Annotated in this window: 207 protein-coding genes and 4 pseudogenes (2 of these 211 only partly in view); 116 read left to right on the forward strand and 95 right to left on the reverse strand. The window is 71.8% G+C overall.

Annotated features, from left to right (window positions below; all coding sequences use genetic code 11):
• The 3 genes in view from IE207_RS09830 to IE207_RS09840 are tightly spaced (each overlapping or abutting the next) and all read right to left on the reverse strand, a layout consistent with a single transcriptional unit that may run on beyond the window.
• On the reverse strand, positions 1–472 hold the 5' portion of the coding sequence (locus IE207_RS09830) for an ABC transporter ATP-binding protein (protein ID WP_190183695.1). Its footprint begins 236 nt before the window's first position; the window shows 472 of its 708 coding nt (coding positions 1–472); its start codon is at positions 470–472; its stop codon lies beyond the left edge, outside the window.
• Positions 469–1,155 carry an ABC transporter ATP-binding protein gene (locus IE207_RS09835; protein ID WP_190183696.1) on the reverse strand — a complete coding sequence of 229 codons (687 nt, stop codon included), beginning with the start codon at positions 1,153–1,155 and terminating at the stop codon, positions 469–471. Before IE207_RS09835 ends, IE207_RS09830 begins: the two co-directional genes overlap by 4 nt.
• Positions 1,155–1,751 carry a hypothetical protein gene (locus IE207_RS09840; RefSeq protein WP_190183697.1) on the reverse strand — a complete coding sequence of 199 codons (597 nt, stop codon included), beginning with the start codon at positions 1,749–1,751 and terminating at the stop codon, positions 1,155–1,157. Before IE207_RS09840 ends, IE207_RS09835 begins: the two co-directional genes overlap by 1 nt.
• 114 nt (positions 1,752–1,865) lie before the next feature.
• Here IE207_RS09840 and IE207_RS09845 point away from each other — a divergent pair, with 114 nt between their 5' ends.
• The gene (locus IE207_RS09845; protein ID WP_229873578.1) at positions 1,866–3,158 is read left to right on the forward strand and encodes a HAMP domain-containing sensor histidine kinase; all 1,293 of its coding nucleotides are present in this window, start codon (positions 1,866–1,868) and stop codon (positions 3,156–3,158) included.
• Positions 3,159–3,210: 52 nt separating this feature from the next.
• Here IE207_RS09845 and IE207_RS09850 read toward each other — a convergent pair whose 3' ends face one another.
• Both IE207_RS09850 and IE207_RS09855 read right to left on the reverse strand, forming a co-directional pair.
• Positions 3,211–4,056 carry a COG4705 family protein gene (locus IE207_RS09850; RefSeq protein ID WP_190183698.1) on the reverse strand — a complete coding sequence of 282 codons (846 nt, stop codon included), beginning with the start codon at positions 4,054–4,056 and terminating at the stop codon, positions 3,211–3,213.
• A 106-nt stretch (positions 4,057–4,162) separates the two neighbouring features.
• On the reverse strand, positions 4,163–5,326 hold the full coding sequence (locus IE207_RS09855) for a bile acid:sodium symporter family protein (RefSeq protein ID WP_308433575.1): 1,164 nt from the start codon (positions 5,324–5,326) through the stop codon (positions 4,163–4,165).
• Positions 5,327–5,520: 194 nt separating this feature from the next.
• On the opposite strand from IE207_RS09855, the gene IE207_RS09860 reads away from it, so the two are divergent.
• A complete protein-coding gene (locus tag IE207_RS09860; RefSeq protein ID WP_190184251.1) occupies positions 5,521–5,775 on the forward strand; it encodes a hypothetical protein in 255 nt (84 codons plus the stop codon).
• On the opposite strand, the gene IE207_RS09865 is transcribed toward IE207_RS09860, so the two are convergent.
• The 4 genes from IE207_RS09865 to IE207_RS09880 all read right to left on the reverse strand — a co-directional run bounded on the left by IE207_RS09865 (position 5,756) and on the right by IE207_RS09880 (position 9,946).
• Positions 5,756–7,132: a sensor histidine kinase gene (locus IE207_RS09865; protein WP_190183699.1), complete on the reverse strand. Its 1,377-nt coding sequence runs from the start codon at positions 7,130–7,132 to the stop codon at positions 5,756–5,758. The genes IE207_RS09860 and IE207_RS09865 overlap by 20 nt on opposite strands.
• Positions 7,129–7,791: a response regulator transcription factor gene (locus IE207_RS09870; protein ID WP_190183700.1), complete on the reverse strand. Its 663-nt coding sequence runs from the start codon at positions 7,789–7,791 to the stop codon at positions 7,129–7,131. Before IE207_RS09870 ends, IE207_RS09865 begins: the two co-directional genes overlap by 4 nt.
• A gap of 32 nt (positions 7,792–7,823) precedes the next feature.
• Positions 7,824–8,675 (reverse strand): iron uptake transporter permease EfeU, encoded by an 852-nt coding sequence (gene efeU, locus IE207_RS09875; RefSeq protein ID WP_190183701.1) that lies wholly within the window; start codon positions 8,673–8,675, stop codon positions 7,824–7,826.
• A 281-nt stretch (positions 8,676–8,956) separates the two neighbouring features.
• Complete coding sequence (locus IE207_RS09880) at positions 8,957–9,946, reverse strand: alpha/beta hydrolase family protein (RefSeq protein ID WP_190183702.1); 990 nt, start codon at positions 9,944–9,946, stop codon at positions 8,957–8,959.
• 183 nt (positions 9,947–10,129) lie between these two features.
• Here IE207_RS09880 and IE207_RS09885 point away from each other — a divergent pair, with 183 nt between their 5' ends.
• The gene (locus tag IE207_RS09885; RefSeq protein ID WP_190183703.1) at positions 10,130–10,726 is read left to right on the forward strand and encodes a TetR/AcrR family transcriptional regulator; all 597 of its coding nucleotides are present in this window, start codon (positions 10,130–10,132) and stop codon (positions 10,724–10,726) included.
• A gap of 245 nt (positions 10,727–10,971) precedes the next feature.
• Here IE207_RS09885 and IE207_RS09890 read toward each other — a convergent pair.
• From IE207_RS09890 to IE207_RS09910, 5 genes and pseudogenes are all read right to left on the reverse strand, one after another.
• A pseudogene (locus tag IE207_RS09890) lies at positions 10,972–11,380 on the reverse strand (transposase); the annotation flags it as partial.
• A gap of 63 nt (positions 11,381–11,443) precedes the next feature.
• The gene (locus tag IE207_RS09895) at positions 11,444–11,944 is read right to left on the reverse strand and encodes a hypothetical protein (protein ID WP_190183704.1); all 501 of its coding nucleotides are present in this window, start codon (positions 11,942–11,944) and stop codon (positions 11,444–11,446) included.
• Complete coding sequence (locus IE207_RS09900; protein WP_190183705.1) at positions 11,931–13,175, reverse strand: cupin domain-containing protein; 1,245 nt, start codon at positions 13,173–13,175, stop codon at positions 11,931–11,933. Before IE207_RS09900 ends, IE207_RS09895 begins: the two co-directional genes overlap by 14 nt.
• 557 nt (positions 13,176–13,732) lie before the next feature.
• Positions 13,733–14,146, reverse strand: a complete 414-nt coding sequence (locus tag IE207_RS09905; protein ID WP_190183706.1) for a VOC family protein — start codon at positions 14,144–14,146, stop codon at positions 13,733–13,735.
• Positions 14,147–14,488: 342 nt separating this feature from the next.
• Positions 14,489–14,866: a hypothetical protein gene (locus IE207_RS09910; protein WP_190183707.1), complete on the reverse strand. Its 378-nt coding sequence runs from the start codon at positions 14,864–14,866 to the stop codon at positions 14,489–14,491.
• A gap of 498 nt (positions 14,867–15,364) precedes the next feature.
• Between IE207_RS09910 and IE207_RS09915 the strand changes: the two genes are divergently transcribed.
• Genes IE207_RS09915 through IE207_RS09935 form a run of 5 tightly spaced genes read left to right on the forward strand, consistent with a single transcriptional unit; the run spans position 15,365 to position 22,641 of the window.
• Positions 15,365–16,849, forward strand: coding sequence for an aldehyde dehydrogenase family protein (locus tag IE207_RS09915; protein ID WP_190183708.1), 1,485 nt, complete (start codon positions 15,365–15,367; stop codon positions 16,847–16,849).
• 16 nt (positions 16,850–16,865) lie between these two features.
• Complete coding sequence (locus IE207_RS09920) at positions 16,866–18,434, forward strand: GMC family oxidoreductase (RefSeq protein ID WP_190183709.1); 1,569 nt, start codon at positions 16,866–16,868, stop codon at positions 18,432–18,434.
• Positions 18,431–19,525 carry a quaternary amine ABC transporter ATP-binding protein gene (locus tag IE207_RS09925; RefSeq protein WP_190183710.1) on the forward strand — a complete coding sequence of 365 codons (1,095 nt, stop codon included), beginning with the start codon at positions 18,431–18,433 and terminating at the stop codon, positions 19,523–19,525. The genes IE207_RS09920 and IE207_RS09925 overlap by 4 nt, the downstream gene beginning before the upstream one ends.
• Positions 19,526–19,577: 52 nt before the next feature.
• On the forward strand, positions 19,578–21,647 hold the full coding sequence (locus IE207_RS09930) for an ABC transporter permease subunit (protein ID WP_190183711.1): 2,070 nt from the start codon (positions 19,578–19,580) through the stop codon (positions 21,645–21,647).
• Position 21,648: 1 nt separating this feature from the next.
• Positions 21,649–22,641, forward strand: coding sequence for an ABC transporter substrate-binding protein (locus tag IE207_RS09935; protein WP_190183712.1), 993 nt, complete (start codon positions 21,649–21,651; stop codon positions 22,639–22,641).
• A gap of 177 nt (positions 22,642–22,818) precedes the next feature.
• Here the strand turns inward: IE207_RS09935 and IE207_RS09940 are convergent, their stop codons facing one another.
• Entirely contained in the window at positions 22,819–24,444 is a 1,626-nt protein-coding gene (locus IE207_RS09940; RefSeq protein ID WP_229873580.1) for a carboxylesterase/lipase family protein, read from the reverse strand.
• Between the two features lie 534 nt (positions 24,445–24,978).
• Between IE207_RS09940 and IE207_RS09945 the strand changes: the two genes are divergently transcribed.
• Together IE207_RS09945 and IE207_RS09950 are read left to right on the forward strand one after the other, a co-directional pair.
• A complete protein-coding gene (locus IE207_RS09945; RefSeq protein WP_190183713.1) occupies positions 24,979–25,812 on the forward strand; it encodes an immunity 49 family protein in 834 nt (277 codons plus the stop codon).
• A gap of 85 nt (positions 25,813–25,897) precedes the next feature.
• Positions 25,898–27,244, forward strand: a complete 1,347-nt coding sequence (locus tag IE207_RS09950) for a YihY/virulence factor BrkB family protein (RefSeq protein WP_190183714.1) — start codon at positions 25,898–25,900, stop codon at positions 27,242–27,244.
• 140 nt (positions 27,245–27,384) lie between these two features.
• On the opposite strand, the gene IE207_RS09955 is transcribed toward IE207_RS09950, so the two are convergent.
• A complete protein-coding gene (locus tag IE207_RS09955) occupies positions 27,385–28,893 on the reverse strand; it encodes a DUF4246 domain-containing protein (RefSeq protein WP_190183715.1) in 1,509 nt (502 codons plus the stop codon).
• Positions 28,894–29,080: 187 nt separating this feature from the next.
• Positions 29,081–29,536, reverse strand: a complete 456-nt coding sequence (locus IE207_RS09960) for a MarR family winged helix-turn-helix transcriptional regulator (RefSeq protein WP_190184194.1) — start codon at positions 29,534–29,536, stop codon at positions 29,081–29,083.
• A 165-nt stretch (positions 29,537–29,701) separates the two neighbouring features.
• Here IE207_RS09960 and IE207_RS09965 point away from each other — a divergent pair, with 165 nt between their 5' ends.
• Positions 29,702–30,832 carry an NADH:flavin oxidoreductase gene (locus IE207_RS09965; protein ID WP_190183716.1) on the forward strand — a complete coding sequence of 377 codons (1,131 nt, stop codon included), beginning with the start codon at positions 29,702–29,704 and terminating at the stop codon, positions 30,830–30,832.
• A 107-nt stretch (positions 30,833–30,939) separates the two neighbouring features.
• On the opposite strand, the gene IE207_RS09970 is transcribed toward IE207_RS09965, so the two are convergent.
• From IE207_RS09970 to IE207_RS10015, 10 genes are all read right to left on the reverse strand, one after another.
• The gene (locus IE207_RS09970; protein ID WP_190183717.1) at positions 30,940–32,940 is read right to left on the reverse strand and encodes a class I tRNA ligase family protein; all 2,001 of its coding nucleotides are present in this window, start codon (positions 32,938–32,940) and stop codon (positions 30,940–30,942) included.
• On the reverse strand, positions 32,937–34,091 hold the full coding sequence (locus tag IE207_RS09975) for an NAD(P)/FAD-dependent oxidoreductase (RefSeq protein WP_229873581.1): 1,155 nt from the start codon (positions 34,089–34,091) through the stop codon (positions 32,937–32,939). Before IE207_RS09975 ends, IE207_RS09970 begins: the two co-directional genes overlap by 4 nt.
• Positions 34,088–35,410: a lysine N(6)-hydroxylase/L-ornithine N(5)-oxygenase family protein gene (locus tag IE207_RS09980; RefSeq protein ID WP_190183718.1), complete on the reverse strand. Its 1,323-nt coding sequence runs from the start codon at positions 35,408–35,410 to the stop codon at positions 34,088–34,090. Before IE207_RS09980 ends, IE207_RS09975 begins: the two co-directional genes overlap by 4 nt.
• A 103-nt stretch (positions 35,411–35,513) precedes the next feature.
• Positions 35,514–36,698: a saccharopine dehydrogenase family protein gene (locus tag IE207_RS09985; RefSeq protein ID WP_190183719.1), complete on the reverse strand. Its 1,185-nt coding sequence runs from the start codon at positions 36,696–36,698 to the stop codon at positions 35,514–35,516.
• Between the two features lie 118 nt (positions 36,699–36,816).
• Positions 36,817–38,220 carry a KamA family radical SAM protein gene (locus IE207_RS09990; protein WP_190183720.1) on the reverse strand — a complete coding sequence of 468 codons (1,404 nt, stop codon included), beginning with the start codon at positions 38,218–38,220 and terminating at the stop codon, positions 36,817–36,819.
• Between the two features lie 117 nt (positions 38,221–38,337).
• A complete protein-coding gene (locus IE207_RS09995) occupies positions 38,338–38,973 on the reverse strand; it encodes an SET domain-containing protein (RefSeq protein ID WP_190183721.1) in 636 nt (211 codons plus the stop codon).
• 4 nt (positions 38,974–38,977) lie between these two features.
• Positions 38,978–40,318 carry a preATP grasp domain-containing protein gene (locus IE207_RS10000; protein ID WP_190183722.1) on the reverse strand — a complete coding sequence of 447 codons (1,341 nt, stop codon included), beginning with the start codon at positions 40,316–40,318 and terminating at the stop codon, positions 38,978–38,980.
• Between the two features lie 5 nt (positions 40,319–40,323).
• Entirely contained in the window at positions 40,324–41,052 is a 729-nt protein-coding gene (locus IE207_RS10005) for a class I SAM-dependent methyltransferase (protein WP_190183723.1), read from the reverse strand.
• Between the two features lie 178 nt (positions 41,053–41,230).
• The gene (locus IE207_RS10010) at positions 41,231–42,079 is read right to left on the reverse strand and encodes an alpha/beta fold hydrolase (protein ID WP_190183724.1); all 849 of its coding nucleotides are present in this window, start codon (positions 42,077–42,079) and stop codon (positions 41,231–41,233) included.
• Positions 42,079–43,305 carry an MFS transporter gene (locus tag IE207_RS10015; protein ID WP_190183725.1) on the reverse strand — a complete coding sequence of 409 codons (1,227 nt, stop codon included), beginning with the start codon at positions 43,303–43,305 and terminating at the stop codon, positions 42,079–42,081. Before IE207_RS10015 ends, IE207_RS10010 begins: the two co-directional genes overlap by 1 nt.
• Positions 43,306–43,743: 438 nt before the next feature.
• Between IE207_RS10015 and IE207_RS10020 the strand changes: the two genes are divergently transcribed.
• The 3 genes from IE207_RS10020 to IE207_RS10030 all read left to right on the forward strand — a co-directional run bounded on the left by IE207_RS10020 (position 43,744) and on the right by IE207_RS10030 (position 47,343).
• Positions 43,744–44,946: an ATP-grasp domain-containing protein gene (locus tag IE207_RS10020; protein WP_190183726.1), complete on the forward strand. Its 1,203-nt coding sequence runs from the start codon at positions 43,744–43,746 to the stop codon at positions 44,944–44,946.
• A complete protein-coding gene (locus IE207_RS10025) occupies positions 44,939–46,099 on the forward strand; it encodes a GNAT family N-acetyltransferase (RefSeq protein WP_190183727.1) in 1,161 nt (386 codons plus the stop codon). The genes IE207_RS10020 and IE207_RS10025 overlap by 8 nt, the downstream gene beginning before the upstream one ends.
• A 227-nt stretch (positions 46,100–46,326) precedes the next feature.
• Positions 46,327–47,343, forward strand: a complete 1,017-nt coding sequence (locus IE207_RS10030) for a hypothetical protein (protein WP_190183728.1) — start codon at positions 46,327–46,329, stop codon at positions 47,341–47,343.
• A gap of 278 nt (positions 47,344–47,621) precedes the next feature.
• Here IE207_RS10030 and IE207_RS10035 read toward each other — a convergent pair whose 3' ends face one another.
• Together IE207_RS10035 and IE207_RS10040 are read right to left on the reverse strand one after the other, a co-directional pair.
• On the reverse strand, positions 47,622–48,437 hold the full coding sequence (locus tag IE207_RS10035; protein WP_190183729.1) for a TIGR03943 family putative permease subunit: 816 nt from the start codon (positions 48,435–48,437) through the stop codon (positions 47,622–47,624).
• Positions 48,434–49,357 carry a permease gene (locus IE207_RS10040; RefSeq protein ID WP_373304700.1) on the reverse strand — a complete coding sequence of 308 codons (924 nt, stop codon included), beginning with the start codon at positions 49,355–49,357 and terminating at the stop codon, positions 48,434–48,436. Before IE207_RS10040 ends, IE207_RS10035 begins: the two co-directional genes overlap by 4 nt.
• A gap of 225 nt (positions 49,358–49,582) precedes the next feature.
• On the opposite strand from IE207_RS10040, the gene IE207_RS33040 reads away from it, so the two are divergent.
• The 3 genes and pseudogenes from IE207_RS33040 (at position 49,583) to IE207_RS10055 (ending at position 51,422) form a co-directional block, all read left to right on the forward strand.
• Positions 49,583–50,029, forward strand: coding sequence for an alkaline phosphatase family protein (locus IE207_RS33040; protein WP_229873585.1), 447 nt, complete (start codon positions 49,583–49,585; stop codon positions 50,027–50,029).
• 248 nt (positions 50,030–50,277) lie between these two features.
• Positions 50,278–50,664 (forward strand): annotated as a pseudogene (locus IE207_RS10050) (discoidin domain-containing protein); the annotation flags it as partial.
• Complete coding sequence (locus IE207_RS10055; protein ID WP_190183732.1) at positions 50,661–51,422, forward strand: maleylpyruvate isomerase family mycothiol-dependent enzyme; 762 nt, start codon at positions 50,661–50,663, stop codon at positions 51,420–51,422. The pseudogene IE207_RS10050 and the gene IE207_RS10055, both read left to right, overlap by 4 nt.
• Positions 51,423–51,504: 82 nt before the next feature.
• Here IE207_RS10055 and IE207_RS10060 read toward each other — a convergent pair whose 3' ends face one another.
• Together IE207_RS10060 and IE207_RS10065 are read right to left on the reverse strand one after the other, a co-directional pair.
• A complete protein-coding gene (locus IE207_RS10060; RefSeq protein ID WP_190183733.1) occupies positions 51,505–52,326 on the reverse strand; it encodes a 2OG-Fe dioxygenase family protein in 822 nt (273 codons plus the stop codon).
• A gap of 124 nt (positions 52,327–52,450) precedes the next feature.
• Positions 52,451–53,641, reverse strand: a complete 1,191-nt coding sequence (locus IE207_RS10065; RefSeq protein ID WP_190183734.1) for a carboxylate-amine ligase — start codon at positions 53,639–53,641, stop codon at positions 52,451–52,453.
• A 142-nt stretch (positions 53,642–53,783) separates the two neighbouring features.
• Here IE207_RS10065 and IE207_RS10070 point away from each other — a divergent pair, with 142 nt between their 5' ends.
• Complete coding sequence (locus IE207_RS10070; RefSeq protein WP_190183735.1) at positions 53,784–54,269, forward strand: DUF2975 domain-containing protein; 486 nt, start codon at positions 53,784–53,786, stop codon at positions 54,267–54,269.
• The gene (locus IE207_RS10075) at positions 54,269–54,490 is read left to right on the forward strand and encodes a helix-turn-helix domain-containing protein (RefSeq protein ID WP_190183736.1); all 222 of its coding nucleotides are present in this window, start codon (positions 54,269–54,271) and stop codon (positions 54,488–54,490) included. Before IE207_RS10070 ends, IE207_RS10075 begins: the two co-directional genes overlap by 1 nt.
• A 151-nt stretch (positions 54,491–54,641) precedes the next feature.
• Here the strand turns inward: IE207_RS10075 and IE207_RS10080 are convergent, their stop codons facing one another.
• Positions 54,642–54,986 carry an FAD-dependent oxidoreductase gene (locus IE207_RS10080; RefSeq protein ID WP_229873587.1) on the reverse strand — a complete coding sequence of 115 codons (345 nt, stop codon included), beginning with the start codon at positions 54,984–54,986 and terminating at the stop codon, positions 54,642–54,644.
• 294 nt (positions 54,987–55,280) lie between these two features.
• Here IE207_RS10080 and IE207_RS10085 point away from each other — a divergent pair, with 294 nt between their 5' ends.
• A complete protein-coding gene (locus tag IE207_RS10085) occupies positions 55,281–56,066 on the forward strand; it encodes a polysaccharide deacetylase family protein (RefSeq protein ID WP_190183737.1) in 786 nt (261 codons plus the stop codon).
• 33 nt (positions 56,067–56,099) lie between these two features.
• On the opposite strand, the gene IE207_RS10090 is transcribed toward IE207_RS10085, so the two are convergent.
• Together IE207_RS10090 and IE207_RS10095 are read right to left on the reverse strand one after the other, a co-directional pair.
• Positions 56,100–56,402: a protealysin inhibitor emfourin gene (locus IE207_RS10090; RefSeq protein ID WP_190183738.1), complete on the reverse strand. Its 303-nt coding sequence runs from the start codon at positions 56,400–56,402 to the stop codon at positions 56,100–56,102.
• Complete coding sequence (locus IE207_RS10095; RefSeq protein WP_190183739.1) at positions 56,403–57,617, reverse strand: M4 family metallopeptidase; 1,215 nt, start codon at positions 57,615–57,617, stop codon at positions 56,403–56,405. It abuts the gene before it with no gap.
• Between the two features lie 289 nt (positions 57,618–57,906).
• On the opposite strand from IE207_RS10095, the gene IE207_RS10100 reads away from it, so the two are divergent.
• Positions 57,907–58,965, forward strand: coding sequence for a right-handed parallel beta-helix repeat-containing protein (locus tag IE207_RS10100; protein ID WP_190183740.1), 1,059 nt, complete (start codon positions 57,907–57,909; stop codon positions 58,963–58,965).
• 40 nt (positions 58,966–59,005) lie between these two features.
• Entirely contained in the window at positions 59,006–60,055 is a 1,050-nt protein-coding gene (locus tag IE207_RS10105; protein WP_190183741.1) for a methyltransferase, read from the forward strand.
• An 81-nt stretch (positions 60,056–60,136) separates the two neighbouring features.
• Here the strand turns inward: IE207_RS10105 and IE207_RS10110 are convergent, their stop codons facing one another.
• The 7 genes from IE207_RS10110 to IE207_RS10140 are packed head-to-tail and all read right to left on the reverse strand — an operon-like array spanning position 60,137 to position 65,420.
• Positions 60,137–60,469, reverse strand: coding sequence for a TcmI family type II polyketide cyclase (locus IE207_RS10110; RefSeq protein WP_190183742.1), 333 nt, complete (start codon positions 60,467–60,469; stop codon positions 60,137–60,139).
• A gap of 17 nt (positions 60,470–60,486) precedes the next feature.
• Positions 60,487–60,966: an SRPBCC family protein gene (locus IE207_RS10115; protein WP_190183743.1), complete on the reverse strand. Its 480-nt coding sequence runs from the start codon at positions 60,964–60,966 to the stop codon at positions 60,487–60,489.
• A 1-nt stretch (position 60,967) separates the two neighbouring features.
• Positions 60,968–61,225: an acyl carrier protein gene (locus IE207_RS10120; RefSeq protein WP_190183744.1), complete on the reverse strand. Its 258-nt coding sequence runs from the start codon at positions 61,223–61,225 to the stop codon at positions 60,968–60,970.
• A 33-nt stretch (positions 61,226–61,258) separates the two neighbouring features.
• Positions 61,259–62,509 (reverse strand): ketosynthase chain-length factor, encoded by a 1,251-nt coding sequence (locus tag IE207_RS10125; protein WP_190183745.1) that lies wholly within the window; start codon positions 62,507–62,509, stop codon positions 61,259–61,261.
• An 8-nt stretch (positions 62,510–62,517) separates the two neighbouring features.
• Positions 62,518–63,774 (reverse strand): beta-ketoacyl-[acyl-carrier-protein] synthase family protein, encoded by a 1,257-nt coding sequence (locus IE207_RS10130; protein ID WP_190183746.1) that lies wholly within the window; start codon positions 63,772–63,774, stop codon positions 62,518–62,520.
• A complete protein-coding gene (locus IE207_RS10135; RefSeq protein ID WP_190183747.1) occupies positions 63,771–64,208 on the reverse strand; it encodes a cupin domain-containing protein in 438 nt (145 codons plus the stop codon). The genes IE207_RS10130 and IE207_RS10135 overlap by 4 nt, the downstream gene beginning before the upstream one ends.
• Before the next feature lie 54 nt (positions 64,209–64,262).
• Positions 64,263–65,420 (reverse strand): SchA/CurD-like domain-containing protein, encoded by a 1,158-nt coding sequence (locus IE207_RS10140; RefSeq protein WP_190183748.1) that lies wholly within the window; start codon positions 65,418–65,420, stop codon positions 64,263–64,265.
• Positions 65,421–65,613: 193 nt separating this feature from the next.
• Here IE207_RS10140 and IE207_RS10145 point away from each other — a divergent pair, with 193 nt between their 5' ends.
• Positions 65,614–67,284, forward strand: coding sequence for an FAD-dependent oxidoreductase (locus tag IE207_RS10145; protein WP_190183749.1), 1,671 nt, complete (start codon positions 65,614–65,616; stop codon positions 67,282–67,284).
• Positions 67,285–67,368: 84 nt separating this feature from the next.
• Here the strand turns inward: IE207_RS10145 and IE207_RS10150 are convergent, their stop codons facing one another.
• Positions 67,369–67,752 (reverse strand): YciI family protein, encoded by a 384-nt coding sequence (locus IE207_RS10150; protein WP_229873591.1) that lies wholly within the window; start codon positions 67,750–67,752, stop codon positions 67,369–67,371.
• 270 nt (positions 67,753–68,022) lie between these two features.
• Here IE207_RS10150 and IE207_RS10155 point away from each other — a divergent pair, with 270 nt between their 5' ends.
• From IE207_RS10155 to IE207_RS10165, 3 genes are read left to right on the forward strand one after another with little or no spacing between them, the layout of a single operon-like run.
• Positions 68,023–68,907, forward strand: coding sequence for a hypothetical protein (locus IE207_RS10155; RefSeq protein WP_190183750.1), 885 nt, complete (start codon positions 68,023–68,025; stop codon positions 68,905–68,907).
• A 22-nt stretch (positions 68,908–68,929) separates the two neighbouring features.
• The gene (locus IE207_RS10160) at positions 68,930–69,799 is read left to right on the forward strand and encodes a hypothetical protein (protein WP_190183751.1); all 870 of its coding nucleotides are present in this window, start codon (positions 68,930–68,932) and stop codon (positions 69,797–69,799) included.
• A gap of 29 nt (positions 69,800–69,828) precedes the next feature.
• Positions 69,829–70,734, forward strand: coding sequence for a hypothetical protein (locus IE207_RS10165; RefSeq protein WP_190183752.1), 906 nt, complete (start codon positions 69,829–69,831; stop codon positions 70,732–70,734).
• A gap of 62 nt (positions 70,735–70,796) precedes the next feature.
• Here IE207_RS10165 and IE207_RS10170 read toward each other — a convergent pair whose 3' ends face one another.
• Positions 70,797–71,828 (reverse strand): medium chain dehydrogenase/reductase family protein, encoded by a 1,032-nt coding sequence (locus IE207_RS10170; RefSeq protein ID WP_190184197.1) that lies wholly within the window; start codon positions 71,826–71,828, stop codon positions 70,797–70,799.
• A gap of 165 nt (positions 71,829–71,993) precedes the next feature.
• On the opposite strand from IE207_RS10170, the gene IE207_RS10175 reads away from it, so the two are divergent.
• From IE207_RS10175 to IE207_RS10185, 3 genes are all read left to right on the forward strand, one after another.
• The gene (locus tag IE207_RS10175) at positions 71,994–72,665 is read left to right on the forward strand and encodes a TetR/AcrR family transcriptional regulator (protein ID WP_190183753.1); all 672 of its coding nucleotides are present in this window, start codon (positions 71,994–71,996) and stop codon (positions 72,663–72,665) included.
• Between the two features lie 48 nt (positions 72,666–72,713).
• Positions 72,714–73,097: a thiol-disulfide oxidoreductase DCC family protein gene (locus IE207_RS10180; protein WP_190183754.1), complete on the forward strand. Its 384-nt coding sequence runs from the start codon at positions 72,714–72,716 to the stop codon at positions 73,095–73,097.
• Positions 73,098–73,259: 162 nt separating this feature from the next.
• Positions 73,260–73,853, forward strand: a complete 594-nt coding sequence (locus IE207_RS10185) for a DUF3159 domain-containing protein (protein WP_190183755.1) — start codon at positions 73,260–73,262, stop codon at positions 73,851–73,853.
• Positions 73,854–73,861: 8 nt separating this feature from the next.
• Here the strand turns inward: IE207_RS10185 and IE207_RS10190 are convergent, their stop codons facing one another.
• A complete protein-coding gene (locus IE207_RS10190; protein ID WP_190183756.1) occupies positions 73,862–74,350 on the reverse strand; it encodes a carboxymuconolactone decarboxylase family protein in 489 nt (162 codons plus the stop codon).
• A gap of 224 nt (positions 74,351–74,574) precedes the next feature.
• Between IE207_RS10190 and IE207_RS10195 the strand changes: the two are divergent.
• The 4 genes and pseudogenes from IE207_RS10195 to IE207_RS10210 form a co-directional block, all read left to right on the forward strand.
• Positions 74,575–75,080: pseudogene (locus tag IE207_RS10195) on the forward strand (IS110 family transposase); the annotation flags it as partial.
• Between the two features lie 739 nt (positions 75,081–75,819).
• Complete coding sequence (locus IE207_RS10200) at positions 75,820–76,698, forward strand: isocitrate lyase/PEP mutase family protein (RefSeq protein WP_190183758.1); 879 nt, start codon at positions 75,820–75,822, stop codon at positions 76,696–76,698.
• Positions 76,699–76,908: 210 nt separating this feature from the next.
• Positions 76,909–77,328, forward strand: coding sequence for an STAS domain-containing protein (locus tag IE207_RS10205; RefSeq protein ID WP_190183759.1), 420 nt, complete (start codon positions 76,909–76,911; stop codon positions 77,326–77,328).
• A complete protein-coding gene (locus IE207_RS10210; RefSeq protein WP_190183760.1) occupies positions 77,325–79,538 on the forward strand; it encodes a GAF domain-containing SpoIIE family protein phosphatase in 2,214 nt (737 codons plus the stop codon). The genes IE207_RS10205 and IE207_RS10210 overlap by 4 nt, the downstream gene beginning before the upstream one ends.
• A gap of 127 nt (positions 79,539–79,665) precedes the next feature.
• Here IE207_RS10210 and IE207_RS10215 read toward each other — a convergent pair whose 3' ends face one another.
• From IE207_RS10215 to IE207_RS10225, 3 genes are read right to left on the reverse strand one after another with little or no spacing between them, the layout of a single operon-like run.
• Positions 79,666–80,454 (reverse strand): ABC transporter permease, encoded by a 789-nt coding sequence (locus IE207_RS10215; protein ID WP_190183761.1) that lies wholly within the window; start codon positions 80,452–80,454, stop codon positions 79,666–79,668.
• Positions 80,451–81,419 (reverse strand): ATP-binding cassette domain-containing protein, encoded by a 969-nt coding sequence (locus tag IE207_RS10220; protein ID WP_190183762.1) that lies wholly within the window; start codon positions 81,417–81,419, stop codon positions 80,451–80,453. Before IE207_RS10220 ends, IE207_RS10215 begins: the two co-directional genes overlap by 4 nt.
• Before the next feature lie 30 nt (positions 81,420–81,449).
• A complete protein-coding gene (locus IE207_RS10225; RefSeq protein WP_190184198.1) occupies positions 81,450–82,112 on the reverse strand; it encodes a DUF4097 family beta strand repeat-containing protein in 663 nt (220 codons plus the stop codon).
• Positions 82,113–82,335: 223 nt separating this feature from the next.
• On the opposite strand from IE207_RS10225, the gene IE207_RS33750 reads away from it, so the two are divergent.
• The 11 genes from IE207_RS33750 (at position 82,336) to IE207_RS10280 (ending at position 94,685) form a co-directional block, all read left to right on the forward strand.
• Positions 82,336–83,070 (forward strand): helix-turn-helix domain-containing protein, encoded by a 735-nt coding sequence (locus tag IE207_RS33750; RefSeq protein WP_190183763.1) that lies wholly within the window; start codon positions 82,336–82,338, stop codon positions 83,068–83,070.
• A 62-nt stretch (positions 83,071–83,132) separates the two neighbouring features.
• Positions 83,133–83,816 carry a maleylpyruvate isomerase N-terminal domain-containing protein gene (locus tag IE207_RS10235; protein ID WP_190183764.1) on the forward strand — a complete coding sequence of 228 codons (684 nt, stop codon included), beginning with the start codon at positions 83,133–83,135 and terminating at the stop codon, positions 83,814–83,816.
• A gap of 157 nt (positions 83,817–83,973) precedes the next feature.
• A complete protein-coding gene (locus IE207_RS10240) occupies positions 83,974–85,455 on the forward strand; it encodes an MFS transporter (protein ID WP_190183765.1) in 1,482 nt (493 codons plus the stop codon).
• Positions 85,452–86,042, forward strand: a complete 591-nt coding sequence (locus IE207_RS10245) for a TetR/AcrR family transcriptional regulator (protein WP_190183766.1) — start codon at positions 85,452–85,454, stop codon at positions 86,040–86,042. Before IE207_RS10240 ends, IE207_RS10245 begins: the two co-directional genes overlap by 4 nt.
• 80 nt (positions 86,043–86,122) lie before the next feature.
• The gene (locus IE207_RS10250) at positions 86,123–87,112 is read left to right on the forward strand and encodes a magnesium and cobalt transport protein CorA (RefSeq protein ID WP_229873593.1); all 990 of its coding nucleotides are present in this window, start codon (positions 86,123–86,125) and stop codon (positions 87,110–87,112) included.
• Between the two features lie 249 nt (positions 87,113–87,361).
• Positions 87,362–87,796, forward strand: coding sequence for a molybdopterin-dependent oxidoreductase (locus IE207_RS33060; protein ID WP_229873597.1), 435 nt, complete (start codon positions 87,362–87,364; stop codon positions 87,794–87,796).
• Positions 87,797–87,871: 75 nt separating this feature from the next.
• On the forward strand, positions 87,872–90,577 hold the full coding sequence (locus IE207_RS10260) for a glycoside hydrolase family 2 protein (RefSeq protein WP_190183768.1): 2,706 nt from the start codon (positions 87,872–87,874) through the stop codon (positions 90,575–90,577).
• 562 nt (positions 90,578–91,139) lie between these two features.
• Entirely contained in the window at positions 91,140–91,559 is a 420-nt protein-coding gene (locus tag IE207_RS10265; RefSeq protein WP_190183769.1) for an SSI family serine proteinase inhibitor, read from the forward strand.
• A gap of 72 nt (positions 91,560–91,631) precedes the next feature.
• Positions 91,632–92,588, forward strand: a complete 957-nt coding sequence (locus IE207_RS10270) for a GlxA family transcriptional regulator (protein WP_190183770.1) — start codon at positions 91,632–91,634, stop codon at positions 92,586–92,588.
• A gap of 183 nt (positions 92,589–92,771) precedes the next feature.
• Positions 92,772–93,770: a type I glyceraldehyde-3-phosphate dehydrogenase gene (gene gap, locus IE207_RS10275; RefSeq protein ID WP_190183771.1), complete on the forward strand. Its 999-nt coding sequence runs from the start codon at positions 92,772–92,774 to the stop codon at positions 93,768–93,770.
• Positions 93,771–93,842: 72 nt separating this feature from the next.
• Positions 93,843–94,685, forward strand: a complete 843-nt coding sequence (locus tag IE207_RS10280) for a YhjD/YihY/BrkB family envelope integrity protein (RefSeq protein WP_229873609.1) — start codon at positions 93,843–93,845, stop codon at positions 94,683–94,685.
• 66 nt (positions 94,686–94,751) lie between these two features.
• Here IE207_RS10280 and IE207_RS10285 read toward each other — a convergent pair whose 3' ends face one another.
• A complete protein-coding gene (locus IE207_RS10285) occupies positions 94,752–95,207 on the reverse strand; it encodes a DUF7144 family membrane protein (RefSeq protein ID WP_190183772.1) in 456 nt (151 codons plus the stop codon).
• Positions 95,208–95,325: 118 nt separating this feature from the next.
• Positions 95,326–95,733 carry a hypothetical protein gene (locus IE207_RS10290; RefSeq protein ID WP_190183773.1) on the reverse strand — a complete coding sequence of 136 codons (408 nt, stop codon included), beginning with the start codon at positions 95,731–95,733 and terminating at the stop codon, positions 95,326–95,328.
• Between the two features lie 383 nt (positions 95,734–96,116).
• Here IE207_RS10290 and katG (IE207_RS10295) point away from each other — a divergent pair, with 383 nt between their 5' ends.
• Positions 96,117–98,306 carry a catalase/peroxidase HPI gene (gene katG, locus IE207_RS10295; RefSeq protein WP_190183774.1) on the forward strand — a complete coding sequence of 730 codons (2,190 nt, stop codon included), beginning with the start codon at positions 96,117–96,119 and terminating at the stop codon, positions 98,304–98,306.
• 172 nt (positions 98,307–98,478) lie between these two features.
• Entirely contained in the window at positions 98,479–99,882 is a 1,404-nt protein-coding gene (locus IE207_RS10300) for an amidohydrolase family protein (RefSeq protein ID WP_190183775.1), read from the forward strand.
• Here the strand turns inward: IE207_RS10300 and IE207_RS10305 are convergent.
• On the reverse strand, positions 99,854–100,687 hold the full coding sequence (locus IE207_RS10305; protein WP_190183776.1) for a helix-turn-helix transcriptional regulator: 834 nt from the start codon (positions 100,685–100,687) through the stop codon (positions 99,854–99,856). The two genes, IE207_RS10300 and IE207_RS10305, sit on opposite strands and share 29 nt — an antisense overlap.
• Before the next feature lie 113 nt (positions 100,688–100,800).
• Positions 100,801–102,978 carry an RNA polymerase recycling motor ATPase HelR gene (gene helR / locus IE207_RS10310; RefSeq protein WP_190183777.1) on the reverse strand — a complete coding sequence of 726 codons (2,178 nt, stop codon included), beginning with the start codon at positions 102,976–102,978 and terminating at the stop codon, positions 100,801–100,803.
• A 226-nt stretch (positions 102,979–103,204) separates the two neighbouring features.
• On the opposite strand from helR, the gene thpR reads away from it, so the two are divergent.
• Positions 103,205–103,789: an RNA 2',3'-cyclic phosphodiesterase gene (gene thpR / locus IE207_RS10315; protein ID WP_190183778.1), complete on the forward strand. Its 585-nt coding sequence runs from the start codon at positions 103,205–103,207 to the stop codon at positions 103,787–103,789.
• An 87-nt stretch (positions 103,790–103,876) separates the two neighbouring features.
• Here thpR and IE207_RS10320 read toward each other — a convergent pair whose 3' ends face one another.
• The 3 genes from IE207_RS10320 to IE207_RS10330 all read right to left on the reverse strand — a co-directional run bounded on the left by IE207_RS10320 (position 103,877) and on the right by IE207_RS10330 (position 106,977).
• The gene (locus tag IE207_RS10320; RefSeq protein ID WP_190183779.1) at positions 103,877–104,398 is read right to left on the reverse strand and encodes a hypothetical protein; all 522 of its coding nucleotides are present in this window, start codon (positions 104,396–104,398) and stop codon (positions 103,877–103,879) included.
• A gap of 251 nt (positions 104,399–104,649) precedes the next feature.
• Positions 104,650–105,462 carry an RNA ligase family protein gene (locus IE207_RS10325; RefSeq protein WP_229873610.1) on the reverse strand — a complete coding sequence of 271 codons (813 nt, stop codon included), beginning with the start codon at positions 105,460–105,462 and terminating at the stop codon, positions 104,650–104,652.
• 312 nt (positions 105,463–105,774) lie between these two features.
• A complete protein-coding gene (locus IE207_RS10330) occupies positions 105,775–106,977 on the reverse strand; it encodes an erythromycin esterase family protein (RefSeq protein WP_190183780.1) in 1,203 nt (400 codons plus the stop codon).
• Between the two features lie 58 nt (positions 106,978–107,035).
• On the opposite strand from IE207_RS10330, the gene IE207_RS10335 reads away from it, so the two are divergent.
• Together IE207_RS10335 and IE207_RS10340 are read left to right on the forward strand one after the other, a co-directional pair.
• On the forward strand, positions 107,036–107,782 hold the full coding sequence (locus tag IE207_RS10335; protein WP_190183781.1) for a TioE family transcriptional regulator: 747 nt from the start codon (positions 107,036–107,038) through the stop codon (positions 107,780–107,782).
• A gap of 272 nt (positions 107,783–108,054) precedes the next feature.
• A protein-coding gene (locus IE207_RS10340; RefSeq protein WP_373304695.1) for an IS5 family transposase occupies positions 108,055–108,929 on the forward strand; the annotation gives its coding sequence in 2 pieces (ribosomal slippage) (positions 108,055–108,129 and positions 108,132–108,929; 873 coding nt in all).
• Positions 108,930–108,979: 50 nt separating this feature from the next.
• Here IE207_RS10340 and IE207_RS10345 read toward each other — a convergent pair.
• Entirely contained in the window at positions 108,980–109,693 is a 714-nt protein-coding gene (locus tag IE207_RS10345; protein WP_190183782.1) for an alpha/beta fold hydrolase, read from the reverse strand.
• Positions 109,694–109,751: 58 nt separating this feature from the next.
• Positions 109,752–110,966, reverse strand: coding sequence for a PP2C family protein-serine/threonine phosphatase (locus tag IE207_RS10350; RefSeq protein WP_229873615.1), 1,215 nt, complete (start codon positions 110,964–110,966; stop codon positions 109,752–109,754).
• Positions 110,967–111,184: 218 nt separating this feature from the next.
• Between IE207_RS10350 and gnd the strand changes: the two genes are divergently transcribed.
• The 4 genes from gnd (at position 111,185) to IE207_RS10370 (ending at position 116,969) form a co-directional block, all read left to right on the forward strand.
• Positions 111,185–112,228, forward strand: coding sequence for a phosphogluconate dehydrogenase (NAD(+)-dependent, decarboxylating) (gnd, locus tag IE207_RS10355; RefSeq protein WP_373304696.1), 1,044 nt, complete (start codon positions 111,185–111,187; stop codon positions 112,226–112,228).
• Between the two features lie 11 nt (positions 112,229–112,239).
• Positions 112,240–113,712 (forward strand): glucose-6-phosphate dehydrogenase, encoded by a 1,473-nt coding sequence (gene zwf / locus IE207_RS10360; RefSeq protein WP_190183784.1) that lies wholly within the window; start codon positions 112,240–112,242, stop codon positions 113,710–113,712.
• Between the two features lie 114 nt (positions 113,713–113,826).
• Positions 113,827–114,570: a beta-phosphoglucomutase family hydrolase gene (locus IE207_RS10365; protein ID WP_190183785.1), complete on the forward strand. Its 744-nt coding sequence runs from the start codon at positions 113,827–113,829 to the stop codon at positions 114,568–114,570.
• Positions 114,567–116,969: a glycoside hydrolase family 65 protein gene (locus IE207_RS10370; RefSeq protein ID WP_190183786.1), complete on the forward strand. Its 2,403-nt coding sequence runs from the start codon at positions 114,567–114,569 to the stop codon at positions 116,967–116,969. The genes IE207_RS10365 and IE207_RS10370 overlap by 4 nt, the downstream gene beginning before the upstream one ends.
• Before the next feature lie 40 nt (positions 116,970–117,009).
• Here the strand turns inward: IE207_RS10370 and IE207_RS10375 are convergent, their stop codons facing one another.
• Entirely contained in the window at positions 117,010–117,957 is a 948-nt protein-coding gene (locus IE207_RS10375) for an SDR family NAD(P)-dependent oxidoreductase (protein ID WP_190183787.1), read from the reverse strand.
• An 89-nt stretch (positions 117,958–118,046) separates the two neighbouring features.
• Positions 118,047–118,736, reverse strand: coding sequence for a helix-turn-helix transcriptional regulator (locus IE207_RS10380; protein ID WP_229873617.1), 690 nt, complete (start codon positions 118,734–118,736; stop codon positions 118,047–118,049).
• A gap of 187 nt (positions 118,737–118,923) precedes the next feature.
• Here IE207_RS10380 and IE207_RS10385 point away from each other — a divergent pair, with 187 nt between their 5' ends.
• Positions 118,924–122,205 carry a bifunctional cytochrome P450/NADPH--P450 reductase gene (locus IE207_RS10385; protein WP_190183788.1) on the forward strand — a complete coding sequence of 1,094 codons (3,282 nt, stop codon included), beginning with the start codon at positions 118,924–118,926 and terminating at the stop codon, positions 122,203–122,205.
• 4 nt (positions 122,206–122,209) lie between these two features.
• On the opposite strand, the gene IE207_RS10390 is transcribed toward IE207_RS10385, so the two are convergent.
• Positions 122,210–122,647, reverse strand: a complete 438-nt coding sequence (locus IE207_RS10390) for a MarR family winged helix-turn-helix transcriptional regulator (protein WP_190183789.1) — start codon at positions 122,645–122,647, stop codon at positions 122,210–122,212.
• Positions 122,648–122,777: 130 nt separating this feature from the next.
• Here IE207_RS10390 and IE207_RS10395 point away from each other — a divergent pair, with 130 nt between their 5' ends.
• The 3 genes from IE207_RS10395 (at position 122,778) to IE207_RS10405 (ending at position 124,691) form a co-directional block, all read left to right on the forward strand.
• A complete protein-coding gene (locus tag IE207_RS10395; protein ID WP_190183790.1) occupies positions 122,778–123,662 on the forward strand; it encodes an MBL fold metallo-hydrolase in 885 nt (294 codons plus the stop codon).
• Positions 123,663–123,668: 6 nt separating this feature from the next.
• Positions 123,669–124,076, forward strand: a complete 408-nt coding sequence (locus IE207_RS10400; RefSeq protein ID WP_229873621.1) for an NADPH-dependent FMN reductase family protein — start codon at positions 123,669–123,671, stop codon at positions 124,074–124,076.
• A 303-nt stretch (positions 124,077–124,379) separates the two neighbouring features.
• Positions 124,380–124,691, forward strand: a complete 312-nt coding sequence (locus IE207_RS10405) for a hypothetical protein (protein WP_190183791.1) — start codon at positions 124,380–124,382, stop codon at positions 124,689–124,691.
• Between the two features lie 10 nt (positions 124,692–124,701).
• On the opposite strand, the gene IE207_RS10410 is transcribed toward IE207_RS10405, so the two are convergent.
• Positions 124,702–125,172: an STAS domain-containing protein gene (locus IE207_RS10410; RefSeq protein WP_190183792.1), complete on the reverse strand. Its 471-nt coding sequence runs from the start codon at positions 125,170–125,172 to the stop codon at positions 124,702–124,704.
• Positions 125,173–125,402: 230 nt separating this feature from the next.
• Here IE207_RS10410 and IE207_RS10415 point away from each other — a divergent pair, with 230 nt between their 5' ends.
• A complete protein-coding gene (locus IE207_RS10415) occupies positions 125,403–126,386 on the forward strand; it encodes a hypothetical protein (RefSeq protein WP_190183793.1) in 984 nt (327 codons plus the stop codon).
• Positions 126,387–126,461: 75 nt separating this feature from the next.
• Here IE207_RS10415 and IE207_RS10420 read toward each other — a convergent pair whose 3' ends face one another.
• Positions 126,462–126,740 carry a GlsB/YeaQ/YmgE family stress response membrane protein gene (locus IE207_RS10420; protein ID WP_190183794.1) on the reverse strand — a complete coding sequence of 93 codons (279 nt, stop codon included), beginning with the start codon at positions 126,738–126,740 and terminating at the stop codon, positions 126,462–126,464.
• A 187-nt stretch (positions 126,741–126,927) separates the two neighbouring features.
• On the opposite strand from IE207_RS10420, the gene IE207_RS10425 reads away from it, so the two are divergent.
• Entirely contained in the window at positions 126,928–127,191 is a 264-nt protein-coding gene (locus IE207_RS10425; protein WP_190183795.1) for a DUF4404 family protein, read from the forward strand.
• A 23-nt stretch (positions 127,192–127,214) separates the two neighbouring features.
• Here IE207_RS10425 and IE207_RS10430 read toward each other — a convergent pair whose 3' ends face one another.
• Positions 127,215–127,778, reverse strand: coding sequence for a nitroreductase family protein (locus IE207_RS10430; RefSeq protein WP_190183796.1), 564 nt, complete (start codon positions 127,776–127,778; stop codon positions 127,215–127,217).
• A 348-nt stretch (positions 127,779–128,126) separates the two neighbouring features.
• A complete protein-coding gene (locus IE207_RS10435; protein ID WP_190183797.1) occupies positions 128,127–128,798 on the reverse strand; it encodes a MerR family transcriptional regulator in 672 nt (223 codons plus the stop codon).
• A 138-nt stretch (positions 128,799–128,936) separates the two neighbouring features.
• On the opposite strand from IE207_RS10435, the gene IE207_RS10440 reads away from it, so the two are divergent.
• The 3 genes and pseudogenes from IE207_RS10440 to IE207_RS10450 form a co-directional block, all read left to right on the forward strand.
• Positions 128,937–130,244: a YhgE/Pip family protein gene (locus tag IE207_RS10440; protein ID WP_190183798.1), complete on the forward strand. Its 1,308-nt coding sequence runs from the start codon at positions 128,937–128,939 to the stop codon at positions 130,242–130,244.
• A 218-nt stretch (positions 130,245–130,462) separates the two neighbouring features.
• Positions 130,463–130,810 (forward strand): hypothetical protein, encoded by a 348-nt coding sequence (locus tag IE207_RS10445; RefSeq protein ID WP_190183799.1) that lies wholly within the window; start codon positions 130,463–130,465, stop codon positions 130,808–130,810.
• Between the two features lie 288 nt (positions 130,811–131,098).
• Positions 131,099–131,287 (forward strand): annotated as a pseudogene (locus IE207_RS10450) (alpha/beta hydrolase); the annotation flags it as partial.
• A gap of 76 nt (positions 131,288–131,363) precedes the next feature.
• Here IE207_RS10450 and IE207_RS10455 read toward each other — a convergent pair.
• Complete coding sequence (locus IE207_RS10455) at positions 131,364–131,978, reverse strand: TetR/AcrR family transcriptional regulator (RefSeq protein ID WP_190183800.1); 615 nt, start codon at positions 131,976–131,978, stop codon at positions 131,364–131,366.
• Positions 131,979–132,146: 168 nt separating this feature from the next.
• On the opposite strand from IE207_RS10455, the gene IE207_RS10460 reads away from it, so the two are divergent.
• Positions 132,147–133,301 carry an FAD-dependent oxidoreductase gene (locus IE207_RS10460; protein WP_190183801.1) on the forward strand — a complete coding sequence of 385 codons (1,155 nt, stop codon included), beginning with the start codon at positions 132,147–132,149 and terminating at the stop codon, positions 133,299–133,301.
• Between the two features lie 99 nt (positions 133,302–133,400).
• Complete coding sequence (locus IE207_RS10465; RefSeq protein ID WP_190183802.1) at positions 133,401–134,000, forward strand: hypothetical protein; 600 nt, start codon at positions 133,401–133,403, stop codon at positions 133,998–134,000.
• Here the strand turns inward: IE207_RS10465 and IE207_RS10470 are convergent.
• The 4 genes from IE207_RS10470 to IE207_RS10485 form a co-directional block, all read right to left on the reverse strand.
• On the reverse strand, positions 133,949–134,293 hold the full coding sequence (locus IE207_RS10470; RefSeq protein ID WP_190183803.1) for a peptidase inhibitor family I36 protein: 345 nt from the start codon (positions 134,291–134,293) through the stop codon (positions 133,949–133,951). The two genes, IE207_RS10465 and IE207_RS10470, sit on opposite strands and share 52 nt — an antisense overlap.
• 127 nt (positions 134,294–134,420) lie before the next feature.
• Positions 134,421–134,807, reverse strand: a complete 387-nt coding sequence (locus tag IE207_RS10475) for a hypothetical protein (protein WP_190183804.1) — start codon at positions 134,805–134,807, stop codon at positions 134,421–134,423.
• 179 nt (positions 134,808–134,986) lie between these two features.
• Positions 134,987–135,631 carry a class I SAM-dependent methyltransferase gene (locus IE207_RS10480; RefSeq protein WP_229873624.1) on the reverse strand — a complete coding sequence of 215 codons (645 nt, stop codon included), beginning with the start codon at positions 135,629–135,631 and terminating at the stop codon, positions 134,987–134,989.
• A 186-nt stretch (positions 135,632–135,817) separates the two neighbouring features.
• Positions 135,818–137,011: a cytochrome P450 gene (locus tag IE207_RS10485; RefSeq protein ID WP_190183805.1), complete on the reverse strand. Its 1,194-nt coding sequence runs from the start codon at positions 137,009–137,011 to the stop codon at positions 135,818–135,820.
• A 136-nt stretch (positions 137,012–137,147) separates the two neighbouring features.
• Between IE207_RS10485 and IE207_RS10490 the strand changes: the two genes are divergently transcribed.
• The gene (locus IE207_RS10490; protein WP_229873625.1) at positions 137,148–137,756 is read left to right on the forward strand and encodes a TetR/AcrR family transcriptional regulator; all 609 of its coding nucleotides are present in this window, start codon (positions 137,148–137,150) and stop codon (positions 137,754–137,756) included.
• A gap of 63 nt (positions 137,757–137,819) precedes the next feature.
• Here the strand turns inward: IE207_RS10490 and IE207_RS10495 are convergent, their stop codons facing one another.
• Positions 137,820–138,878 carry a hypothetical protein gene (locus IE207_RS10495; protein WP_190183806.1) on the reverse strand — a complete coding sequence of 353 codons (1,059 nt, stop codon included), beginning with the start codon at positions 138,876–138,878 and terminating at the stop codon, positions 137,820–137,822.
• A 197-nt stretch (positions 138,879–139,075) separates the two neighbouring features.
• Here IE207_RS10495 and IE207_RS10500 point away from each other — a divergent pair, with 197 nt between their 5' ends.
• The 4 genes from IE207_RS10500 (at position 139,076) to IE207_RS10515 (ending at position 141,802) form a co-directional block, all read left to right on the forward strand.
• Positions 139,076–139,486: a MarR family winged helix-turn-helix transcriptional regulator gene (locus IE207_RS10500; RefSeq protein ID WP_190184205.1), complete on the forward strand. Its 411-nt coding sequence runs from the start codon at positions 139,076–139,078 to the stop codon at positions 139,484–139,486.
• Between the two features lie 42 nt (positions 139,487–139,528).
• The gene (locus IE207_RS10505; RefSeq protein WP_190183807.1) at positions 139,529–140,848 is read left to right on the forward strand and encodes an aldehyde dehydrogenase family protein; all 1,320 of its coding nucleotides are present in this window, start codon (positions 139,529–139,531) and stop codon (positions 140,846–140,848) included.
• A 73-nt stretch (positions 140,849–140,921) separates the two neighbouring features.
• The gene (locus tag IE207_RS10510; protein WP_190183808.1) at positions 140,922–141,452 is read left to right on the forward strand and encodes a DoxX family protein; all 531 of its coding nucleotides are present in this window, start codon (positions 140,922–140,924) and stop codon (positions 141,450–141,452) included.
• 5 nt (positions 141,453–141,457) lie between these two features.
• A complete protein-coding gene (locus tag IE207_RS10515) occupies positions 141,458–141,802 on the forward strand; it encodes a hypothetical protein (protein WP_190183809.1) in 345 nt (114 codons plus the stop codon).
• Positions 141,803–142,059: 257 nt separating this feature from the next.
• Here IE207_RS10515 and IE207_RS10520 read toward each other — a convergent pair whose 3' ends face one another.
• The 4 genes from IE207_RS10520 to IE207_RS10535 all read right to left on the reverse strand — a co-directional run bounded on the left by IE207_RS10520 (position 142,060) and on the right by IE207_RS10535 (position 148,309).
• Positions 142,060–144,933: an NHLP bacteriocin export ABC transporter permease/ATPase subunit gene (locus IE207_RS10520; protein ID WP_190183810.1), complete on the reverse strand. Its 2,874-nt coding sequence runs from the start codon at positions 144,931–144,933 to the stop codon at positions 142,060–142,062.
• Positions 144,934–147,075, reverse strand: coding sequence for an NHLP family bacteriocin export ABC transporter peptidase/permease/ATPase subunit (locus IE207_RS10525; RefSeq protein ID WP_190184206.1), 2,142 nt, complete (start codon positions 147,073–147,075; stop codon positions 144,934–144,936). It lies immediately after the preceding gene.
• Between the two features lie 83 nt (positions 147,076–147,158).
• A complete protein-coding gene (locus IE207_RS10530; protein ID WP_190183811.1) occupies positions 147,159–147,965 on the reverse strand; it encodes an HlyD family efflux transporter periplasmic adaptor subunit in 807 nt (268 codons plus the stop codon).
• A 125-nt stretch (positions 147,966–148,090) separates the two neighbouring features.
• Complete coding sequence (locus IE207_RS10535; RefSeq protein WP_190183812.1) at positions 148,091–148,309, reverse strand: hypothetical protein; 219 nt, start codon at positions 148,307–148,309, stop codon at positions 148,091–148,093.
• Between the two features lie 571 nt (positions 148,310–148,880).
• Between IE207_RS10535 and IE207_RS10540 the strand changes: the two genes are divergently transcribed.
• The 6 genes from IE207_RS10540 to IE207_RS10565 all read left to right on the forward strand — a co-directional run bounded on the left by IE207_RS10540 (position 148,881) and on the right by IE207_RS10565 (position 155,575).
• Positions 148,881–149,294 carry a phage holin family protein gene (locus IE207_RS10540; protein ID WP_190183813.1) on the forward strand — a complete coding sequence of 138 codons (414 nt, stop codon included), beginning with the start codon at positions 148,881–148,883 and terminating at the stop codon, positions 149,292–149,294.
• Positions 149,291–149,749, forward strand: a complete 459-nt coding sequence (locus tag IE207_RS10545; RefSeq protein WP_190183814.1) for a DUF3618 domain-containing protein — start codon at positions 149,291–149,293, stop codon at positions 149,747–149,749. Before IE207_RS10540 ends, IE207_RS10545 begins: the two co-directional genes overlap by 4 nt.
• 396 nt (positions 149,750–150,145) lie before the next feature.
• Positions 150,146–152,926, forward strand: a complete 2,781-nt coding sequence (locus IE207_RS10550) for a hypothetical protein (RefSeq protein ID WP_229873626.1) — start codon at positions 150,146–150,148, stop codon at positions 152,924–152,926.
• An 8-nt stretch (positions 152,927–152,934) separates the two neighbouring features.
• Positions 152,935–154,155, forward strand: coding sequence for a hypothetical protein (locus IE207_RS10555; RefSeq protein WP_190183815.1), 1,221 nt, complete (start codon positions 152,935–152,937; stop codon positions 154,153–154,155).
• A 158-nt stretch (positions 154,156–154,313) separates the two neighbouring features.
• Positions 154,314–155,057 carry a carbonic anhydrase gene (locus IE207_RS10560; protein ID WP_190183816.1) on the forward strand — a complete coding sequence of 248 codons (744 nt, stop codon included), beginning with the start codon at positions 154,314–154,316 and terminating at the stop codon, positions 155,055–155,057.
• Positions 155,058–155,083: 26 nt separating this feature from the next.
• Positions 155,084–155,575, forward strand: coding sequence for a pyridoxamine 5'-phosphate oxidase family protein (locus IE207_RS10565; protein ID WP_190183817.1), 492 nt, complete (start codon positions 155,084–155,086; stop codon positions 155,573–155,575).
• A gap of 14 nt (positions 155,576–155,589) precedes the next feature.
• Here the strand turns inward: IE207_RS10565 and IE207_RS10570 are convergent, their stop codons facing one another.
• Positions 155,590–156,255 (reverse strand): hypothetical protein, encoded by a 666-nt coding sequence (locus IE207_RS10570; RefSeq protein ID WP_190183818.1) that lies wholly within the window; start codon positions 156,253–156,255, stop codon positions 155,590–155,592.
• Entirely contained in the window at positions 156,252–157,673 is a 1,422-nt protein-coding gene (locus IE207_RS10575; RefSeq protein ID WP_190183819.1) for a hypothetical protein, read from the reverse strand. The genes IE207_RS10570 and IE207_RS10575 overlap by 4 nt, the downstream gene beginning before the upstream one ends.
• 265 nt (positions 157,674–157,938) lie before the next feature.
• On the opposite strand from IE207_RS10575, the gene IE207_RS10580 reads away from it, so the two are divergent.
• Together IE207_RS10580 and IE207_RS10585 are read left to right on the forward strand one after the other, a co-directional pair.
• Entirely contained in the window at positions 157,939–158,142 is a 204-nt protein-coding gene (locus IE207_RS10580) for a hypothetical protein (protein WP_190183820.1), read from the forward strand.
• 193 nt (positions 158,143–158,335) lie between these two features.
• Positions 158,336–159,658 (forward strand): polysaccharide deacetylase family protein, encoded by a 1,323-nt coding sequence (locus IE207_RS10585; protein WP_229873627.1) that lies wholly within the window; start codon positions 158,336–158,338, stop codon positions 159,656–159,658.
• 33 nt (positions 159,659–159,691) lie between these two features.
• On the opposite strand, the gene IE207_RS10590 is transcribed toward IE207_RS10585, so the two are convergent.
• Positions 159,692–161,659, reverse strand: coding sequence for a transglycosylase domain-containing protein (locus tag IE207_RS10590; protein WP_308433577.1), 1,968 nt, complete (start codon positions 161,657–161,659; stop codon positions 159,692–159,694).
• Positions 161,660–162,056: 397 nt separating this feature from the next.
• Here IE207_RS10590 and IE207_RS10595 point away from each other — a divergent pair, with 397 nt between their 5' ends.
• Both IE207_RS10595 and IE207_RS10600 read left to right on the forward strand, forming a co-directional pair.
• Positions 162,057–163,196 carry an amidase domain-containing protein gene (locus IE207_RS10595; RefSeq protein ID WP_190183822.1) on the forward strand — a complete coding sequence of 380 codons (1,140 nt, stop codon included), beginning with the start codon at positions 162,057–162,059 and terminating at the stop codon, positions 163,194–163,196.
• Between the two features lie 134 nt (positions 163,197–163,330).
• A complete protein-coding gene (locus IE207_RS10600) occupies positions 163,331–164,341 on the forward strand; it encodes a glutathione S-transferase family protein (protein ID WP_190183823.1) in 1,011 nt (336 codons plus the stop codon).
• Here IE207_RS10600 and IE207_RS10605 read toward each other — a convergent pair.
• Positions 164,292–165,035, reverse strand: coding sequence for a hypothetical protein (locus tag IE207_RS10605; protein WP_229873670.1), 744 nt, complete (start codon positions 165,033–165,035; stop codon positions 164,292–164,294). The two genes, IE207_RS10600 and IE207_RS10605, sit on opposite strands and share 50 nt — an antisense overlap.
• Positions 165,036–165,140: 105 nt before the next feature.
• On the opposite strand from IE207_RS10605, the gene IE207_RS10610 reads away from it, so the two are divergent.
• Entirely contained in the window at positions 165,141–165,767 is a 627-nt protein-coding gene (locus IE207_RS10610; protein ID WP_190183825.1) for a TetR/AcrR family transcriptional regulator, read from the forward strand.
• Between the two features lie 191 nt (positions 165,768–165,958).
• Here IE207_RS10610 and IE207_RS10615 read toward each other — a convergent pair whose 3' ends face one another.
• Entirely contained in the window at positions 165,959–167,134 is a 1,176-nt protein-coding gene (locus IE207_RS10615; RefSeq protein ID WP_190183826.1) for an epoxide hydrolase family protein, read from the reverse strand.
• 129 nt (positions 167,135–167,263) lie between these two features.
• On the opposite strand from IE207_RS10615, the gene IE207_RS10620 reads away from it, so the two are divergent.
• Complete coding sequence (locus IE207_RS10620) at positions 167,264–168,382, forward strand: alpha/beta hydrolase (RefSeq protein ID WP_190183827.1); 1,119 nt, start codon at positions 167,264–167,266, stop codon at positions 168,380–168,382.
• A gap of 39 nt (positions 168,383–168,421) precedes the next feature.
• Here IE207_RS10620 and IE207_RS10625 read toward each other — a convergent pair whose 3' ends face one another.
• From IE207_RS10625 to IE207_RS10640, 4 genes are all read right to left on the reverse strand, one after another.
• Positions 168,422–170,008 (reverse strand): serine/threonine-protein kinase, encoded by a 1,587-nt coding sequence (locus tag IE207_RS10625; RefSeq protein ID WP_190184209.1) that lies wholly within the window; start codon positions 170,006–170,008, stop codon positions 168,422–168,424.
• A gap of 126 nt (positions 170,009–170,134) precedes the next feature.
• Entirely contained in the window at positions 170,135–171,676 is a 1,542-nt protein-coding gene (locus tag IE207_RS10630) for a hypothetical protein (RefSeq protein ID WP_229873628.1), read from the reverse strand.
• Between the two features lie 104 nt (positions 171,677–171,780).
• Positions 171,781–173,313 carry an amino acid permease gene (locus tag IE207_RS10635; protein ID WP_190183828.1) on the reverse strand — a complete coding sequence of 511 codons (1,533 nt, stop codon included), beginning with the start codon at positions 173,311–173,313 and terminating at the stop codon, positions 171,781–171,783.
• A gap of 84 nt (positions 173,314–173,397) precedes the next feature.
• On the reverse strand, positions 173,398–174,378 hold the full coding sequence (locus IE207_RS10640; protein ID WP_190183829.1) for a hypothetical protein: 981 nt from the start codon (positions 174,376–174,378) through the stop codon (positions 173,398–173,400).
• 268 nt (positions 174,379–174,646) lie between these two features.
• Here IE207_RS10640 and IE207_RS10645 point away from each other — a divergent pair, with 268 nt between their 5' ends.
• The 5 genes from IE207_RS10645 (at position 174,647) to IE207_RS10665 (ending at position 181,318) form a co-directional block, all read left to right on the forward strand.
• The gene (locus IE207_RS10645) at positions 174,647–176,083 is read left to right on the forward strand and encodes an FGGY family carbohydrate kinase (RefSeq protein ID WP_190184211.1); all 1,437 of its coding nucleotides are present in this window, start codon (positions 174,647–174,649) and stop codon (positions 176,081–176,083) included.
• Positions 176,080–177,477: an FAD-dependent oxidoreductase gene (locus tag IE207_RS10650; protein WP_190183830.1), complete on the forward strand. Its 1,398-nt coding sequence runs from the start codon at positions 176,080–176,082 to the stop codon at positions 177,475–177,477. The genes IE207_RS10645 and IE207_RS10650 overlap by 4 nt, the downstream gene beginning before the upstream one ends.
• On the forward strand, positions 177,474–178,664 hold the full coding sequence (locus IE207_RS10655; RefSeq protein ID WP_190183831.1) for an NAD(P)/FAD-dependent oxidoreductase: 1,191 nt from the start codon (positions 177,474–177,476) through the stop codon (positions 178,662–178,664). Before IE207_RS10650 ends, IE207_RS10655 begins: the two co-directional genes overlap by 4 nt.
• A gap of 195 nt (positions 178,665–178,859) precedes the next feature.
• Positions 178,860–180,188, forward strand: a complete 1,329-nt coding sequence (locus IE207_RS10660; RefSeq protein WP_229873629.1) for a ricin-type beta-trefoil lectin domain protein — start codon at positions 178,860–178,862, stop codon at positions 180,186–180,188.
• 206 nt (positions 180,189–180,394) lie between these two features.
• Complete coding sequence (locus tag IE207_RS10665; RefSeq protein ID WP_190183832.1) at positions 180,395–181,318, forward strand: helix-turn-helix domain-containing protein; 924 nt, start codon at positions 180,395–180,397, stop codon at positions 181,316–181,318.
• A gap of 15 nt (positions 181,319–181,333) precedes the next feature.
• Here IE207_RS10665 and IE207_RS10670 read toward each other — a convergent pair whose 3' ends face one another.
• The 3 genes from IE207_RS10670 to IE207_RS10680 all read right to left on the reverse strand — a co-directional run bounded on the left by IE207_RS10670 (position 181,334) and on the right by IE207_RS10680 (position 183,043).
• On the reverse strand, positions 181,334–181,921 hold the full coding sequence (locus IE207_RS10670) for a hypothetical protein (RefSeq protein ID WP_190183833.1): 588 nt from the start codon (positions 181,919–181,921) through the stop codon (positions 181,334–181,336).
• 42 nt (positions 181,922–181,963) lie between these two features.
• Positions 181,964–182,308 carry a VOC family protein gene (locus IE207_RS10675; protein ID WP_190183834.1) on the reverse strand — a complete coding sequence of 115 codons (345 nt, stop codon included), beginning with the start codon at positions 182,306–182,308 and terminating at the stop codon, positions 181,964–181,966.
• 87 nt (positions 182,309–182,395) lie between these two features.
• Entirely contained in the window at positions 182,396–183,043 is a 648-nt protein-coding gene (locus IE207_RS10680) for a sortase domain-containing protein (protein WP_190183835.1), read from the reverse strand.
• Positions 183,044–183,371: 328 nt separating this feature from the next.
• Between IE207_RS10680 and IE207_RS10685 the strand changes: the two genes are divergently transcribed.
• The 5 genes from IE207_RS10685 to IE207_RS10705 all read left to right on the forward strand — a co-directional run bounded on the left by IE207_RS10685 (position 183,372) and on the right by IE207_RS10705 (position 192,846).
• Positions 183,372–187,313, forward strand: a complete 3,942-nt coding sequence (locus IE207_RS10685) for an nSTAND1 domain-containing NTPase (protein ID WP_190183836.1) — start codon at positions 183,372–183,374, stop codon at positions 187,311–187,313.
• A gap of 201 nt (positions 187,314–187,514) precedes the next feature.
• Positions 187,515–187,865 (forward strand): hypothetical protein, encoded by a 351-nt coding sequence (locus tag IE207_RS10690; protein ID WP_190183837.1) that lies wholly within the window; start codon positions 187,515–187,517, stop codon positions 187,863–187,865.
• A 399-nt stretch (positions 187,866–188,264) separates the two neighbouring features.
• Positions 188,265–190,703 (forward strand): MFS transporter, encoded by a 2,439-nt coding sequence (locus IE207_RS10695; protein WP_506004947.1) that lies wholly within the window; start codon positions 188,265–188,267, stop codon positions 190,701–190,703.
• 97 nt (positions 190,704–190,800) lie between these two features.
• Positions 190,801–191,622, forward strand: a complete 822-nt coding sequence (locus IE207_RS10700; protein ID WP_190183839.1) for a YceI family protein — start codon at positions 190,801–190,803, stop codon at positions 191,620–191,622.
• 138 nt (positions 191,623–191,760) lie between these two features.
• Positions 191,761–192,846 carry a DUF5954 family protein gene (locus IE207_RS10705; protein WP_190183840.1) on the forward strand — a complete coding sequence of 362 codons (1,086 nt, stop codon included), beginning with the start codon at positions 191,761–191,763 and terminating at the stop codon, positions 192,844–192,846.
• Positions 192,847–192,870: 24 nt separating this feature from the next.
• On the opposite strand, the gene IE207_RS10710 is transcribed toward IE207_RS10705, so the two are convergent.
• The gene (locus IE207_RS10710) at positions 192,871–193,170 is read right to left on the reverse strand and encodes a putative quinol monooxygenase (RefSeq protein ID WP_190183841.1); all 300 of its coding nucleotides are present in this window, start codon (positions 193,168–193,170) and stop codon (positions 192,871–192,873) included.
• A 148-nt stretch (positions 193,171–193,318) separates the two neighbouring features.
• Here IE207_RS10710 and IE207_RS10715 point away from each other — a divergent pair, with 148 nt between their 5' ends.
• Positions 193,319–194,179 carry a helix-turn-helix domain-containing protein gene (locus IE207_RS10715; RefSeq protein ID WP_190183842.1) on the forward strand — a complete coding sequence of 287 codons (861 nt, stop codon included), beginning with the start codon at positions 193,319–193,321 and terminating at the stop codon, positions 194,177–194,179.
• Here the strand turns inward: IE207_RS10715 and IE207_RS10720 are convergent.
• A complete protein-coding gene (locus IE207_RS10720) occupies positions 194,139–194,963 on the reverse strand; it encodes a helix-turn-helix transcriptional regulator (protein WP_190183843.1) in 825 nt (274 codons plus the stop codon). The genes IE207_RS10715 and IE207_RS10720 overlap by 41 nt on opposite strands.
• 49 nt (positions 194,964–195,012) lie before the next feature.
• Here IE207_RS10720 and IE207_RS10725 point away from each other — a divergent pair, with 49 nt between their 5' ends.
• The 5 genes from IE207_RS10725 to IE207_RS10745 all read left to right on the forward strand — a co-directional run bounded on the left by IE207_RS10725 (position 195,013) and on the right by IE207_RS10745 (position 197,191).
• Positions 195,013–195,471, forward strand: coding sequence for a DUF2000 domain-containing protein (locus IE207_RS10725; RefSeq protein ID WP_229873630.1), 459 nt, complete (start codon positions 195,013–195,015; stop codon positions 195,469–195,471).
• Positions 195,472–195,523: 52 nt separating this feature from the next.
• Positions 195,524–195,727, forward strand: a complete 204-nt coding sequence (locus tag IE207_RS10730; protein ID WP_190183845.1) for a helix-turn-helix domain-containing protein — start codon at positions 195,524–195,526, stop codon at positions 195,725–195,727.
• A gap of 7 nt (positions 195,728–195,734) precedes the next feature.
• Positions 195,735–196,205: a Clp protease N-terminal domain-containing protein gene (locus tag IE207_RS10735; protein WP_190183846.1), complete on the forward strand. Its 471-nt coding sequence runs from the start codon at positions 195,735–195,737 to the stop codon at positions 196,203–196,205.
• Positions 196,202–196,633 (forward strand): hypothetical protein, encoded by a 432-nt coding sequence (locus IE207_RS10740; protein ID WP_190183847.1) that lies wholly within the window; start codon positions 196,202–196,204, stop codon positions 196,631–196,633. The genes IE207_RS10735 and IE207_RS10740 overlap by 4 nt, the downstream gene beginning before the upstream one ends.
• A gap of 183 nt (positions 196,634–196,816) precedes the next feature.
• The gene (locus IE207_RS10745; protein ID WP_190183848.1) at positions 196,817–197,191 is read left to right on the forward strand and encodes a VOC family protein; all 375 of its coding nucleotides are present in this window, start codon (positions 196,817–196,819) and stop codon (positions 197,189–197,191) included.
• 82 nt (positions 197,192–197,273) lie between these two features.
• On the opposite strand, the gene IE207_RS10750 is transcribed toward IE207_RS10745, so the two are convergent.
• Genes IE207_RS10750 through IE207_RS10760 form a run of 3 tightly spaced genes read right to left on the reverse strand, consistent with a single transcriptional unit; the run spans position 197,274 to position 200,094 of the window.
• On the reverse strand, positions 197,274–198,281 hold the full coding sequence (locus tag IE207_RS10750; protein WP_190183849.1) for a DMT family transporter: 1,008 nt from the start codon (positions 198,279–198,281) through the stop codon (positions 197,274–197,276).
• Entirely contained in the window at positions 198,278–199,267 is a 990-nt protein-coding gene (locus IE207_RS10755; protein WP_190183850.1) for a transketolase family protein, read from the reverse strand. The genes IE207_RS10750 and IE207_RS10755 overlap by 4 nt, the downstream gene beginning before the upstream one ends.
• A complete protein-coding gene (locus IE207_RS10760) occupies positions 199,264–200,094 on the reverse strand; it encodes a transketolase (protein WP_190183851.1) in 831 nt (276 codons plus the stop codon). The genes IE207_RS10755 and IE207_RS10760 overlap by 4 nt, the downstream gene beginning before the upstream one ends.
• Positions 200,095–200,358: 264 nt before the next feature.
• Between IE207_RS10760 and IE207_RS10765 the strand changes: the two genes are divergently transcribed.
• From IE207_RS10765 to IE207_RS10840, 16 genes are all read left to right on the forward strand, one after another.
• Positions 200,359–201,705 carry an ATP-grasp domain-containing protein gene (locus tag IE207_RS10765; protein WP_190183852.1) on the forward strand — a complete coding sequence of 449 codons (1,347 nt, stop codon included), beginning with the start codon at positions 200,359–200,361 and terminating at the stop codon, positions 201,703–201,705.
• On the forward strand, positions 201,705–202,991 hold the full coding sequence (locus IE207_RS10770; protein ID WP_190183853.1) for an MFS transporter: 1,287 nt from the start codon (positions 201,705–201,707) through the stop codon (positions 202,989–202,991). Before IE207_RS10765 ends, IE207_RS10770 begins: the two co-directional genes overlap by 1 nt.
• Positions 202,992–203,081: 90 nt before the next feature.
• Positions 203,082–204,602, forward strand: coding sequence for an argininosuccinate lyase (locus IE207_RS10775; RefSeq protein ID WP_229873631.1), 1,521 nt, complete (start codon positions 203,082–203,084; stop codon positions 204,600–204,602).
• The gene (locus tag IE207_RS10780; protein WP_190183854.1) at positions 204,577–205,578 is read left to right on the forward strand and encodes a GHMP family kinase ATP-binding protein; all 1,002 of its coding nucleotides are present in this window, start codon (positions 204,577–204,579) and stop codon (positions 205,576–205,578) included. The genes IE207_RS10775 and IE207_RS10780 overlap by 26 nt, the downstream gene beginning before the upstream one ends.
• Positions 205,579–205,587: 9 nt before the next feature.
• Positions 205,588–207,870, forward strand: coding sequence for a pyridoxal-phosphate dependent enzyme (locus IE207_RS10785; RefSeq protein ID WP_190183855.1), 2,283 nt, complete (start codon positions 205,588–205,590; stop codon positions 207,868–207,870).
• Between the two features lie 159 nt (positions 207,871–208,029).
• A complete protein-coding gene (locus tag IE207_RS10790) occupies positions 208,030–208,755 on the forward strand; it encodes a hypothetical protein (RefSeq protein ID WP_190183856.1) in 726 nt (241 codons plus the stop codon).
• A gap of 246 nt (positions 208,756–209,001) precedes the next feature.
• Positions 209,002–209,478 carry a lamin tail domain-containing protein gene (locus IE207_RS10795; protein ID WP_308433579.1) on the forward strand — a complete coding sequence of 159 codons (477 nt, stop codon included), beginning with the start codon at positions 209,002–209,004 and terminating at the stop codon, positions 209,476–209,478.
• A 235-nt stretch (positions 209,479–209,713) separates the two neighbouring features.
• Positions 209,714–210,637 (forward strand): D-alanyl-D-alanine carboxypeptidase family protein, encoded by a 924-nt coding sequence (locus tag IE207_RS10800; RefSeq protein WP_190184214.1) that lies wholly within the window; start codon positions 209,714–209,716, stop codon positions 210,635–210,637.
• 276 nt (positions 210,638–210,913) lie between these two features.
• Positions 210,914–211,492 (forward strand): NADPH-dependent FMN reductase, encoded by a 579-nt coding sequence (locus tag IE207_RS10805; RefSeq protein ID WP_190183858.1) that lies wholly within the window; start codon positions 210,914–210,916, stop codon positions 211,490–211,492.
• Positions 211,492–212,103 carry a serine O-acetyltransferase EpsC gene (gene epsC, locus IE207_RS10810; protein ID WP_190183859.1) on the forward strand — a complete coding sequence of 204 codons (612 nt, stop codon included), beginning with the start codon at positions 211,492–211,494 and terminating at the stop codon, positions 212,101–212,103. Before IE207_RS10805 ends, epsC begins: the two co-directional genes overlap by 1 nt.
• A gap of 129 nt (positions 212,104–212,232) precedes the next feature.
• Positions 212,233–213,252 carry a PLP-dependent cysteine synthase family protein gene (locus IE207_RS10815; RefSeq protein ID WP_190183860.1) on the forward strand — a complete coding sequence of 340 codons (1,020 nt, stop codon included), beginning with the start codon at positions 212,233–212,235 and terminating at the stop codon, positions 213,250–213,252.
• 52 nt (positions 213,253–213,304) lie between these two features.
• A complete protein-coding gene (locus IE207_RS10820; RefSeq protein WP_190183861.1) occupies positions 213,305–214,615 on the forward strand; it encodes an MFS transporter in 1,311 nt (436 codons plus the stop codon).
• On the forward strand, positions 214,612–215,886 hold the full coding sequence (locus tag IE207_RS10825) for an ATP-grasp domain-containing protein (RefSeq protein ID WP_190183862.1): 1,275 nt from the start codon (positions 214,612–214,614) through the stop codon (positions 215,884–215,886). The genes IE207_RS10820 and IE207_RS10825 overlap by 4 nt, the downstream gene beginning before the upstream one ends.
• Complete coding sequence (locus tag IE207_RS10830) at positions 215,883–217,196, forward strand: ATP-grasp domain-containing protein (protein ID WP_190183863.1); 1,314 nt, start codon at positions 215,883–215,885, stop codon at positions 217,194–217,196. Before IE207_RS10825 ends, IE207_RS10830 begins: the two co-directional genes overlap by 4 nt.
• A complete protein-coding gene (locus IE207_RS10835) occupies positions 217,193–218,446 on the forward strand; it encodes an ATP-binding protein (protein ID WP_190183864.1) in 1,254 nt (417 codons plus the stop codon). The genes IE207_RS10830 and IE207_RS10835 overlap by 4 nt, the downstream gene beginning before the upstream one ends.
• Positions 218,447–218,525: 79 nt before the next feature.
• The gene (locus IE207_RS10840; protein WP_190183865.1) at positions 218,526–219,743 is read left to right on the forward strand and encodes a phospholipase D-like domain-containing protein; all 1,218 of its coding nucleotides are present in this window, start codon (positions 218,526–218,528) and stop codon (positions 219,741–219,743) included.
• A gap of 65 nt (positions 219,744–219,808) precedes the next feature.
• Here IE207_RS10840 and IE207_RS10845 read toward each other — a convergent pair whose 3' ends face one another.
• Both IE207_RS10845 and IE207_RS10850 read right to left on the reverse strand, forming a co-directional pair.
• Positions 219,809–220,036: a hypothetical protein gene (locus IE207_RS10845; protein WP_190183866.1), complete on the reverse strand. Its 228-nt coding sequence runs from the start codon at positions 220,034–220,036 to the stop codon at positions 219,809–219,811.
• 109 nt (positions 220,037–220,145) lie between these two features.
• Positions 220,146–221,639, reverse strand: a complete 1,494-nt coding sequence (locus IE207_RS10850) for a cellulose binding domain-containing protein (protein WP_190183867.1) — start codon at positions 221,637–221,639, stop codon at positions 220,146–220,148.
• A gap of 206 nt (positions 221,640–221,845) precedes the next feature.
• Between IE207_RS10850 and IE207_RS10855 the strand changes: the two genes are divergently transcribed.
• Complete coding sequence (locus IE207_RS10855) at positions 221,846–222,271, forward strand: VOC family protein (RefSeq protein WP_190183868.1); 426 nt, start codon at positions 221,846–221,848, stop codon at positions 222,269–222,271.
• Between the two features lie 98 nt (positions 222,272–222,369).
• Positions 222,370–222,864 (forward strand): hypothetical protein, encoded by a 495-nt coding sequence (locus IE207_RS10860; RefSeq protein ID WP_190183869.1) that lies wholly within the window; start codon positions 222,370–222,372, stop codon positions 222,862–222,864.
• Here IE207_RS10860 and IE207_RS10865 read toward each other — a convergent pair.
• The 3 genes from IE207_RS10865 to IE207_RS10875 all read right to left on the reverse strand — a co-directional run bounded on the left by IE207_RS10865 (position 222,858) and on the right by IE207_RS10875 (position 224,879).
• Complete coding sequence (locus tag IE207_RS10865; RefSeq protein ID WP_190183870.1) at positions 222,858–223,874, reverse strand: cation diffusion facilitator family transporter; 1,017 nt, start codon at positions 223,872–223,874, stop codon at positions 222,858–222,860. The two genes, IE207_RS10860 and IE207_RS10865, sit on opposite strands and share 7 nt — an antisense overlap.
• Positions 223,871–224,362, reverse strand: a complete 492-nt coding sequence (locus IE207_RS10870; RefSeq protein WP_190183871.1) for a hemerythrin domain-containing protein — start codon at positions 224,360–224,362, stop codon at positions 223,871–223,873. The genes IE207_RS10865 and IE207_RS10870 overlap by 4 nt, the downstream gene beginning before the upstream one ends.
• Before the next feature lie 106 nt (positions 224,363–224,468).
• Entirely contained in the window at positions 224,469–224,879 is a 411-nt protein-coding gene (locus IE207_RS10875; RefSeq protein WP_190183872.1) for a Fur family transcriptional regulator, read from the reverse strand.
• A gap of 404 nt (positions 224,880–225,283) precedes the next feature.
• On the opposite strand from IE207_RS10875, the gene katG (IE207_RS10880) reads away from it, so the two are divergent.
• Positions 225,284–226,690, forward strand: the 5' portion of a protein-coding gene (katG, locus tag IE207_RS10880) for a catalase/peroxidase HPI (RefSeq protein WP_190183873.1). It continues 825 nt past the right edge of the window; 1,407 of the gene's 2,232 nt are visible here — the first part of the coding sequence; the start codon lies at positions 225,284–225,286; the stop codon falls past the right edge of the window.

The raw sequence follows: 226,690 nt of genomic DNA on the forward strand, positions 1-226,690 counted from the left end.
CGACGCGCTGTGCCTGTCCGCCCGATATGTCGTCGGGTAGTTTGGCCGCGAGATCGGCGACGCCCACACGTTCCAGCGCGGCCAGCGCGCGGGCGTGGGCACGCCCGGCGTTCTCGCCGGCCAGCACCAGCGGCAGGCCGGTGTTCTCGGCGATGTCGAGGGTGGGGATGAGGCTGGGGCTCTGGAATATGACCCCGATGCCCTTGGCCCTGGCCCGCGCGCCGGGCCCTGGACCCGCCGCGTCGGTGGTGTCGGCACACCAGGGCCACACCACCTCGCCGCTGGTCGGCCGTTCCAGTCCGGCCATCAGGTGGAGCAGTGTGGACTTGCCCGATCCCGAGGACCCCATGACGGCGATCCGGTCGTGGGCGTGCACGTGGCAGTTCGTGTCGTGTACGGCGACCACGGCGGCGGGGCCGCTCCCGTAGGTCCGTCCGGCGTCCCGGCAGCTGACGAGCACAGAGCCGGTCATGGTCCGATCCTGCCGTCGCGCAGGGTCAGGACCCGGTCGGCGCCGCGTACGACGGCGGTGCTGTGGGTGACGAGCAGCACGCCTCGGCGGCCGTCGCGTCCGCGGGCGCGCAGCAGGTCCAGGACGCGCTGTTCGGTGCTCCCGTCGAGTTCTCCGGTCGGTTCGTCGGCGAGGAGGACGTCGGGGTCGTTGGCCAGGGCGACGGCCAGGCCCGCTCTGGCCAGTTCTCCGCCGGCCAGTTCGCGGGGCAGGGAGCGGGCCCGGTCGAGCAGGCCCACTTGGTCCAGGAGGGCTCGGACGGACGGGCCGCCGACGGTGCGGCGGCCTGCGGCGGTGCGGGCGAGGCGGATGTTCTGGGCCACGTCGAGGTGGGCGATCAGGTTCTGCGTCTGGAGCAGGATGCCGATCCTGCGGGCCCGGACGCGGGCGCGCTCCGCCTCCGGCCGGTGGCTGATCCGCTCCCCGGCGACCCGGACGACTCCGCCCTCGGGCTCGTCCAGGCCCGCGAGGCAGGCCAGCAGCGTGGACTTCCCCGACCCGGAGGGGCCCACGACGGCCACGAGTTCTCCCGGGGCGACGGTGACGGACACCCCGCGCAGGGCAAGGGTTTCCTCCTCCCCCGCGCGGTAGAACCGGTAGAGCTCGCGTGCGTCGAGGGCAGGCGGCGCGCCGGGGTCGGCCATCACTGCCACCGCAGCGAGTCCGTTACGGTCCGCCAGGGGTCCACGTTGTCGGCCTTGACCGGGCCCGACAAGGTGAGCACGACGTCCCGGCCGTTGTGGTGGAACACGTACCGCTCGTACGCGTCGCGCAGGGCCTTGCCCGTCACCGGGTCCGGAGCCGTGGTGCCCTCGTACGTGTAGAGGACGGCTTTGCCGGCCTTGCGCGATACCTCGGAGGCCTTCCCGGGCGAGAACCCGGGGACTGCCTTGGCCAGCGCCGGTACGTCCCGTGCGGTCACCGAGGCGGTGGTGGGGGCGGTCGCGGCCGCGTGCTCGGACACCTCGATCCGGTTCAGTTTGTCGGTGAACGCCGTGTCCGGGCCGGTGGAGGTGCGGGCCCAGCCTTCGGGCACGCTGACCGTGAAGCCGCCCGTGGACGGCTTGAACACCACGTACGCCTGGTTGTCGGGGATGTCGCCGGGCGGGTTGGACTCGGTGGGGGCCGGAGGCGGCTTCGGGTCGGCGGCCGCCGCGGAACCGGAGACGCCGCATCCGGCGAGGGCGGCGACGAGGAGCACGACAGGGGCGGAAGCAGCGCATGTACGACGCACGTTCATGGCACCCTCCGAACGGTGGATGGACCTCCCACGCTAGGCGGGGCCGCGTAAAGGGTCGGGGCGGCGAAGGTGAGACGGCGGCAAAACCGCTGTCGCGGAGGCCATGATGGGCGCATGAGGCAGCGTGTGGTGCGGGTCGCGGTGGCCGCTGTCCTGGTTGCGCTCGTCCTGCTGGCCGGGCCGCTCGCCGCAGTCGTCCAACGGTCCTACTTCGAGGACGAGCGCGGCGCCCTGGAACGCACGGCGTTGGCGGCGACGGTAGCGGTCGGGCCGGAGTTCACCGCGGGTGACGCCGTCGAGCTGCCGGCCCCCCGACCGGGGGGCCGGCTGGGGGTGTACGACCTTTCGATGCGCCTGCGCGCGGGTACGGGAGGAAAGACGGGTGACGCGGTGGCACGCCGGGCGGCGGGCGGGAAGGTCGTGCGCGGGAGCAGCGGCCCGGATCTCGTCGTCGCGGTCCCGGTGGTCTCCACCGAACGGGTCATCGGGGTGGTCCGGGCCTCTGTCCCCGCGCGTTCGGTCTGGTTCCGCGTGCTTTGGGCATGGGGGCTCCTGCTGGGGGTCACCCTGTTCGCGCTGGCCACGGCGGTCCTGGTGGCACGCCGCCAGGCACGCGCCCTCAGTACTCCGGTGGAGGCGCTCTCCCGTGCGGCCACGCAGATCGCCGCCGGTGACCTCGGTGCCCGGGCCGGGCCGTGCGGGATCGCGGAGCTGGACCAACTGGCCTACAGCCAGAACGCCATGGTCGAGCAGCTCACCCGACTCCTGCAACGGGAGCGCGATTTCAGCGCCAACGCCTCCCACCAGCTGCGCACCGCGCTGACCGGGCTCCAACTGGGCCTCGAGGCAGGCCAGGGACTCCCGGCGGGCGCGGATCTGCGTCCCGTTGTCCGGGAGGCCCTGGAGGGGACACGTCATCTGGAAGAGACCGTCGAGGAGGTCCTGCGGCTGGCGCGAGCGGACACCGCCGGACAGCATCCGGTCCCGCGCGAACGACTGGTCCGCGTTCTGGACCGTGCGGAGTCGCGCTGGCACGGTGTACTGGCCGCCACCGGACGGCGGCTGGAGTTCCGCTCGCCGCCCGGAACCGAGTCCTTCCACGTCCCCGGCCGCACCACCGGGCAGATCCTCGACGTCCTCCTCGACAACGCGCTGCGCCACGGACGCGGTACGACCGTCGTGACGGTGCGGGAGGCCGCGGGGGCGGTCGCGATCGACGTGGCCGACGAAGGGAGACTCGCGCTCGACCCGGGGGCGGTCTTCGCGCGCGGCAGCACCACGGGCTCCGGTACCGGCATCGGCTTGGCGGTGGCGAGGGAACTCGCGGAGGCCGCCGGCGGAAGGCTGGGCGTCCGCGCGGCGGCGCCGACCACCTTCACCCTGCTCCTTCCCGGCCCGGAGGGTTGACCCCTTCCCGCGGCTGCCGGGGGAAGGGGCCGACCCTCGGGGCCGGGGTGGCTCAGCCGGCCTGTCCGGTAGGGCGGGGCTGTGGTGGCGTGTCGGCGCCACTCACCTGCAGGTAGCCGATGAGCGCGGCGATGGGCACCAACAGCGCGAGGGTGACGAGGCCGGTTCCCCATCCCAGGCCGTCGCGCGCCGCGGGGACTCCCATCCAGTCCGCGAAGGAGGCGCCGAGCGGGCGGGTGAGGATGTACGCGGCCCAGAACGCGGCCACCGCGTTCAGCCCGAGGAAGCGGCGGCACAGCACCGGCAGGGCGATCAGGGCGGCGAAGAGGAATCCCGAGGGCAGGTAACCCAGGTGGAGGGTGCCGGCCGTGAGGTCGCCCACCGCGGTACCGAGGGCGAAGGTGGTGAGCACCGTCGCCCAGTAGAAGAACTCCCGGCGGGTGGTGCGGATGCTGTGGATGGACAGGGTCCGCTCGGACACGTACCAGACGGTCAGGACGGCGGCGAGGGCCAGGGTGAACCCTACGGCCGACACCGTGTAGGGAATGCCGACGACGACGTGCACGACGTCCGCGGCCATCGTGCCGAAGACGCTGACCATGACGATCGCCGACCAGTACGTCCAGGCCTCGTAGCGCGTCGACCGGAACTGCAGGAACAGCAGCAGCGTCAGGCCCGCGAGCCCCAGACAGCCCGCCGGAACCGGTCCCAGCGTCCGCGCCAGGAAGTCGGACGCGGTCTCCCCCATGCCGGTGGTGAGGATCTTCACGATCCAGAACCAGGCCGTGACCTCGGGGACTTTGGAGAGGGCCGCCTCGGCCCCACCCCTGCGGAAGGTTGCCCGGCCCGGTGCCGACGGGGTCCGCCGGTGCGTCGTCGTGTTGTCGGTTGCCGACATCGTCGGTGCCACCCTCCCGGCGCCGCTCGCGCCGCATAGCCGATGCTGGCCAGGGCAGCCGTCGGCACCCGGAATCCCCGGGAAGTGACGGCTCCTCAACCAATGTCTACAGGACTGCAGACGATCGTGGCGCGATGGCAGAACCGGGGCCCGGATCACGCACGGACAGAGGCCGTCGGGGCCGCCGCCGGGGTGCCCGCACGGCATGACCGGCGGCCAGCTTCTGCAGCAGGCTGTACGCGAGGACCGGTAGCAGTACATGGGGGCGGTCGGGCATGGCCGTGCCGATCAGCACGGCGCCCGCGCTGCTGTTGTTCATTCCGCAGGCCAGCGTCACGCAGGTACGGGCCGGCGCTCGCAGGCCCAGCAGGCGGCCGCCCGCGCGGCCCAGGAGGAACGACAGTGCGCACAGCGCGGCGGCGACGGCCACGGATGCGGCGGGCAGCACCATGTCCGGATGGGCCAGGAACGGCCCCAGGGCTCCACTGGCATTGAGGTACGTCAGCAGTAGCGAACCGGCGAACGCGGTGGACGGAGCGGTCCGGGCGACGGCGGCCAGCGCCCGCCGCGGCATGACGATGTGGCACACCAGCCCGGCCGCACACGGCAGTACGACGCCGGTGAGGGCGAAGCCATGCCCTGCGATGCGGGCCGCAGCTGCCAGGGTCGCGGCGTAGTCCCGGCTCAGCAGAGGGGACAGGGCTGCGAGCGTGAAGGGCAGGGTGAGCGGGCTGAGCAGGGTGGAGAGGAACACGAGGCCGACCATGGCCGGCTGGTCGCCCCCACCACGTGCGGTCCACACCGTGGCTCCCGCCGCCACCGGCATCGCGGCGATGAGGATCATCGCGGTGATCATTCCGGAGCCTCCGTCGGTGTCGGGGGTCCGGTGCAGCGCCAGCGCGAGGGCGGGGATGATCACCAGGGGAGCGCCGAGGTGCAGGGCCAGGCCGACCAGCAGCGTCACCGGCTGCCGAACCACCCGCAGCAAGGTCTTCGGTGGCACCTGCAGTCCGGCGGCGAAGAGCACGAGGGCGAGCAGGAGCGGCGCGGCCTCCAGCCTGAACCCGACCCCCATGCCGGGCACTTCCCGGGGGTGACGCAGCCACATTCCCGGGGAGGGGAAGGCCGCGGCCGCGAGGTAGGCGCCCGCGACGGCCCATCCCATGTGATTCCCCAGCTGTTCTCCGATCCGGGCGCACAGCCGGGCACTGGTGGGGGTGACGCGGCGGGGACGGGCACGGCCGGGAAGCGGGGCGGGCGGGCGGATCATGGCCGGGACTGTACGAGCCCGCGCGGCCGCCGGGCGCGTCCGTCAGGGGTGTCCCGCCACCGTGCTCAGGATGCGTTCAGGTTGGCGGTGGCACGGTCTGGTGCCATGGGATCCGGGACACACAGCCGGCCCGGTGCCGCCCGTGGCTGGAGGGCTGCGCCGGAACGAGGTGTCGGAGGTCTGTACCGGCCGGTGTGGCGGGCACGCCGAACAGCGACAACCTGACGGACCGCCTGGGCGTGCCCCTGGAAGTCACCACCGCGGTGTTCGCCGTGGCGCCGACCCTCGTCTTCGTCAGCCGGTTCCGCAGCGACGACGGGGGTCCGGGCCTCGGTACCGCCGTCACCAGCGAACTGTTCCTGCCGGTCATCGCCGCGCGGGTGCTGTACCTGACGGCAACCCGCATGGACGTGACCCCGCCGGCGGGGTTCAGCCGGCCGGCAGTCTGACCACGAACACCGCTCCCCCGCCGCCCGGTTCGCCGAGTTCCGCCTCCCCGCCCGCGGAGCGGGCCAGCCGCCGGGAGAGCGGCAGTCCCAGGCCCGCCCCGTCGTGGCCGTCGCCCGGATCGGCCCGGCGGCCGGGCTGGAACAGGTGGGAGCGGAAGCCCTCGGGAACGCCGGGGCCGTCGTCGCCCACCTCGATGCGGACGTGGCCCGGTTCCCCGGACGCACGGATGTGGACCGCTGTCGCCGCGTAGCGCAGGGCGTTGTCCAACAAGGGGCTCACGATCCGCTCCAGGACGGCGGCGGGCACCCCGGCGACCAGGTCCCCCTCCTCGCCGACGGCCAGGACGCGGACCGGGACGAGGGCCGGGTCGGTGCGGGCGGCGAGGGTCCTCAGCACGGGGAACACGGCGGCGGTGCCGGGCGCCCGCCGGGCATCCTCGCGGGCTTCGGCGAGGAGCGTGTCGCAGATGGTCTGCATGGTCCGGGCCGCGTCACCGATCGCCCGCTGCGCGGTGAGCGTCTCGTCCTCGCTGCGGGGGCGCCCCTGCCACCAGTCGAGTTCGGCGACGATGGTGGCCAGCGGGTTGCGCAGTTCGTGGGACAGCTCGCTGGTCAGCTGCTGTTCGTGGCGCAGGACTGCCCGGATCCGGTCGAGGAAGGCGTCGAGCGAGGCGCCCAGCCGGGCGAGTTCGGCGGGCCGGGGCGCGCCGCTGAAGCGTTCGTCGGAGGCGCTGGCACTCCATCGGGCGGCTTGCTCGGTCATCGTGCGGACGGGGCGCAGAGCCCGGCCGACGGCGAGTCGGGTCACCGCGTACGTGCAGGCGAGCATGACGGCGTCCAGCGCCAGGGAGGCCAGCAGCAGGGTGTCGGCCGACGCACGGTACGGGGTGAGGTCGAGCGCGGTGACCACGGTCGCGGTCCTGGTACCGCCGGCCGGTGGCGGCACCGGCCGGGCGCAGAGCCGGACGCCCACCGCGCCGTTCGACGTGGTGGCGCACCGGGCGCCGCCCTGCGCTGCGAGACGGGCGGCCGTCCGGGTGGCTGGGCCGTCCGCCGCGGTGGAGGGGGGCTGCTCGACCAGGGTTGTCCCTTGGTAGATCCAGGCGTTGGCGTCGAGGAGGCCCTCTTGCGGGGTCTCCAGTACGCGCAGTACGGGGCCGCTGGTGTCGACGGTGGCGGCGATGGCGGAGGCGCGGGCCCGCAACTGGTCGTCCGCCTGGCGGGCCAGGTGCTGGTGCACGAACGCGTTGAAGGCGATCGTGAACACCGCCATCACGAAGGCGGCGGTCGCGACCGCGAGCAGGGAGAGCCGTCCGCGCAGGGTGGCCGGCCGCGCTGCGGGCTGGAGCAGCTTCATGACAGGCGGTGCCCGACGCCGCGGGAGGTGGCGAGGGTGAGGGTGCTGCCGGCCGCCCGCAGTTTGCGGCGCAGCCGGGTCAGGTACTGATCGAGGGTGTTGTCGCTGACCTGGGCACCTTCGGGCCAGCCGGCCCGTACCAGCTCCCGTCGGGGGACCAGGTCGCCCGCTGCGGCCAGCAGGGCGGCCATGATCCGGAATTCGGTCGGGCTCAGGGTCACGGGCCGGTCGCGTACGGTGCAAGTGTGGCGGACGGCGTCCAGTACCACCTCTCCCCCGCCGACGGGGGAGACCGGAGGGCTGCGTTTGACGGCGGCCCGGAGCCGGGCGGCCAGTTCGGCGAGGTGGAAGGGTTTGGCGAGATAGTCGTCGCCTCCGGCGGAGAACCCGCTGAGCCGGTCCGTGAGGTGGTGACGGGCAGTCAGGAAGATCACCGGGCGGTCGAATCCGTTGGCACGCAGAGCCTGGCACACGTCGCGGCCGTCCGCGTCGGGGAGGCCGATGTCGAGGACGACGGCGTCGATGCCGTCCACGGCCAGCCGCAGTGCCGCCGCGCCGTCCTGCGCGGGAGTCGTCTCGAAGCCCTCCTCGCGCAGGCCGCGCAGCAGGACGTCGCGCAGCCGGTGGTCGTCCTCGACGACCAGGACGTGTCGGGTCATGCGGGCCTCTGTTCTGTCGGGGACGGCCGGGCTCAGGCGACCTTCGTCGTCTTCGGGGCCGCGCCGGTGGCCGGCGTGGTCCTGTTGCCACGCGGGGGCGCGAGGAAGAGGGCCATCACGGGAACGAGGTAGAGGGCCCAAACGGTGCCCTGGAGAACAGTCGGGTTGGGCTGGAAGTTGAAGACGCCCTTCAGGAGGGTCCCGTACCAGCTGTCGGAGGGGACGGTCGTACTGACGTCGAAGGCGAGGGCATGCAGACCGGGCAGGAAGCCGCCCTCCTGGAGGTCGTGGAAGCCGTACGCGAGGACACCCGCCGCGACGACTACCAGCATGGCGCCGGTCCAGGTGAAGAACTTGGCCAGGTTGATCCTCAGGGCGCCGCGGTAGAACAGCCAGCCCAGCACCACGGAGGACAGGAGCCCCAGCAAGGCGCCGACCAGCGGGCGGATTCCGTCACCAGTGGCCTGCACGGCCGTCCAGATGAACAGCGAGGTCTCCAGGCCCTCACGGCCCACCGCCATGAACGCGGTGAACACCAGCGCGCCGGTGCCCACGGCGAGCGCGGCGTCGAGCCGGCCTTGGAGCTCGGCCTTCAGGTGCCGGGCGGTGCGCTTCATCCAGAAGACCATCCAGGTCACCAGCCCCACCGAGATGATCGACAGGGTGCCGCCGAGCCCTTCCTGGGCCTCGAAGGTCAAGGTGGAGGAGCCGAACTGGAGGGCGGCGCCGAACCCCAGCGATAGGGCAACGGCCAGGCCCACGCCCACCCAGAGCGGCCCGAGCTTGTCCTTGTGGCCGGTCTTCACGAGGTAGGCGATGAGGATGCAGACGACGAGGCTGGCCTCCAGCCCTTCGCGCAGACCGATCAGATAGTTGCCGAACACGGTGGTGGGGTCCTTCCGTCGGTCACGTGAACGGCGTCCGGCCCCACCAGTCGTCCTTGTCGCGGACGGCCGCCGGGACGGCGAAGACGGCCGAACGCGAACTCGTACTCGCCGGCCTCGATCTCGGTGGCGGCGAAGCTGCGGCAGTCTCGGTTAGGCAAGGCTGCCCTTCCGACTACGGAACTGTAGACGATAGGGGCGGACCACACCACCGGCGGGCGCGGCGCGCGATCTTCCGCCCTGCGCCCGGTCCGGCCGTCAGCGACGCGGCGCCGGCGGTTCTACTTGGCGTCGACGCGTCCGAGCGGGTCGGGATCGGCCGCGAGCGCATCACGGGCCGCCTGCCAGGCGGAGTCCCCGGGGTAGAGCTCGGTGCGGAGGTAGGCCCAGGTGAGGCGCTGGAGGGCGGCAACCCGGCCGGGGTCTTCGTCCGTGGTTTCGGCGGCGTCATATCCGGACACCCCGCCGAGCCCGTGCTCCGCCCCGAACAGGGTGAGCAGCGTCTTGGGGGCAAGGGCGAGGCTGTAGGGGTCGGCGTGCCAGGCCGGGCCCACGTCGGTGAAGTGCCGGGGGTCGTCCTTGTCGCCGACGACAACGAGGGCGGGCGTGGTCATGGTGGAGAAGTCCGTGGTGAGTAAGAACGGCATGCTCGCGGCCGACGACTCGTTCAGGACATCGCCTCGTCCGGGTGCGGCCAGCAGCACACCGGCCTTGATCCGCGGCTCGATGAGGTTCACTTCCTTTCCGTCGTCCGGGTCTACGAGGCGGGCGCCGAGCAGGAGGCCGGCGGTGTGGCCGCCGAAGGAGTGTCCGGCGACGGCGACCTTGTCGTGGTCGATGCGGCCGGCGAGCTGCGGCACGGCGCGCTCCACGATGCCGAGTTGATCGAGGATGTGCTTCATGTCCTCGGCGCGTGAGCGCCACGACAGGGCTGAGCCGGGGCTGGCGGTGTGCAGGTGGCGCAGCGTCCGGGAGCTGAGGTGCGTGGGCTGGATGACGACGAACCCGTGTGCGGCCCAGAAGTTCGCGAGCGGTGCGTAGCCGTTGAGTGAGGAGAGGTTGTTCGAGGGGCCGTGCCCGTGGGAGAGGAGGATGACGGGGAGGTCGGTCCCGCTCGCGGGGGCGGAGACGCGCAGCTGAAGGTCCACGGGGCGTCCGGGGACGGTCAGCACCACTGGGCTGAACGACAGGACGGGAGCGGGCGGGCCGAAGGTGTCGGCTGCGGAGGCCCTGGAGCCTGCGGAGGTGGTTGCGGAGATTGATGCACTCATGAACGCGTGTGTCCCCTCGAAGGGCCTCGGCTGCCGGCATGACGCAGCCGGGGGAGGCGTACGGAAAGCGTCCGGCTTCCGCTAAGCTCGGAAGCGGATCGCTGTTCCATTTAATATACGGAACGCTGTTCCGTTTGGTCAATGGCGGCCGCCGGGTCGTCGGGTCGTCGGAAGGAGAACGTGGTGACCTCTGCAGGCCAGTCCGGAAGGGCGCCGGCCCGAGGCAAGAGGGCCGACGCGGTGCGCAACCAGCAGACGCTCCTCGCGGCGGCCGCCGAGGTGTTCGTCACCTCGGGCGTCGACGCGCCGATCCGTCAGATCGCAGCCCGGGCGGGCGTCGGGGTGGCGACGATCTACCGCCACTTCCCCACGAGGGCGGATCTCGTCGTCGCCGTCTACCGCCACCAGGTCGAGGCGTGCGCGGAAGCCGGCCCCCACCTGCTGGCCGACGCGGACTCGCCGTTCGCAGCGCTGCGCCAGTGGATCGACCTCTTCGTCGACTTCCTGGTCACCAAGCACGGACTCGCCAACGCCCTCCAGTCGGACAACAGCGGCTTCGAGGCGCTGCACACCTACTTCGTCGACCGTTTGATGCCCGTCTGCGAGCAGCTCCTCGACGCCGCGGCCGACGCCGGCGAGATCAGAGCCGATGTGCAGCCCTACGAACTGCTGCGCGGCATCGGCAACCTCTGCGTCGGACGCGACGGCGACCCCCGCTACGACCCGCGCCGACTGATCGACCTGCTCCTCCAGGGACTACGTCGACCGCAGCCGGCCTGACCGGCGCCGGTTCGCCCGCCTGGGGAAGGAGTGAGGTCTGGACATGCATCCTGGCCCCGTTGCGGGCCAGGGCCGATGCGGCGCGAGCACACCGGAGCCGGGCGCTCACGGAGGCGCCGGACGGGGACGGTTCGGTGAGCATCACCTTCGACCTCCCCTGAGTTCAGCCCCCAAGGGCGGAAATCGACAAGATCCGCGCGTCGTTCCTAGCGGATGCGGAGCCGCTTGAACTGGTGCAAGTTCCACAGCAGACGGCGGTACTTGTCGAAGTCGTAGCCCCGATCGGCATACAGACGCCGGGGCTTGCGGTGTGGGAGTCCTCCCAGGCCCCGAATCGCTGGGACAGCTCCCAGCAGCGGCAGCAACCGGGTGACCTCATGCCGGTTTCCGCTGGTGAGCGTGACAGCGAGCGGTGCGCCCTGGCGGTCGACGGTCAGATGGTGCCTGGAGCCGGGACGGACACGGTCAACGGGCGAGGGACCGGCATACTCCCCCTTTCAGGGCCCGGACATGCCCCCCGCCCACGGCGCAGTCGTCCAGGCCCAGGAGGTCAGCGCGGCGCAGTCCAGACGCGGGCCAGACGCCGGCCTTGGTCCAGTCCCGCGGCCGGCGCCAAGCCGTCACCCCGGAGCAGCCCACGGCCTCGGCCGGAACACCCCCGCCGACCAAGATCACCGAGCGCAAGACCCGCTGCTCAACTCATTCTGAAACGATCCGTCAAGCATCGGGAGGACTATCCTCACCATGATTCCCCCTGTCGGTAGAGTCATAAAAATTGCCAAAATCCCAGGCAGAATCGTCTCGAACATGCACCCCGTCTTTAGGAAGTGAGGTGCGTGAGCGCAGTGCTTCTTTCAGGGATTTGGGGATTTCACTCGCCGCCCCGGCCCTTGGAGGCAAGATGATGTGCAGGGTATCTGGGGTATTCTCCCAGAACCTCAAATGTACGCCCTCGAGGGGGTCGAAACCGGCACCTGACTGGACTTCTCGGACCAGGACGTCCGCGTCGCTGAGGAGGCGCTGTCGTTTCTCGTCGCTACCCATCGCCAAGGCGGCCAACTTGAGCAGCAATTTGTTACCGTACCGAGGGTCCTGCCACGACAGGCTATCGAACCAGTTTCGTAGTACCAACGCATCATCTTCGTCCACTGCGTTACTACCAGGGGTCGAATCCGACTTCGACCCCGACAATCCCTTTTCCTCATTACCGACGCCCATCAGCTACTTCCTCCGTTTCAGGGGTGATCTGCAGCAGGCCCTCACCGACGAGCCTAATCACAAGGTCGAGCTTCTCCTGAGCGCTGAGCATCCCAGGAATTTCATGCACTGCAAATTTGTGATGTTCTGCGATGAAGTTGAACGTCGGATCCAAGTACTCCGGCCCGGCAACAAAATTGGTCGCGAACTCGATCCTGCTCTCGCCGGAAGTGGACCGCACCTTGCAGAAGAGGCTTGGAGTGCGAAATACCAATGATTCTGAATTCAGGCTTTGAATTGAATCCAGTGACCGAAAATGCCCCGATCCGGCCGCTTTTCCTTCCTTGAACAGCTTGTCGCCGATGCGCGCCTTCACCTGTTCGGCGAGCGCTCCGTCCTGAACAGCACTCGTGAAGCTCTCGAGAATATCCGAGATGCGCTGCGTTTCAAACGGACCGTCGAGGAAGCCGGGTGGGAGCGCCCCTCTAAGCCTCACATCGTTGCCAGCCATCACACCGAAGGCTTCGATCATGAAGTCGACCCAACGGTAGGCATGGATACCGACCGTCAGGTGAAGAGACGAAGAATCAGATGTGATTGCTTCGTGGGGAAATCCGCGCGGCAAATAAAGGACGTCGCCCGGATTCAATGTGAAGTCCGAGCAGTCGACGAGTTCGACAGGCCGTCGTTCCGCACCGGGGAGAGGAAGATCCTTCGACGGCGTTCCTACACGCCAGTGCTTGACACCATGCAGTTGCAGAATGAAGACGTCATGAGTGTCGACATGCGGGGCGAATCCCTGACCGCGGCGTGGCGTGAGATACAGGTTTACGCCAACTCGATGATGCAGCACACCTTCAAGGTTACGACTGAGGTCGGCGATCGCCGCAGACGTGCGATGAAGTCCGTTGATGACGACAGAGTATCCGTTTTGATACGCACGATAAATCGCCTGAATATCCGGAGTGCCATTGCCGTGTAGCTGGGCATCCAGCTCGGATGGCCTTTCCCCTCGGTCGCTGCGAATGATGCGCATATCTGCACGGGTTGGAGAATTACCACCGCATGTTGCGGCAATCAGTTCCTCGACTTCATTCAATCCCGGCAAACTTGCGAAGTAGTCAATGTCATCTCTGGCTACCAGGAGGGGGCGGGTTTCCCAATCGGATCCGAGAAAGTCTGACGTAATGACCGGATGCAAAATCCAATCGAGGTTCAATTGTCGCGATACAGGCAAGTTGCGGACGGCCATGCGAGACTTCTACTGGCTGGCTCTACTGATTTCAAGGACCAGCAGTCCAATCTGCGACGAGAGTCCCCCTGATGGGTGCGCATCCACCGCTCTATGCAAGCTGGCACTCCTCCAGCTCGCAAAGGATCACCGCGAGGGCGACCACTCCGCCAACTGCAACACTCGGTGGCAAGCGGAACGCTCAGTCACAGCAGGCCGTGCCGCGACCGGTCGGGGGTGTGCATGGGGACGTCGATTCAGTAGAGCTCCGTTCGCTGCACTGCTGCTGCTTCCTTGCGCTGGTCGTGGCGGAGCACCGCGACCGCCCCGGCCTTCCCGGCCGGGGCGGCACTGAGGAACGCCGCGTTCCTGCGGGGAGGTCAGGCGTCAGCCGGAGTGGCGGCGGCGCGCTCGCAGAACTCCGGGGCGCCGGCGGCGCGGGCCCACTCGCCTCCGGTGATGGGCCTGGTGTCGTCGGCGGGCGTCTTGTTCTCGCCCCAGAACGGGTGGAGGACCGGGACGCCTCCGCTCCGCCAGTCGAAGTGCCGCCAGGTGGAATACGGGTGCGCCGGGTCGACCTACTGGTCGCGCTCGGGCCAACTGGGACCCTGATCGGTCCAGATGACACCCTTGTTGCGGCAGAGGCAGAAGGGGTGGCCGACGGGGTCGGTGTACACGCGGAAACCGTAGCCCTCGGGGCCGACGCAGTCCCGCTGCAGGGTCGCGCCGATGGCCAGGACGCGGCGCTGTTCGGCTTCGATGTCGTCGACTTCGAAGTCGAGGTGGTACTGCTTGGGGTGCTCGCTGTCGGGCCACTGCGGGGCGCGGTAGTCCTCCACCTGGATGAAGGCCAGTTCGATCTCGCCGAACCGGATACCGGCCCAGTGCTCGTTGCTGTCCTCCTTGACCGGGAGCCCCGTCACCTCGGAGTAGAAGGCCGCCAGCTTCATCGTGTCCGGGCAGTCGATAATGAAGTCAGTCAGTCGCAGCATCCCGCGATCTTGCCACAAGATCGAATCAGCCGGACTTCGAGACAGGCCGTACAGCGGGCCTGGTGGGTCATGTCCTCGATCCGGCTTCCGGCTTCGGCGGCTGCGCAGCCGGGGGCGATGGGCGATGGCGCTCGCTCCCGAGGGAGGCGGGGGCTGATCCCCGGCACTGCGGGGAGCGGCTCCAGGCGACCTGGGCATGACCCGGGACCGCCCGGACCAGGGGCCGCAGGCCATCCGGCCCGACCGGCAGCCCGGCGATCACCCCTGGACGCGGCGGACGGGCCGGGGCGCGGCTCGTCGAAAGCGGGAGACCGCGCCCCGGCCCCGGAACGGCCGCGCCGGTCAGATGCGGCCGCCGGTGAGCCGTGTGAGCGGGCCCCGGCCGCGCAGGCCCGACCGGCGGCCCAGGGTGTAGGCGGTGGTCACGGCGGCCGCTCCGGCGGTGGCGGCCGCGGCCACGGTGGCCTTGCGGGCCCGGACCTCGGTCCAGATCCAGCCGGCCCGGCCGACGGTGCCGCGCAGCGCCCGGGCCGCGGCTGCGGTCTTCTCCGCCAGCGGGGCGGGGAGGGCGGTGAAGGCTCCCGTGGTGCCGCCCGCCGCGTCGGAGGCCGCCTTCGCGCCCTCGCTCGTCGCGCCGGTGGCCTGCGAGCGGGCCTTGGTCCCGTTGGGGGAACTACTCGACGGAGAAAGGTTGTTGGTGGTCTTTTCCGATTCGGTCATGTTCAGCGTGTGACCGGAAGTCCGTACGGCAAACCCTCCGTACGGAGTGGATCACGGGCGTCGTCCACAGGAGCTTCCCCAAGGGCCCGAACGAGGACCACGCCGCTCGCCGACAGGCGGTCGAGGAGGTCGACGAGGGCGCCGAGGGCGACGTCCTGGTTCCCGATCACGCGGGGTCGGCCGAAGGGGCGGGCGCGTCGGTGCGGGTGAACGGGATGACCGACCGGGACGGACGCAACCACGGGCGGTGCGCGGCGAGTTGACACGTGATCTGCGAGCGTTGTGGAGCAACGCCCCCCCGAGAGGGCGAAGAAGCCGTCGACGGGTGCGATCCGACGCCGGCCGTCCGCCCGGCGCACACGGCCCGTCGCCGTGCCCGGCGTGACTCCGGTCACTTGAGTGACGGATGGGACATGCCATCCGGGGCACCGGGCAGGCGCGCCTATTCCAGGTCACCGCGGGCCCGCCGTGGTGCCGGAACCGGAGGTACAGCGCGCAGTGTCGGAGCAACAGACCATTCACACGGCCGGAACGTGGCGGTCAGCGGCATCAGGAGCCACCAGGGAGGTCCTGGACCCGGCGGACGCCACCGTCCTCGCCGTGGTCGCCGAGGGTGACGCCGCCGACACGGACGCGGCCGTCGGCGCCGCCCGGGCCGCCTTCGACAGCGGACAGTGGCCCGGCACCCCGGTCGCCGAGCGCGCGGCGCTGCTGCGCCGTACCGCCGACCTGCTCCAGCGCGACCGTGAGCGGATCGGCCTCCTGGAGAGCCGGGACGCGGGCAAGACGCTCGAAGAGGGCCGCGTGGACGTGGACTGCGTCACCGACGCGTTCCGCTACTTCGCGGACCTCGTGATCGGCGAGGGCGCCGGCCGGGTCGTCGACGCCGGATCGCCCGACATCCACAGCGTGGTCGTCCACGAGCCGGTCGGGGTGTGCGCCCTGATCACGCCGTGGAACTATCCGCTGCTCCAGGCGAGCTGGAAGATCGCTCCGGCCCTGGCGGCGGGCAACACCTTCGTCGTCAAGCCGAGCGAGCTGACCCCGCTGACCACGGTGGCCCTGATCGAGCTGCTGGTGGAGGCGGGCCTGCCCGCCGGGGTCGCCAATCTGGTCACCGGCCCCGGCGACCCGGTGGGCGCCCGCCTCGCGGCCCACCCCGACGTCGACCTGATCTCCTTCACCGGTGGCCTCACCAGCGGTACGAAGGTCATGCGGGCGGCCGCCGACACCGTCAAGAAGGTCGCGCTCGAACTGGGCGGCAAGAACCCCAATGTGGTGTTCGCCGATGCCTGCGCCACGGAGGAAGGTTTCGACACCGCCGTCGACCAGGCGCTCAACGCCGCTTTCACGCACAGCGGCCAGGTGTGCTCGGCCGGCTCCCGGCTGATCGTCGAGGAGTCGCTGCGCGAGCGGTTCGTCGCGGAACTCGCGCGCCGGGCAGAGAAGATCCGCATCGGCCGGGGCGCGGACCCGGGGGTCGAGTGCGGCCCGCTGGTCTCGGCGGCGCAGCTCGAGCGGACCCGGTCGTACGTCGCCTCCGCGCTCGCCGAGGGGGCGGTGCTGCGCGCCGGGGGCGAGCAGCCCGAGGGGCCGGGGTACTTCTACCGCCCGACCGTCCTCGACCGTTGCAACCGGCGCATGCGCGTCGTGCGCGAGGAGGTCTTCGGGCCGGTGCTGACCGTCGAGACGTTCCGTACCGAGGACGAGGCCGTCACGCTCGCCAACGACACCGAGTACGGCCTCGCCGGCGGCGTCTGGACGTCGGACCAGGGCCGGGCCCGCCGGGTGGCCGGGCGGCTGCGCCACGGCACCGTGTGGATCAACGACTTCCACCCCTACCTTCCGCAGGCGGAGTGGGGCGGATTCGGGAAGTCCGGGATCGGGCGCGAGCTCGGCCCGTCGGGACTGGCCGAGTACCGCGAGACCAAGCACGTGTACCAGAACCTCGCGCCGCGCCCCGTGCGCTGGTTCGCGGGCTGACGGGGGCAGGAGAGACATGAGCGGCACCACGCACCACCATGACCACCACGATCACGAAGACGAACACCAGTACGACTACGTCGTGGTCGGCGGCGGCACCGCCGGTTCGGTGATCGCCTCCCGGCTGACCGAGGACCCGAGCGTCACCGTCGCCGTCATCGAGGGCGGTCCGAGCGATGTCGACCGCCCCGACGTCCTCACCCTGCGCCGTTGGATGGGTCTGCTCGGAGGCGAACTCGACTACGACTACCCGACCACCGAGCAGCCGCGCGGCAACTCGCACATCAGGCACAGCCGGGCGCGGGTCCTGGGCGGCTGCTCCTCGCACAACACCCTCATCGCCTTCAAGCCGCTGCCGTCCGACTGGGACGAGTGGGACGAAGCCGGCGCCGAGGGGTGGCACGCGGACGCCATGGACCCGTACTTCGACCGGCTCCTGAACAACATCGTGCCGGTCGGCGAGGCGGACCGTAACGCCATCGCCCGCGACTTCGTGGACGCCGCGCAGGACGCGCTGGCAGTGCCGCGGGTCGAGGGCTTCAACCGCAAGCCGTTCCACGAGGGGGTGGGCTTCTTCGACCTCGCCTACCACCCGGAGGACAACAAGCGCTCGTCGGCGTCGGTGGCCTACCTGCACCCCGTCATGGACGACCGGCCGAACCTGCGGCTGCTGCTGGAGACCTGGGCGTACCGTCTGGAGCTGGACGGCACCCGGGCGCGCGGCGTCCACGTCCGCGCCAAGGACGGCCGCAGGTCGTTGATCACGGCCCGCAGGGAGGTGCTGGTGTGCGCGGGGGCTATCGACACCCCCCGGCTGCTGCTGCACTCCGGCATCGGTCCGCGCCGTGACCTGGAGGCGCTCGGCATTCCCGTCGTCCACGACCTGCCGGGCGTCGGCGAGAACCTCCTCGACCATCCCGAATCGGTGATCGTCTGGGAGACCGAAGGCCCCATTCCCGAGAACTCGGCGATGGACAGCGACGCGGGTCTGTTCGTACGGCGCGACCCCGACTCCCCCGGTCCCGACCTGATGTTCCACTTCTACCAGATCCCCTTCACCGACAACCCGGAGCGGATCGGCTACGAACGCCCGGCGCACGGCGTGTCGTTGACCCCGAACATCCCCAAGCCGCGCAGCCGTGGCCGTCTTTACCTCACGAGTGCGGACCCCGAGGTCAAACCGGCCCTGGACTTCCGTTACTTCACGGACGAGGAGGACTACGACGCCCGCACCCTGGTCGACGGGATCAAGCTCGCCCGCGAGATAGCCGCGACCGAGCCGCTGGCGGGCTGGCTGCGGCGCGAAGTCTGCCCGGGCCCCGAGATCACCGACGACGAGGCCCTCAGCGCCTACGCCCGCTCCGTGGCCCACACCGTCTACCACCCGGCCGGCACCTGCAAGATGGGCGCCGCCGACGACGAACAGGCCGTTGTGGAACCTGACTTGAAGGTACGCGGTCTCGACGGCCTGCGCATCGCGGACGCCTCGGTCTTCCCGACGATGCCCGCCGTCAACCCGATGATCGGAGTACTCATGGTGGGCGAGAAAGCCGCTGATCTGCTGCGGGGCGGTGAGACCCGGTGAACGCACCCTCGACCGGCACCGCCGCCGTGCCCGGCACCGACTCCCCCGTCTTCGCGGTCGACGGACTGTGGAAGGTCTTCGGACCCCGGCGCAAGGCCGTCCGGATCCCGGAATCCGAGTACGCCTCGCTGCCCGCGGCCGAACTCCGCGAGCAGACGGGCTGTACCGCCGCCGTCCGTGACGTCACCTTCGACGTCCGCAAGGGCGAGGTGTTCGTCGTCATGGGCCTGTCCGGCTCCGGCAAGTCCACCCTCGTGCGCTGCATGACCCGGCTGATCGAGCCCACCGCCGGATCGCTGTCCATCGACGGCGAGGACGTCCTCGCCATGGACGCCGCCCGCCTGCGCGAACTGCGCCGGCACCGCGCCGCCATGGTCTTCCAGCACTTCGGCCTGCTGCCGCACCGCACCGTGCTCGACAACGTCGCCTACGGCCTGGAGATCCAGGGCGTGAGCCGCATCGACCGGCGGGCCAAAGCAGCGGAGATGGTGGCCAAGGTGGGCCTCGAAGGCCTCGAGGAACGCCGGCCCGGTCAGCTGTCCGGCGGCCAGCAGCAGCGCGTCGGCCTGGCCCGCGCCCTGGCCGCAGACCCGGAGGTCCTGCTCTTCGACGAGCCGTTCAGCGCACTCGACCCGCTGATCCGCCGGGAGATGCAGGACGAGGTGGCGAGGCTCCACCACGAGGAGGGCCGCACGATGGTCTTCATCACCCACGACCTGACGGAGGCGCTGCGCCTCGGCGACCGGATCGCGCTGATGCGCGACGGCAAGATCGTGCAACTGGGCACGCCGGAGGAGATCGTGGGCTCTCCCGCCGACGACTACGTACGGGACTTCGTCCGCGACGTACCGCGCGAGCAGGTGATCACCGTACGCAGCGCGATGCGCCCCGCGGTGGCCGGCGAGGCCGAGCACGGGCCCGCGCTCGCCCCGGCCGCCACCGTGGTGGAGGCCATCGAGGCCGTCGCGCGCTGCGGCGGCCCGGCACGGGTCGTCGACCGCGGCCGCTGTCTCGGCGTCGTCGACGACGCCGGGCTGCTCGCCGTGGTGGCGGGTCTCCCGACGCCCGACGGCCGGGGGGTGGCGGCATGACACCCCGTGCCCGTTGCGCTGCCCCCGCCCCCGACGACGGGCGGTGGTGCGGATGAGCCCGACCACCACGCCCGTGCGCGATCAGGGTCCGCCCGGCCCGGCCCTCACGCCCGACGGGTCCACGGGGTCCGGCGTGAACGGACGGCCGGACCGCAGGCCCCCCGCCGCCGCGCCGCCCCGCGCCCGGCTGCGGGCCCTGCTGGTCCGCCACCGCGCCGGCCGCAGGGTCCTGCCCCTGGCCGTCGTCGCCGTGGTCCTCGTGCCCGTCGCGGTCCTCCTCCCCGGAGCCGCCGCTTGGCCCGCCTCCCTGGCCGTCGACCTGTCCGGGCCGCTCGGCCGGGCCGGTGACTGGATCATCGACAACCGCGACCACCATCCGCTCTTCCTCTACTTCTTCGGGCACGTCAGCAACGCCGTGGTGGTCTCGGTCCGCGCGGTGTACGTCGTACTGCTCGCCGCCGGCTGGGCGGGCGTCACGGCCCTGGCCGGACTGGTGGCCCTGCGCCTCGCGGGCGTCCGCCTGGCCCTGACCTGCGTCGCGGCGTTCGCCGCGTGCGGGCTGCTCGGCATGTGGGTGCCCACGATGCAGACGCTGGCCCTGATGGTCGTGGCGGTCGCCGCCTCGGTCGTCCTCGGCGCCCTGCTCGGCCTCGCCGCCGGGATGTCGGACCGGGCCGACCGCGCACTGCGCCCCGTACTCGACACCATGCAGGTGCTCCCCGCCTTCGCGTACCTGCTGCCCATGGTGCTGGTCTTCGGCATCGGTGTGCCGGCCGCCGTCCTGGCGACCGTGGTGTACGCGGCCCCGCCGATGGCGCGGCTGACCGCGCTCGGCCTGCGCGAGGCCGACGCCGGGGTGCTGGAGGCCGCGGCCTCGCTCGGCGCGACGGGGCGGCAACGCCTCCTCACGGCGCGCATCCCACTGGCCCGCCGACAGCTCATGCTGGGCGTCAACCAGGCCGTCATGATGGCGCTGTCGATGGCCGTCATCGCCTCCGTGATCGGCGCCGGCGGCCTCGGCGACCGCGTCTACCAGGCACTCGCCTCGGTCGATGTCGGCGCGGCGCTCGCCGCCGGCATCCCCATCGTCCTGCTCGCGGTGGTCCTCGACCGGACCGCCGACGCGGCGGGCGACCGGCTCGGCGCGGCCCCCCTCCCGCCGTCGCAGCGGCGTCTCCTGGGACGCGTGTTCGCGGGCGGGTACGGGTGGCTGCTCACCGTCCTCGCGGCGGTCGCCGTGGCCGCCGGGGGCCGTATGGCGGACTCCTCCCTGTGGCCCGGATCCTGGACGCTGCCGATCGCGGAGCCCGTGAACCGCGCGGTCGCCTGGATGACCGACCACCTCTACACCGGAGTGCCCGTGGTCGGTGGCACCGCCGACTGGGCGGCCCGCTTCACCGGCTGGGTACTCGACCCCCTGCGCTCCGGGCTGCAAGCCACTCCCTGGTGGCTGCTCCTGGCCCTGGTCGGCGCCCTCGGGCTCCTGGCCGGAACCTGGCGCACGGCGCTGACCGCCGTCCTCGCGCTGGCCGCCATCGGCGTCCTCGGCGTGTGGGTGCCGTCCCTCGACACCCTCTCCCAGGTGCTGGCCGCGGTCGCCGTGACCCTCGTACTCGGTTTCGCCGTCGCCGTCGGCGCGGCCCGCAGTGCCCGGGCACAGCGCCTGCTGCGCCCGGTGCTCGACGTGTGCCAGACCATGCCCCAGTTCGTCTACCTCATCCCGGTGGTCGCGCTGTTCGGCGTCGGACGCGCGCCTGCCGCTGCCGCCGCCGTCGTGTACGCGCTGCCCGTCGTGGTACGCATCACCACCGAGGGCCTGCGCGCAGTGGACCCGGCGGCTCTCGAATCGACCCGCTCGCTCGGCGCGACGGGTACCCAGCAGCTACGTCACGTGCAACTCCCTTTGGCGCGGCCGGCGTTGCTGCTCGCCGTGAACCAGGCGGTGGTACTGGTCCTCGCCGTCGTCATCATCGGCGGCCTGGTCGGCGGTGGCGCGCTGGGTTACGACGTCGTCCTCGGCCTGGCCCAGGGCGACCTCGCCACCGGCCTGGTGGCCGGCGCCGCGATCGTCTGCCTCGGCCTGGTGCTCGACCGCGTCACCCAGCCGGCGAAGGAGGCCTGACATGCGGATCTTCCCTCACCGAAGCCGGGGACCGGTCCGCGGCCGGCGCGCGGTCGCAGCGCTCGCCGCCGCGTCGTCCCTCGTCGCGCTCACCGCCTGCGGGGCGGCCGACATGACCCGACAGTCCTCCCCCTACGCCGCCGCGCGGGGCGCGAAGACCGTGACCCTCTCCGTCCAGTCGTGGGTCGGCGCGCAGGCGAACACCGCGGTCGCCGCCTATCTCCTCGAACACGAGCTGGGCTACCGCGTCGACACCGTCCAGGTGGACGAAGTGCCCGCGTGGGACGCGCTCAGCCAGGGCAGGGTCGACGCGATCCTGGAGGACTGGGGGCACCCGGAGCAGGAGAAACGGTACGTCGAGGGCAAGAAGACCATCACGCGGGGAGGCGACTTGGGCGTGACCGGCCACATCGGCTGGTTCGTCCCGACGTACTTCGCCCAGGAGCATCCGGACGTCACCGACTGGAAGAACCTCGGCAAGTACGCCGACCGGCTGCGGACCGCCGAGAGCCGCGGCAAGGGCCAGCTGATGGACGGCTCGCCCTCGTACGTCACGAACGACAAGGCGCTGGTGAAGAACCTCGGCCTCGACTTCGAGGTCGTCTTCGCCGGGTCGGAGGCCGCGCAGATCACCCAGATCAGGCAGTTCGCCAAGGAACACAAGCCGTTCTTGACCTACTGGTACGAGCCGCAGTGGCTGTTCGAGCGGGTTCCCATGACGGAGGTGAAACTGCCCGAGCACCGGGAGGGCTGCGACGCCGATCCCGAGAAGGTGAACTGCGCCTACCCGCGGACTCCGCTGCAGAAGTACCTGAACACGCGCTTCGCGGAGAACGGCGGGAAGGCGGCCTCGTTCCTGAAGAAGTTCCACTGGACCGTCGAGGACCAGAACGAGGTGGCGTTGATGATCGCCGAGGACAAGCTGCCGCCGGAACAGGCCGCCCGCAAGTGGGTGGAGCGCCACGAGCCGGTGTGGAAGCAGTGGACGCGCTGACGCGCCGGCCGCCGGACTGACGCGTGCCCCCGTCTTCGAGCCGGGGCCGTCGCGACCCCTCGCGGGTGCGACGGCCCCGGCGTCGGTCCGTGACCTCGGACGGCGGCGCCCGGACGGCGGCGGCTCCCGGGCACGACGTCCGTCCCTACCCCTGGCGGGCGAGTGGCCGCCTCCCGGTCAGGGTGAGGCGTTCCAGTACGCGCAGTGGTGTTCCGCGGACGCGTTCACCGGGTGGGTTCCGTCCGGGGCCGGTGCCAGGGACAGCGCCGATCCGGTCGGGCCGAGCCTCGGCCACGCCCGGAGCGAGCCGGTGCGGGCGAAGGCGGTCCAGTCGGCCGTCATCCGGTCCGAGAGGGCTTGCTGCGGCGCCGTCAGGGTGACACCCATCGTGAACAGGTACGGGAGTTCGAAGCCGTGCGATGCGCCGTACGGGAATCCCGGCACCTCCGGAAGGCCGGTGAAGTTCGGTGCGTCCCGGTCGCTGAACCGGTACGCGTACACCGGCGCGTACCGTGCCATCGCCTGGCCGTCCCTGAGCGCCGGGCAGACGAACGAGGTGTCGGACAGGACGGTCGCGAAGGCCAGCGCCGGGGTCGGGTACGCGGCCACCGGGTAGCGCGCCTCGATGGCCGGGACGGCCGCCGAACCGAACGACTGCTCCAACCGTGCCCGATAGGCGCCCGCGTCGGGGATGGGGAACGCCGCCAAGCCCTGCGCCAGGAAGATCCGCATCTCGTCCCGGTTCGCTCCTTCGATCACCGGCACCCGGTGGAAGCGGCCGCCCTCCAGTGCTCGCCGGGGCTCCTCGGGCAGCAGAGGGACGCGGTTGCCGTTGCCGTCGCGGTTGCCGTCGCCGTACGACACGAACGAGAAGCGCTGCATCAGCTCAGGCGTCGCGAGTGCCGTCACGTCCTTCCCGCGCAGGCAGTCCAGTACGGCACCGGGTTCCGGCCGGTCGCAGCCCAGGGCCGCCGCCGTCGTGACCCCGTCGGCGACGGTGCGCTGCTCGGGCACGAACGGCTCGTACCGGCCTAGCGTGGGCGCCAGCGAGCGCGGCGGCATGGTGGTCGAGCACGAGCCGCTCTGCAGGATCGCCCGCTGGAACAGGCCGCCCGAGGCCGGTGAGGTCAGGTGCGCGCAGATGCTGAGGCCGCCCGCGGACTCGCCGAACAGGGTCACGTTGGACGGGTCCCCGCCGAAGCGAGCCGCGTTGGACCGCACCCAGCGCAGCGCCGCCTGCTGGTCGGCGATGGCGAAGTCGGGCGCGCCGCCGAGCGCCGGATGCCCGAAGAGGCCGAAGATGCCGAGCCGGTAGTTGACGGTGACGACCACGGCACCGCCCTGCACCGCCAGCCCGTCCGGCCGGTAGAAGTCGGCGGCTCCGTTGACGAAGGCGCCGCCGTGGAACCAGACCATGACGGGCCGCCCCCGGCCGTCCGACGCGGGCGTGGTGACGTTCAGGTACAGGCAGTCCTCGGATCCTGTCGGCCCGCCCGGCCCCACACCTGGCAGTTGCACGCAACGCGCCCCCGGAGCACCGGCGTCGCGTACGCCTGTCCAGCGCGACGCGGGCTTCGGAAGCCGCCACCGCAGCGGGCCGGTCGGCGGCGCCGCGTACGGGATTCCCTCGAAGGTGCGGTACGTGCCGTGCGCCGTGCCGCGTACCGGCCCCCGGTCGGTGGCCACCACGGGCCGGTCCTCGTGGGGCGCGCCCGCCGCGGACGCCGGTCCGGCCCCGGCGGCGAGCAACAGGAGGGCGCACCATACGGCGCTCCAGCGTCTTGCGAAACGTCCAGGGGACACCGGCGACCGCCTTTCGTCGTCTTTTCCCTCTCCCTCCCCATCCCTTCCGCTCCGTATCCCGGCTTACGCTCTCGGCGTTGACAGCGCGCCGCTGTGTTCCTGGCACCGGCCGCCCCTCGGGCTCCTGCGGCCACTTCGTCGGCCTGCCAGACCCCCTGCCATGCGGTCGGGGAGATTCGGTCAAGGAGTGCGTGCCGTGCGAACAGAGCGTCACCAGGTGGGCGAAGCCGTCGTGTCAGCGGCGCGTCAGGACTTCGCCCACCGCATCGGCGCGGAGTTCCTCGACTACCCGGGGGCGCTCTCCGTCGAGACGCCCGACCTCGATACGGCGGAGGCCCGGGCCGCGCTGAAAGACGCCTCGGAGGCCGCTGCCGGCGTCGTCTCCTACGCGGCGTACCACCCGCACTGTCGCTTCCAGGTAGCGGCGAGCCCCTCCTTGACCGGCCGGACGGCGCCGCGCACGGTCCGGCGACCTCTCCGAGGTCCCTCCTGCCGCTCGCGCCCTTGCCGCGTTCGCTTACAGGACTGGGCTGGGTGCCCGCTGCCCACGCCGAGGACCTGCCGCACGCGCTGGTCACCGGCTTCGGGACGCGGGGCCCCCGGGTCACGGGGTTCGATTTCCTCCGGAAGGCGCTCGCCCCTGCCGACGGAGAACCTCTTGCCGTCTGGCAGCTCGCCGGCGTCAGGACCCTCCCAGATGGGGCGGACCTGTTCCGCATCGGCCTCGCGGAGCCGGACGCCCACGCCGAGGTGAGCGTCGAGGGGCGCACGCTCTGCTACCCGGCCCGCCCGGGCGAGGAGGTCGGCGCCGGGAACTGGCAGCGGGCCGTCGCCCTCGCCCTGATCACCGGCGTACGCGAGGACCTCGCCCCGCTCGTCCTCACCGGCCCCGCCTTCGCCCGTCCGGACGGTTCCGCGTTCCGGGCCTACCGCGAAGCCCTGCACACCCACTTGACGTGCAACGATGCCGAAGCGGCAGCGCAGCGGACGCTGGAGCAGGACGAGAAGGCTGCGGGCCGCCGAACCCTTCCAAGGAGCACGGCGTCGCAGAATGCCTGTGCGGAAACAGCGAGCGGTTCGGCGGCCTGCCGGGGGAACTGCTCGAAGAGGCCGCCGGCGGGCCACGGCCCGCCGTGTGGAACGCCATCCCGATGCCGGGCCTGGTGCATGCGCTCGTTCTGGGGCCGACGGCGGGAGCGGCCCGGACGGCAGTCATGCGGTGGCCTCAGCACTCGGCGAGGGATCACGGCTACGGGCAGGACGCGGCACGGGGTGAAGGACCAGTGCGGGGCGAAGGCGCAGCATCTTTGCGAAAGCATCGAACCCCTGCATGGTGCCTGCGGCCCGCATGCGTCCCGTGCCGGGTGATCGACTTCTGCCTGGATGCGCGAGGTCGATCAGGCGCACGATGGTGGAGAGGCCCTCGTCTGCAGTTTTGCCCGGAGGTGGCGCCATGAACCGCGCGGAGGTTGTCGTACGGCGCGTCGACCAGTTCCAACAGCGCCACGCCGTCGTGGGGCTGCCGTTCGCGGTCATGCAGAAGTTCGGCAATGACCAGGCCGGAGGCAAGGCCACGCTCATCGCGTGGTACGGGATGTTCGCGCTCTTCCCTCTGCTGCTGCTGTTCTCGACGATCCTCGGCTTCGTGATCGGTGGGCACCCCGCCCTGGAGCACCGACTGGTGACCTCGGCGCTGGCCAACTTTCCGGTTCTCGGAAGCCAGTTGCGCAGTTCCGCACACCCATTGCGGGGAAGCGGACTGGCGCTCCTACTGGGCGTGCTCGGCGCGGTCTACGGTACCCAGGGGCTCGGCCAGGCGTCCCTGAACGCGATGAACACCATATGGAACGTCCCCTTCAAGCTTTGGCCGGGGTATGCCGGCCGACAGCTGCGGGGCTTCACGGTCCTGGTGCTGCTGGGGCTGGCGATCTTGATGTCCACCACGTTGGCCGGCCTCGGTTCCGGGCTCGGGGCGCTGGCCGGCCCGTGGACGTGGGCGGTGGCCACCCTGGTCAACTTCGGGGTCTTCCTCGCCGCCTTCACCCTGCTGACCGCGGCCACGGTGCGCGTACGTGACGTCCTGGTGGGCGCGGCGCTCGCCACCGTCTTCTGGCAGGCGCTCCAGGCCGCGGGCACCTTCTACGTCCGCCATGTCATAGCCCATGCCAGTGACGTCTACGGCTTCTTCGCGATCGTGATCGGGCTGCTGTCCTGGCTGTACATCGGGGCCCGGCTGACGCTGCTCGCGGCGGAGATCAACGTGGTCCTGCGCTACCGGTTGTGGCCGCGCTCGATGACCCAGCCCCCGTTCACCGCGCAGGACAAGGCCGCGTTCGTCCTGTTGGCGAAGATGGAGGAACGTCGGCCGGAGGAGACGGTGGGGGTGTGGTTCAGCGCCGAGGCGGACCGACAGCCGCTGACCGATCCGCCGCCGGACCGCACGTCTGACGCGGGCCCGGCACCCGGCGCTTCGGACTCCGACGGGCCGCAGGAAGACCAGCCCACCGCCGACCCTACGCTGGCCCGCGAACGGCTGCGGCACACGATGCGACGCCTGGCCGCCGAGGCCTGCATGCTGGCCACGGCTCCCGACGCGGTGCGTGAGCACGGGCTGGCGAGCCGGATCGCCGACCTACAGCGGGCCGCGCGAGCAGCCGAGCGCGCCGGTGTCCCCGCCGCGCTGATCGCCGCGGACACCGGCTTGGACGCCGCAACCGTTCGGCAGTGGACCACCGTCGCCTCCGGCGACGCCCGCGCCCACACGGCGCCGGAGAGCCGCGGGCCACGGCCCCCGTCATAGGAGGCGGCCTCGCGGTCACGCCCCGGGACGCGTCGGCGCCGGGCGCCCGGACGGCTTTCGGCTGCGCGGCGCACGAAGGACAGGAGCTGAGCCGGCCGTCCGCACCCTGCTGACCCGGTTGTAGTCAGCGGAGAAGAGGTTCAGTGCTCGCAGAGGGAGAATTCTCGTTCGTAGAGCTGCTCGTTGTGTTCGTCCACGAAGAACTTGCGTTCCTGCATGAGTTGTTCACGGAAGGCCTTGGCCTGTTCAAGCGTCATGGTCGACGTCTCGGACCATGGTTGTTGCGGAGGCACATCGGACGTGGAGACGATCCTTTCCGACGGGTCGACGAGGAAGAACGCAAGGATCTTCCGATGTCCCGGGCGGGTGGGGTCAGCGAGGCGGAATGAGCCGACGCGGTGTTGCAGGATGTTCGGGAACGCCAGGCAGCGGCCGGCCGGCGTCGATGCCGTTCCCAACGTCTGGTTCAGTGCGTCTTCGTCCTCCAGGCCGTAGACCTCACGCAGACCCTCGTCGTCGTTCTGTTCATAGTTCGGGTCGTCGAGTACCGCCCGGAAACTCAGCCGGCTTTCGGTGATGTTCTCGCTGTCCCAGTAGTAGATTCCGGTGGAGACGATCCGCTCGTTCAACATCCCCTCGACGTGCCAGGAACCGCCCGGGTACTCGGGCTTGTCCGGGGTGAGGTGAAGGGTGGCGAGCTTGACGATGACTTGCAGGCGCCGACCGCGCAGGTCGACTCGGGCGGTTTCATCGGGCAACGCGGGCGGGGTGAAGACGGGGGCGTCCGGGATCACGGGGCGGCGGTTCTCCCACCATTCGTCCTGGGCCTCGTGCCATGCATGGCGGGCTTCCGCGTAGGCCGCATCGTCACTGTAGGAGGCTCTGTTCGGATACTCCGGCTGCGAGTCGTACCACCCGAAAGGATCGGCTTCGATCCGCAGGGGCCTCGGGTGGCGCAGATCCGTGAGCACGTTCTCCAGCAGCGGACGCATGCGCGCGAACAAGTCGGGCAGGACGGCGGCCAGTTCGCGATGGGTCTCGGGGTGGACGTTGTTGACGTAGGAGCGGAAGGTGACACCGCCGTCGTCGCTGACGTCGACGTCCGTGGGCAGCCACTGGAACTTCTCCGAGAACTCGTACCTCGAGTAGCGGTCCGTCGGGTTCTCCCAAGCCCGTTCCGGCGCGCCGCTCACCTCTCTCACCAGGCAGAAAAGTGAGGGATGAACCAGATCCAGTACCTGGCCGTCGGATCCGGGATGCCAGTCCTGTTCTGCTTCGGGGACCTGCTCCAGAACCCGAACCGCCTCGCGCAGCCGGGATCGGAGTTCGTCGTCGACCAGTGTGTCCGACTGCCACACCCCGTCGACGGCGGACACCTCGATGCCGGTTCGTGCGTCCCGCACGGCCGCGTAGTGCCGCAGTTCGGAAAGCACGTAACGGACCTGCGCCTCAGTGAGACCCTCAGCGACCGCTTCTTGCGTCCACTTGGCGACGATGGCGGCATCGTTCATCTTGTCGAACCATCCCGGCTTCGCGCGAATGAGTGCGCTGCACTGCATCATCTGAAGTTCTCGCAGCGTTCGGGGTGTCGCGAACGGTATGGAACGGGAAGCGTGAAAAGGCAGCGGGAAAGCAGACAGGTCAGTCAACTGTCTCGGTCCTTCGAGTCGGTGTGCGATGACGGGAAGGATACGTCAGCAGACTGACACAGAATCAGTCACGGTGACCGAGCGCGATACCGGGCCCGGAGGGGCAACACCGGTGCTCAGAAGCGGCCGGCAGTCGATCGCGGCCGGCCGCTCGCCGGGGACGGGGGCCGCCCGAGAGCGGTCCGTCCTACCGGGTGGGCGGGGGGCAGGTGGCGCGGGTGTCGGCTTCCTCCGCGCGCGGCCAGTGCCGTCCCTCGAGGGCCTCGGCGCTGCGGTTGAGGCGGACCAGGACGTCCTCCAGCTCCCGCACCTCCTCGGGGGACCAGTCGGCGACCACCCGGGCCAGGCAGGACCGGTTGACCTCACGGTCCGCGGCGAGCCGGCGCGCGCCTTCGGCGGTGATGCGCAGCTTGCGGGCCATGCCGCCGTCGGGGTCCGCAACGCGCTCGGCCAGGCCGCAGCGCAGCAGTGCGGCCGTCTGGCGGTTCACGGTCGAGGTGTCGAGCCCGAAGGCCTCCGCCAGCTGGCCGATGGACATGGGGCCCTGGGTGTCGATCCGGCTGAGCAGCAGGTACGCCGACCGCTCCAGGCGGTCGGGGTCGCGCTCGCGCAGGGCGAGCACCTGATGCCGCGAGAGCAGCATCAGCTCCCGCTCCAGTTTCTCCAGCACTGCGCCTCCCGCTCCTTCCGGCGCTCCATTATCGCGGACCGGCCAACCGAAAGCCGCGATATGCATGATACATGCTATGTGTATTATGCACTTCCCGTTGCCCCCTGACGAGCCACAGCCTCAAACCGGAGGACCCGCATGACCATCTCCACGTCCGCCGCCTCCCGCGCGGCCGAGATCCTGTCCCGGCCCGTCGCGCTGAACGGCCTGACCGTCCCCAACCGCATCGCGATGGCTCCGATGACGCGGATGTTCTCCCCGGGCGGCGTGCCCGGCGAGGACGTGCAGGCGTACTACGCCAGCCGGGCCGCGGCGGGTGTGGGCTTGATCGTCACCGAGGGCACCTATGTCGGTCACGAGTCCGCGGGGCAGAGTGACCGCGTGCCGCGGTTCCACGGCGAGGACCAGCTCGCGGGATGGGCGAAGGTCGCCGCGGCCGTGCACGAGGCGGGCGGCACGATCGTGCCTCAGCTGTGGCACATAGGCATGGTGCGCAAGCAGGGCGAGGCACCGTACGCCGACGCGCCCGCCGTCGGCCCCTCCGGCATCCGCGTGGACGGCACCGAGGGGACCGGCAAGGCGATGACCCGCGCCGACCTCGACGACGTCGTCGGCGCATTCGCGGACGCGGCCGCGGAGGCCGAGCGGATCGGCTTCGACGGCGTCGAACTGCACGGCGCCCACGGCTACTTGCTCGACCAGTTCCTGTGGGAGCGGACCAACCGCCGCACGGACGAGTACGGCGGCGACGCGGTGTCCCGTACGAAGTTCGCCGCGGAGATCGTGGCGGCGGTCCGCGAACGCGTCCAGGCCGACTTCCCGGTGATCTTCCGCTACTCGCAGTGGAAGCAGGAGGCCTACGACGCCCGGCTCGCGCAGACCCCGCAGGAGCTGGAGGCGATCCTGGCCCCGCTGACGGAGGCGGGCGTCGACGCGTTCCACGCCTCCACCCGGCGTTACTGGCTCCCTGAGTTCGAGGGCTCGGACCTGAACCTGGCGGGCTGGACCAAGAAGCTCACCGGCCGGCCGACCATCACCGTCGGCTCGGTCGGCCTCGACGGCGACTTCATCCGTGCCTTCGCCGGCGAGGGTGCGGCGCTCGGCGACATCGACAACCTCCTGGACCGCATGGAACGCGACGAGTTCGACATGGTCGCCGTCGGCCGAGCGCTGCTCCAGGACCCTCAGTGGGCGGCGAAGGTCCTCGGCAACCGCTTCGACGAGCTGCAGCCGTACGACCCGGCGGCGCTCAAGTCGCTCAGCCGGTAGCCGGTAGCCGGTAGCCGGTAGCCGGTAGCCGCAGCTGGTGGCCGCCCGGCCGGTCCGAGGAGGCCCCGCGGCACCGGTCCGCCGGCGTCACCACGCTCTCGGCCCGGTCAGGCCGGGTCCGCGGCCGGCGGGGCCGGTTGGCGGAAGAACACTGCCGACGCCAGGGTGATCCGGCAGCCGGGGCGCACCAGTTCGACGGTGTCGGGCCAGACCGAAGGATCCGGGAGGTCCAGGCACCGGGCAAGGCGCGCAGCGAAGCGGGGCATGACGGGAGCGGCGCCGTGCGCGAGGAGGCGGGCGGCGGCCAGCTCCAGTGCGACGGCCGTGCGGGTCTCGTCCGCCCAGGCCGGGTCGTCGGCGTGCAGCCGCTGCGCGGCGGAGAAGCGAACGGTGTCCTCGACCAGCCCGGTGAGGGCGGCCGCGGCGTCCCGCAGGGAGAAGCCCCCGGGGCCGAGCGCTCCGGTGACGGCGGCGAGGCGGGTGCCGAGCCGGGCGAGGAAGGCGGAGTGTTCGGGGGTCCAGTTCCCGGCGTCGGGGGCGTGGCCGCCGTGGTGCTTGGCGACCCGGGCGCCGAGGTCGTTCAGCCACTGCTGCCAGGTCCCGATGAGGGTGTCGTCGAGGGTGGCCTCGTAGGCGGCGCGCCGGAAGTCGGTGCGCCGGCCTTCGGGGCGGGTGGCGGCGAGGAAGTAGCGGACGGAGTCGACGGTGTCGGGGCTCAGGACCTCCTTGCCCCAGACGGCGTGCCGGCGGCTGGTGGAGAACTTGCTGCCCTCCAGCAGGTAGAACTCGTTGACGTGGTAGTCGATGTCGGGTTCCCAGCCGGGGAAGGCCAGCTTGTACAGGATCGGGTACAGCAGCGAGTGGTAGAAGCTGTTGTCGTAGCCGAAGAAGTGGACGATCTTCCAGTCCTGGGCGGGGTCGGCGGCCCGCCAGTCGCGGCCCAGGCGCGAGCCCAGTGACTGGATGCCGTGCAGGAAGCCGTAACTCATCTCCGGCCACACCCAGATGACCTGGCCCGGCACCTCTCCGTCGGCCGGGGCGACGCCCCAGGTGGAGGGGTGGGTGACGGGCAGGTCGAACCGTGGGCGGTCGAAGACGCGCCGGGCGAGATCGGCGAGACGGGCCGGAACCCGGCCGAGCCGGTGGTGTTCGCGGACGGTGTCGCGGAACGCGTGCACGGGCAGGGAGTAGCGGCTGATCCGCTCCCGGCGGGGCGCGGCGGAGGACCGCGCCGAGACGGGGGCGGTGAGGTCGTGCACCAGGTTCGGCTCGCCGCACTCCTCGCAGATGTTGCCGCCGGTGACCGCCGGGCAGTGCGGGCAGCCGCCGCTCACCTCGGCCTCGTACAGGTAACGGCCGCTCTCCGCGTCGACGAGGGCGTCGGCTTCGCGCACGCCGACGGCACCGGAGGCGGTGACGCGGGCGAAGAACTCCCGCAGGCCGTCCGCGTACTGGGGATCGGTGCTGGTGACCGTGTACTGGTCGACGGTGATGTCCATCAGCCGCAGGGTCTCGGCGATCTCCGCGCTGTAGTGCGCGGCGGTCTCGGCGGGGGTGCGGCCGTCGTGGAGGCCGGCGGCGGGCACGTAGCTCTGGTAGTCGTCGCTGCCGGTGAGGTGGTAGGCCTCGCCGCCGGTCATCCGCTGGAAGCGGACGTACGCGTCGGCGCCCAGATAGGGGCCGCAGAGGTGGCCCAGGTGCAGGTCCCCGTTGGGGGTGGGCGGGGTGGAGAAGACGAAGACCGGGCGGTCGCCGAAGGAGGCCCGCCGGATGTCGGCCGCCGATGCGAGGGCGCGGCCGGGGTCGCGCCAGTACTGGGTGACGAAGACCAGGTCGCAGTCGCCGGTGTTCTCCAGGACGTGCGACTCGAAGGGTTCGAAGAGGATGACGGTGCCGGGTTCCGCGGGGTGGCGGGCTCCGTCGACGTCGAACTCGCCCCGGCCCGCGACGATCACGAAGCACTCGGTCTCGTCGTGGTGGTGGCCGGTGGAGCGGACGCCGGGAGCCACCCGGCCCCAGCCCGCACCGACTCCGAGGCCGTCTATGGCGCTCATGTCGATGCCGAACGCCTCGCCGAGCACCTGCGGGTCATACCTGCTGATGATCATTTGATGTCCTTCGTCTCGTCCGCTGCGGAGGCCCGCAGGTGCAGGAGGCCGGCGGCATCCGCCGCGAGTGCGGGGGCGAGCCGGTAGCCGGAGCCACCGGCCGCGCCGGCGAAGACCAGGCGCCCCGCGGCATCGAGTGCCGTGACGACGGGGCCGGAGCCGCCGGGTTCGTAGGCGTCGCAGAAGACCCGTCCCGAGGCGCAGTGTGCGGCGAACTCGGGTGCGTACCCCGCGAGGAGCTCCCTCGCCTCGTGCAGGTTCTGCGGCGACACCCCGCCGCTCAGTCCGTCCGGAGTGACGTCCCATTCCGGGCAGGTGTAGCTGAACAGCCAGTGCCCGCGGTCGTGCAGGGGCAGGAGGAAGGCGTCCTCTTCGTGGAACACCACCGCGCCGTCCCCGGCGGACGTCGGCACGTCCACGTGCAGGGCCACGATCTTCTTCACGCGCAACCCGAGCGGTGCGAGGGCCTCGGCCCACGCCGGGTCGTCGAGCCAGGGCCCGGGGGCGAGCACCACCCGGCCGGCGGTGACCTCGTCGCCCGTGCCGAGGCGGAGCGTGACGCCGTCCGGGCCGGGTCGGACCGCGGTCACCCGTACGCCCTCCCGGAAGGCGGCGTACGGGCGCATGGCGCGGGCCAACTGGGCGGTGAACGCGCTCACGTCGGCGTACTGACAGCCGTCGGCCGTCCAGGCCGCCTTGCCGTCGGGCACCGTGACCCGGCGTGCGGCGACCGGGCCCGGGGCGGGGCGCAGCCGGGCGGCGGGCAGGTAGGCGGTGTGCAGCGCGGCCTGGGCGTCCGCGTCGGCAATCACCGTCATTCCGAGTGGGTGAACGGGTACGTCGGGCCGGGCCGCGCGCAGTTCCTGGTACCAGTCCTGGCTGTACGCGGTCATCCGCCGGACCCGCTCGGTGGCGCCGCGGGGGAAGTGCAGCCCGGCCGAGCGGCGGGTCGCGCCGGAGCCGACGGTGTCGCGGTCGAGGACCATGACGCCGGTGCCGGGGCTTTGGTGCAGGACCTCCCGGGCGGTCATGCAGCCGACGACCCCGGCGCCGACGACCGCCACGTCGACGTACGTGCTCCTCTCGTGGGCGGACCCGGCGGCCCGGGGCACGGCGAGGGCGGTGGGCGGGGAGTCCGCGCGGGCGCTCACCGGCCGTTCCACGTCTGCTTGGAGTCGGGTTTCGAGGACCACTCGACGAAGGAGGCCAGCGGATCGTCGCTGCGCACCCCGCGCAGCCGGTCCGCGATCCGGCGGCTGCGCCAGGCGTTGAGGCTTAGGTTCACGTCGGCGAGCCCGCGCTGGGCACGGACCGCGTTCTGCAAGAAGACGGCGTGCTGGGGCGGACCGTCCCAGCGGACGGCGAAGTCCTCGTCCACGCGGAATTCGTCGCCCTCGCGCTCCAGGCGCCCCGCGATGGGGGCGAGGAACGTGGCGGGCGCCGGCCGGAAGCCGGTGGCCCAGACGATGAGGTCGGCTTCGTGCTGTTCGGCGGCGTGCGGCTCGTCGTTGTGCCGGGCGGTGATCTCCCAATTGCCGCGGACGCCCCGGGTGACGGTGGTGACCTCGCGGTTCGGGTAGAGCCCGACCAGGTCGGGCAGCCCCTCGACGAACCGGTGGACGTACAGCTGCTGGTAGATGGCGCGGAGCGTGTCCTCCGAGATCCCGTCGCTGCTGAGCAGGGTGTCCCGGTTGACCGCGCGCCGGGCGTCGGCGGGCAGACGGTAGAAATGGTCCGAGAAGGACGGCGTGTAGAAGTCGTTGGTGAACGGCGAATCGTCGATCGGGAGGTAGGTGCGGCGCCGGGAGAGCCATGAGATCCGCCGCGGCCGGTCCGCCGCGGGGCGGGTGATGAGGTCGAGGAACGCCTCTGCGCCCGACTGTCCGCCACCGACGACCGTGACCCGTTTGCCGGCCAGATCCACGGCCTTCATGATGAACTCGCTGACGTGGAACTGCGTGGGACCGAGCAGTTCGCGGGCCTGCGGTGGGACGTACGGGCTGCTGCCGACACCGACCACGATGTTGTCGGCGGTGATCGTGCGCCGGCTCGTGCGGACCCGGAAGACCCGGTCGAAAGCGACCTCGTGGACCTCCTCGCCGAAGACGACGTGCGGGTTGCGTTCGGCGGCCCAGGCCAGGTAGTTGCGGAACTCCTGGCGCGGGACGGCGGAGAACTGGGCGTTCAGGAAGTGGTGGACGCGGCCTTGCTCATGAAGGTACGAGAGGAAGGAGAAGCGATTCGTCGGATCGGCGAGGCTCACGAGGTCCTTGAACAGGGAGACCTGGAGGGTGCTCCCGGGCATCTGCTGGCCGTCGTGCCAGGCGAACGCCTCCTTCCGGTCGAGGAAGAGGTTGGGCACGTCGGCGTGATCGTGGAGCAGTGACGCAAGGCTGAGGTTCGCGGGTCCCACGCCGACACCGACGCACCGGTAGTGCACGGGCGGGTGGCCGCGGCTCTCGTTCCCCATATCAGGCCCCTTCCTTCGCATGTGAGTGGGTATCAGGAGGTCGTTCGGTCGATCACGGGCATGGATCGCTCAGCGTCCGCACCACCGCGGCATTCGGCGCGCATCACACGGCCTGCTCCCGCAAGAAGGTCGCGATGCCGTGCTCCCGCAGGAAGTCCAGCCAGCGGGCTGCTTGCGGGCCTTCCGCCGCGCACTGCAAGCCGGCCGCCAGCTCGCCGTCCAGCACCCGGGTCACGCCGTGGGCGAGCGGCAGCGAGACGCAGAGCGCCATCGCGCTCTCGCGGGCGGTGCCCGTGATGTCGAGCAGGCCCTCGCCCCGCCAGCCGGGCCCGCCGTGCTCGGTGCCGAGGGTCAGGGAGACGGCGAGGACGACCCGGTCGCGGTCCTCCCCCGTGGCCGGGTAGCGCTCGGCGAGGTCCTGGGCGAGGGCGCGGACCTGGTCGGGGTCCCCCGTCTCCACGGTGCGGAAGACCGGCTGCCAGGCCGCCCGCCAGCCGCTGCTGCGCAGCGTGCCGCGGATGAAGGTGCGCAGCCGCCAGCCGTCCGGAATCGCGTACTGGGCGGTGAAGGGCACGCTGTCGCGGTTCGGGTACGCCTCGAAGTCCTCGCCGTCGAGCCGCAGCGCGCGCGTGGCCTCCCAGGGGCGGTCGCTGGTGCGTACCGCGCCCTCCTCGATGTAGCGGGCGGGCTGGGCGAGGGCCGACAGGACACCGTACGGGGCCCAGCTGAAGCGGTAGCGGAACGCGTTGGGCACGGCCGGGAGCCCACCGCAGTACGAGGTCAGGTCGACGGGTCCGGCGCTGTCTCCGACGGCCTTTCGGGCAGCGGACACCAGTTCGTGTGCGAGGAGGTGGTCGATGCCGGGGTCGAGTCCCGCTTCGGTCAGGACGACGAGCCCGGCACGGCCCGCTTCTGCCGCCAGGCTGCGCAGTTCGCCGGTGGCGTAGCTGGTGCAGGCGAAGTGCGCACCGCGCGAGATCGCCAGCCGCAGCAGTGCCGCGTGCTCGGTGGCCGGCAGCATCGACACCAGGGTGTGGCCCGGCCCCAGCAGGTCCGGCAGGTCCCCGGCGTCCAGGCCGTGCGGTTCGGCGCGGCCGGTCAGCCCGAGCCGGTCGAGCAGTGCCGTGGCCTTGGCCCGCGTACGGCCCCATACGAGGACCCGGCCGGCCTGCTCGCACAGCAGGCCGAGCCCGCTGCGGCCGACGGACAGGCCGGTACCGGTCCAGTGCACGGTGCGCTCGGGGTCGGCCGGGAGGGGGCGGGCGGCATCCGGCAGGGCATCGGACATCGGGGGGTCCTCCTTGACGTGCTCGGCGGGACGGATCCGGCTTGCTGCGGCCCGGTGCCGCCGCGTCCAGGGCGGGGAACCGGGGCCGGGGTGAGGGGGGCTCGGGGTACGGGGCCGGTCAGCGTCCGGCCGGGAAGGGGGTCGGGGTGTCCGGCGTGCCGGTACCCTGCGCACGCCACCAGGCCCGGCCCTCTTCGGGGAGGGTGTAGAGCGGGTCGTAGTACTCGTGGAGCCGGTCGAGGTCGTCCTCGTTCCCGCTGTCCGCGGTGGTGCGGTAGTTCTTCGCCCAGTACGAGATCCCGCGTACCCGGTCGTAGTCCGACAGCTGGTGCACCCATCGTTTGCCGACGAACGGTACGTCGCACACGATCCGCGGGGTGGCGAAGCCGGGCAGGTAGCCCATGATCGCGTGCTGGAGGTCCTGGGCCTCGGCGACCGACGTCCGCCAGTGTTCACTGAACGGGATCATGTCGCACATGTAGAAGTAGTAGGGCATGATGCCGGCCCGGTCGAGCAGCGCGAAGCACAGGTCCAGCAGGGCCGGCGGAGTGTCGTTGACGGTGCGCAGGAGCACGGCCTGGTTGCGGATGTCCCGCAGTCCGGCGTCGAGCAGCAGCCGGGCGGCTTCCGAGACGCCTGTGGTGATCTGCTGGGCGGCGTTGGCGTGGGTGTGCAGCGCGATCTGCACTCCGCGGGCGCGCGCGGTGGCGGTCAGCCGCGCGATGCCGTCGAGCACGGGTGCGGCCGTCCAGTGCTGGGGCAGTCCGACGAGGGCCTTGCTGGCGAGCCGGACGTCCCGGACCGACTCGATGTCGAGCAGGGACTCGACGAAGGATTCGACGCGGGGCCAGGGGACGTTCGCGACGTCGCCGCCGGAGACGACCACGTCACGGACGGCCGGTGTCTTGCGCAGGTAGTCGATCATGGCCTGGAGCCGGGCGCCGGGTTTGAGGGCGAAGCTCGCCTTGGTGATCTGGGTGGTGGAGTTGCCGACGAGGTCCATACGGGTGCAGTGCCCGCAGTACTGCGGGCAGGTGGCGACCAGTTCGGCGAGGACCTTGGTGGGGTAGCGGTGCGTCAGGCCCTCCGTGGCCCACATGTCGCGCTCGTGCAGGGAGTCCCGCTCGGCCTTGGGGTGGGAGGGGTGGTCGGTCCGGCGGTCGGAGAACACCGGGAGCATGTAGCGGCGTACCGGGTCGGCGTAGTAGGCGTCGGTGAGGCTGTCGGCGCCGGTGGCCGCGACGCCCGGGGCAATGGTGTTGATCATGTACGGAGTGACCAGAATGGACATCGTGGCCCGCTCGCGCTGGTCGCGCTCGAGGTCGGCCAGGAAGCGGTCGCCGAGCGCGGGTCCCGTCACCTCGCGGAGCTGGCGGAGGTTCTTGACGCAGTGGGCCCGTTGCCACTGCGCCGAGCCCCACTCCTCCTCCGTGACGTCCCGCCAGCCGGGTAATCGGCGGTGGTCGGGCTCCAGGGCCGGGCTGTGGGCATAGGCGTAGGGCTGCGGCAGGCCGTCGAGCATGGCGGGGTCCTCTCCATCGGTCCCGCGCGGTGCGGGAGGCAGGACGCGCTGTGCTGTTGGGGCGCGGTGGCGGCGAGCAGCCGCCACCGCCGTGGGGGTGGGGGGCGTGCGGCGCGGTCAGGCCTTGCCGCCGCCGGGTCCGACGAGGGCGAAGTCGGGAGCGCAGACGGTGGATCCGGTCGAAGCCTCCTCCAGGGTGTGCGCGCCGCCCAGGGTCCGCCGGTAGGGCTCGCTGAGCTCCGTCAGCACGTCGTCCAGCGGCTGGTGCACGCGCGGTAGCCGGGCGAGCGCCGCCTCCACCCGGGTGCGCCAGCGCTCGCGGATCCGGGGGTCGGCGCCCTGTGCGGTGGTGACGGTCCCCCGGCAGCCCGGGGACGCGCAACGGCACTCCATGCTCCAGTCGCCGTCCTCCGTGAAGGTGGCGTAGTCGCAGGTCACTTCCTCGCCCGGCGCTATGTCCCGTACGGCCACGCCGAAGTCCAGTCCGAGATCGAGGACGTTGGCCTCGCAGGAGTGGTTCATCAGGTACGCGCCGAGGCAGGGCAGCAGCAGACTGCCGTCGGCGAGCAGGTGGCCGTAGGTGTCGAGCCGTTCGAAACGGTCCGGGGGCAGGTCCGCGACCTGTTCCTTGGTCCAGCGGGAGCACGTGGTGCAGGGGCACCACACCGCCGTTCCGGCCGGGATCGGCCGGGTGGCGAACAGCCCCACGTTGTGGGTGCGGCTGGCGCGGACGTCGATCCCACTCGTCAGCACGGGATCACGCCAGTTTCAGGGTGTCGGCGAGCAGGGCCTCCAGGTCCTCGGTCCGCTCCCGCGTTGGGCCGAGGACGAGGTAGCGCCACTTTCCGTCGAAGGCCAGGGTGTCGGCGGTGAGGACGACGCCCTCGTCGGCTCCGGGGGTGAAGTCCAGTCCGGCGGCCCGCACCCGGGCCAGCCCGGCTGCGAAGTCGGCTTCGACGCCGCCGGGCCGCGAGTCGGCGATCCACACCGAGGCGGCTGCCCGCTCCTCGCCGAGCAGCCGGCGCACGAGCAGGTCCAGGTAGGTGCATCCGGTCTTGCGGACGTTGCTCTCAGTGGCGTAGAGGGTGTCGTCGGCGGTGATGCCGCCGTCGATGTCGAACGGGCCGCGGTAGCCCGCCGCGTGGAGACGACGGCCGAGGGCGAGGCCGCCCCTCACCAGCTCGTCGGTCGCGCCGGAGCTCGCCACGAGCGGCGTGACCTGGCCGCTGAAGCTGCCGTTGGGTGTGCGCATCTCGCCGACGTGCAGGACTTGCGGACCGGCGGCGTACACCTCCATCTCGACGGTGACCACTCGGGCGAAGTCGAGGCGTTCCTCGACGACCCAGCCGGGCGGCTGCTCGGCGACCGAGTCGAGGTAGACGGCGAGGTCGGCGTCGAGACGGGGGAGGTCGGCGGCTTCCCAGAAGCGGACCCCGTAGCCGTTGGAGCCGCGGACCGGCTTGACGACGGCGGCGCCCTTGGTGTCGAGCACCTTGCGCAGGGCGGCCGCGAGGTCCTGGGGCCCGGCACAGGTGTGGCCCTCGGCGACGCGGATCCCGAGCTCGGTGGCGATCCGCCGGAACCCGCTCTTGGTGTTGACGGCGTACACGGCCCCGACAGCGTCGTCCGGGACGCCGGACTCCTCGTAGCCCTCGACAGGGACGCCCAGTTCGGCTGCGAGGTCGAGGGCCGGGCGGTCCTGGGCGAATGCCTGGAAGCGGATGCCGGGCCGGCTCCGCGCCTCCTCGCGCAACCGGTCGACGAGTCCGTTGGCGCGGACGGCGGAGGTGAGGGTGGCGAGGCCCTCGCTGGGCGCGTCGAGCAGGGTCACGTCCGAGGGGGCGAAACCGAGCAGTTCGCAGGCGTAGTCGCACAAGGGCCCGGACATCGCGCGCGGGGTGACGAGCACGTCGCCGGGGCGGGTGAGCCAGATCTTGCGCGGGGACACGGCGACGAGGGCGTCGGCGTGCCGGTGTACGGGGACGGTGACCATGAGCTCGTTGACGAAGTTGCCGAAGACGAGCAGGGGGTAATCGCGCCGCGAGGCGGTGCTCGGCACGGCGGTACCCGTGTTGCCGGTGGTCCCTGTGGTGTCCATGCCCTTCACTCCCCCGCCTTGACGCCGCCGTAGATGGCGTGACCGGCCTTCATCCAGTACACGTCGACTTCCTGGAAGCCCGCCGCGCTCAGCCACTGGAGCTGCTCGGAGAGCGGGGACGGCTTGTCGAGTTCGTCCGGGTACTCGAAGCAGCTCCATTCGAGGGCGTGGAACTTTTCGTAGGGGCCGGTGCCGCCCGTCCCGGCGAGGGCCTGGTCGCGTACGGACTCGTTCCACATGCGGCGGGCCAGTGCGAGGCCCCGGTCGCCGGTGGGCCGGACGAGGTCGGCGATGACCAGGGCCCCGCCGGGCCGCAGCAGGGCGTGCACGTCGCGGAAGAGTTCCCTCTTCCCGCCACCGTCGAGGTGGTGGACGGCCAGCGAGGAGACGACGGCGGCCGGCGCCACGGCGCGTCGGCGCCACGACCGGTCCGGGAGATCGAACTGTTCGGTGCGGAAGCGGGCTCCGTGCCCGGCGAGTTCCTTCGCGGCTACGCCCAGCATCGTGGAGCTGAGGTCCATACCGACGACGGTGGCCAGCGGGAAGGCCCGCAACAGCGTGTCGCTCAGCCGCCCTTGGCCGCAGCACAGGTCGAGGATCTCGGCCGGCTCTTCGATCGGGGGGATCAGCGAGGCGACGACGTCCATCTGGACGCCGCGCTCGGGAACGAAGTAGTCACCGAGCTCGATGAACTCACTCGAATCGGTCTCTTCCCAGTCCTCTTGCACGCTCATGCGGTTCCTTCCCCGTTCATCTCGTGACAGCGAAGTCAGCAGAATGGCGCGCGAAAGCGCACGCACCGTGAATGGAAAATGAAAGATCGTCACATCGTCGGCGTCCGACGACTGTGCACGTACCGGCGTGGCGGAAGAAATCCCAACGCACCGGTATGACTATATCCGACTCTTCGGCTCAGTAGAGGAATTGACGTACGGACTTCAAAACGTGTTCCGTTGCGTCCGCATGGCACATGTGACCGGCTCCCGCGATGACTTCGCCGGTGCCGAGCACGACCGATTCGGTCAGCAGGGCGACGTGCTCCGGACCTGCCCATCCGTCCAGGTCCCCGGCAAGTGCCAGGGTCGGGCATCTGACGGCCGAGAGGTGCTCCATCTCCCGGTCAAGGACCGGAAAGACGATGTCGTTGAAGTAACGCAGGGCGTCCACATTCGCGGACCACCCGGCCAGTCTCGCCTGCCAGGCGGCGACGCGCTCCGTCATCGGCCCCACCCACAGCGGGATCACCTCGGCGATGAGCCGGCCGAGGGCCGCGTCGTCCGCCGGATAGGCATCGCCCTGGGCCTCCAGCGCGGCGAGAGCCGGCGCGACGGCGGTCTCCGCTTGCCGGGCCCGGCCGAACTCCTCCGCTTGCGCCTCCGCCCGGTCGCCCCCGTACGCCGGAGTGGCCAGCAGCACGAGTCTGCGTACGAGGTCCGGGTACCGGGCGGCCGTCAGCGAGGCCACCGCGCCGCCATGGGAGTGCCCGAGCAGGTCCACCGGCCCGCCGCCCGCCTCGCGGCGAATCCAGGCCGCGAGGTCGGCGGCGTACGACTCCAGCGCGTAGTCCCCGTCCGCGGGGCGCGGGCTGGCCCCGGCTCCCCTGGGGTGGACGATCGCCACCGTGCGGCTGTCCGCGAGGCCGTCCAGCGGTTCGAGGTAGCGGGGATCCATGCCCGGCCCTCCCGGGTGGCACACGACCAGCGGGCCGCTGCCGCGCCAGGTCGTGGCGAGCGGTACCACGGCGGGCGGTGCGGGAGCCATCAGCCCTCCTTGGGGACGAGAAGCCGGGCGCAGACCGCGGCTGCCAGCGCCAGCGCCGCGGCAACGGCCAGGGCCCGGGCCGGGGAGCCGTTGTCGACGACGACACCGCCAAGGGAGGTGCCCACGGGGAAGCCGATCAGGTTCACGCTGATCGACACCGTCATCACCCGGCCCAGCCGCTCCGGTTCGGTGCGCCGCAGCCGCAGCGACATCAGACTGACGTTGACCGTGCCCTCCATCACCCCGAACAGGGCGAGGCCCGTGCCCAGCGCCACGAGCGAGCCGAGGGCGCTGACGGGGTAGACGGCGACGGCCGACAGGACGAGGGCGCCGACCATGAAGCGGCGCTCCAGCCCGGCGCGCACGTACTTGCCCGCGAGCAGCGCGCCCGTACCGCCCGCCAGACCCAGTACGGCCCAGATCAGACCGACGTAGCGGCTGGAGGACGTCTCGTCGGCCACGTGGCCGGCCACCGCGACCGGGACGATGATCACGAGCATCCCGTACGCCACTTGGAAGACGGCGTACGAAGCCGCGAGGCCGCGCAGCGTCGCATTGCGCAGCAGGTACGTGATCCCCTCCCAGGCGGATCGCAGCAGGTGCTGCACGGGCTCCTGCGGAGCCGCATCCTGTGCCACGCCCCGGTCGGCGTCCGCCTTGGCCGTACCGCCGCGCAGCAGCGAGAGGCTCAGCGCGGCGAGACCGTACATGGCGGCGACCGTGAGCAGCGCCGGGTTGGCCCCGGACAGCGCGAAGAGGCCACCCGCCACGAGCGGCCCGCCGACTTCGATCACCGAATACGTGCTCAGATCCAGTGCGTTGGCGCGGTCGTAGGCCGCGTCGGGGACGAACTGCGGGAACAGGGTGCGGATGCCGCCGTCGGTGAGCGGGCTGGTGATCGAGAACAGAGCCAGCATGAGGTAGAGGACGGCCGGGGTGAGCTGGCCGAAGACGGAGAGGACGGCTATCGCGCCGACGAGTACGGCGCTGACCGTGGTGTCCATGGCCACGGCCCGCAAGGCCCCGAAGCGGTCGAGCACGGCGCCGGCGAGCGGGCTCACGAGGAAGCCGGGAAGCGTCAGGAACGCGCCGCTGAGACCGGCGACCTCGGCCGAGTCGAACTCGGCGATCGCGTACAGCACGACGACGAAGAGCAGCATGCCGTGCGCGAGCCGGGACAGGCAGGCGGCCAACAGCAATTGGGGAACGTTGCGGCTCGTCAGCACCTTGCGGTACGTGACTGATGGAATGTCTGCTTCCTGTAAGTCGCTTGGTCGTGGGGTCATGGTGTCGCGATCACCTGCTGCTCATCTCCTGAGGGCGAAGGTGAAATGAAGAGGTCCCGGACAGCCTGACATGTTGCCATGCGCGGACGCCCTGTGGAAGTCTCCCGGAGATCACCGATAATCGTGAACAAGTCGGAAGTGGCCGGAAATCGCGCATGGATGGAATGAGAATCCGACCCGGTGACGATCTCTTTATCGTCGACTTGTGGCCGACCTGGCGCCGGCCGTCTTCACACCCCCGGAGCGGACGAGGAGAAGACCACTGTGACCGCACCCGAACCAGTACCGCCGGACCGCCCCGATCTCGACGTTCTCTATATCGGATGGCAGCGCGAGGCTGTCGAAGCGCTTCGTGATCTCGGGGCGGGTGTGACATGCGTGGTCTCTTTCGCTGACCGCTTCAAGCCATCCGAGGAGGGGTTCACGGGCACGGTCGCGGTCGCCCGCGACCACACCTCGGTGGAGGAGGTGCTCGGCGCCCTGGCCGATCTGCGTCTTGCGCCGTCCGCCTTCCTGACCGTGTGCACCGAGGACGAGTTCGCGATCGTGACAGCCGCCGTTCTCGCGGAGCTCGGCTGTGCGCAAGGCTTCCTCACGCCCGCCGTCGCGCTCGCCCTGCGCGACAAGGGCCTGCAGAAGCAGCGGGTACGGGACGCCGGGCTGCCGGTGGCGGACAGCGCGCGCTTCTGCGGCCTGGACGCACTGGCCGGGGCTGTGGAGACCGGTTCGGTCGCACTCCCGGTCGTGGTGAAGCCGCCGGCCGGAGCGGGCTCGGTCCATACCCGCGTCGTCCGCGACGCGGCGGAACTGGACGCCTTCGCCCGGGACGTGGGGAACGCCCCCGGGCCCTGGCTGATCGAATCGTTCGTCCCCGGCGAGGAGTTGCACGTCGACGGAGCCGTCCGGGACGGTCGGATCGTCGTCGTGTCGGTGAGCCGGTACCTGCACAACGTGGTCGAGGTGCACCGGGGCCGGCTCGTCGCCTCCGCCACCCTGGACGCCGGCTCCGGCAAGGCCCTGCCGGATGCGCTGGCCGCCCTGACCGAGCGTGCGCTGTGCGCGATCGGACACACCGACGGGGTGTTCCACCTGGAGGCGTTCCACCACGAAGGCGCCCTGGTCTTCGGCGAGTGCGCCGGGCGCATCGGCGGCGGCATGATCCTGGAGGCGGTGCGGGGGAAGTACGGAGTGGACCTCTACCGGGAATGGGCCGCTGCGGCCCTCGGGCTGCCCTCACCGGCGGCGGACGGGGGCGGCACGCCGGGTGCCGGTCCGCAGAAGGACTCCTTCGGCTGGGTCAATCTGGCCGCGCCACCGGGCCGGATCCGGGTCCTGCCTTCGCAGACCTCCATCGAGAACCGACCGGGGGTGGTCCAGGCGCAGCTCTGGGCCAAGGAGGGCGACCGGATCGGGGACATGCGCGAGGGCTCCCACCTGCTGGTGGCGAAGGCACTGGTACGGGCGCCCGCCGAGGCGGAGGTACGGGAGCGGCTGGCCGAGGTCGGGCAGTGGTTCTCGGCGGCCCTGGACATGGAGCCCGCCCCCGTCGCCGACGCGGAAGGCGGCGGTTCGGATGTCTGACGCCCGCGAGCCCGAGGTCCGCGCGCTCTCGCTCGCCGAGGCCGGCAAACTCACCCCCTGGGCCGCCCTGTGCGGCTCCGCGGACCTGTTCTGCTCCCCGCGGTGGCTGGCCGTGGAGCAGGCGGCCGCCGGTCCCTGGGTGCCGACGGCCGCCCAATGCCTGGCCGTTGCTGCGCCTGCGTCCGAGTCCGCCTCACCGTCTGCCGCGGACGACGAGCGGCTGCTGGCGGGGATCACCCTGCAGCGCTTCGACCGGTCCGTGGACGACGACACGGTCCGGCTCGACAAGATGCTGGTCCCTGGGGCGGCAACGAGCGCGCGGGAACTGGCCGCAGTACTGCTGCCGTCCCTGATGTGCGGCGGATGGTTCAACTCCAGGGTGCTGATCGCCCCCGGCCTGCCGGAGCCCGAGCGCCCGTCGGCACGCCGGTCCCTGATCAGCGCCGCGATCAGCACCGCGCGGTCCTGGGACTGCCCGGCCGTCTTCCTCCCGTACGTGGACGCGGCCGACCGGGGGCTGCGCTCCGATCTGCGTGCGGCCGGATTCACGGAGTTCCCGGCTCCGGCGCGGCACGTCTTCGACTGCGACCATCCCGGACACGCCGCCTACGTGGAGACCCTGCCCTCGCGGCGCAAGGTCCGGCTGCGCAAGGAGCTGCGGCAGTTCGCGCAGGCCGGGGTGGTCACGGCGCACTCCCCGCTCGACGGGTCCAACGTGGAGCGGATCGCGGCCCTGGCGCACAGCCTGGAGCAGAAGTACGGACAAGTCTCCTCCCAGGAGCAGTTGACCGAGTGGTTCACGGCGATCGCGGTGAACACGGACGCATCCGTGTTCACCGCGGCGTTGGACGGCCGGTTGTTCGCCATGTCGATGTGGCTGCGCCACGAGGAGCGGCTGTACGGCTTCCACGCGGGCTTCGACTACGAGGTGGGCGCGGGCCTGCCCATGTACGCGGTGGTCGGCTACCACCTTCCCATCGCGTACGCCTGCGCCGAGCCGGGGCTGCGGACAATGGAGTACGGGATCAGCGCGGACGAGGCGAAGCTGCTGCGCGGCACCGAGGCGATGCCGCAGGTACTGGCCGTCAAAGCGCTGACCGGGCCGGCCGAGCGGGCGCTCGCCGCGTGCGCGCCCGCGGATCCCGACCGGTAACGGCTCCCGTAGCCCGGCACCCGACCTGCCCCGCCACGGCACGGCACGGCACGGCACGGCACGGCACGGCACGGCACGGCACGGAACCCCACCATCGATGTGTGTCGATTCGTAATGTCGGCGAGCCGCTTCCGGCTTTACCGGCGCATTACTCTGAGCGCGTTCGACTTGACGCAGGGGGTGGACCGGGCCGTGGGCCCGGTGCGCACGGAGGGGAAAGCAGCAAAGTGAAGCTCAAGCACATGGCCGTCGTCGCGGCTGCCGCGGTGGTGGGCCCGACGGCCCTCATGGCCACGCCCGCGATGGCGGACGAGGGCCAGAACACTGCCGTCACGGTTGCGGACTCGGCGCCGAAGGACGACGCCGCCAAGGAGGCCCCGGCGGTGCAGACGCCGGCTTCCCGCGCACCGGCGGCCGACGGGTCGGCCGTCGAGAAGCCCGCCGGCAAGCCTGTCGCCGGGACCCCCGTGGTCCCGCCGCTCCCGGACGTCCCGGTGCCGACGCCGCCGCTCGGGGAAGATCCCGCCGGAAACGGGGAAGGGGGTTTCGACGAGGGCGACTTCCACGCCACCGGCCCGAAGCTCGGCCTGACCGGGGTCCCGAGCTCTTTCAAGGCCGGCGGCGCCTGGACGGACTTCACGGTTACGGTCGACAACTCCGACGGCAAGGCCCAGGAGAGCTACGCCCTCGTCCTGGCCGTCGGCGACGAGCACACGAAGCTCAGGTCCGGCGACGTGACGCTCCAGGTCCGCCTCGCGGGCAGCTGGCACGATGTCGAGATCATCGCCGACGAGGGTGCGGTGGTCGGCCTGCTGACCGACGACCTCAACATCCCCCAGGGCAAGCTCGACCTCCAGGTCCGCATCAGGTTCCACGCAGGTGCCCCCGCCGGCGAGATCTTCATCGCGGCCGTCGGCGGCAGCAACGTGGACGAGGACGTCTGGTCGGACACCGTCTGGGCCGAGTCGAAGATCACCAAGGGCTCCGGCAGCGGCGGCAACCAGCCCAAGCCCGACGGGGGCACCACTCCGATCGTCGACCACGGCAACCCCGGCACCGGCACAGGCACCGGCACCGGCACCGGCGGGAACACCGGCACAGGCACCACCAACACCGCCGGCCAGCTCGCCGAGACCGGCACGGACGCCGCCACCAGCTGGGCCCTCGGCGCCGGCGGCGTGGCACTCGCCATGGGCGCGGCCCTCGTCGCCGGCACCGGCCGTCGCCGCCGCACCACCGCGTAACCGACAAGACCCGCTGACGGGGGTGGCGCGCACGCATTGCGCACCGCCCCCGTTCCTCTGCGGTCAAACCGAACCCTCAAGTCACCCAGCTGGACTCGTTGCTGCTCGGCCACAGTCTCCACGTCGAGTCCCCCGCCCCGGCTGTTCGAACCCCTCTTCATCGGCTACTGCCTCACCGCGGGGCTCCTCGACGCCCACCTACCACGAGGCACCGAGGCGGCAGCGGCATCACCCGTTGCGCGGCGGACAGACCTGCCCGAGCCCCGGCCGGGAAGCTGTCAACGCGAGGGAACGAGCGGCAGGCTGTCGCTGTAGCCGTTCACCGGCCGGTCGATCTCCTCGACCGTGCCGGCGTCCAGCTCGGCCGGGGCGGACTGGGTGCCGAGCGTTCCGCCGGGGTGCCAGGTGCCGGTGACCGAGACCCAGGTGTCGGCGGGCAGGGCGGGCGCGCCGTGGATGCGGACCTTCACGGACTGCGCGTCCGCGGCGCAGCACGAGATGACGATCCGGGTGAGGTACCAACTGTCACGCCCCTCGTCGAGGGTGACCAGGCCGCTCATCTGGACCGTCCGCCCCTTGATGGCCTGCGTCCGGTCCTGCTGCACCCGCCGCGTGAACTGGGTGAGGGTCATCGGCAGCGGTGAGGTGGCCGGCAGTGCCTCGAAGCGCCGCTGCTCGGTGACGACCTTCACGGTGTCGCGGGAGGCGGTGTAGGAGCCGAGGGCGGGCGGGGCGTAGACGAGCAGGCTCAGGGCGGGCACGAACAGCAGCCACGCCACCCGGGGCACGCTGGAGTGGTCGTGGCCGTGGCCGTGGCCGTGGTCGTGGCCGTGCGCGTGCGCGTGCGGGAGGCCGTCCGGCGTGTCCGTCTCGCCGTCGTCGGCGCGGCGGTCCGCACGATCGTGCCGGGCGTTCGCTCTGAGGCAGGACCACGCTTCCGCCGCCCCCAGCACCAGCAGCAGGACACCGGTGACGATCAGTACGGGCTGCATGCCCGGCTTGACGTACCTCAGGCACACGTCGGTGAACAGCGAGACGTGCAGCAGGCCGGAGCCGCTGAGGAGGAGGAGGAACGCCTGTACCGGCCGGTTCACAGCAGCACTCCTCCGATCAGCACGCTGCACAGCACCGCCACGACCGTCGTGGCGGTGGAGAAGCGGACCGCGAACGACCGCCCGAACGTGCCCGCCTGCAGGGCGATGAGTTTCAGGTCGACCATCGGACCGACCACCATGAACGCCAGCCGCGCCAGGGGCGAGAAGCCGGTGAGGGAGGCCGCCACGAAGGCGTCGGCCTCGGAACACACCGCGAGGACGACGGCGAGTCCCGCCAGGAAGAGCACGGACAGCCAGGGCGAGCCGGAGAAGACGTCCAGGACCGAGCGCGGGACGGCCACGTTGAAGGTGGCCGCCGCCATGGCTCCGAGGACCAGGAAGCCCCCGGCGTGCAGGAAGTCGTGCTGGAACCCGAGCCGGAATTCGCTCCAGCGGCTGCGCCCCGTCTGATGCCCCGTGTACCGCGCCGCAGGACGCAGCCACTCCTCGCGGCCCAGCCATAGCCAGAGCCAGCCCATCACCGCCGCGGTGGCGAGCGAGGCGATCAGCCGGGCCAGGACCATGGCGGGGCTGCCGGGGAAGGCGATGGCCGTGGCGGTCAGTACGACGGGGTTGATGGCGGGCGCGGAGAGCAGGAAGGCGAAGGCCGCGGCCGGGGTGACCCCGCGGCCGATCAGGCTGTTGGCGACGGGGACCGACGCGCACTCGCAGCCGGGCAGGACCATTCCGGCGAGGCCCGCGACGGGGACGGCGAGCACGGGCCGCTTCGGCAGTGCCCGACTGAACATCCGTTCGGGCACGAACGCGTTGATGGCACCGGACAGCGCCGTGCCGAGCAGCAGGAACGGCAGTGCCTGCACCGTGACTGCAAGGCAGACGGTCCGCCAGGCCTGCACCGCCGCCGCGTTCAACCACCCGACGCCGACCAGGATCACGACACCGAACCCGGCCATCGCCATGCACCACAGGTACAGCCAACCGGGGATCGGCCCCCGAGCGGAGGCGCCATCGGATGGCGCAGCGACCGCGGTGGTCACCCCCGCTTCCCCGGCGAGTTCAGCCATCTTGCCCATGCCATCTCCGCATGTCGGAAGTTCGGATCGAAATATAGCTGCCGTCCGGCCGAAAAGACTCGCTTCCCCCGCCGGGCCGGCGTGCGGCGTTACGCCATGTGCGCTGCAGCGATGCGGCAGCCTGCGCGGGCCGTCAGCGGACCCGGCGGTCTTCCGGCGAGGCCGGCCGCAGGGTGTCGCCGCCGACGCGCCGGGCGAGGTCACGGGAGACGGTTGCGGCGACACTCCGTCACCTACGACGAGGCCGGCGGCTTCTACGACCACGTGACGCCCCCGGTCCCCCCGTCACCCGCCGGCGGAAGCGGCAGCATGAGCACCGTCGACGTGGACGCGGGCGGCGTGGTGACCGGTGAGATCCACCAGAACGCGCCGACCTACCCCGGCCGGCGCGTGCCGATGATCGCCGTCTCGCCCTGGAGCACCGGCGCTTCGTCTGCTCCCAGACCTTCGACCACACCTCCCTCCTGCGCTTCCTCGAAACCTGGTCGACGGCGATCGGCAAGCCGTTCACGGAGACGAACATCAGCACCTGGCGCCGCGCCGTCTGCGGCGACCTGACCTCGGTGTTCAACTTCTCGACCCCCGGCGCCTGGCCCACGGTGATGCCTGACGCCGGCCCCCTGGGCGGAGCGGTCGATGCCTCTCGCTGTACGGACCGAACGGATTCCACCGCCGATTCGCGGACAAGATCTCCGCACCGTCCGTCGAACCTGCGCACCTCCGGGGTCAACGTGACCGTCACCGACGGGGCCTACGGCACCGGCGGCGTACGAGGACAGCCATAGACCTCCGTCGAGAACGGCGCCGCCAACGTCCTCGACGGCGTGATCGGCACGATCTGGCCCACCCAGTGGACCGGCGCCGACCCCGCGCCCCCGCACGAGATCCAGCTGGACATGAAGCAGACGTTCTCCTGCGCCGGCCTCGAATACCTCCCCCGCCAGGACGGCAGCAAGAACGGCACCACCAAGGCCTACGAGAACTGCCTCAGCGCTGATGGCGCCACCTGGGGCACCGCGGTCGCCACGGGCACCTGGGCCGCCGACACCACCATCAAGCGAGTCGCCTTCGCCACCCCGGTCACCGCCCGGTACGTACGCCCGAGGGCCCTGTTGCTTAATGACCTAAACTATCCATACCATCAAGCATCGACGCCCACCGGGGCAGCAGCACCAGAGGAACAGCACCTATGAACCCCACGCAGCACACAGCGGCCGTCGCAGCCGAGACCGCCGAGTTCGTCGCCACGGTCACGGCGGCCGACCTCTCCACCCCGGTGCCGACCTGCCCCGGCTGGACGCTCGGTGACCTCACGCAGCACGTCGGCAGCGTCCACCGCTGGTTCACCGAGCTGCTTCGCCGCCGCATCCAGCAGCCGCCGACCAGCCGCGAGGTGGACCTCCGCCTGCCGGAGCAGCCGCACGACCTCCCTGCGTGGCTGGCCGCGAGTGCGAGCGAGGCCGCCGAGGTGTTCGCCGCCACCGACCTGGACGCACCGATGTGGGCCTGGGGAGTCGACCAGCACGCCCGGTTCTGGGTCCGGCGCATGCTCTTCGAGACCCTGGTCCACCGCGCCGACGCCCAGCTCGCACTCGGGATCACGCCGCACATCGACCGTGCGTCGGCGGTCGACGGCATCGACGAGTTCCTCACCAACCTGCCGTTCGCTTCTTCCTTCGCGCCGCTGACCGCCCAACTCCGCGCCGCGGACCGGGCGGTCCGCTTCACCTGCGCGGACGGCGACGGCGACTGGCTGGTCGGCTTGCGCCCCGACGGCTTCGCCCTGGTGGCCGAACACGACGGCCCCGGCACGGCGGACGCCGCGGTCCGGGGAACGGCCGCCGACCTGCTGCTGCTCCTCTACGGCCGCCTGAACCACCGGGACGACGCCTTCCACCTGCTCGGCGACCCGGACCTGCTCGACCACTGGTTCACCCACTCCGCCTTCTAGAGGCGTTCCCTCCGCACCCACCGGGCGCGACGCGGGGCCCTCCTGGTGTCGCTACCAGGGCCCGGGTGGCCGGGGCGGTGGTCTAGAGGCGGGGGCCGTACGGGGCGAGGCCGATGATGAGGATGCGGCGCTCGCCCGGGCCGGTGCCGTCGCCCAGGCTTACGGGGCCGACGTAGTGGCTGACCCTGTGGTCGTGGACGACGTACCCGTCGAGGGGGTCGTCGAGGGTGAAGCGTGCGTGCACCGCGGAGTCGGGGACGTCGTCGGGCCGGCGGCCGGCCGACTCGGGTGTGGCGATGGCGTTTTCGCCGCCGTGGATGTTGGTGGAGCCGATGAAGTGGGCGAAGGTGAAAGTGGCCGGTGAGCCTCCGTCCTGGTGGAGGCAGTCGGGTGAGGAGACCGCCGTTTCGGCGCTGGCGTGGACGGCCAGCTTGAGCAGGTGGACGCCGACGTAGACGGGGGTGCGCTGGAGGTCTTCCAGCCACATGGCGTGGGTGAGGTCGGTGTGGATCAGACGCTGCAGGAGTGCGTTGCCGTGCAGCGTGGTGGGGAGGTCGGGCAGACGGCGCCGCACGTCCGGGAATTCCGGGTTGTGCTCGTCCTGCCAGTACTCGGTCACCGTGCCGTAGGTGGGGTCGGGGGCGCCGGGCGTGAAGGACAGCTGCCCGGTCCACGGCAGGTACACGGCGTGGGAGTAGCGGCGGAACCGGTTGGAGTGCGGGGCGTAGGGGTCGAGCGGGAGGGCGGCGTAGACGTCCTCGATCTCGGCCAGGTCCGTGCGGTGCGCGGCCGCCTCCAGGCCCAGGTCCGCGGCGCTGTAGCGGGCGTAGCCCTGCCGGCGCAGGGCGTCGGTGACAGCGTCGTCGGTGTGCGGGCGGTCGTGCAGGGTCGGGGCTCGCTTCACGGGGTCCTCCTCGGCCACGGGGCACAGCTCGGCCTCGGCCGGTTGTGCGGACACCAGTGGTGGCATGTCGCGGGGATCCCAGGCTGACACGGACGGGGACCTCGCGCCGTCGCACACGCGCCGGTCACATGAAATCCGGTTTCGCCACCCGGTCGGCCTCCCCTCCTTGCCCGGGCTCCGGGTGCGGCACGGTCAGGTCGTCCACGACCGCGGCCAGGCCGCCCGGCGAGCGGGAGGCGGCGCGCTGGCGGTGCGCCCCCGACCCGCGGTCCGCGAGCCGCCGCAGAAACGCCGCGACCGTCCCGGTGTCGCCGTGTTCCTCCAGCGCGGGGCGGATGTGTTCCAGCAGCCGGGCGCCGCGCGCCGGGGCGGGCAGGATCTGCCCGGTCAGGGCGTCGGGGCCGTGGCCGCTCCAGCCGTCACGCGTGGCATGCCAGTAGGCGCAGCGCAGCAGCTCGGCCGACGGGTGCGGGGCCGCCTCACCGCGACTCACCGTGTGGGCGGAGGTGACCACCAGCGCCCTTGTGATCGCGGCCAGAGCCGCGGAGTCCGCGGGGTCCGCGGGGACGTCCATGCAGCGCACTTCCAGGGTGGGCAAGTGCGGGTGGGGGCGGATGTCCCAGAACGGCAGATCCGCGAACGACATTCCGCCGGCCTCCGCCATGGCGGCGGCGTGTCGGCTGTAGTCCTCGAACGACTTCGCGTAAGGCGGGGGTCCGAGGGCGGGAAAGCGAAGCCGGATGACCGAGCGCCAACTCGCGTAGCCGGTGTCGCGGCCGTCGCAGAAGGGCGAGTTCGCGCTCATCTCCACCAGCAGCGGCAGCCAGGGCCGCAGGTGGTTGGAGACCTGCACGGCCAGGTCCCGGTCGGGCAGGTGGGCGTGGATGTGGAGGGCGTTGATGACGTAGTCGTCCATCATCGACCTGAACAAGTCGACGCCGGCTTGGTAGCGGGGATGGGTGCCGATGTGCGGCGTCGACCCGGGCGGGCGCAGCACCGGTGTGCCCGAAGGGCACACCTCGAGGCCTTCTGCCGCGGCCGCCCGAGCGATGCCGGAGCGCAGGCGCAGCAGCTCCTGGTGCAGCCGCGGTACCGACGTGCAGGGTGGCGTCCTGGTCTCGATCTGAAAATCGGTGAACTCACCGGAGACGTCGTCGCCCATCGTTGTGGCGGCGCGTGCCACGACCCGTCCCGCGGCCGGCTCCACGGTCCGCGAGCCGGCCCCGACGACGAAGAACTCCTCTTCCACCCCCACCGTCGGCACCGACGGATCGGCCTGCTCGTCAGGCAGGGCCTCGGCATCGCTGGCGTTCATGCGTCCAGCATCACCCGCTCTGCCCACCGTGTCGCCTTCGGCACGGGTCTCGCGCCGGCCCGGCTTGATCCGGCAGACGAGCCCTTGCTTCACCTATCGATATTCGATAGATTTCCATCGCAAGTCGATGGAAGGATGGATCATGGGAAATGCGGCAGTGGGTGCGCTTCGCGCCGTACTCGCGGTGGTGATCACGGGAACCGTGTTCGTACAGGCGTCGATGGTGTGGGCGTTGGCCGGCGACCCTGAGGACGGGACGCTCCCGCTGACCCCGCTGCGCTTGATCGTGATCCTGGGCATGGCGTCGGCCCAGGTCGCCCTGGTGTGCGTATGGCGGCTGGTGACGATGGTGCGACGCGGAACCGTCTTCTCGCACGCCGCCTTCCGGTACGTGGACGGCGTGATCGGTGCGATCGTCGCGGTTGCCCTCCTGTGGTTCACGGTCACGGCCCTCAACGCTCCGGGTCAGCGGGAGGACCCGGGCGTCACCCTCATCATGGGCGGGATCGGCCTGGCCATCCTGGGGGTCGCGCTCATCGTGCTCGTGCTGCGCATGCTGCTCGCCCAGGCCGTCGCCCGCGACGTCGAAGCGGCCCGGATGCAGGCCGAGTTGGACGAGGTGATCTGATGCCGATCGTCGTCGACATCGACGTGATGCTGGCCCGGCGGAAGATGTCCGTGGGCGACCTCGCGGACCGCGTGGGGATCACGCCCGCCAACCTGGCGGTACTCAAGAACGGCCGCGCCAAGGCGGTGCGCTTCGCGACGCTCGCCGCGCTCTGCGAGGTACTCGAATGCCAGCCGGGCGACTTGCTGCGCTGGGAGACCGAGGACACCGCAGGCGGGTGACGTTCACACGGGTGGGCCGGTTGGTCGGCCCGCTCCGGAGCACAGACGGACGGCGCGGCCGACGACACCCGTGACGGCGTCGTCCACGATGTCGGCCCCAGCCGCTCCGGTCCCCGGCGAACGCGCTCGAACGCGCGGTGGGAGAAGCCGTCTACCACCGCCGGCCCGACGATCCACACCCGGAGGTCCGCGGGCGCGCCCGCGCCACCTCGGCGGCCGTCTCGATGCCCGTCGCACCACCGCCGATCACCGTGACGGTACGGTCCGGATCGAGCGCGGCCAGTGCCACCCGGGCCTGCTCAGCGCCCTCCCAGGTGCCCACGGCGACCGCGCCCGGGATCGGCTCGACCGTGCTGCCCACGGCGAGGAACGCGTAGCCGAAGCCGAGGTCGCTGCCGTCGCCGATCCTGTCGACGGTGCCGACCCCTGCGGTGATCCCGTCCCGCAGCATCGACGCGAGGGGCGTCGCGGCGACGGCGGCATCACCGGCATCCACTCCGTGCGCGACCCCGAGAAGCCGACGCGCATGAGCGGGAGACCGCGGTGAGCCGCTGAGGAGTCGGCCGCCGCAAGAGGGCCGGGCGGGGGCTCACCGCCGGTCGTGACGCATCTCACCTTCGGTCGCGCGCCGTGGCCGTCCGCCCGTACCCGGGCCGTGCCCGAGGCCCGGGCGGGCGGCTCCGGAGGCCGGGCGGAGGAGGAAGGGGCGGGAAAGGGCGGGAAGGGATGACCTAGCCTGGATCGGAAGCGTTGTCAGGGCGGGGGCCGAGCGCAAAGGAAGGGCGCGTCCATGGGCACCACCAGCAGTTCCGTACGTCGTCGTCGGCGGGCGGGTTCGGCGGTGGCCGCGGCCGTCCTCGGTCTCCTGGCGACGGCGGTCCCACCGGCCGTGGCCGTCTCGGACGGTTCCGCCGGCCGGCACCACGGCGCGCACCCCGAGGAGCCGGCCCGGGGCGCCTCACGGATCCCGCTGGAGATCTCCCGGCTGGCCCAGGGCCCGGGCCATGACATCGCCATCACCATCGATGACGGCCCGGACCCCCGCTGGACCCCGAAGGTGCTCCAGGTGCTGCGCGAGAACCACGTCAAGGCCACCTTCTGCATGATCGGGACCCAGGCGCAGAAGTACCCGGCACTGGTGCGCACGGTCGCCGCGGACGGGCACCAGCTGTGCGACCACTCCGTCGACCACGACGTGACGATGGACCACAAGCCCGTGGACTACCAGCGCCGCCAGATACTTGACGGCAAGGCCATGATCGAGAGGGCCGTACCGGGCGTCGCCGTCAACTACTACCGGGCGCCGGGCGGTGCCTTCACCCCCGACAGCCGGGCGATCGCCGCCGCGAGCGGGATGCGTCCGCTGGGCTGGAGCGTGGACCCCAAGGATTGGAGCCGTCCGGGCCTGCCGGCCATCGTCGCCGCCGTCGAGGGCAAGCTGCCGCAGCAGCCGACCGTCCTCTTCCACGACGGGGGAGGCGACCGCAGCGAGACCGTCGCGGCGCTGGAGGAGTACCTGCCGTGGCTGGCCGCGCGGGGCTACACCTTCACCTTCCCGGCCCGCACCACCCCGTAGCGGCCTCCCCGCACCGGGCCCACCCGCCCCACGTCACTGCTGTTCGAAGTGTTCGCGAAGGCGAGTGAGCAAGGCCGCGAAGGCGGGGGTCATGGCGGCGTCCGACTGCCTCAGGACCGTCGTACGGCCCCCGTCCTCCACCGTGATCGTGTAGCTCATCGCATCCCTGGCGCGGCCGGACCGCTCCACCTCGGGCGTCGCGACGGCCGCCGCCACCAGCCGGGCCAGCTCCGCGGCGTCGTCTTCGGGCAGGGTGTCCGTGTCCAGCACCTCGGGCGGACGGCGGAGGTTGCTCGCCGCCGCCAGCCCGCCGTGCGTCGCCAGACTCACCCTCATTTACCTGCTTCTCTTCATGGCGGCCACTTCCCTGGCCAGCGCCGTCATCTGGGCGCCCAGTTCCGCGACCTGCGTGGTCAGGGCTGCCAGGCCGTCCTGGCGGCCCGCGCCGGCGCTGCCGTTGGCTGCCGCGAGGCTCCGCGCCCGGGCGATCCCGGCCGGGACGCCGGTGATCTGGATCTCCACTTCCTGCCACGCCGCCAGCACGGTCGACTGCTCGGCGCTGCCGGCGCCGAACAGTTCTCCGGCCTTCTGGAAGGTGGTGTCCGCGAAGTCCTGGAACGTGGCCTCCTTGCCGGACACTTTGAGCGATTCGTACCAGATGCGTCCGGCGACCTCCCAGGCGAATCCGCCGATGCCCACGGCCGTCAGGTAGAACGCCTTGTTCGGAATGCCGGAGTTGAGGTGCACCCCGCCGGAATCGCCTTCCTCGGTGTCGGGGAGGTGGATGAATTTGCTCATGCGGTCGGGCTGGGGGTCCTTCCCGAACAGGTCGTTGTCGTAAGCGTGCCCGGGAGCCCGCATCGAGCGCAGGGCGTCGGCGTCTATTCCCGGGGTCCACACGTCGGCCCCGATCAGCCAGTCCGCCTCGTCGGCCTTCTGCTTGAGCGACCACTGCTTGACCAGCGACCCGAACACGTCCGACATCGACTCGTTCAGGGCCCCTGACTGGTTGTGGTACTCGAGTGCCGCGGTGTGCTCGGTGACTCCGTGCGTCAATTCGTGGGCGATCACGTCGCGGGAGCCGGTGAGGTCGCCGAACATCTTCCCGTCCCCGTCGCCGAAGACCATCTGCTGACCGTCCCAGAACGCGTTGTTGAACTTCATACCGAAGTGGACGTATCCGTCCAGGCGCATCCCCCGGTCGTCGATCGAATTGCGCTGGAACACCTCCTGGTAGAAGTCACGCGTCAGGCCGAATCCCTCGAACGCCCGGTTGACGGACTCGTCGACGGACGCGGGTCCGTCCTCCGTCCTGACCAGGGCAGCGGACGGGAGGAAGCTTCCCTGCTGGCAGTCGAAGACGGTGCGCCGGCCGTTACCGGGGGCGGCCATGCCGGCGAAGGACGCCCGGACCGCTCGTTCACCCCGCAGGCGAGCCGTGGTCAGCATGGTGTCCAAGGCGGCCTGGCGCACCTCGCTGTCGTCGCTCTTGAGGAGCTTCTTGAGGAGGTACGGGGGGATGATGCAGTTGAGTCGGGAGGTCCTGCTCATAGGACACCTCCTGGAGAGAGGACCGATGGTCGAGCATGCGCGGCCGTGCGGCGGATGCGGCAGCAGTGGGAGAAGCGTTGGCGAAGACGAGCCGCGTTCCGGAGGCGGTGCCACGCTGATACCACCAGTTTCCGGCCGCCCGTAGTGCCTGGCAAACGCACGGCAGGGCGCCCGCGGGGCCCGGCGGTGGTCGTCCTGCGCCGCGACGGCGGCGCACCGGCAGCGGATGACACGCCACCGGATGGCCCATCCCGGCCCTGGCCGGTACGTCAGGTCATAACGTACGAATATGAAAAAGCGTCATATTCTATACTGCGCGGGCGCCGCGGTGCTCTGCGCTACGGGGCTCGGCGCCACGCCGGCCGCCGCGGGACCGATGGTCCACGTCGTACGGCCCGGGGAATCGGTCCAGCGGGCGGTGGACGCGGCGCGACCGGGCGACATCGTCCTGCTGGCCGCGGGCACGTACCACGAGAGCGTACGGGTGACCACCTCCGGGCTCACCTTGCGCGGCGCGGGCCCCCGTACCGTCCTCACTCCGGCCGCCGGGAAAGCCGCCGACGCCTGTGCCCAGGCCGGCAACGGCATCTGCGTCGAGGGCGCGGACGGCCGGCCCGTCGAGCACACCACCATCGCCTCGCTCACCCTGTCCGGCTTCGCCAAGAACGGGCTCTGGGCCTCCCGGACCGACCGCCTGACCGTACGGAACGTCACCGCCGAGAAGAACGGGCAGTGGGGCATCGGCCAGGAGCGGTCCACGCGCGGAGTGTTCAAGGGCAACACCGCACGCGGCAACGGCGACGCGGGCCTGTTCCTCGCCAACACCGTCGCCACCGAGGCAGGGGCCACCGACACCGGGGGGACGGTGGTGGAGCACAACCGCTTCCGGGACAACCGCAATGGCGTCACCGTGCGCCGCCTGCGCAACCTCAGCGTCGGACACAACGACATCACCGCGAACTGCGTCGGCGTCGTCGTCGTGGGCGACGAGAACTCCCCGCACGGCGGCCACCTGGCCGTGCACGACAACCGGGTGGTGGCGAACAACAAGTTCTGCCCGAAGACCGCCAGGCTGCCGTTCCTCCAGGGCTCCGGGATCGTGCTGACCGGCGTCGAGGAGACCGAGGTGACCGGTAACGAGGTCACGGACAACAAGGGCTCGTCCCCGATGTCCGGCGGCATCGTCCTCTTCAAGAGCTTCGTGGGCGCCAAGAACGAGCGGAACAAGATCACCGACAACACCATGCGGGGCAACGCCCCCGCCGACCTCGTCGACTCCAACGTCGGCCGGGACAACGTCTTCAAGAGCAACACCTGCGGGGCCTCGAAGCCCACGGGACTGTGCTGACCCCCCGCCCGTCCGGCACGAACGAGAAGGGAAGGGCGGCATGACGACCGCACGCACCACCGACCCGGCCACGAGGCCGGCGCCCCCGCCGTCCATGCGGCTGCGCGAGCTCGTCTTCGGGGCGGCGTGCACCGCCGCCCTCCGCGCTGCCGTCCGGCTCGGCGTGCCCGACGCGCTCGGAGACAGCCCGATGAGCGTGGCGGACCTCGCCGCCGCCGTGAAGACCGAGCCCAAGCCGCTGCGGCGGCTGCTGCGGGCCCTGTCCTGCTACGGGGTCTTCGCCGAGGAGCCGGACGGGACGTTCGCGCACACCGGCACCTCCCGGCTGCTGCGCGAGGACGACCCGCACAGCCTGCGCGCCATTGCCCTGTGGTGCACCGAGCCCTGGACCTGGGCCGCCTGGCCGAGGCTGGACGAGGCGGTGCGCACCAACCACAACGTCGTCGAGGAGCTCTTCGGCAAGGAGTTCTTCACGTACCTGAACGAGGACGCCCCCGAATCGGCCGACGTCTTCAACCGGGCCATGACCACCTCCAGCAGGCAGTCGGCGCAGGACGTGGCGGAGTTCCTGGACCTGTCGGGGGCCACGTCGGTCGCCGACATCGGCGGTGGCCAGGGATACGTGGTGGCGAGCCTGCTGGAGAAGTACCCGGCGATGCGGGGCACCCTGCTCGACCTGCCGCGCGTGGTGGAGAACGCCGATCCGCGCCTGCGGCCGGGAGGGTCGCTGGCCGACCGGGTGCGCATCGTGCCCGGGGACTGCCGGGCGGACATCCCGGTGCAGGCCGACGTGTACATCATCAAGAACATCCTGGAGTGGGACGACGTCAGCACCGCCCGCACCCTGCGCAACGTCATCGCGGCCGGCGGCCCCCGGGCGAGGGTCGTGGTGATCGAGAACCTCGTGGACGACACCCCGTCCATGCAGTTCAGCACCGGCATGGACCTGCTGCTGCTGCTCAACGTCGGAGGGGCGAAGCACACGACCGAGAGCATGGTCGGCAGGCTCACCGAGGCGGGGCTGGCCGTGAACGACATCCGCCCGGTCAACCCGTACCTGCACGCCTTCGACTGCACGGTGGCCGGCTGAGCCCGGGCGGTCGTCCGTACGACGCCGGTCGCCGGGTCCGCGAAGGTGCGGGCCCGGCGACCGGCGTCGCAGTGGCGTGCTTCACGGCCGGGAGTCGCGCTCCCAGCGGTAGAAGCAGTGCGCCATGGCGTCCTTCGGCGAGCGCCAGGTGTCGGGGTCGTACGCGGTGACGTACGCGGACAGCCGCCGGCTGACGTCGACGAACTCCGGGTGCCCGGTCACCTTGGCGATGGCCGGGCCGGGGTCCCGCTCGGACTCGATGAGGTGCAGGTACACGTCACCGAACTGGAAGAGGCTGCGCCGGGCGACCCCCACGAGGTGCGGCAGCTCCCCGCGGTCCGAGGACTCGAAGACCTCCGCGATGCCGGGGGCCGACCCGGGTGCCATGCGGGCGACGATGAGGGACTGGTGCATCGGGTTCTCCGTCCGGCTCAGTCGGTGAGCACCGGTGCCGGCCGGCGCTCGGCGGCGGCCTGCTCGATGCGCTCTCGGATCAGGGCCATCTGGGTCTTGGAGTTCCGGTTGATGTTGTCCGTCATCCAGTCGTCGTCGACGGGCGCCTCCGGCTTCATGGCGAAGTCCTGCGTCCACACCATCCGGGTGCCACCGGGCTCCTCGTGGTATTGCCACCGGATGTTCATGTGGGCGAAGGGGCCGGTCTCGACGCGGCGGGCGGTGACGCTGAGCCGGTCGCGGTCGGTCTCGCGCTCGGACACCCAGCTCCACACGGTGCCGTTCTCGTCCGGGTGCATGGTCAGCCGGAACGTCGTCTTGTTCCCCTCGACAGAGAGGATCTCGGCGGACGCGTACTCGCTGAACAGCTGCGGCCAGTTCGCCACGTCGTTGGTCATGTCCCAGACCAGGTCGACGGGCGCGGCGATGGTGATCTCGTTCTGCGTGTGGCCCGCCACGTCACGCTCCTGCCACGAGAGAGCTGTTGACCAGGTCGAGGAACTGCCGGGGCGTCTTGCAGCGCTCGGCATCGGTGGGCATCGGCGTACCGTGCCGGTTCTCCAGTTCGCCGACGATGCCGAGCAGCCCGAGCGAGTCGAGGCCGAAGGTGTCGAAGCCGGAGTCGCTGCGCTGTTCGAGTTCGGCGGGGTCTACCGTGACGCCGGCGGCCTTCTTCATGAGTTCGGCCAGTTCTTCCACGGTGATGCGGTCACTCATGGGATTCCTCTCCTTGTGTTCCGTGGTGCCCCGCTACGGGGCACCCGTGGCGCCGCGCCGGAGCACGAGCGCCGAGTTCGACCCCATGAGTCCCCGGCTCAGGACCAGCGCGGTGCGCAGCTCGGCGGCGCGGGCGCGGGTGGTCACGAGGTCGAGGTCATGGCAGATGTCGAAGATGTTGGGAGTGGGCGGGATGACGCCGTACTCCATGGCCAGCACCGCGGCCGCGGCGTCCAGCACGGGCGCCGCGCAGTAGCCGCGGCCGATGCCGGTCTTGGGGGCCGTGACGGGCACGCGCCTGCCGTGCCGTCCCAGCGCGTCGGCGATGGCGAGCGCCTCGGCCCGGTCGGCGTCGGGGACGCCGAGGGCGTCGGCGAAGACCACATCGACCTCTTCTGGGGCGCAGCCCGCTTCGGCCAGGGCTCCGTCGATGGCCCGGGCGAGCCCTTCACGGGACGCCTCCCAGCAGGAGGCGCCGGTGAACGTCGCGGCGTGTCCCGCGACGACGGCGCGCACCGCGGCGCCACGCTCCCGCGCGGTGTCCTCGTCCTCCACCACGAGCATCGCGCCGCCCTCGGCGGGTACGAAGCCGCAGGCCGCGGAGGTGAAGGGGCGGTAGGCCCGGTCGGGGTCCCCTTCGGTGCTCAGCTCCGGGTAGCCGAGCTGGCACACCATCGAGTAGGGGGCCAGGGGCGCCTCGGTCGAGCCGGCCACGATCACGTCGGTGCCGCGCCGCACCGCCCGCGCGGCGTGCGCGAGGGCGTCCAGGCCGCCCGCCTCGTCGGCGGCCACGACCGAGCAGGGGCCCTTGAAGCCGCGCCGGATGGAGATCTGGCCGGTACTGGCGGCGTAGAACCAGGCGATGGACTGGTACGGGCCGACGAACCGGCTGCCCTTGCCCCACAGCTGCTGCAGCTCGCGCTGGCCGAACTCACCGCCGCCGGAGCCGGCGGCGGTGACCACGCCCACGGAGAAGGGCGCCTCGTCGGTGGCGCTCTGCCCGAGCCGGGCGTCCTCCAGCGCGGAGTCGGCCGCCGCCATGGCGAAGTGCGTGAACCGGTCGGTCTGGACGAGGAAGCGCTCCTCGACCGCCGTGGCCGGTTCGAAGGCGCGCACCTCGCCGGCCACCCGCAGCGGCAGGTGGTCACAGCCCTCGCGGGTGATGCGGCCCAGGACGCTGATGCCTTCCCGGGTGGCCTTCCAGAACGCGTCCGTGCTCAGTCCGTTGGGCGCGATCACGCCGATTCCGGTGACGGCGGCACGCCGTGGGGTGGGTTCGCTCATCGTGTCCTCTAGCCCTTCCGGTTCAGGACCACCGCGGATTGGAAGCCGCCGAACCCGCTGCCCACGGACAGCACGCCGTCCAGCTTCCGTTCGCGGGCGACGCGGGGGACGTAGTCCAGGTCGCACTCGGGGTCCGGCGTCTCGTAGTTCGCGGTCGGCGGTACGACCTGGTGGCGCATGGCCAGGACGCAGGCCACCAGCTCGATCGCCCCGATCGCGCCGAGGGAGTGCCCGACCATGGACTTGATGGAGCTCATGGGCGTGGCGTAGGCGTGGTGGCCCAGGGCCCGTTTGACGGCCGCGGTCTCGTGACGGTCGTTCTGCCGGGTGCCGGAGCCGTGGGCGTTGACGTAGTCGATCGCCGAGCGGTCCAGGCGTGCGTGGTCGAGGGCGCTCTCGATGGCCCGGGCCATCTCCAGGCCCTCACCCGTCAGCCCGGTCATGTGGTAGGCGTTCCCGAAGGTGGCGTACCCGCCGACCTCGCAGTACACCTGCGCGCCACGGGCCCGGGCGTGTTCCAGCTCCTCCAGCACCAGGACCGCCCCGCCCTCGCCCATCACGAACCCGTCGCGGTCGTTGTCGAACGGCCGGGAGGCGTGGGCGGGGTCGTCGTTGTTGGGCGACGTGGCCTTGATGGCGTCGAAGCAGGCCATGGTGATGGGTGAGATCGGGGAGTCGGACGCGCCTGCTATGCAGACGTCGGCCCGGCCCTCCTGGACCGTGTGGAAGGCGTACCCGACGGCGTCGAGCCCGGAGGTGCAGCCCGTGGAGACGGTCTGGACCGGGCCGCAGGCGCCGAAGCGCTCCGCGACCGTCGAGGCGAGCGTGCTGGGCGAGAACGCCCGGTGCAGGTGCGGCTGCGCCTGGCCCGGGTCCACGTCCCAGCGCCGGCCGCCCTCGCTGACCAGTACGTAGTCGTGCTCCAGGCGGGTGGTGCCGCCGACGGCGGTGCCGAGGGAGACCCCGACCCGCCAGGGGTCCTCCCCGGCGAGGTCGAGGCCGGCGTCACGGACCGCTTCGTCGCCGGCGGCCAGCGCGAACTGGATGTACCGGTCGGCGCGGGCGACCTGCTCCGGGTCCAGCCCGTGGGCCGCCGGGTCGAAGTCGCACTCGGCGGCGATCCGTGAGCGCAGGCCCGACGGGTCGAAGAAGGTGATGCCGCGCGTCGCGGTACGGCCGGCGGCGAGCAGGTCCCAGAACGCCGGCCCGCCGATGCCTCCGGGCGCGACTATGCCGAGACCCGTGACGGCCACCCGCCGGGTCATGAACGGACCTGGGAGAGGTCGGCCGGAGGGGCGCCGTCCGCGACGGCGTCGGTGCCCTCGGTGTCGACGTGGCCGAGGGGCGGGGTCGGGGCCAGCGGGCCCAGGTGGAAGACGATGCGGGCCTCGGTGTCGCCGACGTTGCGGAACCGGTGGCGCACGTGGGCGGGGATCATGAGTCCCTGCTCGGGCCGCAGGGGGTGCGGCTCACCGTCCAGGTCGACCTCCAGCCGCCCGCAGACGACGTACACGAACTCCTCGGAGTACGGGTGGTAGTGCTCGGCGATGCGGTCGCCGGGCTGCACGATGGCCACGCCCATGAAGCCGCTGGTCGAGCCGACGGTGGCGGGGGTGAGCAGGGCGCGCAGGTCACCGCCGCGCCGGCGGTTGGGCTCGACGTCGCCGAGTCCGACGATTCGGGGCTGGGATGTGATCACGACGTTCCTCCGATGTGTGCCGGGCGGGGTGTGGCCGCGGGCCGCGTGGTCCGGTCAGGCCTCCGGCGACCGGCGGTCGGTGATGAGCTGCATGCGCGCGAGCTCCAGCAGGCGCGCGAAGTCGTCGCTGCGCAGAGCGGACGGGTCCGCCCCGGCGGCGCCGTCGAAGAGGGTGGTCAACCGGGCCGCCTCGGCGGGGTCGGCCAGGCCCAGGCATTGCGCGGGGTCGGCGTCGTCGAGGTCGCCGCGTACGTCGACCAGACGCACCACGACCTCGTCGCGCTGGAAGATCGTGCTGCGCAGCACCGGGCTGCGCGGGTCGTCGGCCGCCGCTTCGTCGTGCTGGGCGAGCAGCTCGGCCAGGCGCATGCCGCAGTCCGGGCGGGCCTCGTAGTACAGGGCGTGCCGCTCCACCTCGGGGTGTTCGAGCCCGGCGGTGACGTGGTGCAGGGCGGGCAGGGCCGCGCGGGTGAAGAAGACGCGGGCCGACTCGGGGTCGTTCAGGTCCCGGTCCTGCTCCAGGTAGGGGTTGATGGCCTCCTCGACGGCCCGTACCTCGGGCTGCCGGGCGACGTGGCGCAGCGCCGCGAGGAGGTCGCCCTTGACCTCCACGGCCCGAACCACCCGGTTGCCGTACATGAACAGGGAGGTGCGGCACAGCCGGGTCGTGTCGTCGACCTGCGGCTCGGGCGAGGCGTAGCCGGCGAGGATCTCGGCGACGGCCTGCTCGCTGCCCGGCTTGACGGTGAAGGTGAGCGCGTGGCGGACGACGCCGTCGCCGATGCGGGGGGAAGTCTGCAGTCGGCGCTGGTCGGCGGTGGTCTGGGCGGCCGGGCCGCCGGTCTCCCGTACGACGTGGAAGCGCAGCGACCTGGTGTCCCGGACGCAGCCGTGCAGCGGCGAAACCATCCGTACGTGCTCTTCGCTGTTCACCCACGCGAGGAAGGGCGGGGCGCTCTCCCATTCGCTGGTGATGAGCCATTGGGATGGATTTTCGATCGACTGGCACAGCTGGTCACTGACGTGCCCCGGAACCGACGAGACCTGGGTGCAGAGTTGTTCGTACGCCTCCAGGAACTGCTGTTGGGCACCGTCGTACACATCCACCAGCAGGACGACGCGGAGCCTGGAGCCGTCGAACACGGACTGGGAGACACGTTTCGGCATCTGTCGCTTCGGCGGTTCTGAAACACGTTCAGACGTGGTGGTCATCCTGCGCACATCTCCTTCGAGAGCAGCGGTGAACGCCGGCCGCGGTGTCGCGACGTCAGCGTGTCTCGATCCTGTGCCCGTCCGGGGAAGTGCGCGACCCGCATGAACCACGCGGGTGACGTGCCCGCGGACCCGCTGTCAAGAGCGCGGAACTCCCGCGCCCCATCCCGAACGCCTGCCTCTGGAGGCATCGATGCAGCACGAAGTCGACCACCGGGTTCCGGTCCTCATCGTCGGCGGCTCCCTGGTGGGCCTGTCGACGTCCCTGTTCCTGGGGCGCCACGGGGTACGGCACACCCTGGTCGAGCGGCACGCGGGGACCTCGATCCACCCGCGCGGACGCGGTAACAACGTCCGGACGATGGAACTGTTCCGGGTGGCCGGCATCGAGGCGGACATCAAGACCGCGGCGTCACTGCTGGCGGACAACCACGGCATCCTGCAGACGCCGACCCTCGTGGGTGATGCGGGCGAGTGGCTGTTCAAGGACATCGACCCGGGGGGCGGCCTGGCGAAGTTCAGCCCGACCTCCTGGTGCCTGTGCAGCCAGAACGACCTGGAGCCCGTGCTGCTCGACAGCGCCCGGGAGCAGGGCGGGGACCTGTGGTATTCGCACGAGCTGGAGTCGTTCGAGGAGGACGCGGAGGGCGTCACCGCCGTCGTGCGTGACCGGATCAGCGAGCGGCGCCACACCGTCCGCGCCGATTACCTCGTCGCCGCGGACGGCCCGCGCAGCCCCGTCCGGGAGCGGCTGGGCATCGGGCAGAGCGGCCCCGGCGACCTCTTCCACAACGTGAGCATCACCTTCCGGTCGCGCCGGCTCGCCGACGTGGTGGGCGACCGGCGGTTCATCGTGTGCTACTTGACCTCCCCGGACGCCGACGGCGCGCTCCTGCCCGTCGACAACAAGGAGAACTGGGTCTTCCACGCGCCCTGGCACCCGGAGGACGGCGAGACCCTGGAGGAGTTCACCCAGGCACGCTGCCAGGAGCACATCCGCCGGGCCGTCGGTGTCGCCGACCTCGACGTGGAGGTGACCGGCAAGGCGTCGTGGCACGCGGCGGAGCGGGTCGCCGACCGGTACGGCGCCGGGCGGGTGTTCCTCGCCGGTGACTCCGCGCACGAGATGTCGCCGACCGGGGCGTTCGGCTCCAACACCGGCATCCAGGACGCCCACAACCTGGCGTGGAAGCTGGCCGCCGTGCTGGGCGGCTGGGCGGGTCCCGGGCTGCTGGAGACCTACGACGCGGAGCGTCGGCCGGTGGCGCTGGCGACCAGTGCCCGCGCCTCGGCGCGCTCCGTGGAGCACGCCCACCCGGGCTTCGCCCCGCCGCCGGGGGTGGGCGGCGGCCGGCAGGGCGGCATCCTGAACGTCGTGCTGGCCTACCGCTACCCGCGGGGCGCCGTCGTCGGCGCCGACCCGGAACAGGACGTGGTGCCCGAGGGGATGCGGCTGGCGGGGCAGCCGGGCAGCCGGGCCCCGCACATGTGGCTGCGGCGCGGCGAGCTGCGCGTGTCCACGCTCGACCTCTACGAGCGTTCGATGGTGCTGCTCTGCGGCGAGGGTGACGGCGCGGGCTGGCACGCGGCCGCGCGGCGCATCGCGGACGCCGGCGGGGTACGGCTGGAGGCCTACCGGATCGGTGCCGGCTCCGGGGCCGACCTGGTGTACGACGGCCACGGTGTGCAGGGCGGCTCGGGCGGCGACGGGCCCGCCGACTGGGCACAGGTCCACGGCACCACGCCCGACGGTGCGGTCCTGGTGCGCCCCGACGGGTTCGTGGCCTGGCGGGCCGAGGGGCGGCCCGCGGACCCGGAGGCGGCGCTGCGGCAGGCCTTGGCGGAGGTCCTGCGCACGGACTGACCCTTCGCGGGGCCGGCCCCGCCTCCGCCACGACGTGGGCAGCGGCCGGGAGCGAAGGGCGCGTCCCGGCCGCGGCCTGCCGGCTCAGGCCTGCGCCGGGTCCTCGGGGATCCGGTGCACTTCGACGGGGTCGCTGCCGGGCTTCCCGCCCGGTCCGGGGCAGGCCGACGCCCTCGCGGCGATCTCCAGGGCCCGCTCCTCGCTGTCGACGTCGACGATCCAGTACCCGGCGAGGATCTGTCCCGCCCGGGCCGGCCCGTCGGTCACCTGCGGCTGTCCGTCGCTTGCGGCCCGCACCGTCTTGACCATCGAGGGACCGCCGAGGCCACGCCCCTCCACCCACTCGCCGGCGGACGTCAGGTCGTTGTTGAGCGCGTTCATGTGGGCGAACATGGCCTCCATGTCGTCCTTGGAGAACGACGACATGATGGCGTCCCACTCGGCGGCCGGCACATTCAACTGGATCATGTACTTCACGTTCCTCACCCTTCCCGGGATGGCTCCATGGCTTCGGGGCTTGCGAAGAGGTAGACCGCCGGCCGCCGCGAAACTCATCGGCGCGCTCATGTGCCGGATGCGCCCATGGAACTTCGGCTTCGAGCGAAGTCCCCGTGCGGCTCCCCCTGCCACCACGGCAGGTATTCGATTGATCACTTCGGTGTGCAGCGGTGTAAAAAGAGAGCTTGTACGACCGGTCCGGTCGACGAAGCACACGCGTTCCTCGGGGGGAATCCGATCATGCACGCCCGCACGCTCCGCAGAGCGTTGGTCTCCGCGCTCGCCGTCTGTGCCATGACCGCCCTGGTCCCGGCTACCGCCACTCCGGCCGCCGCCGCCCCGGCCGAGTGCCGCGGGCAGCAGAGCGGCGATCTCGCGCTGATACACCCCGGCCAGCGTCTGGAGCCGGGGGCCCGTCTGGCGGACAAGGTCAGCACGACCGAGCTGGTGATGCAGCCCGACGGCAACCTGGTGCTGTACGCCCTCGGCAACCCCGGCGGATACAGGCTCCCGCTGTGGAACAGCGGTACCTACGGCAACCCGGGTGCGTACGCCACCATGCAGGACGACGGCAACTTCGTCATCTACCGCGAGGGCGGCGGCGCCCAGACCGGCGGCGGCATCTGGCACACCGCGACCTACGGCAGCGGGACCGGGTCCGTCAAAGCCTCCCTGCTCGGGGGCGCCTTCGTCGTCGAGGGCCGCAGCAACGTGCACTGGTCCACTCGGAGTTCGGAACGCCAGGCCTGGTTCTGCTCGGAGTTCGCGACGGCCGCGGAGGGCTGGTGGACGGGCAACTGGGCCCAGTCCGCCACGGTCTGGCTGGTCCTCCAGCAGGACAACAACCTCGTCATGTACCGCAAGAGCGACGGCAAGGCCATCTGGTACAGCGGCACGTACGGGGGCAACTACCGGGTGACCCTGCAGATGGCCCCCAAGGACCGCGGCGACCTGACCCTCGCCGAGGAGGGCCGCAGCACGGTCCGCTGGCGGACGGGAACGTCGAACAACGACGGTGCTTACGCCCTGCTCCAGGACGACGGCAACTTCGTCGTCTACAAGAAGGACGGCGGCCCCGGCAAGGGCGGAGGCCTCTGGGCCACCGGCACCTACGACAAGATCTGACACACCCCAGGGGGGAACACCCATGCGACACCACGTGCTCCGCGGAACACTCATATCGCTGCTCGCCGCCTCCGCCGTGACCGCCCTGGTCCCGGCGGTGGCGTCGGCCGCCGATCCCGGCCAGTGCATGACCAGCGCGGGCGGGCGCTCCGAGGACCTGCGGCCCGGCCAGCGCCTCGAATCGGGCGCGAGCCTGGTCCCGACGCCCGGCAAGCCCGAGCTGGTCATGCAGCCCGACGGGAACCTCGTCGTGTACGCGGTCGCCAACGGCGGGACCAAGCTCCCGCTGTGGCACAGCGGCACGTACGGCAACCCGGGTGCGTACGCCCTCATGCAGGACGACGGCAACTTCGTCATCTACAAGAAGGACGGCGGCCCTCAGACGGGCGGCGGCATCTGGAACACCGCGACCTACGGAAACCGGGCCAACGACTACATCAGGGCCTCGATCAGGGACGACGGCGAATTCAGCGTGAGCGGCCGCAGCGAGGACTGGTACTGGTCGACCAACACCAACCAGCGGCACGTCAGGGTGTGTTCGACCGACATGTCCTGGGACCGGGGCTTCTGGGCCGAGTCCGCCGGCGTCTGGCTGGTCCTCCAGCAGGACAACAACCTCGTCATGTACCGCAAGAGCGATGGCAAGGCCATCTGGGGCAGCGGCACGTACGGCAACCGGAGCGCCCTGACCCTGCAGATGGGGGACAACGGCGACCTGACCTTGCACGAATACGGGCAGAGCAGAACGGTCCGCTGGCGCACCGGCACGGCCGGCCACGACGGCGCCTACGCCCTCCTCCAGGACGACGGCAACTTCGTCGTCTACAAGAAGGACGGCGGCCCGGGCAAGGGCGGCGCCCTCTGGAACTCCGGTACGTACAACAAGATCTGACCGACCGACCACCACGGGGGAATCAACCCATGCGTCACCGCCTGCTCCGCAGCGCGTTCACATCCCTGCTCGCCGCCGCGGCCCTGACCAGCCTGGTCCCGGCCGCGGCACATGCCGCCCCTTCCGGGCCGGCCGAGTGCGACAGCGCCTACGACGTCCGCGAAACCGTCCTGAACGCCGGACAGCGGCTCGCTCCGGGCGAGAAGCTGACCAACCCGACCCAGGTGACCGAGCTGGTGATGCAGCCCGACGGCAACCTGGTGCTGTACGCCCTCGGCAACCCCGGCGGATACAGGCTCCCGCTGTGGAACAGCGGGACCTACGGCAACCCGGGTGCGTACGCCACCATGCAGGACGACGGCAACTTCGTCATCTACCGCCAGGGCGGCAGCGCCCAGACCGGCGGCGGCATCTGGCACACCGCGACCTACGGCGACCACACCGAGATGAAGCCCCAGGCGAAACTGGAGGCGAACGGCAACTTCAAGGTCATAGGCCGCAAGGAAGGCCAGATGGGGTTGCACTGGACGCCGCTGAGGCGGGAGCGGACCACCAAGCTGTGCGCGAACGACACGGTGCACGAGTACCGCTACTGGTTCGACGGCGACTGGGCCCAGAGCAAGAGCGTGTGGATCGTCCTCCAGAGCGACCACAACCTCGTCATGTACCGCAAGAGCGACGGCAAGGCCATCTGGAACAGCGCCACGAACGGCGTCGCTTACTACACCATCGAACTTCGCATGGGCGCCGACGGCGACATGACCCTGCGCGACTGGTTCGACCAGAAGAACCTGGCCTGGCGCGCCGGCACCGCCGGCAACCCCGGTGCCTATGCCCTCCTCCAGGACGACGGCAACTTCGTCGTGTACAAGGCGGACGGCGGCCCTGACAAGGGCGGCGCCCTGTGGGCCAGCGGCACCTACGACAAGATCTGAGCGCTCCCGCGCAGCAGATGTGAAGGGCGGAGTGCGTCGCGCACTCCGCCCTTTCAGCCGGGTCAGGGGACGAGGACGACCTTCCCGGCGACCGTGCCGGATTCGGCCAGGCGCATGGCTTCGGCGGCTCGGGCCAGCGGGATCTCGGCGGCGACCTTGGCGGTGATCTCCCCGCGCTGCAGGGCCGTGAACACCTGGGTGAGGTCGGTGCGCAGGCGCGCCCGGAACCGGTTCTTGGCGTAGGCGCGACCGGCCCACACGTTGAAGAAGTAGGCGCGACGGCCGTTGGGCAGCCAGTTCCACAGCCACACCCGGCCCAGGAGCCTCAGCACCGGCCACGCACCGGAGCCCTCGTCGTCACGGGTGGCGGCGCTGCCGTACGAGACGAGGGTGCCGCCGGGGGCCAGGAGCCGCCAGGAGCCGATGATGCCGTCGCCGCCGACGTGGTCGAACACCGCGTCCACGCCGCCGGGCGCGAGTGCCCGTACCCGGGCGGCGACGTCGCCGGAGCGGTAGTCGACGGGGACCACCCCGAGGGTGCGCAGCGCGTCGTGGTGGCGGGTGGAGGCGGTGCCGATCACCCGGGCGCCCGCGGCGAGCGCCAACTGGACCAGAATCGAGCCCACTCCCCCGTTGGCGCCGTGGACCAGGACGGTCTGGCCTGCGCGCACCCGGGCCTTGCGGTGGAGCATCTGCCAGGCGGTGATGCCGTTGACGACCGCGGTCTCCGCCTCCACCGCGCCGACGCCGTGCGGTACCTCCACCACGTCGGCGGCGTCCAGCGCGATGTGGCTCGCCCAGCCGCCGGTCTTCGTCAGGGCGGCCACCCGCTTGCCCGGCAGGCCGGGGTCGACGCCTGCGCCTGCCGCCAGAACGGTGCCGACCAGGTCGTATCCGGGGACGAAGGGGAACGGGGGCTGGTCGTAGTAGCGGCCGCGGCGCATCTGCTGCTCGGCGAAGGACACTCCCGTCGCCTCCATCGCGACCACCACCTGGCCTGCGGCCGGCCTCGGGACCGGGCCCCGGTGCAGTTCCAGCCCTTCCGGCTCCACCTTGCCCGGCAGGACGATCTCGACCCGCTCGACCGTGTCCATCATGACCTCCGATTGGTTTGTTCTTCTCGCGTTCGTTAGAAGCTATAACGAGAGTGAGGGGGCGAACCAAGGATGTCAAGAGAAGGGATGGTTCGATCGCTAGGGACCTTGCCGATGGTGATAACCTCTAACTCGCTGAGGTCGGGCAGGACAGTGGGAGGTCTCATGGGCACGTCCGCAAGCACGAGGACCCCTCGCGAGCGGTACCGGCAGCAAGTGCGCGAAGAGGTCAAGGAGAAGGCCTGGCAGCAGATCGCCGGCTCCGGCGCATCGGCGCTGTCCCTGAATGCGATCGCCAAACAGATGGGCATGAGCGGGCCGGCGCTGTACCGGTACTTCGCCAACCGCGACGAGCTGATCACCGAACTCATCCGGGACGCGTACCGCTCCCTCGCCGACGCCTTCGCCGACGTCGCCGGAGCGGGCGGTGGTCCTGATCTCGGTGCCCTGGCGCGGGCGCTGCGCCGCTGGGCCCTGGAAGACCCGCACCGCTACTTCCTCGTCTACGGCACCCCGGTCCCCGGCTATCACGCGCCGCAGGACATCACCGCGATCGCCTCGGAAATGATGTCCGTCCTGCTCGACGCCTGCGCCGCAGCCGGCCCGCGGCCCGAACCGGCCCCTCAGGCCCGCGCCTTCGAAGACCACCTCGCCGGTCGCCGGGAGTGGGCCGGGGACCACCCGGACGCCCCGTCACCGGACCTTCGGCTGGCCCTGGCGTTCTGGACCCGCCTGCACGGCGCGCTCTCACTGGAGTTGGCGGGCCACTTCACGGGCATGGGCCTGGACCCCGCCCTGCTGTTCGAGTCCGAGCTGGGCAGCCTGACCGGCCACTGACCACCCGGTGTCCCACCCGGCCTGCGCCACACGGGGCACCATGGGGGCATGAGAACGCGACCCGTGCTCGTCTATGACGGAGACTGCGGCTTCTGTACGACTTCGGCCAGAGCGGCGCAGCGGCTGCTGCACCCCTCGTGCGAGTTCACCGCGTGGCAGTTCGCGGACCTGGAGTCCCTGGGTGTCTCGCAGGAGCGGGCCGAGTACGAGGCGCTGTGGGTGACTCCCGCCGGTGAGGTGTACGGCGGCGCCCAGGCGGTGGCGAAGCTGTTGCTGCGCGCCGGCGGGGCATGGGGGGTCCTGGGGGCGGTCCTCACCCTGGCGCCCGTGCGCTGGATCGCCCGTGCCGCCTACCGGATCATCGCGGTCAACCGTGGGCGCCTGCCGGGCGGCACACCGGCCTGTGCCACGCCGCCCCGGCGACCGGCGTGAGGGCACGGCATGCTCAAGGCGCCGGCCCGGACGCCGCCCGCGCCGTGGGCCGGAGATGCGCCGGGGCGCGGGCGCTCGCAGGATGGTAGCGAGGGGGGCGCCCGGCCCCGTAGGCCGTGGCACGTGGGCGTTCGTGCCTGCGTACGGAGTCATGGAGGCCCGATGGCTGACCCCCGTAGCGACGGCGGGGCTCCCCGCCGCGGCGGCGTCTTCCTGGGATTCGCCCCGTGGATCATCTTCGATGTGGTCGCAGGTCCCAGTACGTGGAAACTGGCGGCGCTCACCGCGCTGGCCGCGTCACTGGTGCTGAACCTGCCCGATCTGCGGCGGGGCCGCCTCAAGCTGCTGGAGATCACCGGGATCGTCTTCTTCGCCGTCATCTCGGTTCTGGCGCTGGTGCTCGACCGGCACGACCTCATCTGGCTGGAGACGTACGCCCAGACGCTGTCGAGCGCGGTGATCGCGGCCGTGGCACTGGGGTCCTTGGCGTTCACTCCCTTCACCGAGCAGTACGCGCGCGAGTCCGTTCCGAGGGAGCACTGGGACTCACCGCTGTTCCGCCGGACGAACCGCGTGCTGACGGCCGTGTGGGGTGGGGTGTTCTTGCTCATCGCGGTCGCGGGCCTGGTCGCAGTGACGGCGGGGAGACACGGGGACTGGTTCAACTGGGTCATCCCCGCCGTCCTGTTGGTGCTGGTGGTGAAGTTCACCGCGTGGTATCCGGAGCGCGTGCGCGCGAATGCCCGGCCGTCTTGAGGGTCAGGTCAGTCCCACTGCTGGTCCGCGAGGGAGGTGACGGGCTGGGGCTTGCCTATGACGGCCAGGGCGATGAAGAAGTTGATCTGCCCGATGGCGATGGTCAGGGTGGCCAGCGCCTTCTCGTCGTAGTGCTTCGCCACCTCTGCGTACAGCTCGTCGGATACGCGCTCCTCGCCGTGGGGCGCGGGCTGGAGGGTTGCCTCCACCAGGGCCAGGGCGGCCCGTTCGGCGTCGGTGAAGTAGGGGGCGTCCTGCCACGAGGAAACGGCCGTGATGCGCTCCTGCGACTCCCCCGCCTTGCGCAGGAAGGCCGTGTTCAGAATGGTCAGGTAGGTGTTGCGGACGATCTGCCCGGCGCGCAGGTGGACGAGGCTCATCGTGGTGCGCGGTACCGAGCGGTTGCCCGTGGCCCGGAAGAGCGCGGCGCTGATGTCGCTCAGCTCCGGCACGAACTCGCCCGGGTTCGGCATCCGGGAGATCGAGGTGTTCGTCATGACTGCACTCCTTCACATCGGCAGCAGCCCGTTCGGCGGCTTCACAGCACTGACGAACGGGCTCGACGAGATGTGACAACCGCTGTTCGGGCAGCTTCCGCGGATCCGGCACGGCCGACATCTCCCCGAGCCCGCCCGAGAACGAGCACGGTCAGCGGCTGCCCGGACCACCCTCGGCGGTGACCAGCGCCTCCATGGCCGCGCCGTCGGCCGGATCCGCGCCCACCGACATCCACGCCCACCGGCCCCTGCCGGACGACTCCGACCAAGCCCGCGCCGTCGCCGTCCTCGCCCGAGCCCAGCAGGACACCACGTGGAATCGCCGGCAGGTCGGCAACCGGCTCCGCTCCCTGCTCCGTGAGTACTACCCTGCCGCTCTGGCCGCCGTCGTGCACTGGAAGAACGGCCTGTGCCGGCCGGCGGCCCTCGCCCTGCTCAAGGTGGCGCCGAGACCGAGCGGCCGGGAGATCCTTCGAGCCGAGTGGGCTCACCATCCGCCGCAGGTGGAGAAGGCCCTGGGCCGGCAGATGCTTGCGCTCCTGGCCCAGCCGGAAGCTGCCTGCACCGCCGTGGACGACCTCGACAGGCCGCAGAGGAGGCCTTCCTCCAACACGAGGACGCGGAGATCATCCTGAGCCTCCCGTGGCTCGGGACCCAGCTCGGAGCCCGCGTGCCGGCCGAGCTCGGCGACGACCGGAACCGGTTCGCCGATACCCGCGGGCTGAAAGCATCGTGAACCATTCGACGAACAGGCGGCCTTTCCAACCACCGCGGAGCAGGCGCCGCAGGCTGCGTAGGGCGGTGATCAGCTGGCCTGAGGAGCCTCCTTGGCGAGGTCAAGGTACGTGCGCCTTGCTGGGGGACGCCAAATGAACGCATCGGCGATTTCGGAGCGGAGGGGATGAGCCTGCTACAAGCAGCTCTCGAAGCCGCACCCAGAGGCTGAACGGGCTCGCCCGCATCAGCCGTGTGCAGTTCACATAGAACAAAGGCTCTCGGCGGCCAGGCGGGTGTTCGTAGAGCAAGGAGGCCAGTGGACCCCAGGCTTCATACGGCTCCGCCGGGGTCAGCGCATCACTGCGCACCTGTCCGAATGCGGTCCCTGGCGCGAAGGCCGCGGTGTCGCGGAAGGACGCTGCCGCGCCCCGCGACCGGGACTGTCGGCTGTGATGAGACGACTCGTATCGGAGTCGGCCAGGGAGCTTACGAGGCACGGGCCTTTCGGATGGTCATGCCTCACATCTTGCCATGTCCACATCTCCCTTCGAACGGCCCAAGCCTGCTGCACAACGTCAACTTGACGCCTGGCTTCGTGAGGTGTCTGCGGTGAACGGGCTACGCCGTTGGCGTGACCGGAGCACCGTAGGAGCCATCTTCGAGAGATCGTCACGGGATGATCAGTTTTGGGTAAAGCGCCGCGGGTCGCTGCCCGGGCCTTCGACGCCTCACCTTCCGGGAGGAATCCGACCATGAGTTACGGCAACGCCCTGCGACACCAGATCGCCCAGCCCGGCACCACACCTCTGATCGGCGTGTACGACATGTACTCGGCGTCGGTGGCGGCCGGGCACTACGACGGGATCTTCGTCTCCGGGTTCGGCTTCGCGGCCTCCTACTACGGACTGCCCGACATCGGATTCATCGCGTGGCCCGACATGATGGGCTTCGTCCAGCGGCTGCGCGGCGCCTTCCCCCGCCACCACCTCCTCGTCGACATCGACGACGGGTACGTCGATGCGGAAGTGGCCTGCCACGTCGTGGGGGGCCTTGAGCGGATCGGTGCCTCCGGCGTCATCCTGGAGGACCAGAAGCGCCCCCGGCGCTGCGGGCACGCCGACGGCAAGCAGGTGCTGCCGCTGGCGGAGTACCTGGAGAAGCTCGACATGGTCCTCGCCACGCGCAAGGACCTCGTGGTCGTCGCCCGTACCGACGCGACGGAGGAAGCCGACATCATCGTGCGGGCGCAGGCCCTGGCCGCCACCGACGCCGACGTCGTCCTGGTCGACGGCGTCCGCAGTGTCGAGTGGATCGAGCGGATCCGCGGGGTCGTCGGCGACAAGCCGCTGATGTTCAACCAGATCGCCGGCGGCAAGTCCCCGCGGCTCTCGCTCAGCGAGCTGGACGAGCTCGGCGTCGACGTCGCGATCTACAGCACTCCCTGCCTGTTCGCCGCGCACCGGGCGATGGACACCGCGCTCAGCGAACTCCGCCTGGCCGACGGGCGCCTGCCCGGCGACGAGGACGGCGGGGCGATCGGCGTCGCGGAGTCCACCAGGCTGTTGGCCGCGAACATCACCCGCCACCACCCCGTTCCGGCGGCGCGCGACAGCACGGACGTCAGCGTGTGACGTGAGCGCGGTTGCGGCCCCGCCGTCCGCCTCGCCGTGCACACGCCCGCCGACGGCCACGGGGCCCGCATCCGGGACGGCCCCGCCACGGCGCAGAAACGTCACGCCTCCCCCGTTCGTGCCCGCCACCCCTGTACGCCCGGCGGGTGGGGGGCGGTCATTACCATGAGGGGGTTTGGCGGAGCGCGTTTCATACGGAGGAAGCTGAGGGTGTTCTCGGTGGTCGTCAGGCAGGACGCGCGGGGTGTGGTGTTCGCACTGCGCGGGGAGCTCGACTTCGAAAGCGTGGTGCAGCTGCACGAGGCCGGGGAGCAGGAGCTGGGCAGGGGCCCGGGGGTGGGGCCCGTCGTGGCCGACTGTTCCGACCTGGAGTTCTGTGACTCGTCCGGTGTCGGCGCCCTGGTGCGGTTCTTCCAGCAGCTGTCCGCTCAGGGCCGGGCGCTGCGGCTGGCGTGCGTGCCGGATTCGGTGGCCCGTCTGTTCTCGCTGACCGGACTTGACCAGGTCTTCTCCGTCCACGCGGACGTGTCCGACGCCCTGGTCGCGGGCACGGGCGGCCGTGAGATCGTTGCTCCGGGCGCTGCGGGCGCTGACAAACCGGTACAGCCGAGTGGGGGGCAGGGCACATGACGCGCGTACCGGGGCGGAAGGCAGCGCAGTCCGCCGGGACGCGAAGGGCGCGGACGAACGGCGAAAGCAGGGCGGAGGAGGACCTGCGGGCCCTATTCGGGCAGTCGACGGCCGTGTTCGCCTCCCTCGCCGGACCGGCGCACATGCTGGAGGCGGCGAACCCGGCGTTCTTCGCCGCGATCGGCGGGGGTGAGCGCACCCGCACCGGCGTGCCCCTCGGACAGCTGGTGCCCGAACTCGCCGACCAGGGTTTCCTCGCCCTCCTGGACCAGGTCTACCGCACCGGCAAGGCCCACATCGGCAGGGATGCCCGGGTCGTGCTGGGTGAGGGGGCGGCGGCGCGGGAGGCGTTCTTCGACTTCACCTACGAGCCCCGCGTGGACGCCGGCGGCAACACCATGGGTGTGCGGGTGATCGGGGTGGAGACCACCCAGGTCAAGCACGCCCAGCGGCTGACGGCCGAGCACCGCGCGCTGCTGGAGCAGATCGCGCGCCAGGCACCGCTGCCCGAGGTCCTCGAGGGCATGGCCCGTGTCATAGAGGACCTGGCGCCCGAGGAAGTGCTGGTCTCCGTCCTGCTGGCCGACGCCGACGGCCGGCACCTGCGGCACGGCGCGGCGCCCAGCCTGCCCGACTTCTACAACGAGGCCATCGACGGCATCGCCACCGGGGAAGGCGTCGGCTCCTGCGGCACCGCCGCCCACCGCCGCCGGCCGGTGATCGTGACCGACATCGCCACCGACCCGTTCTGGGACGACTTCCGTGACCTGGCCGAGAAGGCGGGACTCGCCGCCTGCTGGTCCACCCCGGTACTCGCCCGCGACGGCTCACTGCTGGGCACCTTCGCCATGTACCACCGCACCCCGCGCGCGCCGCAGGAAGCCGACCTCGCCCTGGCCCGGGTCTTCGCCGACACCGTGGCCCTGGCCGTCGAACGCCAGCAGGCCGAACAGGCGCGACAGGCCGCCGAGGCCCGGGAGACGGCGGCCCGCGCCGACCTCGCCTTCCTCCTGAAGGCCAGTACCGCCCTGACCAGCGACCTGGACGCCACCCAGACCCTCCAGCGCCTGGCCGCGTTCTGCACCCCGCAGCTGGCGCCGCTGTGCGCGGTCGACGTCGTCGAAGGCGGACGGGTGCACCGCATCGCCACCGCCGCGCCCACGAAGGGGCAGCAGGACCTGCTGGCCTCGCACCTCCCGGTCCACGACGCCGCCGACAACACCGTCGCCCGCGTGCTGGCCTCCGGCATGAGGGAGGTCGCGCGCCGCACGCCCACCGGGTCCGGCCCCTGGCAGGAGCTGGGCGTCACCGGCTACATGTGCATTCCCCTGATGGACCGGGGCAGTGCCTTCGGCACGTTGACCCTGCTGTCCACCGGCGAGCACCCCTTCGACGGCCACACCGTCGCCCTCGCCGAGGAACTCGCCCGGCGCGCCGCGCTGGCCGCCCGCCACGCCCGCCAGTACACCCACCGCGTCACCCTCGCCCGTGACCTGCAAGCCGGACTGCTGCTGCCCGATCTGCCCGCCGTGCCCGGCGCCGACGTCGCCACCTACTACCACCCCGCCGGCGAGGGCCTGGACGTCGGCGGCGACTTCTACGACGTCTTCCCCCTCGACGACGGCCGCTGGGCGTTCCTGCTCGGTGACGTCTGCGGACGGGGAGCCATCGCCGCCACGACCACCGCCCTGGTCCGCCACACCGCCCGCGCCGTCGCGCCCCTCCTGCCCGGTCCGGACGCCGTAGTCGAAGCCGTCAACCGGGCGCTGCTCAACCGGCCCGACAGCCACGGCACCGGATTCGTCACCCTCGTCTACGGTCAGCTCACCCCCACCCCCGACGGGCTGGACGTCTGCCTGGTCCGCGCCGGTCACACCCTGCCGCTCGTCCTCGGCACCGACGGGACGGTGCACACCGTCGACGCGCCCGGTGCGCTCCTCGGCATCACGGCGGACCCCGCCGTGACCGTCCACCGCCTCCATCTGAGCCCGCGGGAAAGCCTGTTGCTCTACACGGACGGGATCACCGAGGCCCGCGACGGTTCCGGCGAGCAGTTCGGCGAGCAACGCCTCGCGGCCGCCCTGACCGGCGGCGCGCACCGCACTGCCGCGCACGACGTCATCGACGTCCTCACCCGGGCCGTGCAGGCCTTCACGGGCGGCCACGACATCGACGACGACCAGGCCGTCCTCGTCCTGACCGCGACCTGACCCGGCCGGCCGGCTCGAAGGCCGACGGGGGCCGCTCATGCCGACGGGGCGGCGTGCCGACGTGGTGTCGGGGGACGCCGCCCTCGGGCGGGACGGACCGGGGAGGTGACTCCCACTGTCATGGCGGTTACTTCGGGTCGGCGTTGAACTTCGACGTCGACCAGCGGTAACCGAGTGCGGCCAGGCCGATGGACCAGGCCACCGCGAGCCATCCGTTGTAGCCGATCTCGCTGCCGAGCAGCAGGCCGCGCAGGGTTTCGATGGCGGGGGTGAAGGGCTGGTACCGGGCGATCGGCTGGAACCAGCCCGGCATCGCGTCGATGGGGGTGAACGCGCTGGAGATGAGCGGCAGCAGGATGAGCGGCATGGCGCTGTTGCTGGCCGCCTCGGCGTTCGGGCTGGCCATGCCCATTCCGACCGCGATCCAGGTGAGCGCCAGGGCGAAGAGTGCGAGCAGCCCGATCGCCGCCAGCCATTCCAGGGCGGTGGCGTCCGTGGACCGGAAGCCGATGGCCACGGCGACGGCGCCGACGAGGAGGACGCTGGCGACCGACTGCAGGACGCTGCCGACGACGTGCCCGATGAGTACGGAGCCTCGGTGGATCGCCATCGTGCGGAAGCGGGCGATGATGCCCTCGGACATGTCGGTGGCGACGGACACCGCGGCGCCGATGACGGTGCTGCCGATGGTCATCAGCAGGATGCCCGGGACGACGTAGGCGATGTACGCGGAGCGGTCGGCGCCGCCGCCGATGCCCGCGCTCATCGTGTCGCCGAAGATGTAGACGAAGAGCAACAGCAGCATGACGGGCGTGAGCAGCAGGTTCAGGGTGAGGGACGGGTAGCGGCGCGCGTGCAGGAGGTTGCGGCGCAGCATGGTGGCGGAGTCGCGCACGGCGAGGGGCAGGGAGCTCATCGGACGTTCTCCTCGGTCTGGTTGTTCTGGGCGGGCACGGTGGAGCCGGTCAGGGCGAAGAAGACGTCGTCGAGGTCGGGGGTGTGCACGGTCAGCTCGTCGGCCTCGATGCCGGCCGAGTCCAGCCAGTCGAGGATGGAACGCAGCTCGCGCTGGCTGCCGTCGCTCGGGATCTGCAGGGCGAGGGCCTCGTCGTCCCGGGAGGCCTCGCGCAGTGCGCGGGCCGCACTGCGGTACGTGGACGGGTCGTAGAAGCGGAGCCGGACGTGGCCGCCGGGGATCAGGCGCTTGAGCTCCTCGGCAGTGCCCTGAGCGGCGATCTTGCCGTCGTTCAGCACGGCGATGCGGTCGGCGAGCTGGTCGGCCTCCTCCAGGTACTGGGTGGTGAGGAAGACGGTGACGCCGTTTGTGACGAGCTCGCGGATGATCTGCCACATGTTGTGGCGGCTGCGCGGGTCGAGGCCGGTGGTGGGCTCGTCGAGGAAGATGATCCGCGGGTCGCCGACCAGGGTCATGGCGATGTCGAGGCGGCGCTTCATGCCGCCGGAGTAGGTGGATGCGGGCTTCTTCGCGGCGTCGGTGAGGTCGAACCGCTCCAGGAGTGCGGCGCAGACGCGCCGTCCCTCGGCTTTGGAGAGGTGGTGGAGGTCGGCCATGAGGAGCATGTTCTCCTCACCGGTGATCAGGCCGTCGACGGCGGAGAACTGTCCGGTGACGCCGATCGCGGCGCGGACCGCCTGTGGGTCGGTGGCGAGGTCGTGGCCGGCGACGCGGATCTCACCGGAGGCGGGGCCGGCGGTGATGAGGGTCGAGAGGATCTTGACCGCGGTGGTCTTGCCGGCGCCGTTCGGACCGAGCAGGGAGAAGATCGTTCCCTCCGGGACGGCCAGGTCGATGCCGTCGAGGACGGTCTTGTCGCCATAGGACTTGCGCAGCCCGTTCGCCGCGATGGCCAAGCTGGTCATGGGGAGTGCTCCTTCTTTCCGGGCTGCGGGTCAGAGGCTGCGGGCGGTGATGTCGCCCTGGGAGGTGGTCGCCTGGATGTCGAGCTCGGTGGCCCCGTCGTTCTTGAGGTGGTTGCTGATGCGGCCGTAGGAGGTGCCGGCGTCGAGGGAGGCCGAGACGCCGGGGGCGGCGGTGACCGAGATGTCGCCCTGGTGGGTGCTCAGCACGACCTTGCCGCGTACGGCTTCGGCGATCCGGATGTCGCCCCTCGCGGTGCTGATCTCCGCGGGTCCCCCGAGCCGGCCGACCTCGACGTCGCCGTCGGTCGCGGTGAGGCGAAGGCTCGCGACCTCGTCGATCTTGATCTGGCGGTACGCGCCGTCGAAGGTGATGTCGCCGAGGCGGCCGACGGCCCGGAACTCGGTGCTGGCGGCCTTCGCCTCGACGCGGGAACCGGCGGGCAACTGGACGGTCACCTCGATGGATCCGGAGGGGCCGAAGTGCTGGTTCCGCACGGGTACCTCGACCCGCAGGACTCCCTCGGCGTACTCGACCGTGGTCTGCTCCGCTGCCTTCACGTCGCGGCTCTTCGAGGCGTTCACGGGGAGGATCTCGACGGTGGTGTCGGCACGGTCGGCGGCGATGATCTGGACTCGCCCGGCGGGGATGTCGAGGACGGCGGAGATGGGGGCGGTGGTGGCGAACTTCTGCATCGTGGTCTCCTGCGACTCGTTGTTTCCGATGGACGAAAAGCTACGTTGCATTCAAAGAAGCTTCAATATGTTCGTTGCGCGAAAACACTGTTTCCCCAGCTCGGAGCCTATATTTCGTTGCAACCGATCTCAACGTTAATGCAACACCGGGTGTCAGTTCGTTGCAATGAATGAAGCTGAACGCTATGCTGGCGGCAGCCCTAGCCGAACAAAGGAGACCGCGATGCCGGGAGGCAGGCTCACCCAGCAGGAACGCCAGCAGATCGGGCTGGGGCTGGCCGACGGCCTGGCCTACGCCGAGATCGCACGACGTCTGGACCGCCCGACCTCGACGGTCACGCGTGAGGTGATGCGCAACGGCGGCCCCACGGCCTACCGCGCCGACCTGGCCCACCGCGCCACCGAACGCCGCGCCCACCGGCGAAAGCCCGCCTCGTCCCGGGGAGCGGAGGAGGCCGCCCTGCCGCACGGCCGCGACCCCGAGGCCGTGGCCGAGTACGAGGAGCGGTTCACCACGGTCATGATGCAGTCGGGCCTGTCCAACAAGATGATGGCGCGGGTGATGGTCTGCCTCCTCACCACCGACTCCGGCAGCATGACCGCCGCCGAACTGGTCCAGCGCCTCCAGGTCAGCCCGGCCTCCATCTCCAAGTCGATCGCCTTCCTGGAGAGCCAGGCCCTCGTCCGCCGGGAGCGCGACGAACGCCGCCGGGAGCGTTATGTCATCGACGAGAACCTCTGGTACCACTCGATGGAGGCCAGCGTCCGCGCCCTCACCGAGCAGGTCGAGATCTCACGGCAGGGCGTCGGCATCCTCGGTCCCGGCACCCCGGCCGCCGTCCGCCTGGAGAACGTCGCCCGCTTCCTCGACTTCGTCGCCGAGAGCCTCGCCCGCGCCGCGGAGCAGGCCCGCGACGTGCTCCACACGAAGGCGGAATCGACTTCGGACGGTGCTTGACCGTCTCGCTCGGTGGGAGGGGGTGATTGTTCGCGCAGGGGCGGCGCCTTACCCTCGCGTGCATGCCTCACGAGAAGGAAGTACCGCCGTCGGCCGATGTGTTGCGCGCGGCCTACGGTGCGTTCGACGCAGTCGTCAAGACCGTCACGGATGAGCGGTCGTGGCTGCCGACCGGCTGTGCCGGCTGGTCGGTCCGCGACCTCGTCTTCCACTGCGTGGGTGACGCGCAACGCGGCCTGGTCGCCCTGCACACGCCCGTCGAACGGCCGCCGGACCGTGACGCGGTGACCTACTGGGAGGACTGGCGGCCGGAACCCGTCGGTGCGGCCAACGGCCGTAGGTTCAACCGGGTCGTCGCCAGCATGTTCTTGCAGGTCGACCAACTGTGTGAGCTGTATTCCGAGACCGTGGCCGCCATGGTGGACGCCGCGGCGGGCGCTTCGGCCGGCCGGCCGGTCGCCACTCAAGGCCACGTACTGTTCGCCGGCGATCTGATCCGCACGCTGGCCGTCGAGGCGACGATCCACCATCTCGACCTCGTGCTGTCCCTCCCCGACGCACCCGGGCCTTCGGCCGAAGGGCTCGGCGAAGTGCGCCGCACGCTGGACGGACTGCTCGGCCGCCCGGTGCCGCTGCCGTGGGACGACGCGCATTACGCGCGGGTGGCGACCGGACGCGCGACGCTGTCGGACGCCGACAGGGCCCGCCTGGGCGCGGACGCGGCCCGCTTCCCGCTGTTCGCATAGCCCGGCGGGCCCGACGGGACGGCGCGGGGCGGGCACGATCCATTGGAGTGCACGGCTCCTGGAGGTGCACGGTCCCTGGGGTGCACAATCGTTTACCCTTGGGGTGAACAGTTGTGCACCCCGGCTGTGTCCCGTTCCCGCCCCGGTCTGGAGCAGCATGCCCCCCGCGATATCCGTACCCGGCCCGCGCCCCCGGGCCGTCGTACCCGTACTCGCCTTCTGCGGCGTGGTCGTCGCCGTCATGCAGACGCTGGTGGTCCCGCTGCTGCCGCACGTCCCCGACCTGACGGGGGCCAGTCCGGGCGCCGCGGGCTGGCTGGTGACCATCACCCTCCTCACCGGTGCGGTCTTCACCCCGGTGCTCGGCCGCGTGGGTGACATGTACGGGAAGCGACGCGTACTGCTCGCCTCGCTGGGGGTGCTGACCGTCGGCTCCGTGCTCTGCGCGGTCAGCTCCCACATCGGCGTGCTGATCACCGGCCGCGCCCTCCAGGGCGCGGCTCTCGCGGTGATCCCCCTCGGCATCAGCATCATCCGCGACGAACTCCCCGCCGACCGGGTGCTGTCGTCGATCGCCCTCATGAGCTCGACCCTCGGCATCGGTGCGGCGATCGGCCTGCCGGTGGCCGCGCTGGTCATCGAGAACTTCGACTGGCACACCATGTTCTGGGCATCGGCCGCCCTCGGCTTGCTCGATCTGCTCCTCGTGCTGTGGATCGTCCCCGAGTCCGCGGTGCGCTCCCGCGGGCGCTTCGACGTCCTGGGCACGGTGGGCCTGAGCGCTTTCCTCGTCGGGCTGCTGCTCGCGATCACCCAGGGCGCGGACTGGGGCTGGACCTCGGCGCGCACGCTGGGCCTGTTCGGGGCCTCGGTGGCCGTGGGCCTGCTCTGGGGACGGTTCGAACTGCGCGCCCCCTCCCCCATGGTGGACCTGCGGGTCTCCGCCCGGCCCGCCGTGCTGCTCACGAACGTCGCGGCCCTGCTGATCGGTTTCGCCTTCTACGCCAACTCCCTGGTCACCGGCCAGATGGTGCAGGAGCCCACCAGCACGGGGTACGGGCTCGGCGCCTCCATCGTGGTGAGCGGACTGTGCCTGCTGCCCGGCGGCCTGGCCATGGTGGCCCTCTCTCCCGTCTCGGCGCGGATCTCCGCCGCCTACGGGCCCCGTACCGCGCTCGCGCTCGCCGCCGTCGTCATGGCCGTCGGCTACGTGGTCCGCTTCTTCACCAGCCACAGTCTCTGGCTGATCGTGGCCGGTGCCACCGTCGTCGCTTCCGGTACGGCGATCGCGTACTCGGCGCTGCCCGCGCTCGTGATGCGGGCCGTGCCGGTGAGCGAGACGGCGGCGGCCAACGGGCTGAACACCCTGATGCGTTCGGTCGGCCAGGCCTGCTGCAGCGCGGTGGTCGCCGCCGTGCTGGCCCACGTGACGTTCGTGGCCGGCGGCCGCACCGCCCCGACCCTGCACGCCTACCTGCTGATCTTCCTGATCGCCGGCGGAGCCGCGCTCGCGGCTCTCGGCGCCACGCTGTTCCTGCCGTCGGACCGGCCCGGGCGCGGTGCGCTGCGCGGCCGCGGCTGCGAGGGCGGTACGGTCACGGTGTCAGCGTCCGTGACCGCCGCCCAGGAGGGCGCATGAGCAGCACCGACGGGTCCGTCGCCGCCACGGCCGATGCGCAGGCGGGTGCCGAGACCGGACGTGAGGCCATCGTGCGGGCCGCACGGCGGGCGTTCACGCTGCGGCCGTACGCCGAGGTCACGATGCGCGGCATCGCCGCCGCCGCCGGGGTGAGCCCGTCGCTGATCGTGAAACGGTTCGGCAGCAAGGAAGCCCTGTTCAACACCGTCGTCGATTTCCGCTCGGCCGCCGACGAGCTCTTCGCCGCTCCGCCGTCCGCGCTGGGACGGCACCTGGTCCTGACCATGGTCGAGCTGCGTGAGCGGTTTCGGGGGGACCCGCTGCTGCGGGTCGTCTTCTCCCTCGGCATCGAGGACGAGCGCACCCTGCTCCGCGCGCGGTTTCGCGAACAGGTCACCGACCGGCTGGCCGCGGCGCTGACCGGACCGGACGCGCAGCTGCGGGCCGAGCTCATCGCCGGACAGCTGCTGGGTCTGGGCGCCACCTTGAGCCTGCACCGGCCGGACGGCGCCGGCTCGCACGCCACCGCCGAACGCCTCGCGGACCTGTACGCGCCCGGCCTCCAGCGGCTCATCGACGGCGCCTGACCCCGGGCCGGGCGCGTACAGGTCCGCTCCCAGCGCATGAAATCGGCGCGTCGAAGCATGTGCGTGGGATGGAATGCGTGATGTACGAGGAACGGTCCGGCCGGTCGGAGAGCGTGGAGTGCGGACTGGAGGACGAGACCTGCCAGCTGGTGTTGAAGCGGCTGCGCGGGCTGGGTGAGGGCGAGTTCGGCTGGGTGCGCCTGGTCGATCCGGCCGAGGCGGAACTGGTGCAGCTGGCCGAGGAGTTGGGCCTGCACCCCCTCGCGGTCGAGGACGCGGTCCAGGCACGGCAGCGCCCCAAGCGTGAGCGCTTCGGTGACGTGCTGGCCGTCGCGCTCAAGACGCTCTGGTACGTCGATGCGGACACGGCGGTGGAGACGGGGCAGCTGATGGTCTTCGTCGGCCCCCGGTACGTGCTCACCGTGCGGCACGGTCCGGTCGACCCGGCCGCCGAAGCCGCGCGCCGGCTCGACGCGGACCCGGGCATGCTGCGTTTCGGCCCGCTGTCCGTCCTGCACGCCGTGCTCGATGTGGTCGTGGACGCCTACAGCGACAGCGCCGACAAGGTGCGGGCCGCGCTCACCGCGCTGGAGGACTGCGTCTTCTCCACCTCCCGCGTCGACCACACCGAGGCGATCTACTCCCTCAAGCGGGAGGTGCGGGAGTTCCGTGACGCGGTCCAGCCCCTGGTCCCCGTACTGCACGGGCTGCCGGCCGGCCCGGTGCAGGACGGGCAGAGCCCGCCGCCCAAGGTGCTGCCCTACTTCCGCGATGTCGCCGACCATCTGAGCCGCGCGGACACCGAGGTCCGGTCCCTGGACGAGCTGTTGACCTCGGTCCTGGACGCACAGCAGGCGCGGGTGGGCACCTGGCAGAACGACGACATGCGCCGCATCTCGGCCTGGGCAGCGATCTTCGCGATCCCGACCATGGTCGCCGGTGTCTACGGGATGAACTTCGAGCACATGCCCGAGCTCGGCTGGACCTACGGCTATCCGCTCGCCCTCGCTCTCATGGCGCTGGCCTCCGGACTCCTCTACCGCGCCTTCCGCCGCAACGGCTGGCTCTAGGCCGACGGCGGGCCCGTCGGGGCGCGGGACGGATCCCGGTCCGGAGCAGTTGTCGGCCAGGAAGACCTCCAGGGTCTCGCGCAGCATCCCCTCGGCCGGTACGCCCGCCAGCAGTTCGGCGAGGGTGTCCAGCTGCTCGACCCCCGCGCACCGCAACCTCCGCGTCCGCCGCCGTGAGGGCGAACCGGGCCCTCGGTCCCGGCGGCCCGCGCGCCTGTGCCGGGGCGCAGGTCCGTCCCCGGGCCCCGCATGCCTGGAGCAGCGGCCACCCCGGGCGGAGCCGGCCGCCTGGTCGCCCCCGCCGGCCGGGTCCTCGTGGAGCACGGCCAGCGTTCCGGCCACCGCGTACGGGACTGCGTCCAGGTGCGCCAGTGCCTCGGCCAGGGCGTTGCCCGAGGTCGCGGCGAGTGCGCGGTACGAGCCGCCCGGCGGCGCGAGGACCGGAGCCGCTTCCTGCTGGCGGTCAGCGGCGGGGACGGGCACCACACCGTGCTGTCCTGGGCCGAACTGGACGCCGACTTCGGCGGTGCCCCGGTCCTGCTCGCCGCCCGGCTCGACGGGGCGGACCTCGACGGGGCGGGCGCGCAGCGGGTGGTTCCGTCGGACCGGTGCGGGGCGCGGTACGTCAGCGCCGTCACCCACGTGTGGTTCGGAGCACTGTCGCCGCCGAGCCCGGGGCGGTGAGCCGCTGGTGCCCGCGTGGGCGTGGCGGCGGGGTGTGGCCGGGCGAAGACGGATATACCCCTTGCGGGAGGTGCCGTGTCCGTTCGCCGTCTTGCCCTCGTCCTCGCCGGTCCGGCCCTGGCGCTCGCGCTCGCCGCCGGGGCGTCCGGGGCGGCTCCCGTGCCGCGGACCGGGCCGGTGCCGGGTTCCCCGGTGACCGTCGTCGCCCCGCTCCCCGGCAGTGTGACGGCCCTGGCCGGGTACGCGGTCCAGGCGGCGGCGAAGGTCAAAGACTCCGCGGCAGCGGTGTCCAGCCCCGGCTATCCGGCGGCCGGGTGGTATCCGGCGGGCCCGCGTTCCACCGTCCTCGCGGCCCTCCTCGCCGCGGGCGCCTACCCGGACCCCTTCTACTCCACCCGCCAGCGGCTCATCCCGAGCTCGGACTTCGCGGCGCCCTGGTGGTACCGGTCCGATTTCGCCGTCGCCGACACCACGGCCCGTACCCACCTCGATTTCAGCGGGGTGGTCTCCGCCGCCGACGTGTTCGTCAACGGCCGCCCGGTCGCCACCGCGCGCACCGTCGCCGGCGCCTACACCCGGCACGAGCTCGACATCACCGCGCTGGTCCGGGCGGGCACCAATACCGTCGCCTTCCGGGTCCGGCCCAACGATCCGCGCAAGCACCTGACGATGGGCTGGCTCGACTGGATCCAGCCGCCGCCCGACCGCAACATGGGCATCGTCCGTGACGTCACCGTGCGCCGCAGCGGGCCGGTCGCCCTGCGCGACGCGCACGTGGTGAGCGCCCTGGCGCTGCCCTCGCTGTCCTCGGCCGAGCTGACCGTCAAGGCCCGGGTGCGCAACGACAGCGCCCGTACCGTCACCGCCACGGTGTCCGGCACGGCCGGTCCGGCCGCCGTCAGCCGGCGCGTCACCCTCGCCCCGCACGAGACGAAGACCGTCGTCTTCTCCCCCGCCGACCACCCCGCGCTCCGGCTGCGCTCGCCCCGCGTGTGGTGGCCGGCCGCGATGGGCCACCAGCCCCTCTACGGGCTCCACCTGACCGCGACCGTGCAAGGTGCGGCCTCCGACACCGCCCACACCTCCTTCGGTATCCGCGATGTGCGGGCGCCCCTCAACGCCGACGGCGCCCGCCAGTACGTGATCAACGGGCGCCCGCTCCTGATCAAGGGGGCCGGCTGGTCTCCCGACGCGTTCTTGCGCTGGGACCGCACCTACGCGGAGGACCGGCTGCGGTACGCCCTCGACCTGGGCCTGAACACCCTGCGCCTGGAGGGGCACATCGAACCCGACGAGTTCTTCGACCTCGCCGACCGGTACGGGATCCTGACGCTGCCCGGCTGGGAGTGCTGCGACAAGTGGGAGGGCGAGGTCAACGGCGAGGGGAGCGGGGAGGGGTGGGACGCCGCCGATCACCTGGTCGCCCGGGCCTCCATGGCCGCCGAGGCGGCCCGGCTCCGCCGGCACCCGAGCGTGATCTCCTTCCTGATCGGCAGCGACGCCGCACCGAACGCGGAGATCGAACGGGGCTACGTCGACGCGCTGCGGGCCGCCGACTGGAGGGCCCCGGTGGTGGCCGCGGCCTCCGACGCCTCCGCGCCGCTCACCGGGCGTTCCGGGATGCGGATGACCGGCCCGTACGACTGGGTGCCACCCGGGTACTGGTACGAGAAGCGGGCGGGCGGCGCGACCGGTTTCAACTCCGAGACCAGCGCCGGGCCGGACGTCCCGACCCTCGACACGCTGCGCCGCATGATGTCCCCGGCCGAGCTGGAGTCGCTGTGGCAGGAGCCGTCCGCCGCCCAGTACCACCGCTCCCCCTCGGCCGTCTTCGCGACCCTCGAGCTGTACGACACCGCCCTGGCGGCCCGTTACGGCGCCCCGACCGGCCTGGAGGACTACGTCCGCAAGGCGCAGCTCGCCCAGTACGAGAACGTCCGCGCCCAGTTCGAGGCCTACGCCCGCAACGCCAAGGACGCCTCCGCGCCGTCGACGGGAGTGGTGTACTGGATGTTCAACAGCGGTTGGACCTCCCTGCACTGGCAGCTGGTGGACCGCTACCTCGACCAGGGCGGCGCCTACTTCGGCGCGAAGAAGGCGAACGAGCCGCTGCACGTCCAGTACGGGTACGACGACCGCTCGGTATCGGTCGTCAACAACCGGACCTCCCCGGCCTCCCGCCTGACGGCCCGCGTGACGCTCTTCTCCACCGACGGTGTGCGGCGGTACGACCGGGCGGTGACCGGCCTGCGCGTCGCGGGCGGCGGCACGGCCACCACCGCGCTGGCGGTCCCCGCGCGTGTCCCGGGCCTGTCCACGACGTACCTGGCCCGGCTGTTGCTCACGGACGACGCCGGGCACGAGGTGAGCCGGAACGTGTACTGGCTCTCCACGGAGGAGGACGTGCTCGACTACGCGGACACCGACTGGTACCACACGCCCGCCACCTCCTACGCCGACCTGCGCGGGCTGAGCTCGATGGAGCGGGCGGCAGTCGCCGCGTCCGCGACGACGACGCAGGACGGTGCGGGGACCTCCACGACGACGGTGACCCTGCGGCACTCCGGCCACGGCCGGACGCCGGCACTGCTGACCGACGTACATCTGGTCGGGGCGCGGGGCGAGCCGGTGCTGCCGGTGCGGTGGAGCGACAACCAGGTCACCCTCTGGCCGGGCGAGTCGGTCACCCTGACGGCGACCTACCGCACCGCCGATCTGCGCGGCGCCGCGCCCCGGCTGCGCGTCTCGGGCTGGAACACGCCGCCGTCCGTGTCCCGGTGAGTGCGGCCGGTTCCCTGCCCGGCCGCGTCCGGACGGCAATCACCACGCGACCGTATGAAATGTGCCGCGGGACGAACCGGGTCATCATGGCGGGAGGCGGGCGTGCCGCTCCCGGGTGCCCGGGCAGCGCCTCGCGGCCGGGAGGTGACGGGTGAGTCTGGACGAGTCACAGAGGGCCTGGGCCGTGATCGTCTGCGTCGTGGCCGTCATCCTCGCCGACCTCTCGGCGATCATCCTGATGAACACCGTCGGGCGGTGAACCGGCACTATCCGGTCAGCCTGGGTGGACGTTCGGTGAACCGCGCGCGGCCGACAGCGGGTCAACCGGCCCCAATACGGACGCCGGACCACGTGTCACCCTCCGTTCGAGCGTGATCACGTACGGCACATCCTGGGCCTGAGCTGCCTGAACGACCGTTCGGTCACCGATAATCGAACGAGATGTCTGTAAATCGGTCATCGATGTGCGCGCCCCCTTCACACCCGACAGACTCAGCAGCGTCCAGTCGACAGAACGCAGCCAAGTACTGCATCTGACCTTCGAATTGAAAGAGAGTCCGTCGTGCGTCACCGCATCGCTGCCGTCTCCGCTGCCGCCCTTCTCACCGTGGCCGGCGCCACCGGCATCGCGGAGGCCAAGCCCGCCAGCCTGTACGCCCCCTCCGCGGTGGTCCTCGCCGTGGGCCAGGGCGAGAACGGGGTCACCGTCGTACGGGCGGCCACCCTCAGCTGCGCTCCGACCGCCCAGGGCACGCACCCCGACCCCAAGGCCGCCTGTACCGCGCTCGCCGCCACCGCCGGCAGCCTCGACACGCTCCTGGCCGCCCCGGACCGGCACCGCGTCTGCCCGATGCACTACGACCCCGTCACCGTCACCGCGGACGGGGTCTGGCAGGGCAGCCGCATCTCCTGGAAGCACACCTTCGCCAACGCCTGCGCGATGTCCGCCACCTTCAACGGAAATCCCGTCTTCGCCTTCTGACGGCCGTAGCCGAGCCCGGCGGACGGCGGGACGCGGCGCAACCGCAACGGCGGCTGCGCGTACCCTCGGCGTGTGTCAGCCTCCCGCCTCCGCCGTGTCGCCGTCCTCGTCCTGGACGGGGCGAAACCGCTCGATGTCGGTATCCCGGCGCAGGTCTTCACCACCCGGGCGAGCATGCCGTACGAGGTGCGGGTGTGCGGAGCGGCACCCGGCCCCGTGACCGGCGGGGACGGCCTGTCGTACTCCGTCTCCCACGGGCTCGACGCCCTCGCGTGGGCCGACATCGTCTTCGTGCCCGGCTACCGGTTCCCGGACCGGGACGACCCGCCGCGGGCGGTGCTCGACGCGCTGGTCGCGGCCCACGGCCGGGGTGCGCGGCTCGCCGCCATCTCGACGGGCGCGTTCGCGCTCGCGGCCACCGGCCTGCTCGACGGCAAGCGCGCCACGACCCACTGGCACTACGCCCGGGCGCTCGCGGCCAGGCATCCGCTCGTCCGGCTCGACGAGAACGTGCTGTTCGTCGACGAAGGCAGCGTGCTGACCTCGGCGGGCGCCGCCTCGGGCATCGACCTGTGTCTGCACATCCTGCGCCGTGACCTCGGTGTCGCCGCCTCCAACCACGCGGCCCGGCGCCTGGTCGCGGCCCCGTACCGCAGTGGCGGCCAGGCACAGTACGTGCCGCGCAGTGTGCCCGAGCCGCTGGGCGAGCGGTTCGCCGCGACGCGGGAGTGGGCGCTGCACCAGCTCGGGGAACCCCTGACCCTGGAGGCGCTCGCCGGGCACGCGGCGGTGTCGCCCCGGACGTTCTCGCGGCGCTTCGCCGAGGACACGGGGTACACGCCGATGCAGTGGGTGATGCGTGCCCGGATCGACGTGGCGCGGGAACTGCTCGAACGTTCGCAGCGCAGTGTGGAGCAGATCGCCGCCGATGTGGGGCTGGGCACCGGGGCGAACCTGCGGTTGCACTTCCAGCGCATCCTCGGCACCACGCCGAGCGAGTACCGGCGCACTTTCACCCGGGGCGGGTAGGGGCGGGCGGGGAGAAGTCCTGCCTGGTGGGGGCACCGTGGCGAGCCGTCGGCGACATCCTCTGCCAGACCCCTTTGACGAGATCATTTTGGCGAGATCCTTTCGAACCGTGGCAATCGCGCCTCTGTCCCGGGCTGGTACCGGGGGCGAACCTGGGGGCGAACAGAGAAGGGGACACCGCTCATGACTCGTATCGCCATCAACGGTTTCGGCCGCATCGGACGCAACGTGCTGCGCGCACTGCTCGAACGGGACACCGACCTCGACGTCGTCGCCGTCAACGACCTCACCGAGCCCGCCACCCTCGCGCGGCTGCTCGCCTTCGACACCACGTCCGGCCGGCTCGGCCGCCCGGTGACCGTCGACGGGAACGTCCTGGTCGTGGACGGCCGCCGCATCAAGGTGCTCGCGGAGCGGGAACCGGAGCAGCTGCCGTGGGCCGAGCTGGGCGTCGACATCGTGCTCGAGGCGACCGGCCGTTTCACGTCCGCGGAGGCCGCCCGCGGCCACCTCAAGGCGGGGGCGAAGAAGGTCCTGGTCAGCGCGCCGTCCGACGGCGCCGACGTCACGCTCGCGTACGGGGTCAACAACGACGCGTACGACCCGGCCGTGCACACGATCGTCTCGAACGCCTCGTGCACGACGAACGCCCTCGCGCCGCTGGCCGCGGTGCTGGACGAGCTCGCGGGCATCGAGCACGGCTTCATGACGACGGTGCACGCCTACACGCAGGAGCAGAACCTGCAGGACGGTCCGCACCGCGACGCCCGCCGCGCCCGCGCCGCCGCCGTCAACATCGTGCCGACGACGACGGGCGCGGCCAAGGCGATCGGCCTCGTGCTGCCGAACCTCGACGGCAAACTGTCGGGCGACTCGATCCGGGTGCCGGTCCCGGTGGGTTCGATCGTAGAGCTCAACACCACCGTGGCCCGCGACGTGACGCGTGAGGACGTGCTGGAGGCGTACCGCGCCGCGGCGCGGGGACCGCTGGCGGGCGTACTGGAGTACTCGGACGACCCGCTCGTGTCGTCCGACATCACGGGCAACCCCGCCTCGTCGATCTTCGACTCGGCCCTCACGCGGGTCGACGGCCGCCACGTCAAGGTGGTCGCCTGGTACGACAACGAGTGGGGCTTCTCGAACCGCGTGATCGACACGCTCACGCTCCTCGCCGCCGGCTGAACCGGAGGACGCAGCGTTCCTGGGAGAGTGGGTCGGCCACCGTCACAGACCGGCCCATGAGGAGTCCCTTCCGTGCCCGAACCGCAGACTGGCATGCGCCGGCTCGCCGTACCGGGCTGGATGCGCAGGCACACCCCGCTGCTCGGCCGGCTGCTGGAGCAGCTCGCGGCCGTCGGGGTCCTTGACTGTGCGACCCGGCTGGCCGCCCAGGCCTTCCTGGGGGCGCTGCCGGCGATCTTCGTCGTCGCCGCCGTCGCACCCGGCTGGGTCAAGGAGGAGCTGATCTCCTCGCTCCGCGAGACGCTGGGGCTGCCCGACGCGGCACTGGACCAGGTGCGTGCGGTGTACGCGGCCACGGACCCGACGGCCATTGCGGGCAGCAGTGCCGTGGGGATCCTGGTGACCCTGCTGTCGGCGACCGCTTGCAGCCGCGCCCTGCAGAAGACGTGCGAGCGGTCCTGGCACCTGCCCAAGGCGAAGGCGCGGCTGGCCGCGTGGCGGTGGCTGGCCTGGCTCGTCGTCTGGCTCGGTGCCCTGCTCTTCCAGGGGCCCGTGCAGAACGCGTTCGGGGCGGGCATGGCCGTCGGGTTCCTCGTCGCGCTGGTCAGCAGCGCCCTGCTGTGGTGGTGGACCCAGCACCTGCTGCTGGGCGGCCGGGTGCCGTGGCTGCCGCTGCTGCCGGGGGCGGTGCTGGCCGGGACCGGCGGGCAGCTGCTGTCCCTGGGGTCGCGGGTCTACATGCCCCGCGCGGTGGACCGGAGCATGCAGCAGTTCGGCGCCCTCGGCTCGGTCTTCGTCCTGCTGTCCTGGCTCATCGCCTTCTTCATCGTCATCACGCTGGCCATCTCCGTGGGGTACGTGGTGGCCCACGAGCCGCTGCCGGCGCGCCGGCTGCGCACGCCGCCCCGGACGTGAGGGAGCCGCGTCGGGGACCGCCCGATGTGGCGGGCCGTCCCCGGCGCGGCCGGTGGTCGTGCGGGCTCAGACGGCGGTGGAGCGAGGGCCGTCCGGGGTGTTGCACAGGGCCCAGATCACGAAGACGCCGATCGCGATCGAGATGATCCCCCAGACCGGCGTGTACGGCAGCCACATGAAGTCGAGGATGATGGCCAGCCCGGCCAGCACCACACCCGCGACCCGCGCCCAGAGCACCTTCTTGAGGAGCCCGGCACCGACGACGACGAGGATGATGCCCAGGATGAGGTGGATCCAGCCCCAGGTGGTCAGGTTGAACTTGAAGACGTAGTGGCCCAGGCGCGCGTAGACGTCGTCCTTCGCGATGCCGGCGATGCCCTTGATGATGCCCAGGACGCCGTACACGAGGAGCAGGACGCCTGCGAACAGGGTGCCGCCCGCCGCCCAGGCGCCACGGCCGCTGTAGGGATCGCCGCCGCGGGAGGCGCGTGCGGAGGATTGCGGGGTCGAAGGCTGTGCCACGAGAAGCTCCTTCATCGGGCGGTGCGCCGGAATGTGGCGCCGCGATCAGCATGCGGCGGGTGCACCGGCGAGGGCACCGGAGCGCGTCCATTCGGGTGAAAGTCCGGTGGGCAGCCGGTCACGGGGTCTTGCCGGAGGCCGCCTCCTCCATCGCCCGCAGGACGAGCCGCAGCTGCGCTTCGTCGAGCGCTTCGATGACCTGCCGGAGCTGGACGGAACACCCGCCGACGAGGGAGGCCGCGACCTCCAGCACGGCGACCTCGCTCCTGGAGGCCCGGCGGGACCACCCGAGGGTGAGCATGAGGCGGCCGAGCGCCTCCCAGTCGACCGACCGGTGCGCCCCGGAGCGTTTGACCAGCGGCCTGTCGGCGGCGGTCTCGAGTGTCCGGTCTTCCATGAGGCGCCGCAGCCAGAAGCCGTCGTCGTGGTCGCCCAGGAGGCGGGTCGCGGCCCGGATGCTCTCGTCGTCCGTGTCCTGGAGCAGGCTCTGCGCGAGCTGCGGACCGGTCATTCTGTCGGCCGTCACCGGCTCCTCCGATACTTCCGGGTTTCAGGGGCCGGGGCCGGCCCCCTGCCACTGTCCTGGACCGGACCACGGCCGGGCGGTGTCCACGCCGTAGGTCCGCCCGGCCGGCCGAGCCCGCGCCCCTGCCCGTCCACGGCCGGACCGGCTCGAGGAACAGGCGGTGCGCGGCCGTGTCGAGGCGGTGGCGGGCGGCGACGGTGCGTGAGGATGGGTCTCTCGCCGGCCGGTCTAGCCCCCGCGTTGACCGTCGCGGGTCTGGTGAGGCGTTTCCAGCTGGCGGGGCTCACGGCGCGCGGGTCGCATCGCCCGGCATCCGGCGGGCACCCGACGTCACAAGCAAGCAGCCAGCAGAAGGAAACCCCGAGACAGGAAGAAGGACGGACGTGTCCGGCAGCGAAAGCGAAAACCCGGTAATCCCCTCCCCGACCCCCACGCCGACCCGACCCAAGTCGAACCGGGACTGGTGGCCGGAACAGCTGGACCTTCAAGTGCTCCACCAGCACTCGCCCCTGTCCAACCCGATGGGCGAGGACTTCGACTACGCGGCGGAGTTCGCGACGCTCGACCTCGACGCGCTCAAGCGGGACGTCTTCGAGGTGATGACGGCATCGCAGGACTGGTGGCCCGCCGACTACGGCCACTACGGACCGCTCTTCATCCGGATGAGCTGGCATTCCGCGGGGACCTACCGCATCGCCGACGGCCGGGGCGGTGGCGGCGCCGGCGCCCAGCGCTTCGCCCCGCTCAACAGCTGGCCGGACAACGCGAGCCTCGACAAGGCCCGTCGTCTGCTGTGGCCGGTCAAGCAGAAGTACGGCCGGAAGATCTCCTGGGCCGACCTCCTGGTCTTCGCCGGCAACTGCGCGATGGAGTCGATGGGCTTCAAGACGTTCGGGTTCGGCTTCGGGCGCGAGGACGTCTGGGAACCCGAGGAGATCTTCTGGGGGCCGGAGGACACCTGGCTCGGGGACGAGCGCTACAGCGGTGACCGGGAACTCGCCGGTCCCTTCGGTGCCGTGCAGATGGGGTTGATCTACGTCAATCCCGAGGGTCCCAACGGCAACCCGGACCCGATGGCCGCCGCCAGGGACATCCGCGAGACGTTCGGGCGGATGGCGATGAACGACGAGGAGACGGCCGCGCTCATCATCGGCGGCCACACGTTCGGCAAGTGCCACGGTGCGGTCTCCGCCGAGTACATCGGTCCGGAGCCCGAGGGCTGCCCCATCGAGCAGCAGGGCCTCGGCTGGAAGAACACCTACGGCAGCGGCAAGGGCGCCGACGCGCTCACCAGCGGGCTGGAGGGTGCGTGGACCTCCACACCCACGAAGTGGGACAACGGGTACCTGGACAACCTGTTCCGCTACGACTGGGAGCTGACGACGAGCCCGGCCGGTGCCAAGCAGTGGACCCCCAAGGACCCGTCGGCGCAGGGCACGGTGCCCGATGCCCACGATCCGTCGAAGAGGCACGCACCCATGATGCTGACGACGGACCTCGCGCTGAAGGTGGACCCGGTCTACGGGCCGATCGCGAAGCGCTTCCACGAGAACCCGGACGAGCTCGCGGAGGCGTTCGCCAAGGCGTGGTACAAGCTGCTGCACCGTGACATGGGGCCCGTCTCGCGTTACCTCGGCCCGTGGATCGCCGAGCCGCAGCTGTGGCAGGACCCGGTCCCCGAGGTCGACCACGAGCTGGTCTCGGCCGAGGACGTCGCTTCCCTCAAGGACCGCATCCTCTCCTCGGGGCTCTCCGTCCCCCAGCTGGTCACCACGGCCTGGGCGTCGGCGGCGAGTTTCCGCGGCACCGACAAGCGCGGCGGGGCCAACGGGGCGCGGATCCGGCTCGCGCCGCAGCGGCAGTGGGAGGTCAACGACTCGCCCGAGGTGGCCGAGGTGTTGCAGACCCTCGAGCAGGTACGGCAGGACTTCAACGGTTCACAGACCGGTGGGAAGAAGGTCTCACTCGCCGACCTGATCGTCCTGGGCGGCTGCGCGGCCGTCGAGCAGGCCGCGAAGGACGCCGGTTACGAGGTCACGGTGCCGTTCGCGCCGGGGCGCACGGACGCCTCGCAGGAGCAGACCGACGTGGAGGCGTTCGGCGTCCTCGAACCGAGGGCGGACGGGTTCCGCAACTATCTGCGGGAGGGGGAGAAGCTGTCGCCGGAGACGCTCATGCTGGACCGGGCCAACCTGCTGACGCTGACCGCTCCCGAGATGACGGTCCTGGTCGGCGGCATGCGGGTCCTGAACACCAACTTCGGCCGGTCACCGTACGGGGTCTTCACCCACCGGCCCGGGACGCTGACCAACGACTTCTTCGTCAACCTGCTCGACATGGGCACCGAGTGGAAGGCGTCCGGCTCGACGGAGAACGTCTTCGAGGGCCGGGATGCCGCCACGGGCAAGACGATGTGGAGCGCCACCGCCGTCGACCTCGTCTTCGGTTCGCACTCCCAGCTGCGGGCCCTCTCGGAGGTCTACGCGTCCCAGGACGCGGGAGAGAAGTTCGTACGTGACTTCGTGGCCGCGTGGGACAAGGTGATGAACCTCGACCGGTTCGACCTCGCCTGAGCCCGTCGTCCGGGCCGGCCACCCGCAGGCCGGCCCGGACGACCGGCACGTCCCGGGTGTACGGCACCTGGGCACAGCACGTCCTGGCTGTCGTCGCCGGGCGCCCCCACCCTGGAGGGGCAAGCCACCCGCCCGCACCCCCAGCGGTCCGGCACGACGAACGGGATCCTCCATGACCTCCTGCGGTACGACCAGCGCTGCCGTGCTCGAACAGATCCGGCGTCGGTACGCCGACCCGGCCCGGCGCATCCTGTTCACCGGCGCGACCATCGTCACCATGGACCCCTCCCTCGGTGTCCTCACCGGCGCCGACCTGCTCGTCGAGGGCGAGACGATCTCCGCGCTCGGTCCTGGCCTGAACGCCGACGGCGCAGTGGTCGTCGACGCGGCCGGCGCGGTCCTCACCCCGGGATTCGTCGACACCCACCGGCACGCCTGGCAGACCCAACTGCGCCGGATCATGCCGGACGTCGACGACCTCGGCGCGTACGTGATGTCCACCCTGGCCGGCTACGCCACGGTCTACCGACCGCAGGACATGTACGTCGGGACGCGGCTCGCCGCACTGACCGCGATCGACAGCGGTATCACCTGCATGCTCGACTTCTCCCACAACTCCCGCACGGCGGAGCACTCCGACGCCGCCGTCCAGGCACTCGCCGACAGCGGCATCCGGGGCGTGCACGCCTCCATGGGCCCGCACTTCGGTGACTGGGACGAGCAGTGGCCCGGCGACCTGACCCGCCTCAAGGACCGGTACTTCGCGGGCCAGGGCCAGTTGCTGACGCTGCGGCTGGCGGCCCTGGCGACCGATGAGATCGCCGGGCCCGACTTCGCGTACGGCCCCGCCCTCGCCCGTACCGCCAAGGAGCTGGGAGTCGGTGTCAGCATCGACGCCGTCTTCGGTGCGCCCTCCTCCGAAGCCGTCCTCGGCTGGGCCCGGGACGGCATCCTCGGCCCGGACGTGACGCTCATCCACGCCACCGGTCTCACTCGCGAAGCGTGGAAGGCGATCGGCGACAGCGGCACGACCATCTCACTGGCCCCCGCCTCGGACGCGCAGATCGGGCTGGAGACCGCGATCCCGGCCGTCGACGAGGCGCTGGCCGCCGGGGTGCGCCCCGGTCTGAGCATCGACGTCGAGGTGGCTCTGGCCGGCGACATGTTCACGCAGATGCGGACCCTGCACGCCATCCAGCGGATGCGCGCGGTCAACGCCGTCCACGGCACCGCCCGGCAGCCGCGACGCATCACCACCCGGGACGTCCTGGACTTCGCCACCCTCCAGGGCGCCCGCACCAACGGCCTGCGGGACGTGACGGGCTCGCTCACCCCGGGCAAGAAGGCCGACCTGCTGGTGATGCGGGCCGAGGACCTGAACAACATGCCGCTCAATGACGCCGTCGGCACCGTCGTGCTCGGCTGCGATGCCCGCAACATCAGCGCCGTTCTCGTCAACGGCAGGCCCCGCAAGTGGGACGGCCGGGTCCTCGACGTCGACCTGCCGGCGCTGCGCGACGAGGTCCACGCGTCCCGCGAGTACGTACTCAACTCCCTGGCACGCTCCGTCGGGTAGCGGGGAGAGTGCCGAGCAGATCGAGCGATCGGGCGCTGGGGCTCCCCGGTTCGGCGTGGTAGACGACCAACTGCTGGCCCGGCGCCTCGCGGACGTCGAAGGTCTGGAAGGTGAGGGCCAGGCGCCCCACGTCCCGGTGGAAGATCTCCTTTGCGTCACGGGTCTTCGCGTGGACGGCATGAGCGGACCAGAGTGCGGCGAACTCCTCGCTCGCCCCGGCCAGCGAGCGGACCAGGCCGTGCAGGCGCCGGTACCGTGGGTCCAGGCCCGTGGCGTGGCGCAGGGCCGCCACCACCGCTTCGGCCGCCCTGGCCCAGTGAACGAAGAAGCCGCGTGCGGCCGGGTCGAGGAAGGTCATGCGGGCGAGGTTGTCCGTCTTCTCGAACGGTGCGAACAGCGCGTCGGCCAACGCGTTCGCCGCGAGGAAGTCGGTGGCCGGGTTCAGGACGAACGCCGGCGTGGTGAAGCCGTCCAGGAGCCGGCACAGCGGGGTGCTCGCCGTTTCCTCGGGCTGCGGCCGGTCACGGTCCGGGGCCGTGCCCGCGAGCCGGTACAGGTGTGCGCGCGCCTCGTCTTCCATGCGCAGGGCGCCACCGATCGCGTCGAGGATCTGCGGGGAGGGACTGCGCTCGCGGCCCTGTTCCAGGCGGGCGTAGTAGTCGCTGTTCATGCCCGCCAGGACGGCGACCTCCTCCCGCCGCAGCCCCGGCACCCTGCGGGCCCCGTGGGAGGCGAGTCCCACGTCAGCGGGTTGCAGGCGGGAGCGCCGCGCGCGCAGGAAGTCGCCGAGATCATTGCTGGTCACGCCCGGCAGACTAACCGCCGGGAAACGGAACTGCCCGGCGTCGCGTTCGCGGGCGCCACTGCCCGGCCGCCCCGCGGGCCCGGGCGGCGCTGCCGTCAGGGGCCGCGCTGCCGTCAGGGGCTCGTGAGGATGACGAGCTGCCGGGTCGCGCGGGTCATCGCGACGTAGCGGTCGACGGCGCCTTCGATGCCCGCGCCGAAGGTGTGCGGGTCGATGAGGACGACCAGGTCGAACTCGAGTCCCTTCGACAGCTCGGGTGTCAGCGAGCGCACCCTGGAGGTCGCCCGGAACGTGCTGTCGAAACCGGCGTCCTCGGTGCGGATCACGCAGGCGGTCCCCTCGGCGTGCGCGGCGAGCCAGCCGTCGAGCACCGTGGCCAGCTCCGCAACGGATCCGCGCACGACGGGGATGCCGCTGCTGCGGACGGAGGCCGGCACGTTGGCGTCCGGGAGCACGGCGCGGATGACCGTCTCGGCTTCCGCCATGACCTCCTGCGGGGTGCGGTAGTTGATGCTCAGGGAGGCCAGGGTGATCCGGTCGAGCCCGGCCCGCTCGAGCCGTTCCTGCCACGACTGCGTGAATCCGTGGCGGGCCTGGGCCCGGTCCCCGACGATGGTGAAGCTCCGGGACGGGCAGCGCAGCAGCAGCATCTGCCATTCGGCGTCGGTCAGTTCCTGGGCCTCGTCCACGATGACGTGTGCGAACGGGCCGGCGAGGAGCTCCCGTTCGGCGCCGGGCATCGCGCTCTCGTCGATCAGCGTGTCCTGCAGGTCCCGCCCGCGCAGCATCGTCACGGCGCCTTCACCGTCGTCGTCGGCCTCCAGGATGCCGTCGATGACGTCGGCCCTGCGCGCGCGTTCGGCGGCGACGCAGGCGTCGTGCCGGCGCTTGCGTTCCGACGCCTCGGGGTCGCCGAGCCGGGCGCGTGCCGCGTCCAGGAACGGCAGGTCGGACAGGGTCCAGGCGTGCGCGTCCTCGCGCTGCAGCCTGCGGACGTCGTCGGGGCCGAGCCAGGGCGCGCACTTGCGCAGGTAGGCGGGTACCGACCACAGATCCGCGACGAGGTCACTCGCGTCGAGCATCGGCCAGGCGCGGTTGAGGGTCGTGACGAACTCCCGGTCCTGGAGCAGCGACCTGCGCAGCAGGTGGGGCGGGGCGTCGCTGTCGTCCTTGTCCATGAGGATCGCGAGCAGCTCCTCCTGGATCTGGTCCCGTGCCTCGTTGTGCGGAGTGCCTGGTTCCACTGCTTCGAACGCCGCCGCCCAGTCCTCGGGACTCAGCCAGAGGTCGGACCAGTGGGACGAGACCGTCATGCCCTGGGTGGGTGGTTCCTCGTAGATTCCGACGGCCGGTTCGATCGCCTTCACCAGCTCGGCGGACGACTTGAGACGGGCCACGTGCGGGTCGCTCTCGACGCCTGCTCCGGCTCCTTCGGCGACGAGGTCGCGCAGGGTGCAGGTCTGTACGCCCTCCTCGCCCAGGCTGGGCAGGACGTCGGCGACGTAGGCGAGGTAGGGCTGGTGCGGGCCGACGAACAGTACGCCGCCTCGGCGGTGACCGAGGCGGGGATCGGAGTAGAGCAGGTGGGCGGCACGGTGCAGGGCGACGACGGTCTTGCCGGTGCCCGGACCGCCGTCGACGACGAGCGCGCCCCGGGAGCCGGCCCGGATGACGGCGTCCTGGTCGGCCTGGATGGTGGCGAGCACGTCGCGCATCCGGGACGTCCGGGTGCCGCCCAGGCTCGCGATGAACGCGGACTGGTCGTCGAGCGCGGCGTGCCCGTCGAGCCCGTCGGCGGTGAACACCTCGTCCCAGTAGTCGCTGATCCGGCCGTGGGTCCAGCGGTACCTGCGGCGGCTCGCCAGGCCCATGGGACGGGCGTGGGTCGCTGCGAAGAACGGCTCGGCCGCGGCGGAGCGCCAGTCGTACAGCAGCCGGCGGCCCGCGCTGTCACTGAGGCCGAGGCGTCCGATGTACACGGGCTCGGGGCTGTCCGTACCGACCGTGCGTCCCAGGCACAGGTCGAGGCCGAAGCGTCGAAGGGTGCGCAGGCGGCCGGTCAGGCGGTGGATCTCGGTGTCCCGGTCCATGGCCTCCCTGCCGATGCCGCCGGGCGCCCTGCGGGCGGCCGCGAGGCGGTCCGACAGGTCGGCGATCGCCTCTTCGAGGCTCTGCGCGATGGCCGCGAAGTGCTGCTCGTCGCCGTCGATCAGGGCCGGGTCGGCTTTGAGGGAGAGACGGGCCGGAAGGTCGAAAGCACTGGTGGCCGAGGGCGTGGTCGTGGGTTTCATGCCATCGGCTCGGGTCACCGCACCTTCGATGGACCCATATCCTGACGAAAACGTACGCACTTGGCACATCCCCCATTTCTTGCGTTTCTGGCCTCGGCCCGCGATTCTGTCCCAGGACGGGGGCCTTGCCGCAAGCCCCCCGGTGCGCTATAAGTTGAGAGTGGCGAGGAGTGGGTATTCCTCCCGCCCTCACCAAGGGGCTCGGCGGTGGTGTACTAAGTCCCTCGTGAAGGAACAGATTCCGGCCTCGACCGTGCGCGTGTTCATAGCGCTCGCCCCGCCCGACGATGCGAAGGAAGAACTCGCGCGCGAGCTGCGGCCCGCCTACGAGGCGTATCCGCGGATGCGGTGGAACCGCATCGAGGACTGGCACATCACCCTGGCGTTCCTCGGTGAGCTACCCGCCCCGGCTGTTCCGCTCCTGCGGCCGCCGCTCGCGGAGCTCGCGGCCGCGAGCCGGCCTGTGGAGCTGGCGCTGCGCGGGGGCGGGCACTTCGACGAGCGGGTGCTGTGGAGCGGGGTCGAGGGCGACCTCGAGGGACTGCACCGGCTCACCGCCGAAGTGCGCCGAGTGGTCAGGGAGTGCGGTATCGCTTTCGAGGACCGGCCCCTGCGCCCCCATCTGACCCTGGCCCGAGCCCGCCGCGACGACCCCCACAGCGTGGTGAAGGCCGCCGGAGAACTCGCCGCCTTCACCGGCCGGCGATGGCCGGCCGAGCGCCTGCACCTGGTCGGCAGCAACATCGGCCGCGGCCCGGGCCCGATCCACTACCGGGACATCGAAGCGTGGGACCTCCGCGGCGGACGGTGAGGCCATCGACCGGCCCAGGTGCCGTGGTCGTACGTCCGCCACCGCGGGGTCTTCACACGCCTCGTCGCCGTCCGATTCGCCACACCCTCAGATGCGGGCGAAGACGTTGACCACCACTGCGATGTAGAGGATGACGAGGATGGTCCAGAAGGTGTAGACGATGCCGGGATGCCGGATGTAGAGAGGTATCCGGATGGTCGGGTAACGCTTGCGGAGTTCACGTGGGGTCGGCGTACCTCCGAACTGCTGAGGAAGAGCCGCCTTGCGCCACACCTCGTCGAGTTCGTCCTCGCGCCACTGGCGGGGATTGAGCATGACGGCGGCGCGGTCGTCACCCACGACGAGCACCGCGTCGGCTATGCCGCTGGATTTGACATGGGTCCGGGCCACGAAGCCGGGCCCTTCGATGACGGTCAGCCGGCGCGCCCAGTTGCGCACCAGGACGGCGCCGTCCACGAGTGCCACGTACGTGTTCAGGGTGTGCAGGACCGCATAGGCCACGTACCACAGGAAGGGGAGCGCGACGAGGGCGACGGCAGCGGGTACCGCCATCGGCCCGAGCCCCTCGCTGGTGCCGCGCCCGCCCGCGAGCATGCGCACCATGCTCATGCCCGGCACGATGACCGCGGGTACGATCGCCAGCGCCACGCGCCCGAACCGGCTCTTGTCCGGGGATACGAAAAGCTCGGTACGGCGATCACTCACAGCTGCTCTCCGGTCTCTCCACACGCAGCGACAAATCGAAGGTCGTCACAGGCATCATCCGTCCCCCAACTCCGTTCCACTCCCGTTCGCTTCCGCGCTCCCCAGTGAATCCCGGTGCTGAGCCTGGCAGTCGGAGCGGGATCTTCGGGGGTCTCCTAGGCGAAGACGGGGAAGTCCTTGCGCTTGATCTTGGCGCGGCGACCGTCCGGGTGGTGGAAGACGATGCCCTCGGCCAGGGCGCCGGGGACGAAGCGGCTCTCCAGTTCGGCGAGGAAGTCGCGGAGACCGGCGTAGTCGCGCGGCACGCCCTGGTAGACCGGCGCCTCCAGGTTGAACGGCACGCACCGATGGTCGTCCAGCCGCAGGGGGTTGCCCTGGATGCGGGGGCCGAGCGCTTCGCAGGAGTGCTCGCCGTCCGGCCACGAGGTGACGTCAGTGTTGCGGGCGGCGGCGAGAACCCACCGGTCCTCCGCGGCACTCTCGGCGGTGTCGACGTACCAGCCGTCCTTGATCCCCTGTTCCTTCTGCCGCTTGCTCGGGTTGCGCCGCTTCTCCACCCGTACCAGCCGGCCCGCCCGGACGGTGAGACGGACGTTGGTTCCGTCGAGCTTCTCCGTCGGGGCTCCCTCGCCGTCGAACACCCATGCACACTCCACCCGCGGACGGTCGATGACCCGGAAGTCGCCGTCCCGCTCGAACAGCGTGGGGATCTTCTCCATGACCTGCATGCCCTTTCTGACGTGGCCGATCAGCTCCTCGTGACTGATGGCACCAGACGCCAGGCCGCCCGCCAGCGCGCGGACCAGGTCCGCGACCGCGACTTCAGCCTCGACGGCAACCCGCTTCAACGCCTTCTTCTCCGCGGGCGAGATCCATGCGACCAGCCGGGACCAGCCTTCGGGCGGTGTCCATCGCGCGAGCTGCTCCGGATTCTTCCGGGGCCGGCCGCGTCCTTTGCGCTCCTCCATGGGCACGACCCTAGGTCGGCATTTAACGGTGTGTCAATTGGCATAACAGAAAATGGAGAACCGAACGCAGCGCGAGACGCGGGGACTTGACGGGGCCGATGCCGACGGACCCACCACACCACCCGGCTTGGCCGAGGCCCGAGCCGAACGGGACGCCCGGCCCGGCATGACGGGCTTCGGGGTCTTGGCCGGCCGGGACCCGCTGCCCCGGCGGATCCGGGCCGTCCATGATCCGAGCCGCTGGGATGAGGGCCTGCCGGACGATTCCCACCGGGGCCGGCCCGCCGCCCGGCTGACTTGCCGGACATTGCCTCAGCTCTGCGTTACGTCCCTTATGAACACCATGCCGTCGGTGTCCGCCAGGTGGGCCGGGTCGAGTGGGGCGTAGCCGAACCACGGGGATACGCGGGGCGCGGGCCGTGCGTCGGCCAGGGCGGCGGCCAGGGCGGGGGCGTCGACGAGGTAGCGGTCCTCGGGGAGGGCGTGGAGGAGGCCTTCGACGGTGTCCGGTGCGGGGGTGTCCACCCCACGGTGGCGGATCGTGCCGAGGGCCGTGGCCAGGAAGGCGTACCCGTCGCCCAGGTGGGCGCTCGCGATCGCGCCGGCGCTCCACCACTCCAGCGCCATGCCGCCCATCCGCATCGTGCTCTTGTTGCGCTGGAGGTGACCGTTGTGGGCGTGGACCAGGGCCGGGCCCCGTTCGGCGACGGCGAGGAGGTTGTCGGCCATCATCCGGTCCCGCAGCGCGACCAGCCGCGTCATGCGGTTCGGTGAGGTGTCGGCCATCCAGTAGTGGTAGCGCAGCAGGCCGGTGGCGGTACGTCCGTACAGGCGCGCCCGCTCCCATGCGTCCCGCGAGGTCGCCGCGATCAGGTGCGGCGTCTGCGCGTCGAGCAGAGCCACCAGATCGTCGGCGTGCAGGCGGAGTTCCCTGGCCCCGGCCGACCGCCCCGCGGACCGGGCCGGGTCCGTCATCGCGGCGGGCTCGGTCCACTGGTCGTCGGCGCCGAGCAGGCGGTCGAGCACTTCGGCGGTGCAGGGCAGCAGGCCCGGGTCCACCTGGGCCGAAAGGTAGCCGTGGAGTGCGGTGAGGGCCTGGCGTGGGCTCGCGGCCCCGGTGATCTCCAGCGGGCCGTCACAACCGGCGAAGCGGAGCCGCTCGGGCGCGGGCCGGCCGTCGTTGTGGGCGCGCATCCAGCGGACGAGTTCGCGGTTGGCCCGGGAAGCCCCGAACCCGTGGCTGAATCCGCGCTCCATGACGTCGTCGAGGGTGCCCGTGCCGGAGGTGACGTAGTCGTCCACTACCAGGCCCATCATGCAGTCGCTCTCGATCGCGATCGTCCGGTAGCCCTCCTGCTCGACGAGTTGCCCAAAGAGCTCGTTGCGCAGGTCGAGCAGGGCGTCCTCGCCGTGGGTGGGCTCGCCCAGGGCGAAGAGCCGCGGCCTGACCGGAAGCAGCTTCATGACGGCCGAGGCCTCGACGGCGTGGATGGTGTCCTTGATGTCGGTTGCCATGCCCTCAACGGTATCGTTGAACCGACGGTTGAAACTTTGCCCAGCTACTCTGGGAGCTGTGGCTCAAAACCTTCAAAGCAGCGGACAACTCAGGCCGGTTGACCTGGCACGCGGGCACGGTCTTTCCACGCAGGCCGTCAGGAACTACGAGGAGGCCGGCATCCTCCCGGCCGCCGGTCGCACGTCCCACGGCTACCGCACCTACACCCCGTTGCACGCGCGGGCCCTCGGGGCGTTCCTCGCGCTGGTTCCCGGGCACGGACACCGGACGGCGACGGCGATCATGCGGGCCGTCAACCAGGGCGTGGTGGACGAGGCGTTCCGCCTGATCGACGAGAGCCACACCCAGTTGCTGGACGACCGGCGGACGCTACGGGCCGTGGAGAGCGCCCTGCGCGATCTGGCACCGACCACGGGGGCCGGTCGGGGCGAGGTGGTGCCCGGGTCCGGGTCCGGGTCCGGCGGTACGTTCATCGGGCCGCTGGCGGAGGAGCTCGGCCTCCGGCCCGCGACGCTGCGCAAATGGGAACGCGCCGGGCTGGTGCGCCCGGGCCGAGACCCGCTGACCGGGTACCGCGTCTACGACGAGGCCGACGTGCGGGACGCCCGGCTGGCCCACCAGCTCAGGCGCGGCGGTTACCTGCTGGACCAGATCGCACCGTTGATCGCCCAAGTGCGGGCGGCCGGTGGGCTGAGGCCGCTGGAGGCCGCGCTGTCCGACTGGCACGGCCGGCTGTCGGCCCGCGGCAGGGCGATGCTGACCGGGGCCGCCGAACTGGAGGCGTACCTGCGCGGGCGCGACTGAGAGCGGCTACTCGCGCGTGCGGTGTCGGAGGGGGGCGGAGGACCAGGCTGGTCTCGGCGGCCCGGATCTCGTCGTCCAGCGAGTCCATCTGGGCCTCGTGGCCGTGGCTGCCGTGCGAACGGGACCGGTCACCGAGCACCTTCGCCGCCGCGCGCAACGCGTCGAGGGCGGCGCTCCCTGCGGCCGCCGCCCCGGGGCGCCGGGCGAGGTGGCCCGACATCGACACGAGCCGGTATCGAAAGTAGATCTTGAGCTGTGAACGATCATGGTTCATGGCGCGGGGGGATCTCACGGACGAGCAGTGGGCAGTGCTGGCGCCGTTGTTGCCGACGGGGAGGAAGCGGGGGCGGCCGCCCGTCTGGCCCGGCGGCAGTTGATCGACGGCATACGGTTCAGAGTCCGGACTGGAGTTCCGTGGCGGGACGTCCCCGTCGAGTACGGGCCGTGGGGCCGGGTCTACGACCTGTTCCGCCGGTGGCAGCGGAACGGCGCTTGGCACCGGATCCTCATCCGTCTCCAGTCCCTGGCCAACGCGAAGGGCGCGATCGTGTGGGACCTGAGCGTCGACTCCACGGTGTGCCGCGCCCATCAGCACGCGGCCGGGGCCCGCAAGCGGGGCGACCTGCAGAAGGAGCCGCCGGGCGGCATCTTCAACGAGCCCCATGATCACGGGCTGGGAAGATCACGCGGCGGCTTCACCACCAAGCTGCACCTGGCCGTCGAACAGGGCCAGAAACCCATGTCGATCGTGCTCACGGCAGGACAGCGCGGGGACTCGCCGCAGTTCGAACCCGTGCTGGAGAAAGTCCGCGTGCCCCGCATCGGACCGGGCCGGCCACGCGTCCGCCCCGACCGCGTGCGGGCCGACAAGGCGTACGCCTCCCGCAAAAACCGCGCCTACCTGCGCCGCCGCGGAATCCGCTGCACCATCCCAGACAAGGCCGACCAGGCACGCAACCGCCAGAAGCTCGGATCCCGCGGCGGCCGGCCCCCGCACTTCGACCCGGCCGACTACCGCGAGCGCCACGCGGTCGAGTGTGGGATCAACCGCCTCAAGAGGAACCGTGCTGTCGCCACCCGATACGACAAGCTGGCGGTCCGCTACGAGGCGACCGTCCTCAGAGCGGCCATCGGCGAATGGCTATAACCAGCGGACATCAAGCGCGTCCAATCCAGCCCGCAGGCATAAAGGTGCTCTCACTCCCCAGCAGCATTGAGGAGGATCTGCGCCAGCTCGCGCGGCTGGGAGAACATCGGCCAATGGCCGGTGTCCATCTTGGCCAGACGCCAGTGCTTGCTGGTCAGCAGCTCGGCCACATCTTCGTCGGGCTCGGCGTCGTCGGGCTCGGCCCCCGGCATCACGCACAGGATGTACGTCGCCGAAAGTTCACCGAGCGGCCCCGCCAGCACAGCGGGCTCGGTCAGCGTGGCACCTGGGTGAGGCGTCGCGCCACGCACGAGGCGTGCGATCTGCTCATCGGTGAGACCTTCGCCGTCGTAGTGAGCAACTGGCGCGGGCGGCCAAAACCCCCCGTTCTCGGCGATCGATGCCTTCACTGCCGCCCCGCCGTCCGGCCAGGCGGAGACAAACGACCTGCCGTCAGTGGGAACACTTGAGTCGAGGAACACCACGCGGGCCAGTCGGTCGCCGATCCGCTCCGCGGCCTGACCGACCGGGATGCCCGAGTAACTGTGACCCACAAGAACCACGTCACGCAGACCCTGGTGTTCCACCTCGGCAACGATGTCCTGGACGTGAGTCGCTTGCCCTGCCGGTACACCCCGCTTGTCAGCAAGACCGGAGAGCGTCAACGGATAGACGCCGTGGCCAGCCGCACGCAGATACGGCACCACCTCGCCCCACGCCCACGCCCCGAGCCGTGCACCGGCAACCAGCACGAAATTCACCATGCCCGCACCGTAGCCGGGCAGCTTGACGATCTTCTAGGAAATACTTTCGATACAGGCCCTAGCGGCGGCGGATTCGGGCGGCCAGGACGGCCACGTCGTCCTCGGCATGCCGGGCGTCCAGGCCGGCCACCACCGCGTCCACGACGTCACGCACCGCTGCGCCGGGCGGGAGGCCGAGGCCGACGAGCCGGGCCAGGGAGGTGTCGATGTCCTCTCCGCGCCGCTCCACCAAGCCGTCGGTGAACAGCAGCAGCGTCTCGTCCGGGGTCAGGGCGCGGGTGACGGCCTCGTAGCCGCCGATCCCGGTACCCAGCGGCGGGCCCACCGGGACCTCCACCAGGGTGGCCGTGCCGTCGACCGAGAAGATCGCCGGCGGCAGGTGCCCGGCGCTGGCGAACATCGCCACCTGCCGGGACGGGTCCACCCGCACCAGCAGGCAGGTCGCCGGGCGGCGGGCGTCGTCCTCGGCGACCAGGGCGTCCAGTTGCCGCAGAACCCGGTGCGGTGCGAGTTCCGTCGAGGCCACCTCGCGCAGCGTGGACCGGTAGGCGTTCATGTCCACGGCCGCGTCCGGGCCGTGCCCCATGACGTCGCCGACCACCAGCAGGGTCCTGCCGAAGTGCAGCCGGACCGTCTCGAACCAGTCCCCGCCCACCAGCGCCCGCGTCCCCACCGGCAGGTAGCGGCTGGCGATCTCCAGATTGGGGTGCGGCCGGCCGGGCTCGGAGACCAGCGCCCGTTGCAGGTTGAGCGCGGTCTCCTCGGTCGCGGCCAGCCGCCGGGCGTGGCCGAGGTGTACGGCGGCCAGCCGCGCGGCGAAGAGCATGGTCGCCGTCTCGTGGTCGGTGAACCCGGGGCCGCCGGCTCGTACGGCGAGCAGCGCACCGTAGGTCCTGCCCCGGGCGACCAGCGGCACCGACACCGCTTCGGCGAGGCCGCCGGGCAGTTCGGTGACGGGCTTGCCGCCGTCCATGGCGCGCAGGGTCGGTGCGTCGGCGCCTTCCGGGGCGTACGGGTCGAGGAGGGTCGCCGGTCCGGTCTCGGCGGCCCGGTACGGCGCCGCTCCGGGCTGCTCCGTCCGCAGGTCCACCGCGGCCGCGTCGCACGGGATGCCGAGCAGGAACGCGACCAGTTCCCGGCAGGTGGTCCGCTCGTCCAGGGTGGTCCCGATCCGCTCGGCGGCACCCTCCACGGCCCGCAGCCGCGCGCGGAGCGCCGCGGCCTCACGGTCCGGGTACTGCGAGTACTCCGGGTCCTCCGGTTCCGCCGCCACCCCTCCATTCCACCAGGTGACCCGCCATCCGCGCGCCGCAGGGTGGTACCCGGCCCGGCCGCTCCGTGAGGCAGTCGCCGGCGGGGCCGAGTGGCGCAGTCCCGGGTGCCGGGGGCGGAGCGGGCGGGCACAGTGGTCGCGGAGGGCGGAGGGCGGAGGGCGGTACGCGCGCGGGCCCGCGGACCGGCGGCCAGGCACTGGAGAACGGGAGAACGGCGATGGCATCGGACGCACCCATGCAGCTCGGCATGGTGGGACTCGGCCGGATGGGTGCCAATCTGGTGCGCCGGCTCATGCGGGACGGACACCGGTGCGTCGTCAACGACGTCAGCCCCGATGCCGTACGGGCGCTGGAGGGGGAGGGCGCGACGCCGGCCTTCTCGTTGGAGGAGCTCGTCGAGCGGTTGGAACGGCCCCGCACGGTGTGGCTCATGGTGCCGGCGGGCGTGGTCCAGGAGACACTGGACCACCTCGTCGGGCTCCTGGACCCGGACGACACGGTCATCGACGGCGGCAACTCCTACTACCGGGACGACATCGCGCGGGCCCGCGCCCTCGCCGAGCACGGCATCCGCTACGTCGACTGCGGCACCTCGGGCGGTGTCTGGGGCCTGGAGCGCGGCTACTGCCTCATGATCGGCGGCGAGCCGGGTCCCGTGGAACGGCTCGCGCCCCTCTTCCGCACCATCGCTCCCGGCGCCGGCAGCGCCGCGCCCACCCCGGGCCGTACCCGTACCGACGGCACCGCGCCGCAGGGCTACCTCCACTGCGGGCCGAGCGGCGCCGGGCACTTCGTGAAGATGGTCCACAACGGCGTGGAGTACGGGATGATGGCCGCCGTCGCGGAGGGGCTCGGCATCATCAAGCACGCCGACGCCGGCTTGCGCGCCCGTACGGCCGACGCCGAGACCGCTCCCCTGTCCGATCCCGAGGCCTACCGGTACGAGATCGACGTGGCCGAAGTCGCCGAGGTGTGGCGCCGCGGGTCGGTCGTCGGCTCGTGGCTCGTCGACCTCACCGCCGACGCCCTGGCCCGCTCCCCGCAGCTGGACGACTTCACGGGCCGTGTCTCCGACTCCGGGGAAGGGCGCTGGACGGTGCTGGCCGCCATCGAGGAGAGCGTGCCGGCCCCCGTCATCAGCGCCGCCCTCTACCAGCGCTACGAGTCCCGGGGGCTCGGCGAGTTCACCGCCAAGGTGCTGTCCGCCATGCGAAGCGAGTTCGGCGGCCACGCCGAGAAGCGCTCCGGCGCGGACGCGTGAGGAGGCCCGTCATGGACCCCGACTCCGCCGCTGCCCGGCCCCAGCCGCGCCCCGCGAACCACGTCGTCGTGCTCTTCGGCGCGACGGGTGACCTGGCCAGGCGCAAACTGCTGCCCGGCCTGTTCCACCTCGCCAAGGCCGGGCTCCTGCCGCAGCGGTACCGCATCGTCGGTTCGGCCCCGGCGGCCGAGGCCCTGAGCGACGAGCAGTTCCGCGCACACGCGCGCCAGGCCGTGGCGGAGTTCGGCCGCTCGCACCCCGAGGGCCCCGCATGGCAGGAGTTCGAGGCCGCCCTGTCCTTCGGCGCGGCCGACCCCGACGCCCCCGAACCGCTGGTGACGGCGGTACAGGAGGCCGAGCGGGCCGTCGGTGGCACTCCGCGGCGGCTGTTCCACCTCGCCGTCCCGCCCGTGGCGTTCACCTCCGTCGTCGGGCTGCTGGGGGCCACGGGCCTGGCCCAGGACGCGCGTGTCATCGTCGAGAAGCCCTTCGGGACCGATCTCGCGTCCGCCCGCGCGCTGAACGCGGCCGTCCACGCCGTCTTCGACGAGTCCCGGGTGTTCCGCATCGACCACTTCCTCGGCAAGGAGGCGGTCGACAACATCCTCGCCCTGCGGTTCGCCAACGGTCTCTTCGAGCCGCTCTGGAACCGCGAACACATCAGCCACGTGCAGATCGACGTGCCCGAGCAGATCGACATCCAGGGGCGCGCCCACTTCTTCGAGGGCACCGGCACCTTCCGCGACATGGTCGTCACGCACCTGTTCCAGCTGCTGGGCTTCGTGGCGATGGAACCGCCGGTCGCCCTGGAAGCACAGTCGCTGCGGGACGAGCAGGTGAAGGTCTTCCACAGCATGCGGCCCCTGGACCCCGCGCACGTCGTACGCGGCCAGTACACCGGCTACCGCGCCGAGCCCGGGGTCGATCCGGCCTCGGACACCGAGACCTTCGTCGCGCTGCGCGTCGACATCGACAACTGGCGCTGGGCCGGCGTGCCCTTCTTCCTGCGCTCGGGCAAGGCGCTGGCCGAGGGCAGGCACGTCGTCACCCTCGGCCTGCGCGAGCCCGTGCTGCGCATGTTCCCCCTGGACGCCCGGGAGGCGGCGGACGGCCGCGCCAACGAACTCGTCATCGACTTCGCCGACCCCGGTTCCATCACCGCCCGGTTCCTGGCGAAGGAACCCGGCCCCTCCATGCAGCTCGCGGAAGCCGGCATGGTCTTCGGCTACCAGACCTCCTTCACCACCGAGAACTCCCTTGAGGCGTACGAGCACCTCATCCTCCAGGCCATGCTGGGCGACCAGTGCCTCTTCACCCGCTCCGACGGCATCGAACGCCTGTGGGAGGTCTCCGCGCCGCTGCTGGACGCGCCGCCGCCCGTCGCCCCGTACGCCCCCGGATCCTGGGGACCCGAGGCCATCGCGTCCCTCGTCGCCCCCTACCGGTGGCACCTGCCCGAACGGCGCCGGGCCGGGGCGCAGTGAGGGCACGGGCGCGCTGCTCCGAACGCCACACCCCCTCAGCCGTACGGGGGACCGCGCTCCTCCTGCGGGCGCCGCAGTGCGCGCAGCCCGCCGTCCGCTCCTAGCCTCGACGGCATGCTGGGACTCCCCGACCACGTCAGCGCCTGTCTGTTCGACCTCGACGGCGTGCTCACCCGGACCGCGAAGGTCCACGCGGCCGCCTGGAAAGAGATGTTCGACGACTACCTGCGTCAGCGGGCCGACCGCGAGGGTGCGGCCTTCGTTCCCTTCGACGCCGTGGACGACTACGACGAGTACGTGGACGGCCGTCCCCGCGAGGACGGCGTACGCACGTTCCTCGCCTCACGCGGCATCACGCTGCCCGAAGGCACCAGCGGCGACGGCCCCGACCAGGAGACGGTCCACGGCCTGGGCACCCGCAAGAACGACCTGGTGCTCCGTGCGATCCGCGAGCAGGGGGTGGAACCCTACGAGGGCTCGGTGGCCTACGTGCGCGCGGCGCGCGACGCGGGTCTGCGCCGCGCCGTCGTCTCCTCCAGTGCCAACTGCCGTGACGTGCTGGTGGCGGCCGGTATCGAGGACCTCTTCGAGGACCGGGTCGACGGCATCACCATCGCCGAGCAGGGTCTGCGCGGCAAGCCCGCCCCCGACAGCTACCTGGCGGCGGCCCGCCTGTTCGGCACCGACCCGCGCGATGCGGCGGTGTTCGAGGACGCGCTGGCCGGGGTGGCAGCCGGCAAGGCGGGCGGTTTCGGTTTCGTCGTCGGCGTCGACCGCACCGGCCAGGCGGCCGAACTGCGCGCGCACGGGGCCGATGTCGTCGTCACCGACCTCTCCGAGCTGCTGGACCGCGGATGATCACTCACGAGAACTTCGCGACCGAGCCCTGGCAGTTGCGGGAGACGGCCCTCGACCTGGACGTCCTCGCGCAGAGTGAATCCGTGTTCGCCCTTTCGAACGGCCTCCTCGGCTGGCGCGGCAACCTCGACGAGGGCGAGCCGCACGGCCTGCCCGGCTGCTACCTCAACGGCGTGTACGAGACCCACCCGCTGCCCTACGCCGAAGCCGGGTACGGGTATCCGGAGTCCGGGCAGACGGCCATCAACGTCACCGACGGCAAGGTCATCCGGCTGCTCGTCGACGACCACCCCTTCGACCTGCGCTACGGGGAACTCCTGTCGCACGAACGGGTCCTGGACTACCGCAGCGGCGTCCTGAGCCGGTCCGCGGAGTGGAGCACGCCCTCCGGGCGGACGGTACGCCTGACCTCCCACCGCATCGTCTCCCTCGCACAGCGGGCCGTCGCGGCGATCTCGTACACCGTCGAGGCCGTCAACGGGCCGGCCACCGTCGCCGTGCAGTCCGAACTCGTCGCCAACGAGCAGCTGCCGGCCGCCTCCGGCGACCCGCGCATGGCCGCCGCCATCGACTCCGCGCTGCTGCCCGAGGAGCACTACGCACACGGCACCCGGCTGCGTCTGGTCCACTGCACGGCCACCAGCGGACAGCGCGTCGCGGTGGCGGCCGACCACATCGTGGAAGGCCCCGCCGGCACCGCGTGGGCCGCCGAGAGCGAACCGGACGTCGCCCGCCTGACCGTGACCGCCACCCTCGAACCCGGGCAACGGCTCGAACTCGTCAAGTTCGTGACCTACGGCTGGTCGGCGCAGCGGTCGCTGCCCGCTGTGCGGGACCAGGTGGAGGGCGGGCTCGCGGGGGCGCGCACCACCGGCTGGCAGGGGCTGCTCGACGCACAGCGGGCCTGCCTGGACGAGTTCTGGGCCTGCGCGGACGTCGAGGTGGAGGGCGACGAAGAGGTCCAGCAGGCCGTCCGGTTCGCCCTCTTCCACCTCTACCAGGCCGCCGCGCGCAACGAGCGGCGCGCCATCCCGGCCAAGGGACTCACGGGCACCGGCTACGACGGCCACGCCTTCTGGGACACCGAGTCCTTCGTCCTGCCCGTCCTCACGCACACCGCGCCGTACACCGTCGCCTCCGCCCTCGCCTGGCGGCACTCCACGCTTGCGAGCGCGCTGGAGCGTGCCGGTCAACTCGGGCTGGGCGGGGCCGCCTTCCCCTGGCGCACGATCAACGGCGCGGAATGCTCCGGCTACTGGCCCGCGGGGACCGTCGCCTTCCACGTCAACGCCGACATCGCCGCGGCCGTCGAGCGGTACGTGTTCGCGACCGATGACCGGGAGTTCTACCGGGGACCCGGGCTCGACCTGCTGGTGCACACCGCCAGGCTCTGGCGCTCGCTCGGCCACTTCGACGCCGACGGCGTCTTCCACATCGACGGGGTCACCGGCCCCGACGAGTACAGCGCCATCGCGCGGGACAACCTCTACACCAACGCCATGGCCCGGCGGAACCTGCTCGCCGCGGCCGACGCCGTCTCGCGCCACCCGGACCGGGCACCGGACCTCGGCGTCAGCGCCGAGGAGATCGCGGACTGGCGCAACACCGCCGCGCAGATGGCCATCCCCTACAACCAGCGGCTCCAGGTGCACGAGCAGGCCGCCGGCTTCACCGACCAGGAACCGTGGGACTTCGACGCCACCTCCGAGGACCAGTACCCGCTGCTGCTGCACTTCCCGTACTTCGACCTGTACCGCAAGCAGGTCGTCAAGCAGGCGGATCTGGTCCTGGCGATGTTCACGTGTCCGGACGAGTTCACCGCCGAGGAGAAGGTCCGCAACTTCGCGTACTACGAGCCGCTGACGGTCAGGGACTCCTCCCTCTCCGCCTGCTGCCAGGCCGTCCTCGCCGCCGAGACCGGCCATCTGCGCCTCGCCTGGGCCTACACCCGCGAGGCGGCACTGATGGACCTGGACGACCTCGAACACAACACGCGTGACGGCCTCCACATGGCCTCGCTCGCCGGTACCTGGATCGCCCTGGTCCAAGGTCTCGGCGGGCTGCGCCGCTTCCGTCCCGTCCCCGCCGCGCGCCTACAGGACCAGCCGTCCGGGGGCCCGCAGGCCGAGGAACCGGAAGCCCCCGTCCGCTTCGCCCCGCGGCTGCCGACCTCGCTGACCCGGCTGGCCTTCAACGTCCGTGTCCGGGAGCGCCTCATCCGCGTCGACATCGGCCAGGCGACGGCCCGTTACACGCTCATGTCCGGAGGACCCGTCACCGTGATGCACCACGGCGCCCCGGTCGGGCTCACCGTGGGCGCGCCGACGGACCTCTCCATCCCACCGGCGCCCGACTCCCCCGAGCCCCGCCAGCCCAAGGGCCGCGCCCCCGGGACATGAGGGTGGCACGCGCGCGGGGCTCCTGCGCGCCGTGCGGATTTCAGGGAAGGCGACCGGGGTCGACGCCGGTCAGGTCACGGCTCGCGTCCCAGAGCCTCGTCGCGGCCGAGGCGTCGGTGAGGTGGGTCCACACCCGTTCGCGCCGGGGCCGGCCGCGCAGGCCGAACACGCGGGGTCCCCACAGCTCTCCTCCGCGCACGTCCGGGTCGAGCACCGCCCGGACGGCGGGCCAGGCGCCGGCGTCCTTGCCCTGGACGAGGAGGGCGGCCGGCGCCCCGCGCAGGCGTGCGCCGGCGGTCCGCACGTGGACGGGCGGCCGCGACGGGGTGAGGGAGTCCAGCGCGCCGCCGGGGTGGACGACGACGCTCGCCACGGCGCTCCCGGCGGCGCGCAGGCGGCGGTCGAGTTCGAGGCCGAAGTACATCTGGGCCAGCTTGGAGCGTCCGTAGGCGCGTTTGGGCACGTACTCCTTGCGGGACTGCAGGTCGTCCGGATCGAGTCGTTCGGTCTTCGCCGCGAAGCTGCCCACCGTCACGACGCGGGCCGCGGGTGCGGCCGACAGCAGGGGCATCAGCCAGTGGGTCAGCGCGAAGTGCCCGAGGTGGTTCGTGGCGAACATGAGCTCGTGACCCTCACGGGTCTCCTCCCGCGGCGGGTCGTCGAGCGCGACGCCGGCGTTGTGGATCACCCCGTCGAGGCGTTCGGCACCCAGTGGCTCCACCGCTGTCCGCAGCGACGGCAGGTCGGCGAGGTCGAGCCGTACGGTCCGTACCTGCGCGCCGGGGACCCGCGCGCGGATCGAGGCCGTGGCCGCTTCCGCCTTCGCGGGGTTACGGCTGCCCAGCACGACGGTGGCTCCGGCGGCGGACAGCTGTTCCGCGATGAAGTACCCGATGCCGGCGTTGCCGCCGGTGATCAGGAAGACCTTGCCGTGGCCGGGCGGTGGCCGGTGGACGTCCCAGGGCGGGATGGACGGGGTGGACGGCACGGCGGGGCTCCCTCGCGGTCGGCGGCGGCTGCCTCGCGGGCAGCTCTCCCGTCCACGGTGGCAGAGGCCACCGACAGATCACCCACGGATCACCCACGGATCACCGACGGCCCGTCGGGGGTCGCCGGCGTCGCCGCGCGCGGGGGCCACGCCGTGGGGTCCAGGAGGCCCAGGACGTAGGCGCGGGCGATCAGCGCGGGGCGGTTGGGTACGTCGAGCCGTCGGCACAGCCGGGTCAGGTGGTAGTTGACCCCGTCGACGGTGAGGCCCACCTTGCGGGCGATGGCCGATCCCGACTCCCCCGCCGCTGCGAGCGGCAGGATGCGTGCCTCCTGGGCGCTCAGGCCGTTGGCCGCGTCCTGCGGCAGCGGCTCGGGCCGTCCTGCGCCGGCCTCCTCGGCCAGCGAGACCAGCAGGCGGGGGATGTCGTCCTGCGGGTCGGAGACCGGTTCGACGGTGACCCGGCCGTGGCGGGCGGTCCCCCGGGCCTGCCAGCTCACCTCGACCGGGTAGCGGGACCTGCGGCGCGAGCGCAGGGCCTCGTCCAGTCTGCCCAGCTGCCGGTCGTTGGTCGGGGTGAGGATGTCGAGGAGCCGGCGGCCCTCCAGCTTTCCCGGCTGGAGCTGCCACGCGGAGGCGAACGCGGGGTTCGCGCCGAGGATCAGGCCGTAGGCGTCGCTGATCGCCAGCGCCACGGGCGCCCTGTCGAAGAGGCTGACGAAACGTGACCGCCAGGCCGCGGCCGCCTCGCTCAGCACGTCGGGTGACGGCTGTGTCACGCACTCTCCCTCTGTCACGGCCAACTGCCCCCGATCAAGGCCCTGCACGGAAAACACCACTACAAGAATAGGTAGTTCTCGTGCGGGACGGCCTCGGCGGCCGCGTCACGGTGGACACGACACGGCACCCGGTCTGCGGGCGGGTGCACAGGTCCAGGCAACGACGTGATCAGAAGAGGCACAGGCCATGAGTGAATCGCACACCACCGGCGGCGGACCCCCTGACGACGACTCCGGCGACGCGCACCTGCCGGTCGTCGACGTGAGCGACTCGGGGATGACGAGCACCCCGCTACAGACGGCCATGGGGCACGCGCGCCGGCTCGGCCCGATCTTCGTCCAGCGCTTCCACGACCGGGAGACGGTGTTCGTGAGCGCGGCGGCGCTGGTGGAGGAACTCTCCGACGAGCAGCGCTTCGTCAAGGGCATCGGCCCCGCGCTGGAGAACGTACGCGAGGTCGCCGCCGACGGGCTGTTCACCGCGTACAACGACGAGCCCAACTGGGCCAAGGCGCACGACATCCTGCTCCCGGCTTTCGCCCTCACCTCGATGCGCACCTACCACCCGCACATGCTGCGGGTCGCGAAGCGGCTCATCGGCTCCTGGGACGCGCGGTTCACCGCGGGCGCCGGTGTGTCGGCCCCGGTCGACGTCGCCGAGGACATGACCCGGATGACCCTGGACACGATCGGCCTGTCCGGGTTCGGCTACGACTTCGCGTCCTTCGAGCGTGAGCAGGCGCACCCGTTCGTCCAGGCGCTCGTGCGGGCCCTCGCCCACAGCCAGGCCAAACTCGGCCGGGTGCCCGGCGCGGACCACTCCGACGAGGACGAGGCGTTCGCCGCGGACGCCGCCTACCTGGCCCGGGTCGTGGACGAGGTGATCGAGCAGCGCCGGGCCTCGGGGGACACCTCGACCGACGACCTGCTGGGCCTGATGCTGGGCTCCCCGCACCCCCGGTCCGGCGAGGTGCTCGACGGGGCGAACATCAGGAACCAGGTGATCACGTTCCTGATCGCGGGCCACGAGACCACGTCGGGTGCGCTGTCGTTCGCGCTGTACTACCTCCTCAAGAACCCTGCGGTGCTGCACCTGGCCCAGGCCGAGACCGACGCGCTGTGGGGCGACGACCCGGACCCCGAGCCCTCCTTCGAGGACATCGGCAGGCTGCGCTACGTACGCCAGGTCCTGGGCGAGGCGCTGCGGCTGTGGCCGACCGCCGCCGCGTTCGCACGCGAGGCGCGCGCGGACACCGTGATCGGCGGCCGCTATCCGGTGAAGGCGGGGCAGCGGATGCTGGTGCTGACTCCGATGCTGCACCGGGACCCGGTCTGGGGCGACAACGTGGAGGAGTTCGACCCGGACCGGTTCGCCGCCGAGGCGGAGGCGAACCGGTCCCCGCACGCGTACAAGCCGTTCGGGACGGGGGAACGCGCCTGCATCGGGCGGCAGTTCGCCCTCCACGAGGCGACGATGCTGCTGGGCATGCTGGTGCACCGCTACCGGTTCGTCGACCACGCGCGCTACGAGCTGCGCATCAAGGAGACGCTCACGCTCAAGCCCGACGGCTTCACGATGGCTTTGGGCCGACGCACCCCGGCCGACCGCGGCCGGGTCCGCGCGGCCCTCGCGGGGGTCCTCGGGGCCGTTCGCCCGCTCGACGGCCGGGAGGACGGGCACACTCCGGCCACGGGGGCGTCGCCCACCCGGGCCGTTTCCGGCACGACGCTGACGCTGCTGCACGGATCCAACTTCGGCACCTGCCGCACCTACGCGGAAGACCTGGCCGAGATGGCCGGGGAACTGGGCTTCGAGACGCGAGTCGCGCCGCTCGACGACCACCGTGACGGCGCACTGCCCACGGACGGGCCGCTGGTCGTCGTCGCCGCGTCGTACAACGGACAGCCCACCGACGACGCGGCCGGCTTCGTCTCCTGGTTGACGCGGGCGGCCCCGGGTGCCGCCGAGGGCGTGCGGTACGCCGTCCTGGGAGTCGGTGACCGCAACTGGGCCGCCACCTACCAGCAGGTGCCCACGCTCATCGACGGCCGCCTCGCCTCGGCGGGGGCGGCGCGGCTGATGGACCGCGCCGAGGCGGACGCCTCCGGGGACCTCGCGGGAGCGGTGCGCGGCTTCACCGCCGCCCTGCGCCGTACGCTGCTGGAGCGCTACGGCGACCCGGCGTCCGTGGCCACCTCCCCGTCGGAGGAGTCATCCGGCCCGCTGTACGACGTCGTCGAGATCACGGGTGATCCGCTCGACGCGCTGGCCAGGCGACACGACCTGCGGCCGATGACGGTGACACACACCGGGGACCTCGCCGACCTCGGCCACCCGGCGGGCAGGTCGAAGCGTTTCCTGCGCGTCAGGCTGCCCGAGGGGGTCGGCTACCGTACCGCCGACCACCTCGCCGTCCTCCCGGCCAACGACCCCGCCCAAGTGGAGCGGGCCGCCCGGGTCCTGGGGGCCGGCCTGGACACGGTGCTGAACGTCCGGGGCCGCCGGACCGCCCGGACCGCCCTTCCGCTCGACCGCCCCGTCACCGTAAGGGAACTGCTCACCCGGTACGTCGAGCTCCAGGCCCCGGTGACGGCCGAGCAGGCGGCCGTCCTCGCGGCGCACAACCCGTGCCCGCCGGAGAAGGCCGCGCTGGAACGGCTCGCGGCCGGGGGCGCGGCCGGGGCGGCCGGAGCCCTCCCGGGCAGCCTCGTGGACCTGGTCGAGGAGCACCCCGCACTCCGGGGCCGCCTGCCGTGGCCCGTACTGCTGGAGTTGCTGGAGCCGATGCGGCCCCGCCACTACTCCATCTCCTCTTCGCCCTCGGCAGGTCCGGCGCAGGCCGACCTGATGGTCTCGCTCCTGGAGGCACCCCACCGCTCCGGCCGGGGCGGTGTGTTCCGCGGAGTGGGCTCTTCGTACCTGCACCGGGTACGCCCCGGCGACACGGTCCTCGCCCGGGTACAGCCGTGCCGGGAGGCCTTCCGCATTCCGCACGACGACGCGACGCCGGTCATCATGATCGGCGCGGGTACCGGCCTCGCGCCCTTCCGGGGGGCGATCGCCGACCGCCGTGCACTGCGCGCGGCGGGAGCCGAACTGGCGCCCGCACTCTGCTACTTCGGCTGTGACCACCCGGAGGTGGACTACCTCCACCGGGCGGAACTGGAACAGGCCGAACGCGAGGGGGCGGTGTCGATGCGCCCCGCCTTCTCGCTGGCGCCCGAAGGGGAGGTCCGCTTCGTGCAGCACCGGATCGAGGCGGAGGGCGAGGAGGTCTGGCGGCTGACCGACGCGGGCGCCCGCATCCACGTCTGCGGGGACGGCTCCCGCATGGCCCCGGGCGTCCGCGAAGCCTTCCGGCAGCTGTACGTCCGGTTCAGCGGCAAGGACGAGTCGACGGCCTCGCAGTGGCTCCGGGGGCTGGTCGAGGACGGCCGGTACGTGGAGGACGTGTACGCGGGCGGCTGAGGGCCTATCCGGCGGGGGCGGCGCGGACGGCCTGCTCCAGCAGACCGTGAAGAACGCGCTGCTCCTGCGGGGTGAGGCCGGACAGGGGACTGTCCACGGCGAGGAGGTCGAGGAGACGCCGGCGCAGTGCGGCGCCTTCGGCGGTGAGGGCGAGCCGCTTGGCACGGCGGTCGGTGGGGTGCGGGTGGCGCTCGACCAGGTTCTGCTTCTCCAGCTTGTCGACGACGAAGGTGGTGTTGGAGGGCTCGCAGCTCATCCGGTCGGCGAGCTCGCGCATGGTCATCGGCCCGCTCATCTCGCGCAGCGCGGTCGCCTGGGGCGCGGTCAGGCCCAAGGTGGCCGCGCGCTCCCGTACGTGCTCGGCGATCCGCTGCGCCAGTCCGTTCACCAGACCGCACAGCTGACGCTCGGCGATGGCCTGCGAGTCGGGGGGCGTCGTCATGGCACCACTCTAGCAACTCCATCAAGGCAACATATTTACAGCTTGAATGATTCGAGCTTGATGTTTATGGTGGGCTCGTCGCCGGGGCCAGCCCGGCGTCGACCTGATGACCGATCACAGGAGCGTCTCCATGGGTGACTTGACGGTGGACCACGACGAACGACTGCGCCGGCCGGCAGGTGTCCGCTCGATACGGCTGGGCGACACGAAGGTCTCGTACGTGCCGGACGGCGAGGCGCGTTTCCGGCCCCGGGCACTGCTCCAGGACACCACCGACGAGGTGTGGGCCGCACACCCGCAGTACGCGGACGCCACCGGCCACCTCGTGGGGAGCATCGGCGCCCTGCTGGTGGAGCACGGCGACCGCGCGCTGCTGATCGACTCCGGCATCGGCCCGCAGACGTTCGAGGCCCCGGACGGTCCCCTTGCCGTGATCCGGGGAGGCGCGCTCCCGCAGGGCCTGGCAAAACTCGGCCGCCGCCCCGAGGACATCGAAGCCGTGGCTTTCACCCACCTCCACCCGGACCACATCGGCTGGGCCTGCCTCCCCTCCCCCGGCACCGACCGGCTGGTGTTCGCGCACGCCGAGCACCTGATCTCGGAGCCGGAGTGGGAGCGGCGCGACGTCCTGGAGGCCCAGGGCATGACCGAGCAGGTCGCCACCCTCGCCCGGCGCGTCCGTACGGTCAAGGACGGGGAGGAGGTCTTCCCCGGCGTACGTGTCCGGATCGTCCCGGGCCACACCCACGGGCACGCCGAGTACGTGATCACCGGGGGCGGGCGGCGTCTGATCGCCTTCGGTGACGCCGCGCACTCACCGGCCCAGATCGACCACCCCGAATGGTCGGCGGCCTTCGACCACGACCGCGCCCGGACCGCCGACCACCGCCGCCGGCTCGTCGCCGAGTTGGCGGAGCCCGGCACGATCGGCTTCGGCGTCCACTTCGCCGACGTGGTCTTCGGACACGTCCGACAGGACGGCGACGGCCCGGCTTGGCGCGCCGTGGACGCCTGACGCGCGGTGCACGAGCGGCGCTCACGACAGGGGCGTCACATCCGGCGCGGCTTCCCGGTCCTCGCTACGGAAGCGAGAGAAGGGTTCGGCTCGGGTGTCTTCTACGGCAGGCTGCACCCCCGGCTGACCGCCCTCGTCGGGGCACTTCCCCCGGGGCGCGGCCGCAGGGCGTTCGTGTTCGCCACCAGCGGGCTCCCGGAGATCCCGCCGGCGCCGTACACCCGACCCGTGGTCCGGCTCCTCGAAGGCAAGGGGTTCACCGTGGACGGGAGCTTCTCGTGCCGGGCGTTCGACACCTGGGCGCCGTTCAAGCTGCTCGGCGGGCTCAACAAGCAGCGCCCGAACGCCGGTGACCTGTCCGCCGCGCGGGAGTTCGCCGAGCGGCAGCGGGACGGAAGGGGACCACTGGCCTGACGACGGGGCGGCGGCCGGGGACGCAGGGCCGCCACCGGCGGCACGGACCGCAGGGTCCCGCGCCCCGTGGCCCGGGGCATCACCCAGGGAGCGACCGTCACCGCCGTCGTCCTCGGCCGCGCGCTCACACCCCTGCTCCGCACGCGGCCCGCACGCGGCCTGACCCGGCCGGGGCGCCGAGGCACGGCCGGAGCGCCGAGGCACGGGCTGGCCGCCGAGGCACGCTCGGGGCGCCTCCTTCGGGCGGCAGGCGTAACCGCTCGTTACCGGGGCAGGCGCCGGGCGAGGTACCAGGAGGACGCCATGGGAGACGGCGTAGCGCATGCCGGAGGTCCCGGGACACCACCCGGGTCGCCTTCCACCACGGTCACACCCGATCACGTCCGGGCCCTGCTGGAGCACGCGGCGGGTGAAGAGCGGGTCCTGATCGTCATCCAGGGCCGGGTGGAGGTCGTGGCGGCCGCCCGGCTGCGGGACCCCGCATATGAAGGCGCCCTCGAAGTCGCCTCGACGCAGGACCTGGACGCGATGTCCGCCCTCAGCCCGCCGCAGAAGGCCGATCCCGAAATACTCGCCTCGGTACTCCAGGCCGCGATATCGCGGCTCGGCGCCTGACGGGCCCGGGCTACCAGATCATCCGGTTTCCCCGCCCCACTTCCCACTCGGGACCGGCGAACGGCTCGGGAGGCCTCGGCGCCCCCAGGTACCGGGCGACGGCTACCCGGGCGTCCAGTGGGCCGCGCACCTCCGTGCCAGGGGCCACCGCCGGCACCGCAGCCCCGTCGGACGGCGCGGCCGGCTCACAGGCTCCGACGCCGCAGGCGGCCAGCAGGCGCAGCGGCTGGCGGTGCCATCCCGTGGCGACCAGCGTGGAGCCGTGCCGGGCGGTCAGCCGCCGCAGGTCGAGCAGGAACCGCAGGCCGGTGAGGTCCATGAAGGTGACGGCGCTCATGTCGAGGATGACCGCGCCCTGGTCCGGCAGGCTGTCGAGAACGGCCGCCAGCTCGGCTTCGACAGCGAGGTCGATCTCACCCGCCGGGGTGACGAGCACGGTGTCGCCCGTACGCTCGACGGTGATCTCGAAGATGGCTTCCATGGCTGCGGTTCCTCATCGGAGGGTGCTTCACCAGCATCCACCCTGGGCGCCGCGTAGTCACCTTCTCCGGCCCCGTGCCGCAGCGCGATGGACCACGCTGCCACCACCACGGACGTCACACGGGCACGGGTGCGCCTGCGGCGTCCGAAGGGCCGCCCTGCGCGCCGTCGCCCGTCCCGGTCCACGGCTCCGGTATCACCGTGGGTGGCGGGAAGTCAGGGAGGCAGCTGGTGGACGTGGACGGACATCCGGGACTCGAAGCGGCGAAGGCGGCGATCCGTGCGCTGCCCCCCAAGTGGACGGCGGCCTCGGAGCGGGCGGCCGGCGGGCTGTGGCGGCTGCCGAGGGCGGCCGACGCGGTGGAGTACGCGTTGGCGGAGCCGCAGGAGGGGCTGCGGGAGCGTGGCTGGGTGATGGTGCGCGCCCGGGTGGCCGAGGAGATCGGCTCGGGGCGGGACTGGACGCGGGAGGCCGCGGTATGGCTCGCGCGGGCGGGAGCGACGTGGCGCGAGTCCGCCCGGGTGACGGGCGACCTGGCGTGGCGTGCGCGGGCCGAGGGGTTCAGCGCCCTGCTGTTCCTGGACGAGGCGTACGTGGCCTCGCTGGACCCGGACACCGCACGGGGGCGGGCTCTGTGGCACTGCTTCCTGACGACGCTGCGGTACGACTTCCGCTGCGTGGCCATCGAGGAGTTCTTCGACGCCCTGCCGGCCGGCCGAGACCATGCGGACCCGTACACCGACGCGCTGCGCGCCTTCGCCCTGCTCGGGCGCTCGCGGACGGAGGGGCTGGCGCTGATGGAAGCGGTGGTGGCCCGGGCGGGCGACGAGGACAAGGTGGTCCACGCGTTGCTGCACGGGCTGTGGCTCGGGGAGAACCTTCCCCGTCAGGCGTCGCTGATGCTGGACCTGCTGGAGAACGCCTCCTTCGCGGAGGGCCTGCTGGGGCCGGAGGCCCTGTTCCGCAAGGCCGGCGCGCTGCGCAGGCTGCGGCAGTACGAGCCCGCTCTGGCAGCTGTGCAAGGTGCGATCGACTGCCTCGATCCCGGCGAGGTCGTCGTGCACGCCGACTGCGTCCGCGAGCGGTCCCTGATCCTGGCCGAGCGCAGCCTGCACGCCGCCGCGGGCGCCGGCGCCGCTGCCGCCGCCTCCGCCTCCGCCACCGGCCAGGGCGCGCCCGTTGACGAGGGCGGGGAGGGCCGCCGGCGGGGGTAGGGGGTCCCCGCATGACGAAACGGCTCCGCCTTCGGGGGAAGGGGAGCCGTTTCCGTATGAGCTGGGGTGCGTGGTTCAGGCGTGGCTGTGGTGGCGCCTGTTACCCGTGACCAGCCGGTAGAGGGCCAGGAGGATGACGGAGCCGACGATGGCGGCGATCCAGGTGGACAGGTCGAAGAAGCCGTCGATCGAGTCGACGCCGAAGACGACCTTGCCGAGCCAGCCGCCGAGCAGGCCGCCCGCGATACCGATGAGCATGGTGATGATGATGCCGCCGGGGTCCCTGCCCGGCATGATCGCCTTGGCGATCATGCCCGCGAGCAGCCCTATGAGAATCCAAGCGAGAATGCCCATGATCCGTCTCCTACCTCGATGAATAAGGCTGTGGTCAACGATCGTCTGCGCCGTGGGCGCACTTTCAAACGTGCCGATCTGTTGATCGTTCCGCCCGAGTCGGGGCAGTGGAATCCCTGACGGAACCGCGTCGCGGAAGATCCCGATGCCGGGCCGAGCCTTGGACGTTCGAATGAGGGAGGACCCCGTGTCCGTGCAGGACCTGCGTCACCAACTCCGGTCGCTGCGCCGGCAGCTCGACGAGCAGCCCGGCCTCTCGCTGCAGGAGCGTGATGACATACACGCGCTGATCGACAGGATCGAAGACCGGCTCCGGACCGGTGACGCCGGCCCCCACGCCGGTCTCACCGGCGGCGTGACACGTGCGGCGGAGCGCTTCGAGGCCGGCCATCCCAAGGTCGCCGGGACTCTGCGCAGTATCGGTGTGGCGCTGGCCAACATCGGGATCTGACGGCCGAACGCGCCGCCCGCGGTTCACTCGGCCGACGTCGACCAGGGCGCGGTCCGCAGCTCGTAGGCGCTGCGCCGCTGCCGCAGCCGTGGGGGCTCGTCGGCGGCCTTTCCCACGGCGATCATGGAAACGATCGCCCATCCGGGGTTGGGGCGCAGCTCCTTGGTGAGGGCTTCGAGGTCGAAGGCACGGAACTGATGGGTGGCCAGGCCCATCGCCTCGGCTTGGACGCTGAGGTGGGCGACGGCCTGCCCGAGGTCGTAGTCGGCGAACTCGGAGTAGAGGACCGGCGAGTCGCCGACGTAGTGGCGGGTCAGCGCGACCACGAGCAGGCCTGCGTCCTTCGCCCACCGGAAGGAACTGGGTGCGAGGTGCGGCAGTACCCGTGCGTGATCCGGTTCGCCGGGTCTCGCGGAAAGGAAGCCCCAGGGTTGCGAGTTCCCGGCGGAGGGTGCCCACCGCGCTGCTTCGAGGAGCGTGTGGAGGGCGTCGTCGTCGACGCGGCCGGACGGATCGAAGGCGTAGGGGCTGAAACGGTTGGCCAGCAGCGGGTGAACCAGGTCGGTCCGCACGGGATCATGGGGCATGTCCCGTACAACCGCGCGCTGCGGTGATCCATTTCCGCGGAGCGGAGAAGGGCCTCCCGGCCGGCGTGTGAACGCGCGGCCGAAAGGACGCGGCCTCGGCGGCTTCCCTGCCCCAGCCGACTCGGGCGGCGCGGCCGGCCTGGAGGAAGGCCGCGGTTTCAGCGACGCGGCGGGGCCTGGTGGCGGGCGGTCCGCGGGCCACCTCCCCGGGCGGCCCGTCGCCGGCGACGTGCGAAGCGCCGTAGGGGTTGCCCGCCTGGAACTGGATCGGGTCGGTGTAGCCGGGCGGCACGATGATGCCGCCCCAGTGGTGGGAGGTGTTCGTCCGCGCCAGGAGGGTGGATTGCGCTACCGGGGAGGTGTGGAATCGGCGTCCGCGCCCGCGACCCGGCGCCGGACCTGGTTCTCCTGGGCGAGACGCCGTAGCAGCTCGAACACGGGGGCGCAGATCGCGAAGACGATGACCGCCCGCTCGGCCAAGGCCACCGGGTCCTCGACACCGACCGCCCGCTCCAGGTCCAGCCGGGCCACCGACTCGGCCAGCGCCGCGTAGGCGGCGAGCTCGCCCGGGCCGTACCGGGCGTCCAGTCGCCGCAGCTCTTTCAGCGCCGCCGTGAGACCCAGGACGTGCGGCGACGTGTCGGGCGCCTGCCACTCCAGGGTGGCGAGCAGCTCCGCCACCTCGGCCGCGGCGCTCTCGTCGGCCTCGGCTTCCTCCTCGGGGCCCGCGGCGCCCTGGGCCGCCACCGGCACCGGCAGGGCGTAGCTGATCGCCCCGAGGGCGCCCTCGGAGCTGTCGGCCTGGTCGACGGCACCGAGCACGTCACGGGTGGCGGCGATGGACAGGCCGCCGAGCGTGGTCAGCGCCTTGATGAGCCGCAGCCGCTGCACGTGCTCGTCCCCGTACTCGGCCAGCGTCGCGGCGGTCGCCCGGCCTGCGGGCAACAGCCCCTGCCGCAGGAAGTACTTGATGCTGGCGACCGGCACTCCGGTGCGCCGGCTGAGCTCAGAGATCTTCATGCGGCTTCCCTGCTGGTCATGCGGTCCGGTAGCGGTGAGCGGCGATTGGACACCACTACAAGATACTGCCAGTATCCAGTAACTGGATACTTCAAGTATCCAGCCGCACGCACCGCACCGCCTCGCACCGGAGAATCGATGCCTCACCCCACTCCCCCCTCCGTGCTCCGCCGCCCACAGCTGTGGATCGGAACGGGACTGATCGCCGCAGTGGTCTCGATGTTGTTCGCCCTGCTCTACGTGGGCGGCAACGTCAACCCCAGGGGCAACCTGCGGGACCTGCCCGTCGCCCTCGTCAACACCGACGGCGGCGCCGACGTCAACGGCCGCCGCGTCAACATGGGCCAGCAGATCGTCTCGGGGATCCAGAAGGCCGCCGAGGGCGACAAGAGCATCGACTGGCAGGTCGTCAGCCGCGCGGAGGCCGACAAGCGGCTGGGCCGGGGCAAGGTCTTCGGCGCCCTCGTCATACCCAAGGACTTCTCCGTCACGGTGACCGCGCTCGGCGCGCCGCAGCCCGCCACCCAGGACAAGGCCGTCCCGCCGACCCTGACCGTCCTGACGAACCAGGCCGCCGGCAGCATCGGCTCCTCCATGTCGTCCCAGGCCGCCCAGAAGGCCGCCCACGCCGCCTCAGCCCAGCTCGGCCAGGAACTCCTCAAGCAGGCCGCGGCCCAGAAGGCCCAGCTCCCGACGGCAGCGCAGCTCAAACTGGCCGACCCGGTGACCGTGAACGTGGCCGACGGCCACCCCCTCGGCTCCCGCAGCGCCATGGGCCTGAGCGCCTTCTACTACGCGCTGGTCCTGGTCGTCTGCGGCATGCTCGGCGCCAACGTCGTCAACTCCCAGGTCGACACCGCACTCGGCTACCTGCACACCGACTTCGGCCCGTTCCGCAAGCGCGAACCCGTCCAGCACACCAGCCGTGTCCGCACCCTGGCCATCGGCATGGCGCTCATGCTCGGGCTGTCACTGGTCATGGGTACGCTGGTCGAGGTCGCCACGGTCGGCATCCTCGACATGGACGCGTCCCACCTCGGCCTGCTGTGGCTCTACTCGGTAGCCACCATCGCGGTCGTCGGCGTCGGCAGCCTGGCCCTGTTCGCGGCCTTCGGGACCCCCGGCATGCTGCTGGCCACCATCGTGTTCGTCGCGATGGCCGTCCCCTCCTCCGGCGCCACCGTGCCCGTCCAGGCGCTGCCCGGGTTCTTCCGCGCCCTCGCCGAGTTCGAGCCGCTGCGCCAGATCACCGAAGGGCTGCGCTCCCTGCTCTACTACGGAGCCCAGGCCGAGGCCGGTCTCACCCGGGCGTGGGCCTCGATGGGCGTCGCCCTCGTCGCCGCCCTGCTCTTCGGCTTCGCCGTCACCCGCCTCTACGACCGCAGGGGGCTGCACCGCATCCCCCACCCCGACGCCGACACGGGGGTCGCGGTCCAGACCTCCTGAACGGTCCGGTCGCTTGCGCGGGTCGCCGGCCCGGCGTCGCTTCGCCGGGCCGGCGGTCCATGCGGCTCGCGCCGGTCACGCGTCGTTGGCAGTCATCGTCTTGACGCCCGATCGGTCCCGGGCCGCCGCGGGTGCGGCCGCGCGACGGCCCCGGTGGAACCACGGACCACGCCACAAGCGTCTGTGGCCGGCATGAACAGAAATCCACTGGGCCGGCCATGAGCACCACTTCGAACGCCACCACCAGCCGCACCGCACGCCTCCTCGCCGGCCTCGGCGCGACGATCGCGGCGCTCGTGTGGGCACCGCGAGCCGCGTTCAGCATCGACGGCGGGTTCGAGGGCCATGCCCGTGACCTGAGCGTGGTCTTCGTCGATCTTCCGCTCATCGTGCTCGGCGGCGCCCTGATTCCGCTCGTCACCTGGGCGCTGACCACGCGCTGGACCGGCCGGCCCGGGGGCGCGGTACTCGCAGCCGTGGTCGCGTACGCGCTCGGCGTCTGGGGACTACTGGAGTGGTGGACGCCCCGACAGCACCCGGACCCCTGTTACGGGCCGGGCATATGACCACCGCCCGGTGAGGTCGAAACTGCACGGGCCCGGATGCGCCAGACAAGGAGGCCGACGGTGCAGTTCGCCCAGATCGTCGGCTTCGGGACCGAGCACGAGCAGGAGGTGCGCGGGCTCCTGCGCTCGCACGAGGGGCAGGCCCGTGCGCGGAGCCGGGAGAACGGCCCCAACAGCCGGATCCCGCTCAAGGACCGTGAGAATCCCCGTCACTTCCCGGCCGTGGTCGAGTTCGACCCCTCCGAGAAGGCCATGGCCAACAGCAACGCGCCCGGGACCAACGAGCCCGCCGGCCTGTCGGACCGGCTCGTGCCGGCGGGCGGTCAGGACTCGCGCGGCGAGCTGCCCTACCGTCCGGCCGCTCTCCTGGCCGAGCGGCTCGGCACGGAACTCCGCCACTTCCCCGGCGGCCACACCGGCCTGACCACGCACCCCACCCAGTTCGGCGAACTCCCCCAGAAGGCCTTCCGCCCATGACCCCGGGGCGACGCGGACGCAGGCCGCGCGAGCGGCTGATGACCCGGGGAGCCGGTGAACCGTGCCGGTCTGGGCGCTAGTGCTGTGGCCGGGAGGCGGCTCGGGCGGCGTCCTGTTGGGACCGCCAGCCGTGGACCAGTAGGTCGAACAGGGTCTCCACGACGGCGCGGGGATCGGGTCGGCCCTTGGCCAGGGTCGGGAATTGCAGGACGTAGCGTGCGAGAGCCGAGCACGCGAGGTCATCCGGCTCCCGGCCGAGCTCGTCGGCGATCGCGACGCCGAGGGCGTCGGCGTGTCGCATCCACATGCGCTCCGCGTACTCGCGGAGGGCGGGCGTCCCGTCCACCAGGGCGGTGAACTGACGCAGCCGGGGGTCCGAGGCGGTCGGCACCCAGGACCTCAGCGCGTGGGCACGGAGCGCCTCCACCACGTCCTGGCCTTCGGGCCGTTCACGGACGGCGGCGATCAGCCCCGCCTCGGCTTCCTCGTCGCGGTCGAAGACCAGCGCCTCCTTGCCCGGGAAGTGCGCGAAGAGGGTCGTCGTCGATACGTCGGCCTTTTCGGCGACGTCCCGGACGCTCACCCGGTCGAAACCGTGCTCCAAGAAGAGCTCCAGGGCGGCGTCGGCGATGGCCTGCCTCGTTGCGGCCTTCTTGCGCTCGCGACGGCCAGGGGGCGGGGAGTCGGGCATGCCCCCACGGTACCTCACAAGTGGAGCGAAGCCGAAACTGTACTGGTTGCACTTATGGACTCGTTTCTGCTTTGGTGGTGTCCGCAGGGTTGCCGTCCGCAAGGGTCGCGGCGCCGGTCGTCGCCGCGCCGTCGCGTCGCCGGGAACCTGCCGACGAAAGGAACCGCCATGCAATCTCCGACGCCGGCGAACGCGCGGATCAGCATCATCGGTGCCGGGCCTGGAGGCCTCACGTGCGCACGCATCCTGCAGCGGAACGGCATTGCGGTCTCGGTGTACGACCGCGATCCGGATGCGGACTCCCGCAACCAGGGGGGCTCGCTCGACTTGCACGAGGACGACGGCCAGCTCGCACTGCGCAGCGCGGGCCTGTTGGAGGAGTTCTTCGCGCTCGCCCGGCCCGAGGGCCAGGAAATGCGCCGCATCGACCCTTCGGGGCGCATGCTCGACCACCACCTGCCGGGCCCGGACGAAACGTCCAGGCCCGAGATCGACCGCGGGCAGCTCCGCGATCTCCTGCTGCGCTCACTCGCTCCGGGGACGGTCCGGTGGGGACGCACGCTCCGATCGGTGAGCGGACCGACTGACGGGCCTCGGACACTGACGTTCACCGACGGGACGACCGTCGAAGCGGACCTCGTGATAGGAGCGGACGGCGCCCACTCCCGCGTCCGCACCGCCGTGTCGCCCGCGACACCGCGCTATACCGGAGTCAGTTTCCTGGAGGGGTGGTTCGACGACATGGAGCGCGCGCACCCCGAGCTTTCCCGGCTCGTCGGGAAGGGGAGCGCCCTCGCCGCCGACGGCGAGCGCGGCCTCTTCGCGCAGCGCGGCAGCGGCGGTCACATGCGCGTCTATGTCATGCGGCGCGCCCCGGTGGACTGGATCGCGGCGAACGGACTCCGCCCCGAGGACACCGAGGGCATCCGCGCGCACCTGCTGCACGAGTACGCGCACTGGTCTGCGGAGATGCTCCGGTTGATCACGGACAACGACGGCCCCTTCGTCGACCGCCCGCTCTTCGCCCTGCCCGTGCCCCACACCTGGGAACACTCGCCCAGCGTCGCACTCCTCGGTGACGCCGCACACCTGATGCCACCGCTCGGCGTCGGCGTCAACCTCGCCATGCTGGACGCCAGCGAACTCGCGCTCGCACTCGTCCACTCCCCCACCCTCGGCGAGGCCGTACGCAGCTACGAGAAGTCGATGCTCCCGCGCTCGATCGACATGGCCCGAAGGCTCGAAGGCGGCGCCGAGCACCTCCTGTCGGCGTCGGCGCACGAACTCGAAGAGTTCGAACGGTCCGCCCAGGCCCAGCCCTGACGAGAGCCGACGGCCACAGCGCGACCGGAGCGGATCGGAGGGGACGGCGGGCGGCCGGCCCACCCGTCAGTGGCCGGTGGTCGGCCAAGATCGATGGGGATGGGAGACTGGCCGGCCGAGCAGAGCAACAGAGAGGCGGACACCATCGTGCGACGGCGACAGGGGCGTAGGGCCCTGGCGTCCCTGGTCGTGGCGGCACTCATAGCCGCCGCGGCGACGGCCTGCGCCCTTCCGCTGCGGGACCTCGGCCCACTGCCCCCGCGGTACTCGGGTCCGCCGCTGGCCGCGGACACGGTGGTATCGGAGATGACGTCGGTACTGGCGGCAGAGGGCATCACGGTGGAGAGGCAGCCCTCGGACGTCCTCGGCAGTCACTCCGAACGGCTCTCGGGCCTGCACGCTCCGCAGACGGTGGACGGCGCCTTGAAGGCGGCCTTCGAGCGGGCCCGTTCCGAGCACGGCTGGCAGACCGGGCCCGACATGGGCAGCGGGACCCTCACCCTCGTGAAGGGCAACTGGACGGCCCTGGCGAGCTTTCCGGGCGAGGCGGCACAGGGCCTTCAAGCACTGGTCATCGTGTCGCTGACCTGCATCGACTGCGGCGATGCCGCACCCGCCCCCACGGGGCACCCCTCCGCCCCGACGCGTCAGCAGTTGTCGCCGACCGCGTCCATCCTGGAGCCGAAGCGCGAACCGTAGTTGCTGCCGTAGTCGCCCTTGCGGACGGAGTGGCACTCCTTGCCCTTCGCCCAGTCGATGAACGCGCCGGTCCTGTTGGCACGGAAGGAATAGACGTGGTCGACGAACTTGCCGGGCAGGTCCACATAGCCGCCCCGCCAGACGTAGACGTCACCGGTCCCGTCCTGGAACCTCCACAAGCAGATCGCGTTGCTCGGGCACGCGGGCAATGCCTGAGCAGGCGTCGTGGTGCCGAGTGCCGTGAATACCGCCGCACCGAAGACCAGCAGGGTGCGCAGGTGACGTGTCCTCATCTGTTCCTCCTCGCCGAGCCGATCCCCCCATCGTCCTCGCCGCGGGCAGGAAATGTGGGACAACGGGGGGCATTCACCAGTGCCCGGCAGAAATCCACTGGATCTTCAACGTTGCGCCGCATGCCGGTCAGGCGGAGGTGAAGAGCTCGTCGCTTGCGCCATCGAGGATGAACCCGTTGTCGAAGCGGACCCGGACCGTTACGCCCGCGCCGCGCTCCTGATGGGCGGCCCACGCGGGCTCCAGGGAGCCGACCTTCTCCTCCAGTTGCCTCCTGCTCTCCGGCGGCATGTCATGGCCGAAGGAGTCGAGGAGCGACTTGAGCCGCTCGTACTCCCGGACTTCGTGACCCGGTTCCCGCTCTTCGACGACCCGGTCGACGGTCCCCTCGGTCCCCGCCGCCAGGGCCAGGAACCCCGCGACGGGCCCGTTCGCGGTCCCGCCGGTCATGGCAACCGCGTCGGTCAGCCCGATGTCCACCGCCAGCCTCACCCGCCGGCCTTCCTTCAGCGTCATGGCCCCTCAACCTCTCGGCTCGATACGGGCTGCCCGACGTCGGCGACGCCGCTGCCCCGCCTGTGGCGATGATCGTTGCAGCCCGAGGGAGCCATTGTCCGACGGCCCCCACCAAGCTCGAAACGGCCGGGCGGGGCGACACCGCCTCCTTCCGGTGTGGCCGACGAGGCCGACGTGACTCAGTCGCGACGGAAGAGAGCCGTCCAGAGGAACGGTTCCCCGAAGCGGGGTGACTCGGACCGCTCGTCCCGCATCCGGCGCAGTTCGATCTCCGTCAGATCGGAGAAGATCCACCGCAGTGACTCCGGGGTGTAAGCGAGGCCGCCATGGAGACGGGACTGCCGGTAGAAGTCCCCGTCGGATGCTTCGGACCCCGTCGAGCCGGCCGCGAAGCAGGTGAGGGCGAAGTGGCCGCCGGGCGCCAGAGCCCGGTCGAGGACGTCGAGGTAGCTGATGCGGCGGTGCGGCGGCAGGTGGTGGAAACAGCCGGAGTCGTAGATCAGGTCGTACGGACCACCCAGTTCGTCTCCGACGAGGCCGAAGGCGTCGCCGGCGCGGAACCTGACGTCTGCCCCTGCCTCACGAGCCCGGTCTCCCGCCCAGGCGACGGCCGCCGGCGACAGGTCGACGGCGTCGACCTGGAAGCCCGAGGAGGCGAGGTAGAGCGCGTTGCGCCCCGGCCCACACCCCAAGTCGAGCGCCCGGCCCCCCCGCGACGAGGCCGCGGTCGACGTAGGAGACGAGGTTCTCGTCCGGCTTCGCTTCGAAGAACGGTACCGGCCGGGAGCGATCCGCGTAGAAGCCGTCCCACCAGGACGCCGCACCAGCCGTCCAGCGGTCGGCGTCCGGTGCGAAGAGGCCGTCCAAGAGCCTCAGCACATCTTCCACCGTGCGTATGTCGCGGTCCATCAATTCCCCTCTCCCCGACTGGAAATCATGGTTTGCGACCGCACGCGAAGGTGTTCGGCTGCCGGGGATGCGGCGTGGGGGGCGGTGTACGGCCCCCGGGTTCACCACCCGATCGGCATGACGCGCGGCCCGCGCACCAGCATCTGCGTCTTCCAGGTGACGTCGCCGACGACCTTGAGGCCGGGGAAGCGCAGGATGAGCGCGCCCAGGGCCTCCTGGAGTTCCATACGGGCCAGCTGGGCCCCCAGGCAGTGGTGGACGCCGTGGCCGAAACCGAGGTGCTGGTTGGACGGGCGTTGGATGTCGAGGACGCCCGGGGCGGTGAAGCGCAGCGCGTCGCGGTTGGCGGCGCCGGTCGCGACCAGCAGTGGGTCTCCGGCCTTGACGAGGGTGCCGCCGACCTCGATGTCCTCGGTGGCGTACCGGGCCTGGCCGGCCCCGCTGCCCAGCGGTACGAACCGGAGCAGCTCCTCCACCGCCTGCGCGATCAGGGCGGGGTTCTGCCGCAGCAGCGTGAGCTGGTCGGGGTGGTCGAGCAGGGTGAGGACGAAGTTCGGGATCTGGGAGGCGGTCGTCTCGTGCCCGGCCACCAGGACCGCTACGCACAGGTCGATGAGCTCCAGCTCCGAGAGCCGGTCGCCGTCGCCGTCCCGGGCCTCGATGAGCGCCGACATCAGGTCGTCCTGCGGGTCCCGGCGGTGGAGGTGGATGAGTTCGGCCATGTACGAGCGCAGTTCCTCGCGGTTGGCGTCGAACTCCTCGGCCGTGAGCGAGCTGGTCGACAGGGCGGCGTCGCTCCACACGCGAAAGAGCGGCCGGTCCGCGACCGGCACGCCCAGCAGGCGGCAGATGACGGCGACCGGGATGGGCAGCGCGTAGCGGTCCACGAGGTCGACCGGGGGCCCGGCCGCCTCCAGCTCGTCCAGCAGTGCTGCGGTCAGCGCCCTTACCTGGGGCCGGAGCCTCTCGACCTGCCGGACGGTGAACGCCTTGGCGACCAGGGACCGCAGCCGGGTGTGGTCAGGCGGGTCCATGCCCAGGATCCCGCTGTCGGTGCGGCCCTCGGACTGCCGGGGCTCGTCGTGCGTGGCGCCCGCCGCGCGGCTGAAGCGTGCGTCGCCCAGCACGAGGCGGGCGTCCGCGTAGCGGGTGACCAGCCAGGCGGGTTCGCCGTACGGCATCTGCACGCGTAACAGGCCGGGCCGGTCCCGTACGCGCTCGTACTCCTCGGCGAGCTGGAGTCCATCGGCGGTGTTGAAGGGATAGGCGACGGCAGTGGTGCCGGTGTTCGTCACTTCGGCCTCCCGGACGCGGGTCGTGAGCAGCTTGTAAGCAGCTGCTTACAACGTAGGACGAGCCACTGGCCGGGTCAACGACCGTTTGTGGCCGTTATCCTGACGGGCCCTCGGGCCTTCGGAGAGGACCATCAGCGTGGACGAATCCCCCCGGCCGCAGTCCGCGGAGCGCCCCCGCAACGCCGCGGCCACCCGCCTCAGGCTGCTCGAAGCCGCCGGCGACCTGTTCGCCGAACGGGGCTACGAACGCACCACGGTCCGGGCGATAGCCGAGCGGGCCGGGGCCAACCAGGCGCTTCTGTTCCGCTACTTCGGGTCCAAGCACGGGCTGCTGACGGAGGTCGTCGCCCGCGGCGGCCTGGAGCAACTGCACGCGACGGCGCCGGAGGACCTCTACGAGACGGCGCTGCGTTCGCTGCTGACGCGCAGCGCCGAGGGGACCGACCGCTCCCTGGAGGTGTACCTGCGGTCCGTCGGGCGGGGCGACGAGGCCAGCGCGACCCTGCGGGAGCTGGGCGGGGCGTACCAGAAGGTGCTGGCCGGCCTCTCCGCGTCCGACGACGGAGCCTTGCGCGCCGACCTGGCCATGGCGTGGCTGCTGGGGATCGGCCTGATGCGGACGGTCGCCGCCCGCGAGCCGCTCGCCGGCGCCGATCCGGACACGGTCTGCCGGCTCGTGCTGGGCGCCCTCGACGGTTTCTGGACCGCGCCGGCGGACGGGCCGCGCCGGGACGAGGACGGATAGGGACGATCAGGGAGCAGGGCGGACCAGGGAGGCGCGTGCCGACGATCCGGTGGAGGCCGCGCCTCAGACTCCGACCGCTTCCTCCATCTCCTCCTCTTCCTCCGCTTCCTCCTGGGCAGCAGGGCTGCTTCCGGCGGCACGACGGCGTTCGGCGAACCCGGCCGCGGCAGTGAGGAGCAGGCCGAGGAGCAGCCAGACGGCGAGGGTGCCCACCTGGCGGGAGAGGCCGTCGTTGCCGAAGTAGAGGAGGCTGCGCAGGCCGTCGACGTACCCGGCGCCGTTCCAGAAGGCGTGCAGTGAGCCGAAGAAGCCGTTCTGCAGCTCGGGCCGGAACAGTCCGCCGGAGCTGGTGAAGTTGAGCATCACGAAGAGCACCATCATCGCCAGCGTCGTCCAGCGCTTCAAGAACGTGTGCAGTCCGACTCCGATGAGGAGGATGCCCGCGGAGTAGAGCCAGCTGAGGCCCCAGACTCCGGCCAGGCCGTGGTGGGCGAGGTGGAAGACCGGTCCGGCGAGCAGCGCGCCTATCGCGCTGACGACACCCGAGACGCCTACGGCGAGCAGGGCGCGGCCGCGCATGCGCAGTGCGGCGCCCGCTCCACCGAGGACCGCCACCGAGGCGTAGGAGCCGATGCTGACGGCGACGAGCAGGAAGAACAGGCCCTGGCCGGTCGGGTCGTCCTCGACGGTGGTGACGACGTCGGTCACCTTGAGCGGCATGCCCTGCTGGGCGGCCACCGGCGTGAAGATCTTTTCCGCCACGGTGGCGCTGGTGTCGGAGGCGGCGGTGGCGACGATCAGCTCGGGCGCCGTGCCGCCCGGTACGTAGGCGCCCGCGATGCGGCGGCCCTTGAGCTCGTCGACGGCTTCGGCCCGATGGGCGAGCGTGCGGACGTCGAGGGCGTCGCCCGCTCGCTCCTTGACCGTCTGGGCGAAGGCCGTGGCCCGGGGGCCCTCCCCGACGATGGCGACCGGCAGGTGGTGGGGTTCCGGCTGGACGAAGGCGCCCATGTAGGCGAGGCCCATGCCGAGGCACATCAGCAGGGGGGTCAGGAGATGGGTGAGTACGTGGCGGAGCACGGGCTCCGCGGCGTGGTGATGGGCGGACGTGCGGCCGGACATGCGACAGACCTCCGGTGCCGGCGCGGGGCGGGGCAGGGTCCCGACAGCCGCTCCAACATAGTTGGCTTACACAACTTCCTTTGCAGTTGTACTATACAACTACAGCGGAAGGAGTCGGCGTGACCACGGAAACATCGGACAGCCCCCGGCCTGACGACGAGCGCCGGAGCGCCGCCGTCGAAACGATTCAGCGCGAGATGACCGCGTTCGCCCGGCGGGCCCGGTCCGCGGCCGCACGCATGCACCCGGAGCTCTCCCTGGTCTCGTTCACCCTTCTCAGCCACCTGGAGGAGCGTCACGGCTGCCGGGCCGGCGACCTCGCCGCCCACTACGCTCTGGACAAGTCGACCGTCAGCCGCCAGATCGCGGCGCTGGAGCGGGCAGGGCTGGTGGTGCGGCGCACGGACCCGGACGACCACCGGGTGCACGTACTGGAACTCTCCCCCGAGGGCGCCGCGACCCTGGCCAGGACGGTCAGGGAACGGCGGGCGATGTTCGACGAGCGGCTCTCGGACTGGCACCCCGACGACCTCGACCGCTTCGCCTCCTACCTGCTCCGCTACAACGATCACCCTTCACAGCCGCCGGGAACACCCGCCGACAATTAGTTGCTGTATACATCGGAACTCGCTATCCCCCAGGAGACACACATGTCGGACCAGCCCTCGGAAAAGCCCGCGGACGTCGTCGTACGGCTGCGCGCCACCTTCGACACCGGCCGCACGAAGCCCCTGGCCTGGCGCACCGGCCAGCTCGAAGCCCTGCGGACGCTGCTGACCGAGCGGGGTGACGAGCTGGCCGCCGCACTCCACGCCGACCTCGGCAAGAGCCGCGCGGAGGCCTACCGCACCGAGATCGACTTCACCGTGCGGGAGATCGACCACACCCTGGAGCACCTGGCGGACTGGCTGCGGCCGCAGCCGGCTCCGGTACCCGAGCGGCTGAGTCCCGCCGTCGCGCACACCGTGCAGGACCCGCTGGGCGTGGTCCTCGTCATCGCCCCCTGGAACTACCCCCTCCAGTTGCTGCTCGCCCCCGTCGTCGGCGCGCTGGCCGCCGGCAACTGCGTCGTGGCCAAGCCCAGTGAACTGGCGCCCGCCACCTCGCGCGCCGTCGCCGGTCTCCTGCCCCGCTACCTGGACCGCGACGCGGTGGCCGTCGTGGAAGGCGCGGTGGCCGAGACCACCGACCTGCTCGCGCAGCGGTTCGACCACATCTTCTACACGGGCAACGGCCGGGTCGGCCGCATCGTCATGCGGGCGGCCGCCGAGAACCTCACGCCGGTCACGCTCGAACTCGGCGGCAAGTCCCCGGCCTTCGTCGACCGCGGCACGGACCTGGGCGTCGTGGCTGCCCGGCTGGCGTCCACCAAGTTCATGAACGCCGGCCAGACGTGCGTCGCTCCCGACTACGTGCTGACCGACCCCGAGACCGCGAGGGAACTGGAGAAGGCCCTCACCGAGGTCCTGCGGACGATGTACGGCGACGACCCCGCGGCGTCCCCGGACTACGGCCGGATCGTCAACGAGCGGCACTTCGACCGGCTGACGGGCCTGCTCGACTCCGGCCGCACCGTCACCGGCGGCACCCACGACCGCGCCGACCGCTACATCGCCCCGACCGTCCTGGCCGAGGTGGCGCCCGACTCCCCCGTCATGCGCGAGGAGATCTTCGGCCCCATCCTGCCCGTGGTCGAGGTGGCCGGGCTGGACGAGGCCATCGCCTTCATCCGGGACCGGGACAAGCCCCTCGCGCTGTACGTCTTCACCGAATCCGACACCACACGCGAGCGCCTGACCTGGGAGACCTCCTCGGGCGGTCTGACGTTCGGACTGCCCGTGGCCCACCTGACGGTTTCCGACCTGCCCTTCGGCGGCGTCGGGGAAAGCGGCATGGGCAGCTACCACGGCCGCTACTCCCTGGACACGTTCAGCCACCGCAAGGCCGTCCTGGACAAGCCCCTGAACTGAGTGCGGGGGCGGGGTCGCGCAGCGGAAGCGATCCGGCCGGATGGACGGGCCGAGCCGGGGCACGAGGGTGGGCATGGCTGTCCTTCGAAAGCTCGCCCGCCCCCTGCTGGCCGCCCCGTTCATCGCCGGCGGCCTACGTACCCTGCGCCGCCCCGAGGCCGTGGCGGAACTCGCCCAACCCGTCGTACGGGCCGTCGGCGAACGCATCCCGGCGCTGGCCGGAGACCCGCTCACACTGGTACGCGCCAACAGCGCCGTCCAAGCCGGAGCGGGGCTGCTGTTCGCGACGGGGCGCGCCCCGCGCCTGGCGGCGCTCGCGCTCGCCGCCACACTGGTCCCGACGGCGTTCACCGGGCACGCCTTCTGGACGGTGGAGGACCCGGAGGAGCGGGCACGCCGGCGCGCCCACTTCCTGACCGACCTCTCCGCACTGGGAGGGCTGCTCATCGCCGCCGCGGACACCCACGGCAAGCCCTCGCTCGCCTACCGGTCCCGGCACGCGCTCGACCACCGGCATCCCGTACGGGCCGTCCGCCGCCCCGTCGAAGTGGCCGCGGCGAGTACGGCCGCCCGGGTCAAGACCGCGGCGCGCGGTTCCCGCTGAGCCCCATGGGAGACGACCGCGGGACCACGGGGCCCCGATCCGCCCGGCCGGCCGCGCTCGGCCCGCGTCCGTTGGCGCAGGCCCTCGCCGCCGTCACTCGCCGTGCGCGGCGCCGCCGTACCGCGGGCACCGTCGCCGTCTGCGCGAGCGCCTGTGAACGCCGGGCGCGCCCCGGCGGCCGGGGCGGACCGGGACCGGCCTTCGCCGGCCGGCTCCGGCGCGGGGACGCCTCCCCCGGCGGGGCCGCCCGTCGCGAGCGGGCGCAGGAGGCGGTCGAGTCCCGTACCACGGGCCCCGACGACCTGGCCTGCCTGCTGGACATGCTGGACCTGCGCAGGCGCGGGGACTGAGGGGTCGGGCCCCTCCCCGGTTACGGGCGGCGCCCCCGGTTACGGGCCCTCCCCCGGTTACGGGCGGCGCCCCCGAGCGGAAATCATCGCAGCGGCGGCCGGATCCGGCCGCCCCGCGGCACCCCGGGCAGCGTGCCCCCTACGAGGGGTCCGCGCCGCACGCCGCCGTCAGGGGTGCGGGGGCCAAACTGCAACCGGACCAGTACCAGCCAGGCGTGCACGCGGTCGAAGCCGCCGGACCGCGGGCCCGGGGCGGGTCAGCCGACCTGGCGGCGCACCAGGTCGTGGAAGGGGCCTTCCGTGTCGGCGAGGAGTTCCGCGGGCGCGCCCTGCTGGGCGATCCGCCCCTCGGACATCACGATCACCCGGTCGGCGTCCATGATCGTGGAGAGCCGGTGGGCGATCACGATGCGGGTGCAGTGCTCGGCGCGGGTGGACTCGATGACCACCCTCTGGGCCGCGTTGTCCAGTGCGCTGGTGGCCTCGTCCAGGAAGAGGACGCGGGGCTTGCGGATGAGGGCCTGGGCGATCATCAGCCGTTGGCGCTGGCCGCCGGAGACGGTGCCGCCGCCGTCCGAGAGCACCGTGTGCATGCCCATCGGCATGGCCTTGATGTCCTCGGCCAGGCCCGCCCGCGCGGCCGCCTCCCACGCCTCCTCCAGCGAACACGTCTCGGCGCCGCCGATGCAGTCGAGGATGGAGCCGGACAGGGGCTGGGCGTTCTGCAGGACGACACCGCACTGACGGCGTACGGCCGCCTGGTCGAGCGCCGCCAGGTCCTGGCCGTCGTAGAGCACGCTGCCGGAGACGGGCGCGTCGAAGCCGATGAGCAGGCGCAGCAGGGTCGACTTGCCGCAGCCGCTGGCCCCGACGATCGCGACGAACTCCCCCGGGCGCACCTGGAGCGACACGTCGTCGAGGACGAGCGGCCCGTCGTCGGCGTACCGGTAGGACAGGTTCTTCACCTCGATGGCGCCGCCGAGCGTCCCCGGCCGGATGCCGGAGCCGCGCACCTCGGGGTCCGCCTCCAGGATGGGCTGGACCTCCTCGAACATCGGCTGCACCGCGGCCGCCGACAGGAGTGCGCCGGTCAGCTGCGTCACCGCGGACAGCATCATCGTCACGGCGGTGCTGAAGGTGAGGAACCCGCTCGCGGACATGCTGCCCCGGGCCGGTCCGGCCAGCAGCATGAACATCACGAGCGAACACACCGGCAGGCAGACGGCGTTGAGGACGGTGACGGCGTTCTTGATCCGGCCGATGCGCTGCTGGAGCTCGCGGGTCCGGGCGAACTCCCGCGCCCAGGCGGCGTAGGCGAAGCTCTCGGCGGCGGCCACGCGCAGTTTGGGCAGGCCGCGAAGGGTCTGGAACGCCTGGTTGCCCAGCTTGTTGCCGAGTTTGACCAGCCTTCGCTGGTAGCGCAGTTGCCACAGGCCCAGCCCCATGAACACGGCGGCGATGACGAGCAGCATGGCGAGCGCCGTCAACGCCAGCGGCACGCTGTAGACGAGCAGCAGGACGAGGTTCATCGCGGCGACGGCGGACGCCTGCACGGACACCGCGCCGATTCCGGACACCGCCCGGCGGATGGAGCTGATGCCGAGGGCGGCGCCGGCCAGTTCGCCGGTGGAGCGGCCGGCGAAGAAGGTCACCGGCAGTCGCAGCAGCCGGTCCCACACGGCGGGCTGCAAGGAGGCCTCGATACGGCCCTCGATGCGCAGCACGCTGATGTTCTGGAGCAGCATGAACGCGGCCGACACGGTGCTCGTCGCGATGAGGGCGAGGGCGCTCTGCACGATGAGGCCGCCTTCGCCCTGGGGCACGTACGTGCCGAGTATCCGGCCGGTGGCCAGGGGGACGAGCGCCCCCAGACCCACCGCGACCAGACCGCCGAGGACGAGGCTGCGCAGGTCCCGGCCGGTACCGCGGACGCTGAAGCGAACCAGCGCGAGCAGGCTCGGCTTGCCGTCGGGCAGCGGGCGGCACAGCATCACGGCGCCGGGTTCGAAGGCGTCGGCGTGGGCCTTGCCGATGCGTTCACGCATCCCGGTGGCGGGGTCGACGGCCGTGTATCCGCCGCGCCGCCACAGCAGCGCGACCGGTGACTGGTCCTTGGTGCGGCGGCCGACCAGGGGCCCGCTGTTCTCCCGCCACCAGCGGCCGGCGAGTCTGACGGGCCGGGTGCGGATCCGCGAGGCGAGCGCGATGCGTTCGAGGGGGTCCGTCCCCTCGGAGGCGGGGGCCGTCGCGCCCGGTTCGGACAGGGGGATCCCGGCGTCGCGGGCGACCAGGCGGCACACGGCGAGGGTCGCGTCGTCGCTCGCGGGCCGGTGGGAGCGGGCTCCCCGGCCGGTGCGCCCGATGGAGGCGAGCAGGGCCCGGTCCGCCTGGGTGCGGGCTGCTTCGCCGGCCTCGATGCCGGCGGCCGTACGGTCCTCGTGGGCTTGCTCCAGCTGCTCGATCCACCGGTCCAGGGCGTACAGCAGCCGGTACTGCTGGTCGACCATGCCCTGCCACATCGCCCCGTCGAGCAGGAGCGCGCCGGCCATGCCGTGGCCCTCGTAGGCCGCCCCGTACTGCACGCTGCCCGGGGTGATCTGCATCCACAGGACGTCGTCGTCGCGGCCGGGGCCGGTGGTGGTCCGGCTCTCCAGCGGTGCCTGGTACAGCACGCGCAGCCCGCGGCCGACACCGAGCGCGAACGCCTCTTCGAGGGGGCTCAGCGCCCCGCCGGGGAGCCCGTACCCGTACCCGCTCTGGTCGGCGTACCAGCCCCAGGATCCGTCCTGCGGCGTCCCCGCGCCCCCGTACTCGGGGCGCAGGAGTTCACGCAGCTCGATGCGGCGGATGCGGCAGCCGTGCACGGGCCTGCCGACCAGTGTGTGCACGCAGCCGTCGGCGGGGCCCAGCAGCAGGGCTCCCTCCTCCAGCCGGCCCAGGAAGTGCCAGTGCCCCTCCAGCGCGGCGTCGACGGCGAACAGGTCCAGCGCGCCGTCCTCGACGAGCCACAGCACGAGCGGGCCCTCCAGGGGCAGGCTGCGCAGGCCCGTGCAGTCGACCGGGGTGCCGACGGCGGCGAGGGCGGCCACGACGGGGTCGGGCGTGGCCCGGGTCTGCCAAGTGGTGGTCACTCAGTGCTCCTTGACCAGTGCGGCGTACGCGCCCTGCCGGGCGAGCAGCTCCTCGTGCCGCCCGCGTTCCACGACCGTTCCCCGGTCCAGTACGACGATCTCGTCGCTGTCGCGCACCGTGCTCAGGCGGTGGGCGATGACCACGCAGGCGCAGCCCCGGCGGCGCAGGCCGTCCATGACGATCCGCTCGGTCGCCGCGTCCAGGGCGCTGGTCACCTCGTCCAGGACCAGGACACTGGGGCGGCGCACCAGGGCGCGGGCGATCTCCAGGCGCTGGCGCTGGCCGCCGGAGAAGTTGCGGCCGTCCTGCTCGACGCGGCTGTGGATGCCGCCGGCGCGGCGGGCGACCACGTCGTACACGGCGGCGTCGCGGAGCGCGGCGATCACGGCCTCGTCCGGTATGGAGGGGTCCCAGAGGGCGACGTTGTCGCGGACGGTTCCCTCGAAGAGGAAGACGTCCTGGTCCACGAAGGAGACGGAGGCGGCGAGCGCGCCGCGCGGGATGTCCTCCAGCCGCATCCCGTCGATGCGGATGGCACCCTCCCAGGGGGCGTGCAGGCCCGACATCAGCCGCGAGACGGTGGACTTGCCGCTGCCGGAGCCGCCGACGAGCGCGACCTGCCGTCCGGGGCCGACCGTGAGGGAGAAGTCCTTGAGCAGCGGGGCGTCCAGCGGGTTGTAGCCGAAGGTGATGTGCTCCAGCTCCACGTGGCCCTTGAGGCGGCGGGTCGCGGCGGGGGGTTCGCGGCGCGAGTACAGCGGGTCGACGGGGAAGTTCTCCACGTCCTTGAGGCGGGCCACGTCGGCCGCGAAGTCCTGGATCCGCCCGGCGACGCCGCCCAGGCGGGTGATGGGGGCGGTGAAGCTGGTCACCAGGGCCTGGAAGGCGACGAGCAGGCCGACCGAGAGGTGCCCCTCCACCGCGCGCAGGCCGCCGATCATCAGGATCAGGGCGCTGTTGAGCGCGGCGAGTGTGGGCGCGACGATCGCCAGCCACGCGCTCGGTACGCCGAGCCGCTGCTGCACGTCGAGGGTGACGGCGTGCTGGCCCGCCCAGCGGCGGAAGAAGCCGTTCTCGCCGCCGGTTGCCTTCATCGTCTCGATGAGCTGGAGGCCGCTGTACGAGGTGTTGGTGAGCCGGGCGTTCTCCGCGCGCAGCTTCTGCGTGCCGGTTGCCCGCAGCCGGATCACGATCCGCAGCGCCACGACGTTGAGCACGGCCATCAGCACGCCGATGAGGGTGAGCCCGGGATCGTACGTCCACAGCAGGACGGCGTACAGGACGACCACCACGGCGTCGACCCCGGCGGCGGCCAGGTCCCGGGCGAGGGTTTCGGCGACGGCGTCGTTGGACTGGAGGCGCTGGACCAGGTCGGCCGGGTTGCGTTGGGAGAAGAAGGTGACCGGCAGCCTCAGCAGGTGCCGCAGGAAGCGGGCGCTGCCGAGGGTGGAGGAGATGATGCGCCCGCGCAGCAGGTTGGCCTGCTGGAGCGAGGTGAGGACACCCGTGAGGACCAGGGCCACGGACATCGACGCGAACAGCACGCCGAGCAGGGAGGTCTGCTCCCCGATCAGGAACATGTCGATGTACGTGCGGCTCAGCGCGGGCACCGTCGCGCCGACGGCCACCAGCAGGAGGCTGGAGAGCACGGCGGCGAGCATGGACGCGGACGTGCCGCGCAGCCGGGCGGGCAACGCGCCCAGGACGCCGGGCTTGCGGCCGGAGCGACGAAAACCGGTCCCGGGTTCGAAGGTGAGGACGACGCCGGTGAAGCTGGTGTCGAACTCTTCCATCGGCACGAACCGGCGGCCCTTGGCGGGGTCGTTGACGTACACGCCGCGGCGGCCGAAGCGGCGGCCCATGCCGTCGTAGACGACGTAGTGGTTGAACTCCCAGAAGAGGATGGCCGCGGGCCGCACCCCGGCGAGCGCGGCGAGGTCCATCTGCATGCCTTTGGCCTGGAGTCCGTAACCGCGGGCGGCTCGCAGGAGGTTGGCGGCCCGGGAGCCGTCGCGGGAGACTCCGCAGGCGATGCGCAGTTCCTCCAGGGGGACGAAGCGGCCGTGGTGGCCGAGCACCATGGCGAGGGCGGCGGCCCCGCACTCCACGGCCTCCATCTGGAGCACGGTGGGGGTGCGCACGGCGCGGGGGGTGCGTCCCCGGGGGGCGGGGGCGGGTTTGCGGCGGGCGGAGCGGTGGCCTGCCGGGGCGGACGTGGGGGTGGTCACGGGAACAGCCAATCGACGGGGCGCTGCACGGAGAGGTGGACGGCGCCGGTGACCGGTGTCGTGGAGTCGAGGGCGTACGGGGGGCCGTCGGTGGAGGACCACCGGTAGCCGGACCTGGTCCGCGGGGCGCGTTCGAGCTGCACGAGGACCTGGACGGGGTTGCCCTGGCGGGTGAACTGTGCGGCGAGCCGGCCGTCGCCGAGGAATCCGCCGATCTGGGCCGGGGTCTGCGGCGTGCGGCCGACTTCCTTGACGCGTCCGCGCAGTACGCCGTAGTGCTGCTGCGGCACCGACTGGACGGTGAGGTCGACTGTGGCGCCGACGGGGACGGCCGCGCCGCTCGCTGCGGGTACGTACAGCACTGCCACCAGCGGGTCGTCGGGGTTCTTGACGCGTTCCAGGGTCGCCACGTCGGCGCCGGTCGTCACGACCGCTCCGACCCTTGCGACGAGGGCGGTGACGCGTCCCCCCGCTACCGCGCGCACGGTCCGCTCCCCTTGCTCGGTACTGACCTGGAGCAGGGGTGCGCCGGGCGCCAGCAGCTGGCCCTCCTTGGCGTGGACGGCGGTGACCTGTCCGGCGAAAGGGCTCTGCAGCAGGTAACTGCCTTCGGCGCGGGTGAGGATGCCGGGTGCGCTCAGCTTGGAGGACACGGATCCGGTGAAGGCCCAGAAGGCGGCGGCCGCCATGACGACGACCGTGACGGCGAGGGCGAGCCGGCCCTGCGGGCGCGCGAACCGCACGGGGAGATCGAGCTCTTCGGGCGATTGCAGCTTCGAGAGCGCCTTTTGACGGAACTGCACTGACTCGGACTCTTCCCTCGACTGCCTACGGCTCACTACAGCCGGCTTCGTGACGCTCCGTCACACGGAGCGAACCCCGGAACGGACGCGTTCCGGGGTTCACTGGTCACGCCGGACCGGACCGGTCAGAGACCGGCGACACCCGCGCGGACGCCGACGATGCCCTCGACCTGGCCGGGGAGGGCCAGCGCGCCGTGGACGGTCTGGAGGGAGGTCACGGTGCCCAGCACGTGCTGGACGTCGCCGGTCACACCGCCGAGGAGGCCGCCGCCGAGGGCGATACCGCCGGAAACGGCGTCCAGTTCGTCGTCGGCGATCTCGCGGGTCTCGATGTCGTTACGCATAGGGGCGCACCCTTCGTTCTTCTTAGGTGTTTTTGATGGGGGTGTGGGCGGACCGCGACAAGGCGGTCCGACCACCTGCGCGAGGGCCTCGGCCGGCGTGGACGCCGCTTCCGAAACCGCTGCGGTGCGCCGATGTAAGCACGCCAACGGGTGACGGGGCGAACCGCGTTGACGTCCTTGGGCGGGCGGAACCGGGGGTGCGCGGGAAGGTTTTTCCATTCACCCGGCGGATCACCACACGCTCATCACAAGATCGAGTAACACATCTGCGCGATGCGCATTCTTCGGGCCACAAATGGGACATAAGGCAATAAAATCCGTCGGGCATTTCCGGCATAACGCCTAGCTACCTAAGGGGAGTCGTCCACTCCACTCTCACCGTGTGAAGATTTTGTCGCCTCAACCGTCAGCAACGGGTTCGTCACACCGAGTGTGCGAGGCACGCAGCCGGCGCCCGGTTGCGCCGAAAGTGCGGCGAACCCGGTCCCGGGCGGGTGATCGGGCCGTTGGCGGGTAGCCGCGACGTGACAAGGCAGACCCGTCACCATGGGGAAGGCAAGGTGACCTTGCAATGACCACGGCAGAGCGGCAGGCGCACGCCACCGATGACTCGGTGGGCGTGTTGGTCTCGCGCGCCTCGCAGCAGATCTCGGAGCTGGTCCGCGAGGAGATGCAGCTGGCCCGGGCGGAGATGACCCAGAAGGGGAAACGCTTCGGTAAGGGCGGTGGCCTCTTCGGAGCGGCGGGGCTGATCGGAGTCCTGGCCGCCCAGGCACTCCTGGCAACGTGCATCGCCGCCCTCGCGCTGGTGCTTCCCGTGTGGGCCGCAGCGCTCATCGTCACGGTGGTGCTGGCAGTGATCGCCGCATGGATGGCGGTGTCGGGGAAGAAGCAGATCGCGAAGGCCGGCACGCCGGCACCCCAGCAGACCATCGACAGCCTCAAGGCCGATGTGGCCGAGATCAAGGAGAAGGCACACCGATGACCGACGAGTCCCGTACGAATATCGGCAGCACGAATATCGGCACGCCCACGCCCGAGGAACTGCGTGAGCAGATCGAGCACACCCGAGACGAGCTCGGGCAGACCGTCGAGGCCTTGGCGGCGAAGGCCGACGTCAAAGCGCAAGTGAAGGGGCAGGCCGCGGAGAAGGCCGCCGTGGTCTCCGAGCAGATCCGGGCGAAGGCGGAGCAGGCGGCACAACTGGTGAGGGACAAGACGCCCGCCCCCGTCCTGGACAAGGCGGCCCAGGCTACGGCGCAGGTCCGCGAGGGCGCTGCGCGCGCGGGCCGGCTCGCGGCGGACAAGGCTCCCGAGCCGCTCCTGGACACGGGGCGACAGGCCGCGGGCATGGCACGGGCGAACCGCACCCCGCTGCTGGCGGCCGGTGCGGCTCTGGTGGTCTTCCTGCTGGTTCGTCGCAGCCGGCGACGCCGGTGAAGACGTCCGAGACGGCCTGACGTCCCGGTCGCGGCGGGCGGGGACCCGGCGGCCCATGGGGGGCGGGGAAGCACCCGGACGGGGAGGGGCAAGGGGGGCGCCCGGGCAGACGAAGCACGTGCCCTGTCCTCAGACCGCGCACCTCCTACGGGCACCCTTCCCGTCCGGTCCCCGCATCCCGTGCGCCGTTACCCGACGCACGGGGCCACTTCCCCGCCGTGACCGCCTGACGTCAGGTCAGCTGCGGCGGCGGAAGGTTTCGCTCCGGCGAATCGAATTAATTATTCCGGTGATCGGACAATCATTCCTTTAACGGCGGCAAAAAACACCCTGGTTATTTCCATTTCCTTTGCAGTAACTTGAGGAGTGGCAGAGGGTTCTGAAAAGGGGTGGGGAATGATGGACGGCACCGAATCCGTGGACGTGGCCGTGACGGCGTACCCTCCTTTTCCGCCCACCCCTCCGCCGCCCGTCCTGACCAGCTCCACCAGGGAGATGCTCAAGGCGACCCTGGTTCAGCTGGAAGCCCCGCCGCCGTCCACCGGGCAGGCCCTGTTGAAGTCCGCCTTCGTCCGCCGGCTGGCCATGTCCGGCGAGGAACTGGAAGCGGTCCGGGCCCGGTTGCGGCAGGCGGAGGGGGACGGCGCCCGCAGCGGTGACGGTCAGGGCGAACCGGTGCCCGATGAGGTCTTCGAACTGCTCGGCGCCGGCGCCCCGACGTTCGCGGCGCACGGCACAGCGGCGGCGGATTGCGCCACCACTCCCCCGGCGAGCGCCTTCACGGCGGTGCCGATGGCGGCCCTGACAGCGGTCGGAAACGCCCTCATCGAGGTCCGGCGAGCGGCTGCCGCAGCGCCGGGCGCGGAGTCGGAGTCGCAGTCGCAGTCGCAGTCGCAGTCGGCGGAGTCCGAACTGGCCTTGCGTGCCGCGGTGGTGGCGACCAGGTCCCTGGAAGCCAACTCGGTCGCGCCGAACATCGGCTGGATCAACCTGGAGCGCATGGAGATGGCGCCCGCCGGCCTGGAGCGGGGCGAACTCATCGCGACCATCCCCCTCGCGCCGCTGGAGGAGACCGCCGTCACGCACAAGGAATGGTCGGTGCAGACCAAGGAGTTCAGCTCCATCGTGACCGACTCGCTGGAGAACACCAGCGAGACCGGCGTCACGGACAACACGGAGCTGGCCCAGTCGACCTCGTCCCAGGCGCAGCACTCCAACCAGTTCAACGTCACCGGCACCGTACGGGGCGGCATCCCCGTGATCTCCGGTTCGGCCAGCTCCAGTTTCACCGCCCAGGACTCCACGTCCCAGTCGGCGACGGAGAGCACCAAACACGCCACGGAGCTCACCAAGAAGGCGTCGTCGCGGGCCAAGCAGGAACACAAGGTCACGATCTCGACCACCACCGTCACCGGCAGCTCCGAGTCCTCCACGCGCACGCTGCGCAATCCCAGCCAGACCGACGCCGTGAGGATCGACTACTTCAGCCTGATGCGGAAATGGCGCGTGCGGCTGTACCGCTACGGCCTGCGGTTGACCTACGACCTCGTGGTGGCGGAGCCGGGCGCAGCGCTGCGCAAGTCGTACAAGGAGCTCGAGGCCCTCAGGCGGCAGATCGGCCCCTTCCAGTTCGACGTCCCGCACTCCGAGATCACCGACAAGATCCTCACCGAGCAGCACGAGACGCAGCCCCACCACCTGGTCCTGGGCGAGCGGTACGGGGCAGTCGTGCCAGATCCGCCCCTGCCGCCGTCACCACCGCAGTTCAGCGTGGACGCACCGGACTCCGACGAGACCCGCATCTTCACGCCGGAGCCGTTGGACATCCCCGACGGCTACAGGATCAAGACCCTGACCCTCTGGTTCAACTCGGCGAGCCGGACCGGCGACGAGTACAAGTACCACCTGGAGGTGGTGGGCTCCTCGTACGAGATCACCGAGGCGTACGGCAGCCACGGACCCATCGAGCTGACCCTGCCGCAATGGGGCAGCTTCCAACTGCACGCGACCGGTAAGGTGCCCATCTCCTTCCGCCTCGGGTACAACCGCCACACCTCCCTCAAGGTGGTGGCGCAGGTAGAGGAGATCCCCGTCGGCGGAGAGCCGGCGCCGGGCGCGGACCCCGTGAACACCCGTGTCAGGGAGAAGTGGCAGGCGGCCGTCTGGAACGCCCTGCGTGACGCGGCACAGAACCAGTACTACTCCCAGCAGCAGGACGTGGCCGCGCGGATCTCCGCACTCGAGGAGAAGATCAACAACGTCGACACCCTCACGCTCCGCCGTGAGGAGAGCGACGAGGTCATGAAGGGCGTCCTGCGCGCCCTGCTCGGCCCGGGATTCGACTTCATGCCCGAGAAGGTCGTCAAACTGTTCATCGCCGCGGGCGTCGACCTGGAGCACGGCATCGGATTCGACGGGAACTCCCTCGGCTGGAGCGCGGCCGACTGGGCCGTCTTCCGCCAGCACGAGTCCGACGTCCGCTTCCTCAATCAGGCGATCGAGTGGGAGAACGTCGTCACGTTCCTGTACTCGTACTTCTGGGACGTGCCGCCGAGCTGGGACTTCGTCCGGCAGATCCAGCACGCCGACGCCAACCGGCAGGCCTTCCTGCGTGCCGGTTGCGCGCGGGTCGTGCTGACGGTGCGCAAGGGCTGGGAGCAGGAGTGGGTGAAGTTCGTGGAGGGCGGCTTCCACCACCAGGACCCACCGCCGAGCCAGCCGCCCCCGTACTACCTGAGCATCGCCAAGGAAGTTGCGGCCTACGACGACCGGAACTATCCGGGCATCCCGCCGGCCAACCCGGGGCGTTCCGCCGTGCGGCTGGAGGACGCCGTCTACACCACCTGCGCGACCCCGCTGGCGCCGAACCCCACCGACCCGAACGGTCCCGTGACCATCAAGGTGGAGTCGGCCGCAGGGTTCCTCGTCGGGTCGACGGTGGTCATCGACGTGGCCGACGAACGCGGGATCCAGGAGGCCCAGACCATCGTCGCGGTCAACACGGACCGCGGTCAGATCGTCGTCGGCAAGCTGAGCCGGCCCCACTCTCCCTCTCCCTCCGCGATCCCGGTCCTCCAGCCGGGAACCAAGGGGGCGCTCATCGCTGAGTGGAACGAGTACACCCCGTCGTCCGGGACGGACATCGCCATCACCTCCAATCTCGGCACGATCGCGTAGGGGGGGCAGTGCCCGTCGACGAACTGGACGAGGAGACCCGCTGCGAGCTGCTGGGCGAGCGGGACCCCAAACTGCTCACCGGGTGGGAGTGGATCGCCGCCGAAGTCTGGGTCAGGTACCACTTCGGGCGGTACGTGGGGGAGCTGCCGGGCTCCACTCATGTGACGCACCAGCTGGACCGGTTGCAGGAGGTCTTCGACCTCATCGCCGGGCAGGAGAAGGGCTGGGGCGGCCGTCCCCCGATGTCCGGCGGAGAGGCCGCGCCCTACAAGAGGCTCACCGTCCAACCCAGTGATCCGGTGCTGCAGATGGCCTTGCAGGTGCTGAGTGAGGACTTCCGCAACCCCATCTCGCCGGCGAAGGTCCTGGAGTTCCAGAAGCTTCTCGACCCCGCTGCCAAGACTCCGGCGGGTGTGCTGATCGAAGCCTTGCGCAGGCTCACACCGGGTGGTCTGCTCAAACCGGACATGCTCGGGCTCCAGGCCTACGGAGGAGAGCTCAGCATGGAGCAGGTGGAGGTCGGTACCCGGCAGGGCGACCTCGCCACGTACAAGGAACTGCTGAGCAAGCAGTCCATCCTGGAGGATCCCTGCGCCGTCCGCATGCGCCTCGAACTGGCACGGATGCAGCGTTCCCTCCAGGTCACTCCCCGGGCCAGCACCTGGCGGCTGCATCCCGCGCTCATGCTGCTGCCCCTGCCCCTGCACATCGACTCCACGAGCGGGAAGGGCGTGGTGTCCGACTGGCTGTGCTTCTGGCCCACCAATCGCGCCCGCTTCAAGGAGTATCCGCGGCCGGAGACCGGCAGGCCCGGCTATGACGGGCTGGTCCTGTACCACGTACACCGGGCGGAGTTCGACAGCTCCCTGATCCCGAAGAGCGTCAGGGAGCGGATGAACCAGGCGGTCCGGGAGTGGGCGCGCAAGCAGCGGGCGCCGGGTCCCACGCTCGTGCCGGAACTGGTCACGGTGATGCAGGCCGACCGGCGGCTCTTCACGAAGGACGGCGAGCTCTTCCTCGCCGGCCTCGGTGCGGCGGCGCTGCTGGCCCTCTTCGTCTGGGTGGCCGTCGAGGCGGGGGTGATCGCGGGACTGGCCGCCGCGGGCCAGGCAGGGCTGTCCGCGCTGGCGGCCGCGCCCGCGGTGCTGATGAAGGCGGTCGCCTCGATGGCGGAGTTCACCCGGGATTTCCTCGCGGTGGCCACCCAGCTGGCCTTCGTCACCCCCTGACCTGGCGGTCGCGCCACCGGGGCCGGTGGTGTGGGCCGTCGGTGGCAATGTCGGCGGCAGCCGCGTGCGCCTGCCGCCGGGTCACGCATACGACGCTGAACAATCGTCCCGGCCGCAGGCACAGGGCCGTTCCTGACCGGCACCGAGGGGAACGATCGATGGACACAGCAGGACCGCCGCGTCGCAGGGCCCTGCTCGCCGGCCTGTTCGCGGGCGCCACCGTCGGCCTCCCGGGCTGCACATCGACGAGCGCCGCCACGTCGGCGGCGAGCACCTCTGCGAAGCCGACGCCGACGCCGCGGCCCACCACGCCCGCCGCGGCGTTCGCGAGGCTGAGGGAAGGCAACCAGCGCTGGGTGAGCGGCGACCTGCACCATCCCGACCGGGATCCGACCCGGCGCGAGCTCGTCGCCCAGACCCAGGAGCCGTTCGCGGCGGTCCTCGCCTGCATCGACTCCCGGGTGCCGCCCGAGCTCCTCTTCGATACCGGCCTGGGTGACCTGTACGTGATGCGCACGGGTGGGGAGGCCATCGGCCCCGTGGTCACCGGTTCCGTCGAGTACGGGCCCATGACCAGCGGCACTCCGCTCGTCGTGGTGCTCGGCCACCAGAGGTGCGGGGCCGTCGAGGCGGCGTACAAGTCCCTTCGTGAGGGCAAACCACTGCCCGGGAACCTGCAAGCGATCGTCGAGGCACTGCGGCCCGCGTACGCGCAGGCGGCCAAGGCGGGCGGCGCCGACCCGGTCGACGCCATGGCCCGAGCCCAGGTCACGTTGACCGCGAACGGTCTGCGTGCCAACCAGGACCTCGCCCCGCTCGTGGGCAAAGGCGCCCTCGGCGTGGTCGGTGCCTACTACTCGCTCGACACCGGCACAGTGGAAGTCCTGTCCGGCGCGCCCTGAAAGACCGAGCGGAAGGTGGTCCGGCCGTGGAGCCGAACGAGATCGACGAGGTCCTGAGCCGTCCGCTCAGCCGGGAACTCCTGGCCCGCGACCTGACCCGCCTGGCCTACGTCGCCAAGGACGGCACGCCCCGGGTCGTTCCCATCGCCTTCGTCTGGAACGGCTCGGAAGTCGTCATGTGCACAACCAAGAACGCTCCGAAGCTGCCGGCGCTGCGCCACAATCCGGCGGTCGCGCTGACGATCGACACCGAAGTGCACCCGCCCAAGATCCTCCTCATCCGTGGCCGGGCCGAACTGGATGTCGTCGACGGCATCCCGGACGAGTACCTCCGGGCGAACGGCACCTACACCATGACGCCCGGGCAACGGGTCGAGTGGGAGGCGAACGTGCGCTCGCTCTACGACGGCATGGTCCGGATCGTCGTGACGCCGACGTGGGCGAAGCTGATCGACTTCGAGACGACCCTCCCGAGCGCGGTCGAGGAGCTGGTCCGGCAGCGGGACCAGCGGGCGTAGCAGCACCGCGGGGGCTATTGGTGGCCCCAGCGGACGTTCGGCGGTGCCGGTGGCGGTGCCGGGGGGAATGGCGGCGGCGGTGGCACAGCGCGGCCCGGGAGCAGGTCGATCGGTTCGCGCAGGCGCAGCGTGGCGGGAAGGTCCAGCCGTCCCTTCCGCGAGGCGACCACGATGTCCCGTACGGCGAGCTTCGCCTCGACCGCGCACTGCCCGCTGCGCACCGCGACCAGCAGCCCGTCCCGGACCACGGCCACCAACCCCGTGATCTTGAAGACCACGGTGAGGTCCACCCCCACGGTGGCGGTCGGGGCGCCGTCCACGAGCAGGTCCACCGACGGATGGTGCGCGGAGGTGATGCGGTGGGTGGCCAGGGCGACGACCTCCTCACTGCCGGGGTACTGGCGCGTCCGGCGGGCGGCCTCCGTCAGGGCCCGGTACCTGGACCAGCCCGCGGCCACCAGGGCGACGAGATCAAGGTCGAGGAAGCCGTTCACCACGGTGGCCAGCTCGCTCTCGACGGCCCGGCCGGCCGCGGGGGTCAGACCGCGCCCGCCCGGGATGACGCCCGCCGCCGCGCGGTGGGCCTGCAGGCTTTCGGCGAGGACGCCGGGGGCCGAGTCCTCGGAGCCGAGCAGCAGGGCCCGGACGGTGAGGGGCTCGACAGCGGGAGCCGTGGTCATGTGTCGTCCTCCTCCTCGACGGTCTGGTCGCCGGGGTCCGGGTGGGGTTCCAGCCGTACGGTGCGGGCCGGCGGCCCGTCGTCCGGTGGCTGGGTCACTTCCGTCGCCGCGGGGGCGGGTCGCAGGCGGGACGTGATGTGGGCGCGGACCCACCGCGGGCCCCGGTGGCCGCGGCTGAGGAACGCGGCCCCGACGGCGGCCAGCAGGGCGACGCCGAACAGGCTCGCCCCGACGACCAGGCCGGCGGGGACCCCGCCATCGGTGTGCTCGGGGTTCGGGTTCGGATTCGGGGTGGGCGGCGTGGGCGTCGGCGGCGTCGGCGGCGGCGGCGTCGTCGGCGGCGGCGTCGGCGGCGTCGTCGGCGGCGGCGTCGGCGGCGTCGGGGTGGCCGGCGGGACCGGGGCCGTGCCCGTTACGGTGAGCACGGCTTCGGCGGCCACGTCCGGCTGCGTCGCGCACTGGCCCCGTACCGTGTACGGGTCTTCGGCGACATCCGACGGGACGGTGAGCTGGGCTTCGAAGGTCCCGTCGTCCGCGGTGTCGACCGTCCCGGCCGGCTCTCCGTCCCACAGCAAGTCCACTTGTGAACAGTTGAAGCCCGAACCGGAGACCGTGACGGTGCCGCCTCCGACCGGGAGCGAGGTGGGGTGGAGCGTCACCGCGAGTCCCACGGGCGGCTCGGGCGCGTCGGTGACCGTGAAGTCCGCCTGGGCGGTGAGCTGCCCGTTCCCGTCGCAGACCGCCGTGACCTGGTGATGCGTCGCCTGAGCATCGGGCGGAACGCTCACGTCGGCCGTGAAGGCGCCGTCCGCGACGGTCAAGTCGCCGGGCGCACCGGGTGATAGCGGGTCGCCGTCCCAGGCCAGCGTGACCGTACCGCCCGATTGCCCGGCGCTGCCGCCGTCGGCGACGCAGTTCTCGAACCCGGAGCCGGTCACGGTAACCGCCGTCCGGGCGGGGCCCTGCGCCGGGTCGAGTGCCAGGGCCGGCGCCGGGGCCGGCTCGGCCGTCACCGTGAACCGCGCGGTCGCCTTCACCTTGGAGTCGACCGTGCACCGGGCGTTGACGGCGTAGGTGTCGGGGGCCGCATCGGAAGGAGCGGTGACGTCGGTCTCGAACATGCCCTGGTCGTCGGCCGTGACGATGCTGGGGGCGGTGTCGCCGTCCCAGGTCACTTCGATCCGGGCGGGCGTCGGCTCGGGGGTGGGGCCGGGCCGTAGAGTGCTCGGCGACGGATAGGTATGACAGTTGCCGAATCCGTAGCCGTGGACGCCGACCCGGCTCCCGGCCCGGCCCTCGGCCGGATCGAGCGTGATGTACGTGTCGGCCGCCGCCCGCACCGTGGAGACGGGAGCGGGAGCGACAGCGGCTTCAGTGGCGACGGGCGTGCCCCACGCGACCGCCGTACTCAGGAGCACCGCGGTCAACGAGCGGCGGCAGGCCGATCGCAGTAGCGGAAACATGGCCCTCCATGCGCTCTTCCCCATTCTCCTCCGGCTTGCGCGGACCCGCGCTGCAAGCACACCGGCGCCTCGGACCGCCAGTTGCGGGCCGAACCCGTCACAGAGCGCGGAAATCGGCCATTCGGCTTCACTTTGCCGATGTGCGGGCATGTGGCGGGACTGCGAGGCGGCCCCTCCCTACCTTTCGAGATGCCCTTAACCAATCGAAAAAGGTGGATTCATGCGATCTGTCCGTTCTCTTGTAGCCGTCCTCGCCGCCGCCGGCACCCTCGTCCTCGGTGGCGCCTCGCTCGCCAGCGCCGACGTGAGCGTCAACTACCAGCCCGAGCCCTCGTACACGTTCGTCTTCGGCAACTGGCTCCAGTTCGCGGCCGACGACGTGTTCAACGCCGGCCACGACAACACGGTCGGCTCGAACAACTGACGGTGACGAACCCCGACGCCCCCTGCCGTGCGGCAGGGGGCGTCGCATTTGCGCCGCTTCCCGGGGCTGTGGGTTGGCTGTGAAGCGACGTACGGGAGGGGGCTCGGGTGCGGGATGAGTGCCGACAAGTTCTATATTCGTACGAACCATCCACGCGCGGCCCGGCTGCGGTGAGCAGGGGGGGACAATAGCGATGGCTGACGCCGACGCCACCGCAGGCACCCGGGCGGAATCCCGGAGCAGCCGCAAGGTGCGCCGGAAGGCGCAGAACCGCAGGCGCCTGGGCATAGCCGCGGCCGTGATCTCCCTCGGCGGGGCCGCGGCCACCGCGTACGCCGTCACGCTGGGCGGCCCCTCAGGGTCCGCCAGGAGCGACGCCAAGCTCGGCGCCCCGGGGACCGCGGCGGACAGGGCCGCCGCCGCGAAGGGCTCGGAACAGGCCTGGGACGGCAAGGTCAAGGTGCTGGGCGACGGCTCCACCTCGTACACCGGACCCCAGCCGGGACAGCTCAAACCCGAGCGGCTCAAGCCCGGCGAGAAGCCGCCGCAGTTCGTGGTCTTCTCCTGGGACGGCGCGCTGGAGGGCGACGACCACCTCTTCTCCCACTTCCGCAAGGTGGCCCAGGAGAGCAAGGCACACATGACCTTCTTCCTCACCGGCATCTACCTGCTGCCGGAGGACAAGAAGACGCTCTACCACCCGCCGCAGCACAATCCGGGCGCGGCCGCCATCTCGTACCCCACCGTCCCGCACGTGAAGTCCACGCTCGCGCAGTTGAGCGGCGCCTGGGCCGACGGCGACGAGATCGGGTCGCACTTCAACGGCCACTTCTGCGGGCCCAAGGGCGGTGGGGACTGGAGTCCCGACGAATGGAAGAGCGAGATAGACCAGACGTATTCCTTCGTCAAGAACTGGAAGACCAACACCGGGTTCACCAAGGAGGCGCCGCTGCCCTTCGACCCGGACCGGGAAGTGGTCGGCGGCCGCGCGCCCTGCCTTGAAGGTCAGAAGAACCTGATGACCGCGATCAAGCCGTACGGCTGGCGCTACGACGCGAGTTCCGCGGGGGACTTCCAGCTCTGGCCGTCCAAGCCGGACGGCATCTGGAATTTCCCCCTCCAGCTCGTACCGCTCCAGGGCAAGGAGGTGCAGGTCCTGTCGATGGACTTCAACTTCCTCTACAACCAGTCGGGCGACAGCACCCACGGCGACCCGGCGAAGTTCGCGGCCTGGCAGGCGCAGACCCGCGCCTCGTACCTCAACGGCTTCAACCGCGTCTACAACGGCAGCCGGGCGCCCATGTTCATCGGAAACCACTTCGAGGACTGGAACGGCGGCATCTACATGAACGCCGTCGAGGACGTGATGAGGGACGTCTGCCCGCGCCAGGAGGTGCGCTGCGTCTCGTTCAAGGAGCTCGCGGACTGGCTCGACGCCCAGGACCCGAAGGTGCTGGCCCAGCTGCGGATGCTCGACCCGGCGCAGGCGCCGGACTGGACCGCGCTGATCAAGTAGCCGTATCCGGTGGAGCGGGCGGGGCCGCCCGGCCTACTTCACCGCCTTGATGTAGTCGGCCCAGAGGTGCAGCGCCCGGTCACTGCCGGGCGTGTTCGGGGTGTCGCCGCCCAGCCCCGTCAGCGGCAGCGGCACCAGGTCGGTCAGCGCCATCCGGTAGACCACCACGGCCGTGGATTCGTGCTCGGTGCTGCCCACGAACCAGCCCGCCGTGTTCGCGGCGGTCGTTCCGGTCTTGCCCGCCGTGCCGGGGTACGCCTTGGCCGCCGCCTTCGCCGAGCCCTCGATGACCGCGGACCGCAGCGCGTCCGTCACCGCGCGGGCCGTCTCGGCCTTCACGGCCCGGGTCGGCTTCGGCCCCTCCAGCGGCAGCGCGGCGCCGTTGCGGGTGACCGACCTCACCGAGTAGGGGTCGGTGTGCATGCCGCCGGCGGCGAAGGTCTCGTAGGCGCCGGCCATGCGGATCGCGCTGGGGGTGGAGTTCTCGCCGAGCGCGAACGTGGGGATCCGCGGTCCGAGGCTCGATCCGAGCAGGCCCGAGCGCTCGGCGAGCGAGTCCACCCGGTCGAGCCCGACATCGAGGCCGAGCTGCAACATCGGGGTGTTCACGGAGTCGGCTACGGCCTGGCGCAAGGTCACCTGGCCCCAGTTGCGCCCGCCGTCGTTGCGGCCCTTGACCACTTTGCCGCTGCGGTCCCAGTACGGCCCTTCGGGCGTCTGCACGGTCACCTGGTCGTTGCCGTCGTACGTGGTGGCAGGGGAAACGGGCGTACGGGGCTTGCCGCGCGTGCGCAGCACCCCTTCCTCCAGTGCGGCGGCGTAGACGAACGGGGTGAACGCCGTGCCGGCCGGGATCGTCGTCGCGTTCGACTCGTTGAATCCCTGCTTGAGGTAGTCGGGGCCGCCGTACACGGCGAGCAGCCGGCCGTCGGGGGCGACGCTCGCCGCGCCGATCTTGGCGTCCTTGTCCGTGTTGGGGCGCTTTTCGGCGTCGAAGTCCTTCTGTGCGTCCTGGACCGCGGCGGTCAGCGCCGTCATACGGGCCTTGTCGAAGGTCGTGTAGATCTGGTAGCCGCCGAGGTCGAATTCGGCGTCCGGGATGTGGCCGTTCTTGACCGCGTACGCCTTCGCGAGATCGACCAGGTAGCCGGTCTGCGCGCCGGGGGTGCCGGGGAGGGAGGCGCCCGTGGGTTCGGGGAACTTCGTGTAGGTGGCCCGCTCGGTGCGCGAGAGCTGGCCGGTGTCGACCATGCGGTCCAGGATCCAGGACCAGCGTTCGACGGCCCGCGCGTGGTTCTCCTTGCCGAGCGCGGGGTCGTACAGGCCCGCGCCCTTGAGGAGCGAGGCCAGGAAGGCGCCCTCACTGGGGTTGAGCTGCGAGACGTCCTTGCCGTAGTAGGCCTGGGAGGCGCGCTGGATGCCGTAGGTGCCGCGCCCGAACCAGCTGGTGTTGAGGTAGTCCTGGAGTATCTGCTTCTTGTCCGTCTGGTTGTCCAGCTTCACGGCGAGCAGGATCTCGGTGAACTTCCGGGACAGCGTGCGGTCCTGGTTGAGATAGGCGTTCTTCACGTACTGCTGCGTGATGGTGGACCCGCCCTGGGTCTCGCCTCCCGTCACGGCGGCGCGCAGGGCACGCAGGACGCCGGACGGGGAGACTCCCGGATCCGAGTAGAAGCTGGCGTTCTCGGCCGCGAGGACGGCTCCCTGGACCTTGGGCGGCACCTTGTCCAGCGGCATCTCCTGGCGGCTGACCCAGCCGGTGCGGGCCATCGTGGAGCCGTCGGCCCAGTAGAAGACGTTGTCCTGCTGTCGGGCGAAGGAGTTGAGGTCGTCGGGTATCGGGGTGGTGGCGTAGGCGAGGGCGACGAAGCCCGTCAAGCCGGTGAACAGGTACAGGCAGGCACCCAGCCACTGGCGCCAGGAGGGTATCCAGCGGTGCCAGCCGCTGCGGCCCGGCCTCGGGTAGTCGGGCCGCAGGCGACGCAGTTGCGTACGTGCCACGGCGGCGGCCGGTGCCAGGGCGGCGAGCCGGCCGGCCGCTGCCCGGGCGAGGGCATCGAGCCGCCCGGCCCCCGCCTTCGGGCGGCGCCGCGAGCCGGGCGTGCCCCGGCGGCCCGACGCGGCGCCGCGCGTGTCCTGCGGAGCCGCCCGCCCGTTCCGCGATCGCTCGCTTGCAGCCGAATCCTGCCTGTCCACTCGAAATGCCCCCTGTGCCGTGCCCTCCCGGACACCCTAGATGCACTTGCTGTGGGACCGGCAAGCGGAGTCCGGCAGCCCGGTGACCAGGGCGAGCGGGACTGGCGAGCGGCGACGAAGCGGAACACGACGAACAGGTCGCCCAGTTGTGCGAAGATGCCCTCCCCCGGTTCGTGCGTACCGGGTGACAAGGGGAAACACAGTGATACCTAAGAGGTTCAGGCCCGCCGCCATCGCGGCCCTGACCGTGGCCCTGGCGTCCGGCAGCATGCTCGCCTACTCCGCCAACGCGGGCACCGGTCCCGAGGCGGCCGATCGCGCCACCGCCGACACCTTCGCCGCCGTGGCCGACGACGTGCTCTCGCAGCGCACCCAGGCCCTGGTCGATGAACAGCCAGGTCACCACAATTCGGGGCACAAGTCCGCGAAGACGCGGTTGTCGGCCCAGTTGAAGAAGGACGAGGAAACGGCGATCTCGTCGCTGCGGTCCCGCAAGACGCGGCTCGCGGAGCTCGGCGAGGCCTACACGGGCGCCGACACCCGGGTGGCCGTCGACCGCGCCACGGTCACCGGCGGCAAGGCGACCGTCGAGGTCACCGAGCAGACCACGCTCACCTACAAGAAGGTGCGCGGGGACGAGCCGGCGACCACCGACTTCCGGACGCGCTACGAGCTCACCCTCACCAGCAAGAAGGGTGGTGCCTGGGAGCTGACCTCCATCAAGTCCCAGGAGAACGGCCCCGTAGCGATCAACGAGCCGGTCGCGGCCAAGGCGAACGTCGTCAAGGACGACGGCAACCAGTACCCCGACGGCACGCCCGCGTCCACCAAGTACCCGGCACCGGCCAAGCCGAAGGTGAAGACCGGCGGTACTTACGACTACGCGGCCATGGCGAGTTACGCGGAGAAGTACTGGAGCAACTACAACCCCGCGTACCGCAAGTTCACCGGCGCCGGGGGCGACTGCACCAACTTCATCAGCCAGGCGTTGAAGGCGGGTGGCTGGAAGGCCGTTCCCGGCTCCACGTCGGACTACCGCAACTGGTGGTACGACGGCACCCGCCAGTCCGACTCGTGGGTCGGGGCGAACGAGTGGGCGTGGTTCACGCTGTCCAACCAGCGGGCCGCCAACCTGGCAAACGTCTACCAGACGGACGTCGGTGACATCGTGCAGGTGGACTTCAACAAGGACGGGTCCAAGGACCACTCCATGATGGTGACGTACCGCAGCAGCGCGGGAATGCCGTACCTCACCTACCACTCCACCAACACCTACCGGAAGTCCCTCGCGAGCATCATCGCGTCGTACCCGAACGCGGTCTACTACGCGTACCGCACCTGACGGGTGCCCCTCGGCTCCTCCTGCCGCGGAACCTCCGCGGCAGGAGGAGCCGCTTTGTCCGGCCTGGTCACCCGATGGCCCGATTCGTTTGGTTCGCGGCGTTCACCGGCGCGGTTCCCGGGTAGGGCTCCGAGATGAGCTACGTACACGCGGGCAAGGAGTACTCACGCGACAGCCGGTACCTCACCACCCGGATCACCGCTGACGGGCGCGACGGGTTTCCGGTGGAGTCCGGCCGCTACCGTCTCGTGGTGAGCCGCGCGTGCCCCTGGGCCAGCCGCGCGGTGATCGTACGGCGCCTCCTCGGGCTGGAGGAGGCCCTGCCCATGGCCGTCGCCGGACCGACGCACGACGAGCGCAGCTGGACCTTCGACCTCGATCCGGGGGGCCGCGACCCGGTGCTGGGGATCGAGCGGCTCCAGGAGGCCTACTTCGCCCGCGACCCCGGCTACGACCGGGGCATCACCGTACCCGCGATCGTGGACGTGCCGACCGGCCAGGTGGTGACCAACGACTTCCCCCGGATCACCGTCGACATGTCGCTGGAGTGGACGGCGTACCACCGTGACGGGGCTCCGGCGCTCTACCCGGCCGCGCTGCGACCGGAGATCGACGCGGTGAACGAGGTGGTCTACGAGGACGTGAACAACGGCGTCTACCGGGCCGGCTTCGCCGGGACGCAAGAGGCGTACACCGAGGCGTACGGGCGTCTGTTCGCCAGGCTCGACTGGCTCTGCGAGCGGCTGGAGCGTTCCCGCTACCTCGTCGGCGAGACGATCACCGAAGCGGACGTGCGGCTGTTCACGACGCTCGTCCGCTTCGACGCCGTCTACCACGGCCACTTCAAGTGCAACCGGCAGAAGCTGTCGGAGATGCCGGTGCTCTGGGCCTACGCCCGGGACCTGTTCCAGACGCCCGGCTTCGGCGACACGGTCGACTTCGACCACATCAAGAGGCACTACTACCTCGTGCACGGCGACATCAACCCGACCCGGATCGTCCCCGTCGGCCCCGAGCTGTCGGGTTGGCTCGAACCGCACGAACGGGCGGCCTTGGGCGGCCGCCCCTTCGGGAACGGCACGCCGCCCGGGCCCCTCAGCCCTGCGGAGACCGTTCCGCCGGACCATTCTCCGACGGCCCGCTGAGACGGGCGGCCGGGCGGGCGGTGGGGCGGAGGGCGGCCGGGCGGCGGGGCAGGAGGCAGACCAGGGCGCCGAGGAGGGAGCCGTACACGGCGACCAGGCCGTGGCCGTTGGACTGGGCGAACCACAGGGCGAGGCCGAAGACGGGCACGCCGAGGGCGAGCAGCGCCTCCTGGGTGCCCGCCCGGCTCCGGCCGGCGCGCAGGGCGCGCAGCAGGAGGGGGGCGGCGAGGGTCGCGGCCAGGAAGTAGGTGGCGCCGGAGCTCCCCGCGAAGTTGCGCGGGTCGGTGCTGTGGGCGCTCTCGCCGAACAGGGTGTCGATGTAGCCGGGCAGGAGGATTCCGGCGGCGAAGAGACCCAGCATGAGGGGGCCGCCCCAGAACCAGTCGGCGAGGGCGGCGATGACGGCGAGGGTGGCGATGTTCCACGCGTCCCCGAACAGGCCGCCGTTCTGCATGAACGCGGAGGTGACGGGGCGCCACCAACCGGCTTTGGACGGGTCGCTGTCGAAGGTGTCCATCGCGCCCGGCCAGCACAGCTGCATCACCAGAGCGGCGATGACGAGGGCGGTGAGGCCTATCGCCGCCCAGGGCGTGGGACGCCTTCGCAGGGTGTCCTCGCCGAGCAGGGCCAGTGCACCCTTGAACATCAAAACCATCAGTGCCGCCGTGGTCACGTTGAACACCAGCGCGTCCATCGTCACCACCCCCCTTCGGTCCCCGTCGCTTGCTTGCGAGGACGACAGTAGCCCAGGGACAGCCGAATTCAAACAGTGTTTGAAAACGCGGGGTAGGCTGCCTCCATGAAGCTGACAGCGGAGCGGATCATCGATGCTGGCATGGCGGTGTTCGCCGAGTCGGGGTACCAGGGCCTGTCCATGCGGAGGGTGGCCCAGAGGCTCGACGTCCACGCCGGGAGCCTCTACTACCACGTGCCCAACAAGAGCGCCCTGGTCCGGCTGATGGCGGACCGGGTCGCCCGGCAGGCCTACGAGGCCGGGACAGCCGCCCTGGCGGGACTGGGTCCCGGGGCGGGCTGGCAGGAGCGCGTCGAAGCCCAGCTCGTCGCACTGCGCGGCACCATCCGGCGCCACCCCGGCGGGGCGGTCATGTTCGCCGACAGCCCGAAGGTACTGAGCGACGGGGCGCTGGCCCTGATGGAGCGGCTGCTGGAGACCCTGGCCGAAGCGGGCGTACCCGCCGCCGACGGAGGTGTGGGAGCGGACGCCCTGCTCAGCCATGTCACCGGGTTCGTCCTGCAGGAGCAGAGCCAATCGCCCGCCGTGGCCGTCGGCGCCGAGGAGGGCGCGGCGCTGTGCGAGCGCTTCCCGATGACCGTGGCCGCCGCCTCGGCCTTCGGGGAGGACGAGAAGTACCTCCGCAGCGTGCGGCTGGTGTGCGCGGGGCTCGAAGCGCTCCTGCGTCCGTGAGGCCGCCGCGGTGACGTGGAGGCGGTCAGCGCCGACAGGATCGCCGTCAGTGCGATGAACGCCGACTGGAACGCGGGCCCCGTCGACCGCACCGTGACCGCCGCGCTGATCGCCGGTCTCCGCCCGTAAGGCGCCCTCGCTCCGGTGGCGTTGCCCGCCCCGGCGATCCCCATGGCCGGTGTGCGGCCGGGTCAGCCGGCCGCCGCCGAACGGTAGGGGCGGAAGAACGCGCGCAGTTCCTGCGCGTACAGCTCGGGCTGCTCGAACGGTGCGAAATGCCCGCCGCGCGCGGGTTCGGTGACGCGCACGACGTTCGCCGTGCGCTCCAGCCACGCGCGCGGCGGGCGGACGATGTCACCGGCGAAGAGCGAGAAGCCGGACGGCACTTCGACCCGGCGGGCGTGCTGCGCGGGAGGGATCGAGGCGTTCGCGCGGTACATGCGCATCGACGAGCCGATCGTTCCCGTGAGCCAGTAGAGGGTGACGTTCGTGAGGATCTCGTCCTTCGTGAAGGCGCGCTCGATGTCGCCGTCGCAGTCGCTCCAGGCCCGCAGCTTCTCCACGATCCATGCGGCGAGCCCGGCCGGCGAGTCGGTGAGCCCGACGGCGGCGGTCTGGGGTTTCGTACGGTGCATGGCCGCGTAGGCTCCTTCGCTGCCGCCCCAGGCCGCGGCGTCTTCGAGCCAGGTGCGTTCCTCGGGCGCCAGGTCCGCCGGATCTCCGGTGAAGACGGGCACGCCCGCGTCCGTACGGTGGACGGCGACGACCCGGTCGGGATGGTCGAGGGCGAGGTAGCGGCTGACGTGGCTGCCGATGTCGCCGCCCGCCGCGCCGAACCGCGCGTAGCCGAGTACGCCCATGAGTTCTGCCCACAGGGCGGCGACGGCGATGGAGTCGGGCGGCGGACCGGTGGGGCGGTCGGAGTACCCGTAGCCGGGCATGTCGGGTACGACCACGTCGAACGCGTCGGCGGGGTCGGCGCCGTGCGCGCCGGGATCGGTGAGGAGCGGGATGACCTTCGTGTAGCGCCAGAACGAGTCGGGCCACCCGTGGCCGAGGACCAGGGGCAGGACGGGCCCCGTCGGGGCGGCGGCGCGGACGTGGACGAAGTGGATCCCGTGGCCGCCTAGCGTGACACGGAAGTGGGGCAGCCGGGCGAGCGCCGCCTCCTGCGCCGGCCAGTCGTAGCCGTCCGCCCAGTAGGCGACGAGCTCGCGGAGGTAGGTGGGGTCGGCGCCGAGCGACCATCCGGCGTCCTCGGGTGCGTCCGGCCAGCGCGTGGCGCGCAGCCGCGTACGGAGGTCCTGGAGCGCCCCGGGTGCGGTCGAGGGGGTGAACGGCTCGATCTGCGGCGGTTGGTCCGGCATGGCAGGCATGCTAACGCGGCGGGAACGGATCACCGCGTAAGCCCGTCTTCCCTGACGCGCACCGCGACGGGTGCGTCCGGACCGCCCGCGGCGGTCCGGCCCGACACGACGCAGAGGCCTTCCCGACCCGTGAGTCTGACGAGTACCGCCCCCTTGCTCATCGCCGTACTGATCCTCGCCCTCACCATCGCCGCAGTGGTCAGGTGGTGGCCGCGGCTCGCGCGGCAGGGCTGGAGACACGTCGCCGGGCGGGTGGGTCTGCTGTGCCTCATACAGGTCCTGCTCCTCGCCACCGTCGGGCTCGCCGCGAACCGCACCTTCCTGCTCTACGGGTCGTGGGCCGAACTGGCGGGCCACTCCCAGCCGGCGCCCGCGCTCGGGCGAGCCGCCGACGACGCCCCCGTACGCGTCCTCGGCAGGCAGGAGACCGGCACCCCCGGCGGCGGGCCGCCCCAGGTGGCCGGGGTGATCGAGAAGGTGACGGTGCACGGCGCGCGTTCGAAGGCCGACGTCCCGGCGTACGTGTACCTGCCGCCCGAGTACTTCCAGAAGGGGAACGAGCACAGGAGGTTCCCCACGGCCGTCGTCTTCACCGGCTTCCCCGGCATGGCGGAGAACCTGATCAAGGGTCTGGACTACCCGAAGAAGGCGTGGGCCCTGGTCAAGGAGAAGAAGACTCGGCCGATGATCCTGGTGATGATGCGGCCCACCACGGAGTCCGCGCGCAACACACAGTGCATCGACGTCGCGGGCGGCCCGCAGAGCGAGACCTTCTTCGCCGCCGACCTCCCGAAGGCGGTGTCCGCCACCTACCGCACCGCCGCCCAGCACACCGGCGCGCGCGGCTGGGCCGTCATGGGTGATTCCACGGGAGGCTACTGCGCGTTGAAGCTCGCGCTGCAGCACCCGGAGAGCTACGCGGCCGGCGTGGGCCTGTCGGCGGACTACAAGCCGGAGGTGGACGGCGACTCCGGTGACCTCTTCCACGGCAACAGCGCCGAGGAGCGCCGTTCGGACCTGCTGTGGAGCCTGGACCACCTGCCGCAGGGCAAGACGTCCTTCCTCGTCACGACCTCGATGCAGGGCGAGGAGAACCACGGGCCCACGCAGAAGTTCATCGCCAAGGTCAAGAGTCCTGCCCGCGTCTCGTCGATCACCCTCGACCACGGCGGTCACAACTTCGCCACCTGGCGCCGGGAGATCCCGCCCGCGCTGGAATGGATCAGCGGCCGCATCACCGGCGAGTGAAGGGCCGTACGGCCGGCTACCGGTCCGGGTCGCAAGCGGTCAGCAGGGGGTCGAGGGGCCCTTCTGGCGGGTGAGGTTGTCGTTGGACATCCAGCCGGCGGTGTTCGTGCCGTCGACGCGGACGTAGGTCCACTTGTTCCCACGGGCGTTGACGACGTAGCAGTGCAACCAGAGCTTCGTGCCGGACTTGGCCGCCGTGACGGCGGGGCAGTTCTGGTAGGGCCCGGCCTCCAGGTGGTAGTCGCCGGTCATGTAGGCGTAGCTGCCCGGCTTCGGGTCCTTGTGGCTCCAGCCGCCACAGCCCGTGGCTACGGGGCTGGGCTGGGCGGCGGTCGCGGGCGGCGGGCTCGGGGTCGCTCCGCGGGTGCGGGCCGCGCCCGACGGCGAGGGCTTGCGGGAGGCGCTGGGAGCCGTCGCGGCCGGGCCGCCGGCGCTTGCCGGGGCGGTGACCGCGGGCAGTGCCGCCGGCACCCGGCCGCCGCCTCCCTTGTCACCGCCGTGCCCGCCGGAGAGGGCGTACGTGACGCCGGCCGCGCCGAACACGGCGAGGGCCGCGGACACGGCGATGGCGGTACGGCGCCGCCCCCGGCCGGGACTTCCTGCCGGGGGCGCCTGCCACGGGGGCACGGAGGGCGGATGGGGCAGGTGGGCGGGGTGCGCGTAGGGCTGGTGGAGCGGTACGGAACCGGCGCCGGCCATCGGAGCCGGCCCGAAGGCGGCAGGGGCCGGGGCCGGTCCCACGACGGACGGCCGAGTCGGCGACGGCCGCGGCGGCAACGCGACGGCCGCCGCAGGCGACGGCGGCGGGGCCCCGCCCGCCGCCGGCTCCGCCAGCATCGCGCGGGCCCGGTCGGCCGTGGGCCGGTGGGCGGGGTCCTTCGCCATGAGCGCCCGGAGCACCGGGCCGAGCGGTCCCGCCCGCCGGGGCTCGGGGAGCGGGTCGGTGACGATCGCCGACAGGGTGGAGTACACGGAGGTGCGGCGGAACGGTGAAGTGCCTTCCACCGCCGCGTACAGCGTCATGCCGAGCGACCAGATGTCGCAGGCCGGCCCGGGCTCCTGCCCCTGGGCCCGCTCGGGCGGCAAGTAGTCCAGGGAGCCGACGAGTTCGCCGCTGCGGGTCAGCTTGGCGAGGGCCTCGTCGCCCGGGCCGTCCATGGTGGCGATCCCGAAGTCGGTCAGCACGACCCGGCCCCCGCGCTCCAGCAGCACGTTCCCGGGCTTCACGTCCCGGTGCAGGACCCCCGCGCGGTGCGCGGCATCGAGGGCGTCGGCCAGCTTGGCGCCGATCGCCGCCGCCTCGTACGGGTCCAGCGTGCCGCGTTCGGTGAGGACGTCGTCGAGGGAGGGTCCGTCGACGAGCTCCATCACGATGACGGGCAGGCCCCGCTCCTCGGTCACGTCGTGCACGGTGACCACGCCGTTGTGCCGGATCCGGGCGGCGGCTTGCGCCTCCCGTTGCATCCGGGCGCGCAGATCGGCGAGTTCGGGTGCGCCGGCGTCGGTGTAGGCGCGTAGGACCTTGACGGCGACCTCACGGCTGAGCAGGGTGTCCTCGGCCCGGGCGACCACTCCCATTCCGCCGCGGCCGATCATCGAGGTCACCCGGTAGCGCCCCCCGAGCATCCTGCCGACCAGCTCATCGTTCGTCTCCCCCGTCGGCACCGCACACTCCGTTCCACAACCCGCTCGTCATGTACCCGTCTGGCGGCACAAGCGTAGAGGCCTGGTCACGGCGGCCGTCGCCCGGCGTCAGGTACCGCCGTTCTTGAGGCGGCGGACGACCTCGTCGGACAGCCGCTTCTGTAGTTCGGCCAGTTGCTCCGGGGTGTACGCGTTGAGGTCGACCGCGCCGGGTGCGGTGGCGCCCTCGTCCTTCGGTTTCTGTTTCTCCTGCTCGCGGCGTTTGAGTTCGGCTTCCTCCGCTGAACCGGGTGCCGCGAACCCGCACCGGATGAGCGCCCCGTCGGCGGTTTTGAGGCAGGTCGCCTCTCGGCCGGCCACCTGGCCCCGGCCCTCGACCCGGTAACGGACGTTCTGTTCGCTGCCGATCGTGGCGGTCCAGGTGCTGCCGCCGGTGGGGACCACCTCGAACACCCTGTCCTCGTTGTAGCAGCAGACGTCCCGGTACTCGGCCTTGACCAGCTCGACGAGTGCCTTCGGAGACGACCACGTCGGCGTGAGCCGGTGGACGGTCATCGGGGCGAGACCACCGCCCTGGTGGCGGGTGGGGACCGTCGATACGGCCACGACCGAGCTGGCCTCACCCTGCGGTGTGAGGGGGGTGACGTACGCGCTGTTCCCGCTGGCACCGCGGTACCGCAGGGTGAACTCCGATTCGTTGCCCTCGTTGGCGCCGTCCTCGGAGGCGTCCCAGCCGCTGCGCTCGAACCACCAGTCGGTGAAGCTGCCGACCGCGGCGGTCCCCTCCCGCTGCCGGGACGCGAGGCTCAGCGGGTAGGAGGGGCCGGGCACCGAGGCCGTGTCATCGGTGATGGTGACCTTTCCGGTCCGTCCGTCGTAGAGCGCCGCTCCGGCCGGGCGCTCGGTGACCACGAGGACGCCGGTCTGGCGTTTGAGGGGGACGACCACGATCGGGGTGTCACCGGAGCAGGTCACGTACGCGTCCGACGCCTCGAAGCGCACCCAGCGCTTCTGGGCCGAGATCATCCGCCCGAGGTTGTGGCCGAACCAGCCGTCGATCCGTGCGTCGGCCCGCTCCACGTCGAATGAGCAGCGTTCCTGGTTGCGGCTGTTGCCGCCGAGCGGGATCTCCTGCACCAGGCCGACCTCGTATCCGGCCAGCCAGCCGCGCCGCTCGACCAGGGTCGCGAACCGGTCCGCGTCCGGCAGGTAGGTGACGTCGGAGATCTCGCCGGTCACATCGCCCAGGTGCGGTCCCGCCTGCGCCTTTCCGACGAGATAGGGCGCGCGGGGCGACAGTTCGGGGACCGGCTCGGAGACGATCCGCACGTCCTGCATGTACGCGCGGTCCTGGAGGTAGGCACCGTACGCCAGCCACCAGACGGCGAGGCCCAGCCCGAGGAGGCCGCCCAGCCAGGCGAGGGCCACCGCCGCGTTCCCCCCGTGGCCCGCGCCGCGCCGTTTCCTGCGGAGCGGCCTCGCCCCCAGCCACAGCGCACCGGCGGTGGCGCCGGCCAGCAGCGGGGCGGCCAGCCAGGCGAAGATCTTCCGTAGCTCCCACACCACGATCGTGGTGTAGTACGAGGCGTACCAGAGCGCCAGACCTGCCAGAAGTACCGCTATTGCCCAGCGCAGTGCCCGGCCCATCATCGCCCCCCCGACGTCGGTTGCCTCGATTGTCCACGTCGCAACGGCACGTGTCAGCAGTCCCGGGCCGCCGGCGCCCGCCCGGGAGGGCGGGCGCCGGGAGGGGCTCAGACGATGCCCTCCGCGATCTCCGCCTGCTCGCTGACGGTCCCGTAGGCCGACGGGGTCCCGTAGGAGCGCCGGGCGACGACCCACCACACGCTCGCGAGGACCAGTACGACCACCAGGGCGATCACCGCGTAGTTCATCGAGTCGACGGTGACCGGGGACTTCTGCGGCAGGCAGAACAGGACGGTGACGACCGCCACCCAGACCACGGCGATCCAGCCGACCGGCTTGCTCCAGCGGCCCAGGCTCCACGGGCCGGGTACGAACCGGTCGCCGGCGCGCAGCCGCAGGTAAATCGGGATGGCGTAGGCGGGCGTGATGCCGATGACGTTGATGGCGGTCACGGCCCCGTACGCGGTGGCGGAGTACAGCGACGGCAGCGCGAGCACGCCCGCGACGACGACGGACAGCCACACCGCCGGGACCGGCGTCTGGGTGCGGCCGCTGACCGTGCGCCACAGGGCGGAGCCGGGGAGGGCGTTGTCCCGGCTGAACGCGAAGACCATCCGGCTCGCGGCGGCCACCTCGGCGTTGCCGCAGAAGAGCTGCGCGACGATGACGACGAGGAGCAGGGCGGTGGCGCCGCCGGAGCCGAGGGCGTCGAGGAAGATCTGGGCGGGCGGGACGCCGGTGGCGCTGTCCTGGACGCCGGCGTAGTCCTGGATGGCGAAGGTGAGCCCCGCGAGCAGGGCGAAGCCGGCGATCCAGGAGACCCAGATGGACCGGACGATGCCCTTGGCGGCGGTGACGGAGGCGTTCGAGGTCTCCTCCGAGAGGTGGGCGGAGGCGTCGTACCCGGAGAAGGTGTACTGGGCGAGCAGCAGGCCGACGGCGGCGACGTAGAACGGGTTGGCCCAGCCGGTGTCGTTGACGAAGTGGGTGAAGACGAACGAGGGCGACTGGTGGTGGTCGGGGACGATGGCGAGGGCGCCGACGATCAGGGCGACACCGCCCAGGTGCCACCAGACGCTGACGGAGTTGAGCACGCTGACGAGGCGGACGCCGAAGAGGTTGAGCGCGGCGTGCAGCAGCAGGATGCCCAGGAAGATCAGGAACGTCGATCCGGCGGTGGGTACGAAGCCGAATTGGAGGTTGAGGAAGGCGCCGGTGAACAGGGCGGCGCCGTAGTCGATTCCGGCGATGGCGCCGAGGAGGCCGAGGAGGTTCAGCCAGCCCGTGTACCAGCCCCAGCGGCGTCCGCCGAGCCGGTCGGCCATGTAGTAGAGCGCGCCGGAGGTGGGGTAGGCGCTGGTCACCTCGGCGAGGGCGAGGCCCACGCAGAGCACGAAGAGGCCGACGCCCACCCAGCCCCACAGCATCACGGACGGGCCGCCGGTGCCGAGTCCGAAGCCGTACAGGGTCATGCAGCCGGAGAGGACGGATATGACGGAGAAGCTGATGGCGAAGTTGCCGAAGCCGCCCATCCGGCGGGCGAGTACGGGCTTGTAGCCGAGTTCTCTGAGCCGTTCCTCCTCGTCCTGGGGGCGTGGGGCGTTGCGGCCCTGACGGGCCGCCCATGCGGTTCGGGACATGGTGGTACCTCCGGGTGGGTGGTCGAGCACGGGGACGGTGAGCGGGTCGGTGCGGGGCGGGAGGGTGAGCGGGCGGGTGGCCGCTCAGTCCCGGCCTGCCAGGCTGCGGGACCTGGCCTGCAGGAACACCTCCTCGGCCAGTGCCTGGTCGGCCGGGGCGCGGGTCCGGTAGGCCCATGGCAAGGGGGTCCAGTACGGGCCGATCGCGTCGAAGACGCGGGCCGCCTCCTCGAACCGGTGGGCTCCCCACAGGGCGTGGGCGAGGTGGTTCAGGTCCAGCGGGGAGACGCGGCGCGGGTCGGCGGAGAGGAACCAGCGGTCCAAGGCGTGGCCGGCGTCGCGAATGGCCTCCTCGGCGACCCAGTGCAGGTCCAGCGCCTTCTCCTGGCCGCGTTCGCGACGGTAGCGCTCGACGCGTACGTAGAGCGGCAGGACGTGGGCGGCGGACCCGGGCGGGGCGGAACCGGCCGCCCAGTGCGCGAAGTTGGCGGCCTCGGTGAGCGGTCCGGGCGTGCCCGCGTACACGAACTGGAGCATCCGGTGGTAAGCCTCGCGGTTGTGCGGGTCCCGCTCGTCGGCCTCGGCCAGGATGCCCCAGGGGCCGGCGGGCAGCATCGGGCCGGGCGGTGCGAGCCGGTGTTCGTCCATCCGGCGGTCTTCGTCGAGGGGTGCGAGCGCGAGCAGGCAGACCCAGGGCACGGGGTCGGCCGGTCTGATGGCGGCGGTGTCGCGGCAGGCCGTCCAGGCTTCCTGCCACAGCTCGCGGGTGCGCGGGTGTCCGGAGCGGTGGGCGCGGACGGCGCGTTCGACGGTGACGCGGGTGTGCATCACGGCGGCGGGGGCACTGTGGGGTTCCTCGGCGCGCCACGCCTGGACCACGTCGGATCCGGCGGCGACCGCGGCGAGGACCTGGGTGCGCTGGGTCCACAGCCCCCAGCCCTCGGTGCGTTCGAGCATGCGCGCCATCGACACCCAGCGACCGGTGCGCAGGTCCTGGACGGCCACGCGCAGCTCGTTGTCGTGGCCGGCGGGGTGGTAGACGGGCCGGTAGTCGCTGCCCGCCATCACCTCGTCCCGGTCGACGGGCGGCCGGGACGGGCGCGTCTTGCGGTTGTCGTGGTCATCAGTCCTCGGATCGGTTGATCGGCGATCACTATAGGGCGACCGGCCCCTCCCGCATCCAGATTCTTGTTCGAACGGAAATAACCGGCCACCAAAGGCATATGACTTTGCGTCAGTGCCGCTCGAAGGGCGTCCGGAGGATCTTGACGCACGGCGTCCGCTGGTGAAGGCTTCCGAGGTCGAATTCGCCTGCACCAGGGACGGAGTGGTGATGACGGGCCCGGTGCTCGCTGTCGACCAGGGCACGTCGGGAACCAAGGCCCTCGTCGTATGTCCGCAACGCGGGGTCATCGGCTCCGGCTCCGCGCCCGTACGGCCCCGGTACCTGCCGGGCGGCCGGGTGGAGGTCGACCCCCGCGAGCTGCTGGACTCGGTCGTCGGGGCGGGACGGGCGGCGCTCGCCGCGGCCGGTGAGCCGGTCGTCGCCGTGGGACTGGCCAACCAGGGCGAGACCGTTCTCGCCTGGGACCCGGCGAGCGGTGAGCCGCTGACCGACGCGATCGTCTGGCAGGACCGGCGTGCGGAGCCCCTGTGCGAGGAACTCGCGGCGCACGCGCCGTCGTTGCGACAGACGACGGGCCTGCCGCTCGACCCCTATTTCGCCGCTCCCAAGATGGCCTGGATACGGCGCCACCTGACCCGGGAAGGCGTCGTCACGACCAGCGACGCATGGCTGGTGCACCGCCTCACCGGCGCGTTCGTGACCGACGCGGCGACGGCCGGCCGCACCCAGTTGCTCGACCTCGACACGGTGGGCTGGTCGCCGGCGGCGCTCGACGCGTTCGGCCTCACGGGCGAACGGCTCCCGGAGGTCGTCGACGCGGACACCCGCGTCGGCACCACCACCGCCTTCGGGCCCGCGCTGCCGCTGACCGGGCTGCTCGTGGACCAGCAGGCGGCGCTGCTCGCCCAGAGCGCCACCGAGCCGGGCACGGCCAAGTGCACCTACGGCACGGGCGCGTTCCTGCTCGCCCAGACCGGCCCGCTCCCCCGCCGAAGCGCCTCCGGGCTCGTCGGCTGCGTGGCCTGGCGGCTCGCCGGCCGGACCAGCTACTGCCTGGACGGGCAGGTGTACACGGCCGCCTCCGCCGTGCGCTGGCTGACCGACCTCGGCGTGATCTCCGGCGCCGCGGACATCGACACCGTCGGCGGCAGCGTCCAGGACGCGGGCGGCGTCACCTTCGTCCCCGCGCTCGCCGGGCTCGCCGCCCCGTGGTGGCGCGGCGACCTGCGGGGCTCGGTCACCGGACTCGGCCTCGACACCACCGCCGGGCACCTGGTGCGCGCCCTGTGCGACGGTATCGCCGCGCAGGTCGCGGAGCTCGCGGACGCGGTCGCCGCCGACCTGGGCAGGCCGCTGACCACCCTGCGCGTCGACGGGGGCCTGACCCGGTCCGCGCTGCTCATGCAGGCCCAGGCGGACCTGCTCGGGATCCCCGTCGAGGTGTCGGCGCTGCCCGACGCCACCGCGCTGGGCGTCGGTGCGGTCGCCCGGCTGGGGCTCGATCCCGCGCTCGGCGTCAAGGAGGCCGTCCCGGCGTGGAAGCCGTCCGCGGTGTACGAGCCGGGGGCCGGCGCCGGGCGGGCCGCGGAGCGCCGGGCCGGGTTCCGCACGGCGGTATCGGCCCTGCTCGAAGGCCCGGCATGAGCGTCACCACCGGTGGGGCCCTGCCCGGCGGGGCGTACGACGTGACGGTGATCGGCGCCGGCGTGGTGGGCTCCGCCATCGCCCGCGAACTGGCCCGGCTCCCCTTGCGGACCGCCCTGGTGGAGGCTTGCGACGACGTCGGCGACGGCACGTCCAAGGCCAACACCGCCGTCTTGCACACCGGTTTCGACGCGGTGCCCGGCACCCTGGAGTCCCGGCTCGTCCGGGAGGGACAGCGTCGCCTCGCCGCGTACGCCGCCGACGCCGGCATCCCGGTGGAGCCGCTCGGGGCGCTCCTCGTGGCCTGGGACGAGGAGCAACTGGGGGCGCTCGCGGGCCTCGCGGAGAAGGCGGTACGCAACGGCTACCGCTCGGCGCGGATCATCCCGGCGGAGGAGGTGCGGGCCCGGGAACCGGAGCTCGGCCCCGGCGTGCTGGGGGCGCTCGACGTGCCGGGCGAGTCGATCATCTGCCCCTGGACGACCACGCTCGCCTACGCCACCCAGGCCGTCCGCGCCGGCACCGACCTCCACCTCAACTGCCGCGTCCGGTCCGTCACCCCGGGCGACCCGCACCTGCTCGGCACCAGCCGGGGGCCGCTGCGCACCCGCCACCTCGTCAACGCCGCGGGCCTGTACGCCGACGAGATCGACCGGCTCCTCGGTCACGGCGACTTCACCGTGACGCCCCGGCGCGGCCAGCTGATCGTCTTCGACGAACTCGCCCGTGGTCTCGTGCGGCACATCCTGCTGCCCGTACCGGGCGCACTCGGCAAGGGCGTGCTGGTGACGCCCACGGTGTACGGGAACGTGATGCTCGGGCCGACCGCCGAGGACCTGGACGACAAGACCGCGACCGGATCGACCGCCGAAGGGCTGGCGCTGCTGCGGGAGAAGGGCCGGCGGATCCTGCCCGCCCTGCTGGAGGAGGAGGTCACCGCCGTGTACGCGGGGCTGCGGGCCGCCACCGGGAGCGAGGACTACGCGATCCGGGCGCACCCCGTGCAGCGGTACGTGAGCGTCGGCGGGATCCGGTCGACGGGCCTGACCGCCTCGATGGCGATCGCCGCCCACGTGGTGGCGCTGCTCGCCGACGGCGGTCTGCCGGTCACGGGTGCGCGGGAGCTGGAGCCGGTGCGGATGCCGAACCTGGGCGAGGCCTTCCCGCGGCCGTACCGCGATGCGCGGATGATCGCGGCGGACCCGGAGTACGGACGGATCGTCTGCCACTGCGAGCGGGTGACCCGCGGGGAGATCCGCGACGCGCTCGCGGGAACCGTCCCGCCCGGCTCGCTCGACGGCCTGCGGCGCCGCACGCGCGCGCGGGGCGGCCGGTGCCAGGGCTTCCATTGCGGCGCCGCCGTCCGCGCCCTGTTCGAGGAAGGCCGCCGGTGAACCGCACGGTCGACGTCCTGGTCGTCGGCGCCGGCCCCGCCGGCCTGGCCCTCGCCGCCCGCCTCGCCGGCGCCGGCGCCGGGCGGGTCGAGGTCCTGGAGCGCGAGCAGGACGCGGGAGGCGTGCCGCGCCACTGCCACCACGGCGGGTTCGGACGGCCGCCGCGCCCCTGGCTGCGGGGACCGGCGTACGCACGGCAGGCCACGGAGGCCGCCGTCGGGGCGGGCGCCTCGGTCCGTACGGGCGTCACCGCCACCGGCTGGGCCGGCCCCCTGTCCTTGGACACCACGAGCCCGGCGGGCCTGGAGCGGATCACGGCGCGGGCCGTCGTGCTGGCCACGGGTGCCCGGGAGCGCCCGCGCAGCGCCCGGCTGGTACCGGGCTCCCGTCCGGCGGGGGTGCTGACCACCGGGGAGTTGCAGCAGTCCGTCCATCTGTACGGGCAGTCGGTCGGCCGGCGGGCCGTGGTGGTGGGCGCCGAGCCGGTGGGGCGGCACGCGGTACGCACGCTGCGCCTCGCCGGTGCGGACGTGGTGGCGGTGGTCACCGAACGCCCGCGCGGCACCACCGTGCGGGGGATCCCGCTGCTCACGGCGACTACCGTGAGCGCACTGCGCGGCCGGGGCCGCCTGTCGGGCGTGGCCCTGCACCACGCCGACGGGCGGTCGGGCGTACTCGTCTGCGACACCGTGGTGTTCACCGGCGACTGGATCCCCGACCACGAGCTGGCCCGCCGCGGCGGCATCACCCTGGACCCGGGCACCCGGGGCCCTTGTGTGGACGCCTCGTTCCGTACGTCGGCGCCGGGGGTCTTCGCGGTGGGCAACGCACTCCACGGCGTCGAGAGCGCAGCCACCGCCGCCGCGGAAGGCGCCGCCGCGGCGGCCTCGGTGCTGGCCCACCTGTCGGGCGCGGCGTGGCCCGATGCCGGACCGCCGTTGGTCGTACGGGCGCCGCTGGTGTGGGTGACGCCGAACCGGGTCACGGGCCTGGCGGAGCAGCCGTTGCTCCTGCGGTCGGGGGAACCCCTGACGGGACCGGTGGTGACGGTCGGGCAGGACGGGCGGCTGCTGTGGCGCGGCCGGTTTCCGGGCCGGATGTCGCCGTCGCGGTCGCTGCGCGTGCCGCCGGGGTGGACGACCCTGGTCGACCGTGGGGGCGGACCGGTCGTGGTGCGGGCCCGCTGACGGCAGGCGCGGCGGCACAGACGCCAATTGCCCTGCGTACACCCTGCTTTGACGGTCCGGGGCGGGGCACCCCGGGGCAGGTGATCGCGTCGGGCCGGCCTATCATCTGTTCGATTCTCGCCACCCACCTGGCCGGCCGTGCCGTCGCAGAGGGGCGGGTGGCGGCTCTTGACGAGAGGCATCGAACACTTGCGATTGACAGGCAAGCACCGGATATCCATCCTCGCGGCGGTGGCGGCCACCGCCGCGGTCGCGGGAAGCATGCAGCTCACCTCCAGCGCGTTCGGAACCGAGTCCGACGAGGACCCCGCGCCGGAGGCCGCGAGCTCCCCGGCGGCCCTGCCGGCGGTGGAGGACGTCGACTCCCACGCACAGGACTCCGCCGTGTACGGCAGCGACGCCACTGCCTTCAAGGGCGGCGTCATGTCGCTGGGCGCACCGGCGTCCCGCTCCGCGCCGAAGTCGGGCGTGGCCGCCGCGCCCGCGCCGCTCCAGGGCGACGGGTGGAAACTGGGCGGCGTGACCAAGTGGCTGCAGACCGGCTACACCATCAAGTTCTACGACCAGAAGTCCGCGGACTGGCTGGCGCCGTACGTGCAGGCGAGCGCCGCGGACCTGCGCCGCATCACCAACCTGCCGGTGACCGTCGACACCAAGCCGGTCGGCTGGGACTACCTCCGGCCCCGGGGCGAGGTGATCATCGGGGTCGCCCACCGCCCGTGCCTGCCCCCGGACGGCGACAGCATGGGGAACACGGGCTGGAAGGTGGTCCGTGACGGCTCCGGCATGGCGAACCTCAGCTGCGGCTTCACCAGTTCCTCCCTGCCCGACACGGCCACCAGCGGCCACGCCTACATCGACGACGAGTTCTTCACCCCGGCCGGCAAGCCCACGGCCGCCATGGGTGAGACGTACATGCGCAACCACATCAGCCACGAACTCGGGCACACGCTGGGTCTGGCCCACGCCAACCGCAGCACGGACAAGAGCGACTGCGCCAAGGGGAGCGACTCCGGCGAGTTCCCGGTGATGTGCTCGCCGGCCTACGCGTACCAGGACAAGCGCGCCGGCACCTACGTCCAGCAGTTCGACGTCCAGGGCCTGCGGCTGCTCGCCTCCGGAGCCGGCGCCGTGCTGTCGCCGCAGGGCAAGGTGACCGGCATCGGCTCCAAGTGCCTGGACGTCAAGGGCGGGAAGGCGGCCAACGGCACGCAGATCCAGCTCTACACCTGCAACGGGTCCGCGGCGCAGTCGTGGATCCTGGGCAAGGACGGAACGCTGCGCGCGCTGGGCAAGTGCCTGGACGACGCGCGCAACGCCGGCGCCAACGGCGACAAGATCAGCCTCCACGACTGCAACGGCACGGCGGCTCAGCGCTGGTCCGTCAACGCCAAGGGCCAGATCGTCCACGTGGCCTCGGGCAAGGTACTCGACGTGACCGGCGGGTCCACCGCCAACGGCACCGCCGTCCAGCTCTACACGGCGAACACCAACAAACGCCAGGTCTGGGTCACCCCGAAGTAACCGGCCGCCCGGCTCGGACAGCCGCGAGCCCCGGCCACCGCGGTGCGCGGCGGCCGGGGCTCCGGCGTCGGGGCGGCCGGTGGATGGCCGGACGCCGTCTTGCCCTGGGCCGCGGGCGGGTGACAGCGTGGGCGGCAGCGCGCGTACCGCACCTTTCCCCCGCCCGGAGCAGACCGCCGGGTGGCGAGCCCAGAAGGAAGCGTGACATGCCGCCCCACCTGTCCGCCCCGCCCCGGCCCGTTCTCCGCGACTCCTGCCCGCACGGCACCTGGGACGTCCTGCGCGCCCTCCCCCATCCCCTGCTCCGGCCGGGGGTGCGGGGATACCGGGGTTACCGGATGGACCTGGCACACGGCCGTCGGAGGCTGGAGGTGCCGGACGCCTGCGCCTCGCTGGTGTTCAACCTGGCCGGACCCGTCTGGGTGACCCTCGGCACCCGGAGCGACGCGAGGGCCCGCCCCTACACCGCGTTGCTCGCCGGCCTCCAGAGCCGGCCCACGGTCGGTGAACACGCGGGCCGGGTGGAGGGCGTGGAGGTGCTGCTCGCCCCGTGGGCCGCCTTCGGCCTGCTCGGTGTCCCGATGAGCGACCTGGCCGACACGATGGCCGAACCGGCCGACGTACTCGGCCGCCGGGCCGATCTGCTCGCCGAGGCGCTGCACGCCGGCGCCGGCTGGGCCGACCGCTTCGGGCTGCTGGACGCCGCCCTGCTCGGGTGGGCCGCACGGGCGGGCACCGGCCCGTCGCAGGCGCTCCGCGAGGCCTGGTGGGAGCTGGTGCGCAGCCGGGGCTCCCTGCACGTGGGCGCCCTTGCGCGGCGGACCGGCTGGAGCGTGCGGCGAGTGGAGTACCTGTTCCGGGAACAGGTGGGCCTCACCCCCAAGACGGCCGCACGCGTGCTGCGCTTCCAGCACGCGCTGCGGCTCGTCAACGGCGGCGGACGACCGCTCGCGGAAGTCGCGGCCGCCTGTGGATTCAGCGACCAGTCGCACATGAACCGCGAGTTCAGGGCGATGAGCGGGCGTTCACCGCGCCGGTTCCTCTCCGAGCGCCGCACCGCGCTGCCGGGTCCCCCGGGGCCCGACCGCGTGACCGGTCAGGTGACCAGCGTCGTCCTGCCCGGGCGGTGACGGGCGCGGAGCGGATCAGTCGATCTTGATGGAGCTGACCCGGTTGTCCCAGCCGCTGCGCATGGAGTCCTCCTGGTGGTTGGGGCCGGTGTTGCCCGGGTACCAGTAGCCGCCTCCGTTCGCATTCTCGGCGAGGTGCGCCGTGCACGCGCCGGTCCAGTAGGAGGAGGTCGAGTTGTCGAAGCTGTACGCGGACAGGTTCTGCCAGTAGCCGCGGTCGTAGAACTTGAGGTCGCGACCGCCCTTGCCGGTGTACTGGTAGAGGTCGAGCGGCGTGGAACAGGCGGCCTTGACCTGCTGCGTGGAGGCGGTGGCCCGTAACTGCTTCTCGCGCGCCTCCTGCTGGGCGGCCGTGCGGAAGCACTCCACCGCGCCGCGCGTCTGCCACACCATGCAGACCTTGGCGTCGCCCCAGTCGCCGGAGAGGTCCACGGTGCGGCCCTCGAACCGGGCGTACCGGGCCGTGGCGTCCGGGGCCGGGGAGGCGGCCTGCGCGGGTGCGGCGAGGAGGAAGGATCCGCATACGGCCGCGGCGGCGAGAGCGACCGCTGCGCTGCGCTTGACGAACATGAAGTGGGTCCCTTCGAACGGGTCACCCGGCACTCGCCGGGACTCCCTCATCCTGGGACTGCGCCTCCCCCGGTTCTAGAACAAACGCGCACGGCCGGCCCGGCCGCGCCGGCGCAGCGCGAGGCGGTTTCCGTCCGGGTCCCCGGCCTCTATGCGGACTCCGGAGGGGTAGTCCTCCGGTGCGGCTTGCTCAAAGGTCACACCACGGGCCCGGAGGGCCTCGAAGTCCGCCCTCAGGTCGTCCGATTCGAGGAAGACCGGGGCGAGGGCAGGAGCCGCCGGCGCACCGGCCGACTGCCCCGCGGCGGCGGCCCGCGGCCAGAGGATGACCTTCGGGGCACTGCCGGCGGCGACGGTGAGGATCGTCGTCCTGCCCGTTCGTCGGGCGGCCGGCCGCCGTGCCGGAGCGCCGAGTCGCACGCTCGCCGGTCCGGCGGGGGTCGTACCGATTCATCGCCTCACTGACGAACCGCCGCACGGGAGTGTGACGGGACGGAGGCACGGACGTCAGGGGCTGGTCCCGACGAGGACGCCGACCTTGTCGATGCGGTGCTCTGGGTTGTTGTGCGCGTCCCGCCAGGTGTTGCCCGCGGCGTCGTCCTCCGGCGTGAGGCAGGTGGACACGGTGATCATCGCGCGGCTCGGCGCCGCGCCGCTGGAGCCGGGGACCGCGGCGCGCTGCTCCGCCATGGAGGACGGTGAGCGGAAGGACGTCGTCCGGGTGGTACCGATGGCGTACTCGTACGTCACGCCGCCCGCGGTGACGAAGACGGACGCACCCTCGGGCAGCGACGGCAGGGCGTTCAGCGGCCCGCCGCCCGCGATGCGGTGGCCCGTGACGATGTAGTTGCCCACGTCGCCGGGGCCGACGCCGCCGCCGGGACCGTAGGGGCTGGCGGCGAGGCCTTGGTCCTGGATCGCCGTACCCGGGGCGTCGTCGGGGCTCCCCTGGTACGGGACAACGGACAACCCGGAAAGGCCGATGGCCGGTATCGACAGCGTCGCGGCCTGGATGCGGGTCACCGCCGCGGAAGGAGGGGCGTGCGGGGCGGGCTGCGCGAGGGCGCCGGGAGCAGCCGTCAACAGGACGGCGAGGGACACACTGGCGAGCGCCGCCGGCATGCCGTGCGAAGAGCGGAAAGGACATGGGGACATGGCGGGGGTCCAAACTCTGCCGGAGTCGTTCGGTCCAGCCGGCCGGTCGGCTCTTCCAGCCTCGCACAGGCCGGGGCGGGTGGCAGCCCGGCGCGGCGCCTCGGGCACTGCGGCGGTCAGCGTCCCGAGCAGGGACTCGATCCGGCCGGGAGCCCGGGGAGCGACGGGACGGGTGAGGGTGTGGAGGCGGTGGGGAGTGGCCGGAAATGGCCTCTGGGACGACGTAGAAAGGGACCGGATCGAGAGGTTCCGGCCACGCGGCCGGATGGCCGGGGGAAGGGTGGTCCACCGCATCACCGCCGTAGCGGAACCGGACCACGGAGGCCCCATGGACCCCACCCCGTTCCAGCCCCAACCACCCTTATCCCGAGGGGAGTTCGCGGCCGAGCTGACCCGCCTGCGGGAGAAGGCCGACCTCACCGTCCGCGCCGTCGCCGCACGCGTCGGCGCACCGGGCGCCCACAGCACCATCGGCGGCTGGTTCGCCGGACAGAACCTGCCGTCGATCGGCTCGCTCCCCCTGTTCCGCCGGGTACTGCACGTCTGCGGGGTGACCGACGCGGCCGAAATCGAGCGCTGGCTGGAACGGCTCGCCGAGCTGCGCCGGTCGCGGGTCCTGCGCGTCGCGGGAGGCGCGTCGCCCTACCGGGGGCTCGCGGGCTTCGAGGAACGCCACGCCGACTGGTTCTTCGGCCGGGAGCGGCTGCGGGCGGTCGTCGTGGACCGGATCCTCTCCGAGGGGGCCGGCGTACCCCAACTGCTGGTCGGGGCCAGCGGGTCCGGGAAGTCCTCCCTTCTGCGGGCCGGGGTGCTGCCCGCCCTGCGGGGCGAGCACGGGTTCACACCGCTGCTGCTCGTTCCCGGCCGCGACCCCATGCGGGCGCTGGCATCCGCCGTGTCCGTGGAGTGGGAGGCCCGGCGGGAGAGCGGGGACATCGCGCACGAACCACTCGCACTGGCGGCCTGCGTAAAGTCGTTGGCCGAGCGGGACGGCGTACGCGTCCTGGTGGCGGTCGACCAGCTGGAAGAGGTGTTCACCGCGTGTCCCGACCCGGCCGAACGGGAGCGGTTCCTGCGGTGCCTGGCGGCCCTCCCCTCCACCGACGTGCGCGTGACGGGGTGCCTGCGCGCCGACTTCTACAGCCAGGCCCTCGCCGAGCGCCCCCTCGCGGCAGCCCTGCAGAAGGGCCAGACCGTCGTGGGGGCGCTCAGCGAGGACGAGATCCGCGCCGCCGTCGGCGGGCCCGCCGCCAAGGCCGGCCTCGTCCTGGACGAAGGGTTCATCGACGTCCTCCTCGCCGACCTGCGGGACTCCGGCCCCGGGGCCCTGCCCCTGCTGTCGCACGCGTTGCTGTCGACCTGGGAGCGCGGGCGCGGCACCGCCTTGACCATCGCCGACTACCGGGAGGGCGGTGGGATGTCCGCGGCCGTCTCCGAGACGGCCGAAGAGGTCTACGCGGAACTGTCGGAGGCCGAGTGCGTACTGGCGCGACAGCTGTTCCTGCGGATGGTCGCGGTGGGGGACGGCGTGCCCGACGCGCGCCGGCTGCTGCCGCTGCCCCCGCCCACCGGGGACCCCGACCGGGCCGGACAGGTGTACGCGGTGCTGGAACGCTTCGTAGACCGCCGCCTGGTGACGCTGGACGGTGACGGAGCCAGGATCACCCACGAGGCGCTGCTCACCGCTTGGCCGCGGCTGCGCGGCTGGATCGACACCGACCGGGCCGGACAGATCGTCCGGCAGGACCTGGCCCGTGACGCCGACCGCTGGCTCGCGCACGGCCGCGATCCCTCGCTGCTCTACCGGGGCACCCGCCTGGCCGTGACTTCCGGTTGGGCCCGTGACGGCGGACACGCCCCGGAACTCGACGCGCGGGAGAGCGAGTTCCTCGGCGCGAGCAAGCTGGCGGAGGAGGTACGCGTCCGGCGCGAACGGCGCGGAGCCCGGCGGCTGCGCCGGCTCCTCGTCCTGCTCTCGCTGCTGGTCGTCCTCTCGGGCCTGCTCACCGGTGTCGCCGTGGTCCAGCGCCGGGACGCGGAGAGACAGCAGGCCGTCGCGCTGTCCCGGCTGGTGGCGGCGCGCGCCGAACGGCTGCGGGGCAGCGACCTCGCGCTGTCCGCGCAACTCGCCCTGGTGGCCTACCGTACGGCTCCCACGGCCGAGGCCCGGGAGGCTCTGATGGACGCCTCGGCGCTGCCGGCCGTGACCCGGATCCTCGCGTTCCGCGGGGTGGTGCAGGCGGTGGCCCTCAGCCCCGACGGGCATACCCTCGCGGCGGGTGGCCTGGACCACCAGGTCGCGCTGTGGGACCTGCGCGATCCGCAGCGGCCGCGGCCGCTGGGCACGGCGCCGGTCACGTTCGCCGACACCGTCTACGCGCTCGCCTTCAGTCCGGACGGCCGACGGCTCGCGGCCGGGTCGGGGGACGGGACCGTACGGGTGTGGGAGCCGTCGGGTGCCGATCCGGCGGCGGCCGGGGTCCGGTCGTTCAAGGGGCCGGATTCGGCGGTGTACGGGGTGGCTTTCGCGCCGGACGGCAAGACGCTGGCCGCGGCGGGCGCCGACGGCGGCGTGTACCTGTGGCCGGACCCGGCGGTCACGGCCGGGCGTACGGACGCGGCTTCCGGCCCCTCCGCGGGTTCCGGCCCGTCCGCCGGTTCCGGCCCCTCCGCGGATTCCCGCCCGTCCGCCGCCGGTCTGCGGATCACCGGCTTCACCGGGGCGGTGCACACGGTCGTGTTCCGGCCCGGCCCCGGACCGGCCCTGCTGGCGGCGGGGGGCGCGGACGGCTCCGTACGCCTGTGGGACCTCTCCGATCCCGCCCGGCCGCTCGCGTACGGGCAGCCGCTGACCGGAGCGGCCGGTCCGGTGTTCGGGCTGGCCTTCACCGCCGACGGCGTGCGCCTCGCCGCCGGGAGCCAGGACCGGTCCACGCGGGTGTGGGAGGTACCCGCACCGGGCGCCGACGCCGGCCCGCCCGCGGTGATCGGCGGGGCCCCGGGCGCTCCCGACGGCCCCGCCAGCTACGTCAACGCGGTCGCCCACAGCCCTGACGGACAGTGGCTGGCGACCGGCAGCGCGGACAACCAGGTGCGCTTGTACGACGCGCGGACGCGCGTCCTCGCCGGGGTGTTCCCGCACCCGGGGCCGGTGACCTCGCTCTCGTTCCATCCCGGCGGACGGCAGCTGGTGTCGGGCGCCGCGGACGGGACGGTGCGCCTGTGGCAGTTGCCTCCCCGCCCGCTGCGCGGCTTCCAGGGCACGGTCAACGCGATCGGATACGCGCCGGACGGGAAGCTGCTCGCCGTCGCGGGCCGTGACGTACAGCTGTGGGACGTCTCCGATCCCTGGACCCCGCGCCCCGTCGGGCCTCCCCTGACGAATCCCACGGGGTACTCCGCGACGGTCTCCTTCACCCCGGACGGCCGCACCCTCGCGGTGGGCGGCCGGGAAGGCAGGCTCTGGCTGTGGGACCTCTCCCGCCCCGACCGTGCCGTGCCCTACGGAGAGCCTCTGACCGGGGGCGCCGGAACCATTCAGTCCGCGGCCTTCGACCGGACGGGCCGGATTCTGGCCGTGGGCAGCGAGGGGCGCACCGTACGCGTCTGGAACACGGCGGACCCGGCGCACCCGCAGCTCTGGGCCGAACTGCCGGAGCCGACGAACTACGTCTATTCGGTGGCGTTCAGCCCGGACGGGCGGCGGCTCGCCGCCGGCACGGTCGACAAGCAGGTGCTGCTGTGGCGGCTGCCGCCGGGCGGTGGCCGCCCGGTGCTGGAGTCCACCCTGCGCGGGCCGGGCAGCTACGTCATGTCCGTCGCGTTCAGCCCCGACAGCCGACTCCTGGCGGCCGGTACCGCGGACCGGGACGTGTGGCTGTGGGACGTGGGCGGGGACCGGCCGCGCACTGCCGGGCCGACGCTGACCGGGCCGAGCAGCTACGTGTACGCCCTGTCGTTCAGCCCGGAGGGCGGCACGCTCGCCGCCGCCAGTACGGACGGCACCGTATGGCTGTGGGACACCGGTGATCCGCGGCGGCCACGGCCCCGTACCGTGCTGAGCGGCCTGGGCGGGAAGGCGTACGCGGTGGCCTACAGCCCGGACGGCCGCTCCCTCGCGGCGGGCGGCGCCGGCCCGGCCGCTCTGCTGTGGTCGCGCGACGAGGAGGAGATCGCCCGGAGGCTGTGCGAGCGTGCGGGGACGGCCATCACCGCCCAGGAGTGGGCCCAGCTCGTCCCCGGCCTGCCCTACGCGCCGCCCTGCCGGTGAACGGGCCGGTGGCGTGCGGGGGCCGGCCGGCGATGGGGAGCGGTGCTGTACGGAGTTGTACGGACCGCCGTACGGGCCTGGTCGACCTGCGGTTCTCTCCTTCCGCCCGGCACGGTCGGGATGGCTCTCTGGTGGAGCGCCGCCGGATCCGCCGGGGCGCCGCACACCACCGCGAGTCTTCCGAGGAGAACGACGATGCGCATGACGACCACCACCCTGCGGTCCCGGGCCGGACTGGCCGCAGCCGCGGCCGCCGTCGCCCTGACCGGTCTGATCGCCGGCGCCGGCGGCGCCGACGCGGCCGGCAGCTACATCTCGTCCAACAGCGGCGGGGCGAACGAGCGCACCTGCGCCAACACCGGGTGCGGTTCGCTCGGCTACCTGTCCAACGGGACGGGCGTCACGATGCTGTGCTGGACCGACAGCCAGTGGGTGTACCCGCCGAGCTCGAACTACGCCTCGAACCGGTGGTTCCGCGTCTCCAGCTACGTGGGGACCGGCTACGTCCACTCGTCCCTGGTGGCCGGCCAGACCAGCGTCGGCCACTGCTGACGGGCCCACCGGCTCCCGGCCCCCGGTTCCCAGCCGCCGCTGGGAGCCGGGGGCCGCGGCCGTGCGCGCTACTGGTCCGTGGACGAAGCCGCCTCCGCCGTCCGCAGGACCCGGGGGGCGATGGTGTCGTCGGGCAGACAAGGCGACGGGCCGGTCACCCGTGCTCATCTGCGGGTTTACGGTCCCCGGCACTTGCCTTTGCGAAGACTTTAGGGTGATACCTCCGATCTGATTTGCGTGGGGCAACCAACTACTTCTACGGTTGCCTAGAGCAACGAAATGCCCCTAGACCACCCGTACACCCGCACAGACGTAAGGAAGCCCATGGCAACGACCACACCCCCCGGTGTGCGGGCCTCTCACGCCAAGCACGGAGGCGGCGGCCACGACGACGCGCCGATGACGCACCGGCAGATCATGGAGGCGCTCTCCGGTCTGCTGCTCGGCATGTTCGTCGCGATCCTGTCGTCCACGATCGTCTCCAACGCCCTCCCCCACATCATCGGCGACCTCGGCGGCGGCCAGTCCGCCTACACCTGGGTCGTCACGGCCGCCCTGCTGTCCATGACGGCGGCCACCCCCCTGTGGGGCAAGCTGTCCGACCTGTACAGCAAGAAGGCCCTGGTCCAGATAGCCCTGGTCATCTACGTACTGGGCTCGGCCGTGGCCGGCATGTCTCAGAACGCCGGCATGCTCATCGCCTGCCGGGTGGTCCAGGGCATCGGCGTCGGCGGTCTGTCCGCCCTCGCCCAGATCGTGATGGCGGCGATGATCTCCCCGCGCGAGCGCGGCCGCTACAGCGGTTACCTCGGCGCCACCTTTGCAGTCGCCACCGTCGGCGGCCCGCTGCTGGGCGGCGTCATCACCGACACCGACTGGCTGGGCTGGCGCTGGTGCTTCTACGTCGGAGTCCCGTTCGCCGTCATCGCGCTGATCGTGCTCCAGAAGACCCTCCACCTCCCCGTCGTCAAGCGCGAGGTCAAGGTCGACTGGGGCGGCGCGTTCTTCATCTCCGCCGCGGTGTCGCTCCTCCTGCTCTGGGTCACGTTCGCCGGTGACAAGTACGACTGGCTGTCCTGGCAGACGTACGCGATGGTCGGGGGCTCGATCGTCCTCGGCGCGCTGTTCGTCCTCGTCGAGTCCAGGGCGAGCGAGCCGATCATCCCGCTGAGGCTGTTCCGCAACCGCACCATCGCGCTGTCGTCCATCGCCTCCCTCTTCGTCGGCGTCGCGATGTTCACCGGCACCGTGTTCTTCAGCCAGTACTTCCAGCTGGCCCGCGACAAGTCCCCGACCATGTCGGGCGTGATGACGATCCCGATGATCGCCGGACTGTTCGTCTCCTCCACCGTCTCGGGGCAGGTCATCACCAAGACCGGCCGCTGGAAGGCATGGCTGCTGTGCGGTGGCGTGCTGGTGACGGCCGGCCTCGGACTGCTCGGCACGATCCGCTACGACACGGCGTACTGGCACATCGCGATCTTCATGGCGCTGCTGGGCCTGGGCATCGGCATGATGATGCAGAACCTGGTGCTGTGCACGCAGAACCAGGTGGCGCCGTCCGACCTCGGATCGGCCAGCTCCACGGTGACGTTCTTCCGTTCCCTCGGCGGTGCGATCGGTGTCTCCGCGCTCGGCGCGATCATGGCCAACCGGATCACCCACTACGCCGAGGACGGCCTCGCCGGCCTCGACCCGAAGTACGCCGCCGCCGCGGCGCAGTCGGGCTCCGGCAGCAGCATCCCGGACATGAACAGCCTGCCCGGCCCGCTGCGCACCGTGATGGAGAGCGCGTACGGCCACGGCATCGCGGACGTGTTCCTGATCGCCGCGCCGCTGGCTCTGGTCGCCTTCCTCGTGACGATCTTCATCAAGGAGGTCCCGCTGCGGACGTCGGGCGGTCTGGCACAGGCCTCCCAGGACGCACAGGGCGCCGCGGCCACGAACGCCGGACAGGGCGCGGAGGCCGGCGCGGAAGGCGCCGCCGAGAGCCCTGCCGAGCCCGCCGCCCCGTACGTGCCGCGGCAGTCGGCGGCCGTCGCCCCGGCTGATGACGCGGGGTCCGCTCCACTGCCGGACGGTGTTCCGGTGCGCGGGTACGTACGCGGCGCCGAGAGCACGCCCGTGCCGCGGGCTGCGGTCACATTGATCTCGCTCGCGGGCCGTCAGCTCGGCCGGTCGGTCGCCGAGGACGACGGCTCGTACGCCGTCGACGCGCCGGGCAGCGGCTCGTACGTACTGATCGCGGCCGCCGACGGGTTCCAGCCGCAGGCGTCGACGGTCGTCGTGAACGGTGAGCCGGTCTCCTACGACATCCTCCTGAGCGGGACGAGCGGCCTGAGCGGCGTCGTACGGTCCGCCGAGACCGGGGCTCCGGTCGGCGGCGCCATGGTCATCGTGACCGATGTGCGCGGCGACGTGCTGGCCACCGCGACCACCGGGGCGCAGGGCGAGTTCGGCTTCGCCGAGCTGGTACCCGGCTCGGTGACCATCGCCGTGAACGCCCCCGGGCGCCGCCCGAAGGCCCTGCACGTCGAGGTCGGCGGGGCGGGCGTCACCCGGGTCGAGGTCGAGCTGAGCTCGGGCGCACAGGTCCAGGGCGTCGTACGGGCGCCGGGCGGACCGCTCGGTGACGCCCGGGTCACGCTGGTCGACGCCGCGGGCAACGTGGTCGGCACCGCGCGGACCGGCGCGGACGGCGCGTACGCCTTCACGGACCTGGACGGCGGTGAGTACACCGTCATCGCGACGGGTTACCCGCCGGTGGCCACGGCGCTGACCGTGAGCGGTCAGGGCGTCGACGGTCACGACATCGAGCTCGCCCACCCCGGCGAGTAGACCGGCACCGGCCCCTGGGGCGCGTCCCGAAGCGGGGCGCCCCGGGGCCGGTCCTCTTTTCGGCTGACTTGAGATGCTTCGGCAGGGAGAAAACGGGATGGGACTCACCGCACGGATCCGCACGCGCGACGGATGGGCCGTGTCGCACGCGGTCGTCACGGTGACGGACATGACGGGCGCGCAGGTCGTCCGCGCCGAGGCGGACGGCGAGGGCGCCGTGCGCGACGCGACCGCGCTCGCGCCGGGCGCGTACACCGTCATAGTCACCGCGGTCGGTTACGCGCCCGCCGCGTCGAGCACCATCGTCACCGCGAGCGGGCGCGCCGACGTCGGCAGCGTGGTCCTCGCCCGGCAGGGGGGCTCGGAGCTGCCGACGCCCGGGCCGTGGACGATCGACCCGGCGCACTCGTCGGTGGCCGCCGTCGCCCAGCACCTGGGGATCTCCAGCGTGCACGGCCGGTTCACCGGGTTCGCGGGCCGGATCGAGATCGACCCGCGGGAGGTGTCCGCGTCCCGGGTGGAAGCGGTGATCGAGGCGGCCTCCATCGACACGGGCAACGGCATGCGCGACGGGCACCTCAAATCGGCCGACTTCCTGAACGTGGCGGCGCATCCGGAGATCACGTACCGCTCGACGGGTCTGTCCCCGGCCGGTTCCGACCGCTGGACGGTGCACGGCGACCTGACCCTGCGCGGTGTCGTACGCCCCGTCGACCTGGACCTGGCCTACCTGGGCACGGGCGGCGATCCCTGGGGCGGCACGCGCGCCGCGTTCCGCGCGACCGCCGAACTCCGCCGCGAGGACTTCGCGATGAACTACAACCAGGTCGTGCAGGCCGGGATCGCCGCCATCGGCGCGACGCTGCGGGTGGAGCTGGACATCCAGGCCGTGCGGGGCGGATCGCTGCCGCAGGCGTAGCCGCCTGCGATACCGGTTGCACGACGGGGGATCACCTGCCGGGCCCGCCCGCCGTGACGGGGATTCGCCGCTCCCCGTGCGGGTGGGGATGTCGGCGAATCCGGGGTGGCGCCGTGCGGTGGCCGCCAGGATGGGTGCATGGATCACGGTGATGCGGGACCGGGCGGGTCATGGCCGATGGTGGTGCGGGTTCCGGTGGAACCGGTCGAGGCGGCGATGGAGGCCGACGCGGTCGACGCCGTGGCGCGCGCGGGCGATGTGATGGTGCGCGGGCCCCTGTTCGGGGTGGCGGCGCAGGAGGCCGGGGACGGCCGGCGGTGGCGGGTGGTGGTCGCGGTGACGGCCGGCTGCCCGCAGCTGGCGCGCGACTCGCTGAACTCTCAGCTGTGGTTCCGGGCGAAGGACGGCGCCGAGGACCGGGCGGAGCGTCGCGCACTGCTGGCGGCGGTCGCCCGGCTGGAGACCGAGCGGGTGGACGAGCTCGACGTGGCCGGGACCCGCTACCGGGTCGTGCGCGCGGAGGAGTACGGGGGTTCGGGCCCGGACGGCATGGAAGGGCCGCGTCCGACCGATCCGGAGCCGCCCGTGCCCGACTGGGACCGCACCGCCAAGGGCCCGGCGGTGGACGAGGGCCTGGTCGTGGACCCTCGGGCGCCGGTCACCCCGACGCAGGCGGTGGAGCAGCTCGCGCTGCGCGGCCTGTGCTACGCCGGTGAGCGGTTCCCCGAGGACGTGCGCGCGGATTCGGTGCGGGCGCTGGAGACCCACCCGGACGTGGTGCTGCTCCCGGCGACGTTCGAGGTCGTGGAGCGGACCGCGAAGGGCTGGAAGGCGGTCAGCGGCCCGTACGCGACGGCGCACGAAGCCCGCCGGTCCCTGGACTTCGCCCTGACGTGGGCGTGGCCGCGGATGCACGGGCTCATCCCTCCGGACACCGACCCGGCCGCCGACGCCCGTACCTTCGCGGCGGGCGGGACGGCGACTTCGGCGGTGGCCGCGGAACTGGCCGAGTACGCCGAGGCCGCCGGCACCCTCCGGGCGGCCGGGCGCGTCAACCGGCTGGAGTTCCGGGACACCGTCTACCAGATCGTCCGTACCCGCCGTCTCCTGCGCTGGGGCCCCGACGGCCCGGAGGGTCCGCGCCCGTCGGACGTCAACACCCAGGACCCGGCCCGCATCCACCTCACCCTCGACGAGGACGGCAACGTCCACCCGGAGGACTGACCCCCCTGCCCCGGGCGACAAGGGTCAGGCCGGGACCTCGCCCAGACGGCGCAGGGTGAACGGTTCGGCGAGGATCTCGTCCAGGACCTCGGCGACGTGCCGGAAGTGCGGCAAGGAGAAGTGGTGGTCGAGGGCGGCGGGGTCGGCCCACTCCTCGACGATGACCATGCGGTCGGGGCGGTGGGGGTCGGCGTAGGGCTCGTAGCCCAGGCAGCCCTCCTCCGCCAGGGAGGGTTCGATCATCGCGTGCAGCTCGTCGCGCAGACGCCCCTCCCGGCCCGGCTTGGCGGTGAAGCGGGCGATGATCACGAGCGTGTTCGGCATGAGGGGCTCCAGTGCATCTGGCGCGGAGGTGGACGGTGTCCATCCTGTGCGCCCGGGCGGACCGCATCCATAGCTCCGTTCGACCCGGGTCCGCCGTGCCTGGGTCTGCCGGAACCAGGCACGGCGGGCCGTGGCGGACACTGGGGGCATGGATCGTGCACACCAGCTCACCGAGTTCCTCAAGTCCCGCCGTGCCCGCCTCAGTCCGGACGCCGCCGGGCGGGGCGGCTTCGGCGGCCGGCGGCGCGTGCCGGGCCTGCGCCGTGAGGAACTCGCCCTGCTGGCGGGCGTGAGCGTCGACTACTACACCCGTCTGGAACAGGGCCGGGCCCGCAACGTCTCCCCCGCCGTCCTCGACGCCGTCGCCGACGCGCTCGGCCTGGACTCCGACGAGCGCGGCCACCTCCACAACCTCGCCAAGCCCGGCAGAACGGGTCGGCAGCCCGACCGCGCCCAGCAGATCGGCCCGGAACTGCGCCAGGCCCTGGACGCGCTGGTCACCGTCCCCGCCTACCTCATCGGGCGGCGACTCGACGTGCTCGCCTGGAACGACCTGGCCCGCACCCTGATCGCCGACTTCCCCGCCCTGCCGCCGGACGGGCGCAACATGGCCCGCCTCGTCTTCCTCGACCGTGCCGCCAAGGACCTCTACCCAGAATGGGAGGCCAAGGCCCGTGACACCGTCTCCAACCTCCGTCTCGACGCAGGACGTCACCCCGATGACCCGCGACTGGCCGCGCTGGTCGGTGAACTGACGCTCGGGAGCGCCGACTTCCGCCGTCTGTGGGAGGACCACACCGTCTTCGGCAAGACCCGGGGCCGCAAGCGGTTCGCCCACCCCCGCGTCGGGGAACTCTCCCTGGACTACGTGGCCATGCGCGCGCCCGACGACCCCGACATGACCCTGATGATCTACAGCGCACCCGTCGGCTCCGCCGCAGCCGACGCCCTGCGGGTCCTGGCCGACGTCACACCGGCACCGCGGGGCCGCCGGACGGCGGACCTGTGAGCCGGGCGTACCGGCCCGGAGTGGTGCCCACGATGCGCTTGAAGTGCCGGGTGAGGTGCGACTGGTCGTAGAACCCGGCGTCGGTGGCCACCTCACCCGGCGGTTGCCCGTCGAGCAGCAGCCGGCGGGCCAGGTCGATGCGGCGGGACGTCACGTACTGGTGCGGTGCGATGCCGAAGGCGTTGCTGAACGCGCGTACGAGGTGCGTGGGGTGGGCGTGGAGGAGGCGCGCGGCCTCGTCCAGGGTGAGGGGTTGGAGGAGCCGTTCGTCGAGGAGGTCGCGCAGCGTCCGGGCGATGCCGTGGTCCGGTCGCGGGCCGCGCGGGAGCCTGGGGCGCAGGTGGGCGCGCAGCCGGTCACCGATGAGGGCCAGGCGGCTCTCGGCCTCGAACTCGTCGCCCGGGTGGGCGAGGACGGTGTGCAGTTGTCCGACGCGGCTGCGCAGGAGGGGGTCGGCGAGGTCCGGGCCGTCGACCGCGGGCCCGATGAAGCTCGCGTCGAGGTGGGTCATGTCGAGGTAGAGCACACGTTTGCGGAAGCCGCCGGTGGTGGCGGGTGAGCCGTTGTGCGGGACCTGCGGCGGGAGGAGGCTGACGGTGTCGGACGGGGTGGCCCGCTGGTGGCGGTCGAGGTCGTAGCGGACCGCGCCGTCGTCGACGATCAGCAGGGTCCAGGCGTCGTGGACGTGCATGGGGTAGGCGTGCGCGGTGAAGTGGGCGTGGAAGACCTCCAGGACACCCGCCACCGGTGGGCGCCAGGCCGAGGTCTCCTGCCGAGCGGTCATGCAAGGAACGTACAAGACCGGGAAGGCGCCCACCCGCCAGTCTCGGAGCATGAGAACCGAGAACGAGACCGACGGCGCGGACGATGCGCTGGCCCCCGTCCGCTTCGACACCAAGATCGCCGTGGTACTGCGGGACGACCTTGAGACCTGGCAGCGGCTGAACGTGACCGCGTTCCTGGTCAGCGGGCTCGGCACGGCTTCACCGGAGGTGATCGGCGAGCCGTACGCGGACGCCGACGACACCGCCTACCTGCCGATGTTCCGCCAGCCTGTGATGGTCTTCGAGGCGGCGAAGGAGACCCTGACCGCCGCGCACGGCCGTGCCCTCTCCCGTGCGCTGCCGACTGCCGTGTTCACGTCGGACCTCTTCCGCACGGGCAACGACCGCGACAACCGGGCGGCCGTCCGGGCCGTGGGGACGGGCACGCTCGACCTGGTGGGGATGGCCGTCTACGGCCCGCGCAACGCCGTGGACAAGGTGCTCAAGGGCGCGCGCATGCACCCGTGAGGATGTCAGCCTGGGTTGACAGCGTGGCGCCTGTCAGCCCAGACTGACAGGTATGGAAACCGGAGATCTGTCAGAACGTCTCAGGTCGCACGACCCCGCCGTGGGACTGCGCGCGGTGGGCGCGCTGCACCGGCTGGCGGAGCAGGTCGAGGCCGCGGCGGTGGCGCGCGCCAGGCAGCAGGGGTGGTCCTGGGAACAGATCGGGGACGCCCTCGGCGTGTCCCGGCAGTCCGCACACGCCAAACACGGGAAGTGAGACGACGGTGTTCGAGAAGTTCGCAACGGGTGCCCGCACAGCCGTCACCTGCGCACTGGAAGAAGCCCGGCTGCGCGGCGACCGCCGCATCGGGACCGAACACCTCCTCCTGGGCCTCCTCCACGAGCCCGGCTCGCCGGCGGTCCGGTGCCTCGGCGTCGGCCTCGACGACGCGCGGGCCGCCCTCGAGGGGCTGGACCGCTCCGCGCTGGCCGCGATCGGGATCGACGTCCAGGGGATCGAGCGGCCGCCCGTCCCCGCCTCGCGCAAACGCACGCCCTTCACCTCCGGCGCCCGCTCGGTCCTGCCGCGCGCCCTCGTGGAGGTGAGGAAGACCGGCGGCCGGCGCCTCGGGCCGGAGCACCTGCTGCTCGCACTCCTCGCCTGCGAGCGGCCGGACCCCGCGGCGGAGCTGATGGAGCACCTGGGCGTCGACCGCCCGGCGGTCCGCGAACGCCTCTCGGACAGGACCGGGTGACAGCGGTGTCGGTGGAAGCCGCCGGGAGACCCTCGTACGAGGACTGTTCGATCTACGTCGACGCGCCCGACCCGGAGGCGGTGATCGAGGCCCTCGCCCACCTGGCCGACGGCCCGGTCGACGCGCACGTCCTGCGCGCGGGGTCCGTGCTGCTGCACGTCGGCCACAACGGTTACGCGTCGGACATCGGCGGCGACCCGGTCGCGCCCTTCCTCCGATGGGAGGTGACCACCGACTGCGAGGCGCCCTCCGCGACGACCGCCGAAGACGTGGTCGAGGCCGTCGCCACCGTGCTCAGGACGCTGTGGAGCAGCGGATACCGGGCCCTCGCGGCGTGCGACTTCGAGAACGAACTGCCCGCGAACGGCGGGGGTCGGCTCGGCATGAGCGGCAAAAGCCGGTTGCCGCGGGCGCGTTGGTCCACGTAAGATCGCCGATGTGAACACCGGACCGGCAATGCGCCACGCACGGATTGGTTACCCGGTGGAGGGCTGATCCCTCCGTGGGTGCGACGAAGGCACCCCCACAGTTCGGCACGCGGACCCCCCAGTGCTCGTGCACTAGGCGTCCCTTTTCCGTATTCGTGCCGAACACACCGAGGTCGAACCCGAATGACAGTCACGTTCAACCACACCATCATCGCCGCCAAGGACCGGGGCGAGTCGGCCCGCTTCTTCCGGGAGTTGCTGGAACTGCCGGAAGCACCGTCCTGGGGGCCGTTCACCAACATCCAGCTCCCCGACGGCGTACTGCTCCAGTTCGCGGAGCCGCCGGTTGAGATCCAGATGCAGCACTACGCGTTCCTGATCGACGACGAGCTGTTCGACCGGGCGTACCAGCGGCTCCGTGACCGCGGCATCGAGCACTGGGCCGATCCCCAGATGCGCCGCCCGCACGAGACCAACACCGAGCACGGCGGCCGGGGTGTGTACTTCAAGGACCCCGCCGGCCACGCGATCGAGTTGATCACCCGCCCCTACCTGTAGCCGGGCGTACCGCGGGGCCCGGTCGCCGCACCCCGGCGACCGGGCCCCGCACGCGGCACGCACACCGCGGTCGGTGCCTTCCCTACGAGGTCGTGGTCGAGGCGGCCTGGAGCGGGGGGCTTGCGCTGCGGGTGGTCCGCGCCGTCCGGGCCCGGCGGGTGGCGGCCCCGCCCCTGCCCGCGGTGGCGACGAGGACTCCGGCGAGCAGGACGCCGACTCCGCAGAGTTGCTCGACGGAGGGGTCCTCGCCGAAGACGACGGCTCCGAGCACGACCGCGCCGACGGGCTGGACGAGCAGCAGGGTGCTGGTCAGGGCGGCCGGCAGCGCGGTCAGCGAGCGGGAGATCAGCAGCCAGCCGACCACTTGCGAGGACAGGGCGAGCAGGACCAGCCAGCCCAGGGTGGGCCAGGGCGACGGGAGCCGGACGTCGCCGATGGCCACGGACAGCACCGCCGCGCCGACGGCGGCGCCGAGCGTCGCCTCGTAGAGCGGGGCGATGACGCCCACGTCCCCGCCCGGCGCCGTGTTCCGTCCGGCGGCGCGCAGGATCAGGATGTAGCCGGCGTAGAAGACGGAGGTACCGATTCCGAAGAGCACCCCGAGCCCGGGGCTGCTGCCGTAGGTGCTGCTCCCGAACACCCCGGCGATGAGTACGACGCCCGCCAGCATGAGCGGGAGGGCTGCCAGCAGGGACCTGGCCGGCCGCTCCCCCAGTACGGTCCAGGCGAACAGTGCGACGAACAGCACCTGCAGGTTGCCGAGGACCGTGGCGAGTCCCGCGCCGACGGCGTCGATGGTGTGGCTCCAGAGCACCAGGTCACATGCGAGGGCCACACCCGCGAGACGGGCCAGCCAACGTGCCCGGCGCGCGAGCGGGCTGCGGTGGGCGCGCCTGCGGTCGGCGGTCATCAGGGCCCACAGCACGGGCACGGCCACGGCGCAGCGGAAGAAGGCCGCCATGCCCGCGGTGGTGTCGGCGAGCCGGACCATGGGCGCGGAGGCCGCGATGAACGCGGCGCCGGCCAGGACGGCGAGCACGGGACGCCCGGCCGGCGGTGGGGCCGCGAGGGGGGAACCTCCGGTGGTCATGCCACGACGTCCAGTGCCTGGGCGAGGGCGTTGGTCACGTTGATCCCGGCGTGGTTCAGCAGGTACTGCTCCCCTCCGACGAGGTCGTAGTGGATGTCGGGCACGCCGATCCGGCGCACCGGCGGGCCCGCGATCTCGGCGATGACCTCGCAGACGGCTCCGCCGAGGCCGCCCACGGCGCGGTGGTCCTCGATGGTGACGATGACTTCGGCGTGGGCACTGGCGTCGAGGATCGCCTCCCGGTCCAGGGGTTTGACCGTGTGCATGTTCAGGTGCCCGGCACTCACGCCCTGCTCGGCGAGTTCCCGGGCGGCTCGCGCCGCGACCAGGTTCGGGTAGGGGCCGGTGGCGATGAACAGCACCCGGCCGGGCTCGCGCATCACGCGTGCCTTGCCCAGGACGAATTCGGTGCGCTCCTCGAACAGGGTCGGCGTGGCCAGGCGCCCCAGCCGCATGTACGCGGGGCCGGGGTCGGCGGCCAGGGCCACCGTGGCCTGTACGGTCTCCCACGCGTCGGCCGGGGCGACCACCGTCATGTTCGGCAGCATGCGGGTGACGCCGATGTCCTCGAGCGAGTGGTGGGTGGGGCCGTAGTGGCCCGAGGCGAGTCCCGCGTGCGTTCCCACGATCTTGACCGGCAGGTTGGCGCCTGCCACGTCGATCTTGATCTGTTCGTAGGCGCGGGCGACGGCGAAGGGGCTCATGCCGTTGGCGAACACGGGCCGGGCGACCACGGTCATCCCGGCGGCGACGCCGACCATGTTCTGTTCGGCGATGCCGAGGTCCACGTACTGGCGCGGCAGTTCCTTCGCGAAGTGGTCCTCGTAGTCCATGTCGGTGGCCAGGCACGCCAGGAGCGGGTTCTCCCGTCCGAGGGCGAGCAGCATCATGGCGTAGGCGTCGCGGCTCTGGATGGTGGAGCGGTGCTCCCAGACGTGGTCGAAGACCTCCGCGACGGAGCGTTCGGTGGCGATGTCCGTGCTCATGCGCGCTCACCGTCCAAGGCCGCGAGGGCCAGCAGGCGTGCGTCCTGGTCGAGGGTCGCCGAGTGGCTCTTCTTGGTGTCCTCCAGGCCCGGCACCCCGCGCGCCTTGACGGTGTGGGCGATGACGGCCGTCGGCCGGCCCGGTTCCACCGGGCCCTGGAGGGCCTGCCTGATCTGGTCGTGGTCGTGTCCGTCGATGGAGAGCACGCGCCAGCCGAAGCTGAGCCACTTGTCGGCCAGCGGTTCGAGGGACATGGTGTCCTCGGTCCGGCCGCTGATCTGCCACTTGTTGCGGTCCACGATCGCGGTCAGGTTGTCGGCGCCGAGGTGGGACGCCGCCATGGCCGCCTCCCAATTGGAGCCTTCCTGGAGTTCCCCGTCGCCGAGGATCACGAAGGCGCGGCCGTCGTGCCCGTAGCGGCGTTCGGCGAGGGCGACGCCCAGGCCCAGTGAGAGTCCGTGCCCGAGCGCGCCCGTGGAGAAGTCCACGCCGGGAAGGCGCTTCATCGGGTGGCCGCCCAGCCGGCTGCCCTCCTCGGCGTACGTCGCGCACTCCGCCTCCGGTATCACGCCCGTTGAGGCGAGCGCCGCGTAAAGGCCCGCGGAGGCCTGCCCCTTGCTCAGGATCAGGTAGTCGCGTTCCGCCGACGGTCCTTCACCGGCCGGCCGGCGCAGCACCTCGCCGTAGAGGACGGCCAAGAGGTCCGCGATCGACATGCTGCCGCCGATGTGCACGCCGTTGGGCGAGGCGCTCATCTCGATGACCTTGCGGCGGATGTCCTCGGCAAGTCGTGTGGCCACGTCGTGGAGTGGCGCCTGTGTGAGCATGCTTGGTCCTTCCAAAGCCGTCAGCGTGCCGCTACCTCGCTAGAACAAACCAACTGAGCTGTTTTGTCAAGGCTGCTCTTGAGCGGTTGAAATTGCCGTTCACGCCTCGCCAATTTCCCTGAGTTTTTACCGCAGTTGGCCAACAGAACCCCATTCCGGAAGAGCCGTCGAAGCGCGCTTGAGAGGCGTTGACAAAACCACACGGTTGGTTTTTTCTGACGTGGTCGCTGGTGTCGCCGACCGAACAGGGATTGTGAGGACCAGATGAGCGAGTTGTCCGAAGGCGCCCGATCTGAGCTGTGGGACTCCTCCGAGGACGTGGTGCGCAAGGCCGAGGGGCGCGCGGTCGGCGTGCTGGTCGACGCGTACGGCACCGGCAACCACCTGCCGGCCGCCTTCAACCGCCAGGGGATCGAAGTCATCCACCTGCAGAGCTCCCCCGAGCCGATAGCCCGCATGCAGGCCTGGGACAGGTCGAGTTACCTCGGCGCGCTCGTGTACGAGGACGGGAGCACCGAGCGCACCCTCAAGGAGATCCAGCCTCTGTTCGTCCTCCCCGGCCAGGAGCCGGGTGTGCGGCTCGCTGACCAGCTGAGCGAAGCACTGGGCCTGCGCACCAACGGGACCGAGCTCTCCGAGGCCCGCCGCAACAAGTACAAGATGATCGGGGCCGTGGCCGCCGCCGGGCTGCGCACCGCCGCCCAGCTGGTCACCGAGGACGTGGAGCAGGCCGTCGCGTGGGCACAGGTCGCCGGGCGCTGGCCGTGCGTCGCCAAACCGCTGTCGTCCGCCTCCACGGACGGTGTCTTCATCTGCCGCGACGCCGACGCGCTGCGCGCCGCCTTCCCGTCCATCCTCGGCAGCACCACGGTGTTCAACGGCGCGAACACGCAGGTGCTCGTTCAGAGTTTCCTGGAGGGGACCGAGTACATCATCGACACCGTGAGCGTCGACGGGCACGCCCACGTCTGCGGTGTGTGGCAGTACGAGAAGCGCGTGCTGGCGAACGGCAAGCCGATCTACAACCGCGACATCCTGGTCTCGCCCACCGACCCGGCGGCCGTCGCCCTGATCGACTACACCCGCTCGATGCTGGACGCGCTGCGCATCCACAACGGCCCGGCGCACACCGAGGTGATCATCACCCCGGACGGCCCCGCCCTCGTGGAGGTCGGCGCCCGGGTCAACGGCCACCTGCACCCCGAATTCCACCAGCGGTGCATCGGCACGAACAGTGCCGACCTGACCGCGCTGGCCTACGCCCACCCCGAGCGGTTCCTCGCCGAATACGGCGACGGCGTCTACCGCAGGCAGCAGCCCGCGGTCGTCTACAACGCGCCGACGGAACTGTCCGGCGAGGTGCTGGCCGTCAACCACGCGCTGGTCGAGGAGATCCGCCGCCGGCCGTCGGTGGTGGACCTCATGCTCAAGCGCAAGCCCGGCGACGTCATCGTGCCGACCCTCGACCTGCTCACCAGCCCGCTGCGGGTGTTCCTGACCGCTCCCGACGCGGCCACGGTCGAGGCCGACTACCGGTTCATCGAGTCCGTCCGCGAGTCGATCTACGAGGTCCGGCCCGTCCGCTCCCGGGTCGCCTGCGGAGCGGTGTGATGTCGCAGCAGACGAACGCCCCCCGGCAGAAGGCCGGACTGCGCACGAACATCGCCGGCCTGCGGCCGATCGCCGCGCTGCTCGCCACGGTGGCCCTGTCGCGCAGTGCGGTCGTGCTCTACCCGTTCTACGGGGTCTACCTGGCCAGCGAGCGGCAGGGCCTGACGGTCGACGTGATCGGCCTGATCGTCGGCATGTTCGGTCTGGGCGCGCTGATCGCGGGTGTGGCCAGCGGCGCGCTGGCGGCCCGGGTGCGCGAACAGCGGCTCGCGGTCATGGGGCTCGCCGGTGTGGCGGGGATCGTGGTGGTCATCTCGTTCACCACGCAGCTGTGGATGCTCGCGGGCCTCACCGCGCTCTGGGGCTTCTGCTACGAGCTGGTCAACCCGATCGCCTACACGCTCGTGGCCCGGGTCATGCCGCAGGCGCAGCGGCGGTTCGCCTTCTCGGCGGTGCGCCTCGCCATCAACCTGGGCATGGGCATCGGGCCCGTGATCGCCGGGGTCCTGTTCAACGTCAGCCCGGGGCTGCTGCCCTGGGGCACCGCGATCGGGTACGTCGTCTCGGCGTTCATCCTGGCGCGGGCGCGGATCGCGGTGGGCCCGGCGTCCGACGGGGAGCAGGGCGAGGGGGCCGGCTCGGGGGACGGCGGCGTGCAGGGCCGGCCCGGGCTGCGCTTTTGGAGCTTCCTCGCGGCGACGACCCCCATCCACCTCGCCTACGCGCTGCCGTCCACCGTGGCCAGCGTGTACGTGATCCACACGCTGGGCCAGTCGGCCGGCTGGGCCAGTGCGATCTTCGCGGTGAACGCCTTCATGGTGCTCACCTGCGAGATGGCCCTCAATCACGCGATGCTCGAACTCAGCCGCCGGATCAGCCTGTTGATCGGTTACGCGTGCGCCACCGTCGGCTTCGTCCTCATGGGCTTCGGTGCCCACCAGACCTGGCTGCTGCTCGTGGCCACCGCGGTGTGGACGGTCGGCGAGATGATCGTCTACCCGGTGATGCCGGACCACATCAGCGCCATCACCCCGGACCGGCTCAAGGTCCGCAACATGGGCTTCTACACGGCCCACTTCAACCTCGGTGTGGTGCTCGCACCGCTGATCTTCCTGCCCCTGGTGCAGGCGCTCGGCCCGGTCGCCTCGTGGTCGCTCGTCGGCGGCGTCCTGCTGGTCGGCCTGGTGACGACCGCCGTGATCAGCAACTCGCCGCGCATCTGGGGCCCCGAGAAGGTGCAGGCCCCGCCCGCCCCCGCTCCCGCCCCCGCGCTGGCCACCCAGTAGCGATGCGCCGGTCCTGACGGCCGGCGCCCCTCCCGGAAGAACGGCGCCCTTTGCCGATCCCCGTCCCCCAAGAGAGAAAACGGATTCCAGGTGCACCCTGACCACGACACCGGTGGGAGCAACGCGCTGCCGCTGAGCGGACGCATCGGCAAAGGACCGAGCGAACTGCTGCGGGAAGAAGTCCTCGACCCGCAGTTCCGTTACGAGGCCGAGCATCTCCTGCCCCACTACATCGCGATCGAGAAGGCGCTGGTCGCCGAATACCTGCGCATGGGACTGGTCACGGCCGGCCAGGCCGCGGAACTGAACGGGCTGCTGGACTCGGTGACCCGTGAGGAACTGCTGGCGGGACGCGAGGCGAACATGTCGGACATCGCCTTCTCGCTGGAACGCCACGTCGAGACACGGCTCGCCGAGCCGGTCGCGGCCTGGCACGTGGACCGCAGCCGCAACGACCTCCAGGCCTGCGCCCAGTTGATGTCGGGCCGGGTGCGGCTGGTCTCGGCCGCCGAGGCGCTGCTGGCCTTCGGGCGGGCGGCGGGGCGGCTGGCCGCTCGGTACGCCGACGACCCCATGCCCGGCTACACCCACTTGCAGGCCGCCCAGATCATCTCGCCCGGGTTCTACCTCGCGGCGCTGTCCGAGCAGGTGCTGCACACGGCGCGGCGACTGCTCGCCACCTACGACGGCATCGACGCCTGTCCCCTGGGCGCCGGCGCCATGTCGGGCCAGGAACTGGCCTGGGACCGCGGGCGGCTGGCCGCCCTGCTGGGGTTCCGAAGGGTGCAGCCCGTCGCCCTGACCTCGGTCGCCTACCGCGGCTGGGTCCTGGAGATCACGGCCGAGTTCAGCGTGTTCGGGGTGGCCCTGAGCCGTTTCACCACCGACCTGATGGCGTGGGGCAGCAGCGCCTACGGCTATCTCGACCTGCCGGACGAGCTCTCCGGGATCTCCTCGGCGATGCCGCAGAAGAAGAACTTCCCGGTGCTCGAACGGATCCGCGGCAAGTCCGCGCACCTGTCCTCGGCCCACATGGACGCGGTCCTCGGGCAGCGCAACACGCCGTTCTCCAACTCGGTCGAGGTGTCGAAGGAAGCGGGATCGCAGCTCTCCTTCGCCTTCGAGACCTTCGAGAGCGTGCTGCGGCTGTCCACGGCGGTCCTGGAACACGTGCGGTTCGACACGAAGCGCATGAACGAGGCGTGCGAGCGGGAGTTCCTCGGCGGCTTCGCCCTGGCCAACGCCCTCACGCTGCGCGAAGGAGTGCCGTGGCGGCGGGCCCAGGTGATCTCGGGCCGGTACATCGTCGCCGCCATGGAGGCCGGCCTCGCGCCCGCGCAGACCGATGCGGGCCTGCTCAAGCGGACCGCCGCGGAACTCGGCTTCGAGCTGACGGCCCCGGAATCGGTGCTGGCCGGAACCTTCGACGTACGGCACGCCCTGAACGCACCGCGCTCCGAGGGCTCCGCCCGGCCGGAGGCGGTCGCGGCCGTACTGCGAGCGCAGGACAAGGAATTCGAACGGCTGGGGGAGGAATGGGCGGCCCGCGCCCGGTCCACCCGTAGCGGACACGGAGGAGAAGAGCATGACAGTGCAGCCGTACACGCCTGAACTCGACGGGCTGGCCGAACCGGACGGACTGCCGCGCACGCGCAGCGCCGGCGTCGGCAGGGCCTTCGGAACGTTCGGGGAGCTCCTCCAGGGCGTACTGCCCGGCACCGGCGGGCATTTCATGGTGACGTCACCGGTGGCTGCCTGGTCCACGGCGACCTTCGCGCACGAACCCGACTCGACGTCCATCCACGTGGCGCCCCGCCACAAACGCAAGGCGGCGAAGCTCGCGCAGCGGGCCCTTCGCGCCGCGGGCCACAGCGGCGGCGGCCAGCTGCGCATCGGCAGCGAACTGCCCGAGGGCAAGGGCATGGCCAGCTCGTCGGCGGACCTCGTGGCCACGGCGCGCGCGGTGGCCGACGCCCTGGGCGTCCGCTTCACCCCGGCGGACATCGAGGCGCTGCTGCGGGGCATCGAACCGTCGGACGGTGTCATGTACGACGAGATCGTGGCGTTCAGCCACCGCGAGGTCCGCCTCCGCGAACGCCTGGGGACCGTACCGTCGATGACCGTCATCGCCTACGACGAAGGCGGACAGGTGGACACCATCAGCCACAACCACGCGGCCACGGCGCCCAGCGCGCCGGAGCAGCGCGAGTACGCCGGCCTGCTCGACCAGGCGCGCGACGCCATCCGCGCCTCGGACCTGCGCGCGCTGGGCCGCGTCGCCACCCGCAGCGCCGAGCTGAACGCCCGCCACATGCCCCGTCCGTCCCTGCCCACCCTCCAGCGCATCTGCCGCGACATCGACGGGCTCGGCATCGCCTGCGCCCACAGCGGCACGATGCTCGGCATCCTGCTGCCCCACGACGATCCCGAGACGTCGCTCAAGGCCGAGATCGCGCTCGCCGCGTGTGCCTCGCTGCCCGGCACCACGATGCTCCACCGCTCCCTTGGCCATGGCGACGACTGGTCCTACGGAGGACTCCGCCCGCTCGCCGCCTCCGCCCCCGTGGCGGCCCCTACCAGCGTCTGAGGAAGAGACATGCTCTTTCAAACCGTCTACGACATGGTCGGGCACACCCCGCTCGTCCGGCTCGACCTCGATGTGCCGGACGGGACCGAGGTGTACGCGAAGCTGGAACTCGCCAATCCCTTCGGCATGAAGGACCGGGTGGCCAAGAGCGTCATCGAGGAGGCGCGCCGTATCGGGGCGCTGCTGCCGGGTGCTCCCATCGTGGAGAGTTCCTCCGGCACGATGGCCCTCGGGGTGGCTCTGGTGGGCCGCTCGCTCGGCCACCCGGTGCACATCGTCACCGATCCCCGTATCGACCCCATGACCATGGCGAAGCTGCGCTCGCTCGGCGCCCAGGTCCACGTGGTCCCCAAGATGAACGACCAGGGCTGGCAGGGCGCCCGTCTGGAGCGCCTGGACGAGCTGATGCGGGACATGCCCGGCGCCTTCTGGCCGCGGCAGTACACCAACCCGGACAACCCGCGCGCCTACCGGGTCCTCGCCGACGAACTGCTGCGCGACCTGGGCACCGTGGACGTACTGGTGGGGGCGGTGGGCAGCGGCGGCTCCCTGTGCGGCAGCACCCGCGCGCTGCGCCGGCGCCTGCCGGGGCTGCGGTCGGTCGGCGTGGACTGCGTGGGCAGTGCCCTGTTCGAGCAGCCGGACATGCCCAAGCGGCTCCAGAGCGGTCTCGGCAACAGCCTGTCGCCGCACAACCTCGACCGCGGGATCATCGACGAGGTGCACTGGCTCAACGACCACGAGGCGTTCGCGGCCGCCCGCGCCCTGGCCGGGGAGCAGCAGATCTTCGCGGGCAACACCTCGGGGTCGGTCTACCGGGTGCTGGCCGACGTGGCCGCCCGGGCGAAGCCGGGCAGCCGGATCGTCGGCATCTTCCCGGACCGCGGCGACCGTTACACGGAGACCGTGTACAGCGACGAGTACTGGGCGCAGCACAAGGTGGCCGACCTGCCGCTGGCGTCCGAGCCGGCCGAGGTCGCCTACGGGACCCACGTGAGCCAGTGGTCGCGCGCCGAGGTGCGCCGGCCCCGGGAGCTGCCCAAGCGGGTGCTGTTCGTCGAGTCCAACACCACGGGCACCGGCATGATCGCCCTGTCCCGGGCGCGGGAGCTGGGGCTGACCCCGGTGCTGCTGACGGGCGGGCCGGAGCGCTACGCGGGCCTGGCGGAGACGGGCGCCGAGGTCGTCGTCTGCGACACCGGTTCGCCGGCCGAGCTGCGGGCCGTCATCAGCGGTCGGTACCCCCGCGAGGAGCTGGCCGGTATCACGACGACGAGTGACTTCTACGTGCCCGCGGTGGCCGGGCTGACCGACTGGCTGGGCCTGGCCGGGAACACGGCGGAGGCAGTGGCCGCCTGCCGCAACAAGGCGACGATGCGCGGTGTCCTGCGGGACGCGGGGGTCACCCAGCCGCGGTTCGCGATCCTGACGGACCTGGCGGACGTGGCCGGTGCGGTGGGCGCCGTGGGCCTGCCGTGCGTGGTGAAGCCCGCCGACGACTCCGGCTCGAACGGCGTGCTGCTGTGCTCCACCGTCGAGGCGGTGGCAGCGCACGCCGAGCGCGTCCTGGCGGTGACGACCAACGCGAGGGGGCTGCCGACCGCGCGGACGGTGCTCCTGGAGGAGTACCTCGACGGGCCCGAGTACAGCGTCGAGATGTTCTCCCACGACGGCGTCGCCACCTGTGTCGGCATCACCGCCAAGCAGGTCACGGCCGGCCCGCACTTCGTCGAGACCGGGCACCTGTTCCCCGCTCCCCTCACGGGGCCGGTCGCGGGCGCCATCGCCGAGACGGTCAGCGGGGCCCTCAAGGCCATCGGCTGGGAACTCGGCCCGACCCACACGGAGGTCAAGCTCACCGAACGCGGTGCCGCCGTGATCGAGGTCAACCCGCGTCTGGCGGGCGGCATGATCCCGGAGGCGGTCCGTCAGGCCACCGGGACCGACCTGCTGGAGCAGCAGCTGCGGGCCGCCACCGGGATGCCGCTGGACCTGACCGCCTCGCACTCCGCGTCCGCCGGCATCAGGTTCCTGCTTCCCGAGGGTGCGGGGACGCTGCGCGGTGTCGACGGCGTCGACGCCGCGCGCGCCGTCGACGGGGTCACGTCGGTCGCGGTCACCGCCGCGGCGGGTGCCTTGGTACGGCCCGTCGAGAACGCCTACGACCGGATCGGGCACGTCATCGCCACCGGCCCCGACGCGGCCGCGGTGACGCGCTCGCTGGACGCCGCGCTGGGCGAGCTGCGCATCGGCATCGCCACCGGGGCGCCGCAGGGGGCGCAGGCCGGCTGACCCCGCCCGGGCGGGGTGTCTCCTCCTCAGGGCCGGCGGACGACCGGTCGTCGCGGGCGCGCGGCGGCCGGTCCCCGCGTGTGCGGGGCCGTCATCCGGCGCCCGCCCCCGGCGTGTGATCATGGCCCGTCGGCACACCTGCGCCTCATGGGGGGGACCATGCGCACCCGGACCATCACCGCCACTTCCGCGAAGGGCCTCCTCGGGGTCCTCGCCGCCCTGCTCCTCCTGACCGGCTGCACCGCACCGGGCGAGCGGGGACACGGGGGCGCCGCCACCCCTGCGGCTCCCGGCCCCGCGCAGGGCGGCGGCCCCGCGTCCGAGGGGTACCAGGGCCCCCGCCCACAGGATCAGAACCTGCTGGCCTGGACCGGCGATCCCAACGATGCGGGGCACGTCACCGCCCAGTCCGCCGCCGGGGTCGGCGGGCGGGTCACCCTCGTACGGATCGTCCTGCGCGAGCAGATCACCTGGTCGGACATCTGGCTGGGCCTGGCCGGTGTCGACCCGAACGCCCAGCTCTCGAACTGCTACCTCGGCGTGTACGACGGCGCCGGCACCCTGCGCGCGGCCACCTCGGACGTGTCAGCGCAGCTGATGGGCGATGCGGTGGCCAAGCCGCTGCCGCTGGGCAAGCCGTTCACCGCCGCCCCCGGGACGTACTTCATCGCCCTCCTGCTCAACGGCAACTGGGCCACCAACGCCCTCACCTTGAAGTCCACGGGGGCCGGCATCTCGGTCAACGCCGGTCTGGCGCCGCCGAAGCTCCGGTACAGCACGGTCCTGACCGGTCAGAGCTCGCTGCCCGCCACCGTGAACCTCGCCGAGCAGTCCACGAGCACCATCAACACCGGCTGGGGCAGCCAGTGGTACGGGATCTCCTGAGCCGTCACGTGCCCGCACAATAAGACAAACCGACATAACCGTCTATTGCCTGACTTTCGGTGGCATCTCTTTGGTAAAGGGACAGTTACCGACATGTCTGTATTAGGCAACACCGGGCGAGTCCGCCGTGCCGGGCGGCGGAAGTGGGCCAAAGTGTGGCTCCTCGGCCATTTGCCGAGAACCGCTCGGAGCCCGCCCGGCCAGTTCGAACCCCGGGGCGGGCCAACGTTGGAAGGGGCCATTTCCTTGTCTGCTTCTCTCACCCCCCGTCGTGCCGTCGCGGCGTTCCTCGCCGCCGGCGCCCTGGTCGGCGCCGCCGCCCTGCCGGCCTCCGCCTCCGGCGACCACCACCGCGCCACGCACTCCTCGGTCGTCATCGGCTCCGTCCAGCACGAGACCCACAGCCGCAGCGTTTCCAACCACGCGCTCAACCGCGAATGGGTCGAGGTGAAGAACACCGGCCGCCACGGCGTCGACCTGCGCGGCTACACCCTCACCGACAGGCAGGGCAACCGCTACCGCTTCGGCGGCCTCCGGCTGGCGAGCGGCCACAGCGTGAAGGTCCACACCGGCCAGGGCCACAACACCCGCAGCGACGTCTACCAGAACCGCCGCCAGCAGATCTGGGACGCGCGCGACACCGCGACCCTGCGGGACGACCGCGGCCGCGTCATCGACACGGAGTCCTGGGGCGGCCGTCAGGGAAGCCGCCACCACGGCTGACCGGTCCACCGTCCGTCACGTCCCTCGCCGAGGGTGACGCGACCACCTCCTGGTACGGCGTGCCGCGGGAATCCGCCCCGCGGCACGCCGCATCCATGTCCCCCGCGCACGCGCCGCCGGACCTCTGGGCACACCGTGAGGCCGGCGCTAGGCTCCCGCCCGGGCGCGGGCACTCGGCCCGCGTTCGAGCGGATCGACCAGCCGACCCGGGGGGATTGACTTGATCTCGACCCTGATGCGCCGCACCCGTGGCGCGCTCGCCGTCGCCGTCGCGGCCGGCGCCCTGCTCACGGTCCCGGCGCCGGCCCGGGCCGCCTCCGCGCCGCCCCTCACCGCGGCCGGCGCGTTCTTGATGGACGCCGCCACCGGGGCGACCCTCACCTCCAAGGCCGCCGACACCAGGCGTCAGATGGCCAGCACCACGAAGATAATGACGGCTCTGGTGGTGACCACCCAGCCCGGCGTCGACCTCGAACGGCACGTCACCGTCAAGCAGGTGTACCTGGACTACGTGGTCCGCGAGGGCGCGAGCTCGGCCCACCTCAAGGCGGGCGCCACGCCGACGGTCCGTCAGCTGCTGTACGCGATGATGCTGCCCTCGGGCTGCGACGCGGCGTACGCGCTCGCCGACACCTTCGGAAAGGGCACGACCACGGCGGCCCGCACGGCGGACTTCATCGCGCAGATGAACGCCAAGGCCAGGGCGCTGGGCCTGACCCGGACCGGGTACGACTCCTTCGACGGCATCTCGCCGACCGGCAACAACCTCACCACCCCGCGCGACCTCGCGAAGCTCACCAAGTACGCGATGACCGGCACCACTTTCCGGACCCTGGTGAAGACCACCTCGATCAGCACCGGCGGTACCTCGGCCGACGCGACGTGGTCCAGCACCAACCTGCTGGTGCGGCCGCGTCCGACCGGGTACGGCTACCCGGGTGCGATCGGCGTCAAGACCGGCACCGGCACGGCGGCGGGCAAGTGCCTCGTCTTCTCCGTGACCCGGGGCGGCAAGACGGTCATCGGCGTCCTGCTGAACGACGAGGAGCGGTACGCGGACTCGATGGCGCTCTCCGACTGGGCCCTGGGCCCGGCCGCCGGTTCCAGGACCGCCCTCCGGCGCGGCGGCGCCGAACCGGTCCCGGACGTCCTCGACTGACGCGGGCCCGCAGGAGACCCGCAGGACCAGGAGTACAGGCGGACTCCTGAGGTCCTCCGTCGCGGCGCGAGTCCCGGTCGAGGCCGGCAACAGCCTGGGCTGGGACCGTGGCGAAGACGACGCGGGCCGGAGCCACCTCCCCGGCCGGACGGCACTTGCGGTGCCCCCCGGCCGACGGAACTCCCCCGTCCGCGCGTCGGCCTCACCGCCGAGGCCGCGACAAGAGGGGTCCGGGAACCACAGGCGGGAGTTCCGGGCCGAGGAGAGGGGTTCGATGTGGCGAAGATCGTTCTGATATCCGGCAGCACACGCCGGGACTCGCTGAACAACGCAGTACTGGCGACCGTGCGCCACATCCTGGCCGAGCTGCCCGGCGACCACGAAAGCGTGCTGCTCCCCGTCGCCGGCCTGCCGTTCTACGAGGCCGGCCTGGAGCTCGCCGACGGATCGGCCGCCGTGCGCGCGGCCAAGGAACTGGTCGCCGGCGCGGACGCGTTGTTCATCAGCACCCCCTCCTACAACGGCGAGATGCCCGGCGCGCTCAAGAACGCCCTGGACTGGCTGTCCCGGCCGGGCGGCCGGAGCCCGCTGACCGGCAAGGTGACGGCCGTGGCCAGCGCGTCCCCCGGGGCGCGCGGCGCGCTCGACGCCCAGCCCGGCCTGGTCGGCGTACTCGGCCGCTGCGGCGCACTGGTCGTCGAACACGAGCCGGTCGCCGTCGGTGGCGTGAGCGTCCCGGCCGGCGCTGACGGCCGCTACACGGATCCGGAGATCGTGGCCCGGCTGGAGAGCCTGACCCGCGCCCTCGTCGCCGAACTCAGCCACCTCGGTGAGAGCGCCGAGGTGCTCGTCTGATGGCGGACGACCGGCCCGGCCTGCTGCGGATCATGAAGGAAGACCTGGACGTGGTGCTGGCCCGCGACCCGTCCATGCGAAACCGCCGCGAAGCCCTGCTGCACGCGGCGCTGCCCGCCCTGTGGGCACACCGCGTCGCGCACCGGCTGCACCTGCGCGGACTGCGGTTCATCGCGCGGGCCATCGCCTGGTACGCCCGCCGTGGCACCGCCGTGGAGATCCACCCCGGCGCGGTGCTCGGCCGGCGCGTGTTCATCGACCACGGCGCGGCCGTGGTGATCGGCGAGACCGCGGTGGTCGGCGACGACGTCACCATCTACCACCAGGTCACGCTGGGAGCGGTGGGCTGGTGGAGCGACAACAACCGGGCCGTGGGCGAACGCCGCCATCCGGTGGTCGGCCACGACGTCGTGCTCGGCACCAACGCGACCGTCCTGGGCCCCGTCACCATCGGGGAGCACGCCGTCATCGGCGCCCAGGCCCTCGTCAACAAGGACGTGCCGCCCGGCGCCCGGGTACTCGCCGCCACCGCCGTGATCAAGGCCGTCGGCCGGGCTCCGCAGCCCATGGAGGACCTGTACGCCGTCACCGCCTCGGCCGGCTCCTGGTAGTCCTGCCCCTCCCGTCCCGCGGCCCCGGACCCCCGGCGGACTCCCCCCGCGAGGACTTCCACCGGCGTGCGCCGCACCGTACGACCGACCGACACACCGCCCCACCGAACGACTTGTGAGGAACCAGACGTGGAAAGCCGCCAGAAGCGCGACATCGCCGACAGCATCGAGGACTTGGTCGGCGCGACCCCCCTGATCCGCCTGCGCTTCGACGACACCGCCCCCGGCACCGAGGTGCTGGCGAAGCTGGAGTCGGCCAACCCGATGTCCAGCAGCAAGGACCGCGCCGCCCTGTACATGCTGCGCGCCGCGGAACTCCGGGGCGACCTCGTGCCCGGCAGCGGCACGGTCATCGAGGCGACGTCCGGCAACACGGGCATCTCGCTGGCCGCTCTGTGCGCCGCCCGCGGCTACCGCTGCGTGATCGTGCTGCCCGACAGCGCCACCGCCGAGCGGGTGTCCCTGCTCAAGGCGCTGGGTGCGGAGGTGGTACAGACCCCGCGCGACCTCGGATACCCCGGTGCGATCGCCAAGGCCGGGGAACTGCACGCCGCGACGCCGGGCTCCTGGTTCCCGTGCCAGCACGAGAACCCCGACAACGTGCGCGCCCACTACGAGACGACCGGCCCGGAGATCTGGACCGACACCGCCGGGCGGATCGACGTCCTGGTCTGCGGCGTGGGCACCGGCGGCACCCTCAGCGGCATCGCGAAGTACTTGAAGGAGCAGAACCCGGAGGTACGCGTCGTCGCGGTCGAACCGGAGAACTCCCCTGTGCTGTCGCAGGGCGTCGGCGGGCTGCACCGCATCCCCGGTCTCAACGGCGGCTTCGTCGCGCCCACCACCGACGTCGATCTGATCGACAGCGTGGTGACGGTCTCCGACGAGGACGCCATGCTCGCCGCCCGCGACCTCGCCCGCCGCCAGGGCATCCTGGCGGGGGTCTCCTCCGGCGCCGTCGCCCACGCCTGCGCCCAACTGGCCGGGCACCCGGACTACATCGGCGCCACGATCGTCACCGTCCTCCCCGACACGGGCGAGCGCTACCTCAGCATGCTGAACGAGGACGACGCGCCGGCCGCCCGCACCGTTGAACAGCCCGTCACCCGGCCCGCCGGGCAGCCCGCCGCGCTGACCGCCAAGCCCTGAGCCCACCGAGCCGAGCCCACCGCCGTCGCGCCGTCCGAGAGGGAGCCGGAGCATGAACTTCCGCGCATTGCATCCGAACATCAAGCTGAGGCTGGGCGTCGGATTCGTCCAACGGCTGCTCGGCATCATGCTGATGCCGCTGATGGTCATCCACCTGGCCGCCCTGTACGGCGCGGCCGCGGCCGGCGTCCTCACGCTGGTCGTGGCGGCCGCGGGCATCGCCAGCAACTTCCTCGGCGGGCACCTGGCCGACGTCTACGGCCGCAAGCCGCTGATGGTGGCGGGCGAGGTCGGGGCGGCCCTCACGTTCGGGCTGCTGGCCCTCGCCAACTCGCCCTGGTGGCAGTCGGGATCGGTGACCTTCGTCCTCTTCCTGCTCAACACCTGTCTCGCGAGCGCGGCCACCCCGGCCGCCGAGGCCATGATGATCGACGTCTCCACCCCTGAGAACAGGAACTTCGTCTACACCGTCAACTACTGGTCGATCAACCTGGCGTTCACCGCAGGCGCCCTGATCGGCGGTTTCTTCTACGGTGAGCACTTCACCCTGCTGCTGACCGCCGCGGCCGCGCTGTCCGCGGCGACCGCCCTGGTCACGTGGTGGTGGATCGCCGAAAGCGCCCCGGAATCCGCCAAGGAGCAGGCGGCCGGCGTCCCGGCCATGCTCCGCGGTTACCTCGCGGTCTCCCGGGACCGGGTGTTCCTGCGGCTCCTGGCCGCGGCGACGTTCAGCCGGGCCATCGAGGTGCAGATCGGCTACTACATCGCCGTCCGGCTGGCGGCCGACTTCCCCGAGCAGGCACTGGCCGGACTGGACCGCTGGTTCCCGGCGGTGGACGGCGTCGCGATGCTCGGCATCCTGCGGGCCGTCAACACCGCGCTGATCGTCGTGTTCGCGCTCTTCGCGGGCAGCATGTTCCGCCGGCTGCCCGACCGCGTCCGGCTCTACGCGGGCCTGACGGTCTTCACCGCCGGCTACATGGTCCTCGCCGTCAGCAACAGCGGCTGGGTCCTGATCGCCGCCGCGGTGCTGCTGACGGTCGGGGAGATCGCGAACGTGCCGGTCAAGCAGGCGCTGCTCGCCGACCTGGTGGATCCGGCCGCCCGCACCAAGTACCTGGCCGCCTACGGTCTCAACGCCCGCATCGGCCTGCTCATCGGCTCGCTGTGCGTGACCGTCGGAGCCTTCCTCTCGCCGGTCGGCATGAGCCTGCTGTACGCGGCCTTCGGCCTCGGCGCCATCCTCGTCTACCGCTCCCTGCTGCCGCTGCGCGACGCGCGCCGGGCCGCGGCGGAGCAGGCCGCCGGCACGGAGCCGGCCCGGCAGGCCGTCGCGTCGGCCCCGAACGGAGCAACGTCATGAACCACTCCCCCACCGCCGGCCGCCTCCTGATGGTGATGCCGTACGAACAGCTCGTCCGCAAGGCCGTCGAAGCCGGATTCCGCGTCTGGTCCATCTGGGATCCGGCGCTGCGCCCGGCGGCCTACCTCGACAAGGTCGCGGCCCACTCCGAGGCACTGGCCCTGGTCGACTTCGAGGACGAGGCCGCGCTGCGCACGCTGGTGGCCCGGATGGCCGTGGAGAACGGCATCCAGCACGTCCTGCACCTGGGCAGCGAGTCCAGCATGGCCCCGGTGGTCGCCGAAGCCGAGGCGCTCGGCCTGTCACCCAACAGAGCGGAGTCCGTCAGGCTGCTCAACGACAAGAACGCGATGCGCCGCCTCCTCAACCGCAACGGCGTCTCCGTGGTCCGCGCCCGGGAGGCCGCCGCCCTCGGCGAAGTGGAGCCGCTGCTGGCGGACTTCGGCCTGCCGGCCGTGGTCAAGCCCGCCAATTCGGCGGGCAGCCGCGGGATCGCGCTCGTCCGCACCGCCGCGGACCTCGCGGAGTGGACCGAGCGGGTCAAGTCGGCCGGCATCGAAGGCCCGTACATTGTCGAAGACTTCCTGGAAGGCCCGGAGTTCAGCGTCGAGACCCTGACCGTCGGCGGCAGGCACGAGATCGTCGGGATCACGGCGAAGCAGACCAGCGGCCCGCCCGGGTTCGTCGAGACCGGGCACGTCCACCCGGCCCCGCTCCCCGCCGTCGACGCGCAGGCCATCCGCTCGACCGTCACCGCCCTGCTCGACCTGGCCGGCTACACGTTCGGGCCGGCGCACACCGAGGTGATCCTCACTCCGGCGGGCCCGCGCATCGTGGAGTCGCAGGCCCGGCTCGGCGGCGACCGGATCCCGTTGCTCGTGGAGGTGGCCACCGGTCTCGACATGGAAGCGGCGGTCTTCCGGGCCCTGGCCGGCGAGGACGTCAGGACGCCCGCCCCGCGGCGGTACGCCTCCGTCGGCTTCTTCCGGCTGCCCGCCGGACGCCTGGAGTCCGTCGAGGGCCTGGCGGAGCTGGGCGCCGAGAAGCACGTACACGCCCTGCACTTCCCGTACGGGCCGGGTGACGTCCTGCCGCGCACCACCGACTCCGGTACCCGGCACGGCTATGCCGTCGTCGACGCGCCGAGCCCCGACGAGGCCGCCCAGCGGATCGACGCGGCCTTCGCGGCGCTGCGTACCACGATCACCCCCAGCACCTCCAGCACCTCCGGCACCCCCAGCATCCCCAGCAAGAAGGAAGCCCTGTCATGAGTGCGAGAACCGCGGCCGCAGCCACCCCACCGGCCACACCGGTCACCGAGCGGACGTTGCTCCTGGTCGGCGGGACCGACCAGCACATCGAACGCGCGAAGGCCCTGGGCGTCCGCGTGGTGCTGCTCCAGCACCCGGACAAGATCAACGCCTTCCAGACCGGGCTGGCCGACGTGCTGCTGATGGTCGACTACACCGCATGGGACACCGTACGGCCGCTGGCCGAGGCCGCCCGCGAGGTCTGGGGGTTCGACACGATCGTCTCCCTCACCGAGGGCGGTCTCGACATGGCGGCCCGGCTGAACGAACACTTCGGCTTCCCCGGCACCCGGCCCGAGGTGAGCCGGAGGATGCGCAACAAGTACCTGATGCGGCAGCACCTGCATGAGCGGGGCAAGTTGTCGATCCACTGGGGCCGCGTCACCGACCGCGCATCGCTGGAGGCCTTCGCCCTGAAGGCGGGCTTCCCGTTCATCGTCAAGCCGACGGACGCGACCGCCGGTTTCGGCCTGATCCGGGTCGGCGGCGCCGCGGACCTCGAAGCGGCGTGGGAGCGGATCGAGGAGCTGCGCGGCCGGCGCACCGACCGCGGCTCGACCCTGTTCACGGTGCGCGAGTTCCTGATGGAGTCCTACCTCGACGGCCCCGAGTTCAGCGTGGAGGGGTTCAGCTTCGGCGGCCGCCACGTGGTGGTCGCGGTGACCGAGAAGCTCGTCGACGACACGCACTTCGCGGAGCTGGGCCACGCCCTGCCCGCCCGGCTGGTACCGCAGGCGTACGAGCAGGTCACCACCGCGGTCGCGGACTTCCTCGACACCATGGGCGTGACCGACGGACCGAGCCACACCGAGTTGCGCCTGACCTCGCGCGGGCCCGTCGTCATCGAGTCCCACAACCGGGTCGGCGGCGGCCACATCAACGAGCTGGTCGAGGCCGCGTACGGGATCGACCTCCTGCGGTACGGGGTCGCCTGGCCGCTGGGCCTGGTGGAGGAGCTGCCGGAACCCCCGATCGCCCGCGCCGGCGCCTGCACGCGCTTCGTGCTCCGCGACCCCGGAACGGTCACGGCCGTTTCCGGCGTGGAGGAGGTCGCGACGCGCCCGGACGTGCTGGCCGTGGAGGTCTCCGTACGCCCCGGCGACGAGGTCCGGCCGCTGCGGGACAACTGGGACCGGCTGGGCTTCGCAGCGGTGACGGCGGCCGACACCGACGCCGCGATAGCCCTCTGCGAGCGGCTGACCGAGGAGATACGCATCGACGTGGCCCCGGCGCACGTACCTGCGGCGCACGGTATGGGGGTGGCCGCGTGAGCGCGCTCGTACTGCACCGGTTCCCGCTGGAGCCCTTCCCCTACGACCGGTGGCTGGCGGAGCTCGACGGCGGCGTGGTGATGATCGCCGCCCGGGACAAGATCGTGGCGGGCCGCGAGCAGGTTCCGGACGGGCCCGGTGGCTACCGCCACCTAGAGCTCATCGACACGTTCGACGACGAGGACCTCGTCGACCGGCTCGCCGCCGACCTGGTCCAGGAGTACGGGGTGACGCACGTCATCGCGCACCACGAGGCGGACCTGATCCGTGCCGCCGCGCTGCGGGAGAAGTTCGGCCTGCCGGGCCAGCTGCCCGCCGGGGTGCTGGCCTTCCGGGACAAGGTCCTGATGAAGCGCAAGCTGGCGCAGGCGGGCATCGCCGTCGCCCCGCACGCCCTGCCGGGGACGGCGGACGAGGCACGGGCGTTCGCGGCCGAGCACGGCCTGCCGCTGGTGTTCAAGGCGCGCGACGGCTTCGGATCCGTGGGCCTGCGGATCGTGGGGACCGGGGAGGAGCTGGAGCGGCAGCTGGCCGAGGCGTTCGTGCCGGGCGCCGGGCCGCGTGAGGACCTGTTGCTGGAGGCGTACGTCCCGGGCCGGATGTGCCACGTGGACGGGGTGGTGGCGGGCGGCCGCACGGTGATGGCGTGGCCCTCGCAGTACCAGTACGAGCTGTCGTCCTTCCAGGCCGACAGCGGCGCCCGGGTGGACCTCACCCTGGACCCGGCGGACCCGCTGACGCCACGGCTGCTGGAGCTGGCGGAGGCGGCGCTCGCGGCGCTGGGCGGCCCGGCCGACTTCGCCTTCCACGCGGAGGTGTTCCACACGCCCGACGACCGGCTGGTGGTCTGCGAGGTCGCGGCCCGGCCGGCGGGCGCGCGCATCCGGGAGGTGCTGACCGCCGTCTTCGGGGTGCACCCGGTGGAGCTGGCGTCGCGCGCGCACACGGGACTGCGGCTGCCGGCCCTGGAGCGCCTGGCGCCGGGCGGGCGGCTGGAGCCGGTCCGGATGGCCGGGCAGGTCCTGATGATGAAGCGGCCGGGAACGGTGCGCGGCATCCCGGTGACGCCCGAGGAGCCGTGGGTGGAGTTCTACGGGGTCTTCGCGGAGCCGGGAGAGGTACTCGCCGAAGCCGCGCTGTCCTCGGACTTCCTGGCGGCGGCGGTCCTGACGGCGCCGACGCGGGAGGAGTGCGAGAAGCGGCTGCGGGCACTGGGGGCCCGCTTCGAGGAGGAGATCGTCATCGGCTGAGCCGCACCACCGGTGTCCCCCTCCGCAGAACCGTTCGATAGGGTCCGAGGTCGCACGGGACCGATCGAGGAGTACTTGGATGACCAGCGGAGTGCCATCGGCCACCTGCGAACCGGCGGAAGAGCCCGCCGGCCCCGGAGCGGACGAAAAGATCGTCCGGATCCGCAGGCGTCTGGAGCGGCTGATCGGCATCGCCGCGACCGAGGGCAACAGTCTGCGTCCGCTGCGCAACGGTGACGAGATCTTCGCCGCGATGCTGTCCTCGATCGAGGGGGCCCGTCACACGGTGGACATGATGACCTTCGTCTACTGGCGAGGGGACATCGCCCGCCGGTTCGCCGCGGCCCTGGCCGCCCGGGCCCGTGCCGGTCTGCGGGTCCGGCTCCTCCTGGACGGGTTCGGCAGCCGTCTCATCGAGCCCGAACTCCTGGAGGAGATGGACGCCGCGGGGGTGCAGGTGGCCTGGTTCCGCAAGCCCCTCTACCTCTCCCCGCTCAAGCAGAACCACCGCTGCCACCGCAAGGTGCTGGTGGTGGACGAGCAGACCGCGTTCACCGGCGGCGTCGGCATAGCGCAGGAGTGGTGCGGCGACGCCCGCAATCCCGGGGAGTGGCGTGACACCCACGTCGAGGTGCGCGGCCCGGCCGTCGACGGGATCGCCGCGGCGTTCGCCCAGAACTGGGCGGAGTGCCATACGGAGCTCTTCGACGACCGGGACCGGTTCGTCGGCCACGAACCGGCGGGCGACGCGATCGTGCAGGTCGTCCGCGGCTCGGCGAGCTTCGGCTGGCAGGACATGCAGACCTTGATCCGCGTCGTCCTGGAGTCGGCCGAGGAACGGGTGCGTCTGGCCACGGCGTACTTCGCGCCCGACACGTACTTCGTCGACTTGCTCTGCGCGACGGCGCGCCGCGGGGTGGAGGTACAGATCCTGCTGCCCGGCCCCCACACCGACAAGCGGGTGTGCCGACTGGCGGGCCAGCGTCACTACGAGGCGCTGACCGCCTGCGGGGTGGGGATCTTCGAGTACCAGCCGACCATGATGCACGCGAAGGTCATCACCATGGACGGCGTCGTCTCGCTGATCGGCTCCACCAACTTCAACCGGCGCTCCCTCGACCACGACGAGGAGGTGATGCTCGCCGTCATGGACAGGAGTTTCACCGCCGTCCTCGACGCGCACTACGACGCCGACCTCAAGGCCAGCGACCCCATCCGCCCCGGCAGATGGAAGGACCGCTCCCTCGCGCAGCGCGCACGCGAAGCCGCGGTCCTGCCCATCCGCCGCTACCTGTGACCGGCAGGGCTTCACCTGTGGGCTTCACCTGGGGGCGGCGGGGCGGGCCGCGCCCGCCCGGCGGCTCAGGCCGAGTCGGTGTCGCCGGACTGCGCGTGCCTGCGTGAGCTGCGCTGGGCGCCGGGGCTCGGGGAGAGCGCGTCGGCCGCCTCTCCCGGCTCGCCCTCCGCGGCCTCGCCCCCGGCGCCGCGCTGTGCCCGTTCGGCTTCCTTGCGGGCTTCCTCGTCTCCGGCCTCACCCGGGGCGTGGGACGGGGTGGTGCGCGGCGGCTCGTTGCGTTCGCGGTCGGTCATCGTCGGGTCCTTTCCTCTCCACCGGCCGGCAGCCGCGCCGGGCGGTCGTAGCCCCCGCCTACCCGGGCGCGGAGATCCCAAGCGGGTCTGACGGGTGGAGCCGCCGAGGTCAGCCGCCCGCGGCGAAGGCCTTGGTGAAGGCGAGCGGAGCCTGGACGACGGACGAGCAGGTCGGGTCGGCGTAGTTCTTGGCGCCGCCGGCGCACTGCTGGTCCCTGGCTCCGGACCACATCGCGAGCCGGCCGATGCCCTTGGAGCGGGCGAAGGCCGCCAGCTGCGTGGCGTCCTCGACCGTGAAGACCTCGGTGGCGACGTCGTTGACCCCGATCATCGGCGTCACGGCCACCGCCTTCCAGGCCGCGGCGTCGGAGAGGCCGAGGACCTGCTTGATCTGCGCCTGCGTCGCGGTCGCCGCCTGGATGGCGTACCCGCCCATGTCCGCCGCGTACGCGGGCCCGTAGTCCATCGCCATGATGTTGACGGCGGTGATCGCCACTGCGTTGCGCCGGGCGTCGGAGAGCAGGTCGAGGCCCGCCTGCGTGAGGCCCTCCGGCATCACCGGGAGGGTGAAGGAGACGTCGAGTCCGGGGTGGCTCTTCTGGAGCTGGGCGATGGCCTGCGCCCTGCGGGTGTTCGCGGCGGTGTCGGGCAGGGCCCCGCCCTCGATGTCGAAGTCGACCTTCGTCAACGCGTACGCGTCGACGACCTTGCCGTAGGCGGCGGCGAGGGCGGTGGCGGAGTCGCACTTGAGAGCCAGCTCGGAGCCTGCGGCGCCGCCGAACGATACGCGTACGTCACCGCCCTTGGCCCGCAGGGCGGGGATCTGGGAGGCGACCCGGTCGGCATCGAGGGCGGTGGTCCCGCCCCAGAGGGGGGTGCAGCCTCCGCCGGAGGTGACGAAGGCGAGGTTGAACTCCTTGACGCCGGTCTTCGCGGCGGTGTCGAGGAGGTCGTGGGCCGGGTAGAGCGAGGTGTCGACGTACGGCGCGAAACCGGCGGAGACCTTGCCCCCGCCGCCCGGGGTGCCGGTGGGGGCGGGCTTGGAGGTGGCCGTCGCGGTGGGTGCGGCGGTGGGTGCGGCGGTGGGCTCGGTGGAGGGGGCCGGCGTCGGCGCGGAGGTGGGGCGGGTGGTCGGCCGCCCGCTGGGCGAGGGCGTGGAGCCGGTACTCGGTGAGCACTTCTCCTTGTTGATGAGGCAGCCCGTGGGGTTGCCGGCGCCGCCGGTCGCGGAGGTGACGAACCCGACGGTCAGGGAGGCGCCGGGGGCGAGCCCCGCGGTGTCCCAGCGGGGCGGCTTGACGCTCACGTGCCGCCCGGTGACGGTCTGTTCGCCGTTCCACAGGGAGGCGAGGGACGTGCCGGCGGGCAGGTCGAACTCGAGGGTCCAGTCCCTCAGCGCCGTGCCGGTCCGGTTGGTGATGACGTACTGCCCGGTGTAACCGGTGCTCCAACTGCTCGACTTGGTGAACGCCGCGCCCACGGAGGCCGCTTGGGCGGTGCCGGTCAGGGCGACGGCGGCGCCGCCGACGGCCGCCGCGACGGCCAGGGCCGCTGCCGCCTTCGCCTTGGGGCTCGTGGTTCGGCGATGGGAATTGCCAGCCATGGAGGACCTGCTTCTGCGTGTGGGATGAGGGATCGACCAGCACGCTAGCGACCGGGAAACGGACAAACGTGCGGTTTGACTCTCCGGCCGGAGACCTTGAGGCGGGCTTAAGGAAGCGATCGGAGCGGGTTAACCCACATGTGAACGGTCCGCCCCCGTCCCGTGACGGACCGCTGTTGTCGGTGCCGGCTGCGAGGATCACCGGTATGACGCCTCCGCTCCCGCCCGACGACCGGCCGACGCACGGCGCGCTGCACCACGTCGAGATCTGGGTGCCCGACCTCGGTCGCGCCGTGGGCACGTTCGGCTGGCTGCTGGAGGCGCTGGGATACACGCCGTACCAGAACTGGAGCAACGGGCGGAGCTGGCGGCTCGGCCCGGTCTACCTCGTCCTCGAACAGTCGCCCGCCCTCACCGCCGACCGCCACGAGCGCCGCCGCCCCGGGCTGAACCACCTGGCGTTCCACGTCGAAGACGCCGCCGCGGTGGAGGAGCTGGCCGCCGGGGCCTCGCGGCACGGCTGGCGGCTGCTGTTCGGCGACCGGCACCCGCACGCCGGGGGTGCCGGGCACTACGCGGCCTACCTGGAGAACGAGGACGGCTTCGAGGTCGAGCTCGTCGCCCTCCCCTGACCTGCGGGGCGGCCCGGCTCGGATGCGCGGTCCGCTCATATGGGGGAAGCTGGGCAGCACGGCGTCTTGGACGGGAGACGGACGGGCGAGGAGGCCACGTGGACGTTTCAGGAAACGACCGGCGCACCCGTGCGCCCCGGGCCGCAGTACGCACGGCCGGTGTCCTTGGAGCGGCGGCGGCCCTCGTGGCGGCAGCCGTCCCGGCCTCGGCCCGGAGCGGCACCGCAGCGGCTCCCGGTGCCACGGCCGCTCCCGATCCGCTGGTGGTCCTCGACTGCTCCTCCGAGGCCCAGGTGCGCCCCGACGAGTACCTGCTCGCCTGCGGCGACGGCAACAACCGCCTCGTGAAGCTGCGCTGGGAGACCTGGGGGCCGCGGACCGCCACGGCCACCGGTACCGACATGGTCAACGACTGCCGCCCCTACTGCGCGGCGGGCCGTTTCCACGCCTACCCCGTGACGGTGACCCTGAGCAGGCCGCAGTCGTGGCCCGAGCGCCCCGGCGCCCAGCGCTTCACCACCATCCGGCTCCTCTACACCGACACCGCACCGGCCCCGGGCGGCAAGGACGTGACCATCAAGCTCGTCTACTGAGCCGACGGCCGTGCCCCGGCCCGGCGGGCAGCCGCGGCGTCCGTCACGTCCAGGAACACCTGGTCCAGTTCGGGCCAGCGCTCCTTGAGGCCGGTGCGTATGCGCACCATCGCGTCCTCGACGGTCTCGCTGTCGTACCCGGCCGTCAGGTCGATGCTCGCGGCGAGCAGCGCCGAATCGGGACCGAGACGCATGGTCAGCAGCGAGGTCACCGAGTCGATCTCCGGCTGGTTTTCGAGATCCGCGCGGATCTCGTCCTGCAGGCCGGGGTCGACCGCCTCGCCGATCAGCTGCGTACGGGCCTGCTTGCCGAGCACGTAGGCGACGTAGACGAGCAGGACACCGATGAGTATGGAGGCGCCCGCCTCGTACGCCACCTCACCCGTGGCCATGTGCAGCGCCATGCCCGCCATGGCGAGGACGACGCCGAGGCAGGCCGTGCTGTCCTCCGCCAGGACGGTGCGCAGGGCGGGATCGCGCCCGGCGCGTACCTCCGCCGCCAGGCCGTGTCCGGCCTCCCGTGCCGCGCGGCGTACCTGGAGGACGGCCCGCAGGAGCGAGACGCCTTCGGCGAGGAGTGCCACGAAGAGCACGATCAGGCCGATCACGTACCCGCTGTGCGATTCGTCGCCGCCGGAGCCCAGTGCCTCCACGCCCTGGAAGACGGAGAAGCAGCCGCCCGTGACGAAGATGCCCACGGCGGCGAGCAGCGACCAGAAGAAGCGTTCCTTGCCGTAGCCGAACGGGTGCCGCCGGTCGGCGGGACGCCTGCTGCGTTTGACGGACGCCAGCAGGAACACCTCGTTGATGGAGTCGGCCACGGAGTGCGCCGCCTCCGAGAGCAGGGCGGGTGAGCCGGCGATGACCCCGCCGATGGCCTTGGCCACGCAGATGGCGAGGTTCGCCGCGAGGGCCACCCACACGGTGAGCCGGGTCTCGCCGTCCTGGCCGGCTGCCTCCGGCGCCGGGTGCCCGGGCCCGGTCGTCCGCGCGGCTGCGTCCGCGCTCATCCCCGTACCACGGCGCGTACGTTCTCGATGCTGCCGCAGTCGGAGTCCAGTTGCCGCTCGCGTTCGCGCAGGAACGCCGCCCCCAGCTCCGCGCGCCGGTCGTCGGGCACGCTCTCCCTGGCGCCGTTGAGGATCGTCCGCTCCTCCTCGTCGATGTGGTGGGAGACCGCCTTCGCCAGCTCCTCCAGGCGCTCGTCCCACTCGTCGGAGCCGACCTCGGAGACTTCGAGCAGCGCCAGCAGGGCCTCGTTCCCCTCGGCGTGCTCCTCGGAGCCGTGCTCGACCTCCTCGTCGTCGACGCCCTTGAACCGCTTGAGAGCGCCGTAGACCTCCGTCTCCTCGGCCTCGCCGTGGGCGATGAGCAGCGCGGCGAACTCCCGCAGCGCCGCCGCCCGGTCGGCTTCCACGCTCCGCATCCGGCGGAAGAGGTCCTCCATGCGCCGGTGGTCCTTGAGGATCACCGCGACGACGTCCTGTTCCACAGCCATGGTCCACTCCTGCTCGCTACGCGCCGCACCGCCCGGGCGGCGAAACCCGCCGGGCGGGCCGTTTGCCTCGTCCGGTCCCTTTCGGGGGTGCTCGCTGCGGCCGGATTCAAACGCAGGAGGGGCACAGTCCCCGGTAGGTGACCTCGACGCCGGAGAGGGTGAAGCCGAAGCGCTCGCCGGGCGGGAGGTGGGACAGCGGATCACCGGACGGGTGGACGTCGCGGATGAGGCCGCAGCCGGAGCAGACCAGGTGCTGGTGCGGGTGGCGGGCGTTGGGGTCGTAGCGCTTGGCGCGGCCGTCGGTGGAGACCTCCGCGACCTCGCCGAGCAAGACGAGTTCGCCCAGGGCGTTGTAGACGGTGGCCCGGGAGATCTCCGGCAGCAGCCGTACCGCGCGGGCGTGCACCTCGTCGGCCGTGAGGTGCACGTGCTCCCCGTCGAGCACCTCGGCAACGACCCGCCGCTGGGACGTCATTCGCCAGCCACGCCCCCGCAGCCGCTCCAGCAGGTCACTCATGTCGGCTCACCTTTTCTGGTCCGGTCTTCCGGTCCGGCGGGACCCTCGAAACCCACTCGCGGACGGGCGGAGTCCGATTGGATACGGGCTTGGTCTGCTTCTTGACTTGGATTGCGTCCATCGTAGGATCGGTTTCGTTGACAGCCAAGGGACACGAAGATTCCACAGCGGCAGGAGACGAAGACGTGAAAGGCCGCCGCCGGGACACCGCACGGCGGCGACGCACGGATGGCGGCGCCGTCTCACGCTGCCCGAGACCGTCCGCAACGGTGACCACCCCGGCGTCGGGGCGGCCGACGGGGCCCGGGCCATCCACCGGGCCTTCCACTGGGGGCGTGTGCCCCGCCCGATCCACCCCATGCAGCACCTGAGCACCACGATCCGCCTGGTCCGGAAGGATTCCCATGTCTGAGAACCATGATGCAATCGTCGTAGACGCCAAGACCGAGGGCGGAGGCGGCTGTCCCGTGGCGCACGAGCGCGCCCCGCACCCCACGCAGGGCGGCGGAAACCGCCAGTGGTGGCCGGAGCGGCTGAACTTGAAGATCCTTGCCAAGAACCCCGCCGTGGCCAACCCGCTCGGCGACGGGTTCGACTACGCCGAGGCCTTCAAGTCGCTCGACCTCCCCGCGGTGAAGCAGGACATCGCCGAGGTCCTGACCACCTCGCAGGACTGGTGGCCCGCCGACTTCGGCCACTACGGCCCCTTCATGGTCCGCATGGCGTGGCACAGCGCGGGCACCTACCGCATCAGTGACGGCCGCGGCGGCGCCGGCGCCGGGCAGCAGCGCTTCGCCCCGCTCAACAGCTGGCCGGACAACGGCAACCTCGACAAGGCCCGCCGCCTGCTGTGGCCGGTCAAGAAGAAGTACGGCCAGAGCCTTTCCTGGGCCGACCTCATGATCCTCGCCGGCAACGTCGCGCTGGAGTCCATGGGCTTCGAGACCTTCGGCTTCGGCGGCGGCCGCGCGGACGTCTGGGAGCCCGACGAGGACGTGTACTGGGGTCCGGAGACCACCTGGCTGGGCGACGAGCGCTACACCGGCGACCGGGACCTGGAAAGCCCGCTCGGCGCGGTCCAGATGGGCCTCATCTACGTCAACCCCGAGGGCCCGAACGGAAATCCGGACCCGCTCGCCGCGGCCCGCGACATCCGCGAGACGTTCCGCCGGATGGCGATGAACGACGAGGAGACGGTCGCCCTGATCGCGGGCGGCCACACCTTCGGCAAGACCCACGGTGCCGGACCGGCGGACCACGTCGGCGCCGACCCGGAGGCCGCGCCGCTGGAGGCGCAGGGTCTGGGCTGGAGCAACAGCTTCGGTACCGGCAAGGGCGGTGACGCCATCACCAGCGGCCTCGAGGGCATCTGGACCAACACCCCGATCACCTGGGACAACAGCTTCTTCGAGATCCTGTTCGGCTACGAGTGGGAGCTCTTCAAGAGCCCTGCCGGGGCGCACCAGTGGCGGCCGAAGAACGGCGCCGGCGCCGGTACGGTTCCCGACGCCCACGACGCGTCGAAGAGCCACGCCCCGACGATGCTGACGACCGACCTCTCGCTCCGCTTCGACCCGGCCTACGAGCAGATCTCGCGGCGTTTCCTGGAGAACCCGGCCGAGTTCGCGGACGCGTTCGCCCGGGCGTGGTTCAAGCTGACCCACCGTGACATGGGCCCGGCCGTGCGCTACCTCGGTCCGGAGGTCCCGTCCGAGACGCTGCTGTGGCAGGACCCGCTGCCCGCGCTGACGCACGAGGTCGTCGACGCGGCGGACGTCGCCTCGCTCAAGGAGCAGGTCCTCGCCTCGGGC

The organism is Streptomyces cirratus (assembly GCF_014650775.1).
GTDB classification, from domain to species: domain Bacteria; phylum Actinomycetota; class Actinomycetes; order Streptomycetales; family Streptomycetaceae; genus Streptomyces; species Streptomyces cirratus.

Coding starts and splice junctions, on each gene's coding strand:
- IE207_RS10175 (WP_190183753.1), top strand. CDS start 71,994: ATGGGCACGTCCGCAAGCACGAGGACCCCTCGCGAGCGGTACCGGCAG.
- IE207_RS10420 (WP_190183794.1), bottom strand. CDS start 126,740: ATGGGCATTCTCGCTTGGATTCTCATAGGGCTGCTCGCGGGCATGATC.
- IE207_RS09850 (WP_190183698.1), bottom strand. CDS start 4,056: ATGTCGGCAACCGACAACACGACGACGCACCGGCGGACCCCGTCGGCA.
- IE207_RS10300 (WP_190183775.1), top strand. CDS start 98,479: ATGACCTCCTGCGGTACGACCAGCGCTGCCGTGCTCGAACAGATCCGG.
- IE207_RS10210 (WP_190183760.1), top strand. CDS start 77,325: ATGACGCGCGTACCGGGGCGGAAGGCAGCGCAGTCCGCCGGGACGCGA.
- IE207_RS09980 (WP_190183718.1), bottom strand. CDS start 35,410: ATGGGGAACGAGAGCCGCGGCCACCCGCCCGTGCACTACCGGTGCGTC.
- IE207_RS10650 (WP_190183830.1), top strand. CDS start 176,080: ATGAGCGTCACCACCGGTGGGGCCCTGCCCGGCGGGGCGTACGACGTG.
- IE207_RS10110 (WP_190183742.1), bottom strand. CDS start 60,469: ATGCACCAGTCCCTCATCGTCGCCCGCATGGCACCCGGGTCGGCCCCC.
- IE207_RS33750 (WP_190183763.1), top strand. CDS start 82,336: ATGCCGGGAGGCAGGCTCACCCAGCAGGAACGCCAGCAGATCGGGCTG.
- IE207_RS10405 (WP_190183791.1), top strand. CDS start 124,380: ATGGGAGACGGCGTAGCGCATGCCGGAGGTCCCGGGACACCACCCGGG.
- IE207_RS10720 (WP_190183843.1), bottom strand. CDS start 194,963: ATGACCGCTCGGCAGGAGACCTCGGCCTGGCGCCCACCGGTGGCGGGT.
- IE207_RS10615 (WP_190183826.1), bottom strand. CDS start 167,134: ATGCCGGACCAACCGCCGCAGATCGAGCCGTTCACCCCCTCGACCGCA.
- IE207_RS10495 (WP_190183806.1), bottom strand. CDS start 138,878: ATGTCCGGCCGCACGTCCGCCCATCACCACGCCGCGGAGCCCGTGCTC.
- IE207_RS09935 (WP_190183712.1), top strand. CDS start 21,649: ATGCGGATCTTCCCTCACCGAAGCCGGGGACCGGTCCGCGGCCGGCGC.
- IE207_RS10170 (WP_190184197.1), bottom strand. CDS start 71,828: ATGGACACGGTCGAGCGGGTCGAGATCGTCCTGCCGGGCAAGGTGGAG.
- IE207_RS10760 (WP_190183851.1), bottom strand. CDS start 200,094: ATGCTCACACAGGCGCCACTCCACGACGTGGCCACACGACTTGCCGAG.
- IE207_RS10085 (WP_190183737.1), top strand. CDS start 55,281: ATGGGCACCACCAGCAGTTCCGTACGTCGTCGTCGGCGGGCGGGTTCG.
- IE207_RS10385 (WP_190183788.1), top strand. CDS start 118,924: ATGAGTGAATCGCACACCACCGGCGGCGGACCCCCTGACGACGACTCC.
- IE207_RS10715 (WP_190183842.1), top strand. CDS start 193,319: ATGGATCGTGCACACCAGCTCACCGAGTTCCTCAAGTCCCGCCGTGCC.
- IE207_RS10755 (WP_190183850.1), bottom strand. CDS start 199,267: ATGAGCACGGACATCGCCACCGAACGCTCCGTCGCGGAGGTCTTCGAC.
- IE207_RS10155 (WP_190183750.1), top strand. CDS start 68,023: ATGCACGCCCGCACGCTCCGCAGAGCGTTGGTCTCCGCGCTCGCCGTC.
- IE207_RS10625 (WP_190184209.1), bottom strand. CDS start 170,008: ATGCTCGGGGGGCGCTACCGGGTGACCTCGATGATCGGCCGCGGCGGA.
- IE207_RS10840 (WP_190183865.1), top strand. CDS start 218,526: ATGACCAGCGGAGTGCCATCGGCCACCTGCGAACCGGCGGAAGAGCCC.
- zwf (WP_190183784.1), top strand. CDS start 112,240: ATGGACCCCGACTCCGCCGCTGCCCGGCCCCAGCCGCGCCCCGCGAAC.
- IE207_RS10785 (WP_190183855.1), top strand. CDS start 205,588: ATGCTCTTTCAAACCGTCTACGACATGGTCGGGCACACCCCGCTCGTC.
- IE207_RS10125 (WP_190183745.1), bottom strand. CDS start 62,509: ATGAGCGAACCCACCCCACGGCGTGCCGCCGTCACCGGAATCGGCGTG.
- IE207_RS10665 (WP_190183832.1), top strand. CDS start 180,395: ATGCCGCCCCACCTGTCCGCCCCGCCCCGGCCCGTTCTCCGCGACTCC.
- IE207_RS10800 (WP_190184214.1), top strand. CDS start 209,714: ATGCGCCGCACCCGTGGCGCGCTCGCCGTCGCCGTCGCGGCCGGCGCC.
- IE207_RS10845 (WP_190183866.1), bottom strand. CDS start 220,036: ATGACCGACCGCGAACGCAACGAGCCGCCGCGCACCACCCCGTCCCAC.
- IE207_RS09865 (WP_190183699.1), bottom strand. CDS start 7,132: ATGAAGCTGCTCCAGCCCGCAGCGCGGCCGGCCACCCTGCGCGGACGG.
- IE207_RS10010 (WP_190183724.1), bottom strand. CDS start 42,079: ATGGCTCCCGCACCGCCCGCCGTGGTACCGCTCGCCACGACCTGGCGC.
- IE207_RS10120 (WP_190183744.1), bottom strand. CDS start 61,225: ATGAGTGACCGCATCACCGTGGAAGAACTGGCCGAACTCATGAAGAAG.
- IE207_RS10780 (WP_190183854.1), top strand. CDS start 204,577: ATGACAGTGCAGCCGTACACGCCTGAACTCGACGGGCTGGCCGAACCG.
- helR (WP_190183777.1), bottom strand. CDS start 102,978: ATGAAACCCACGACCACGCCCTCGGCCACCAGTGCTTTCGACCTTCCG.
- IE207_RS10855 (WP_190183868.1), top strand. CDS start 221,846: ATGACGCCTCCGCTCCCGCCCGACGACCGGCCGACGCACGGCGCGCTG.
- IE207_RS10320 (WP_190183779.1), bottom strand. CDS start 104,398: ATGAGCATGGTGCGCATGCTCGCGGGCGGGCGCGGCACCAGCGAGGGG.
- IE207_RS10370 (WP_190183786.1), top strand. CDS start 114,567: ATGATCACTCACGAGAACTTCGCGACCGAGCCCTGGCAGTTGCGGGAG.
- IE207_RS10395 (WP_190183790.1), top strand. CDS start 122,778: ATGGGTGACTTGACGGTGGACCACGACGAACGACTGCGCCGGCCGGCA.
- IE207_RS10680 (WP_190183835.1), bottom strand. CDS start 183,043: ATGTCCCCATGTCCTTTCCGCTCTTCGCACGGCATGCCGGCGGCGCTC.
- IE207_RS10165 (WP_190183752.1), top strand. CDS start 69,829: ATGCGTCACCGCCTGCTCCGCAGCGCGTTCACATCCCTGCTCGCCGCC.
- IE207_RS10545 (WP_190183814.1), top strand. CDS start 149,291: ATGACCGACGAGTCCCGTACGAATATCGGCAGCACGAATATCGGCACG.
- IE207_RS10445 (WP_190183799.1), top strand. CDS start 130,463: ATGAGCACCACTTCGAACGCCACCACCAGCCGCACCGCACGCCTCCTC.
- IE207_RS10145 (WP_190183749.1), top strand. CDS start 65,614: ATGCAGCACGAAGTCGACCACCGGGTTCCGGTCCTCATCGTCGGCGGC.
- IE207_RS10100 (WP_190183740.1), top strand. CDS start 57,907: ATGAAAAAGCGTCATATTCTATACTGCGCGGGCGCCGCGGTGCTCTGC.
- IE207_RS10600 (WP_190183823.1), top strand. CDS start 163,331: ATGAGCTACGTACACGCGGGCAAGGAGTACTCACGCGACAGCCGGTAC.
- IE207_RS10790 (WP_190183856.1), top strand. CDS start 208,030: ATGCGCACCCGGACCATCACCGCCACTTCCGCGAAGGGCCTCCTCGGG.
- IE207_RS33040 (WP_229873585.1), top strand. CDS start 49,583: ATGCGGCAGCCTGCGCGGGCCGTCAGCGGACCCGGCGGTCTTCCGGCG.
- IE207_RS10505 (WP_190183807.1), top strand. CDS start 139,529: ATGTCGGACCAGCCCTCGGAAAAGCCCGCGGACGTCGTCGTACGGCTG.
- IE207_RS10550 (WP_229873626.1), top strand. CDS start 150,146: ATGATGGACGGCACCGAATCCGTGGACGTGGCCGTGACGGCGTACCCT.
- IE207_RS10475 (WP_190183804.1), bottom strand. CDS start 134,807: ATGACGCTGAAGGAAGGCCGGCGGGTGAGGCTGGCGGTGGACATCGGG.
- IE207_RS09985 (WP_190183719.1), bottom strand. CDS start 36,698: ATGTCCGATGCCCTGCCGGATGCCGCCCGCCCCCTCCCGGCCGACCCC.
- epsC (WP_190183859.1), top strand. CDS start 211,492: ATGGCGGACGACCGGCCCGGCCTGCTGCGGATCATGAAGGAAGACCTG.
- IE207_RS10090 (WP_190183738.1), bottom strand. CDS start 56,402: ATGAGGGTGAGTCTGGCGACGCACGGCGGGCTGGCGGCGGCGAGCAAC.
- IE207_RS09835 (WP_190183696.1), bottom strand. CDS start 1,155: ATGGCCGACCCCGGCGCGCCGCCTGCCCTCGACGCACGCGAGCTCTAC.
- IE207_RS10460 (WP_190183801.1), top strand. CDS start 132,147: ATGCAATCTCCGACGCCGGCGAACGCGCGGATCAGCATCATCGGTGCC.
- IE207_RS09965 (WP_190183716.1), top strand. CDS start 29,702: ATGACCATCTCCACGTCCGCCGCCTCCCGCGCGGCCGAGATCCTGTCC.
- IE207_RS10765 (WP_190183852.1), top strand. CDS start 200,359: ATGAGCGAGTTGTCCGAAGGCGCCCGATCTGAGCTGTGGGACTCCTCC.
- IE207_RS10510 (WP_190183808.1), top strand. CDS start 140,922: ATGGCTGTCCTTCGAAAGCTCGCCCGCCCCCTGCTGGCCGCCCCGTTC.
- IE207_RS10410 (WP_190183792.1), bottom strand. CDS start 125,172: ATGGAAGCCATCTTCGAGATCACCGTCGAGCGTACGGGCGACACCGTG.
- IE207_RS10830 (WP_190183863.1), top strand. CDS start 215,883: ATGAGTGCGAGAACCGCGGCCGCAGCCACCCCACCGGCCACACCGGTC.
- IE207_RS10730 (WP_190183845.1), top strand. CDS start 195,524: ATGGAAACCGGAGATCTGTCAGAACGTCTCAGGTCGCACGACCCCGCC.
- IE207_RS10585 (WP_229873627.1), top strand. CDS start 158,336: ATGGCTGACGCCGACGCCACCGCAGGCACCCGGGCGGAATCCCGGAGC.
- IE207_RS09845 (WP_229873578.1), top strand. CDS start 1,866: ATGAGGCAGCGTGTGGTGCGGGTCGCGGTGGCCGCTGTCCTGGTTGCG.
- IE207_RS10105 (WP_190183741.1), top strand. CDS start 59,006: ATGACGACCGCACGCACCACCGACCCGGCCACGAGGCCGGCGCCCCCG.
- IE207_RS10365 (WP_190183785.1), top strand. CDS start 113,827: ATGCTGGGACTCCCCGACCACGTCAGCGCCTGTCTGTTCGACCTCGAC.
- IE207_RS10685 (WP_190183836.1), top strand. CDS start 183,372: ATGGACCCCACCCCGTTCCAGCCCCAACCACCCTTATCCCGAGGGGAG.
- IE207_RS10040 (WP_373304700.1), bottom strand. CDS start 49,357: ATGGCGATGGCCGGGTTCGGTGTCGTGATCCTGGTCGGCGTCGGGTGG.
- IE207_RS10220 (WP_190183762.1), bottom strand. CDS start 81,419: ATGACCAGCTTGGCCATCGCGGCGAACGGGCTGCGCAAGTCCTATGGC.
- IE207_RS10500 (WP_190184205.1), top strand. CDS start 139,076: ATGACCGCGTTCGCCCGGCGGGCCCGGTCCGCGGCCGCACGCATGCAC.
- IE207_RS10000 (WP_190183722.1), bottom strand. CDS start 40,318: ATGGACACCACAGGGACCACCGGCAACACGGGTACCGCCGTGCCGAGC.
- IE207_RS10470 (WP_190183803.1), bottom strand. CDS start 134,293: ATGAGGACACGTCACCTGCGCACCCTGCTGGTCTTCGGTGCGGCGGTA.
- IE207_RS10770 (WP_190183853.1), top strand. CDS start 201,705: ATGTCGCAGCAGACGAACGCCCCCCGGCAGAAGGCCGGACTGCGCACG.
- IE207_RS10870 (WP_190183871.1), bottom strand. CDS start 224,362: ATGGCTGTGGAACAGGACGTCGTCGCGGTGATCCTCAAGGACCACCGG.
- IE207_RS10225 (WP_190184198.1), bottom strand. CDS start 82,112: ATGCAGAAGTTCGCCACCACCGCCCCCATCTCCGCCGTCCTCGACATC.
- IE207_RS10535 (WP_190183812.1), bottom strand. CDS start 148,309: ATGCGTAACGACATCGAGACCCGCGAGATCGCCGACGACGAACTGGAC.
- IE207_RS09960 (WP_190184194.1), bottom strand. CDS start 29,536: ATGCTGCTCTCGCGGCATCAGGTGCTCGCCCTGCGCGAGCGCGACCCC.
- IE207_RS10825 (WP_190183862.1), top strand. CDS start 214,612: ATGAACCACTCCCCCACCGCCGGCCGCCTCCTGATGGTGATGCCGTAC.
- IE207_RS10455 (WP_190183800.1), bottom strand. CDS start 131,978: ATGCCCGACTCCCCGCCCCCTGGCCGTCGCGAGCGCAAGAAGGCCGCA.
- IE207_RS10215 (WP_190183761.1), bottom strand. CDS start 80,454: ATGAGCTCCCTGCCCCTCGCCGTGCGCGACTCCGCCACCATGCTGCGC.
- IE207_RS10345 (WP_190183782.1), bottom strand. CDS start 109,693: ATGGTGAATTTCGTGCTGGTTGCCGGTGCACGGCTCGGGGCGTGGGCG.
- IE207_RS09905 (WP_190183706.1), bottom strand. CDS start 14,146: ATGCTGCGACTGACTGACTTCATTATCGACTGCCCGGACACGATGAAG.
- IE207_RS10580 (WP_190183820.1), top strand. CDS start 157,939: ATGCGATCTGTCCGTTCTCTTGTAGCCGTCCTCGCCGCCGCCGGCACC.
- IE207_RS10185 (WP_190183755.1), top strand. CDS start 73,260: ATGGCTGACCCCCGTAGCGACGGCGGGGCTCCCCGCCGCGGCGGCGTC.
- IE207_RS10055 (WP_190183732.1), top strand. CDS start 50,661: ATGAACCCCACGCAGCACACAGCGGCCGTCGCAGCCGAGACCGCCGAG.
- IE207_RS09920 (WP_190183709.1), top strand. CDS start 16,866: ATGAGCGGCACCACGCACCACCATGACCACCACGATCACGAAGACGAA.
- IE207_RS10325 (WP_229873610.1), bottom strand. CDS start 105,462: ATGGAGGAGCGCAAAGGACGCGGCCGGCCCCGGAAGAATCCGGAGCAG.
- IE207_RS10130 (WP_190183746.1), bottom strand. CDS start 63,774: ATGACCCGGCGGGTGGCCGTCACGGGTCTCGGCATAGTCGCGCCCGGA.
- IE207_RS09930 (WP_190183711.1), top strand. CDS start 19,578: ATGAGCCCGACCACCACGCCCGTGCGCGATCAGGGTCCGCCCGGCCCG.
- IE207_RS10160 (WP_190183751.1), top strand. CDS start 68,930: ATGCGACACCACGTGCTCCGCGGAACACTCATATCGCTGCTCGCCGCC.
- IE207_RS09870 (WP_190183700.1), bottom strand. CDS start 7,791: ATGACCCGACACGTCCTGGTCGTCGAGGACGACCACCGGCTGCGCGAC.
- gap (WP_190183771.1), top strand. CDS start 92,772: ATGACTCGTATCGCCATCAACGGTTTCGGCCGCATCGGACGCAACGTG.
- IE207_RS10865 (WP_190183870.1), bottom strand. CDS start 223,874: ATGAGCGCGGACGCAGCCGCGCGGACGACCGGGCCCGGGCACCCGGCG.
- IE207_RS09970 (WP_190183717.1), bottom strand. CDS start 32,940: ATGATCATCAGCAGGTATGACCCGCAGGTGCTCGGCGAGGCGTTCGGC.
- IE207_RS10820 (WP_190183861.1), top strand. CDS start 213,305: ATGAACTTCCGCGCATTGCATCCGAACATCAAGCTGAGGCTGGGCGTC.
- IE207_RS10245 (WP_190183766.1), top strand. CDS start 85,452: ATGAGCAGCACCGACGGGTCCGTCGCCGCCACGGCCGATGCGCAGGCG.
- IE207_RS09950 (WP_190183714.1), top strand. CDS start 25,898: ATGAACCGCGCGGAGGTTGTCGTACGGCGCGTCGACCAGTTCCAACAG.
- IE207_RS10540 (WP_190183813.1), top strand. CDS start 148,881: ATGACCACGGCAGAGCGGCAGGCGCACGCCACCGATGACTCGGTGGGC.
- IE207_RS10200 (WP_190183758.1), top strand. CDS start 75,820: ATGAGTTACGGCAACGCCCTGCGACACCAGATCGCCCAGCCCGGCACC.
- IE207_RS10605 (WP_229873670.1), bottom strand. CDS start 165,035: ATGGACGCGCTGGTGTTCAACGTGACCACGGCGGCACTGATGGTTTTG.
- IE207_RS10570 (WP_190183818.1), bottom strand. CDS start 156,255: ATGACCACGGCTCCCGCTGTCGAGCCCCTCACCGTCCGGGCCCTGCTG.
- IE207_RS09895 (WP_190183704.1), bottom strand. CDS start 11,944: ATGGGCGTCGGTAATGAGGAAAAGGGATTGTCGGGGTCGAAGTCGGAT.
- IE207_RS10025 (WP_190183727.1), top strand. CDS start 44,939: ATGTCTGACGCCCGCGAGCCCGAGGTCCGCGCGCTCTCGCTCGCCGAG.
- IE207_RS10330 (WP_190183780.1), bottom strand. CDS start 106,977: ATGGCAACCGACATCAAGGACACCATCCACGCCGTCGAGGCCTCGGCC.
- IE207_RS10435 (WP_190183797.1), bottom strand. CDS start 128,798: ATGAAGATCTCTGAGCTCAGCCGGCGCACCGGAGTGCCGGTCGCCAGC.
- IE207_RS10750 (WP_190183849.1), bottom strand. CDS start 198,281: ATGACCACCGGAGGTTCCCCCCTCGCGGCCCCACCGCCGGCCGGGCGT.
- IE207_RS10465 (WP_190183802.1), top strand. CDS start 133,401: ATGGGAGACTGGCCGGCCGAGCAGAGCAACAGAGAGGCGGACACCATC.
- IE207_RS09840 (WP_190183697.1), bottom strand. CDS start 1,751: ATGAACGTGCGTCGTACATGCGCTGCTTCCGCCCCTGTCGTGCTCCTC.
- IE207_RS10875 (WP_190183872.1), bottom strand. CDS start 224,879: ATGAGTGACCTGCTGGAGCGGCTGCGGGGGCGTGGCTGGCGAATGACG.
- IE207_RS09910 (WP_190183707.1), bottom strand. CDS start 14,866: ATGACCGAATCGGAAAAGACCACCAACAACCTTTCTCCGTCGAGTAGT.
- IE207_RS10635 (WP_190183828.1), bottom strand. CDS start 173,313: ATGTCCCGAACCGCATGGGCGGCCCGTCAGGGCCGCAACGCCCCACGC.
- IE207_RS10140 (WP_190183748.1), bottom strand. CDS start 65,420: ATGACCACCACGTCTGAACGTGTTTCAGAACCGCCGAAGCGACAGATG.
- IE207_RS10235 (WP_190183764.1), top strand. CDS start 83,133: ATGCCTCACGAGAAGGAAGTACCGCCGTCGGCCGATGTGTTGCGCGCG.
- IE207_RS10630 (WP_229873628.1), bottom strand. CDS start 171,676: ATGATGGGCCGGGCACTGCGCTGGGCAATAGCGGTACTTCTGGCAGGT.
- IE207_RS10390 (WP_190183789.1), bottom strand. CDS start 122,647: ATGACGACGCCCCCCGACTCGCAGGCCATCGCCGAGCGTCAGCTGTGC.
- IE207_RS10695 (WP_506004947.1), top strand. CDS start 188,265: ATGACGCACCGGCAGATCATGGAGGCGCTCTCCGGTCTGCTGCTCGGC.
- IE207_RS10180 (WP_190183754.1), top strand. CDS start 72,714: ATGAGAACGCGACCCGTGCTCGTCTATGACGGAGACTGCGGCTTCTGT.
- IE207_RS09880 (WP_190183702.1), bottom strand. CDS start 9,946: ATGAGTGCATCAATCTCCGCAACCACCTCCGCAGGCTCCAGGGCCTCC.
- IE207_RS10690 (WP_190183837.1), top strand. CDS start 187,515: ATGACGACCACCACCCTGCGGTCCCGGGCCGGACTGGCCGCAGCCGCG.
- IE207_RS09855 (WP_308433575.1), bottom strand. CDS start 5,326: ATGATCCGCCCGCCCGCCCCGCTTCCCGGCCGTGCCCGTCCCCGCCGC.
- IE207_RS10515 (WP_190183809.1), top strand. CDS start 141,458: ATGGGAGACGACCGCGGGACCACGGGGCCCCGATCCGCCCGGCCGGCC.
- IE207_RS10725 (WP_229873630.1), top strand. CDS start 195,013: ATGAGAACCGAGAACGAGACCGACGGCGCGGACGATGCGCTGGCCCCC.
- IE207_RS10700 (WP_190183839.1), top strand. CDS start 190,801: ATGGGACTCACCGCACGGATCCGCACGCGCGACGGATGGGCCGTGTCG.
- IE207_RS10250 (WP_229873593.1), top strand. CDS start 86,123: ATGTACGAGGAACGGTCCGGCCGGTCGGAGAGCGTGGAGTGCGGACTG.
- IE207_RS10640 (WP_190183829.1), bottom strand. CDS start 174,378: ATGGCGGGCAGCGACTACCGGCCCGTCTACCACCCCGCCGGCCACGAC.
- IE207_RS10070 (WP_190183735.1), top strand. CDS start 53,784: ATGGGAAATGCGGCAGTGGGTGCGCTTCGCGCCGTACTCGCGGTGGTG.
- IE207_RS10710 (WP_190183841.1), bottom strand. CDS start 193,170: ATGCCGAACACGCTCGTGATCATCGCCCGCTTCACCGCCAAGCCGGGC.
- IE207_RS10065 (WP_190183734.1), bottom strand. CDS start 53,641: ATGAACGCCAGCGATGCCGAGGCCCTGCCTGACGAGCAGGCCGATCCG.
- IE207_RS10850 (WP_190183867.1), bottom strand. CDS start 221,639: ATGGCTGGCAATTCCCATCGCCGAACCACGAGCCCCAAGGCGAAGGCG.
- IE207_RS10745 (WP_190183848.1), top strand. CDS start 196,817: ATGACAGTCACGTTCAACCACACCATCATCGCCGCCAAGGACCGGGGC.
- IE207_RS33060 (WP_229873597.1), top strand. CDS start 87,362: ATGCCTGGAGCAGCGGCCACCCCGGGCGGAGCCGGCCGCCTGGTCGCC.
- IE207_RS10430 (WP_190183796.1), bottom strand. CDS start 127,778: ATGCCCCATGATCCCGTGCGGACCGACCTGGTTCACCCGCTGCTGGCC.
- IE207_RS10005 (WP_190183723.1), bottom strand. CDS start 41,052: ATGAGCGTGCAAGAGGACTGGGAAGAGACCGATTCGAGTGAGTTCATC.
- IE207_RS10095 (WP_190183739.1), bottom strand. CDS start 57,617: ATGAGCAGGACCTCCCGACTCAACTGCATCATCCCCCCGTACCTCCTC.
- gnd (WP_373304696.1), top strand. CDS start 111,185: ATGGCATCGGACGCACCCATGCAGCTCGGCATGGTGGGACTCGGCCGG.
- IE207_RS09990 (WP_190183720.1), bottom strand. CDS start 38,220: ATGCTCGACGGCCTGCCGCAGCCCTACGCCTATGCCCACAGCCCGGCC.
- IE207_RS10190 (WP_190183756.1), bottom strand. CDS start 74,350: ATGACGAACACCTCGATCTCCCGGATGCCGAACCCGGGCGAGTTCGTG.
- IE207_RS10150 (WP_229873591.1), bottom strand. CDS start 67,752: ATGATCCAGTTGAATGTGCCGGCCGCCGAGTGGGACGCCATCATGTCG.
- IE207_RS10705 (WP_190183840.1), top strand. CDS start 191,761: ATGGATCACGGTGATGCGGGACCGGGCGGGTCATGGCCGATGGTGGTG.
- IE207_RS09900 (WP_190183705.1), bottom strand. CDS start 13,175: ATGGCCGTCCGCAACTTGCCTGTATCGCGACAATTGAACCTCGATTGG.
- IE207_RS10560 (WP_190183816.1), top strand. CDS start 154,314: ATGGACACAGCAGGACCGCCGCGTCGCAGGGCCCTGCTCGCCGGCCTG.
- IE207_RS10240 (WP_190183765.1), top strand. CDS start 83,974: ATGCCCCCCGCGATATCCGTACCCGGCCCGCGCCCCCGGGCCGTCGTA.
- IE207_RS10610 (WP_190183825.1), top strand. CDS start 165,141: ATGAAGCTGACAGCGGAGCGGATCATCGATGCTGGCATGGCGGTGTTC.
- IE207_RS10075 (WP_190183736.1), top strand. CDS start 54,269: ATGCCGATCGTCGTCGACATCGACGTGATGCTGGCCCGGCGGAAGATG.
- IE207_RS10645 (WP_190184211.1), top strand. CDS start 174,647: ATGACGGGCCCGGTGCTCGCTGTCGACCAGGGCACGTCGGGAACCAAG.
- IE207_RS10440 (WP_190183798.1), top strand. CDS start 128,937: ATGCCTCACCCCACTCCCCCCTCCGTGCTCCGCCGCCCACAGCTGTGG.